Origin of the sequence: Candidatus Uabimicrobium helgolandensis, from assembly GCF_041508025.1 — a bacterium.
Classification (GTDB): domain Bacteria; phylum Planctomycetota; class Uabimicrobiia; order Uabimicrobiales; family Uabimicrobiaceae; genus Uabimicrobium; species Uabimicrobium helgolandensis.
Map to the genome: position 1 here is coordinate 6,396,363 of NZ_CP165719.1, position 230,686 is coordinate 6,627,048.

The following is a 230,686-nucleotide window of genomic DNA, read 5'->3' on the forward strand; positions in this document are numbered from 1 at the left end:
GGAGGTAAAAGAACTATGTCTTTAACTGCTAATTGGTGGTTCTCGTTTATAGCGCGGCGTATTTTCTTACTCACGTCGTCAATTGGATATTTGTCTTTGTTTTTCGATAAAATATTTTTAATTCTACCTGTATCAGCAAGCACATCTTTTACTTCAAGCACCACTACAAGTTTTTCTTCGTTATCAAATAAACATGAAAAAGCAGCAACACACCCTTTACGTACTGCAGGATGAGAATCTTCTATCGTTCGCTCTATATCTTGGGGATAATAATTACTTCCTGCAATGATTATCAAATCTTTTACACGACCAGTAATATATAAATCTCCATTATGAAGAAAACCTAAATCACCTGTGCGTAGAAATTTCTCCTCACCTTCACAATTTGCAGGGCGAGCACCAAATATTTCTTTACTAATTTCGGGCTTGTTCCAATATCCTTGAGAAACACTTGGTCCTCTAAGCCATACCTCACCTATTACTTTTTCCGAACAAAGTTCGAAAGTGTTGCGGTTAACGATAATAATTTGTTGTTCTTCTTGTGTTGTACCACAACTGACAAGCGCTGTACTTTCTTTATCTTCAGCATTACAAGATGTGACGGTGTTAGAAAGTAAATCGTTTTTATTAAAGTAGGATATTCGAGGATATTCCTTACATTTTATACCACTTGCAATCAAGCTTGCTTCTGCTAAACCATAACATGGCAAGTGTGATTTCTCTTGAAAACCACATTCTTTAAAGCATTCATAAAAATTATCTAAAGAATTTTTTTGAATCACTTCTGCACCATTACCTGCCACAATCCACGAACTAAGATCTAATTCTTTTTTTTGCTCAGGTCTTACTTTACGGACGCATAAATCATATGCAAAGTTTGGAGCACAACTTGTTGTTCCTTTGTATTTGGAAATAGCTTGCAACCAACGTATAGGTTTTTGTAAAAAATGTAGCGGCGACATAAAAACACAGTGTCCACCACAATATATTGGTTGCATTATTTTTCCTATAAGTCCCATGTCATGATATAAAGGAAGCCAACTAATCACAACAGAGCACTCATCAAAATATTCCGCAATAAATTTTTGGTTATGTAAAAGGTTACCGTGAGTAAGAATTACTCCTTTGGGGTCCCCTGTTGAACCAGAAGTATATTGCAAAAATGCTATCGTTTCAGAAGAAATATCAGGATATTGCCAGTCTCTATGCAGTTTTTGGTCTATGTTATCGGTAGGAAGCCATTCAATCGTTTTCATATCAATATTGGGAAAATCAAAACGCGAAGAAATCTTTTTTCCTAATTTTCCTAAAATAGGAATATTACCTATTGATTGTGCAAGAGCTATTTTTTTGAAAAAAGACAGTACTTGTGATGAAGTTAAAATCATCGAGCACTCTGCATCATCTAAAATTGTCTGTAAACGCGGTAATGTTTTGCTGAGGCGCATCGGGTCAGGAGGGTAAGCAGGAATTGCAATAGCGCCAGCATAAAGGCACCCAAAAAAAGCAGATATATATTCAATACATGATGGATAAAGAAGTAATACTCGTTTATTTGCCATTCCTGCTTTTTGTAAGAAAGCAGCTATTGCCTTCGCCTGCTGGTCTAATTCTCCGTATGTAATGTCAACAGTATCATTTTCACCATCACGTAGAAATTTAAATGCCAATTTTTCGGGATGTAATTCACCTCTCTTGCAAAGTAAATCTACTAAATTTGTTACTTGCAATGTACTATTTTCCATTGAGTCACGAACTCCTCAAAAAGGCTCTTGTTGTTGTTTTTTCTAGTCTGTAGAATAATTGTACAGTAAAAGCTAAGTACCTTCAATAAAATTCTTAATGAAAGAAACAAATACAATTTTTTTCCTGTTAATCAGAAAACTCTTATAAATTTACAAAATTATTGTTAAAATATTTTCGATATCAAGCAATTCTAAAGCATAATTTCTATTGCGCAACTTGGATCGATGGTATTGATTCATTTAGCTAACCTTATCACATATTGTAAAAACCAAATACATACAGAAAAACAAGGTTGTTATTATTTAGTTTGTGTGTAAAGTAAAAGCACTGCGAAATGGTCGTGGATTGCAGGAACACGCTTAATTTTAAGAGAGAAAATATTATGAATAAAATAGTTGTCTTATGCCTAGTTACCTCGTTGTCAGTATTGGCTTGCTCGACAAACGTTATGGGTCGCTCAAGTATGGCATTTATGCCTGAGAGTATGTTAAATAAAATGGGCGCAGAAAGCTATGCTGACCAGAAGAAACAATTGCCGATAAGTAAAGATCAGCGCTCTTCTGAAATAGTGCACCGTGTGGCACAACGTCTTATTGAAAAATGTAAAGAAATGTACCCAAGTGAAGTAGAAGGCTTTCAGTGGGAAGTCAGTTTATTTGACGATCCTAAAACACCTAATGCTTACGCTATGCCTGGTGGAAAAATAGGAATTTATACTGGGATTTTACCTATTTGCGAAACAGAGTCAGGATTAGCAGCAGTAATGGGGCACGAAATTGGCCACGCTATTTTACAACATGGTAACGAAAGAGTAACAACTCAATTAGTTACAACGGGTGCGATAACTGCAGTTGGTGCAGTGGCTAGTGTATCAGATATTTTTGGTGATGAAACTACAAAAGGTGCAGTAATGGGAGCCTTGGGAGCTGGAGCACAGTACGGCGTTGTTCTTCCTTTTTCGCGAGGAAACGAAAGTGAAGCGGATGATTTTGGCATAAAATTAATGGCTGCAGCAGGTTATGACCCAAGTGCGGCACCTCAAATATGGCAAAATATGAAAAAACTAGGTGAAAGTGGACCAGAATATATGTCAACTCATCCCTCTCATGACCGTCGTATACAAGATTTAGAAGCACAAATGCCTGCAGCAATGAAGTTTTATGAAAAAGCACCTCAAAAGTACGGTATGGGTGATCGGTTTTAAGGAATGTTCCAAAAATAATTCCTAAGTAATTAGGACGTGTCGACATTTATCCTCCTTATAATTTGCCCATTTTAGAGAGTAGTGAATCTCTAAAATAATTCACATTATAATATTAAACCTAAACGTCGATACATCCTAAAATTCTGATAAAAGGGTACTAAAAAAATATCAACATTGGAAATGCTTATTACATTTAAGATATTGTTAATTGGTCAAACACTACTCCAAATATCTAAAAGTGAGATTTATAAGTTTTGCAGTCATAATAGCTTCGAGTAAGGTAGATATTAACAAATAAAGATGTAGACACAGCAGAAATCTCAGCTATGGCTGAGATTTCGGTCACAGTTTTTTTAAGTAATATTTAAATTGATGACCCCTATACCTTAAAATCACTAAAAAAAATCGTATAGTTTCTAAAAAACTTAAAACATCACTTGATCTGGGTAACAATTTCCAGTAAATTTTTACCAATCAAATTTATTTACTTAACAAAACAGCTACTTAATTGTGTAACTCAAAACAACAAAACAAAAATCAGTAGTGTATTTTGTTAGACTATCTAAATTATTTTTCGAATTTTTATGCATTTTTTATGTCATATATTATTAATAGAGCGTACTCGGTATTTATTTAAATATGAAGCGATGATTTGTTTATGGAAAAGAAAATCAGTAGTTTAAAAAAGCTTATAGAAGCTTTAAACCCGGACTTTAAAGATGTTGAAGTATATACCCAGGCAATGAGATCATTAAAATTAAGTGTTGAAAGTATTCAGAATCACTGTAGTTGGCGAGAAGATTTTTATACACGCAACTTAGTAAAAAAAACAAAAGCATATGAGCTTATGGTTCTGTGTTGGCCTTCTCATCAAACAAGTCCTATTCATAATCACCAGGGGCAAGATTGCTGGATGCATGTTATTTCAGGTGAAATAACAGAAATTCAGTACCACTGTTTGAAAGACGAAGACTCAGGAGCTTGGCGTATAAAAGAAGGCGATCGTTTGACATGTCGGCCTAGCGAAACCGCGTACATAAATGATAAAATTTGTTTGCATCAAATTTGCAATAATAGTGACCAACCTGCTATAACATTGCATTTATACTCGTATCCAATAGAAACGTGCAATATATACTGTTGTAAAACAGGAAAGGTTACTTCGCGGAAATTGAGCTATAGTTCCGTTGATGAAAAAGCAGTAATACCCAACACCCAATAGGACATTTAGTTATGAAAAATAGCCTGTTTGAAATTCGACAAGTCATAATGAAAGCGCGTAAACAAGGATGGATTCCAGAGGAATCTATTGGCAAAATCAATCGAATGCTACGTACGATGGAAAACGCTGGCGTTCCAGAAATTCTTACGCGATTTCAAGAAGAAAAAATTCTGAGTGAAGGCGAAATACAGTTACTAGAAGCACAATTGCGTCAATACCGAGAAGGTGCACAAAAAAAAGGTGTTATTAAAAAGAAATTATTTTCCCTCAGAGATGTTTATAAGCATTACAAAACTCCAGAAGGAACTTTTTATGCATTAAAAGGAATTTCTCTTAACATATACCACGGAGAAATACTTGCTGTTTTAGGGTTTTCTGGTTCAGGAAAATCCACATTTCTAAATATACTAGGGCTATTAGTTACAGCAGATGAAGGCAGCTATATTGACTATAAAGGAACGCGCTACGAAGAACTCAGTAGCAAAGAGCGTGATGAACTTCGCAAAAAAGAATTTGGATTTATTTTTCAAGAGTCACATTTGTTTAACCACTTATCAGCATTAGAAAATGTTGCTCTTCCACTGCGTTTACAAAAAAAACCAAACAAAGAATGTACCGAAAAAGCCGCATCTATTCTTTCGCGCTTTATGACTAAAGATGAGCTGAAAAGTAAAAAAGTTTTTTTTAATAAAAAACCCAATCAATTTTCAGGAGGGCAAAAGCAACGTATAGCTGCAGCGCGTGCTATGGTACACAGTCCTAAAGTTATTTTTGCAGATGAACCAACAGGCAGTTTGGATTATGATACAGGACAAATGGTAATGGATGCTCTTTTTGAAGCAGCAGCAGAAGAAAAAGTAACTGTTATTTTTGTAACCCACAATCACAGCCAAGCTAGACAGTATTGTGAACGCTTTGTATGGATGGAAGGGGGAGAGTTCAAAAATCAAGTTGTTCATTCTCCAGAAAACACAATGGTTCTCGTAAAACAATTGACCGGAAAAGAACTCAGTAAGAAAAAGAGATCCCGTCCTAGCTAAGGAGTTAGAATATGTCTTTCATACATAAGTTGTCATGGTTCTTAATATTCGTATACATTAGTACAGTAGTAATCGCTGATGGCGGCGTCAAGAGAAAACGTACTCCTCGTTGGGGAAGTGAACCGATAATAAACGAATATGGTGATCCAATGGTCGCAACTATTATTCAAGGAAACGTAAAATCTGGTCGCGATCAACTGTTTATGTTTTCAGCATATTATGTTTATGGCGAAACAGCAACAGAATGTTATCTGGGAATTCCTCAGGAAGGTGATCTTCCTCTTGAAAAACGCATTGGTTGGGTAAAAAAAGAGTACTTACTTTTAAACCCTGAAGCGTTAAGAACGCACTTTAAAATCTTTCGTAAAGCAATAGTATTTGATAATAAACACGAAAATCGAATCCCTATTTTTGACTCTCCACATAACGATGCAGAGGAAATGGGGAAAACACCAATGTTTACTTTTTTTTACATTTACAAAGTTATTGGAGATTACTACTTAATTGGTTTATCTCCTAGTGTTGATCTTGAATACTGTAACGATGAAATTTTAGGATGGATTCACAAAAAGACTTGTCGTGAGTGGAACACACGTCAAGCCGTAGGACATGAAAGAACTAATCGTTGGCGACGGTTACAACAAGAAGAAAAAGACAAAAATGGTCTTGTCAAAGTTTTTGCAGATGAAATTGCTGCCAAAAATTATGAGCTTGATGCTGTTGTAAATGAAGAATTAGAAACAACAGTTTGGCGTTATAATATGCCGCGATACCCACTTCTTGAAAGTAAAAGCGTTAAGAGTAAGCGTTTATTTCAAGTAGCGTTTTTAGGTGGTGATAAAGGGTCCGCTCTCCAAGAAGTTATTTCGCGAATCAAAGAAAAAAGAGAACAACTCTCTAAAGTAGATATAGTGTTTCTTGTCGACGCAAGTAGCCGCCAAAATACCCGTAGACAAATTCAAAGAGCCATTAGCAAGGCAATCGCCAAGATGAAACAATTGGAAAATCCTCGCGATAAAGTCGTGGATTTACAAGTTGGCCTCATTTACTACAGTGATTTCAGCGAATTACAGACATACCGTTATAAACGTGGAAAAATTTTTCAGCCACAAGTTGTGCGTTTGCATTCGTTAACAGACAACATTAAGCGTTTTGAAAGACATTTTAAAAGACCGCATTTTTATGGCCAAAAGGAAAAAAGGAAGTCTTTATATTATGCTGTAGATGTTGCGATGAACAAGCGTGTAAGATGGAGAGATAATAGTAGTCGTTATATTATCGCTCTAGGATATTCAGGAAACCATGATCCTAAAGCAGCGGTCAAAAGCGACATATCAAAGTTAGAAGAAAAAGATATTGTCGATGCTTTAAAATTGAATAATGTTCAGCTCCACGGTATTCAACTACCACACAACATTGAAGCCAATCCAAATAGCAACTCTTTTGTTGAGCAAATAGCAGCTATTGGCGGTCAAGTAGGTAGCGGTGGTTCATTTCCTGCTTGGAATTATTCTGAAGGCGACGTACAAAACAACCTTGAAAATGTTCTTAATATCCTGTTTCGTGGTATAAAGGAACAAATTCGCGTACGTCAGCAAGTAATAGGCGATCTTGAGCATGGGCTTGATGCTCAGGAAATAAGTAAACGCCATCATCAGAAATGGGAAAAATTCAATGAGAGAAAACAAAAAGATTTTTTCCGTTTATACATAAAAGCAAAAGCTCCTGGTACACTCCTTAAAGTATCTCCTATCTTGCATCATGATACTGTTGATACGATGAATAAGTCTTTCATTGAAAAAGAACAAATTTCTATAGAAGACTTCAAAAAAGGTGGCGTTTTTTACGACAAAGGTTGGACTTGGGAATATAATCCAAAAACCAATATTAGGCAAATGCAAGTATATCTACTCATGAACAAAATGGAACTAAGTCGTTTGCTTGGTTTCTTATCAGCTTTATTACAAGAGTTAGAACAAGCATCTAAGCCAGAGCAATATCTAGAAATATGGAAAACACTACTAAAAACAACACTTGGTATTGACTCTGTTCCTGCTACAGAACCACTTGACAGTTTAATGAAACAACACACAGGTTTACCATTTATGAATGGTCTGTTGAGTTATACCCTAGATGACTTTGTTGAAAAAGCACGAGATCCTGGCTTTCGTAAGGATTTACTCACAAAACTTAGTGCAAATACCAACTATCTTTTTGATGTTCTTTCTGATAAAGAGAAAGAACGTATACAAGATAAAAATGGCAATGTCATGACTAAAGCAAGAAAAAGGTGGTGGAAAGAGCGCGAAAATGAGTTAGAGTATGCATGGATTGAAATCGAACTTTTTCCGTAAACCACAAAGTTATTTAATATTTATAAAGATGTAGGGACATTCGTAAAGAGTGTCCCTACATCTTTACAAAAGCGCATTTCTAAATTTTTACTGACTGTGAGAACTCATTTCGGACACCCACCCTAACTAAAGCGTGTTCCTATTCAAATTTTATTCACTTATAAACAACTTTGAATAGGAGCACGCTTTATTTATAAATGATTTTAGGGTAGGAAATATGCATTTAGTGTCCACATTCTAAAACAACAAATAGTTGTTGTGGATGGTCATCATTTTAAATAATCTAAGTTGCGATTTGTAAAGTAAAAAATATGAAAAACACCTATATTTTAAGATACACATGGGGAGATATCTGGCACGCAGCCAATCGTCCTTTTACCTTAATAAACATTGTTGCTATCGTTGTATCTGTTACTACACTTGTTTTGCTTTTAGGAGGGCTTCAAGCATTTCGCAATAGTAGTAATGAAAGAATTGGAGATACAGGGTTGCGGATTGAAGTAACTGCCCACGAAGAAAGCAAGATCAGTGATCAGCAAAAAAAGTCTCTCGCGAATTTAAAAAATGTAAAATATAGTTATTGGTGGAAGCCAACATTATTTTTATTTTATAATGCTCAAGGGCATTTATATGACGGAATTGGCGGGCGAACAATTGATTTACAAGATCCATTACTCAAAAACCTAAAAGATGTGCGAAACGAACAAAAAATAACATTTATGAGCAAGTCTCAAATTAAAAACAGTATGTTTGGTGAAATAGGAATTATTGTTCCGTTTGTCATGTTAAAACAACTCTCTTACTTACCGTCGTCGGCTAAAATCGACCAGGAAAAAACCTGGAAACATGTTCCATTTCCAACAACTCTAAGGGTAAGGATTAAGGAACAAGGAACCTCAGGCACAGCAATGGATATTGATTTGCCTATTGTAGGAGTAATTAGCGGCACTACATCAGGTCGCTACTTAGTGACCAAAGAGTCCTATGAAATTTTAGGGCTACAATGGAGTCGTTCTTTCATGCCTCATTTAAAAAAACGTGATGGCAGCCAATTATTTCCCGATGAGAAAAAATCGGAAGTAATCCCTACTCTTGCTCCTTCAAATGATACTCATGCTTCTGCATATGTTAGTGACCGCAAACATCTTCTCTCCGCTTTGCAAAAAATACGAACTCTTAATCTACGTGCCTCTTCAGCGCTTGAATTTCACTTACAAGATTATGAACAGCAAGAAACTTTCTTTATTGCTGCGGCTGGTGGAATTTGCTTTGCGTTATTTTTATTTACGGGAGTTATTTTATTTGCCACTTTTTATGCGCTTACTTTACGTAAAAGAAGAGAGATTGGTATTCTAAAATCTTGTGGAGCATCTTCATGGCTTGTTACTAAAATTTTTGTTTCTCAAGCGCTCAGTATTGGTTTTTTAGCTATTAGTGTAGGGCTCGCGACAGGTGTCACACTTGGAACACAACTGTCCAATTACGTTCAAGAGAAACTACAAATACCCACAGCTTTCTTTTCAATGCCTCAAGAGCACGTAGCTCTTATCTTTGTTTATGGTTTATTGTTTTGTTTAATGGTGACGTTTATACCTGTTCGTATGGCAGTAAAAGTCGATGCTGACACTGTTATTAGAGCAAATTAAAGGATATTAAAATGAAGTGGGGTTACATTGCTCGTTATTGCTGGAACTCGATACTAGGAAAAACCGATCGAATTTTTTCTTTTCTAAGTATTTTTTCTATCATTGTAACGATTACAATTTTTATATCACTCTCTGGTTTGCTGTATTCATTTAAAGAATACACAACCCAAGTGCTAGACAATCTTCCGTTAAACGTAGAAGTTTTTAAAACAAAAAACACATTGCAAAATGACATTTCTAGCCAAGAACAAAAAATTATCAGTATTACTGGTGTTGAAAAAATCTCAAAACGAGTTCCAACCTTTTTATCTTTTTACAATGCAAAAGGAAAAATTGTACTGGCAAAAAATTTACCAAAAGGAACAACTTTGCGTCCCAACATAGACGAAGTAAATCTAAAAGACATAAAAAATGAGTCTGTGTACCTACAAAGCAAAGAACAACTAGAATCTCGTTTCGATGAAGCAGGCATAATTGTCTCGTGGCGCTTTCTCAAAAAGCTTGGTTATATTACCCAAGAAACTACAGCGAAAGATTCGCAGCAAAAAATACCAGAACAAATATTTGTTCATGTTGTTGACAGTAATACCATTCCACCCATTGAAATAAAATTGCCTGTTCCTGTCCGGGGTGTCATCGAAAATTTACCTCGCTCTGCCTACATCATCACAGAAGATTTTTACAATTTATTGGGAAATTGGTATAATGATTTTCAATATCTCATTACTGATTTTACAGGGAAATCCCTAATAAAACCAAAAACACAAATTCGTCAGGCCTATTATGTTCTAAACGAAGACGAACTAATATGGACAGAAGACAATATTGAAGATATCGAAGATTTCGTAGACGAATATGAGATGGAAGTTTATGTTGAAAGTTGGCAAGTCGAAGATAGACTAGAAGAGCGCCTTGTCTTTGGTTCTTATAATGAAGATTTCCTGGACCAAAAAATAATAGCAGAAATAGATGAGAAAATACGCTCTTACCAGGAACTAAACAAAGTAACAAAATTTAAATTTGTCGAAGAAATGCCCGAAGTTAAAAGTTGGGAAGCTTTTGACGACTTAAAATTTACACGACAATATATGCAGGCAACAGTTTATCTAAAAAACAGAAAATACATTCGCGATGTCTTGGGAAGTTTACGCACCATGGGTTTATTTGCTTCTTCTCCTTTGGAATTGGCATTAAATACTTTTGAAAAACAAGAACAGTTTTACTTTGGAGCAACTATTGTTATTTTTTCCTTAATTGTTTTTCTTTCTGGAATTGTTTTGTTTAGTACATTTTATACTAGTGTTCAACGTAAACAAAAACAAATTGGTCTTCTAAAGGCAATAGGCGCTTCTAATATGCTGGTTACATTGTTATTTATAATAGAATCCGCTCTCATCACTATAGTGAGTGCTCCGTTTGGGGTAATTATTGGCAAGTATATTGGTGTATATGCTGGAGGATGGATCAATAGTATCGCGAAATTCGATGGCGGTGGAATTCAATTTGGTCTTCCACAAATATATACAACGATTATTGTTGGTGCCGTTTTTCTTTGTTCGTGGTTAGCTATTTTTGCTCCTATACGAATGGCAGCCAAAATAGAACCAGCACAAGCTGTTCGCTCTTAAGGAAGGATTGAAGCATGGTAATAGTTTGGCGTTTTATTATTCCTATTCTACTGATTCTTGCCGTTATTCGTTGGATCATTACCACAAAAACGCAAAGATCAAAACTCGGAAATTTTTCTTATCCAAAAAACCGCAACTCTCAAGGTTTTAAATGTGCTTATTGTTTGTATTGTAAGAGATTAGATGATGATGGTGTTTTATGTAGCGTAGGAAAAACAAATACTTTTAAAACACCAGTACACATTAATAATTGTATTGACTTTAGCCGAAATTCTTAGAACTTGTTATAACATAATTCTAAGGTGCAAAATTATTCCTTAACTAATTTTGTAACAGATTCTTAAACTTAATTTTTCAGGGAGGTTTCATGAGAATTATTACCATAGCTATTCTCATCATTACTTTAGTTGCTCCTATTTGGGCCCAAGAAGCACCAATTCTTAGCCGCATAGAAATAGAAGCACCATCAACAGAAAAAATGATGCAACTTGCCACTCTCTACGAAGTTCGTGGTGTAAAAGGACAAGTATTAGAGATTATTATTCCCAATGTTTTTATTAGCGAAGCAGAAGAAATCACTGGTACTACTGCAAAAATCATCGAAAAAGATATCCACAAGAAAATAGCCCAACAACGTTTAGACGAATACCCTTCTTATCAGCAAGTTCAACAGCAGATGAAATCTTGGGAAGAAAGCTATCCTCAATTTGTTAAACTTGAGCAGTATGGATCTTCAACTAGCGGTTTACCACTTCTAGCACTTAGAGTTTCTGATAATGTAAATAAAAAAGAAAATGAACCTTCTGTGCTGTTAACAGCTGCTACCCATGGTGACGAACTCATAACTGTAAGAGTAATGCTGGCTATCATGAAAAAAGTGATAGAAGGCAACGGTGCTACCGAAGAAATAACCCAGTTGGTAGCAAATCGCGAAATATGGTTCATTCCTGTGGTTAGTCCAGATGGTTATACAAAACGTCAAAGATACGTAGGCTGGACAGATCCAAATCGCGATTTCCCATGGCCACAAGATCCTCAACACAAATCGATACCGTGTATTCAAGGTTTGCGTAACCTTTTTACACAACATAACTTCTCAGCTAGTGTTGACTATCACGCATCGGGCCGTATGTACATGTATCCTTGGGCTTACACTAAACAAAGTCCATCAAAAGCACAAGACTTTGATGTAATTGCCAAGGGAATGGCAAAATACAATGACTATATATATGGGCAGATATCTAAAGTGATTTATGTCGCCCAAGGATCAAGCTGCGACTACTTTCACTGGAGACATAATACAACATCTCTTGCTGTAGAAGTTGGTACATCAAAAGTTCCGCATGGTGCAGAAATTGATCGCGTGGTTGCCGAAAATATTGATGCGGCAATATTTTTTATTAAAACTGCTCCCAAGTAACTACAAAGTAAAACTCAAAATAACAGTGATTCCTGTTTTGGCACATGGCTGTCAAGCTACGTGTTTTTGCAGGAATCACTTACAATGTAAGTGATCTCTCATCGTTTAAGGAACACGATATGAAAGCGCTTGTTTTTTTATTGCTTTGCATCTCTGTACTAAACAGCCAAGATTTATTTTCCTTCCAACCTATCGAAGAACACACTTTTCAGAAAATATCGACAAAACTCGTAGGACAAAATCTGGTATTAAATGGTAAAATCGAGAAAATAGGTAAACATAATTATTTTACAACCTATTCCTACAATAACAATTTGTTCTCACTACAAAAATACTATGTAACAAATGTTGTTTATAACAAACCACATCCCACATGGGTCAAAATTACAGGAAAATATTCGCAAATTTTGGGCCAACGCATTGAAATTGAAATTCAAGAGTATTCTAACTTGCAAGCAGAATGGCAGGAAGCGTCTAAGAACAGTCAATTATTTATAGAAAAAAATTTAAAAACGTACGACTTAAATGGTTTTAAAACAACCACTCGTTTCAAAGTAGCGATGAGCCATCTCCGTGAGAAAAATCTGAATCTCTCTCCTTATATAAAAATCAATTCTCCGTTGGTTTCTCATGTAGACCACGACAAAGGTATTATTGCAATTTATTGTGGTAAAAATATGTTGCACAAATCGTCCATTCGCGGAGATTTTTTGAGCTACTACGTTGTTTTTAACGTAAACAAAGAAAAAATTATTCGCGTTAGCGTGGTAAATACCGGTTATTTCTTAGAATAAATCAGTACCGTGGTAACTTATTCAGGATATTCTTATGAAGCAAAAATTAAAATACGTTTTGTTCTGCTTCCTATGGCCCTTTCTGTGTAGCTTAATCGTTTTTTCTGCTATATTTATAGACATGAACAATAATTTATTTAATTGGGAGCCTCAGTTTGCATTGCGTGACCTTGCTTGTTTAGTGGCTTGTATGTTTGTAATTGTTTGTATGTATTTTTTAACAAATAGATTGACAAAAACAATTGCTTTATATGCAGCACTTCTTGCCAATATTGCTCTCTTATTGCTTGCCATACACCTACTAGTAAATGAAAATGAAACTTCAAGAAGCACGTTTTTAAACCTTTTAAACAGGACAACACAAAGCCCTTGGTGGTATAAAACCATACGCTCATTTATACTCTCAGTGCCTCTTTTTTTGTGGTTTCGTGCCATTCATAATTATCAGTTAGTTTCTGAAAAAAAATAGACCACAATATTAATTTTATAATTACAAAATCCTATTAAAAATCGAGACCTAAATCATTTAGAAATTTTTGAGTGTTTTGCCTCTTGTATTTATAAGTTGCTCGGTCAGAATCGATAACAAAATTAGTTTGATAATTTTCGATCTTCTCAATATTATTTTCGCTTAGTTTTTGTAATATAAAGTTTATTTTATCGAAATGACATTTTGCACAAATAAAGTTAGCTCCAGCGTTTACTAGCTCTTCGTTACCTTTTTGATGAGATGAAGCAGCAATAATAAAAGAATCATCTTTTTTTTGTCGCACGTAACGAACAAATTCACTTCCTTTGCCATCGTCTAAATCGTAATCAACAATAAAAATAGTAAACTGCTGCTGTTGTGCTAATTTTTTCGCATTATTAATAGTAGGAACAACTGTTACATCATATTCCGATAGGAACGCTTTACATACTGTCTCAACAAAACGACAATTATTCTCCACATATAGAATTTTTATTTTCATCATTTTATTTCCGATTTTTTTGTAAAAAGTATATTAGTATAGTAAATCTTAACATAAATCAATATCAAATATTATCAAAAAATATCAAATTGTTCTTGTCGAAAAGAAAAACTAAAGTATAATAAAGTAATGAAACTATCAGAATATGCAAAAAAGAATTCAATAACTTATTTAACAGCTTATCGTCATTGGCAAAAAGGCTATATAAAAGGAAAACAACTCCCGTCAGGAACAATAGTTGTTTTCGACGAAAAGGAAAAAAAAGCTAAGGAAGAAAAGCCAAGCGTGATCATTTATGCACGAGTATCATCATCAGAAAATAAAAAAAATCTAGAGTCTCAGTGCAACCGCCTAAGAGATTATGCAAGTGCTAGAGGCTATCAAATAGCAAAAGAAGTCAAAGAAATAGGATCTGGATTAAATGATAAGAGAGCAAAATTAAAGAAAATTTTAGAATCAGATGATTGGGAAATTTTAATAGTAGAGCACAAAGATCGTTTGGCAAGATTTGGATTAAATTACATTGAAATATTATTAGCAAAAGAAAATAAAAAAATAGAAGTAATAAACAAAACAAGTGGTGATAAAGAGGACTTGATGCAAGATTTCGTAAGTATAATTACTTCTTTTTGTGCTAGATTATATGGGTTGAGAAGAAACAAGAGGCGAACAGAGAAAATTATAAAAGAGTTAGAAGAAGAAATGAGTAAAACTGAAAAATAAGTGAGTTTAAGCAAAATTATGAAGCTCGTAGAAAAACATCATATAACAAAAAATAATAAAAAATACTCTGAACTGGACGACTTAAGTTTCCGTTCAAAAAATCTATATAATGCTGGATTGTATGTAGTGCGTCAAAATTTTTTCGCAGGAAAAGGTTTTATAGGTTACGAAAATCTTCAAAAAGAGCTACAACAAAGTAAGCAGCCAGACTATTACGCACTACCAACAAAAGTAAGTCAGCAGATATTAAGAGTATTGTGCAAAAACTTCGAATCATTTTTTAGAGGGTTAGAAGGATACAAGATCAATCCAAATAAATTCAAGGCAAAACCAAAATTGCCAAAGTATAAACATAAGAGTAACGGACGGAATATAGTTTTATACCCAATAGATGCAATAAACAAAAAAGAATTAACAAAGAACAAAATCAAGCTATCAATGTGTAACATAACATTGTCATGTCAACAAAAACACATCAAACAGGTAAGAATAGTTCCTCGATATGGAATGTACAAAATAGAGATTGTTTACGAGAAATCAGTGTATTTACTCAAAGAAAAAGATATCACGTCGGAATTTCTCTTAGAACTACAAAAAGATACACCAATATCATTGTATTTGAGAAAAAAGTGTTCAAAAATATTGCAAGAAAAAATAGAAAACTACAAATGCGATAAACCAGCAAAGTTATTAAAAAAAGCAATAGCAGATAAATTGAATTCTTTGATCAAAACAAAAATTTATAACAAAGATATTTTTGATTCTGTAACACTATCAAAAGTAACAAAACAAATATTAAGTCAAAAGCCAAAAGAAGAAAAGTTACTTGAGTTCAATAGATTATTATTAGAAGATTGTTACAAACAATTAGGAAAACATAAAGTTCTTAATCCTAACCTTGATAAAAACAAAATCGCTGGAATAGACATTGGGTTAAACAACTTAGCGGCTATAACTTCAAATCAAAAAGACTTCACTCCTGTCTTGATTAACGGTAGACCTCTAAAATCGATTAACCAATTTTTTAACAAAAAGCGTTCTTGTTTAATGTCTTATATCGGTAACAAAGGAACTAGTAGAAGAATTGAAAAACTTACATACAAAAGAAATTGCGTTGTTAGCAACTACCTTCATCAATCTAGTCGCTATATCATTAAATTGCTAGTTGAGAAAAGTATTGGAACATTAGTTATTGGCAAAAACGATGATTGGAAGCAACAGATTAACATTGGCAAAAGGAATAATCAAAATTTTGTTTCTATTTCCCATTCTCAGTTTGTTAACCAACTTACCTACAAAGCCCAACTTGCTGGTATTGAAGTTCTTATTCAAGAAGAAAGTTACACTTCTAAATGTTCTTTCTTAGACAGTGAACCGATTAAGAAACATCAAAATTATTTGGGACGCCGTGTTAAACGAGGTCTATTTAGGTCTAAACAAAATATTTTGCTTAATGCTGATATCAACGGGGCAGCAAACATTATTCGAAAAGCAATCCCGAATGCTTTTGCTAACGGGATAGAGGGCATAGTAGTATTCCCCAAAAGGATCACTCCTTTTTAAATGAAAATTCATTAAATGTAATATTTGATAATGTTTTCGTGAACTATTTAGAGTAACGACCTGACGTTTATAAGGTGTATTTAGTTTACTAAATCAGTAAGCGTTATGCCATTTAACAAAAGAGTTGCTTTTTTATTTATATGCCGCAAAATAAATAGAAGAATAAGATCGTGTAACCTTAAATAAACGGCGTAATCCTAAATAAAAGTAACCAACCACCAATAAGGAAACTTTTCATGTCCATAAAAATACTACTTTTGGCTATTGTATTCTTACTTTCAGGTTGTCTATATCATAGACATCATAATCATTATAGGTATGATAACCATGATGGTTACAAACGTAAAAAACACTACAAACATAATCGTAATAATAACCGCAATAATGTTTATTATTACGATAACAATGGGCATAAACGTAGATACAAACGTAACCACAACAACCACTACAGAAATAATAATCACAATAACTACAAACGCAACCATTACAATAATCATAATCACAGCAATAACTACAAACGCAATAACTATAAAAATAATAACCGCAATAATTACAAACGCAACCACTATAGAAACCACAACCATAGCAATAACTACAAACGTAATAATTACAAACGCAACCACTACAGAAATAATAATTACAAACATAATAACTATAATCGCGGTTACAATCGACATTATCGAAGAAATAACTATTAAAACTCAATTGTTTTGTTGCAAAGAACTAAGAATAAACTTTATTCGATAATAAAGTTTATTTATACTATGTGTGGCCAGAGATTGCTTATGTATATGATTTCACAAATAGCAAAATTATTTTGAATATTTACCTTAATGTAACGACTGTGGCCTCGCTACTAAGTTATAAATATTTGATCTGCTAATCCGAGAAAAATATGAACCAAGTTTTTATACGTCGAAAAACAGATGGTACTATTAAAGGTCCACTAGAAGTAGACTTCGCTTTTCAGCAACTTAATAATAGCAATACATCATTTGATATGTATTCCATTTCTGTAGACCAAGAACACTGGCAAGAAGCGCAAATTTTTTTTCAGCCATATATGAATAGCGTACTTAAAAAAACTAAACGACTACATCAAAAAACACTAAACAATCAATTCGGAAAATACCAGATTTTATCCGAATTAGGTCGTGGTGGCATGGGAGTCGTTTATCTAGTGTACGATCCGGAGTTTGAACGTAAGTGCGCACTAAAAGTACTACTGTTTAATAAAGATAAGCGAGCTCATCAAAGATTTGCAATAGAAGCACGCGCAATGGCACGTTTTAAGAATAAAAATATAGTAAAAATTTATGATATAAAAGAACAGCCAAAACAATACTTTGTGATGGAGTATATTGAAGGGCGTCCCTTTAACAAAGTATTAGAAAAAAGTCGTTTAACCCTCAATGAGAAATTAAACATCTTTTGTCAGATATGCGATGGTGTTGCTTACGCACATCGCGAAAAAATTATACATCGCGACTTAAAACCTGCCAATATTATTCTTGATCAAGACAGCGTTCCTAAAATTTTGGATTTCGGTATTGCCAAACAAGTGGCAAAAGAAATTGAAATAACCAAAACAGGTGAACTTGTAGGAACTCCAAAATATTTAGCCCCTGAACTCATTCGTGGAGAACGAGCATCTTACAAAAGTGATTTATATGCACTGGCTGTGATTCTCTACGAGATACTCGCAGGTCAACCTCCATTTGAGGCAAGTAGTGTAGTGGAATTAATGTATTCCATTTCCCGCAAAAACCCTATAGTCCCAAGTGAAATAAACCCTAAAGTAAGTTTTGAACTCGATCTTTTATGTATGAAATGTTTAGATAAAGATCCTGTATATCGCCTCGAAAGCGTTGCATTTCTACGCAAAGAGGTACAGCGGTTTTTAAATAATAAACCCATTCTTACAAAAGAATTTTCTTATTTGTACAGAGCCAAAAAATGGTTACAGCGAAATCAATTATTGGCAGGCATTACTCTTTCTGTGATGTGCTTGCTGTTAACTGTTATTATTGTATTGCGGTTCGCCTTGACTACAGCAAATGAAAAGCACCAACAGGCAAAAGAAAAATTACAAAAAGCTTATCTTGAAACAACCCAAAATTTTATAGAGAAGGCTCTTTACCACAAAGCATTAGAAAAAATAAATGAGGTTTATAAAATACAGAAAGTACAACCGCAAAAAAAATATCTACAAAAAGCTAATTTTTTACTCCGCTATTCGATATTACCATCACTACCAAAAGTACAGACATATCAAAATGAATTGGCTTACAAAGCGATGTTTTCACCTAGTGGAACTTATATTTATATCCAAGATGAAAAAGATTTGTATTTTTGGGAGGAAAGAATTGCTTTACAGCAAGGTATAAAAAAAAGTAATCACTACATGAAAATTCCGTTCAAAGATTCTCAGATAACAATACAATTTGCACAAAGTACTGACTCTTTTATTTTATACAACAAAAGTTGTGTAGAATTTTATCATTTACCAACAAAGAAAAAAGATGTTTTGTTTGAATTCAGTGGAACGATTATCACGCAAATTTCAAACGATGCTAAATATCTCGCATTTATGAAATCTCACCAAAAAAAAGGTTCAGAACTTTTCCTACATGATATTCCTTCTAAAAAAACGAAAAAATTATCTAGTATTACAAGCGATTTTAGATCACTCCTTTTTTCGAAAGACAATAAATGGCTTGTGTATACTGGCAATAACAGAAACCAAACATTAAACTATATCAGTCATATATTTCATGTAAAAACAGGTCGAGAATTTAAAGATAGTGCAATTAAAAATCCTTTTATAAAATTCTCAGAGGATAGTAAATTAATTTATATGAATAACAGAGCTTGGCTATCTCTTGATGAAAATGCTTCGCTGAAATTTTCAAGAATAGAAGATGATGCTGCGACACACGAAGAAGCTGAAGGAAATTACATGATATTAGCCAAAAAAAGGATTTACCAAGCAAAAAATAGTGAAATTGTACAATACGATGAAATAAGTAAAACCAAAACAAAGTTTAATTTGAGCATACCACAAGCTTATTTTGATTCTACGCAAAATTTTTTAATTGCAAAAACCGCTTCTTCTTCTGTTTTATGGTCAATGAATAGCAATAAACTATGTTATGTTTATCACATTGAAAAAAACAAATCAAAATTGACTTCTCAAAATCTACATTTTATTTTTCAATCGAGTGTATTTTATACTAACACTTTAAATAATGAAGAGCTTATTGCATTTCATCCATTTCCAAATACAAAGACCATCGATTTTTTGTCAAAAAAAATGATGAAAAGTAACAAGATGTTAAAAATCGAGCGAAATACAGATGGCATTTCAAATGTCGTAATAGATTCTTCTAATAAAATATTAAACATATTGGTAAAACGTGTAAAAAACAAAGAAGGCCTTTTCTCTAACATTAGTATCTATAATGATCACCCAGTTGTATGTAAGAATAACTTTTTTGCCCTTTTAGCAAAAGGTTCTTTGATCATCTACGACCAAAAAACTCAAAAAAGATTCTTTATGTTATTGCCCGCATCTAAATTTATAGCTATCAATATTCAAGGGGATTACCTTTATTATCTTCAAAGTCAATACGCTCAACAAGGAGTTATTGGAAAAATAGCATTGTCAAAATTAAAAAATGTTGATTCAAAAAACGTAGTTGGATATGAAAAAAGATTGCAACACAATGTATCTCAAAAATCACAACTATGTTTTATTGAGGATAAAATTTTTATCAGCGATAAAAACTATATGGTTGTTTTAAATCAACAATTTGAAAATCAAAAAAAGACTGAAGTAGTTGGGCTTGCAATAACAGTTCATAATAAAAAACTTTATGCTGTGGGAAAAAACCATATGGAAGTATTTCAACTTAAAAATTCAGAGTTGCTTTCATTAAAAAAATCAATAGCCAATATAAATGATAAAGCAAATCGCATAGTGATTAGCAGTAGTGGTAAATATATTGCCATAGCCACAAAAAAGCATGTATTTTTAAGTGAGTTAGTTGACGATCAAATACTCAACACTCGTTCTATTCATGCTGGTAATGTCAGCCAATTGCTCTTTCATCCGCAAAAAGATATTCTTTCTTGCAATTTTCGATACTCAGAATATTATTATTCATGACTGTGTAACTACCAATAAAGCTATATACCAATCAGGATTATTTCAAGGACGTATTGCAACATTTGATCCACAGTGGCGTATTTTTATTACAGAAATATCAAATAGTCTCGGTCTTAGTATTTTTAATATGGCTCTCGAAAAAACTGACTATAATTATTTTTACAAAAACAACAGTGCTCTCCCTTCTGAAATTTTTGATCACTAAACAATCAGATTTAGCTCTAGGAAATACATGAAAAACATACGCAAAAAGCTAAAAGAGATACCTCAAACTCCTGGTGTCTATCAATTTGTCAATAAGGATAATAACACTATTTATATTGGAAAATCCGTTTGTCTGCGTTCGCGAGTCAACAGTTATTTACATAAATCAAAAACGATAGACACCGCTTACGAAAAACGCCGGCAATTACTACGTAGAGAAATGCGCGATGTACACATACACCCTACACCAACTGAACTGCTCGCTCTGTTACTTGAAGATAAAATGATCAAAGATTATCTTCCTCGTTACAATGTACGTCAAAAAAAGTTTACTTCTTATAGTTATTTAAAGTTCAGCGAAAATGCTTTTCCTAGGTTTGAAATTGTAGATGAGCCAGCAAAAGACACTATTGGCCCATTCAAAGATAAGTTTATCATCGAACACCTTGAACGTTTTGCATGCGAGTATTTTGCTTTTTGCCGCTGTACTCATACTAAACGTAAATGCTGTTATTACGATATGAAATACTGTCAGGCACCTCACAAAAGCAAAAAAGCAGCAAAGCTTTATCCCAATAGTATTGCAAAAACGCGCAAATTTCTCGCAGGTAAAGACCACGACATCGTTGTCTTTATAGAAAAAAAAATGCATTCATATGCAAGAAGCCTAAAATTTGAGCAAGCTGAAAAAGCAAAGCATGACTATTTATTGAGTAAATACATGATAGAAAGACACAAATTCTGTAGCGATTTTATGTTTCGCCACCTTATTATTTGGGAGGAAAATACATATACTTATGCTTTTTTTCAAGGTGATTTATTGTTTTTTGCCCCGAAATATGTTGCGATAAGAGATATTACACTTCCACCAAATAAAACCGTACAACAGCATAGTTTTCGTTTTGACCGCGCCGCAGTTATTTTTGAATGGATTAAAAGGCAGTCGGAGATAGAATATACTTTTTTTACAACAGGTGAGGTGTCACATGAGTCTTGATCATAGTAAGTCGTATATTTTTACTATACGCGATATCCTTTCATCGCAAGAATGTGTTGAGTTTATCGAAAAAATTGATCGTGAAAACCCTAAAATTGCGCCAATAAACACAGCGCAAGGCTCTCGTTTAAAGACTGATATTCGCAATAATGAACGTATTATCTTTGATGATAAGAGCACTGCACAAAAGTTGCTGCAACGTATACGGGGGAAAGTACCTAACGAAATTCACAATTCAAGGTTGAATGGTGTTAATGAAAGATTTCGAGGATATCGCTATAAACCAGGAATGCGCTTCGCTCCTCATGCCGATGGAGCCTTTATTCGCAATGAGAAAGAGCGAAGCTATTACACATTTCTTATCTATCTAAATGAAGGATTTGAAGGTGGAAATACTACTTTTATAGTTGAACCAGAGATATCGATAAAACCTGAAACAGGTTTAGCTTTATTTTTTCAACACCCTATTGTTCACGAAGGCGAAATTGTAACTCGTGATGTTAAATATGTCCTGCGCAGCGATGTTATGTATTCTTGCGATTAAAATTAATATGCTTTTTATTTCCTCTGTTGTAAACATTTCCAACAAGCACTATACTGATCTTCTACTTGTTCTTTACAATTGTCACAAGTCCACATAGTACTCTCATTGTTATCAAAACTGCTCTCTTTTTTTCTTCCGTTTTTGATGGCCTTTATCATCGCCATAAGTCCACCAATAGTCATCGCCAACATAAAAACAAGGTATGCACTCATGATTAAAAAATCGGCATTCATCGATAGTTTAATCTCTTCTATAATGTTATATGCACTATAAGCTCCAGAGATAAAAAACCCAAAACCACCGATTAAAAAAGTAATGCGAATAATAAATTTTGCGCGATATTTTCCGCTAATAGCGGCTCCATAAGCTTCTCCTTCTGCCTTTGCCGTTTCAAGAGGGTCGTAGAGATTGCGCTTTAAATTATCTGGAAGATGAGGAAACTCTTCTATTTCTTCACTTGGGTTATCAACATTGTCCATAATTAAATCTTCTCCAATAACTCTAAATTATAATAGTTTCAATACTTTTGCTCGTGAGAATTCACTACGTTTAGTTCACAGGTAATATATTTTCTATTGGATTAGCCTCTCGAGGCCGTTTTAGGAAATAAAACACTGCAGAAATAGACAAGAATACTCCTGCCAAAGCAAAACCAAAACCTGTCTTTCCGCCAAAAAATTCAGTAAATTTTGATAATGTCTCAATCGCCGCAGGTAATTTTTCATTGAAATCTACTTGAAAAACATCCAAAGATGTAGAAATAACAGGAGAAATAAGACTCAAATACAATGCAAATTTAGCGATGGTTTGTTTTTCGACATGGTATGTCATATTTTCTATAGTATCAATCAATTCTCCATTATAGTAAATCTCAACATAACCTTTTTGATTTTTACTTTCTGCTAGGGGAGTTGCAGTAAAATTTGCATGAGAAATCTCTGGTGTGACATCAACTTTTTTCTTTGGTGGCACGATCAAACATCCAGGAAAGTGTGGTACAACTTCAATAATAGGTTTATCTTTTGATACAACCACATCTTGCTTTCCTTCAACTTGCTCAATTTTTTTGTGAATAATTTTTTGTAATTTTTGTTGAGAGAAAATAACCTTTAGTGGAAAAATACAAAAAGGATACATTCTGCGATAAAAACGAATAGTAGACTTACGTTTCAATTCGGTGACTACAACTTTCTGCTCTTCGTTTTTCGGTGCAGGAGCTTGTTGTTGCACAGGAGATTCTTGTACTACGCTTTGATCTAGTGGTTTACGGCGCTTTTTCTTCGCTTTGCGCGATAGCTTTTTTGGAGACTCGGTAGCTGATTTTCTTGCCTTATCTGCTACTTGGTTCAATGTTTTGGATGTATCCTCATTTTCTAAAGAAGACTCCATCAACTCTCCAAGTTGTTTCTCACTTTCTGGAGAAGGCTTTATCAACTCGCCAGTGAATCCTCCAAGCTGCCCCTGATTTTGTTTCTCATTTTGTAAAGGCGAATCTACCAACTCTCGAGCAAATTCTTTAAGCTCTTCTTCACTTTGTAAGGTAGAAGACCCTGGTAGCTCTCTAGTTCGCTCTAAAACAGGTTCTACTACTTCTATAGTCAGTTCTTCGTGTTCTTTCTGTTTTTTTTGTTCTGGAGCCTTCTTTTGCAAAGGAGAATCATCCATCGCGATTGTGGCACCAAAAAGATCTTCTTGCTTCTGATTTTTGTTTTGTAAAGGAGAGCTCCCCATCTGAATTGTGGCTCCATAAGGATCTTCAGCACCATCTTGTTTCAGAGATCTGTTTTGCAAAGGAGAACCATTCATCTGAATTGTGGCTCCATAAGGATCTTCAGCTCCTCCTTGTTCCGGAACTTTATTTTGCAAAGGAGAGCTACCCATCTGGATTGTCGCTCCATAAACATTGTTTACCGGTCCCCCCAAAGGAGATTGATTTGCTTGCATTGTTGGTGAAAAAATATCCTCATTTCCCAACGTGTCTTTTCCATATGCCTTAAATTGTTGAACCGCTGTATTAAGGTCATTGCAAAAAACACTATCATCCGAAAACCCCGCGTAGCGAAAAATGCCTTGTAAAGAAGATTGAACATGTAAAAGCTTTAAATCTCCTCCGCGGCTGCGAACCAAGGAAATGTGTTCTAAGAATGTCTTTAGAACTGGTGCGCTAATATGATCAACTTTTTTCATATTACAAATAATCTTATATATACCAAGACTAAATATTCCTGCAAATGTGTCTTGCACCAGCACAATAGAATTTTCGTCTATATGGCCTTCAAAAACAATTAACTTAACATTACCTTCCAAATCTCTGGTATTTATCTTCATTTGTTTCTCCACAAAGTACATTACATAAAAACACATCTCTTACAATAAGACTTAGAATAAACTTATGAAACAATACGTTAACACATCAGTTTATGTTTGATTTTGATATAATCAGTAATAGGTAATATTTATAACTCAAGTTACGACCTAGAAATAACAGAAAAAAGTAAAAGCCAAAACAAAATGGACAACCTTTAACTTGAAATTTTTTTCGCTTCTTCATAGTTTTTTTGTAAGCAATTTATCATCGTTGTCAATACTTTTGAGATGAATTCGACGGTTTCCACAAGCAACTGTTCAGCACTGTTATAGTTTCCTTGAGATTGATAAAATGACGCCAAATCATGCTGTAAAGCTAGAACACTAGAGTGATATTTGATCATCCAACGACAAGGTGACCCGTCGAAAACTCGTGAAAAATGGTGGCGATCAAGTATTGATTAGTAAATTCCATTTGGAATCGTATACTCTCATACTTAGAGATATTTGAGAACCATTACCTTTTAGCTAATTAATCTAATTGATGATAGGTTCTAAGACAGGAGGAATGAGGTTAGAAAAGATATCTTTTGATAATTGATAATTTTTGTTAGTGAAAATTTAAGTGGCTAATTCTGAAAATAACAAAAGAGGGAGTATTTCCCTCTTTTGTTATTTTTCTATTTTACAATTGGTGCGCTAAAACAACTTTTGTCAAAATTCAGGCATTCCAATTTGTAGATATAATGCTTGTCATTAACAACACTTACATCATTATAACTATAACCTATTTCTTCATCTACACCTTGCGTGGATAAAATTTGCATAGGGGTAATTTTTGTAAATTTTTTCTCTCCGACGGCGCGTCTCCATATGTGGAAACCAGTAAAAAATTTACTTTTGCTATTTTCCCACTTGATCGTAGTATAGCCGTCTACCTTCATCGCTTTGAAATCAATCTTCGCATTCACAACCAAAGCTTCAACACCAGATTCAAAAGCACCACTATCATCATTGTTACCATCAGTACGACTTGCTCCGCGCTGGTCTTCTTCGGTGAATGTGTTTTCAGGAACAGCATCAATTGCAGGATTCTCACCTTTAGTAGTCAAGGCATGTGTTTTTGTTTCACCACCATTGTCTTTTAGAGAGCTAATCAAAATATTGCTCGCCTTAAAACCACCGAGAACATCTCCCTGTCCAGAATTAAAACCACCTGAACCAGAAATATCCTCAACAATATTGAAACCACCAGTTGTAATATTTCCCAAAACATTTTTTCCATTTACCTTGGCAATATTACCAACTAATACACTTGCTTCCATCGTGGTATTACCATTATCAACAAAAATAGCTCCTCCTTCTAAGGAAGTCGCTTTATTTTTAAAGAAAGTGCAATGAGTAAATTTCGCTGTTCCACCATTAAAAATCGCTCCACCATTGTTTTTAGCAATGTTGGCAGAAAAAGTACAATTAATAACGTCTGTAACTGTTCTGCCTGTACTATTAAAAATAGCCCCACCATTATTAGCAGAATTGTTCTTCTCGAAATTATTTCGTTGTAATAATGTTATAGTACCATTATTAAAAATGGCAGCTCCGTTGTTCGCCAAAGTTTTATTTATCGAAAAAGTTGTGTCGGAAATTTCATTGATAGTGCCTAGATTAAAAATCGCTCCACCACCGTTACCAATCTTAGGTGTAGAGTTTTTTGCTAAGTTGCTAGTAAGAACAGTAAGATTTCCTTCATTGTGAATTGCTCCACCGCTACCACTTGTTACAGTGTTGCCATCAAATTTACTAGCAAACACGTTGATAGTACCGCCATCAATAAACAACGCACCACCATCATCAAAAGATTTATTTCTCGAGAATGTGCAGTTTGATATATCATTTATTGTGCCGTTATTGTTAAAAATCGCTCCACCTTGGGATTCAGCAACATCTCCTTTAGTAAAATTACTTTTAAAAATACAAGTAGATATTGTATCGATAGTGCCTTCATTGTTGATGGCACCACCATCATCAGAAGCACTATTTTTATCAAAAGAATTTCCAACTAGAGTACCCACATTAGCTGTACTAACAAATATAGCACCGCCATCAGTACTAGCAGTATTTGTCTTGAAAATGCAGTTAGTCAAGTTTCCGATTGCTGAGGCATCAAAAAGATAAATCGCTCCTCCTTTATTGGCCTTACAATTGGTAAAACTACAGCCATCAACATCTAATATTCCTCCAGAGGCAACAAAAATAGCACCACCGTTATTGTTACCAGCATTTCCATCTTTGAATTTGATGTCGAGCAATTTTACTTCAGCATCGGCAGCGATATTAAAAATACGCGATAGTTTTTTACCACTTAAGGTAAGACCTTTGCCATTGATTACAACACTTTTATCAATGGCAATTTCACTGAGTAGCGTTATACTTCTCACTTTGTTGAAAACAATAATATCGCCATCCACAGCCAATTCTTCTATAGCTTCACGTAAACTTCCTTTACCACTGTCTCCCTTGTTATCAATAACAACCGTTTTACCTGTAGACTTTGGATCTGTGGTTGTCGAAGATTGATTAGAAAAGAAAGAATCGCCCCCTGCATTAAAAGCGCGAACACGATAATTAAATGTTGTCGAAGGTGGAAGATTTATATCGCTAAACACCGTTGTATTTGCATTAAGGTTAGCAACCACGGTAAATGCGCGGCTTTCTTGTTCCTCACGTTCAACAACATAGCCATTTTCACCATTAGAATTATCGTTCCATGACAAATCAATGCGATCATCGGAAAATGTTTCAGCACTAAGATTGTTAGGAGTTTGGGGGAGAGTTGTAGTATCCGCAACATTAGATGTTCCGGAATCACCCGTTGCATTGAGAGCTGTTACCCGATAGAACGCTACAGTAGATTCTCCCAATCCACTGTTATTGCTAAAATTAGTAGTATTTGCTCCTACTAAAGCAATTTGCTGGAAACCTCCACCAAGATCACGCTCTATACGATAATTACTTTCACCATTAGAATTATCTGACCATGACAAATCTATCTGTGTTGCGCTAGCAGGAGCAACAGCAAGATTGTTAGGATCAGCTGGTAATGTCAATACATTGTTATTATTTGATGAAACAGAATCACCAAATCTGTTGAACGCTATAATGCGATAAGTTAAGTTTGAACCTTCAGGCGCATTTTCATCACTAAATGATTCTTCATTAGGAGCAACACTTGCTATTGCTTCAAAATTTCCGCCACCAATACGACGCTCGACGCGAAAACCATCTTCAATATTGTCATTATCATTCCAATTTAAATCCACTTCAGTAGAAGAAAGTACCGTTGTATTTAAACTACTAGGGGCAATAGAAACACTAGAATAAAGAGTGCGGATACCCGCTATGTCATCAGGGTCTAGAGGTTGTTTGCCAGCATTATTTTGAATAACAGGAAACATAATAGCAGCATTTAGATCCGAGTGATCCATTCCAAGAGCATGACCTGATTCATGAAGAGTAACATTAAACAAAAAATTGGGGAAGTTGTTATTCCAATTTTCTGCATCATCAAAATGTATGTCGCCATCAATAAGAGCTCCGCCAATAGGAAAAAAAGCATGAGCAACTGTATTACCTTGGCCATCAAAAGGAGCATTGTCTCCGTGATTGCCAACGCCCCAGAAAATATCAAAAGAATTTTGCTGATTAGGAGTATTAATTCGATCGAATGAGATATTAACTACAGATCCCCATTCACGGATTCCTTCTTCCACAGGAGCTTCTTCACCATTACCTCCAATATCCCCAGTACCACCACCTGAAACGAAATGGTAAGTAAGACTTGCTTCTCCTAAACCATTTCCATCCCAACCATTACCTACGACAGCAAAGTTTGGTATTGGTCCGTAAAATGTTTGCCCGCCAGCACAATAATGAATACGTTCTTGATTAAGTACAAATTGAGGTGTAGGAAGTATCCATGCAATTTTTTCACTTTCACTTAATGAATGAACATTGCTCGCATTTCCCGATACTAAGCATGCATAAGAAGGAAAGTCAGGATGAGTACTATATTTAGCTCCTATTTTCTCAACAATGGTTTTCATTTCGGTTTGCGTTACATCTCTATGGCCTTCAACCATATAGGTTGTTGTTTGCCAAGGTTCTTTTTTCAATTTTTCTGCTACAATTTTGCTGATTTTATCGCTAGGTTTCAATTTTCCGACCCAACGCGTAGAAGAAATCGAACTCCAGTCAAATTGAGAAGGAACGGATAAGAGTAAAGTATTTCGAGCCACATAACCAAGTAATCGAATGTCTGTTAACCGAAATTGAAAAATAACATTTCGGTGCAACTTGTTAAATTGTACGAGCACCCAATGTCGCTCCTGCTCTCTATCTAGCGGCTTTATAGTTGAGCTAGTAGGAGTAAACGTTCGATTTTGAAGACGTATTTCATATTCTTGCGCTAAATTCTGATTTTGAGAATACAGGGGAAGGCTAACGAATATAATCGTTAGTATAAAAATAGCATAATTTTGTTTTATCATTTCTTCACCCATTAAAATAGTTTTATGTAAAATTCTAAATAATCGCCTATATCAACAATTTCCTTAAATTTTTGATACAAAAAAATGCGGAATTGTTATAAACTCTGTTTTAATTGTTCTACATATTATAACAAAAAAACTCAAACAACCCAACTACCAACGCATAAAAATTCGTGTTATAGTATAATTACAATCGAAAACAGGAAATAATGCTAATTATATCTGTAGGTCTTAATTTTTGGGTTTGCCAAGTGTATGTAAAAAGCACAAATATCTGTTTGTTTATGGTTTGTAAAAATTCACTGAGCTAATTTTTTTGCGTTCAAGGAACTCTCTATGGACAACGAAATAAAACCACATTTCAAAGCAAAAACCACTGTAACTAGAGGTAGAAAATATGGTCCTGACAAAGGCAAATTTACTTTTGGAGAAGATGGCTGGAGAGTCATTCCTACGCAAATTGATGGTATGCAAGAATTATACGGAGAAATGGCTAGAGGAAGTCTAGGAATATATGTAGGAAAAGAAAGCGTTTTTGAAAAAGGTGAATCGTTTGATGCGGAATGTAGATATGCTGTTTTAGAAGCTTATACAAGCTTAATCAAATTGGGAGCAGAATTTAAACTATGGGATGGTGGATTCTTTGCCGTAGGTGTAATTACAGAAGTATACAAAGAAAACTGGATTGAAATTTAAAGTATAAATACCCGCGAAGCCGTGAATTCAGCAGTAATCTTTATATACTCTTTTTGATAAAGAATAATAAAATTAAGCCACTGTCACCTAGTAAATTTTGTGACATTTTTATCCCTACGTTTTCGAACTACATAAAGAACAAAAGAATAAATACCTGAAAATTTATATTCACTATCTACATATTTTTCTATCACATAAAACATAAAGTAATAACTTCGCGCAGAACTCCAGATCAAACAACCTATAAGTAAAGCTCTTACTGAAATCGTATTCTCAAATAAAAGTAATAACGAGCAAGTCATTACGATCAGTAGAAATAGAAAACCTTTTACGTAAATCCAAAATAAATTGAGATCATCTTGTAATTTCATTAATATAACCTTTGCTATTATTTTTAATGTTGATTCGAACTTAGTGAAATATATTATCGATAAAGATATTTGTAAAGAGTTTTGTTGGTGACATGTTTTGTATCTTTGTAAACGAAAGTGTTAAAATGAAATATATTTTTGGTTTCGTAATTATTGCAATTTTGTGTTGTGGAGGAATATCGATAGAGAGTAAACCTGTAAAAGTATTAGCATTAGGACCTGAGTACGCAATTCATCAATTTCCTGGTTTTGTGGAACAAGGAATGGGTGAGTCTATTATTAATTTAGGAATAGCGGTGTCTCACACTAATCTTAAAACGGGAGAAATGAAATGGCTTGTAGCTACGGGAGTTATCGCTGCACATACCCGTAGAATTTCTTATTCAGTCAGTCGTCTTGTTGGTTTACAAACAGATAGAGAGCACTTAATAACTCTCATATATAGCATTGGTAGACTATTTACACCTCACGATGAACCGCCTTATACTCTTCCTCCAAAAAAAGGGCAATATACCCTTCAGATATTTACTAAAAAAGATGGTGTCAATATTTACACTAAATCTTTTACCGATTCACAGTTGTTTCCCGATATTGTACCTGTTGAAACTATAAAACCTGGTATTATTAGTCAAATTGAAAATGGATATGTTGTTTTTGATAGTCTATTTAAACAGGAAAAAGAAGGGGAGTGGCTTAGCGTAAAATACCAAAACAAAAAGTAATATAGAATTCAAGAGATTTAAAGCGTTTACAATGAACTAAATTGTAAAACAAAGTAGTGATAAGCGTATTATGTTCTAAAGATAGTGGAAAGATTAACTTGTAGTATACTCAAGGTTGAACACTTGACAAATATCATTGGTTTATGAAAATAAAGATAACTACCAACGTCCTCAATTTAGCTATAGTCATTTACAAATCGAGATCAATAATTTAAGCATATTTTACTAGGGCGTGTCATCATTCAAAATATTGTGTGTTTTTTCGAGCCCGAGCCTGTTTGCGAGCCCGTTTCCGAAACTTTCACTAACAATTTATCAAAGAAGCAAAGTTTCTTTTTCCATCGCAAAAAACTAGTATTGAACCAATAAATCACTTTCTGTCGCTCTCAAAAAATTTTCGGGCGCGGGTCGCAAACGGGCTCGGGCTCAATACTACTGGCGTATCATTAAATGAATCCGTTATATTTTTATCTGTATTGAATGATGACACGCCCTAATACTCTTTCAGACAACAACAAATGCTTATTTTTGTCTAAAAAATATGTAGGGCATAAATTGTACGCCTAATTTACAAATTTTTAATGAGAAAGACTTTAATGAAGTATGTTAAAAGTATAGCGCTTAAAACACGAATATTAAAAAAGCAAGGACAATCATGCTAGAAGAAACAGCCCAACCAACAAAAAGCCACGCAAAAACAAAAACACCAATAAAAAGAGAACTAGGTAAACCCAAAAGCAAACTACTTGTTTTTTTTACTCTTTTTACTCTTTTTGTTATAACGATTTTAATTTTTGTATTTCTCAATATTAGTAAGAAAAAAAATTATGTTCAAACAGCCCTAAGAGATGAATATCAAGGCAAATATGACTTGGCGTTAAAAAATTACAACAACGCTATTAAAGAAGATAAAGACAACATGTTTGCCTATTTTAGAAGAGCTATTCTGTACCATGAACAGAAAAAATACGATTTAGCATTGAAAGATTACAACAAGGTAATTGCGATAAACCCTCGTTATTTGTATGCTTATTTCAACAGAGCTATGATGTATTATAATCAAAAAAAATATAGCCTAGCAATAAAAGATTATACCAATGAAATTGCAGTTAACCCAAGACACCAAGACGCTTATTTCAATAGGGGGCTTGCTTATAGTAAGCTAGAAAAATACTACTTGGCAATAGAAGATTATAATCATGTTATAACAAATAATTCAAAGCATAAACGAGCGTATTTTAACAGAGGTTTTGCCTATCATATTTTGAAAAAATACAATTTGGCTATGCAAGATTACACAAAGCATGTTGCAATAAATCCTGAAAATAAATATGCGTATTTTAACATGGGTCTTATACATAACAAACTTAAGGAATTTGGTTTAGCTATATACAATTGGGAAAAATCTATTTCCTTAGGCTACAAAACGTTAGAAACTCAAAATCTTGTAAAAAAAGCAAAAGAGAGTTATAAAAAAAGCGATAACAATATTTATCGATTAAGAGCGAATATTTATCGCTTGCAAAAAGAAATTATCCTTGCAAGAAAAGAGTACGATAAAGCTATTCAATTTGACCCTCACGACAAGGAATCTTATTATTACAGAGGCATTATATTTGAAGATCAACAAAAATATAATCTTGCTATAAAGGATTATAGTAAAGTAATTGAAATCGATTTTAATTACAGAAATTCGTATTATCTAAGAGGGGTTTTGTATCACAAACAAAAAAAATATGACCTAGCTGTAAAAGATTATAATAAAGCGATTGAGCTTGACCCCAACAATACAAATCTTTATTACAAAAAAGGCTTTATATACCGTCTACAAAAAAAATATGACCTTGCTATAAAAAGCTACAGTAAAATAATCGAAATAAATCCCAACGATAAAAAGATCTACCCATTAGTTAGTCGCTTATATTGCAAGCAAAAAAAATATAATCTAGCTATAAAAAACTACGATGAGGCTATTGCAAATATTTCAATAAATAGTTCGTTTTATTACAAGAGAGGTATGCTTTACTATCAGCAAAAAAAATTCAACCTTGCCATAAAAGATCTAAAAAAAGCTTTGTCTCTAGGATATGGTGGTAAACATCTACAGTCATATATCGATAGAATTGAGCAAAAAATGTAAGACAGTAAATCATATATTTTTCAGACTATTTTATTTGTTTGTATATAAAATTTTGTGTACAGGAGAAGATTGTATGGCTGAAGAACCAGAACCAAAAAACAATCACCAGTCTATTCGCGAAAAAACAATTGAACTTTCATCACAACAGACAAGTGAACGAACGATGTTCATTCTTAAAACTAAACAGATTCCTACTGACGATAAAACAGTAATTACAGAACAAAGTAACCAAAAACGAATTTTAGACGAAGAGAGCAGTGCGCAAACTGTTGTTCATTATAATGAACACACAATTGCTAATAGTGTTGAAGAAGATTCTTGCCGTGATCATCAAAGAGAGCAACAAGCATGCCCTACAGAGATAATTCAAAATCAAATAAATTATGCGCAAGAAGCTTCTAATAAGCTAGACTGGAAAAGCATAAAGTCCGGAGATCGAATTGGACGTTATGAAATACAAAAAAAAATAGGTATTGGAGGAATGGGAGCTGTCTTTAAAGCTTTTGATAGTACTTTACAACGCGCTGTAGCGATAAAGTTAGTTCTTGGTATTAGCAATAACGAACGGTTTCTTATCGAAGCCCAAACTACAGCGAAGTTGAATCATGCAAATATTGTTAGCCTTTATGATATTGTAAAATTGGGTGAAGATAGCTTTGCTATGGTAATGGAATATATTGATGGTAAAACGCTTGCTGAAGTTTTGCGAGATGAAAATATTATCGAAGAAAAGCGCGCTTTGCACATTGTTCGCGATGTAGCACAAGCACTACAAAATGCACATAAAATGCACATTGTTCATCGTGATATCAAACCTGGCAATATAATGATTGATAGCCAAAATATAGTTAAGGTTACCGATTTTGGTTTGGCAAAAATGCTTTCCTCCGAACAAGATGTTCAAGTAACACAACCAAATATGATTCTCGGAACCCCCGTTTATATGCCCCCAGAGCAAATTCAAGGAGAGGTTGTTGATGGTAAGAGCGACGTTTATTCTTTAGGTGTTACTTTTTATCAGCTACTTAGTGGAAAATTGCCGATACTTAGTTCTGATTTAATGGAAATTTTAGCCACTCATATTAAAAATGACCTTATTCCACTAGAAGAAATTAAACCAGAAATCGCACATACCATTACTCATATTGTCAATGGTATGCTCATCGGTAATCGTGACAAAAGGTGGGATACTCAAAGTGTAATTTCTGCCATAAATACATACTTAGATAGTGCTTCCCATAGCGTCAATCGTTCAACACAGCGTGAAGTTGTTCTTGAGAACCATTTTTTTACACAACATATGAACAAGGGACAACAATACGAAGAAAAAAATTCATTTTGTGATGCAATATTTGAGTATCAGAAAGCATTTGAAAAGCGCCCTGCTATAAAAGCGCCAGCCGAAAAGATAGAGATACTACAAAGTAAAGTTATTAATGACATTAACCAAAAAATGAAATTGTATTCATGGCGAGAAGCGCTCGATTTGTGTAACAAAATGAAAGAACTTTTTCCTAACGAACGCGAAATTATGTATCTTCACAAAATTTGTGAAGAGAGTCTTAAAAATAAAGCGCTAAAAAAGAAACTTGTATACGCAAGTGTAGCAGTTGCAATTGTATTATTTTTAGTTTTACTAAAGCTCACAGTGGTTAGTGATCACAAAGATAATGATCTAACTGCCAAAGCTAACAAAAATGACAATCTTACTCGAAATAAAAATGCAAATTTGCAAAATTATAAAAAAGCCAATGACTCACAAAAGTTAATGTTAAGCAATTTATCTGCGGACAAAAAATGGAATATTGCCCTACAAAACAAGCAACAACAAAAATGGACGCAGGCTATTTATATTTTCGGCAATATGCTGAAAGAACCTAAATATGAACAAGTTAGGCTAAAAATAAAACAACAAATAGAAGAGTGTCTTGCGCAGCAATGTATTGGTGATGCACAGAAATGTATTGAGCGCAAACAATGGCAAAAAGCAGCCACTTTGTACGCAAATGCTTTTGAGCATTCTCCTTCGACAACAAAGTCATTTTCTCCATTGCAAAAATCAAAGATGTTCAAAGAATTTGCAGGAAAGGCTTCGCGGCTAGAAAATGAAATTGCACAAAAAAATTGGGCCAAACTACGCACCGTTTTTTGGAACATGAATAAAGAACAACAAAAATTATTTATAGTGCACTATCGTGCCCAGTTAAAAGATATACCTGCTCCGCAAATTGACTTTTCTATACCAACACAGATAAGCGTAGAAGAAAAAGTATCTTTTGTGGCGCGTGTCTCTCAGAAAAGTCACCCGAATATTCACTTAACATGGAATTTTGGCAATGGTGAAACAAAGTCTGGAGCAAATGTATACTACACTTATTACAAGCCCGGAAAGTTTATTGTTACATTAAGTATTGATGACGGAATAAACCATTACAAAAAAATTCTGGATCACTATAATATCAAGGCTGCGGTTACAAGTCGTATTGCATGGAAAATGCAAGAATTAGAAAATGGTTTTTACGAATTTAATGTTGAAGAAGATGTTGCAAATACTTTTTACACATGGAAATTTGCCGATGGAAATATTCGCTGTGGAAAGCGTGTGCGTTATAAATTTTCTTATTCTGGAAAGCAGCAAGTACAACTTGTTGTTGTCTCAGGTGAAAGTAGAAACACGACCAAACGAAAAGTAAATATATTATATGCAGATCCTGATTTAGAACATCGTAAAATTGTATATCATTATGTGCAGAAACTAAACAAATCTACAAAAAATAGTGTCGTTGATTTACCAGGAAAAGTTATGGATGCACGGCTTGCTCTTGGTGGAGCATACGTAATACTTCGTTTACAAGATTCGCGGCGTTTAAAATTGTATGATTTAGTTCAACGCAAGTTTTTGGAAAGTTTTGCCATGCCTGATGTTAATTCAATATTTTCTAGTGGAGGACGCTACCTAGTTTGTTATTCAAAAAATAATAATCTATTTACTACATATGATTACGTATCTCAAAAGACTCGTAAGTACAAAGATTTCAAACACAAAATTAGCGATTTGGTTATGGGGCTGGATAATGGTCGCTTCGCATTTGTAACTATTTTAGATAAAAATATAGGTAGAGAAAATCAAAATAAATATGCACTGATGGACCTAACGACATTCAATATTTCCAACTTCGACGTCAAAAATTTGCGTTATGCTGGTCGTAAATATATTCAGTGGCGTTCTGACGCCTATCTCTATAACTTAACATGTCACCAAAGTAATAGTTCTCCATGGGGAGTAAATTGGATCTATTTAAATGGTTCTGACCTCACTTCCAAGGATAAGCACACTACATTGGGTTATTTACCTTTGGGGCTAGAAGGAAACTATATTTTTACTTCACAAGGAACTATTCTTAAAGGTAACCCTGAATCACAATTTCATAGAGAACGTTCTCATATTTTTCCTATTTATGGATCGAGTTATTATATCAATTACAAAAAAGGAAAACATTATCGTGATCCAGGAGTTTTTCAAATTAAAGATGTCTATACCCTTGATGTGTTAAAAGAACTTCGAGAAGGACAAGCAATTACTGATCATCCTTATCATGTAAAAGATTTTCATTACATAGCTTCGGCAATTTCTGATACGATGATTCAGATAAAAAAGAACAAAATGTATGTTTTTTCATTGGGAATTAATCATAACTAAGTGTCAGATCACTTAGAAAACAACTTTGTTAGGAGTTCGCTATGACGCGTTTTTGTGTTGCACTTATTCTGTTTTTTGTGTGTCTTAATGCAGATGAATCCCAACCCCCTAAAGCAAAAAGAATAAAAAAGGAAATGACTATACACGATCATACCCGTACAGATTATTATTATTGGATGCGTGATCGTGAGAGTCAAGAAGTCAAAGATTATTTGCATGCTGAAAATGCCTATGTTGCTAATGTAATGTCCTATACAAAGGATTTTCAAGAACAACTTTTCCAAGAAATTACCGGGCGTATTCCACAAACAGATGAGTCTGTTCCATATTTCTTTAAAGGCTATTACTACTACTCTCGTTTCGCTGAGGGACAAGAATATCCTATTTTTTGTCGTAAAAAAGACTCTTTAGAAAATAAGGAACAAATACTCATTAACGCCAACGAATTAGCAAAAGGACATAGTTATTACCGCGCTGCTGGTTTGAAAATAAGTCCAGATAATAGTATTCTTGCTTTTGCCGAAGATACACTTGGTAGACGTAAATATACTATTCGTTTTAAGAATTTACAAACAGGCAAAATTCGTAAAGAAAGTATTGCTAATACTACCGGTTCTATCGTATGGGCAAATGATAATAAAACATTGTACTACACAGTAAAAGATGCAGCATTACGCGCACATAAGATCATGCAGTATCAATTGGGAAGCGAAGAGCATAAGGAAGTATTTCACGAAAAAGATACGACATTTTCAACGTGGGTATACAAAAGCAAATCACAGCGTTTTATTATTATTGGAAGTTATAGTACTCTTTCTCAAGAATATCGAGTCATGGATGCCGATAAACCAGGTAGCGAATTTCACATTATTCAACCACGAAAACGCAACTTAGAATACTCTATCGCACACTATGAAGACAAGTTTTACATACTTAGTAATGATAAAGCGCAAAATTTTCGTTTGATGTCTACCCCTCTCGATAAAACAACAATGGATAACTGGAGTGAAGTTATTCCTCATCGCCAAAATGTACTACTAGAAAACATAGAAATATTTGCAGATTATCTTGTTGTACAAGAACGAAAAGATGGATTAACACATTTACACATAGTGCCATGGAATGAAAAACAAAAAGACTATTACATTGATTTTGGAGAAGAGACATATAGTGTTGGATTAGATGTTAACTTGGAGTTTAATACTACGACTCTGCGTTACAATTATACTTCTCTTACCACTCCAAACTCCGTTGTTGATTTCGATATGAAAAGTAAAAGCAAAAATTTACTCAAGCAACGCGAAGTTGTTGGTGGCTATGATACTTCTCTTTATAAAGCAGAACGCATGTATGCTACCGCTCGCGATGGTGTAAAAGTACCTATTTCTCTTGTTTACAAAAAAAACTTGCGTAAAAAGCATAATCCATTGTTGCTTTATGCTTATGGATCATATGGTTACAGTATGGATGTTTATTTCAGTTCGACGAGGCTTTCTTTACTTGATCGAGGTGTTATTTTCGCGATAGCACATATTCGCGGTGGCCAAGAAATGGGACGCCACTGGTATGAAGATGGCAAACTTTTAAAGAAAAAGAACACTTTTACCGATTTCATTGACTGTGGGAAGTTTCTCATAAACAAGCAATATACAACAAAAGATTTGTTATTTGCTGAAGGAGGAAGCGCTGGAGGTCTTTTAATGGGCGCTGTAGCAAATATGAGTCCACAAACATTCAAAGGTATTCTTGCATCTGTTCCTTTTGTCGATGTTGTAACAACAATGCTTGATGACAGTATTCCACTAACTACAGGAGAATACGATGAATGGGGAAATCCAAATATAAAAAAATATTACGATTATATGCTATCTTATTCGCCGTATGATCAAGTCAAGGCACAGGACTACCCAGCAATGCTCATTACTACTGGTTTCCATGATTCGCAAGTGCAGTACTGGGAACCTGCCAAATGGGTAGCGAAATTACGTCACCTTAAGACTAATAATAATGTATTGTTATTTGACACAGACATGACATCAGGGCACAGCGGTGCCTCTGGGCGATTCCAGCGCTATCGCTCTGTTGCATTAGAATATGCATTTTTGTTTCATCTTTTAGGCCAAGTACCTCAAAAAAATTAGTACTCGGTTACTAATTTTATAGACGATACTGGATCTTAAAGGTCCAGTGTCGCATCCAATGCCAAAGAAAGGTTTGCCACTTGGATTCATTTTCTGAGAACCGTTTAGTTGTAATGATAGCAATCTCAATTGTTTGCGGACACTTCTGTCACTTTTTAAGCAAAGGTGATTAGCAATGGATTTATAATTTTATATTTGTTAATTTATAATATAAAAATCCGATTAAACAGTCGACCTAAAATTCGCTTGTGTCAGGAGGAATTAATGTTTCATACAGACAACCGCACAAAGAAAAAAATTCCAAAACAAGGTACTACATCAAGGAAAGAAAATATTACACCTTCTCGTACTCTAATTCAACATGCATATGATTCTACACCCTTGAGCGACATATAATGGACATACAAATACGCAAAGCCAAAGAATTAGATATTAATGCAATTGCTTTAGATATGATAGAAACACAAAATCTTCACATCGAAGCTTTTCCTAATATTTATGCACCCGTTGAATTTTCCGCGATATTGGAGCACCTAACTAAACAACTTTCTAAGAATAACATCCATGCCAAAGTTGCGATATCAGAAAATGAAATTTGTGGCCATATATTGTTTGAAATGCGTAAAGTTCCTAAATCCCTTTTTACTTACGAGAGAAAATATATATATTTGATGCAAATAGTCGTTAATAATGCGTATAGAAAAAAAGGAATTGGAACTTTACTTATGGAGAATATGCGCGCGTTTGCCCGTTCGCAAAATATCGCAAAAATTGAGTTGGATGTTTGGAATTTTAATGAGCGCGCGCGAAATTTTTTCACAGAGCAAGGATTTTCCGATTTTGGCTACAGGATGAATTATCAGATTTAATTGGTCTAACAAAAGCATCTATGCAATACCAAAATACCTCTTACCATCCATCAAAATTAGAAACAAAACTCCAACAAATTCAACGTAAGTACGTATTTAGTAGTATGTAGAAGGAATAATTTACGTATAGAAACAGTCATTCTTCTGCACTAAACTCATCTAAGTGGCCTGACAAAAGTAGTTACCCATTGAATGCAGGGATTTTATTTTTTAGCGCGGCGAGACGAAGGCGCGCAGCTATAGCTGCGTAACTAAGGAGCAACAAAGCTAGGAAATAAAAGAGCAAAATGCCAATGGGTAATTACTTTTGACGGGTCACTTATAACACTTTTCTAATAGGAGATCTCGATGTTTGAGGAAATCATTATCGAAATCATTTCAGGAATGTGCTTTGCTGTTTTTACCGCTTTTTTCGTACATTTAATCACAGCGTTTAAAAACAAGAAGAAGCAAGTATTGGTGTGGAGATCATTAGAACGGTCTTTTACTAACACAAGTTCTTTGCTACAAAATTTGTGTGCTCTAAAAGATTTAGCAGAGATGAGCAACAAACTTTGCCAATATGAGCATTTATTCTTTCAGGCAGTCAAGAAAGAACTTAACAAAGAAAAACTAAAAGAACAAGAAATGGAAGTAATTTATCGCAATAAGATATTATTGCCTTATCTGGAGCAAAATAATTTTCCTCTCTACAATACAATTCGTCACCAACTCACCTCAATTAGATTTCAACAAAAAAAGATTTCTGATCTTCTACTCTTAAGTAATTATATGCCAAAGGAACTTTCTATTCTTATCCAAGACTTGAATTATATTTTAAGGGATTTTCATGATGAGTTTAGTGAAGAACTAGAGAAACTTATTTTGTGTTTGGAAAATTCTAAACTACTAGCAGGAATGTTCGATAACGAGCGTAAGTTTTTGACAGAATTCGAACAAGTCGAGCTTCCTGTACAAGGGGCAAACATTTCTAAAAACACACTAGAAATCATAAAGAAAATCTCAAATTTGGTGCCTCAAGAATACCAAAATTCTTCAAACTTAAATTTTGAAGATATTCAACAGAAGAGTGATGAAGAATTGGAGTATCTTAAATTATGGCAAAGGACTCTAAGTAAAATCAACCCAGAGACACTTGCTCGCGCTCAAGTAAAAAGCTTTTCATAATATATTGCTACGCGGTACGACAAAACTGCTCAGAATTTTTTAGCGACTGTATACTTAGTTTCTTGCATTATTTGGCTTCATTAGCTTGAATGATGACAGGCCCTAGTACTACAGTTGTAACTAAGTACAGTTCCTTATTTTTCAGTGTTTCTAGCTGTTTACAAATAACAGTATTTTTTGCTATTTGAGAAGAGCTATCGATAGGATGGGGCCTACAGAGTGTCTAATTTTTGTAGCTACCTATTTGTTATTTTAATTACAACTGTAGTACTAGTTCTAAATGAAAAAACTTTCGAAACGAACATTGTTATGCACTAAATTTTATACTTATTGAGAGCATGAACCATGTTCGTTTATCTGAATATCTAATATAAATATAAACATTCTTTATATATTTATATAGGCTTTTTTTTATCTTTTATTGTAGTCATTACGCGTACTGAAATACAAAAACTACGATCAAACGCGACGTAAGCATTATTTCTTAGAAGCAACCCATTCATCAATATATTTTTCTAAAACAAATAGTGGAATTGCGCCGTTGGCAATCACTACTTCGTGAAATTCGCGAATATCAAATTTGTTTCCTAGAGTTTTCTTGGCTTTTTCGCGCAACTCAATAATTTTGATCATGCCAATTTTATAAGCTGTGGCTTGTCCTGCCATAACAATGTGCCTTTCGACCATTTTTACCGCATCCCCTTTGGGATTAGGAGTGTTCTCCATGTAGAACTTAATGCCTTGTTCCCTAGTCCATTTTTTATAATGAATACCAGTATCTACCACTAAACGACATGCACGCCAGATCTCCATTGCCAGACGCCCAAAATCAGAATATGGATCCTCATAAAACCCCATTTCTTTGGGAATGAACTCTGAATATAGCCCCCAACCTTCTATATAGGCCGTATAACCACCAAACTTACGAAATTTTGGTAGAGTATTCATTTCTTGAGCAATTGCTAACTGCATGTGGTGGCCAGGAACACCTTCGTGATAGGCCAGGGCTTCCATCTGATAAACGGGCATATCATCCATATTATACAAGTTTACATAATAAATTCCTGGACGAGAACCGTTAGCCGCTGGTCGATTATAAAATGCTTTTCCTGCGGATTTTTCCCGAAAACTCTCTACGCGTTTTACAATGAGGTCAGCCTTGGGTTTAGAGATAAAAAGCTCGTCAAGTTTACCTTTCATTGTGTTGATCATCTCTCGTGCTTCCTTCAAATATCTTTCGCGCCCTTCATCAGTATTGGCATAAAAAAACTGTTTATCACTACGCATAAATTCAAAGAACTCTTTCAAAGTACCTTTGAACTTCACTTTTTTCATGATTTGCTCCATCTCACCATGAATCCGTGCAACTTCATTTTTGCCTATTTCAAAAATTTGTTCGGCAGTTAAGTTCGTAGTGGTTGTTTTCTTTAGCGCATGATAGTAAAAATCACTGCCATTAGGAAATTTCCATACACCAGCGCGCGTATCCGCTTTTTTCTCAAGTTCGCGCATGTAATCTACTAACAATTGGTAACCAGGTTTAACTGATTCACTAATAGCTTTTTTAGCTTGAGCAATGAGAACTTCTTTATCTAGACCATCAATTACTTGAACTTTTGAGCTAAAGTCATCGAGAATGGTACTACTATTAATAATATTTTTCGAATCGTCAATTACATAAGCAAATACAAATTTAGGTGGAATTATTCCCATTTTCTCGCGCGTTTTTAAATTGGTAACAAGTTGAGCAAACAATGCTTTTACTTTACGCAAGCGACTGATATAAGCCTCTGCATCAATCTTGTTACCAATAGAATGAAAGTTAATCAGAAACGAAGGAAGCCGTGACTGCAGGCCAAACATTTGGTTTACTGGGTAATTGTGAAAACGATATTTAAAATCGGCGATTTCTTGTTCACAGCTTCCCACAAAAAGATCATAACTAACTTTTGTATCTGAGTTTAAAGCACTATAATTAATCGTTTCTTTTAATTCTTTTAGATTTTTTTTGGTGATTTCAAGCGTTTCTTTAGCAAATGCATCTGAGAGATCACCCCACTTATCTTGATCTTTTTTTATACCGAGATATCCCTGCATCATTGGACTACGATCTACTTGCTCGACAAACTTCTCTTCAAAAAACTGATTGATCTTCTCACTCTCTGACATTTCTTGCGCATAGACAACAGAAACGACAAATATTGTTAAAATAATTTTATTCCACATAATAGATTCCTAATAGAGTTAAATTTTCTACATCATAGATTTTCCACTAGAAATATGCAAAAAAAAACTAGGGCGTCGACGCTCAGGTTTTCATTTATATTTTTATTAAGTGTTTTTTGTTTTCTTGATTTTCCTTTTCAATAGTTCACAACTTTACAACTCCATGATATAATAAAGCCAAGCGTTTCATACAAAAGATTATTGTATTTTTATTGCGGTGCCCAATTAAAGTGGCCTAATGATGACACTCTGTTGTTAGACGTGTGTTATCATTCACAGGAATAACAGATGTCGTTGAAATATTATCTTATATTATGACACTGCGAGTAGTATCGAGCCCGTTTCTTAGCCCGAGCCCGCTTCCGAAACATTCTAAAGGCGGTAGAAAAATAGAGCTTTTTGTGAGTTGTAACAAATACTTTTTTATTTAATCAAAAGCCTTGAAATCGGGATCGGGCTCGAGCTCGGAAACGGACTTGGAAAAATATTTTGAATGATGACAAGCTCTAGTAATATTTACAAAATCAAAGTGCCACTTCAATTGAAGAGCGCAATAACTCCGTTGTTATAGGTAGTTTAGAGCATCCACATTCCCAATTGAGAGAGAAAATGACTACAATTGACCGCTTGCAAAACGAAATAACAATAACAATTACCTATTGTGGTCTTCAATTAGCAGGGAAAAAAACTAATTTACAGAACATTCATGGTCGCACACCTAAAACAGGAGCGTCTCTAAGTAAATTGATATCCACAAATGAAGGAGGCTGCGAAATAAGATATTTCGAACATACTCCGTTAGCGCCAAGAATAGATGGAATGAGAGTGAGACTCCGACTTCTTGCTATTTGTGGTAAAGTAAACAATGCTGCCAAAAATGTATTGCAAAAGACAGATGCAATTATTTTTGTTGCTGATAGCAGTAGAGAAAAACTCAATGAAAATCTTATAGCACTTCACAATTTAGAAAAGTATTTATATGAATGCAATATAGATATTCTTGATGTATTAACAATTCAGTGGAATAAACAAGACGCTACTAATATCTGCGAAAGTAATGTTTTAGATCAGCACATTAATTATCTAGGATTTCCAAGTTCAGAGGCAATAGCACTTAATGGTGAAGGAGTATTTGCTAGTTTAAAAATGTGTTGTGTTCATATTTTTCCACAGATAGAAGATAAAATTAAAAGCAGAAAAACTGACCTTTACAAAGAGTGTTATAAAAAATCTCTAACTACTATAAATTCGAACGTAAGTTACAATGGTTGCGTGTTTTATTTAGAGAAAAATACAACTCATTCTTTTGAACAATGTACTTTTCATAATTGCAGTTTTCGCAGTAATGGAGTTTATATAAATTTAGTTAACGCATGTAAGTTTTCTAACTGTGGGTTTTGGGGAGAGTTCACGATTGATTTATCGGATAAAAAGTTGCGCTCTATTCCTCATTGGGTTTATTCTGCGACTTTTATATCAAAGCTTTTTCTACAAAAGAATCAAATCTCTAGCGTTTTGTGTAGATTAGGTAAATTGAAAAGACTTCATCATTTGTGCTTGGATGATAATGAAATTACTTTTTTACCTGACTCTATCAAATTGTTACAAAATCTTGTTTTTTTGGGATTATCAAGACACAAACTTTGCAAAAACAAACAAGCATCTCTTAAATTATCGCTACCCAAATGCGAAATTAAATTTGAATAGAGCCGTTGCCAAAAATTATCTAATAATCAATAAAGTTTTTCATTTTTTAGAATGCTAGGAGACAATCGTTGAGATTTTATTTCTTAATAAGTGTTTGTATTTTTTTGAGTTGTTCGTCAAAAAAAACTTGCCAATTCCCACAACAAAATTGCGATTCTGTTGTAACAGATAGTCATGAAAATCGAACATTACTAGTAAAAAAAATGCAGTCTTATCTAGAAAACAACGATTATAATCGAGAAGATATTTGTAATATTATTTCTGAAATAGATAACATTGTTGAGGTTATAGATGTAAATGATAATATTAATTCGTGGTGGGTTAAAGACAAACTATCTTTTCTTCGCGATCAGTTTCCTGATAGAACCACGAAGAAAATTTTTAGTACTTATGTAAAAATTCCTTTTGATCGGTGCTTAATTGCCAGCAATTGCAAAATTCCAAGTGAAACACTCAATGCCTTTAAATGCTATTTATGTGCATTAAACCGAGTTTTATGTAAACAATGTAACTTAGAAGAAATACAATGTCTTTGCGATGAGACAATTGAAAAACAAAGCTAAGCAAGTCGAATTTGGCAATTAGGAATTAAATCGCGGCTTTTAAAAGAATTATCTACAAACTAGAATTTTAGGCTACTCGAAATATTACAGACACCAAAAGAAGAAACCTTATTTACTCCTGCGATTTTTTATACAGTAATTCTATACGTGATGTCCAGCATACCGCTTGTAGTACTTTGTCATCTTGTATATGATCCACTAAGTCTTTTTGAATAACGCACTTTTTTAATTGTTCGGGAGTTATTTTTGTTTGCATAATAAATTTTATTGCCGCTGGACGAATCTTAAAGTTATATATTAATTGTCGTGCTGCGAAAAATGAGATAAAAGCAACTGGCAACACAAAAGCAATAGTTTTTGGAAGTATGCTACCTGCTGTTGTTTTAATCACTAAAAATTCGCATATTATCCCAATCATGATAGCAATAGTGAATGCTGGTCGATTAAAATTTTGATGGGGAAAACGCTTTTCTGGCTTTTGTATTTTTTTAGTTAGATTTCTTAGATACATTTTATAGTGAGTATGCAACGAAACGTGTCGCTTGGCAATAACCGCCATTTCCCGCGTAAATCTTCTCGGAGATTTTTGTAATTCGTCATGCATAGACAATAAATTTTTCTTTTGCTCTTCCGTAATTTTTTTGTTTATTTTTAATTCATCTTCAAAAACTTTTTTTGTTTCCATTTGCGAAAAGATACCAAAAAAATACATTTTCAGACCTTTTGGGCGTGCGTTCTCATAAATAAGTGCATCAAATATGGTATTAATATCTAAATTCTTATTTAAAAAGCGAGAACCGAGTAAAGAAAGTTGTTGTAAAACAATTAACGAACTATCTTCTTTACTATCAAATTTAATGTTTATCTTTTCATTGTCATTGATAAACGAAAAATCATAAAAAGTACTTGTTACTAAATTAACGAGATTTGGGCGTAACCATTTTTGGTATCCATGCTTTTCTACTGCATCTATAATTCGAACAATTGCGAATATTGCCGCTGGCATTGCAAAAATCGAAAATAAGTAACTCCAATGAAATGGTTGAATGAAAAGAGTTATAGTGTAGAAAATTAAAGATACTCCTCCTGCAATTATGAAAAAGCCTAAAAACACAGTGAGAACTTCGCTTATTTTGTTATATATACTGTTTTTTGCAAATAAATATGCCACAGTTTTTTTTTCTATACTTTTAGGAACATTAGCTGTTACTTTTTGTTGAGAATGCTGTTCTATTTGACTTAGTATAAATTGTAGTAATAGAGGATTTTGCTGTTTCATGAACAATAAGAGTTGAAAGTACCCTTTTTTATTTTTTATAATCGAAATATATAGTTCCAAAATCACAAGATCGATGTTTTCAATTGATGAACTAGAGAGAGATAAGAATCGTTTTAAATAAACAATCAAACGTGGATTATATTGTTCTGTCTTAAGCCATGCAGGGTATAATGAATACATATCTCTTGCCGCTAATTCGATATTTTTTTCTAAAGGGCCAGAGTATTTTTGAAATATTGTTTTACCTGTTTTTGGAAGATACCACGCTAAAGCACAACTAATTTCTAAAGCAATCTCGACCAAATCTAACGAAGGAAGACTCCATGAATCTTCAAGAAAAGTATCATTTTCAATCAAGAGCGCAACCGTAGAGTATTTTTCGTAATAAAGAAGTAAATGAACATAACGTTGAAGGTCACTTCTTGCTTGCGATTTTGATTTTATCAAGCATAATTTTTCCCATGAAAAAAGCCCATCTACGATTTCGACAAATTCATATTCATAAAAAACCTCTTCTATCCAATAACTAATATTAATGCCTTTATTAATTGCCAATTTTAACCACTTACTACTATGTTCAAGTTTATCTCCGGCAATTTCTGAAATTAAAAACGCAAAAATGTACGTATTTTCATTATAAGGAAATAATTCAATTAGGCGCAGAATAGTAGAATCTTTTTCATCTAGCCATATATTATAAACATCTTGAAAAGTAGGAAAATTTGTGCCTAAAGAAAAAAAACCTGACTCTTTTTGACTATTTATATTTTTGGGATACTCTTGCCAAATTTTGGTACTTTGATTACGATCACTTTGTTTATCATAATTGAAGTATTCATTGTTTTGATCATTGTTATATTCTTCCCACTTAAAAACAATTTCTTCGTGTTCTTCTTCGCCATGAGATTCTTGGTCTTCATTGTTTTGATCATTGTTATATTCTTGCCAGTCAAAAACAATTTCTTCATGTTCTTCTTCGCTATGAGATTCTTGGTCTTCATTGTTTTGATCATTGTTATGTTCTTGCCAGTCAAAAACAATTTCTTCGTGTTCTTCTTCGCTATGAGATTCTTGGTCTTCATTGTTTTGATCATTGTTATATTCTTGCCAACCAAAAACAATTTCTTCGCGCTCCTTGTTATTATTTAGGTTTTCAGTATACTCTTTCCAATTAAAAACATATTCTTCATGCTCATCTTGGTTTGTTTTGTTTTTGACGTCTTGTTGATCTTCAACATCAGGCTCTTCGTTATTATTTATATTTTCGGCATACTCGTGCCAATTGAAAATATATTCTTCATGCTCATGTTCGGTATACGATTCTTCTTTTTTTTCGCTTTCAATTTCTTCTTGATCTTCAACATGAAACTCTTCATTATCATCGTATAGACAATTTTTGTATTCTGATATAATTTGTTCTTCGTTTTTTAGCTGTTCTTCTCCGAAGGGCTCCCAAGGGTTACTTAAAATCACGGCATTATACTTATTTGGATTTTCATCCGTTATGACTTCATCATTCTCTGTTGCTTTTGGATCTTCATTTGTTATAACTTCATTAACATTCCCTGTTGTTTTTGGATCTTCATTTATTTCTTTTTTGTCATTAGAAACAGGATTTTCTGGTTCAATTTTTTCTTCAACAGGCTCATCCTTATCAATATCACCAGAATAATATTTTCTATTCTTCAAAACCTGCTCGTACGCTGCTCTAATCTTTTTAAACTCTTCAGGATATTTTTCCGGTTTATATTGCTTTATAAGCTTAACATATGCGCGCTTGACTTTTTTCTTACTATCAGAATATTTTATATTTAAAATCATATATGGATCATTACTATTGGGAAGCTTATCCATCTTTTTCCTTCGCTAAAAAAAGCAATTTCTTTTGTAAAAAATCCTTACGCAACAGTTTTAAGCTTTTATAATCGTGAACTTTTAAATACTTATCAGCTAAACTCGCGTATTTATTTTTGATTTTTGCTTCATCATCCATAGCAAAAAAAGGCGATTTCTCTACCACTGTAATCTCCGTAAATTGAAGAAATCTACCAACGAAGCCCGCCATCTAATAAATCACATAAATCTTTTAAATCTTTATAAGCTTTTTTAATCTCAGCAGGCGTTCGCGATTTTAAGGCTGACTCGAAAGAATCTAACATATATTCAAGTTGTTTCTTTTGGTCTGAAATAAGTTCCTGGTAAAGAAGTTCCGCTCTCGCGAGTAAATCGCGATATATGGGCTTCTCTGAAGGATTTCTTTTGAGTTCTGCTAAACGTTTCTTCGCTTTTTTGATTTCTTCTTCAGAAATACTTTTGGCATTATGGGTAAAAATTTTGTTAAATTTCTTTTTTGTGGTTTCTATAAGAACTTCAACTTCAAGTAAACCATTTGTATCGTAAGTAAATGTCACCAAAATTGATTCTTGTCCTTCTGGACCTCTGGGAATACCTTCTATATCTAGAGAACCAATTAAACGATTATCTTTAGTGTAACGTGACTCTCCTTCGTATATATCAAATCCCATTCTCGTTTGGTTATTTGAAATTGTGCAGTAAGACTGCGTTCGCGAAGTAGGGATAGTAGTATTGCGATGGATAATTGGCGAAAAATAACCTGCAATGCGTTGCCCACCAATTTTTTTGGATACCTCAACCCCCATGCTATGCGAAGCCACGTCTGTTACGACCCAATCTTGTACTGCTTCATCGTCAGCTGATAAAGCTGCCTGGATTGCTGCTCCTTCTGCTACTGCTAAGTCAGGATCAATATTTGTTAACGGAGCTCTCGTAAATATTTTTTCAACAAATTCGCGTATCATTGGCATCCGAGTTGCTCCACCAACAAGTATAACTTCATCTAATTCTTGCGGTTCTATATCTGCACCGCGAATAGCTGTACGACAAGGACTATACAATCTATCGAGAAGTGGCTTAAATATCTCTTTACTATCCTCTTTAGTTACTTCTATCGTTTGTTCTTCTTTCATCTTTCCCATTTTGGGAATTGTAATTTTTACAACGTCTTTGTCACTTAGTTCGCGTTTAGCAATTTCGCAGCGTTTGCGCAATAGCATTACACTCTCAGGTGTTTTAATTTCAGCATATTCGAAATTAACACTTACTTTTTGTAAAGTAAACCCCATAAGGCGTTGAGTAAAATCTTCTCCTCCAAGCATGCTGATTCCGGCGGTACTCTTAACCTCTAACATTCCTTCGAATAGTTCCATTATACAAACATCAAATGTTCCGCCGCCAAGATCAAACACCAAAAACGTGCTTTCTGATTCACGTTTATTCAAACCATATGCAATTGCTGCTGCTGTTGGTTCGTTAATAATACGTTCCACTTTAAATCCTGCGATTTCTCCTGCTTTGATGGTCGCAAAACGTTGTGCTTCATCGAAATAGGCCGGCACTGTAATTACCGCACGATTTACATCACAACCCAAAGCGGTTTCTGCCTGCATTTTTAAAGATTTTAATATATATGCAGACAGCTCAACCGAACCGTATTTTTTATCACCAATGGTGTACATTTGGTCGTTTCCCATACTTCGCTTAAACGTTGCGGCACCATTATTAGGATTTAAAGCATAAATATCTTTCGCAATACGACCTGTAACTAAGGACTCTGTTTTTTTGTCGTGCACAACAACAGAAGGAGTTAAATATTCATCTAAATCATTTTTCAATACTTGCGCTTTGCCATCGCGAAATATCGCAACAACACTATTAGTAGTTCCCAAATCAATTCCGATGATAATATCTTCTTCAGACATGTCGATTCTCCTTACTTCGAGTTCAAATGTTCTTCTGCCATAAGTAGCAATTTTTTACGTAACACCATTATATCATATAAAGTTAGTACAAAAGAGATAAGTGCAATAAAAACCACCACTGAATAGTAATAAATAAAAAAAGATGGATTTATCGCGCGATGAGTGGTATATTGCCCCAGTCCGAGCATAATAAGCATTACCATAAATAACAGTACATTGATTTTACGAACTTTTTTTTGCCCTTTACTTATCATTTTAAGTCCCTCATGACAAAACCTAAAAAAAAATTATGGTTAAATTTTCTTAAAAGTAGAGACGAGAATCTAACCAGTATTTCCATTAGCAAAGCCTTGTGGTTACTTTGCATGCCTATTTCCCTCAAATTGCTAGGGCATTTCCTTTTTGAAATCATCGATGCGTTCTGGCTTGGTAAACTAGGAACAGAAGTTCTTGCTGCTGTGGGAGGTACTTCTCTTTATATTTGGCTCTATTACTCGCTAGTCATGACTACACAAGTAGGGACAAATACCCTGGTTTCCCAAAGAATAGGCGAAAATGATTCTGAAAAAGCGTGCATAACGGCTAATGTTGGGATTACTATTTCTATTGTGATGTCGATTCTTTTTGCCATTTGCTACTGGTTACTAAGCGAATATATGTTGAGCATTATTGGTCTCCAAGAAATCTCTCTGCACCACGCACTACAATATTTTTTACCATTTATTTTAGCATCCCCTATTTTTTATTTGTGGGTTGTATTCGAAGAGATTATTAATGCACGAGGCCAAACACATATAACACTGATCATAGTAATATTTGCAATATGCGTCAATACTATTTTAGATCCAATACTTATTCATGGTTGGGGATTTGATGGTTTTGGAGTTTTAGGCGCGCAACTAGCTTCTATCATTGCAGCGCTCGTGGGACTTTTCCTAACGGGATTTTATTGTTTTCGTCTGGAATACATTTCAAAACTCACTTATTGTCACAAGACAGCAAAGCGCATATTATCTATTGGTGTACCGCGTTCTATTAGTAGTTCTGTGTTTTGTCTCACATATGTTGGACTTGCAAATCTAATTCAACAGTTTGGCGAAGAGGCTCTTGCGGCATGGATGATTTCACATCGCCTTGAAGGATTTGCATATCACATCTCTGTTGCTTTTTCATTTGCACTTGCCATTATCGTTGGCCAATATTTTGGAGCTAAAAAATTCTTTTTAGCAGGGGAAAGCGTACGTATTAGCTTACGCTATTTAAATATCATCATTCTAATTAATTCTGCATGTTTGGTATTTTTTAGTGAATTTTTTCTGCGGATTTTTACCAACGATCCCCAGGTAATATCATTTGGTAGTTTGTACCTAAAAATCGTAGGCTTTGCGCATATTTTTATGGGGTGGGAATTAGCATGCGGAGGAGCATTAAGCGGTTGGGGAAAAACCTTACCTTTTTTATACATTGTAGCGCCTCTTACAATAATACGTTTACCTGTTTCGTATCTCAATATTTATTATTTTGAAACAGGCATCACTGGTATTTTTTGGGCGATATCAATATCCACTATTCTAAAAGGCAGTGCCATGCATTGGCTTTTCTTTCGCAATTCAAAAAAATATGTAGACTTATCTTCAGAAAAAACGGAGTAATTATGAACCCTAATCAGCGTTTAATCACAGGCCTTTCAGCTACAAAATTGACTAATGAAGAGAAAGCTGTCTTAAAGGATATCCAACCTGGAGGTGTCATTATATTCGGCCGCAATATTGAATCTCAACAACAACTAGCCGATCTTATATCAGAAATCTACGACATCCTTGAAAATCCTATTATTGCCATTGACCAAGAAGGAGGGCGTGTAGCTAGACTCAGACAAATAGGTGTAGAACCACCATCTGCATTGGAATTACGAACTCACGGTAATAGCAATCACATTACCCAACACGGTAGACTAACTGGACAATTACTACGCCAATGGAATATAAATTTAGATCTTTGCCCCGTTGTTGACCTTTCTTACGACGGAGACTTACACAATTCTTTAAAAAATCGTACTTGGGGAGAAGATTCGCAAATAGTCATTCAAAATGCACGAGCCTTTATAACAGGACTACAAGAAAGTCAAATTCTCTCTTGTGCCAAGCACTTTCCAAGCTATTCTCAAGCAAAAATTGACCCTCACCACCAATTACCCGAGTTAAAACTTACCCATAAAGAATTGTACGAAAATCATTGGCAACCATACATTCAACTCAAAGATCAGTACGATTCAATTATGGTTGGCCATGCTCTTTATCCCCATTTGGACAATTCTGGTGACCCAACGTCCTTATCAAAAAAAATTAACAACTATATTCGCGAAGACATTGGATTTTCGGGTTTAGTGATCAGCGATGACTTAGATATGGGGGCGATTATTGAAAACTACGATTACTCTAAAGCCATCGATATGGCTCTAAAAGCAGGAAATGATCTGTTACTACTCTGTCACCAGTTTGATAAACTAGAACTCGCCGCAAATATTGCTCACAAGCAACCAAAATCGGAAAACGAAGCTTCACTACAAAGAATACAAAAAGCTCTTAGCAACGTTCCCCTGTTTAAACCAACAAACTTTTCGACAGTCGACCAAATTAATCAACAAACTCTTGAGTTAAGAGCATCCCTAATTGGCATTGAACAAGCCAAAATGCACAGCCCTGAAAATGCAAATCGTTCACCGGTAGAAGACTTTTAGTTACCTCTAAAAGTTGTATTCCAGACGAGGTTTCAAATTAAAACCTCGTTTATAAGTTCTTACACTAATCATGGAAATATTTACACTATCACAAAAACAACGTTGTGTATCGCGACATAAAACCAAATAACACAAAAAATGTAATGATTCAATGCCTTAAATTGCAACCATTTCAAAACGAAATTCATTCATCCTTATAAGAAAAATATATACACGTATCTAATTCCGTTAGTTCCTATTTTTATACTATGGGATGGAGTTATCTCTGTATTTAGAACATACAAGCCACAAGAAATCGAAGAAATTATTCGACAAATTCCAAATTCTGAGTCATATACTTGGGATATTACATCTACCAAAAGCGGTCCAATAACCGTTGTTTACGCTACTGGAAAACCACAAACGTAGACATCTTGATCGTCCACTGTTGAAATTGATGAACTCTACAAAGAAAATCATAGTCTAAAGCTCTTCAACAATAGTAGAGAAAATACTCGCGATATCATCATTTATCTTCAGCGTTAAAAATTCGAATAGGTCGTGGTCGGTGTCTCCGCGATTTATAATTACGTATGGATTGCCTTTTCGTGCTGTTATTCTCGGAATTTCTGCGGCAGGATATACTGCCAAAGTTGAGCCAAGAGCAATAACTAAATCGGCTTCATTTGCTTTATCTATCGCCAACTGAAGATCTTTTTCACGTAAATTTTGTCCAAAGCTAACTGTTGCGTGTTTCAAATAGCCACCACAGTGACAACATGGTGGTTTATTTGTTTTGTGAAAAAAATCGAAATGTGCTTGAGGATCACTGGTTTCGTTACAAGTTTGGCACTCTACGAAACTATTAGTTCCATGAAGTTCGATAAGCTTTTCTTCTGATGTGCCAGCAAGCCGATGTAAACCATCAATATTTTGAGTGACAACACAACACACCTTCCCTAAAGTTTCTAGTTTGGCGATAGAATAATGAATTCTGTTAGGACGCGCATTTTGGAATTCTTGCCATCCTTCTAGTTTAAATTGCCAATAATCAATACGCGACTGTTCAAAACTCATAAATTCTTGGTAATATATAGGATCTCTATTTTTCCATATTCCTTGCGGACCGCGAAAATCAGGAATACCGCTTTGCGTTGAAATTCCTGCTCCGGTAAAAATAAGAATCTTCTTTGCATTATCAATAAGTTTAGTAAGTTGTTCCATACTATCTCCTAGATAGACGTTATTTTTGGATTAGACAGCGAATTGAGAACATGATCTTGCCATCCATCATTTATAAATAAATAATCGCGCGCATATCCTTCGACGACAAATCCTAGGCGTCTTAATAAATTACGGCTACGATAATTATGGGGAAGATGATTGGATTGAATGCGATGCAACTTCAAATTGTCAAAAACGTAAGTAATAGCAGCTGAAAGAGCTTCGTACATAAATCCCTGACCTTGAGCATTTTCAGCCAATGAAAACCCAAGATTACAACATTGAAAGCATCCGCGCACAAAGCATGAAAAATTACAATGTCCGATAATATTTTTGCGTTCTACATCAAAGATAAAAAATTTTGCGCTGTGACCATTCATAAAATCATTGTGGTTTTGCTGTAAAATTTCATACCAATATTCCTTTGTAAAATAATCGGCAGTGCGTGGCGGGTCCCACTCTTTATGGAACATACGATTATCATTAACATAATGTAAAATATCGCAAGCTTCTTCAGCTTTTGGAATAGTGATTAAAAGTCTTTCTGTTTTTATTTGTGGTATTTTCATCAACAATCCTTATAAAACATTTGCATATTTTATCTATCTGACTATACTATATTTTACCTTTTGGTTAAATATAGTAGCGGTACACACTGCAATAAGGAAATTAATCATGCAAAATAAAATAGTAACAAAAGAAGAGTGGGTAGAAGCAAGAAAACAATTTTTGATTAAAGAAAAAGAATTCAATAAGTTGCGCGACGAATTAACTAAAAAACGCCAACAACTTCCTTGGACAAAAGTTGACAAAGAATATATTTTTGAAACTGATAAAGGTCAACAAAATTTTGCTGATCTATTTGCGGGAAAAACGCAGTTGATTGTTTACCATTTTATGTTTGGTCCCTCGTGGAAACAAGGTTGTAAGAACTGCTCTTTTGTTGCAGACCACTATGAAAAATCTATTATACACTTGCAGCAACAAGACATCTCATTTGTCACTATTTCGCGAGCGCCGTTACAAATATTAGGTGACTTTAAAAAGCGAATGGGTTGGAGTTTTAAATGGGTATCTTCACTTGGCAATGATTTCAATTTTGATTATGATGTATCTTTCACCAAAGAAGATATGAAAAATCAGGTATATTATAACTATCAAAAAACAACTTTTCCAGCAGAAGAAGGACCAGGGGTTAGTGTCTTTTACAAAAACACAGATGGCAATATATATCACACCTACTCATCTTATTCGCGGGGTTTAGATCTTCTCATAGGCGCGTATAACTATTTAGACATAGTACCTAAAGGGCGTAATGAAGAAGGTCCTATGTCTTGGGTGCGTCATCACGATCGTTACAAAGAATAACAGTATCAGAAAGCATTTAGTTTATTTGATCAGCGTATGTCGGCAGACTCTAGATCTACCGGCATTCTACGAAGTTTGCCCTTTACGAGCAAAATAAATACCCAAAAGTACAATGCCACCTCCAAGTATTTGTATTGAACTTAGAGGCTCTGAGAGAAGCAACCATGCCCATATTGCAGCAAGAGTTGGTTGCAGTAGTAAACTTACCGAAGAAAAACTGGCTGCGAGTTTTGCAAGCGCGTAAGCAATTAAACCTTGGCCAATACAATGAGAAACGACTGCTAGCGCAAACAACACACTCCATTCTTGAATTGTATTGGGAATACTATTGTCTTGTAATAAGGTTGGTAGTAAGCATAAAGAGCACGCGCTACTGCTAAAAAACATAATTTGCAGTGCACCGTAATACTCACGAAGTTTCTTAATTGAAAGAATATATGACGCATAAAATAATGCGGTTAAAAGCCCGAGAATATCTCCTTGTAAATATTTAGCGTTGCCAATATTCACTCCCAGAAGAACAATAACACCTATAACAGCACAAACGGCCCCCAACACAAATCTCCAAGTAATGCGTTCGCCAAACCATTTCCAAGATACAATTGTTACAAATATACAAGCAAAATTAGCAAACAAGGTAGCGTTTGCAACACTTGTCATTTTGATAGATGAGTGCCACAGAGCAAGATCACCGGCGAAAAAAACACCAGGCAACAGTAAATAAATCCATGATATTTTTTTAGTAGCTAGTGTTTTTCTTTTGTAGCTAAAAAAAATAACTCCCAATATAATAGCTGAAATTGTTACGCGCCAAAAAGCTATTGCTGAGGGAGAAACTTGGCTATAACGCACAAATATAGGAGCAAATGATATTCCTGTAATACCTAGTAATAATATAGTAATGTGTCGTGCCGGATTTTGTATTTTTGTCATATTGTCGTTCTCTAAAACTGCTGGTTCTCTTTCAATATCTAATGTTTAAATGAAAATTTTCTGCGGTTGCTGTTATGATAATATCTCTATACTTTGCTGCTCTTTTTTGACGACGATTTGGAGATTGTTGTGAAAATATTGTAGGAAAAGTAATCGTGATACTTTGTTGTGAATATAAGTTATCAATTGTATTAGTTGTATAGCGCGGACTTGGCTTACCAAAGACTACCTCGTAGTGAGCAATAATACTAAGATCTTTTATGTCATTTTCAAAGGTATTCTTTAAAGTAACGGTTATTATATTGTCGCTTTTTTCGACCTGCAACCCTTTAAATTCTTCTACCTTACTATATTCGATATAAGAAAATCTTTTTAAACGTTTTTTCGTACTGCGCCCTACACTAAACCCTGTTTCTTCTGTTACCCAGTCACTGCGTATTTGCATCATGCTTTGTTCGCGACCATAATCTTCTGGAGCTTTTTCACCTTTGGTCAGAATTTTATTTAAATCTTTTACTAGTTTTCCGTAAACGATAACCGTTTTACCATATATACTAGAAAGATCTTGCGGATTAGAACTATGGATATTTTTTCCTGCAATGCGATATTTTGCACCTTTATAAATATGCCCATCTTCAAGACAATATTCACTTGGATTCTTTAAACCCAAAGGCTCATTTTTGACTAAGGTTCCAACAAATACTATTTGTTGTTGTTGTTGTTGTTGTTCGTCAGCATAAGTAATAGAAAGAAGTATTATTAATAAAGTTGTTAATTTTTTCATTGTGTTTTTCCAAAAAAAGTATAAATTTTTGACTTGTATGCAGAAGCTCTATATTATAACAGTCAAAAACTATTTTACCTAGTTTTGATATTAAAATCTTGACTGTCTTTTGCTATTTTTATAAAAATTAAGGAGTGCTTCTTATTTAAACTATGTCAACATTGAGAAAATAGCAACTTTTTAAGCGCGACCAAGTAAGTGTGTTACACATTAATATTGCAAAATCACGTTTGGTCAGAGAAAGGAGATGGGCAATTAGTCCACTTAATTATGAAAAAATGGAGAAAGATATTTGACCACATTGTACCACAGTGGATGAACTCTGATTGGGAAGTACGTGTAAAAACAGTAAACAATATTGAACAGCAAAAATTACTACAAAAAATTGCTATACGCGATAAAAATGTAAATGTTCGTTGCGCGGCGATTCAAAAATTGACAGACCAAAGCTTTTTAGTCAATGTTCTTTACGAAGACAAGGACGAGAATGCCAAGGAAGCGGCAATTAAACAAATTTCGGATATAGATATTTTGAAAAAAGAAGTGATAGATAATGAAAATATTGGTGTTCGTTATCTCGCAGTTCAAAAAATCGAAGATCAAAGTACACTAGAAATAGTTGTTCACCAAGACAAAGACGAGGATGTTCGCCGTGAAGCTATTTTACAAATAACCGACGAAGAAATTTTAAAAAATATAGTTATGTATAGTGAAGATACAACTCTACGCAGTGTTGCTTTTAATAAGATAAGTAGCCAAGAAATAATTAAATACCTACTTAAAAAAAGCCAAGATCCAGAAATACGCATGATGGCAATTGTTGCTTTAGGCCAAGAAGAAAATCCGGAATATATTGAGCTTATTGAAATGATGTGTGACCAACACGAAGAAGAAAAACAAAAGAAAAATGCACGGAAAGAAAAGCATGAATGGTTGGAAAATAAAAAGAAACAGTTGCAAGAAAAATGGCAAAAACGTGCAGGCAAGTGACCTATCAAAAGTAGTACTTTGTTTGGCCACTTGACTTTAGAGTTATGCGTTTTAAAAATCGCTAATACGATCGACTAGAGATGCATCATCAATAAAGGGATTGCGATTTTTTTGATAACGTGAAATATCATCGTTTCGCTGAATCTCTTTTTGATCCACTGGATCATTACGGTGCCATTGTTTAAGGATTTTTTCTTCAAAACTCGGTATATTTTTACGATAGCGAATAGCAAAATAAAAAAGAGCTCTTGCTACATCACCTTGATGATTACGCGGAGGTGTAAAAACGGTAAAACCTCCAGCGTCTCTTCCTAACAAACTTTCTCCATCTTGCCAAACAATATTAACTACTTGACCAAAATAATAGCTACTTCTGCGGCTATTTGATCGGGAATCAGTTGGAAATAAGTGATGAAGATCGCTTTTGGCTGGTTCGCTTTTTGCCCCGCGAGATTTGGGCCATGTGTGTTCAGTATTCATAATAGTATGATCAGGAATACTTTTTGTTTGTACGACGAGATCTGTATATACGCACTCTACATAACCATTGCGATTATCTATTTCTGAGAACAGATGTGTACGTGCAGTTCTGTATCCTAAAGATGTATGGTTTTGTACAAGTTCATGAAGTTCGTCTTTGAGCTCTTCATTAAGTAATCCATATACTCTAGCTAAATCTGTACGTGGAGATACATCGAAATAATCAATAGCACGTGTGTACACAAAATCTATATGATAACTAGATTTTGCTTTTGCACTAACACGGATATCTACAAAGTTTCCGAAAATAAAAACTTTTTGGTTTGCAGCATTTTTACCTTCAAAACGTATTATTTCTTCCGTTTTGTCTTTCACCACAATATAGCTATTTTCATTCACAAACGTATCTGCAGAAAATTGTAATTCAATTCCCTTGTTGCATCGCATTGTGAATGTTTGTTTTGAAATAGTTTCTTCTGCTACTAAAAAACTTAGAGCAATAACCAAAACAAACAATTTTCTTGTCAACATGACATTCTTCCTTATAGGGAAACAAAGTGACTCTAGAGGTCACTTATTACAATAATTCAATATTGTAATAGTTTACAAAAAAAGAATGAAATCTTCTAATGTTTTTTACGGCACATATAAAAATCCAAACATCAATATGCTCCAGAAAGTTAATTTTTACTGTACTTAATTTTACAGTAAGGCAAAAACTCTTGTATTTTGCGCATAGTTTCTAAAGTAACTTTTGTTCCTTGTAGTTCTAGCTCCTTAAGATTTGCTAATTTTTCAAGATGTTCAACCACATTATTATCAACATTAGTACTTTTTAAGCCGAGCTTTTCTAGATAACGCATCTTTTTAAGATACCGCAAACCCAGGCTTGTAATATTAGTACGGTTCAAATAAAGTCGTCGCAGTTTCGTTAAATTTTTTATATAACGTAAATCATCATCGTCAATATTTGTTTTTTCTAAAACCAAGCGCTCTAAAGAAGTCATATCTTTCACATATACTAAACTATCAATTTTAGATTCGCTAACATCAAGACTAACAAGTGTTTTTATTGATTTTAGACTTGCCAAGCCCATGTTGTTTAGATTTGTTTCCTCAAGATCAAGGCGATCTAATACGCGTAGTTTTTGTAAGTGTTTAATATAGCTATTTTTTACAGAGCAAGCTTTTAAATCTACGCGAGTTAGTGTGTTACTAAATCGTTCTAAATGAGCCAAACTAGAACCTGAAATTGTTTTAACCTTACTTAAATCTATTGTCGTTAACCGCGGTATACTTTGAAGTATGTAAGTCAAATCATCATCGGTAATTTTTTGTTTACCTAAATCGAGCTCTGAGCCATCATAACAATGTCTAATTAAAGATATCAGAGGTTTTTCGTTTTCGATTGTTATCAGCTTTGCAATTTTGTTTTTGGTAGAGGCCGTTTGTGGTGATGTTTGTTGTTGTTTCTCGCTAGATGTAGAACTTACGATTATGAAAAGAATTATTGTGAGGAGCAAGAAAATACAAACGATAGGTAAACCTGCACGAATTTGTTTTTTTCTTTTTTCATGAGACGCAAGAGTAGTTTTACCATCTAAATATTTTTGTAAATCTTCCGCAAAAAGAGTAGCAGAATGGTAACGCTGTTCTTTTTTTTTCGACAGAGCTTTCATGCAGATTGCGTCGAGTTCTTTTGGTATTCTTTTGTTTATTGTACTAGGACGCTGCGCAGTTTTTTCAATTATTTTTACAAATAGCTCGACTCTACCAACCCCATAAAAAGGTAATTTTCCAGTAATAGCTTCATATAGTATAACTCCTAAAGCATAGATATCTGTGCGATTATCTATACGGCGAAGATTTCCAGAAGCTTGCTCTGGAGCCATGTAATGAGGCGTTCCTAAAATAGTTCCACTTTCCGTTATTTGATTGTTTTGATCTACCATTTTTGCTAGACCAAAATCAACGATAAAAGGTTCCATATCATCATCAACCATAATATTGGAAGGTTTTAGGTCGCGATGAATAATTTTTTGGTTATGGGCATAATCAAGTGCTTGAACTATTTTGATCAGCATCTGTATAGCCTTGCGTTGGCTTATTTTACGATCGTGAATAACTTCCCGAAAAGTCATTCCACATAAGTAGTCCATCGTAAAAAAATGAATACCATTCTCTTCTCCTACATCATATATACGAATAATATTAGGATGATGAAGTTTAATTGTTGCGCGAATTTCTACCAAAAAGCGCTCCACATAGCTGTCATCTCCTTGGCGAATGAGAGTTTTTAAAGCCACTGTACGTTGGAGTTTAGAATCCCAACATTTGTAAACAGTCCCCATTCCCCCTTTGCCAAGCATTTGCAAAATTTGATAACGATCAATAGACTTTTGCTGTAAAACAACAGGTTTATTCCTACTATCAGTAATATTTGTTGAAGTTGAGTTTTGATGGTATTGTTGTAAAAATTGCTCTATTTCTAAAATCTGTTGTTGAGAAAGTAATTGGTTATCATGAAGTTGAGTGCGCAATGAAGCATGAACATCTTTACATTTAGATAAAACAAAAGATGCTTGTTCAGAATTCAAGTAACCTTTTTTTACAGCTGCTTTGAGGAATAAGAGATTTTGTTCGTTGGACATATACCACCATCTTTTATGAGCAGAAAATTGTAATCTAAGTAGGCCTTAAGATCTATGAAATTTATTTTCGCGGATCCTAATCAACCCAGAAATAACATTGTAATTAAGTTATTTTCAATTAGGCTTTGATTTACAACGTTAATGCCGTGATTTAATGAATGATTCTAGGTACTCTAACAATTATATCCTTTTGTTAGTAAAGTACGCAAACCAATATTTAGAGATTTTCTTTTACGAACTATAGTATCTCGGTATTTAGCTTCATGAGTGATGTTATCTGGAGTAAAGTATCCAAAACAAAATTGTTTTTCTATTTTATTGCGGTACCCAATTAAAGTGACCTAGTAATAACTAGGCGTGTTATCATTCAGAACAACAGATGTTAAAATATCATTGTTTTATATTATGATACTGCGAATAGTATCGGGCTTTATAGGTTCTAGTAATATCTATAAAATCAAAGTGTCACTTCAATTGAAGAACGCAATAAATGTCACTGGCCTTAATCAAAGTGCAATTGACATAGTTCGAGGAGAGAAAATAAAAGATGTGTTAAACAAAAGCCTTGGATATACCAAGGCTTTTGTCCTAGCGAAAAATATTCAAAGCTGCTAGCGCTTTATAGCGAAGATAGCGATCACGTGGATTATCGTAGTATGCTAATTGATGTAAATACTGACGTAGATTTACTGTTTTTCCCTTACGTGTTGCAATTGTATGTGTTTTTGACAGTTTTTCTAGTTGAATCCAGTTTAGGTTTCTCACATATTTTTTTCCTTCGCAATTCATATATATAATTGCAAATGGTATTTTTTCCTTCAACCAACTATTGTGACAAGTCAGGTAATCAACAATTGCTTGTTGGCTTTTTTGCGACACTCCTTCACAGTGATTCACCACTGTGTGATGGTAACTACTAATCACTATTTTCCCATTGATTTTCGTTATCCATTTGTGAAATGCCGGAAGATTTCTTTTGTTAGCTAGAACGTAGAATTTGCTATTAATCAAAGCAATACAACGTCCATCACCTAAAGTATCTAGCACCGCATTTTTAAGCCAGTAGTATGCTGTCGATTTTGCTACTTGGAAATATTCTTGTATAAGTTTTATGTCGATAGTTTTGTGTATGATGTCCATGATTATTCCCTTTATAACAATGATTTGTTATAAATAAATTTAAAAAATATAATTGTGTGTTTTTGTTGTTTTTATTATTATAACAATGGTTTGTTATAAAATCAATAACAAAAAAAAATTTTAATAGACTAGGGCGTGTCATCATTCAAAATATTGTGTGCTTTTTCGAGCCCGAGCCCGTTTCCGAAACTCACTAACAATTTATCAAAGAAGCAAAGTTTCTTTTTCCATCGCAAAAAACTAGTATTGAACCAATAAATCACTTTCTGTCGCTCTCAAAAAGTTTTCGGGTGCGGGCTCGGGCTCAATACTACTGGCGTATCATTAAATGAATCCGTTATATTTTTATCTGTATTGAATGATGACACGCCCTAAAAATATAGATTATTCCAAGGTTTTTGGTTATTTAAGGAGAATTAGTGAGAAGGAGAGGATATGAAGAGGATGTTTTTGGTGTTTAGTAGTTATTGCAGCTTATGCTGCAATAACTATTTTAGTCTGTATTACTCTACAACTTGAACTTGTTCAGCTTGAGGGCCTTTTGGACCACGAGATTCAATGAAATCTACTTTTTGACCTTCATGTAAAGTTCTGAATCCATCACCCATAATGCTTGAATAATGAACGAACAAGTCATCGCCTTGTTCTCTTTGAATGAATCCGTAACCTTTACTCTCGTTAAACCACTTTACTGTTCCTGTTTGCTTTTCTGACATAAGAATTGCCTTAAAAAAATTTTTTTTGGAGCTACTTACTAACATAGGTACTTTCAGTAAGTCAATGTAACTTTGGTGAGTATGGGATGAGCGTTTCGATCTTACAAAGGAAATTTCATAAATCTTTAGCAAAGTACAAGACAATTAACAAGAGATAGTTCGGATTTTTTGCGATTGTTGTTCAATAATGTATTATAAACACTATTATGAAACTATGTTTAGATTTTTTGTAACGCTTACTTCTTTGTTTTTAAAAAACAGATATATACTCAATTTTGAAAACTATTGACACTACAGAAAAACTTGTTACGTGTTTATAAATTACAACATGAGATAACAGAATTGCAAGTGCAAAAAAAAAAAAACTTTAGGTTTTTACAAAATTCCAACTATTTTAAGGACCAAGAAATTTTTTAGCGTGCATAGTTTTATTAGGTAGTAACGTTAGTATTTGGAAATATTGAGTTTTGGAGTGGATTGGGGATAGAAAATTAAATAGCTTTGAGGTGGTGTGAGAAATGTAGAGTGTTCTAAGCTATTGCAGTTTAACTGCAATAGCTTATTGCATAGAGAAATTACTCTGTAACTTGTACTTGTTCAGCTTGAGGGCCTTTTGGACCGCGAGATTCGGTAAAATCTACATTTTGGCCTTCATGTAAAGTTCTGAATCCATCACCCATAATGCTTGAATAATGAACAAACAAGTCATCGCCTTGTTCTCTTTGAATGAATCCGTAACCTTTACTCTCGTTAAACCACTTTACTGTTCCTTGTTGCTTTTCTGACATAAGAATTGCCTTAATTTAAAAAATGTTTGAATTTACTTACTAGTTACTTTCAGTAAGTCAATGTAACTTTGGTGAGTATGGAGCGTTTAGATCTTACAGAGGAAATTTCATAAATCTTAAGCAAAGGTTTGCTGTATCAGGCAATATAACAAGAGATAATTCGGATTTTTGCAATTGCTATTCAATAATGCATTGTAATACTATGTATGAAACTAGAACTTCAGATTTTTTGTAACGCTTGCTTCTTTGTTTTTTGACAAACAGATATATACTCAATTTTGAAAACTATTGACACTACGGAAAAATTTATTATATAAATACAACTCGCAATATGCAAATATATTTTTTTTTATTGTATGATTCGGAGAAAAAAATTGAAAAATCGAATACTTCTTAGCTTTTTTGTAATATGTTTAGGTGGTTGTTGTCACATACCAAATTTTGGTAATGCAACGACAAGAATAGATACACCGCAGTGGTTCGCCAACGATTCTTTACAATACACCGTAAAACATATCACTAATATCACTTTTGACAATAACGAGAACAATGAAATTGATCTTATCGGCTACCTGATGGTGAAGAAAAACGATTTTCGATTACTGGGAATGAGTGAAATAGGTATTACATTATTTGACTTATACGACGAGGCAAACAAGCCTCTTGTTACAGTTAAGTCATTTGCCGAATTAGAAAAATATGATGTTTTACAAAACATTGCAGCAGATATACGGCTATTGTTTCTTTCACAACAAATGATAAAAAACGATAGCCAAGTATTTATCGATAAAGATAATAACACCACTTATTTGAGAGCTAGTGATACTTGGATCGCGTGGAAAATTGATGCGCAAAACAAATCGCGAAATATTACAGTTGGAAAATGTTCTACTATTCTCAAAGAGATTAATTATGAGCTAAATGATAAACCTTTTTTCGAAAAAGCATTTATACACTATCCACGTATGGGAATTAAAATTGAAATTGAGGTTTTGGAAGTTGAACCGCGCACTATATCCAATAAAAAATTTATCCCAAGGGAGATATCTCCATGAATCGAGTTGTGATTACTGGTATAGGAACAATAAATGCTATTGCGAAAAATTTTGAGGAGCTATTACCTGCATTACAAACATGCAAACACAATATTACACCGGTTAAAACGTTTTCTACTTGCGCTCGTTACCCTGCAGCGCAAGTGAAAGAGCTAACAAAATCTTCTAACTATCGCACACTTGATTTGGCAGAAATTGCTTGTAACGAAGCACTAGCAGACAGTGGTTTAGAAAAAAAAGAGCGTTCCGGTTTTGTTTTTAGTACTTCTACTATTGGTATGCCTGAGTTAGAAGAGGATTTTGCTTTGCGTTCTCAACAAAAATCGCAAGGAAATTTCAACTATTATGAAGCTTTGTCAGTGGGAGAATTCGCAAACAAGTTAGCGCAAAAATATCAGTTAGAAACAGTAACATCTTTTTCAACAGCTTGTTCTTCTAGCGCAAATGCAATAGGCTATGGTTTTTTGCAAATACAGCTTGGAATCTGCGACTTTGTTCTTGCAGGGGGAGCAGATGCTCTGTGCCGTTTAACTTACTACGGATTTCAAAGTTTAAAAGTAATGTCACCACAACCATGTTCGCCTTTTGATAAAAATCGCCAAGGAATGAATTTGGGTGAAGGAGCAGCATTTCTCACTTTGGAAACACTAGAAAGCGCGCAAAAACGTGGGGCAAAAATTTATGCTGAAATCGTTAGTGTAGGTATGAGTGCTGATGGTCATCACATGAGTACTCCTGATCCAGAAGGAAACGGAGCTTGCTTAGCCATGAACCGCGCTTTGTCGGGAGGCAAAATAACTCCGCAAAAAATAAATTATATCAGCGCTCACGGAACAGGCACGATCATAAACGATCGTACGGAAAGTTTTGCAATCAATAAAGTTTTTCAAGAGCACACTAGGAATATTTACGTGAATAGTTTAAAATCGTATTTTGGACACACTTTAGGAGCTGCGGGAGCAATGGCAGTTGTATGTACACTTTCTAGCATCAAAAGTGGATATTTGCCTCCCACTCTTGGACTAAAACAGTTAGATGAAGAGTGCAGTTTGCGAATGATTTCTTCTGAAGGAGACAATACTACAATTAACTATGCAATGGTAAACTCCTTTGCTTTTGGTGGAAACAATACCTGCTTGATCTTAGGAAGAGTTTAATGGACAAGCCCAAAATATCAATTGTACACAACGAAATCATTGCACCAATGGGAGAAAATTTCGAGCAATTTTATAAACATTTTTTCTCTAATGAAAATCACTGCGAAACACAGCACCGAAATTTAGAATTTTTTCAACAAAAGTACCAACAAGTTGTACGCAGTATCGAAAAATTCGACAACAAAACAATCCCTTCACGACTGCGGCGGCGTATGAGTTTCCTTACACAAATGATTGTTTTGTGTGCCTCTCGATGCTTACAAAACGTTACTTACGATAGTAAAAATCTAGCCATTATTTTGGCCACAGGATGGGGAGAATTAGAAACAACAGAAAAGTTACTACTCTCAATTGTTGAGAACAATGAAGGTCCTGTTTTCTTGTCTCCTACTCAATTTCACAATAGCGTTCATAATACAGCAGCGGGGTATTTAGGGATTGCCCTAAAAGTTCAGGGACCTACTTTAACAATTAGCCAAGAAAATCAATCTTTAGAAACAGCTTTAGAAGCAGCAACTTTACTCATAAGTAGTGGACAAACTGCACTAGCTCTCGTCGGGGGCGGAGATACTTATTTTCGCTTTTCAGTTTTAGATACGCAAAACAATCGTTATCCAAAAATTTTTAGTTGTGGAGTTTCATGTTTTTTACTGAAAGAAAATCATGAGACAGGACCATACATTCAAACGCTAAAAACATGTGGATCTATACGCAGTGAACAGCAAGCAAGTTTATATTTTAAAGAAATCGCAACAGTAATGGGTGGAGATGTCGATATTTTATGGTTAAGTGCACTGCCTTCCTCCGACGCATCACTAGCAAAGTCAGAATTTAACTATGATATATCCATTACTGGTCACGAAGAAAATCCATCATATCCTACGAGTAGTGGTGAAGTATTTACCTCTATTTTAGCAATACTTCAACGAGGAGAATTACCTCGACATATCGATGATCATGTGGTAAAAGGACAAGTCAACAAAGAGATCCGCAAAGTATTATATGTAAAAGTAAGTAATGGTGTTTACAAATCGTTTATGATATGGACATAAAAATGGAAGATAAAAAAAATGCTCTGGTAACAGGGGGAAGTAAAGGAATTGGTCGCGCGATTAGTGTTGATCTTGCACAAGCGGGTTACCATGTAATGATTAATTACCACAGTGATGATAAAGCTGCAAATCTAACGAAAGAATTAATAGAAACTCAAGGTGGAAGTGCCTCTCTTTTAAAGTTTGATGTCGCAAATCCTACAGAAGTGGACAAAAACTTACTACCTCTTTTTGAAGAGAAAAAACAAAGCATTGAAGTACTCGTCAATAACGCTGGTATTATTCGCGACAACTCCATTGTATGGATGAGTAAAGAAAACTGGAGCGATGTGATTAGTACAAATTTAGACGCCTTTTTTTATGTCACAAAAATTATTAGCAAACGCATGGTGAAACAAAGGTATGGTCGTATTATTTCTATTGCTTCTACTTCTGGGCAAGCGGGAATGAGAGGACAAGTGAATTATAGTGCTTCTAAGGGTGGAATTATTGCTGCAACTAAATCTCTAGCAATAGAACTTGCTTCGCGAAAAATTACTGCAAATGTCGTGGCTCCAGGATTTATCGGTACCGAAATGGTCGCGCATGTTGATCAGGAAAAAGTTCTTCCGCATATTCCAATGAAAAGAATCGGATCACCAGAAGAAGTGGCAGCAGTTGTAGGCTTTTTAGCTTCATCGAAAAGCAGCTACATTACAGGGCAAGTGATCGCCGTTAACGGTGGAATGTATATGTAAGGAAGAGTAATGCGCTGGACGTTTTATCAACAACAAAAATTAAACTCCAACTTCGATGTTATTATTGTTGGTTCTGGGATTAGTAGCTTAGTTACAGCCGCAATTCTCGCTAAAGCAGGTCAAAAAGTACTTATGCTAGAAAAGCATTACGAGATAGGCGGATTCACTCATACATTTAAACGCCGAGGATATGAATGGAATACTGGCTTGCATTACATCGGGCAAGTACATAATCCAGAAGCGACATTGCGCCAAATTTTTGATTATGTTAGCGATTACAAACTCAATTGGTCTCATATGGGAGAAATATACGATCGTTTTTTTTTTCCCGATCGTTCGTACTGTTATTATTCTGATCCTCAAAAATTTCAAAGTAGTCTTTGCGTTGATTTCCCAGAAGAACAAGAAGCCATTGATCAGTATATCAAAGACATAACCACTGGGTCTTCTTGTCGTTCAACGTTTTTTTTACAGAAAATTATCCCAGGACCACTAGCTATTTTAACGCGACCCTTTCTAACCAGAAAATTTGGAAAACTATCAAAAAAAACAACCTATGAACATTTACGAAAATTGACAAACAATGAAAAGTTAATTTCAGTTCTCACAGGTCAATGGGGAAACTACGGTTTACCACCTAAGAAAAGTAGTTTTGGAATACATGCACTTGTAGCAAGTCACTACATAGGAGGAGGATCTTATCCTGTTGGTGGTTGTCGTAAAATAGCGGAAAGTATTGTTGCTACAATCGAAAAAAACCAAGGACAAGTTTTTGCAAAAGCTGGGGTCCAAAAAATTATTACAAAAGGCAACCAAGCAATCGGAGTTCGACTTGAAAACGGCGATGAAATTTTTGCTAAAAAGATTATCAGTGGTGCAGGAGCTCTCAATACTTTTCGTATGGTAGACCATTCTTTTGATATTGAGAAAAAATTGAAAGGAGTCACTCCTTCTAATTCCTACATGGACTTATTTATTGGCTTAAAAGGAGATCCACAAGCTCTTGGCTTACCTAAAAGTAACTATTGGATTTTTCCTAGCTATGATCATGCTAAAAACGTTGATAATTACCTGAACGATTACACTCAGGATTTTCCTGTTGTGTATATATCGTTTCCTTCTACAAAAGACCCACAATGGAATGAACGTTATCCAGGAAAATCAACTATTGAAATAATCACTCTAGCTCCTTACGATTGGTTTAAGAAATGGGAAGAAAAACCATGGCGTAAGCGTGGTAAAGAATACGATGATTTTAAGGAGCAATTTTGTGAGCGGTTGTTTACAAAGTTATTCGAACATTTCCCGCAGTTAAAAGATAAAGTAGATTATTACGAACTGTCGTCTCCGTTGTCGATTCGACACTTTACAAACTACCATCAAGGTGAAATGTACGGACTTGACCATACTCCAGAACGTTTTACGTTAAAATGGTTACGCCCGCAAACTCCTGTCAAAAACTTATTTATGACGGGCCAAGATATTGTTAGCGATGGTGTTGCTGGAGCAACATTTTCTGGAATACTAACAACTTGCACTGTGATGCGAAAAAATATGATAAAGCACATTGAACAAGATATTGCGAAAGAGAATAAACATGAGTAACTTAGCTTATATCGATTGGGCCATTCTTGCTGTATACGCGATTATTTTAGTAATAATCGGAGTTATGAGTGGACGCAAAGAAAAAAATACCGAGGATTATTTCCTTGGAGGTCGAAGTATGCCATGGTGGGCTGTCATGGTATCTATTTATGCAACTTCATTGTCAGCATTAACGTTTATTGGTGTACCAGGAGCTGCTTATGGTGGTGACTTTTACTATTTACAACTAGGTATTGGTGATCTGTGTGGAAAATTAGTGATCTGTTTTTTACTGCTTACCGCATATTATCGGTCACAAGTTACAACAGTGTATGAACTACTTGGAGAGCGCTTTGGTCCTAGAACAAGGGATGCTGGAACAGGCTTTTTCTTAGTTGGTCGTATTCTCGGTAGTGGAGTACGTTTGGCAGGATGTGCTATTGCTATCCACGTTGTATTTGACGTTTCTGTACATCAGGCAATATGGGCAATCGCAGCAGTCGCAGTTTTATATACCTTTACTGGTGGTATTAAGGCTGTCATTTGGACAGATATGCTACAATTCTTTTTGTTTATGGCTGCGGCAGCTATTGCTTTGGGAACTATTATTTATACATTGCCCGACGGATTTTCGCAATTTTGGGACATCGCCTCAGAAAATGGAAAGTTTACAGTATTTCACGATAGCTTTCAACAAAGCAGTGCTAATTATTGGTTAAACTTTAATAACCCAAAAGCATTCATGGCTGGCTTTTTATTTGGTTGCTTTACGGGAGTTGCCGCCTTAGGAACAGACCAAGATCTAGTACAGCGAATGTTAACTTGTAAAAATGTTAAAGAAAGTCAACGAGCGTTACTTCTTACTGGTATTCTAAACTTTCCTATCACGCTTTTATTTTTATGTGTAGGGGCTGCAGTGTTTGTTTATTACCAGGTAACACCTGATATGCAAGCACCTTTATATTCTTTACAAAAACGTAATGATTTAATTTTTCCATATTTTATTAAGAGTGTCTTAGCTCCTGGACTTCGTGGAATACTCGTTGCTGGACTTTTTGCTGCAGCAATGTCATCGCTAGACTCCGCTTTGAACGCTTTGGCATCTACAGCATACGTTGATATTTATAAGCGTTATTTCAATCGCAATGATAAAGACGATGAAAATTCGGTTGCTCTTTCTCGCATGTTTGTTGCCATTTTTGCCTTTGTTCTCGCAGGAGTAGCATCGTTATTCAGTGGAGTAGAGTCTATTCTGTGGTTTGGCTTCCGCATATTTGGTTATCTCTATGGAGCATTGTTGGGAATTTTTCTCCTTGCTGTACTGTCGAAAAGAAAATTTTCTGATATGGGTAACTTATGTGCGATGGTCTCTAGTGTTTTTGTTGTTATTTGGTTGACATCATCTGGAGCAGTGCCACAACCTTTTGGCCCGCCTCATTCTTTACAGTGGGCTCTTCCTATTCCGTTTAGTGACATTCAAGGAGCACTGTTGAACAAACCTCTTGCTTGGCAATGGGCTTTACCTATCGGGACTTTTTGGACAATAGGTGTCGCATTGTTATTTTCGAAAAAAGAAGGCGAAAAAGATGAGTAAAGCACCTATGTTGATTGGACTCCCTGGAGCAGTGCTGACAGCGGAAGACAAAGAGCGCTTAACGAGAATTAATCCGTGGGGAGTTATTCTTTTCGCACGTAATTATGAAAACACAGTCCAGATAAAAAAATTGATTCGCGAAATAAAAGAACTTATTGGGCAGGATACAGAAATTGCTCTTGACCATGAAGGTGGGAGAGTAGTGCGTTTTCCCGAAGCGTTGCCTGAATTACCTGCTCCACGACTTTTTGGAGAAGAGAATGACCCCAAAAAAATGTACGAGTATAGCAAACGCGCTGCAGAAGCTTTAAGTGATTGGGGAATCACTATTAATCTCGCACCTGTTGTTGACATTTTTATGGAAACATCGCACAAGCGTATGCTTGATCGTTGCTTTGGTGGAAACCCCGAACTTGTGGCAACAATGGCCAAAGCATTTATCAAAGGTATGCACGATGGTGGTGTGAAAGCAACGGCAAAACACTTTCCTGGAATTGGTCCAGCTGCTCACGATACTCACGAACGCGGTACTGTTATCAACATGACCAAAGAAGAAATGAGCAATCAACTATGGCATCCATTTCGCGAAACTATTGCTGCGGGTGTTGATGCAGTCATGATAACTCATGGAACTTACACGCATCTCGACCCTGATCTTCCAGCAACTCTTTCGCGCAAGATAATTACCGACATATTGCGCAATGAGTTCGGTTTTAAAGGATTAATTCTTTCCGACGACTTGGAAATGGGAGCAATAGAGAAGCATTATAACATCGAGCAAGCTGTTGAAATGTCGATGTCTGGAGGATGTGATATTGCTTGTATATGCTTAGATGTCAAAAGCCAAGATCGCGGTTTTGATACTTTATGTAATTTAAAATAATTACCATCTAAATAATGGTTGATCATCAAATCTATGAAACGCAGCATACAGTACTTTTATAACTAAGTGACCTGACAAAAAAAGTTACTCACTCAGCGCAGATCTTTTATTTTCTAGTGCACCAGGCGAAGTCGCGCAGTTATAACTGTGTAACTAAGGAACAACACACTAGAAATTAAAAGAACCAAATGCCAATGGGTAAATACTTTTGGCAGGTCACTTAATACACTGATTCAAAATTATTTACACATTCTGACTTGTACTTTTGAGCGTCAGCGTCGTTACTTTTCAGTTATAAAACTATGGTTTTGCGCCTTCAAAGTGCCTAGCTAAACACTCAAAATTAACTGCGTTATAGTGCGTAAAAACTTATGAATCAATGTACTTAATTTGACTTGCTCTAGTTAGCATCAAACAAAGGCGTGCCATCCGTTAGAAAAAAACGCGCTTTTTATTTGTTTTACGCTATATAATTCGTAATTGCTATCGTGATTGTACCACCGTTTATTCTCTGAAAAAGAAGCTATTTTTCTTTAAACACAGTAACAACTACAAACGGATAAAGTCACGCTCATGACCTAATTGATGGTACGCTCGCTAAGAGCTACAGTGTTTACAGGTATTTCAATGATGTTCTTTATAGACGCTAAATATCAGGAAGATAATGAAAATAGACAATGAACAATTAGATATATTACGCCGCGAGCGCGATCGTTATATTTTAAAACATAAATGGCGAAAAGCACTTAAGATCATAGAGCAAATGATTGCCATACAATCAAGTGCTTCTTGTTACACTAGGCACGCAATGATTTTAACTAAATTGCGTAAGTATGACGAAGCAAAGGATTCATTGCAAAAAGCATTGAAACTTAATCCTGATTATGAAAAAGCTCAACGCTTGTTAGATAAACTAAACGACAAATCCGTGCGCGTTGAAAAGGTGAAAACGAAACCTCATAGTTGGGATAAAGACGGAGTATACGAAAAATGGCAACAACTCCAAGAAATTTCTCACACAAAAGCAATTGATGTCGACAAATCCTTTACTCTAGGAATAGCTTTAAGTGCTAATCCTAAAATCAACGCAAATTTTGCTTCAGAAAAAACTATTCTCTATTCTGAAAATCAAGAACAGGAACCAAATGCAGAAGCTGAGTTTACAGTAAGTGGAAAAAGTTCTAGTTTAGAAAAGATAATGCGTGACTACCCTTCTATTGAACATTGTGCTATTGAAAAAAAAATAAACAGTGGTGGTATGGGCGTTATATATAAAGGAATACAAAAAAATTTACAACGCGAAATAGCCTTAAAAGCTATACAGCCGCGAATGGCAAAACATGACTATCAAAAAGAAAAATTTATTTCAGAAGCAATGGTAACAGCCTATCTTGACCACCCTAATATTATTCCAGTATACGATATGGGTGTTGGTGATAATGATGAATTATTGCTTACAATGAAGCTAATCAAGGGAGGTTCTTGGCACGAATTATTACATCCTTTTACACGAAGTCAACGCGAAAAAGCCGACGAATACGATCTAATTGCCCATCTTGAAATCTTGCAAAATGTGTGCAACGCTATTGCATTTGCTCATAATAAAGGTATTGTTCACAACGATCTAAAACCGGCAAATATCATGGTCGGAGAATTTGGAGAAGTTTTTGTCATGGATTGGGGAGTTGCTGTTGATATCACGACACCGCGCGCTTCTCAAGTACGAACTTTACACTTTGAAGATGTTGAATTTCCAATGGGAACCCCCAGTTACATGCCTCCTGAATTAGCAAAAGGTAAAGGTAAGAAAATAGGACCATGGACAGACGTTTATCTTCTCGGAGGAATATTGTATGAAATTCTCATGGGAAAGTCACCTCACAAAGCAAAAGATATCAAGGCATCAATATATCTTTCCTGTAATGAAATACCCGAATTTGATGACGATATTCCACAAGAAATTCGCGAAGTATGCGCCAAAGCTCTAGAAAAAAGTATTAAGCGTCGCTATCAAAATGTTAGTGATTTCAAAAAAGCTTTGCAAGATTTTCTACAACACCGCGAAAGTGTTATTATTTCGCAGCAGTCTCTTGAATTATTAGAACATTGCAATGAAAATATACGCGAATCACAGATTGTGAATAAAACAAATATTGAACGCAACCGCATTTACGACGATTTTGCAAAAGCATTAGCTGGTTTTCAACAAGCTATTAAGTTATGGAGCGAGAACAAGGATGCGGTATCTGGGCAATTCGCAGCGCGTTTTTCCTACGCAACAGCAGCTATACAAAATAGAGACTTAGGATTAGCAGAAGCACAAGCACTTGAAATAGAGGATTTTTTAAAAAGACAACAATTAATAAAACAAATCAAGATCGCCAAAGAAAAAACTATTCGTTCTTTGCGAATGGCTAAAGTATGGCGCCATGCTTTAGTAGCAGCAGTGCTTATTATTATTTCTACTTTGGCTTCGGGAATTTGGCTTATAAATAAAAGCCACAATAAAACTATCGATGCACGAGAACGCGCAGAACAATCGAGTAGTATGGCAATCGCACGAGCCAAAGAATTAGAAAAGCAAAAAGACCTTAATACAACTCAACGCGATAATGCTTTGGTCAACTTAGCTAATATTGCATTACGCAAAGCACAAGAAAATTATCATGAAGCGCAAGAAACGAAAGATTCTTCTCTATATGCTTACTGCGGTGTTTACGCAGGCTTAGCTTTTGAATATGTACGAGATGTTCCTCATCAGAAACACATCAAGCAAAAAAGCCAAGAACTTATTCGTTTAGCTTTACTTCATTCTCCGATTATTTGGCAAACACCTCACATCTACAAATGGACACTAAATACCCTTTCTTATAGTAAAAACGGAAAATATATCGCCTCAGGCGCAGAGGACAATACTGTGCGCTTGTGGGATACGCAAACAGGGAAACAAATACGGATTTTCGATGGACACTCTCAAGGTATAACTGCTACTGTTTTCGTTAATGACAACACTATTATTTCTGCGTCTAAAGATAAAAGCCTTCGAGTATGGAATTTAGAACAAAGCGATTCTGTAAGTGTTCTAAATGGACACAAAGAACAAATAACTTGTATCGCTCGTTCGAAGAAGCGACTTGTTTCTGCTTCAGAAAGCGGCGAATTATTTCTTTGGGATCTAGTTGACAATAGTTCTATTTTAAAGAATATTGACGGAAAAATCACCACTATCGCTTTTGTTACTCCTCATATTATTGCTGTTAACCAACAAAACAACATTTATCTCTGGAACTGGAAAGAGAATAATCATCGTCTTTTAAAGGGTCACAACAAACCAGTAACAAAAATAATAGCACTAAAAAACAGTTTACTTGCTTCTGCTTCCGAAGATGGCATTATTCGACTATGGAATTTGAAAAACAATAATATCGATATCCTAGGCAGTCATACCGATGCTATTTACGATTTAGATTACATCGCAAATAACAATCAACTTATATCTATAGCAAAAGATGAGACAATTGCCTTGTGGGATATCGAAGCTAAAAAACTTGTGGGACAATTTTCGATTTCAAGTTCTTCTTATGACAGAATAAAAACAAATCCTAATGGAAAAACATTCATACTCACAGGAAAGAATGCTAGTACAGAATTGTGGAGTATATCAGCGCAAAAGAAGATTACACCCAAGAATTATACGGTGGGAAGTCTTGAACAAGTAGCTTTTTCACCCACAACGGAGATTCTTGCTTCTTGTACAAGAAAAGTCATTTGTATCTGGAATAGTAAATCTGGAGAAAAAATCGTTGACTTACATCATAATGAGAAAATCATTCGTGCTATTGAATTTACAAACGATGGGCAGTATTTATTTTCCGCTATTGGCCAAAAAATTATTGTTTGGAACACTGCTACCTGGCAAAAACAAAATGAAATATTGCTCGATGAAATTGCTTTATCCATTTCTTGTTCTATCGATGGCAAAAATATAGCTGCTGCCCATGTAAGCGGTAAGCTAACAGTTTGGAATGTAAAAACGCTTTCGAAGATATTTACAACTCAGGCACACGATACTGGAATAACTTGCGTTAAGTTTTTCTCTGATAATCGATTGGCATCTGCCTCTTTAGACAAAACTGTAAAAATATGGAAATTAGGGCAAAGAAAACCAAGTAAAATATTACGCGGTCATACCAATATTATCTACAGCTTGGCTTTTAATCGGCAGCGAAATTTATTAGCCACTAGTTCTCTAGATCGCACCATAAGAATTTGGAACGTAAAAACTGGCAAACAAGTCAAAAGTTTATTAGTAAATAATGTCGCATCGAAATTAGATTTTGCTCCACACGGAAAAACTATCGCTTTTGGTTGCTATGATTACAACAATACAATTAAAATATATGATATAAATCTTGGAGAAAGAATTCGTACCCTAAAGGGACACAACAGTCAAGTACATTGTGTACGTTATAACAAAGATGGTAGTATATTGGCTTCATGTTCAAATGATAATAGTGTAAAAATGTGGCGTGTTAGCGATCATAAAAAATTTCGTGTACTCAAAGCACACAAAAATGGCATTGTACATCTTTCTAATTTTGGCAAGACACTCATTTCAACTTCTATAGATAAACAAATTATCAGTTGGGATATAGGTAAAGGTAAAACTTTACGTACTTTCCCTGGGCAGAAAGATTTGATTTTAAAAACAGCACAGAGCTCTAATGGTTCTACAATTGCGACAATTTCAACCTCTGGACGTGTAAACGTTTGGAGCGTACACTCAGGAAGTCTTTTGACATCTTTTGTAAATAAACAATGGAATTTTCGAACCATTACTTTTACTCCAGACAACAAATATATTGTTTTAAGTACTCATAAAAATATTTTACAAATAGTTAATATCAAAAATGGAAAAATAAAGAGATCTCTACGTAGACATAAAGACAAAATATCCACTGTTAGCTTTAATTCTGATGGTTCGATGTTAGCATCAGCAGGACATGATGGAATTATTTGCTTGTGGCGCTATAAAACAGGGGAGCATATAAAAACTTTTTCTGGCCACAGAGATGTTATTAATCAAATTGTTTTTAGTTCTGATAATCAGTCGATGATTTCGGTTTCTGATGACGAAACTATTCGTATTTGGAATTTGCAAAGCGGTCAACAACAATATAGTTTAACAGGTCATACAGAAGCAGTATCTTCTGTTACTTATCTTTCTAAAAATGTAATTGCTACGGCTTCTATAGATAAAACAATACGTTTATGGAATTTAAATACTCAAAAAACTTTGCGCATACTTCGGGGACACAAAAACGCAGTAACTTCCTTAGTTTATATCAAAGAGTTAGATGTTTTAGCCTCGGCTTCTTTTGATACAACCATACGTTTATGGGATATGAAAATTGAAAAACCTAACACCAAAAACTTGACGATACACAACAAGAACACCATTAAATTTTACGATACAGTCATTGGAGAAGAAATATATGTAACACGTGATATACGCATTTTTGAACACTTCTTAGACTGTAGCATACATTTTCGTCAAAAAATACCACAATGGTTATTTGAACTTTATTTAGAGAAAAAAACGCAAAAACTTACAGAGAGTATATTTGGGTATAAAGTAAACAACGAACTAGCCATTGAAAAACTAAAGCCAATACATTTATGGCAATATAAAATAGAGTAAAAGAGGATTTTATGCATCTTGTTGACAAAGTCATTGAATTTACCAAGGAACAAATACCTTTTGCTTGCATTCATGTTTATGAAAAAGGTTCGTTCGATATTCCTTTGGGAATGGTCACCGTTGTGACTCAGACCGAACATTTTTCTATAATTGAAAACGCTAATTTAGATCTGTTTTTTATTAATGCTGCTCGCGAAATTCTAGAAGACAATCATTCCTGTGAATTGCGTATTGCTAATAACAATACAAGAGAAACAAAAGCTTTTGTAGAAGTATTTCCCCAAGCACAAAAGCTAGTCATTCTCGGCGCAGGTCATATTGCATTGCCTCTGCACCAGTTAGCAAAATTAATGGGATTTGATGTTTGTGTCATTGACGATCGACCTGACTATGCAAATAGCGAACGTTTTCCTGAAGCAAACAATGTAATTGCAGAAGATTTTTGCGAAGCATTATCTACCTTACCGACAAATAAACACACGTATTACGTACTCATTACTCGTGGCCACACATTCGATAGCACATGTTTAAAAATACTGCTAAATAAAGCGCACGCTTACATTGGCATGGTAGGAAGCCTACGTCGCCTAGAAGGTGTTTTTAAACTTTTAGAACAACAAGGTTACACACGTGAACAATTAAGTTCTATTCATGCACCTATTGGTTTGCCTATAGGTGGAGATCGGCCACAAGATATTGCTCTTAGTATTATCGCCGAAATCACCAGCGTTCAAAATAGAGGTGGGCAGTGGTCACAATCTCTCAAAACACAATTTCGACATCTGAAAAAAAGTTTAGTGTCGAAGAAAATTTTGCAGTGGGATAGTTAAATGCATACAGAGTTATATAAAAATATTCAAAAATACCGAAATGCTCATCTAGATTGTGTTATAATCACTATAGTTTCCGCCAGAGGTTCTACTCCTAGAAAAACAGGAGCCAAGATGGCTATTTTCCCAAATGGAAAAACAGTGGGAACCATAGGTGGTGGTTGTGTCGAATCGCAAATACGTCAACAAGCTTTAGATGTTCTTCTTGAAACACACGAGAGCTGTGTTGCTACCTGTCATCTCAATGATAAAGTAGGCGTTGAAGATGGCGATATTTGCGGTGGAAGTCTTACAGTGTTTATTGAATATATTCCAGGTGAAAACCTGCACTAACTAATATGAATAAAACAAATAATAATCGTAGAGCTATTGCTCTAGAAGCAGCAAAGATGTTACACGCACAGCAAGAAATTGATTACTATATTGCCAAGAAAAGAGCGGCGCAAAGTTTAGGTATAAGCTTTTTCCACAAGGAAAACGTTCCTTCAAATAAAGAAGTGCGCCATGAATTACAACGCTTAATTTACTTTTACGAGAGTCCAAATTTACGAGAATCTGTAGATAAGTATAATGAATTTAAAATGTTGCTCCTTCCTCTTGAAGATATTAAACATAACTCTTCACATCCTGAAGGAGATATGTTGTACCATTCTTTACAAGTCTTTGAATTAGCGAAAGAATGGCATGGCTATGATGTTGAGTTTTTACAAGCGGCCTTACTTCACGACATTGGTAAAGCCTTTGACCCTCAACATCATGCCGCGGCAGGAGCTCACGCTATCGAAGGTTTAGTATCAAAGCGTGTTTTTTTTCTTATTCGTTATCATAGCGAGGCACAACTTCTCGCTAAAGGGAAACTAGGGCACAAAGCAAAAGTAATACTAAAACAAAGTGAATATTTTTCTGATCTAACAGAATTAGACGAATTAAATAAAGCGGGGCGCATACCTGGCGCTGAAGTATGTAGTTTAGATGAAGCATTGCTGTTTATAAAAAATACCGAACAAGAAATTGATGATTGGTAACAAAAAAATGGAAGAAAAAATAAATAAACTAACAGCGATCTACGAAAAAATAGAAAACCAAGTTGATAACCTCAAAAAGAAAACTTGCGTATCTTGTATTGTAAACTGTGGAGAATGTTGCAAACGTTTTGAGCCATATATTTCGGTTTTAGAGGCGGTACCACTAGCAAAATATCTACGTAATCACCCTGAAAAACACAAATTATACAAACGCAATGTAGAACAAAACAAAGTAAAGTGGAATGCTTGCCCATTTTATGACAATGAAACTCATTGTACTGTTTATGATATTCGTCCTTTAATCTGTAGATTATTCGGTTTTTCTGCTAATCGCAATCGACAACAAAAAATTATCTTTGCTACATGCACAAAAATAGAGCAAGAGATGCCAGAAAAAGTCAAAGTAGCGCGTATCTTAACGGCAAAAGGTTTGGATGTTCCTATATACCAAGATATTGCTCAGGAAATTCAAGATATTGACTTTGTCATGGCTACAGACTACCATCCTTTTTCTAAAAGTGTAAAAATCGCAATGGATAATTATGATAGTATTATGCAAGATAATTTTCAAAAGACAGAAAATTCAGCACACAGCTTTTCTGATCTATTGCGGCGTAAAATTCGCACAGGTGAGTTTTTGTAATGTATTTTGACTTAACGCAATTTTCCTACAGCGCGATTTCCATTCTTTTCAATGTGGCTATCGTTGTTAGTGGTGAACTTCTATATATAAAAGGTAATTGGCAACACGAAAACGCCAGAAAATTTATTCATATAGGCGTGTGTCATTGGTGGATTGTCGCTAGCTGGCTAGTCACAAATCAATTTTACGCATTATTACCAACAATTTTATTTATAATTCTCAACTATGCTTCTTATCGCTGGAAATTGGTAAAAAGCATTGAGCGTAGTAAAGGCAAAGAAGATTTAGGAACAGTATACTACGCTGCAACGTTGCTTGTTCTTGTTTGTTTCAGTTGGGGACAAGAACAACAACAAAACGCTGCTCTTATTGCAGTGCTAATTTTAGGTTATGGCGATGGCTTAGCAGCTGTTTTCGGAAAAAATTGGGGTAAAAAATCGTTTTCTGTGCTTGGCAGCAACAAAACAATTCTTGGTAGTAGCACAATGTTTGTTGTAAGTTTTATCATTGCTTATATCTGTCTACCAACAACAAATATCTCAATTATTCTTAGCCTCAAAATAGCAATAATCGCTACTTTACTTGAAATAAGCACTCCATATGGTTTCGATAATTTAAGTGTTCCTCTTGTGGTTTTTTTCTTCATTTTGTTTTCGCAGTTTTTTGCGATCATTCTCCTATTTTTATTAGCGTGGATAATTGTTATCGTTGCATACCAAAAAAAATCGCTAACAGGGGACGGAGCTATTGCCGCAATGATATTAGGAAGTGTTATTGTATTTTGCGCAGGCGAAATGGGTATTATTGCACTACTGTTATTCTTCATTTCATCGTCTTTACTAAGTCGCCTTTGTAAAAAAGACAAGTATGACGCTGAGGAAAAATTTGAGAAAACAAGTCATCGTGACGCTTTTCAAGTATTGGCAAATGGAGGGGTTGGTACTATTTGTGCATGCGTTTATTTCTTTACCGACAATAACGTTTTTCTATGGGCAACTATCACTAGTTTTGCAGCAGCTAACGCTGACACCTGGGCAACAGAATTAGGCATTCTCAACAAAAAAGATCCCATATCTCTACGTACTTTGTCCCGCGTTCCCAAGGGAACATCAGGTGCTGTCAGTAGTATGGGATTTGTTTACTCTTTATTAGGCTCTGCTTTTGTAGTGTTACCATCCGTCATGATTTACGACTATCGTAATTTTAAATTAATGGCAATCATAACTGTATCCGGTCTTCTCGGCAGTATTGTTGATTCAATACTCGGTGCTTTTTATCAAGTAGTCTATCGTGATGAAAATGGTAATGAAACGGAAAAAAAGCACCAAACGCGTATAAGAGGATTTGTCTGGATAAACAATGATCTCGTTAATATTTTAGGTATTTCATCAGCAGCAATCATTGTGATTATTTTTTTAAATTAGAGCCTAACGTACTATCATTTGGATTCAATTAAGTTTTCAATATCCGCAAGCCATTTCTCTTCGTGTTGTAGTGTATGCGAAGTTACTATCCTAGCTTTAGTTTTTTGCCAGTATATACGAGCCATATTTATATTGCCTGCAAGAGCATAACTTTGCGCTGTTAGAGCAACGGCATAATCACCATAGTTTGAATTTTCATCACTTATTTTTCCAAACATCATAGCACTTGTACTATAATTTTTATTTTGGAAGTGTATATTTGCCAATTGATAAACATTCCTAGTGCCAATTCCATTTGCAATCATATGGCCATACACACCATTTAAACTGCCACTGGTTCTCAAAAAAACGGAGAGTATTTGAGGTGTTACTAGTAACATTACCGCTAAAAAAATGACGAAAATCATTTTGTGGTTTTTAGGCGGAGGTGCTGGACGCGAGAAATCTGGTGTAACTCCAGAATCTAACATACGATCATATAAATGTGGATGAGTGAGGTTTTTTGTCACGACCGCAGGAATAAGATTAACTTCATGTACTTTTTCTAAAGCAGAAGCATACGCTTTGTTATCCATATTTTCGCTAACAAAAGCGTCTATTTCCTGTTCTTCACGAACAAAGATTTTTAGAGCAATATTTTTTATCACAATAATCAAAAGAAAAATCGGGATCATCCAGTAAAGAGACACTTCATAAACAGAGAGTATGTAATAACTACTCACCAAAAGAAAAGGTACTGCACAAAAAAAGCTACGCGCGGTGTTTTGCTTTTTCTCAAAGTGTTGGTATTCGTGTAACATAATACTTTCTAATTGAGCGCGATCTAATAAACGGTAAAGTTTCTCACTTACACAAATAGCTCCGCACATTGTCATTGCAAAAGCATTTGCAGATCTGTGATAGAAAAGATAAGTGGTGATGTTCTTATCACTCGGTAGCATCTCTTGCAATTGCGGTGCTGGAATTATGAGTTTCAACCACTTAGTTATCATCAAAGACCATTTAGTGATCATAAGCCAAGTACACATTGCAAATAGTACAATCCACAACCACAAATAACTCTGTGGTATCAAAAAACACATTGCCATGAAAATAAGTGCAACAAGTAAATGCGGATATAACAACAACCACGAAGAACCTAAAGATTTAATAGTGCTTACCTGAGAAGTAGCAACATATAAACGATATATTTTTGAAGATGTCGTAATACATGCAAACAAAGCAATCGCCGAAAACCACCACAATTTTAAAATTAAAGGTGTTATTTCATATATTTGATATCTGTAAGTAGAGAAAATAGTTATAATTGCAACAGGAAAAACAACGACAAGAGAACCTGCACCTACGCGAGCAGAAAATAGAATCCTTGCCTTCTCAGACCAGTGACTTTCATCAGAAAGTAACTTGCCAACACAGAATTTCCAAGACATTTTAGTTAGTAAAATAGCGCATAGTACATAAAATACCGACAGTATGATTATATGAAAAAATTCCAACCATAAAAAAACAGCCATAAATAATCCTTTTATTGGAAATATAATGAAATTTGTAAGAACTATTATAAAGAATAGACAAAGAATAACAATATACTTGCATTTGTTTTTTGCAGTAGAATTCGTTCTTTGGGTGCACTATGACATTTATAACCAGTACAAATGGTTGATATTGCCTATTTGGTTTTTAACTGTAGTTATTGGTGATTGGTTGCTAGTATTTTCATTTGTGATACTACCTCTCATTTCACTTTTATTCTGTAGTACGCAAAAAACGTTTGGTTATTCCTTTCTTGGACACTTAGTTCTGAGTTTTATTCAGTGCAAAGCGCTTGTAATATTACTTTCATGATTGTTCAATAAAATTGTTATATCAATTCATATTTACAAAGTTAGGTTGTCACTAATTACTGATTTATTTTAGTATACCTTCGCCACTCCAAATTTTAATATAGCCTTGTCTGTCTCCAGAAATAAGTTTTTTGCCATCCGAGCTAATTGCTAAAGTTGTTACAGCAGCGAAATGTTCTCTAAAAGTTAAAATAGAGGTGTTTACTATTTTCGTTTTGTCTCCTTTTTTCGGTATTTTCCACACTTTAATTGTATGATCATCACTGGCAGAAATGATTCTGTTTTTATTTGGAATAAAAATACAGCTGTTAACCTTTTTGGTATGTCCGTAAAAAGTAAAAAGTTTTTTTCTAGATACGAGATTCCACAAATCAATGCTATTTCCTTCACCCGCCACAATTTTTATATTGTTTGGGTCTTTGTTGAAACTAAAACACTGATAATTTCCTTGTAATAAACGTGGTTTTACAGTAACTTTACCTGCGTCATCTATACCCCAAAACCCTATTGGTCCTCTATTCTTTCCAACAACAGCAAAAAATTTATTATTTGGAGAGAAAGCACAAAATCGAAGAGAACGTTTTTCCCAATGGGTTTTGATAAAAGTTTTTCTGTTTAAGTTATATTCATTTTTGTTAAAAGCTGTTTTCCAAAGTGCTATTTCTCCTTCCCATCCTATAGCCATTGCAAGTTTTCCATCAGCGCTTAAATTGCCAGAAGTAGAATTAAAGTCAAGAGAGAGTCTTAGTAATTGTTTGCTACTTTTTAAACTATAAATTCCTGCCCGTTTAAGAGCTGTTGTAAGCAAAAATATTTTATCATCATCTGGGAGAATGCTGCCATGAGATAAACTAAACAAGCGGCTATCAAAACTAGCAAGAAACCTGTTACCATTATTACTATTCCAAAACATGGGTGTAGTTGCTAACTTAGTGACTGTAGATATTATTTTGTTACTAGGACTGAATTTACAGTGAATAATTTCATTAGATTGTCTAGGGAGGGTTATCGGATTTTTTTCGAGTTTTTTTAAATTCCAAATTTTAATAGGTTCTTTTGTATTATTGGTTGCAGAAATAAGATAATCATTGTCTGTAATAAAACAATTTAAAATTTCACCAATATGGCCAAAAAAGGTCTTTAATTTCTTGCCTGTAGCTACTTGCCAAACTTTTAGAGTGCCATCTCTTCCACCGGAGACCAAAAGTTTATCGTTTTTGGTAAACGCTACATTTAGGGCATCACCGAGATCATTAAATATCTTTAGTTTTTTTCCATCGGCAACTCTCCAAATAATAATGTTTTTATTACTAGATGTAGCTAATAATTTACCACTATGACTAAACTTACATTGATTTACTGATGTTGTGTGGCTAGATAATTTTCTTATCAGTTTACCAGTTCTCGTTTCCCATATTTTTACAAACGTATCTTCACCTACACTTGCGAAAATTTTACCTTTAGGAGAAAATTCTACATCTAAAACAGCAGCATTAAAATTTTCTACAGAAGTTATTATCTCTTTTATTTTTTTACCGCTATAAATATCCCAAAGAATTATGTTTCGTATGTCTTTGGTATTTTTTTTACTAGGTAAATATTCTTCTTTTCCTCGATAACTACAAAGAACAATTCTACCTGAAGGGTGAAATGCACAACTAATTCCATCACTATCAGAAGAAAGAACCTTGATTATTTTCCCTGTTTTAACTTCCAGCACTATTAATTTACTGAGGGGATTGTTCTTTGTTTTCTTTGTCAGAATAGCTACAAACTCATTTCTTGGACTAAAAGCAAAACTGCTGACATTATCATGTTTAAAATGTTTTGTCCATAATTTATTGCACTGAAAGCTTTTTGGATCTATTTTATATAAAATAACCTCTCCCCATCTAGCAACAGCCAATATTTTATTGTTATTGCTTAGCACAAACTCAGTTATAGATTGAATATCAATATTGTAAACCTCTTGGAAACATTTTTGAACAAGCCATTTCCACTCCCAACCATAATTTTTGTACCTCGGAACCTTCAATCTAAAGTTTTGTATTGTTCTTCGAGCTTGGTTGTAATAATTCTCTCTTTGAAATTCGTAAGCCAACTTTATATGAGTTTCATATAACGCTTTTGTCTTCTCTTTATTAGCTAATTTAACTTCCCTCAATATTTGCTGCTCTTTTACTTGAGCTAACTCTATTTGTTTTTGAGTTTTTCTTGCAAAATTTAGTGCTTCTTTTATTTCTCTCTCTTTTATTTGCGCAATTATTTTATCTTTCTCTGCTTTTTGCCAGCTAATAACTATCATCGTTATTCCAAAAACCACTGTAATAAAAAGAGAAAAAGCCATAGCACTAACAATTTGATTTCGCATAATCCATTTTTTTACAAGGCTTCTTTTCGTGGCAGCTTTAGCAATAATTGGGCGATTTTCGATAAAGTTTTTAAGATCTTTGCTTAAAGATTTTGCATCTTTGTAACGTTGAGAAATTAACTTTTCCAAGGATTTAAGGCATATAGATTCTAAATCAACAGGGATATTTGGGTTCAAAGAACGCGGTGCTACAGGATCATTTTCTATAATTTGGCAAGCAATATTAACAAAGCTAGAGCCTTGAAAAGGAGGGCGTTGGCACATTACTTGATAAAGAGTTGCTCCCAGTGCATATATATCAACGCTGTGATTTACCGGTTGTCCTAGTGCTTGCTCTGGTGGCATATAAGCCGGTGTTCCTAGAATACCATCACTCTGAGAAAAATCATTATCCATAATCTTCACTAGACCAAAATCCATGAGTACTGGTTTTTTTTCTCGAGTTAGCATAATGTTTGCCGGTTTTATATCTCGATGCACGATACCTGCTTTGTGAACTTGTTCTAGAGCTTGTGAACATTGTTGAAAAATTTCTGCTATTTGTTGATAACTAAACTTCCATATACTATTTTTAAGCACAGAACTTAAAGAATAACCATCGATATACTCCATGGTAAAGTAATTCTGCGGTACAGATCCTACCTCGTAAACCTCAATAATATTTGGATGGCGCAATTTCGCCATAGAACGCGCTTCTAACATAAACCTTTGGATTTGTTTTTCAGAAATATTGTTCTCTCTTAAAATGACTTTAAGTGCAACTGAACGCTGTAATTTATGATCGTAGACTTTGTAAACAGCACCCATTCCACCGCGCCCCAATTCTTCTTGTATTTGGTAGCAACCAAATTTGCTTCCTGGTTTGAAACCCTTTGTATTTACTGAAGCGTCAGTAGATATTTGATTAAACTGTACCCACATACCATTAAGTTCCTCAAAAGAAATCAATCTTTGGGAAATTAAAATGGAAGCAAAAGAAATATTTTTCTCGTTGACTCCAGTTTTTTGAAGGATATTAAAACAGTGCTGCAATTGCTGTTGACTAATTTTTTTATTTTGTAGTAAAAAATTGGCAAAATTTGCATCTTGATAAAATTTCATTTTATAGCCTTTAGGTTAATTTTTTCATTTTCTGTAACAGAAATTACAAAACAAAGAATAGTACAAATATAGTTGCTTAGGTATCAGATAATCTCACTATTGCTTGAGTCTTTAAAGGAATGAGAGAAGGCTAGTACGGATATAGAAAATAACCTCGTACTATTATTTGAGTTTTTAAGTAAAGGAATGAAGTAAGAAACCGCTGCTCTTTCACCCACTTTTCCTAGCGTAGATATAGCAGATAGTTTCACATTATCGTTTCAAATAAATTTAAGATTTTTAAATTTATTCTCACTCTATTGGCATCTAATCAAAAGATACAATTGCCTCTTGCCTTATAGAGATAGAGTTTAGTTTACTTTTACTAAGACAAGGAAGCTTCTTATATATATTCTAAATTAATTGATTTACCAGAGATATTATGAGTCAAAATACACAATTTTAATAGGATTAGTCCAGCTGAAATGTCAAACTTCATGTATCATTTTCTACAATAAGTGAGTTTATTTATGTAAAATAATTTTTGAAGAAGTTTTTATTGGTTATTATACATTATTTTAGCTAAAAGATTACCATCAATATATGTAATACCTTTATTCTACCGTTCTTTCTTGCGTCATTATTTAATAATAAATTATAAATTCAAACAGTTATTTTGTTAAAAAAATTTTCCAAATAGTCAATCTCTATCATCAATAATTACAATATCTTTATCAAGAAAATAAAGGTTGCATTAGCTGGAAGTAGTGGAGAAAACTACATATGAAATTAGAATTTGAATCGACAGTCAACAGCGATTCGGCAACATTGTGGAATTGGATTATTTCAAAGCGTGGAATTAATAGCGAGTTATTTCCACTTGTTTACATGACAAAACTCGACATTTTTTCTACAATAACCGCTGAAAATTTTGAGCCTGGTAAAGTTATTGTTAGTAGTTGGATTTTACTTTTTGGCTTTATTCCCGTTGATCGTTTGCGAATTACACCTGTGGAAATTGTCGAAGGACAGCATTTCATTGAAGAGTCACCTATGTTTACCATGAAAAAGTGGCGTCATGAACGTTATGTTATTCCTACTCAAAATGCTTGCCAAGTAAAAGATATTATTGTGTTTGAGCCATTAGCTTTTAAAACAATAGTTAGTATTTTTGTGAAATTACTATTTCGCAACCGTCATAAAAACTTGCGTAAGAAATTTTCTATTGTCAAATAGATCACAAAACGCAATTTGCTGAATTTATAAAAAGATATTAGGAGAAAACATGGGACGACTACATTTATTTGAATTTAACGACCAGAGCTGGTTTCCAAAATCTATGCGGGTTACGATGATGGAGTTACTTGTTGGTACTTACTCTTTTCTGAAAATATTTCAGCCTGTTTTTCCTAAGGTACACAATTTCATTGAAGACACTAATGAGCGAAATTTACAATTATTATGTGCTGGTGGTGGAGGGCCAGTAACAGAATTAGCAAGTTATCTAGAGAAACAAACTTCTTCTGATATTCAAATCACTCTTTCGGATAAATTTCCAAATACAGAGCGCTATGAACAACTAAAGCGTGAAGGAAAAGTAAATATTGACTTCGATGAAAAAAGCGTTGATATATTTGATTTACCTCCTAAAATTGAAGGAACGCGCGTTGTAATCAACGCAGTACACCATTTTCGAGAACATCAGGTCAAATCTATTCTACAAGACGCTTTTAATGATAAAGCTAACATTGTATTCTTGGAGCCGGTGCAAAGATCACCGCGCTGCTTTCTCAATATAGTGCTCGCTTTTCCTATTTTTATTTATTTGGGAATATTTGGTATACGTCCACTTAATTTTCGGAGGTTTTTGTGGACAGTGTTATTTCCTATTGTAAGCTTAGTTACCGTTTTCGATGGATTGATTTCGACGTTAAGAGCTTATAAACCCAAGGATTGGCAAAAAATGGTGGATGAGATTGATCCACAAAAAGATTATCATTGGCAAATAGGAGAAGCTAGTACTGCTTTTACAAAAGTCACCTATTTGATGGGGCGTTCTATTCTCGATCAAACATAGGTAACTTATAATGAATTATAAAAATTATTCTGCATCTTTAGAGGAAAAACAATGAGAAGTGCTTTAGAAGGTATAGTTGTTTTAGATCATACTTCTGCTCTTGCTGGGCCATATTGCGCACAATTACTTGGCGATTTTGGAGCGAATGTCATTAAAATAGAACAGCCAGGAAAAGGAGATCAATCTCGCGGCTGGGGACCTCCATTTGTTGGTGATGTCAGCGCTTACTACTTGGGAACAAACCGCAACAAACGCGGCTTAACTTTAAATTTAGGTAGCCAAGATGGACGAGACATCATGGCAAAGTTACTTAAAAAAGCTGATGTTCTTATCCACAACGTACCACGCAAATCTTCACGTCAAAAGTTGGGGCTAGATGAAAAATACTGTCACGGCTTAAATGAGAAACTTATTTGGGCAAGTATTTCAGGTTTTGGAAATACCGGACCATATGCTGAAAAACCAGGTTACGATGTTATTGCTCAGGGAATGGGAGGAGCAATGTCATTAACAGGCGAAAAAGATAGCGATCCAATGCGTTTTCCTACCCCAATTGCTGATATTACAACGGGTATTTATACAGCTCTCTCGATTGTTACCGCATTGTACGCCCGAACTCATACTGGTAAAGGACAAAGTATTGATAATGCTCTTTTCGATTGTCAGGTAACATGGCTCGCGAATGTCGCAAGTAGTTATCTCGCGACAAATAATCCACCGCAGAAAATAGGAAATACGCATCCTTCTATTGTACCTTATCAACCATTGCCGACAGCTGATGGATGGGTTATTGTTGGAGTGGGAAGTGAAAAACTGTGGCAGTCTTTTTTGCAAGTGATTAATTTCTCCGAAATCGCTGAAGACAAACGTTTCGAGAACAATACATTGCGTTTACAACATCGCCAAGAATTAACAGAACTGCTAGCAAAATGTTTGCGACAACAAAACAGCGCATATTGGTTAGAGAAACTTCAACAAGCCCGTATTCCAAGTGGGCCAATATACACTCCACAAGAAACTCTAAGTGACGAGCATTTGTTATCAAGAGGAATGGTTGTTGAGTTAGAACATCCGATGATTGGTTTAGTGAAATCATTGGGAAACCCGATGAACTTAACAGATACGCCTGTTAGTTATCGTTTACCACCACCGCTTTTAGGCGAACACTCTACTGATATATTGCGCGAATTAGAATATAATGAACAACAGATCAACGAATTACGCGATCAAAAAGTTATTTGAGTGTAGATTTAATAGAAACTTGAATTATCGATTTCCCAAGGGAAACACAATAGTAGTGGAGGACAGCGCCCTAAAAGTGCCAGATAGATTATCTCTCTGCATCTTTGTCTAGGGCGCTGTTCGATTACTCTAGTGTTTTCAGCTCGCTAAACTACGATAATTATCATTGTAGGCAATGTAAGCTAGTCCCATTGCAACACTCTCAAATAAAAATTTCGTTTCTATAATTTCTGCGCATGTGAAGTAGTTTTTTAGTAGCTCTTGAAAATAGAGCATCTTTGTAGACCCTCCAACCAAGACAATCTTATTCACTTCACTACGCTTGATATTAGATGTTTCTATTAAAATCGAAAAAGCATCAACAACATCGTTTTTATAACAAGTTAAGATTTCGTTAAATTCAACTTGAGTTAATTTTTCCTTTATCTCTAAATCGCCAATATTAAGATTAATATCCACTTCTAATTGATCAGATATTTCTATTTTAGCCAATTCTACCGCGGCAAAAATATAATGATACAATCTCTTATTTATACACTCTTTTAAAATATGTAATTGTGGAATGTCTGTTTCAGATTCCCATAAAATTTTGTCAATTTCAGCAATAATGCCTTTATCTTTTGAACGATTTAAATCATCATCTAACAAAACAAATGGAAGCGAGTTAGGAATCAATAATTTATTATTTTTATTATGCTTTCGGTCCAAGGTTTTACTTTTATATTCAACGCCTAGACCAAAATATTTTAAGATTTTATTCTCTATAATTTTTTTGGTGATATCATGACCACCTAGTTTAATTCCATGTGTTGATAAGGACTTGATATCAAAACGAGAGTTAAATTTAATAAGGTGAAAATCAAGAGTACTTCCTCCAAAATCGAAAACAAGAGCAGTATCTCCCTCTTTAAGCTGCTCCATATTGTTAATCATTGCGGCAACAGGCTCATAAACAAAAGAGACTTTCTTAAATCCAGATCGCCATGCTGCTTTTCTTAAGAAAGTCTTTGCCTGCTCATTTAAGTCATCAACAGAGCAAAAGTTCACAGGTATCCCAATTACAACTTCACTACATTCTTGTCCTGTATGTTTGTCACCTATATTTTTCACAGAAGAAATGTAATCGCAGACTATGTCAACATATGATTTTTTTCTATCGACAACAAAGGTGCTATCACTTCCTTCAATAGCTAGAGCAGATTTTATATTGCGAATAAAACGTCCCTTGTCAGTTGCGGAGTTCAGCATCATGTGTTGAGCATCGTTTCCGATATAACTCTCATATTTTGTATAATACAGTAATGTTGGCAAGCTTAAAGACAGTTCGGAAAGCTTTATAATATCTAACTTGTCATTCCAAAAAACCGATAACACTGTATTAGAAGCTCCAAAGTCTAATCCATACACTACATTTTGTTTGTTTGGCATAATAGCTCCGCTGTTACAAAAAATTTAAACCACAGTAAACAATAAAAAAGTTCTTTAGTTCAAAACCTGAACTAAAGAACTTTTTGAGATATATCCAATTTAATAATAACTATAGGCTAGAGCTTGTCATCAATTATATTAATAACTATCGTAATCGTAACCATAGTCGTGCCTCACTGTGATGACAGTCCTCAGCTAAGAGAAACTAAGAAGTATAACTATCAAAGTTACTCTATGAAAAGCACACTTTTTATTTCAATGACTTGCAAACGCGAAAACCGACATTGAATTTAAAGTGTCGTGCTGGTTTATGCATACGATAGGCTGAGCGACATTCTTTTACATCACTGTACCAACTTCCGCCGCGCATGATACGATCAAAACCTTTTTCTGCTCCTTTAGGATTTACAACATCAGCACTCGTATACTCTTCATAGATATCAGAGCACCATTCCATCACATTTCCACTCATATCGAATAGACCAAAGGCATTAGGTTTTTTTAAACCAACACGATGAGTTGTTCGACTACTGTTGTCCCAAAACCAAGCATATTCATTGGCATCTTGTGTACCCCAGTAGTACGATGAAGTTGTTCCTGCTCGATAAGCATATTCCCACTCAGCCTCTGTAGGCAAACGTAAATTGTTTTTTTCGCAAAATTTTTGAGCATCGCTCCATGAAATTCTCTCTATTGGCTTGTGCTTATCTTTAAAATAAGAAGGATTTCCTTGCATTATTTTTTGCCAAATAAGTTGAGTGATTTCATATTTTGAGATTAAAAAGCTGTCAATGGTCACTTTGTGTATTGGCTTTTCACTTTCTTGACCATAGCTACTTCCCATTTTAAAAGTACCTCCAGGAACAAGAACAAACTCAATTCCGGTATCTTCATGAACGTACTCTTTTACAGTGTTAGTTTTTTCTTCACAGCTATATGTTTTTTTACCTATAAAATTAAATCCTATAATATCTGATTTTCCAGTTTTATTAGGTAATTTAATACTCGGTTGCTCATCCGTTTCATCTTTATTTGCTAAACGGTCTTTTATTTTTTGTATTTCACGTTCAACATCGGATGAAATGCTATTTTCTTTTTTCGGACGTTCTATTTTATCTATTTTTTTTTCAAGCTCGGTGATTTTATTTTCCAAACGCTTTACCGTTTTTTCAAGTATAATGATCTTTTCTAAAGCTGCGTAAATCAATTCTTTATCATCAGCGTGAACGGCTGTTGTCATAAAAGTATAACAGCATATAAAAAAAAGGACCATTGTATATCTCATCATTGTAAATTCCTTACTCTAGTGTTCGGTAAAATTAAGTGTAGATGGGTATATTGAACCCTATTTTTGAATTTTGTATTCCATAAATTTTTTGGCCCAATTTTTTGCTTTGTAATACTCTAAACGCAATCCGTCACTTGAATGAGCAAATAAAAATGCATTGCGATATTGGGTTAAGAGATTTCTCAGAGGATTGATTTCTGTCCTACTTTGAACTAATTTCTGGGCGTATTTTTGTGCTTCATCTGCTAAGAACACTCCTCGTGGAGCATCACGCATTTTTGTAAGAAGCTCTAGTACTTCACCATTGTAAGCAAATAAAAATGCTTCTTGGTATTTTTCTAAAAGGCTTTGTTGTTTAGAAAACTCTGCATGAACTGCAATAAAGTTGCGCGCCCAGTTAACAGATTCTTCATCACTTAGTCTAAGGCCACCACTACTACGAGCAAATAAAAATGCTTCGCGATATTGTTCACCTAGCCCTAAATCAGAATCAACAACTCCGCGAGTTGCAATATAACTTTGTGCCCATTTGATTGCATCTTCAAAATTAAAATGAAGTCCTTCAGAATCGAAAGCAAACTCGAAAGCTACCACGTATTGCTCGATAAGACTCTTAGAACTGTAAAAACGAAAACGGTTTTGAATGAATTTATTTGCAATAACTACTGCACCGCTATGATCAGCTGCGATGAACGAATTACGACGGCAAAAAAAATATATTTCGCGATATAAGTCAATCATATCGAGATTTGTAAATAAAGGCTCAGAAGAAGAAAAAAAACTTTCAAGCCAGTTTTTCCCCTGCTCTTCGTTAAATACTACGCGATCTAAAAACGCATTGACTTGATTGCTAATATTTGCACGCAGAGGTATACTTCCGTACTCTAGAACACGAGTTTTTGCCCAAAGGTCTGCTTCATTTGTTGGCATTTCTAAAAATCTAATCGCAAACTCAAAAGCTTCTTGGTACTGTGTAACTAACGATCTTGAGCGAAAAACACCTTTTGTTTCAACGAAATTTTTTGCCCACAAGAAAGCTTGTCCATGTGTATAATGAAGCCCATTAGGGTTGCGCGCAAAATCATATGCTTCTAGATATTGTCTATCCAAAGAAGCTGACAACGAACATATAATTCCTATAAGGACCACTAACATTTTGTTTTTCATTTGGTACTCCACGCTTTTTCGTAAGCCATATAAGTAACTCTATCAAAAAGACACCATCCTACTCTTTTCAAAAACTTAGAGTTTTCTAGAGCACTGCTCACTGCTATTTTGCTAACTTCAGCAGCTTTTTCTACCGGGTAACCAAATATTCCTGTAGAAATAGATGGAAATATCAAGCCACTTATTTTGTTTTTTTCAGCAACAATAATACTATTTTTGTAACAATTTCCTAGTACAATATCTTCATTACGTACACCATTATGCCATACAGGTCCAACTGTATGAATTACATATTGAGCAGGTAAATTTCCGCCACTTGTTATTTTTGCATGCCCTGGCTTGCAACCTTTTTCTTTTTTAAAAATCTCCCAACATTCTTGCTTAAGTTGTTTTCCAGCTCGGTAATGAATAGCGCCATCGACTCCACCACCACCAAGTAAAGATGAATTTGCGGCATTGGCAATAGCTATTTCTTCTACAAACGTAATATCCCCCTTATACAAAACAATATCAATATTGTTTATCTGAGAAACAATTGTTGCAGAGGAAAGACTATTTCTTTGCATTGAGCTTTTCCAGTTTTTTCACCAGTTTTTCAAATCGCGGATGTTTACGTACATTACGCAAGTCTCCATCTTTGAGCATCCAGTCTAAATCTCGGTAGTTAAAATCTACTGATTTTTCTAAAGCAGCCATAGCCTCATCTATTTTTCCAGCCACAGAATATGCGCACGACAGGTTGTAATATGTAATTCCATTGTATGGACGAACAGCCACAGCTTTGTTTAAATAGATAATCCCATTCTTGGTATCGCCAATTTGTAAATACTTCATTCCTATTTCAAACAAAACATCATAGTCTTGCGGATTGAGAAATAGCTTTCGTTTCAATTGATTTAACTCAGCATCAAAACTCGTAGTATAACCTATATTGTACAGTATCTTATTAACAAGCCCTTTGATATAATTATCTAATTCGCGGTTTTGGCTTAGCGCTCTTCTCCTCATTAAGTCCATGGACCTTTTTACATGTAATCTTAATGTAGGTGTATAAACTTTTTTCAAATCAGCAAGACCTTCTCCGGCAAGAAATCTTAGTTGCAGAGCAACATCGCGATCACTATTTACATAATTATTTACATACTCATATTTATCATTGCTAAACATTTCAAGAAGTGGCAAAATCGCTTTTTCTTTCCATTTTTGTTGTAGCTTCGCAAATTGTCCGGTGAAATAACCAGCACTTCCATCGGGAGAAACATAATAAATCAACTCTTTTTCTACTTCCTTGTATACAATGCTTTTGGTTAAGTCTTTGATACTTTCGCGCACCTGCGGAAATGTCGTTTTAATTTTTTGTAATCGTTCTAATATCGAAAATTTATCAGAAAGATTCAACAACATGTAGGCCGCTTCATTGCGCACTCCTTTATCTTTATCTTGAAGCACATTAAGTAAGTGTTCTAAAGAAGTTTTAGTTCCTATTTGTCCTAAAACATAAGCTTTAACACGCCGCACTAGATAGTTATCTTTCGCAAAATTCTTCATCAATTCTGGAAGAATTTTATCACCTTGTAGTACTAGTTTTTCTGCAGTATGATTTCTTTCTATCGGATTTTCATTGTGCAAATTTTTTATTAAAGATTTTGTATATTCACTATTTGGTTTTTCACCTACAAGTATTGTTGTGGTAAAAAGTATCAAAGTGTATAGCATTATTGTTTTATTCATGAATGCGTACTCCTTACTACAGAAAATTTAAGTTAGTGGTTTTGCGACATATAATATCGACTAACTCAAGCTGCAATCTACAAAGTTGTTGTATTATTACTCCAACTCGATGTCCATAGTCTGAATCTTATCAGACGTAAACGCGACATCTAAAGCTAATGTATATTGAATACCGTGAGTTATCTAGTATTAGTATGTTCTATATTAAGAACTAAGGTAAACGTTTTTCTATTTCTTGCTTTAATTTTTTTGGTATATGGTTGCAATTTAGAACTTCTTGCAATATGTGTTTAACACGAAAAACTCGCTCGCGAAGCCCTTCGAACAGCGAAAAGACAAGACGCTCGCGCAATTGTTCTGATTTTTTTTCGTCTAGATCTAATTTTTTTGCTGTTGCCATTTTGCCAATGCACCGCATAACTACGGCTTTGTCTTCTGGATTTTGAAAATCCTTATTTTTGTTAAATTCTAGTAATTTATCTATAGTAATACGTGCTGAATTTACGACTTTTTCATCGAGAAAATCTTGGGTGAAAATGTCAACGAGTAGCTCAGTAATTGAGAACACTTCTATCTTTTTAAATAAGGCTTCTATAATTTCATTTTTAGTATTTTCATCGGTAGCAAGTGCAATTTGCTGCAAAGCATGGGCTAAATCTAATGTATTCTTTGGTCCCCAAATCATTTTATATGCTAAAACATCTTCCCACTTGCTCAGCAAACGTTGGGTAATTTTTTGTTTTAATGATAACGGAGTATTTTCTGAAACAGCCATACGCTCTAATCCCTTTATTAAAAAAGGAATAAGACCAGTGAATGCTTCAACTTTTGAATCAATCTCGTATAAGGTTTCTTTTTCTGGTAATTCTTTACTTTGAGTAAAATTCCCACTAAGATCTCTGTCGAGAAGACTCATAAATAAATAACCAACATCAAATTTTAATTCGTGTTCTATTTGTTGACTCAAACCAACCCAAGATAAAGCTTCTATTACAGCATACGGACGATATGATTTACAAATATTATCTATTAAATACTCTCCTAGTTTTTTAGCTTGTTCTTCTTTAGCAACAGTTGTAAGTCGTCCAAGAACTTTGTACATTTCCTCTACGTAAGGTGGTTTTTCTTCTATTTGCGCGAAACAAAATTCTTCCACTCTCTGTACTTCGTAATCTACATTCTCAGTTAAATTTAGAACGATATCACCCAAAGCAGAACCCGCAAAAATGGCTTGGGGTGTTGAAATAGGGTTTTCTAGTATCTCTAAAATAGCTGTTATTGCTACACTATTCATGCGAGTTAGACACGAACGAACAGTTTCATGATATTGATCGACGGTGTCTGTATCTAAATTTACCAGCATTTCTTTCGCCATTTGCAAACGCAAATCAATAGAAACATCTTTATCATCAAGTAAACGCATTTCCATTATAGCAATACATAGCGCTTTGTGCGCAGTGGCAAATTGTCTTATAAAAAGTTTTACAATTTCATTTTTACTTTGCGATGGAATATCTTTTGAAAGAATCTCTTGCATAATTTGCAACAATTGAATTTTTTCAGTAACGCGTTGAGAAAATTGAAAACGCTGAATGAGTGCATCAAGTATGTTTTTCCCAAAAGATTTTATAGCATTATTGAGGCGAATGTAAATAGGATCTATTTCATCACCAAATCCAACTTCCAAAACCATCATCTCTTTTGATTCATCGCAATCGCGAACATTAACAATCAATGTAAGAAGAAAAGCACGTAACCGCCGTTCGCTAGACTTTTTAATTTCTTGCCATAGAAAATCACCTACATATTTTCCATCCAACTCTTTTAAAGCATTAAAGATCTGGTACATCTTTTCGTATAAACGGTCAAAGTCGCTAATTAAGTTTTCTAGAGCGTTCAGCATAATACGCTCGATCATTGCTTGGTTTGCCGGTAAATTAGGAATTATATTTGAAAGTATTTCCAAGATATTGAGTACAAGAGAATGATAATCTTTATCTTTAATCGTCGTAAGAAAGATTTGCAGAATAGCTCCTTTTTCAAATTCTGAAGCTTCTACAAACAAATTTCCTAAACTGCTAATGGCATGTATCTTTTGTTTACTGTCTCCCGTACAAAGTGCAATGATCGCATTCCCCATTTGTTCATTAAAACCAGTTTTTTCTAAAGCACTAGCAGCTTCGCTACGTACAGTTACATCGGAGTCTCCTAAAGTATGAAGAAAAAGTAGTGATTTATCTTTTTCATCTACTTGAGAAAGAGAGATTTTACGAATCGCTTCAATTTTTTCAGAAGAAGACACTGTTGTGGCGATAACCATTTTTAAACGTGCAATTTCTTCGTCGCCAAATAAATGCTCTACTCCTTGAATATTCATTTTTGGAGTAAGAGGTGATTTTGTAACAAGAGCTGTTTCTGGTGCGCTTTGATTCCACCCTTGCTCTGCAAGGACTTCATCTTCTAAAGCAATTACTTTTTCATTACCATTATCAAGTAAAATTAATTGAAATAATTCTTGGGTATTATGTTGTTGTTGTAGTGCGTTAAATTGCGATTGATTCTCTAAAGATGCAATAAAAGTACGATCTTTAAACATTTGTTCAAAAAGCCCTTCAGGACGACAAAGTTCGAGTACTGGCTCCGTACAAAAAACATTTCTACTGCGTAGAATACCCATCCATGTCACAATAAGCGGATTAAGTTCGTATTTTCTTTTTAAATCGTCTTGGCTGCCTCTAAAAATTTGCATGCGATAGCTTTCTAGATAATGAAATATAAAACCTAAATGTCAACACGCTCAATCTATATATAACTACTTTTACCTTTTTCCTTTAGGAGAGAAACCAATTCCTTTATTTTAGCTGTTTGATTTTTAGGTACAACAAGAACTGCATCTTCTGTAGTAACAACAACTAAATCTTGTACACCAATAGTCGCCACTAATTGTTTTTCACTATAAACAACACAATCCTTTGTGTCGATAGAAACATGTTCGCCTAAAACAGCATTCTCACCTTCGTAAAGATGCTCTAGTGCCTCCCAAGAACCTACATCATTCCACGAAAAAGAAGTTTTTAACATTACTACGTTTGTTTCTTTTTCCATTATACCATAATCTATTGATATAGATGGTAAACTACTAAATACTTTTTCCACATTTTGTGACCAGTCGTTTTTATTCCAGCTTCTAGATAAAATTTCAATTCCACTATTATGATCAGGCAGATACAAGGCGAATTTTTCAATAATAGTGTTTACCTTCCATGCGAAAATACCACTATTCCAAAAATAGCCTCCCTCTTTTAAATATCCTTCAGCTACTTGAACTGTCGGCTTTTCCACGAATTTTTCGACCCCAGAAATTTTATCATCATTTGGATTAGTTTTTATGTAACCAAATTGTGGAGATGGATGTGTCGGCTCAATCCCTAAAGTGAATAGGCAGTCGTTATTTTCTATATATTCACTTGCGATTAAGATATCATCATAAAATTTTTCCTGGGGTGTTATAATATGATCAGCAGGCATAACAAACATACTTGCGTCCGAAGATTCTGCTTTTATAATACTTGCAGCAAGCATTACCGCCGCAGCAGTATCACGACGTACCGGTTCAACTATTACATTTTGTGCCGGAATATCGTGGGCTTCTTTGGTCACAATGTCTTTATACAAATGATTCGTCAAAATCCATATATTACTTGACGGAACAACAGACAAAACACGTTCAATAGTGTTACGTAACATTGTTTTATTTTCAACGAATTTTAAGAATTGCTTAGGAAAAATATTACGACTTACTGGCCAAAAACGCGTTCCACCACCACCAGCCATAATAACAACGTGAGTATTATTGAATTTATTCACTACGAATACTCCTCTGTTAGAAAAATATTAAACGAATCGAAAAAACAATGCCTAACAAAAATATGAATAATTTTATCCATACTTCATTCACCTTTACGCTAATATAACTCCCCATCCATCCACCAATAATTGCCCCACTTGATAAAAAAAATGCTGGTTGCCACTGAATCTTTTGATTTACAGCAAAAACAACAACAGCAAGTATAGTATAAGAGAACACAATCGTCGCTTTGATTGCATTGATACGAATTAAATCAAAATTAGTAAATGAAGTCAATGTTAGTATAATAATAAACCCAACGCCTACCTGAACAAAACCACCATAAACCCCTACGCAAAAAAAGACAAACAAAAGAAGTGGTTTATTCATGATAACAGTAGTACTTTTTTTTCTTTGGAAAAACATTATTCCCAAAGAAACAGGTATTACAATCGCAAATATCTTTTTAAAAAGTTCATCAGAAACAAACACACCAAGATTTGCTCCCAAAAAAGCTCCCACAAGGCTAGGAACCAAGAACAAACTACTCTCACGTAAAACAACAATTCCTTGCTTTGCAAAAGAAACTATGGCACTTGCATTTTGAAATAGTATTGCAACGCGATTCGTTGCATTTGCTTCTGTAGGAGAAATACCAGCAAAAATAAGAAGTGGTATACTTATTATCGACCCTCCACCTGCCAGGATATTGATTATTGCCATTACAATTCCAGCCACAAACATAGCTAAAGATGAAAAATCAATGTTCATATAATTTTCATTTCTGTTTTTTCTTGGAAGTTATTTTGGTTTTTGCGATAATAACAAAAGTACGTCTTAAGACATGCTTTTACACGCTTTTATGAAAAATAACTAAGCAATATGAATAGGGATATGCCCTAAGTTTTCAAGGACTGCGCACATGACACATAACTTTGACGAACAACCTAACAAAAAGTATGAGAACAGTCAAAAAAATCCTCAGGAATTCCGCGAAAAGAAACCAAAAGATTTTCATCAAGATTTACTAGGTCTAAAACAGTTTACGGCATCTACACCTATAGTAATACCCAGTTATAAAATTATAGACATTTGTGGACGCGGAGGTATGGGAACAGTATATAAAGCGTGGGATGAAAAACTCAAGCGTGAAGTCGCCGTAAAACTTATTTCCAAGACTGCGATTTCCAATCAAAACGCGCAGCGATTTATACGAGAAGTGCAGGTAACATCACAACTTGTCCATCCGAATATTGTGCGTCTCTACCAAACAGGACAAACCGCAGACTATGTTTTTTTTGCCATGCAGTATGTTGATGGCACTGATCTTTCTACTTACGTAAAAAAAAATAATCTTTCTTCGCGACGCATAGCACAACTATTTATACAGATGTTAGACGCTTTGGTCTACGCGCACCAAAACAAGGTAGTGCATCGCGACTTAAAACCTGGTAATATACTTGTCGATAAATCGGGAACCGTTTTTATCATGGATTTTGGTTTGGCAAAAGTAATGGGAGAAGATCACTCATTAACGACTACAGGACAAATTTTGGGAACTCCTCACTATATGTCCCCAGAACAGATTGATCGCCCAAAAGAAATTAATCTTTCTAGTGATATTTTTAGCCTTGGGGTGATTCTTTATCAACTTCTTACCAAAGAGCTTCCCTTTACTGGAAACCGAGAAATACAAGTTTTCCACAACATTATGAATGAGACACCTATACCTCCACGAAAACTCAATTCTAAAATACCGGTAAAACTAGAATTAATATGCTTACAAGCAATGCAAAAAAAACCTGAGAGCCGCTATAATGCTTCGCAAATGCGTAGCGATTTACAATTTTTTTTCACAGGGAAAAACATATCAGTTTCTCGTACAAAACTTATATTAAGCAACAAAAAAGCACAGTCTATTTTTAAAGCTTTTTTGTGTCTTATTATAGTACTTAGTAGTGTTTCTTATTTTTTTTTTCCAAAAACAACAAAATCCCATTTAGACATTTTTGAAGAAAAATCTTACAACAAATTAACTTTGCCTCAAAAAATCAATTATATTGACAATCTTATTTCTTACGGCGCTTATGAAGATGCCTGGCAATATATCAATCAAATATTACTAGTGAAAATTCCTGCGAGCACAAGACAAGAAGTCCTGCAAAAAGCGATTGTTATTTTAGTAAAAATTAAGAAATTTGATTTGGCAATTAATATTTTTTCCAGTATAAAAAACCAAAATAATCCTCAAGTATTACTAGCCATTTCTCAAGCATACTTAGCACAACAAGATCTTCAACAAGCCCAACATTTCATACATAGAACTACAAAAATAACTCCTGAATACTTATCTATAAATGGACATATTGCTTTTCATCAAAAAAAATACCTTAAATCCAAAGAGCATTTCAGGGCTTTACTTGATAAATTTCCGCAATCTCCTTTGGTAAAAGACACACAATTTTTTTACGCGCAAAGTTTATTTTTTTCTGACAGCCAAAAGCACTTCTCACAAATCATCACTTTACTAAAAAAACTTGAAAAAGATTTTTCGCAAAAAATCTTGATTTATGAATTCCTGGGAAGAACATATTTAAAAAATGCTACCCCTAAAAATTTAGTGTATGCTGAGGATTACTTTAAACGTAGTTTAGAATTATCTCCTCACAATAGTCATTACTTTGTCTACTTAGCACAAACACAAATACAATTAAAAAAGTTAGGAAAAGCCTTTGAAAATATCAGAGTGGCCCTAGAAAAAAAAGCAGACAATAAAGATGCTCTCAAGGCAATGTTACAACTAACTTTGCAAGATGCAACACTCATTTCCGATTGTTTTAATTTTTTGAAATTTTACGCAGACAAAGGCTTTGCTTTACAAATAACTACTCCTAATCTATTTACCAAAGAACTCACAAGCATACGTGATAGTTACGCTACTGCTTATAGCGAATGGAAGTTCTATACTACACGTAATAACAATACTAATTTTAATGTTTATTTTTCTGTGTTGAACAATCCAGACTCTCACAAGCGTGTATATAAAGATAGTTTATTGGGATTGCGCAATGCTCGCTACTCTAATAATTGGAAGCAAGCTTTTTCTTCTTTTTTAAAAACAAAACTATCTTCAAAAGTTCGATCTCGCCTACTACAAATAAAACGTTCAATTGAACAACAGAAAAAACGCGAACACTCCCAAGCTCTCTACTATTTAATGGCAAGTCTATCCTTAGAAACAAAATCAGAAGTTTTGCAAGAATTAGAAATCTATAGTCCTCAGATACAAAGCATTCTAAGTAGCAAAGAGCAAAATATTTTTATACGTTATCTCGCAGCGCATACATTGGGAAAATTGCGTGCATTTGAAACACTCGAAGCGATGAAGAACAATAAAATTAGCGTAGTTCGCGATTTAGCTTATATCGTGCTAAGTACAAACAAGTTCTCTTTGAATGAAGATACTATTTTAGAAATCATCACTAGAACAAAAATTCCCATTATCAAGTGTATGGCAATCCATTCTCTTTTCTATCAATCACAAATAAGCAACCAAGTAAAACAACGTTTAAGAAGTTTACTTACCTCTTCTAATCTGCAAATTAGGTTATATGCTGCCGCTGCATTATCAAATGAAGACAAGGCAATTGTTCTTTTAAAAGCAGCAACTTCTTCATCAGAGGACTATAAACGCTATTTTGCTCATTATTATTTATGGAAAAATATATCCAATAGTTTCATGAGTGAAAATACCCAACTATTTGAAAAAATTATTCGCGATAGCAACACACAAATAAGAGCAATAATTCTTCACTATTTGCAAAATTATCAGCCAAAAAAGAATTCTTGGGTTTGGAAATGCTTTAATGAATTTCCAGAAACAATTCTTGTTTGTAAGGCTTTTTCTATTGCAATAGCAAAAAATCCATCATCGGGGATGGTTGTTGGTTTTTTTGCAAAAGGAAAGGGCCAAAAGCAAGTACGAAATTCTATTGTAAAAGCATACACCTATATGGAACTTTTACAGAGTTTGACAAAACAGTATGTAACAAAATCTTCTCAAGAAGGTCTAAAAACAATGTCGGCAACAAGGCGCTTACTAAAAGCAGTTGTCATTGCAGTCCCCTTAATACCAAATCAAAAAGATGTTTATTTTAAAACAATGGCTTACTACTTGTCTGCTATTTTTGATTGCCGTGCTTTACGTAATTTGCCACAAGAAAAAGATAATGATATCAAGGCGCATATTCTTTATGGACTTTGTATGGAAACAATTGGGCAAAAAATGCCTGATAGTGTACCTAAAGAAATGGAAAAAATTTTAAAAGCGGCTTGGGATAATTTGTTGCGTAGAAATGGTTACTATAACCGAGAAGAAGTAGAAGAGATTATTAATTCTTATATCAATAATCCGCATCAGAATTTACGCCAAAGCGCTTATATCTCGAAGATTGTTTTTTGTCACGATAAGAGAGAATCTTTATACAATGAAGGAATAAATTCTAAAGATAATTTTATCAAAAAAATAATTGCCAAAGGCTTTCATTCACTTATCCAAATCAAGGTTCGCAATCACATTCCTCTTCTAGAAAGAGGATCGCGCAAAAGTTTAGAACAGCATTATTGGTACTACCTAGACATACTTAAAGAATTGGCCAGCACAGATTCGATAAAGCTAGAATACATTGATCATTTAAATAAAGCGATCAGTTTGGATAAATCACGCGCTGAATATTATTTTGAACGTGGATACTTGTACAGATTACTAAAAAAATATAAAAAAGCGAGAGAAGACTGGACAAAAGCAATAAAAATATCTCCTAAAAACGTTATATATCGCTATTTTTTAGCGAAGAACTTATACCACCAAAAAAATGATGCGAAAAATAAGAACCTTCAAGCTAGTGATTTATTAAAAGATGTTAGCCCTGAAAGTGACAAAACTATCTTAAATATCGCCTCGCTCAACTTTAAATTAAAACGCTACAAAGCTACTCAAGATATGTTAAAAAAGATAATCCGCAATAGCAATTTACACATGAAATATCATATACTTTTTATATTGACATACTTACGACAAAACAACAAAAGTTACGCACAAATTTATCTACAATATATACGCAAAAAATATCCAAACCACAAACAACTTACGGATAAGAATCTCAGTAAATATAGTGCTTTAAAATCAATTTTGCAGCAACAATAGGTTGTTCCTAATATTAAAGGATAATCATGTCTAAAAACTTCATAGATTCCACAGCTAGTTTTGACCTATTTGAAAGCCCTTTTTTAGAGGGGTCTGTAGTTGGGTCGTTTAGAATTGATCGCAAAATAGGCGAAGGTGGTATGGGAATTGTGTATTTGGCCACTGATATTAAAATTGAACGCCAAGTTGCCATAAAAGCAATTCTAGATCACAGTAACAAAGCAAATATTAAGCGATTTGCGCGCGAAGCAAAAATGATCGCGTCTCTAGATCACCCCAACATCGTTAAGGCATATTCCTTTTTTTCTTTGCAAGATATACCATGTATGATAATGGAATTTATTGAAGGGACAACTTTGGATGAATGCTATAAAGAATTATCTCTTGAAGATAAGGTGCGCATGGTTATAAAAATACTTTACGCTTTGGACTATGCCCACAGCAAAGGAGTTATTCACCGCGATCTTAAACCATCCAATATTTTGGTAAACAAGGATGGTGAACCACTAATAATGGATTTTGGTTTAGCGAAAACAACACAGATCAAAGATAAATCACTTACCAAAAGTGGTATGGTTATGGGAAGCTGCGGCTATATGTCTCCTGAACAAGTAAGAGGTTTAATCCGCGAAGTGGATCATACCAGCGATATTTACTCAATGGGAGCTGTTTTATATCAACTAATTACAGGCTGTCAACACATAGAAGCAGATCATATCATTGGATATATGTATAAAATAAGCCATGAACAAATTACCCCTCCTTCAAAGCATAACAAAGAAATCCATCAAAAGTTAGAAACAATTACCTTAAAAGCTCTTCTCTCGAAAAAACAGTATCGTTATCAAAGAGCTGCAAACTTTGCTAAAGATCTAGAGCAGTTTCTTTTAGGAAAACCAATTAGTGCACAACGTTGGAAGGTATTTCTTCATAAGAATTATACTCTTGTTATGTCATCTATTTTATGTGTGATAGTAGCGATTATTCTCGTTGGAGGAATATTATTCAAATACAATGCAAAAATAGAAGAAGATTTAAAGACTGTACAACACTGGATTGAGCGTGGTTTCTTTGAAAATGCGGACAAAAAACTAAATACACTATATAAAGAACAAAAGATTTCTAACAAAACCTATTTAAAGAACTTGCTTATAGCATATAGTAAACTAAAAAACGACTCGGAATTTTTTAAAACAAAAGACTTACTAAATCCTTCTGATTTGTCAGAACTAGAAGAAATCGAAATTGCCGTTGCTGAAGGTGAACTTTATTTTCGTCAAGAACAATGGAGTAAAGCAAGAGGAAAACTTTTTCCTTTTTCTGCAGAAAAAAAATATCCGCAAATTTATGCTTGTTATTTTGTAGGGGTTATTTGTTTTCAAGATGAAGACTATGGGAATGGCATTAAAAATTTCAAGAAGGTTTTGGAGCTAAAAGATCAGTTTTTTTCGAAAAAAAAGACATCTTTTCTCTATTTACCAGATACTCATTATCACTTAGCTAATCATTTTTTCTCAAAACTGAAAAAAAAACGACAAAAACAAGGTAGTCAGTTTTTTACTTTACAAGAAAAAGGACTCTTACAAAAAATTCTTGCGCATCTCAAAGCAGCACAACTCAGCAAAAGACCTGAATGGAATAAGTTGATAGGTGAATATCATATGAACCTAAAACAATATGATAAAGCTTTAGAATATCTTAATAAATGTATATCCCTAAGAAATGATAATTCGAGCTACTATGTATTACGTGGAACGATATATTTAGAGCAAAAAAAAGTTGCGTTAGCAAATAGTGATTTTGAAAAAGCTTTAGAACTAGATCCTGAAAATATAAATGCAGCACGGTGGTTTGCAAGAATAGCACTTAACGATATAGATTTGATGGAATATCGCTATTCTAAGTTTATTTATCGTAAGAAATTATATTACCCTAAAAATATAACATCGAATTGGTGTCAAAAAATCGCCGATGAAAACGAAGATGGCTACTGGGCATACAAATATTTTTATAAGAAAAGACATTTTTCATCAGAAATTTCTGCAAAAAACTTTGTAAAAAAATTTGTAGAAAAATTAGATGATGAAAAGCCCAAAGTTTCAGATCTCGCTTTGAAAGCTTTAAAAATAAAGCGCTACAATGAAAATATATCTAGTTTATTGAAAGAAAAACCGCAAATAAAAGATTATTTACAAAAAATGTGCGATAAAGAGAAAAGGCAAACTAATCGTTATATAATGGCGATGGCCTGCATGAATACTAACTCTTCCATTCTTGATGAAATTTCTGTTTCAACACTGGTAAAAATATTAAAAGAAGAAACCAATACTTTTTTGCGTTATTTAGCGGCAACATGTTTAATTTTTAAACATGAATTCTTTAAAGTAGAAGAGCTTCGTGTTAACGGAAATCCTAATCTCCAAGTTATTTGTGCACATGTATTATCTAAATTTGGATTAATTACTGAGAATTTTTATAAAACAATACCAAAACTACAAAGAGATAAATACATGGACTACATTGTTACAAGCCTACACCCTTTTTATGATAACAAAGAAGTTTGTTTTGAACTAATGAACAAATCTAGTATTTCTGATGTTGTAAAATTATCTGCTGTGCAAAATTATGCGATACAAAATCCTTTAAATCCGCAAAAATACAAAATATGGGGACCTATTTATAAAAAACTTCTCAATAACAATTCAGATTTAATAGCTAGTAATGCTCATCACGATTATTGGAGCATACGAGGTATAACAGGACCCAGTGATTGGTTACAAAAAAGAGAAAATATTGACAACTTAAAAAGAGATACACTCATTGTAATACTGCAAAAAGCTCGTATTAATAAAGAGGTTCTTAGTTTTAATCTCCAAGAAAAATTACTATCACACCATCTGGTACCTATACAAAGATTGACACTTCAACTAATTCCTAGATATAAAACCGCTAGAATACAACAGTATTTTTTGAATGACAATTTAAACGAATTCGTTCGAATGTCAAGTTTGTATCTTTTATCTATGCATCGAGCCAGAAATTTAACTAGAGGTAAACCAAATCTCGGACCTTTTTTCAGAAGCTCTAAAGCTTTTCTTCGTAGTTACGCTTATGCTACTTGCGCCGCATACGGAGATGAAGTACTCAATTATTTAAAAAGAGAGCGAAAACGAAAAGACCGCTATTTAGTACAAGCTGCTATTCTACGCAGTTCTACGCTTGTTCCTATTCCTATTGTTTCTAAAGACAATAGAAAATCGCCACAAGAGCGCCAAGAAATAGTAAGGAAATATTGGAAAAGCAAAGACAAGAATTTACGTCAGGAAAGTTATCGCGCTTATACATACTATAGCGAAAATGTCGATGAAGTTTTAAAACAATATAGCGAAAAAAAAGATGCCAAAAAAGGCATCGCCTCTGCAATTCGCCACAAGATACGCGATGTTACTGAAACAGGAAATCTCGCGAGAAATATGTTTTATTACCTACAGCACAATAACCAAACAAATAGATTAAGTGTAATTAATGATTTTAAAATTAGCCTAGGAATCAAAGATAAAATTGAAAAGTACAAAAAAATGCTCTCTCAAATAGAGGAACTGGATGATTTAATTGCAGAAGATTATTTTCGTTGGGGTCTTATTTGTAAACATGAAAAAAAGTGGGGTACGGCTATTGAAAAGCTACAATCGGCACTTGATAAAGGAAAATTCAAAGACGAATTAGAAAAATTAATGTGTTTAGTAGAGTTAGCAGAGGCTGAATGGAAAAAAAATAAGTCAATTAATAAAAATATTCTCCAACAAATACTACCGTTGTTACCATTATTAGATACTAAAAAATCTTCGTCTGCTATATTCAAAAATCTCTTAGAAGTAAATTCCAAAGTGATGGAAAAAATTTTACTGGAATGCTATCTCAGTGGATCTAAAGGTTTGTATGGCATCATTGCTCCTTTAAAATGTATTGATTCTTGTACAGCGCTTATAAAATACTACGAATTTAATCAACAATCATCTAAAGCTAAAATGTTCAAAACAATACGCAAAAATATACGAAAATTTTATAGAGAGAGATAATAAATGCCAGAGTTACCAGAAGTAGAGACTGTAGCAAGAAGTTTAGAACAAATGTTTGCAGAAAGAACAATTAAAAAAGTGACATGCAAAAGAAAAAACTTACGCTACAACCTCGAACCTAGAAAATTGACTAATATATGTAGGGGTAGCAGCCTCAATGGAATCACTCGCCGCGGAAAATATATGATTTGGCATATAAACGAGCAAGCTATTTTAGTGCATTTAGGTATGTCAGGTCGATTTTGTATGTTAGATAAAAGTACCCCTCTAGATAAACACGACCACGTTATTTTTGAGCTAGACAACAAACAACAAATACGTTACCGTGACCCACGTCGTTTTGGTTTAATTCTAGCAATACCAGATGGTAACTGGCAACAACATTCACTAATTGTAAACTTAGGTGTAGAACCATTATTAAAACACAAACCACAAATGTTCGTAGAAAAAGCCGCTAAACGCAGTTTACCTATAAAACAGTTTATTATGGACCAAAAAGTAATTGTAGGTGTAGGTAACATATACGCAAATGAAGCTCTTTTCTCCAGTAGTATTCATCCCTATGCCCCCGCGCAAACCCTAAATACCCAAGAATGGAAAACGCTTCTAAAAGAAATACGGCGCATACTAAAAAACGCCATAGCCAGCGGCGGAACTACGCTACAAGACAAAGGTTTTTCTGACGTAGAAGGAAACCACGGTGAATTTGCCATAGACCTAAATGTCTATGGTCGAAAAAATGAACCATGCCACAAATGCGATGAGCAAATCAAAAGCGATGCGTTAAGCGGACGCTCCACATTTTTTTGTCCAAAATGTCAAATACTCTAAAACAACGTATTTTCAAACCATACAGCGCAAACAATAAGTTGAAATTTTAATTTTCTTTTCATTAAAATTTCAACAAACGTAATAATAAAAACCCCAAAAAACAAAGCCTTCACAGCACTGTCTATCATAAATACCTACCTTGAAATAACTTATGTTATTACATGCAAAAGCCAACCACACACTGTATTATTCACTCGTAAGACAAACGAAGCACAAAACAAAGGGGTGTAGCTCAATCTGGTAGAGCGGCGGATTCCAAATCCGTAGGTTGCGGGTTCAATTCCTGCCGCCCCTGTAACAAGGAGAGGTGGCCGAGTGGTTGAAGGCGGTAGATTGCTAATCTACTATAGTTGGCAACAATTATCACGGGTTCGAATCCCGTCCTCTCCTCCAAAAAAGGGAGTAGCTCATCTGGATAGAGCGACGGTCTTCGAAACCGTTGGTAGCAGGTTCAAATCCTGTCTCCCTTATAAAACAATGGAAAGGTGGCCGAGTGGCTTAAGGCAATGGTCTTGAAAACCATAGTTCTGTAAAAGGAACCGCGGGTTCGAATCCCGCCCTTTCCTCCATACAAGCAGGCGTGCCCGAGTGGCTTAAGGGCGGTGACTCCGAAATCACCTGAATCGCAGGTTCGAATCCTGCCGCCTGCTCTATAAATAAAAGGGAGTAGCTCATCTGGATAGAGCGGCGGTCTACGAAACCGCAGGTAGCAGGTTCAAATCCTGTCTCCCTTATAAAACAAGGAGAGGTGGCCGAGTGGTTTAAGGCGGTAGATTGCTAATCTACTATAGTTGGCAACAATTATCACGGGTTCGAATCCCGTCCTCTCCTCTAAAAGGGGAGTAGCTCAACCGGATAGAGCAGCGGTTTTCTAAACCGCAGACTGCAGGTTCAAATCCTGTCTCTCCTATGTAACAAGGAGAGGTGGCTGAGTGGTCGAAAGCGGTACGCCTTTAAGGTCTACTGGTTCTAATACCTACGCGGGTTCGAATCCCGTTCTCTCCTTTAAAAGCAGGTCTACCCAAATGGCTAAGCACTTCCTTAGTCCTAATTTTTCTGATCTACAATTCGGACACGATTTTATTTTCAGGATAATCCCACATCCACTACAAGCAACTTGTATTGCCATGAAATTTCCTAAGTTAAATACCATTTGTTCTGTGAATTTTATTTGTTGTGAGTTCCTGAAAATAATTATTTAGCTAAAATTACAACAATACAGATCTACTTTTCTACTGTATTTTTGTAGACTGTTCCTCCCTTCATCACAAAAACAGCATTTTCCATAAACTCGATATTTTTTAGCGGATTACCTTTCACTGCAATCATATCAGCTAGTAAACCAGGTTTTATTTTTCCCCTATCTTCTACGCCTAGTAATTCAGCAGCATAAATTGTTGCGGCGCGGATAACTTCGACCTCTTCCATCCCTAAATTTACAAGAGCAGAAAATTCTTTAACAGCATCTTCATATGGAAATACTCCAGTATCTGTTCCAAAGGCTATCTTGACTTTATGAGCTATCGCTAACTTATGACTTTTTTTAGCTAACTGGTATATCATTTCTAATTTTTTGCGATAAACCGGTGGCATTTTATCTTTTCTTTGATAAATTACATCAAGAGCATAAGTTGTAGGAACCAAAAAAGTTCCTTTTTCTTTCATCAGAGTAATAAGCTCTTCGTCTAATGTAGAACCATGTTCGATGGAAGCAACACCTGCTAAAATAGCATTTTCAATACCTTGTCGAGTATGTGCATGTGAAGCTGTTTTTATTCCATATTTTTTGGCTTCATCCACAATAATTTTTATCTCTCTTAAGGAAAAATGTGCTCCGAGACTAGTACCTCTTGATAAAATTCCACCTGTGACTGCTATTTTAATAAACCGTGCTCCTCTAGCGTATTGTTCACGAACAGCAGTTGTGAGATCTAAATCATTGCGGATTACTCCTTCTTTAGCACCATTCTTAAGACGCTGTATAAATCTGCTACTAAAATCTAAGTGCCCTCCCCTTACACTAAGTGCGTAACCTGAAGGAATTATTCGAGGAATAGGATAATATTTGGGATTTAGAGCTTCTATTTTTTGAAGATTAATATCAGCTTGGTGTATAGAGGCTAGTTCTCTTATAGTTGTAAAACCTTTCATTAACATTTTTTGTCCATTTTGATTTGCTATCAAAGCGATCATACCAGCATCGTTTTTTACATACGACAAATCCCATTTCCAAGTATTTGCCAAATCTAATCCCAAACTTAGATGTGTGTGACAATCTATCAAACCTGGTAACAAAGTAACATCACCTAAATCAATAATTTTTGGTGATTGCGGTAACTTTTTGGGATTAATTGCTTGAATGTAACCTTTTTCTATTACTAACACTGATGATTCAACTATCTTGCCATTTTCTACATCAAGCATACGGTCAGCTTTTATAATAATCGAATCATTAAATGCAAATATAGGTATGACTAGAATGAAAAATAACGTAATAAAACGAAACATAAAGTACCTTCCTCAAATGTTTTTATTGCAGGGCGCGGTCACGAAATTTTCATAGGCGGCCTTAAAAAACTAAATATAATCGCAGATAGTCTTCCACACCGTCCGCAAACACCTTGGTTCGATAGGTCGCCAGGCTCAACCTTGTCCTATCTTGGCGCACCATTTTCTTCCCTTTTTATTTCTTTTATTAAAAGCGATTTACCAAATCTCGGTTAAAATGCCGAGACCTGGTAAATCAAACTGAAGTTGTGTATTTCCAGTTCTTTCTGATATACATAAACTTCTCTGTCAAGGGGCAATGACGTGACCCATGTATACGTGGGTCACAATTAAATAACAAATGTAAAAAGTTTTTCTCGCGTTTATTATTTATTCTGCTCTGGCTTCATTTCTGCTAATCCTGTATTTGGATTTAAATATAATTTTCCTGATTCTGACTTCAGATTGTTTTGTGGAAATATAACGCGAAATCCTGGTTCTAAAATCGTTCCTAACGGATTCTTTGAAGTCTGTGCATTTTGAATTTCGACACGTCTTTGAGAAGCCAAACGTAACCAACTATTCACTAAAAAAATTGGCGCTGCATTTCGACAAATTTCCAAAAGATTAATTGCTTTTTGACGATGAAAAGCTATATTTCTACTAGAATTTGTTATGTTTTTTAACAGCTCTTGTGCTGTAGAGTCTTGTTGAGCTGCCTGCAAGTTTTTCACCAATTGATTTTTAAATTGCTGCACGCTGTTTGCTTGACCTGGAAAATATTTCAAAAGAGAAAGTCTCTTCTCTGAATACATAGGATTTGTAAAATCAATTGCTAATATATCTATAATTGTTTCTTCGTCTAATATATTTTTTTCCAATAGCTTATCGATAATCTTATTATCAATATAAGATCTTGCCGGTACCAAAAACGGTTGATAAGAATCTATCAAACCAGGCGTTTCATTCTGGGCAAAAGCCGATCTAATTTTTTCTAATCCATTAACATAAAAACGTCTACTGATGTCTATGGTATCTTTTTTTCCTAGTAATCGACTATCGACAATGAATTCACTAGGAACTCCAATATCAGAACCTAGTGATGTTCTACCAGACACAAGATTCATCTCCATAGGCGTTACTAAAGAACGTAATTGGTGCTTAAGTGTGTTAAACTCTGTACTTTTTCTATTATCCAAAAGCTGATCAATACCTTTTTTAACTTGAACACTAAAATTTTTTGCATCAGTAGCTTCGCTGAACATTTTCGCCGCAAAGTGTTCTGGATTTTTTGGATCTGATCCAGAAATCAAACGCAAATCTCTTAGCGATAATTTATCTTTTTTTGTCCACCAATCATTATAGGGAAATTTAATTTCCTTCATAATTGGACCACCTTGAGTGTGACAACCTGAACAACGAAGTTTTTTCCCAAAAGATGGTTTTTTTGCGCCGTTGAGATAAATGGATTTTACATCTTCAAGTATGTCGTTTGAATCTCCTCGGTAGTGCCATTCTGATGAAAAACCATTCCCTACTAGTTCCCAAAAATTATAAACTTTTTTTGTGTAGTCCCACGCAATAATCTCTATCATGAGTCCTGGCCGAAAACTTTGTAAAGTTTTAATAATCCCATTTTTTTGCGTAGTAAAGAAGCCTATAAATAATTCGTGTTCTTGGCATGTTCCATTTTTTATTGGACCACTATAAGTGTGAAATACACTAAAGCTACCAAATGTCGGATTTAAATGACCTCTATTTGCAACTATATGTGGCTTCAATTTTCCACCAAGTTGCTCTAACTTTGTTTGAACTTCAAATATTGTTTTAGGAATTTGATTATTATCGAATATTCCTCTCGTTACAGCGTCGTCTAAATTCTTTGCCGTAAGAGGATGAACAGTTGCTTGTGCATTTATTACAATACAAAATACAACTAAGCAAATGAAACGTTTCATGTTTTCTCCTAAATATTTAGGTAGTGTATTCACTACATTATCCTTTCCAGTTTTTGCTAATTACAGCATTTCAGATAAATGCTTTTCACAAATTTAGTATATAGAGAAAAAGAGATATATACAAGAAAAGGATGACATAACGCATTGTTATTAAATAACATATAAATATTACTATGCTGGAGATCAATGCTTATGTTTCGACACATAAACAAAAAATAACATATATTCATTCTTTATAAAAAAAATTGCTTTATAAAATACTTTTGAAAGAAATTTCCCAATAATTTTATTATTTTTCTATCTCTTGATTTTCTTAGGTTCTTGACTAATAACGGTGATCGTAATGAAAAATAAGTAGCATATAATGTATAATAATTACGACTTGTTCTAGTTGAAATAATAATCTTGCGATGGGTATAAAATCTTGATTTAGAAAATGTTAAAAGTGACCTATGACAAAAGTTGTCGAACTTCAGTGGTAAAATGCTTACAAGATTTTGTATAGTGGAATTGGAAGAAACCATACTCGAAAGTTACACAGTCAAAGATAACCTCGGCGAAGGTAGTATGAGAATCATTTATTTACTAAAACATAAGATAGATAAACAACAATACGCCGTGAAGCGCGCACTGTTCGCCAGTGACAAACATCGTCGCAATTTTATACGTGAATTAAACTGCTGGATTGACTTGCGTCGATATATCGCCTAGTTTACTTTGATAGAGAGGACACCTGTAGTGATTACATATCTTTTGCGAATTCTCTTCCTCTTCTAGATAACTGTCAATCTCAATGGTTTCCTTGCAGTGGCTACAATACACCGTCATACTCTTTCCCCTTTATCCATTTCAGTGTATTTGTTCTTTTATCCGTTTTACCTGCCTTTCGAGAGGCGCACCACCATATCCCGAAGACAATACTTTATCTAAATCTTTTATAGCAAGATCTATTTTTTTTTGTCGGTAATAAAGCATGCCTCTTCTATAGTAAAATAGATTATTCTTTGAAATAGTGTCAATAGCTACACTATAGTTCTTTATTGCAAGCTCATACTTTTCTTGCTTGCAATATAAGGAACTAACTAAAAAATAAATTTTTTTATCGTAGGGATTAATTTCAATTATCTTATTGTAATCCTTGATAGTAAGATCGTATTCTTCTTGCAGGTGGTACATGGATGCTCTTTTGTAATAGAGTTCTGCATTGTTAGGATGAAGTTCAATTGCTTTACTGTAGTCTTTTATAGCAAGATAATGCTCTCCTTGTTTTTGGTGTAAAATTCCTCTTAAATAGCGCAAATCTTTGTAGCTAGAGTCGATATCAATTGCTTTATTATAATTCTGTATTGCCAGACCATATTCTTTTTTCTCTTGATGCACGTATCCCCTGTAATAATATGCCTCTATATCTCTAGGGTCGAATTCAATCGCTTTATCATATTCTTGTTTCGCTAAAGACATTTTTTTGTGTAATCGGTAGATATTAGCTCTTAATCGATACAGGTTATTATGCTTCTTCTGATAACTCTCTTTTGCTTTCTTTATAAGACCTTGGGTCGCTAATTTTCGATAATCGAGTGCAATAGATTTTTCCCAATTGTATATAGCCAAATCAAATTTCTTTAACTTATTATATATAAGTCCTATGTTAAAATACCCGTATTTGTCTTTGGGATTCATTGCGATAGATTTTTTGTAGTCCTCTACAGCTAAATGGTCTTTCTTTAAAATTTGGTACGCAAAACCTCTACAAAAATATACACGTTTATGCTTTGGATTATTCGCGACAACATTTTCATAATCTTGTATTGCTAAATGGTATTTCTCTAATTTAACATAAGCAAGCCCTCTATGAAAATAGGAGTTTTGATATCTAAAGTTAATGGCAATTTCATTGGTGAAATATTGTATCGCCAAACTATATTTTTTTTGGTGGTAGTATATCAAACCTATGCTAAAGTGAGCGTAGAAGTAATTAGGATTTATTGCAAGTGCTTTTTTATAATCTGCCACTGCTAGATCAAGTTTTACTTGCTTTTCGTATATAAAACCTCTCTTAAAGTAAGCAACAGCATTATTGTTATTTTTTTTTATAGCGCGACTATAATGTTTTAATGCGAGTTCATCTTTTCCCTGGCGCTCATATTTAATACCTATTTGTACATCATCTTTGTAAATTCCAAAAGACACAGACAGCATTACTGAAACCACAATAAAAAAGTAGAATAGCGCTGTTTTTTGTTTGCTTGATTTTTTTCCTACCTCTTGATTTTTTACTAACAATGCTTGTTTTTCTAACAAAGTAACTATTTCTTGCTCAGATGATATTTCTTCTTCTGGTTTTTCCATCGTTTCTCACCCCAATCATATAAATAGCAACAGTGTCTTTATCAACGTAAAACAATGATATTTGTCAATTTGTTATTTTGCGACTAATTTAAAAGTAGCATAAAATATCTATTTTCTTTAGAATAATAATTATATTATTTAGTTTTTTAGTGAGGCTATAACTGCAAAAATTGCTTTTATTATTGAGTGTTTTTTTTGCGCATGTTATCGCATGAAGTATATATATAACGAAGACTTGACGCGATGCAGGTTCTGTAAGTCTTGCCTCAAAAAAAGGATAAGGCTTTTTGATTTTGGAGTGTCAGATATAGAATTATGTACAACATAAAACTGGTGGAGTTTGCGTTTTATTTGTTCTCTAGAGTGCAACTCTCTAGCGGTAATCAATCGCAGCACTGTTTGGTGATTGTCTTAGATCTTTTTAGATTTTTGTGTTTTAATAGGAACGGTAAGTAAAGAACTTACACAATTGCATTTTAACTCTAATTGAGTCTAGCGTTGGATAACCAAGGTGCTAATTTCGATTACAAAATACAACAGATAAAAAAATTTAAGTGTCTTTACTGGTGAAAGAAATATAGTTATGTTGCAAAAAAAAGTAAAAAGTAAAATTATTAAGGAACTTACACCATATACAAAATACATGGGATGTACCTTTTTCTTAGAATCTGCTATAACAGAAAAAGCAGAACTTGAGAAAGTTACATTTGATAATTGTTCTTTTCGCGGAAATGGTACGGTTGTTGATTTAGGAAATGCAGAACTTGAAAGAATACCTTCATGCATTTTTGCTATTAGTAATCTGCGGAATTTAGTTCTTAATAACAACGCAATATGCGAAATTCCAGAAGAAATAGGAAAGTTTATGGCTCTTGAAAATCTTGATCTAAGCAATAATCAGATTAAGGAAATTCCGCAAAAAATAGGAAAACTCTCTTTTCTTGACACTCTCAACCTTCGCAAAAATCAGATTGAAGAAATTCCAAAAGAAATAGGCCAACTATCTTCTATTGAAAATCTTGATTTGAGTGATAACAAAATAAAAAAAATCCCAAAAGAGATAGGGCAACTATCCTCTCTTGTATGCTTAGAATTAACTGCTAATAAAATTACAAAGATCCCAAAAGAAATAGGAAATCTTTCTTCCATTGAGTATCTTTATCTTACTAGCAACAAAATAAAAAAAATCCCAAAAGAAATAGGCCAACTATCTTCTCTTCAATATCTATATCTAAATTGTAATAAGATATCAGAGGTTCCACAAGAAATAGGAGAACTTGTTTCTCTTAAATTGCTTAATTTATCTGCAAATAATATAAAATCAATGCCATCTAAATTAAACAAAATAGTCAAGAATGCTATTTCCTTGGGTTATAAAGATCCTACCTATTTTTTAGACATAATTTAAAAAGACACAAAATACAGCTTTTTGGATGTTGAAAGTATCTCTTCTGCTGCTGTCATACTATATGACAAACAATTGGATGAGATCCAAACTTAAGAAATGCACCTTGTCCAAAAGAATAGTTAGAAAATTGACAATCTCAAATATCAATGCAACTATACTCTTCGAGATTTCCCAATAATTTATTACTTAAAAATGAAAGCCTATCTAGAGTCGTTTCCTTGTTTTTGCCCTTGTAATATATCTATAAAAATTTTTATCGCTTGTGAACAATACTCTTTATATTCACACAAACGTAATACTACACATGTTCTTTTTCTAAATTTATATTTGAAAAAACATAAATTGCAAAAAGAATCAATTTTATCTGTTGCAAACTCAATTTAAAAAACTTTCCGCGATACTCTTTCCCTTGAAAAACCACTACAGGGTAGAAACTACTTCAGATCAAATAACTTAGCAAGAGAGCTGCTAACAATAGTAAAACCATTTTGAATATCTAAATCAATAGAAAGTATAAAAATCATGATAAATAACGCGAAAAATATTTTTGTTTTTTTAGGATGTTTGCTAGGAACGATTCTTTGTATCTTTGGCATATACTTCATTAATGATTTTGAACATATTATAAAAATAAAGATAGGAGAAACATATTCGTTTTCATCTTGGAAAAAAATAAAAACTATCAATGAAATGTACCGCGTTCGCGAAGCAACAGCAACGCTATCTATAGCTGAATTGAATTTAACAAAAAATCTCAATATTGAAGGAATTTCGAAACTAAAAGAATGGAATCTCAATGAAGTCAAAGTTGTGGTTGTAAAAGTTAAAGGTATTCCTATTATTAGTGGACGCACAAAAGTGGATATTAAAGTGAATATTGTGGTTCCTAAAAATCACGATTTAGTAGGCAAAAAAGGGACACTCAAAGTAGAAGGAAAGGTTGAATACCCTTATTATAGTATAATAGAAGGCGCTGTTGGGTCTGCAATAAATAATGTCAAATATCGTATAAAGACAACTCAATTTTCGAGAGAACAAGATGTCATATTCATTGACCAAGGGAAGTCTGGAAGAAAAGCAGGAATACTAGAAAAAATATTAGCTGGAATAATGATTGTTTTCGCAGTACTTACAATTAGTGCATTTGGCAATTTAGTTGGGTCCAAAAAATGACTTTCATAAAAATTCACATTCTCAAACCACACTGATTTGCGTTCATCAAGATCAAATATACATTTGTGATAGGTCGTTTCATTTTCTATGAGCTGTAATTTTTTAGTTGTAATTTTTTTCATTTTATTCTTTCGTAAATTTTTATTTCAATGTGTACTTTAAATAAAGTACCAAACCTACTGCGATTTAAAACGAAACGATATTCTAATTGTATAATTACGGTAAATAATTTGCACAAGATATTGATTATAAAATATCTTACACTCAAGTCTTAGGTTAACATGACTTAAAAAGATTCAAAATATAGTTTTTTGGATGTTGAGAGTATCTCTTCTCCTGCTGCGATACCATACGACAAACAATTGGATGAGATCCAAACTTAAGAAGTGCACTTTGTGCAGAAGAATAAGCTAGAAGATTGACAATCTCAAATATCAATTCAACTATATGCTCTTCGAGATTTTCCAATGCTTTATTGCTAAAAAATAAAAGTCTCTCTAGAGCTGTTTCCTTGTTTTCGCCTATATGGCCTTGTAGTATATCTATGAAAACTTTTATCGCTTGTGAGCAGTGCTCTTTATATTCGCATAAACGCAATGCTGCGCGCATTCTAACTATCGCGTTGGGATGTGAAATTAACTTTACAAGATATGTAACACACCTTGGAGAATTTATCTTATATAAAGCATACGTGGCTGCTTGTGCTCTTTCTATTTTCTGGTTTTTAGTTTGTTGGTATAAAGCATCGACAGCTACATCTCCTAATGGTTCTAACAATAAAATCGCTGCATCTATTTCTTCATCAAGTAACAGTAAAAATTTATCTAGTCCATATTCATTGTCACCATTTATTTTTAATAAAATTTTTCGATATACATAGTTGATAAATAAAGATGGTTCATCTGTCATAGCATCTACCAAGAATCTAATAATATCTATTTGACATAGGCCAACTTTTGTCATTGTCTCTGATGTTAAACACTGACTAACTGTTCCTATTGCTTTTGCTGCCTCCATCATTGTAGCATCATCTCTTAAAGCAACAAATAAATGGTATAAAAACACAGTAGCGTTTTTTTCAGTGATAAACCAACAAATGCAAGAAATCGTGGCCAAACGTAAATCATCATCGTGACTTTTTATATGTTGTTGCCAGTTAGATAAAAGAATTTCGTACACACCTAGTTCAGCTTTGTACGGATAACTTGATTCTCGTCCTAAAATTTTTATAAGTTGAACTTGCTGTTTTTGATCGCAAGTTTGCCAAAATTTACTAAGTTGCTGTTTATTTAAAATCCTAAACAACGTGCTAACAACATCTCTAGAAATTTCGGCTTTTGCAATAATACCTTTGAGTAAAGTAGGGACTATTCGATCATCCTTTATTAAACTTAAAAGATAAATGTACTTTGAATTTTTATAATTTATCTTTTCAAGGTATTCGAGCAACATGGGTACGCTTTGTGAGCTTCCGATTGAAAACAATGCATCAATAATCAGTTCTTCGTCTTGTAGCATCAAATGAGAAACGGCATCTTCTGCTCCTATTCCAATATTCTCAAGAGTTCTTATCGTTGTTTTTTGAATATCTTTATCTTCTGAATCAATAAATTCAATAAGTGTACCGACCGCCTGACTGTGTTTTAACTTTCCCAGATTTTCTATTACTTGTAAACGTATATCGCGGTTGTCGTGGTTTATGTTTTGCATACAAACACCAGCTATTTGTTCTTTCTTTATGCTGCTATCTCCAAGAACCTCTATGATATTTACCCAAGTATTTTTGCTTTTCCGCTCCCAAGGCAACAAGCCTACTTCTTCTAATTTAGGAACCGTAAATGGATGTTCTACAAATTTGAGCAGTTGTTTAATAAAGCGTTCGCTTGATCTAATTTCTATTGATTTAAATGACAAATCTTTTATAAGTCGCGATACAAAATTTTCGACATATTTATTTTTATTTTCTAGCAAAATTTGCGGCAGGTATTCATAAAGGTATTTTAGTGGCTCCTTTCCTAAGCGGTAAATTATAATAGAAAGAGGGCAGATCTGTTTTAAGGTGTTTACTGATACTGAGTGATTGAATCGCAAACAAGATACTGCAAAATAAAACAACAAATCTTCTTCATCTTCAAAACGACTAATCTTTAGTAGTTGACTAAGTTTTTCTTCTTCGCCCTTTTCCTCTCTTATAAGCTGCTCAAATTCATCCTTTGCACGAATGGCTATCAGGCGTTTTTCTTCAATCGATGCCTCAAGTATATTCCAATGATACGGTTGTAAGTATGAAATAAATTGTGGTGACTTTTTTACAATTCTTAAAACAGCAAGAATAGTTTTTTGCGAATAGTTACCAAAAAAGTTGAAGAGCTGCGGAACTTCTTTTCCTATTCTTCCAAGACTATCTATCACATTTTCGATATCCTCATTATTTTCTAGTTTTTCTTGTAATTGTAGTACAATATCACCTAGGTCTTGCTGTTGTAAATCACAGAAAATAGGCCTTACCAAGAAATCCATATCTTCTAAAGTACTTTTGGCCTCTATTTGAATATATCTATTTGGATGAATAAGTAGCTCAGCTATATTTTCTGCTAATTCGCGAATAGAAAGCTTCTTAATTGTTTTGAGTGTCTCTTGAAGTAAATCTTCATTATCGTGACGCAGTAACTTTTTTAAGTGCGGCGCTACCAATCTTTTAGTATGAGCTGACGACATCCCTTGCAATAAACTCAGCGCGTAGTGTACAATCATGAGGTCTTCGCATTGTAAAGATTTACATAAATGTTCGGTAACTTTTTGAGATTTTTCTCCCAAAAGAAGAATATTAGTAATTTCATTTGGATCAAGCCGATAATAAACATCTTTGCCTTGGAAAAAAAAATGCTCTTCAATAAGATGTGAATGTAAAGTATTGATCAGGATGCTTTCATTATTTTTTTTACAATAAATCACACCATGATCATTACCTTTTGCAAAACTACAACCCCAAGGACAAGATTGCCAACCACTTGTCATGTACTCGACATGTTGATATTCATAATCAGGATGTAATTGGCCATTGCCATCCATCAAATTGCGTAAAGCTTGAGCAATTTCTTGATGAGAAGTGCCAGAGTCCAAAACAACTTGCCAATCCTGAGCAACAAGAGGTAATAATTTTTCATCTTTTCCAAGAAAACCATGCTGTGAGTGGTCTCTAAAGATATCATCATCTTCTACTTTAAAAGGATACAAACGGTTTTGTAGTCGTTGTAGACCAATCTCTCTAACAACTAACTTATACAATTCTTCGTATTTAGGTACCATAGCGTTACTTTCTATTAACAGACTTAAATGTTGTTTAGTGATTACAAGAAATAGGTACACACCTATAGTAAATTTAGTTGTAATTTTTTTTGAGATTTTTTGTCCACTCTGGGCTGCCCTACCAAATTTAAATAACTCTGAAAATATACTACAATCATTCCTTTGTAATTATCGATATATATATGATATATTAGAGCCTAATAGTATATGTAGCTACATTCGCAATCAAATTGGAGAACAAGAATGACTACATCTGTTTTAGTTGTGGAAGACGATGAAAAAAGCCTACATTATCTTACAAATATCTTGCGGGAAGATCAATATCGAGTTCGCCCAGTAACAAGTGGAAATCAGGCATTAAAATCTATAAAAGCGAAATTGCCAGATATTATTTTATTGGATATTAATATACCTGATATCAGTGGTTACGATGTGTGTCAAAAATTGAAAATTGAGGAAAGTACCAAAGATATACCTGTTATTTTCATCAGTGGTTTGACTGCTATAGAAGAAAAAAACAAAGGCTTTTCATATGGATGTGTTGACTACATTACCAAGCCATTTTTTAAAGAAGAAATACTGGGGAGAGTAAAGGTACACGTACAAAATGGACAGTTAATCAAAGATTTACAGAATACGGTTATTCGTTTAGAGCAAGAAAAAGAAGAGAAAAAACAAGCGCAGATAGCTTTGCAAAAAGTAGATGATAAACTTACTGTTATGTCCTCTCAAAATCATAAAATGTGGGGATTGGATCAATTTATTGGTGAAAGTGCCGCGATCAAACAAGTTATCGAAAAAGTAAAAAAACTACAAGGCAAAAAAACGAATGTTTTACTTCTTGGAGAAAGCGGTACAGGTAAAGAACTACTTGCACGTGCAATCCATTATGGAGAAGATAGCCATGAACCGTTTATTCCTGTAAATTGTTCGCTTTTTACGAAAGATATTGCCCAGGTTCAATTATTTGGACATACTCGCGGAGCATTTACCAGCGCTGTCAAGTCACACAAGGGACTGTTTGAGTGTGCTGAAGGTGGAACACTATTTTTAGATGAGATTGGTGACTTATCGTTAGATGTGCAAACTATGTTGTTACGTACTCTCGAAGATGGAATTATACGACCTGTTGGTAGTGAAATAAGTCGTGAAATCAATGTACGTATTATTGCAGCAACGAATAGTGATTTACAAGAAAAAATAGAGCAAAAACTTTTTCGCCGCGATTTATATTTTCGCTTAGCGCGATTTATTATCGATGTACCGTCTTTGCAAAAAAGGTGTGAAGATATACCGCTGCTGGTCTCCCATTTTCTCAAACTATTTGGCGAAGATATGAGAAAGAATGTATTACTCGTTGATGACAATGTTATATCTTGTTTAAAAAAACACGATTATCGTGGAAATATTCGCGAATTAAAAAACATCATTGAGCATGCTGTAATTATGTGTGATGGTAAAAAAATACAAGCTAGTGATTTACCTTCTCATGCATTTTCTGATGATCTGCTTCAAGAGTTATCAGAAAATACTAGCGAAGAAGAAATGATTATTGCGTATGTTAAAAAAAATTCACAAATCAACAATCGTCAATGTCGCGATATCTTAGATGTAGATATACACCATGCTTCTTATGTTTTGCGTAAATTGCAAAAGGCAGGAGTTATTGTTAAAAAAGGAACGCGACGGTGGAGCTACTACTGCTTATCTTGACAGTTATTCCTATTTAATTACTTTTTCTTTTCGTTTGATTCATTAATAATGTTCACGATTTTTTCATAATTAAGTAGGGCGTGTCATCATTCAAAATATTGTGTGTTTTTTCGAGCCCGAGCCCGTTTCCGAAACTTTCACTAACAATTTATCAAAGAAGCAAAGTTTCTTTTTCCATCGCAAAAAACTAGTATTGAACCAATAAATTACTTTCTGTCGCTCTCAAAAAGTTTTCGGGCGCGGGCTCGCAAACGGGCTCGGGCTCAATACTACTGGCGTATCATTAAATGAATCCGTTATATTTTTATCTGTATTGAATGATGACACGCCCTGACAAAAAAAACTTTTTTGACATAATATTATACCAGTTGTTGAATTGTAATTTGCACTAAAGAATAGTTTGATTATAATTTATGGTCTCAATACTATCCACATTGCCAGTTGAATTAATGATATTTTATTGCACATCTACACTTTACTTAATAGTCGTGACATCTCGCTGTTATTGAAACGCCAGAGTAAATAGCAGTGGGATTTATTCATATCTCCATTTAAACACAAATGAATATCGAAAATCGTCTATAAAATCTATAAATTTCGCCTTTGCCCATGAACTATTCTTTTCTAGAATACCACGTTTTCCATTCTTAATAATCAAGCATTTGCGAATGCCGTTTTTGTTTAAAAATTTATAAATAAATTTATGTTCTTCTATATTGCGGTTGTTAAAATGTATTAAGCCGCCATTGTATTGAGTTAAACGATTCTTAAGATGTTTGTAAAAGACTGGCTCACCTAAAAGATAGAACGCTTTATCGCTTTTTACAATATCTTTAATTTTAATTCTCCAACTACGAAATTTTTCTACTTTGGTTTTTAAACTATCAAAATGTTCATCATTTTTGAAACGATTTAGTACGGCGTTTATTTTTTGTTCTGTATCTTGAATAACAGCTGTTTTCTCCTTATTTTCAGCTATTTTTGTCATATTATTGCGCTTGGTCTTTTTGCTTTTATTTTTTGGTAAGAGTGCTGAAATCATAGCAATAGCTATTACTATATATACTACCCCTAATAATATCTGCGAAGACTTTAAACCCAAGCGCCGTTGCAGCGAATAATTGCGTCGCGCATGAATTGTTTTTCCACGCACAAATCTCTTTAGATCTTCTGCTAAGTCATGTGCGCTCAGGTAGCGATCGCAAGGTTTTTTCTCTAGACATTTAAGGCATATTATTTCTAGCTCTTGTGGAATTTTTTTGTTAAATTTTGTTGGAAGAGGCACAACTTTATCGAGTATTTGCTTCATCATTCTATTTTGGTCACCGCGAAAGGGTAAACGTCTTGTTAGAAGCTGATAGAGGATAATTCCTAAAGCGTATACATCACTTGTCGCCTTTACTTTTTGTCCTTTGACTTGTTCTGGAGACATGTAGGCTATTGTACCTATTGCTGTGCCACTTCTTGAGAGTCTTTGCGAGGCATTATTTACCTTTGCTAGTCCAAAATCCATGACTTTTGGTTCGTGTTCTGCCATCATTATATTTTCGGGTTTTAAATCGCGGTGAATTATTCCTTGCTGATGAGCATAGTGTATTGCGTTGGCAATTTTAATCAGTACACAGGCAATATTTTCCACGGACGCATTATTTTTGCGAACATAATCTTCTAAGTGAGGACCTTTTATGAGCTCCATTGTCAAAAAGGGAGAATCGCCATCATAGCCAAAATTATATAGTTTAACAATATTGAGATGTTTTAACTTTGCCATAGTGTATGCTTCGCGGCGAAAACGATCTACATCACTTTTTTTAAACTGTTCGATCGCAATAATCTTAAGAGCAACATCTCGTCGTAATTGCTTGTCAAAAGCTTTATATACTTTCCCCATCCCGCCTTCGCCAATCATCTCATCTATGCGAAACTGCTCGAAATTTTTATTTTCATCCATTTTTTTTCCCTTGTGAAATTGTGTAAATCATTAACTCTCGTAGAAAATATACTGTACGGCTGCTAGGGTCAAAACGTATATCAATAATGTTCTCTCCCACCTTCAAATAATCAGTGATATTAAAGTAGTCTTGAATTTCTAAATCAACTTCGAATTTTTCGCGAAATTTTTTGTTATTTATTGTTATATCAATGAATGATTCCCTTATTTTTTGCCCATTGGGTTTTATTATTTTTCCAGAATAGTGTTTGACTAAAAGAATATGTGATAGATCTTTTTTAGATATAGAAAAGCCAAAAGATATCGTTAAATTCTGGTGATTCAAAATAAAACGAGTAATGGTACGACCTTTTTTATCTTTGGGCAATTGTTTAGATACAAACATATGTTTTTTTACAAGTTTTGCGTTTTCCACATAGAAACGCGATATCATACTGCGCCTATTAACGCGACCGGCTGTACGATTCTTTCCCCACTCACAGATGATGAGAGGGAATTTTTTTAGCTTGTTTCCCCATGCAGGATGTTCGTCTGATTCCATATTTATAAAAGCTGTATTTTTTATGTACGATCTTGCTTTTTTATGCTTCGCTTTTTTTCCTTTAACATCTCGCCGGTGATGAGGGGCACGTTTAAGAATAGACCAGTTATTATAAGTCGTGGGCTCTCCTGTGATCCACTGAAATGGTTGATCAATAGATTTTCTCTGCATTCCCAACCAATATTTTTTTCCAGGAGTGAATATTTTTTTTATAAAGTTTTCCTCTTGAATATCTGTAATAGTGACTAGATATCCATCTAGTGATTCGCAAATTTCTTGTGCAGTACTCCACGAGCTAGCTTTATTAATAACAATGTAGTGATGACCGGCATAAGAATATATTTGACTATGTTCTAAGTTTTGATTTTTTAGTTTTTGTAAAACTCGCTGTTGCCATTCATCCAAATTTGGTTGTGTTGTCACTTTTGGTTGTGTTATCACTTTTGGTTGTGTTGTTTTTGACTGTTGCGTCACTTGTGTAACTTGCTCTTCTGAGTTGCGATAAATTACAAATAATAGTAGCAAAGCTACCAGTATTATAAAAAAATGTTTATAGCGATTTATTTGTCTTTTTGTACGTATCCATTTGGGAGAGTAGTGAATGCTCGACTTAGGCGTTTTTCCTTTGGTAAATTTGTATAAATCATCGCCAAATGCACTGGCTGTTTGATAACGATCTTCTGGTTTTTTTTCTAGTGCTTTTAAACATATATTTTCTAATACCTTGGGAATTTTTTTCTTAATTTGTGAAGGAGGCACAACTTCTTTCTTTACTAATTGAAAAAAGAGATTCATAGCATTGGAGGATTCGAAAGGTAAACGCCCTGTTAGCATCTCATAAAGAATAACTCCCAAAGCATATACATCCGCTCGATGATCTACTTTTTCCCCGTTTGCTTGTTCTGGAGGCATGTACTGTAAAGTTCCAATGACTTGTCCACTGCGTGACATTTTTGTAGAAACATTATTCGTTTTAGCCAACCCAAAATCCGTTATTTTAGGAGTGTCACCATCCATCAATATATTCCCTGGTTTTAAATCGCGATGAATTACTTTAGCACGATGTGCACAGTGGGTTCCTTCAGCAACTTGCCTCATGATCTGCGCAATTTGAGTCAGAGAAAGTTTATTGTTCTTCATATAGTTTTGTAAATCACCATCTTCTACTATTTCCATAGTTAAAAAAGACATGTTTTGAAATATTCCCCAGTTATATATTTCTGCTATATTCTTATGCTGAATCTTTGCCATTGAGATCGACTCTTGCTGAAAACGTTTTAGGCGCTTTTTTTTTGATTTTTCGCTGTCTCCTGTACTATCAAGTAAAACCTTCAATGCTACTGGACGATTTAATTCAGTATCTATTGTCTTGTATACTTTCCCCATACCACCTTTACCAAGCATTTTAATAATCTTGTACTTATTGGCAAATAGTGAATTAATATCAATGTTATTAGGTTTGTTAGTATTCTTATCCATATTGTATAAACCCTAAATGGTAGACCATTATTTTTATTTATATTCCTTATAACCGCGAAAATAGAGATAAACTTCACTAACAATTTCTATGCCAAATCATATAACTTAGTTAATTTACGAGCGCTCATTTTGATTTAAGTTCTTGATTAAGAAGGTTTTTATACGTTTACAACTAAATAAGTTGATTTGAGAAAGTTAATAAACAATATTTTTTCGTTTTTATAGTAGATGTAACTGCTGTACTAAGAATTTTTACTAAGTGGCAAATAGTCCTTAAAAATACAGGCCTTAGAAGAATAAAAGGTGGGCACGCTTTTGTAAATGTTTATTTTGAATAAACGGTGCGTATTTTGAATAAACGGTGCATATTTTGAATAGACTGTTTTTCCAATTTTCTCTAGTCGCGTCGCGGGTAATGACATTCACGTCAGTGATGAATGGGCTGACATCCGTGCCAGACTCGACGAATTACATTCGTGCCAGTGAATAGAAGATATATATTTTGAATAGAAGGTGTGTATTTTGAATAGACTGTTTTTCTAATTTTCTCTAGTCGGAAAGATAATATAACATGTTGTTAGTCAATGACATATAAATGTTGACATATAAGAGGTCAATGCTTATGTTTCAACACATAAACAAAAAATAACATATATTCATTCTTTATAAAAAAATGGCTTTATAAAATACTTTTGAAAGAAATCTCCCTAGTACGTATTTAGATTTTGCTAGTGACATTGTAAAGTCTGCGGCCGAGCATCTTACACCACATCTGTTTGGATACTAAAGAATTTGTGCACTTTTGCCATTCACAACTATATTCGTCTCTCCCCCAATCGCTAAATGAGCAGTTGTCAAACTCTGTTCTTGCAAAATCTTCGCTGTCAACATAATCTAAATAAAATGTACATCCCATAGATTTAATGTTTACCTCGACTTTTTTAATAACTTACCTTTTACTATTCTTTTACTCATTAAAGGCTCCAAGATTCATTTATAACATCGTACTTTTGTATCAATATTGCTTTCTTTAGTTCTACGCTTTCATTAAACGTCTTCCCAGCGACTCTGCCATCTCCTATGCATTTCTTCTCACAAGCTCCGTTCCTTTATTTCTGTGACTTTAGGCAAAAACGAAAACCAACAACGTGGTCGCGGAAGTTGGGCATAAGCGTGTCACGGTACGCAGAGCGCACGAGCCTGAACGAGTCGAACCAGCAACCACCGCGTATGACTCGATCAGAACCACTAATAGCTCCAACAGGATCTGTCAGAGCAAGGACAGCCTGAGAGGCACATAACTGTAGCTATGTAACCGAAGGCTCAACGCCGCTATGACACTCAAAGGCAAACTGCGTGTTCTTAAAAACTTTTTGCGACTTGCTTAACACACGTAATAATAAAAACCCCAAAAAACAAAGATCTGACAGCATTCCGTATTATAAACATCTATCCCAAAACAACTTATGTTATTACATGTAAAATCATAGCGCGCACTGTATTATTCACTCGTAAGACAAACGAAGTACAAAACAAAGGGGTGTAGCTCAATCTGGTAGAGCGGCGGATTCCAAATCCGTAGGTTGCGGGTTCAATTCCTGCCGCCCCTGTAATAAGGCGAGGTGGCCGAGTGGTTTAAGGCGGTAGATTGCTAATCTACTATAGTTGGCAACAATTATCACGGGTTCGAATCCCGTCCTCTCCTCTAAAACAAGTTGCTTGATAGTTTTATCAGGCCACTTACAAGGGAGTAGCTCATCTGGATAGAACGGCGGTCTACGAAACCGCAGGTAGCAGGTTCAAATCCTGTCTTCCTTATAAAACAAGGAGAGGTGGCCGAGTGGCTTAAGGCGGTAGATTGCTAATCTACTATAGTTGGTAACAATTATCATGGGTTCGAATCCCGTCCTCTCCTCTAAAAGGGAGTAGCTCAACTGGATAGAGCAGCGGTTTTCTAAATCGCAGACTGCAGGTTCAAGTCCTGTCTCCCTTATAAAGTTAAGGAGAGATGGCTGAGTGGCCGAAGGCAGCTTTGTATAATACAGTTACGACCCAACAGGTTGTCACGGGTTCGAATCCCGTTCTTTCCTCTAAACAGGAATAACTCAAACGACAGAGCGACTCCAAACCATAGAATTTCAAGTTCTGTCTCCCTTATTAAATCACGGAAGAGGTGGCTGAGTGGCCGAAGGCTATATGCCTATAGCTAGACTATAGGTCTATTGGGCCGGTAACGGAACCGCGGGTTCGAATCCCGTCCTCTTCCACAAGCAGGCGTACCCAAGTGGCTGAAGGAGTGTGATTGCAAATCACATATTCGCAGGTTCGAATCCTGCCGCTTGCTCTTAAAAGGATGTTCAATCTGGTAATAACTTCAACTTTCATTCAGAATTTTTTTTTAAACGCGAACTACAAAATAACAAAAACAATAAATCTCAACATTTTTTGAAATCCTTAGCATACATTTCTGAGCGGTTGAATTTCAAAAGTAAATTCGACATCTAGGCAACCAAACTCTAATTTACTTACGATTAGATACACGTAACAATCTCTTTTTTAGCAGCCCACATACTAACATCTTTTTTATTAATAGCTGTGGCCATTAAATCTGGAAATAACTCTGGCGTACAACTGAAAGTAGGTATTTGCATATTAGCCAATTTTTTAGCATTGCTACTGTCATAAAAAGGAACTCCTTCATTACTTAATGCTAATAGAGATATTACTTGTACTCCACTGTTTACAATTTCTTGCATTTTTGATAGCCACCCAGCGTCTTCTAAATCGGAAATTAAAACTAAAATCGTTTTGGAGGGTTGTTGTACTAAATTTTGGCAATAACTCAATGCCTTATTAATGTCTGTGCCTCCTCCCAACATTGCTTTAAATAATATATCAACAGGATCATCTAATTCCGATGTGACATCTACAACACTATCGTCAAATAAAACTAAATGCGTTTGAACAGATTTAATAGATCCTAAAACGCAAGCAAATATAGAGGAGTAAATCATCGAGTGAGTCATCGAACAACTTTGATCAACACACAGAATAATATTATGCAAAGAAGATGATGTCCCTCTTGTGTAACCTACAAATTTGTCTGCGATGATTGTTTTTGTTTCTGGCATAAAATTTTTCAAATTACATTCTATTGTTTTTTTCCAGTCGATATCTTTTAATTTAGGTCGGTATGTGCGATTACTACGATTAATAGCTCCTTTGATAGATTGTATCATTTTGGCTTTTAATTTCTTTTGTAGTTCGCCTGTTAACCTTTTGATAATTTCTCTAACACCTTCTTTGGTTTCCTCGGTTATTGCACTATTTAAAGAAATTAAATCTGCCACTAAATTTACATCAACCTCTACGTATTCTAAATTTTCAGGATCTAATAAGAGTAACTCTTTTAGATCAAAACGTTCTAAAACATCTTTTTGAATAACTCTAACGGTCTCCGCCGGAAAAAATTTTCGTATATTTTTTAACCAATTCTTTAAATGTCCTGAGTTTGTAAGAGAAGTATATTTTTTGTTGTAAACATCTTCCAACAATCTATCAATCGTAATTTCATCAGATGTCAATGAATTACATTCAACATTGGATTTACTTCCAAGAATTAGGCGCCATCTTATAAGGCGATCTTGTTTATTACTCACTTTTTAAATCCACTCCTAGTATTGTTGACAAAATAGGTAAAACGAGTTCTCCTCTTTTGTTATGAGATATTACATTTTGTTTTTTCCGATGATATAAGTATGTTATTTTTTGACCTAATTTTGCTTTATTTCTTAGATCAAAATAGGAAAACGCTCTTCTTAGCGCAGGTAAAATGACTAAAAATTCTTCTTTTGCTAAATCAGAAACCCACATATCTAAAGCTTTTAATATAAAATTATGTTTTTCCGAAAATAAAAGATCACCAAACAATAACCCTTCCACCCAAAAGCTAATATTTAATAGGTCTTCCGCAACTATTAATTTAAAAATATCGTCAAATATTTTCTGATCAATAAAATCTAATTTTGTAAGAACAGAACAACTCCAACCTTGAATCAAAAAATGTATATTTTCATTACTTTGTAAAACATTCAAACTAGTCATCCATAAATCTAGCTTAGGTTTATCATCCATAATGACCATCGCTTGATGAAAATTAGCAAGCGATTTAAACATACATCGTGCAAAATTTTCCTCTAGCGATGTACAAGCAGGTGACACGCCAATAAAAATTCTTTCTACCAATGTATTTATAATTCCTTCAATTTGTGCTGTATCTATTTCTCGAACATCACCGTATCGCAAGATAAATACAAGAGAAGGAACAGAATCAATTAAATCTTTAATATCACTGGCGACAGCGCTAATTTTTTGTATCTGCTCAATCAATTTTGCTAACGCTTGTGGTAAGTCTGATAAAATGACTAACTGTAAGGTTTTTATTAACGCTTGAAGATTATTCTGTTCTTTTACTGAATGCGATATAAAAGATTCAGTGGCTTTTTCTACAGTGTTTCCCCAAACACTCATTTCTATAATTTTTAAATGAAAAGAAGGCAACCAAATCAGATTCCAACGCTCTTTAAAAGTACCTTTCTGGTTTTCAATTTCAGTTTTTGTTCCCCATTGGATTCCTAGCAATTGTAAACGATGTAAAAACAAGCTGCATTTTCTATCTTCATTTTTTCGTAAATCTAAATCTAGAGTAATTTCTTCTGTAGATTGTACAAGTTTAAATTTTTGTTGAAAATTTTCAATATTTTGTCGCAAAGGAACTTTGGGAACTTCATTAGGTACATTTCCCATTACTTCATTAATTTCTAGTTTGTCCTGAATTATTTTGAGAGTATTTTCTTCGCCTTCACATAATGTTGTTTGAATTGCTTGTGAAAGTTCCTTAAGACCTGGAGAAACCAGATTTCTTATAGCTGCTAGAGTAGTCGCTAACCTCACCGTTTCAATCACGCAAGCAGAAGAAGCAGATATTCCTTTTTGTCTAAAAAGCTGTGCTGCTTTTATTATCCAATGTATAGAAGCCTCTTTACCATAATTCCAAAGATGTTGATACCATCCAGGAGAATAAATCCCCGCTCCGTAACCACTACGATATGATAACCTAGAGTTTGTCCATGGTATCCAAGTCGCGCAAACATCAATATTTGTTAGTCCTTGTAAAATTTCATCGTCTAACTTAGTATCTAATTTTTTAACAGCCGGTATATGCCAAGCTCCACATATAATTGCTATTTTCTTAGATTTATCAGTGACTTGAACGTTTCTTATCATTTGACGCATATATGCTTCACGGCATTTTTCTTGATGACTAGTCTCTATATCTTTGCGTACTATATGCATTAATTTGTCGATAGCAGGAAACAAATCTTGGCTATCGTAACGACTTTCAATTTCATAGTCCCACCATAATTCATAATCCTCATATCCAGCAGCTTGTGCAAGTAAAATAAAAGGATTTGTGACATACAAATCATCGTCATTCTTCTCAAAATTCTTGCTTAACATAATAGATTGTGGAAGATCTATAAAATGAAAAGGTATTTGATTTCTATTGGCATATAACAAAACTTGCCACTCTGGAGAAAAATTAGTAAAAGGATAGTAATTGGCATTTTTCAAGCTTTCCTTTTCATAAATCATCAGTGCCACAGGAGGAGCCATATGATCAGATACAACATGATGAATTATATCGTTAGCTTCTGGGGGACCTTCCACAAGCACAACATCAGGCTTTAGCTTTTCTAAATTTCGCATAAGTTGCCTTGCACAACCAGGGCCATGATGACGAATACCAAAAAAGTGTAAACTCATTACAATACCTCGCAACACTCTTTATATAAATCTGACCATCCCGCGCGATTTTTTGCTACAGATTTTAAATATTCTTTCCATGCAATTTTATCATGAATAGGATCTTTCACTATTGCACCTGTAATAGCAGAAGCTAAATCTCTTGCTTGTAAAACACCATTGCCAAAATAAGCTGCCATTGCCATACCACTGTTGATTACAGAAATAGCTTCCGCTGTTGATAATGTTCCAGATGTTTTTTTAATTTTATTTTTATTTTTTGTTAAACCAGATCGAAGCTCTTGAAATATTGTAACCACTCTTCTTATTTCTTCTAAAGCTGGTTTTTCTGCGGGCAAATCCAAAACTTTTCCCATATCTGCAACTCTCTTACTTACAATCTTCACTTCTTCTTCTAAAGTATTTGGTAATGGTAAAATAACCGTATTAAAGCGTCGAGATAATGCACTTGATATTTCATTTACACCTTTATCTTTATTATTAGCAGTCGCTATCAAATTAAAACCTTTTTGAGCCTGCACTTCTGTATTTAATTCTGGAATTGGCAAAATTTTCTCAGAAAGAATCGTAATCAATGTATCCTGAACATCACTTCCCACGCGTGTCAGTTCTTCCACACGAGCAACCTGACCTACTTGCATAGCCTTCATTATAGGACTTGCAATCATCGCATCTTCAGAAGGTCCTTCTGCTAATAGTCTTGCATAATTCCAATTGTATCTAAGAGTCGCTTCGTCTATACCTGCCGTTCCCTGAATTAATAATGTCGAATCACCTGAGATAGCTGCTGCTAGGTGTTCACTTAACCATGATTTAGCTGTTCCAGGCAATCCATAGAGCAACAATGCGCGATCCGTTGCCAAAGTCGCGACAGCAATCTCAACTAAATGCTCATTACCAAAATACTTAGTTGAGACTTGAAAACCATTTGTTAATTTACAACCTAGAATATATTGTTTGACAGCCCAAGGGGAAAGTTTCCAATTAGTTGGACACGGCTTCTTATCTTGCTTTTTTATTTCTGCAATTTCTTCTTTAAAAAGCTCTTCGGCATGCCTTCTTAGAACATTTTTTTTAGATCTTTTTCTTTTCGCCATTTTTTGATTCCTCTAGAATAACTTTTCTTAAAGTTAAAATTTCTAAATATTTTTGCCAATCCGTATCCAAAGTATCAATAATAGAATATAATTCATCAACATACTTCGTGGGTAAGTAGTGAATTATTTTATCGCAAATATTTTCAGGCATTGCACTTAGTTTGTTCTCAGACACCAACTCTTTAAAAGAAAATACAAACATTTTTGTAATATTCTCTGCCCATGGCAATTTAGCTTGTACAAAAACATTTTCTAGATCAAATTCTTTTTTGCTCTCTTTAGAAAAAGCCCAACATTCTTTCATGTTTTCGAAAGACAATTTACAAAATATATTTTTCAAATATTTCATTTGGTCATTCTTCTCTAAAAGCTCAGAAACCAATTCATCTGGTAAAGTCAACCAATGCTTCCATAAAATTTTGCCTTCCTCTTCGTTATAAAATATATGTACAGAACCCGATAGACCTTTTAATACAGCTAAATGATGTTTCAAAGTAAATAACAATTCACAAAATTGTGAAAAAGAAATATTCTTCTGTTTTAACCAATGTAATATAGGTGCTATTGAAAATAACTCTACAACCTTTTCATCTTTACTTCCTTTAGGTTTTACAAAACTATCAAATAAGGAATCAACGGGCCAAGAAACTAAATTTCTTATCGATAATCTTTTATTTTCTAAATGAATATAATCTGATAATAGTTCTAAAGATTGCTTAAAAATTTCAGTACTTGGGATATAAGCCAAGACTTGACTAGCAGGTAATAAAAAGTCTGCTTCAGGATCAGAAAAATTCATATTTCGTAATAAAAATCGTGCATCCCATTGATTTGGATTATCTTTCATCAGTTCTAAAATTTTAATTTTAATACGATTGTTAGCTTGTTCCCATAGAACATTCAACATTATTTGAATGCCTTCAGGCTTTAACATTCTCTGTTTTTTTATTTCCTCAATTTTATCTTTAGCGTTCATTATAAAAAAATTGCTACTTCGATCCGATTGATGTTTCCGAAGTAACCAATTCCATTCATTTCTTAAATTTCCAATCTCTATTTTATTTTCTAATATAGGAAGAAGATCATTTTGAACATCAAAATCTCGACTATCTAAAGCTAAAGAAATTAAATACGGAGGTAAAACAGTATTTTTGTCGGCCAAACGTAAAAGATTTTTTTTAAGTGAAATATCATTTTGCTTAAAGATCATATAAAAGTATTTACAGAAAGATTCAGAACAGTATTTTTTAGAATTGTTGTCTAGAGGCGGGAGTTCTTTTAGTTTAGGAAGTTCTTTATTCGCTCTTTTATAAATATTCCAAACACCTGCTTGTAGTAAAATTTTAAATTCTGGAGATGGATGTTTGACATTATTTAGAAATTGATAAGGTGTTGTAATTTCCTCTTCGGAAAAACTAATCGCTTGATCTATTAGAGGATGATTTGACATAAAAAATCTTTCTAAAACATGACATGCTTTAAAATTACTAGAATCCATTTAAAATATAATATATTCTTGGTCTGAAAAAATTCCCATCGGCAGTAAAAACTGTCCATTCCATTCACCAACAACGTTTACTAATTTACCAATTGAAGATGCAAATACTCTATCGGAATTACAACCATAAAGAGGAATATACTGTCGATTTTCATCGCAAATAAAAACTTTCCCATCCTGTCGAAATGCTCGTGTATTTTTTAGAGGACAAAAAAATCTTTTCACCCAAGGATTTTTTCCTAATATTGACGCAGTTGAATATAAAAAGTCTTCTAGAGTAGAAAAAAAAGATAAGTTTTCGATGGAAAATTTATGTTGTGTTTTTTCGGATTTAAACTTACCTAAAATAGGAGAGTTACTAGGATAATATAGAAGTTCCCCTTCAATAATATCACCAACAGAATAATTTTTATTGCTGGACGCCCATTTAATAATATTTGCAAATCGATTTGTCTCTTGTCCCCAAACCCAAAAAAATTCTACCTTGGAGCGATCTACAGTGTTATAGTTCCGTCCCACTACTAACCAAATATCTTTTATAGATTCTCCTTGTTCCCATTTGGCATAACTGTGATCCCACTTGATTGTTTGTTTTACATCCTCTTGTACTAACACTGGTAATTGTTTTAAATTTTGATAAGAATGAATAAGTAGCGCCATTTTCCCTAACTCATCCAGTACTATTTCTGGCCAAGTTTTATATCTTCCTGGCAATGTTCCTAAATAGCGTATGTTTGCTGAAAGGTTAATTGCACCACAATCTACTAAGCGATCAGCTTGTTGCTCCCAAAACTCAATATGTTGTACCTGTTGGCTCATTAAACCTCCACGGATAAGATCTTGTAACCATAATAAGAATTGCTTCATTCCTTCTACCAACCTAACATCTTTTTCATTTTTAATATTTTGATTAGATACTACTGTTATTATTTTAGATTGTAGAGAAGATTCTTCTTTGTCTACCCACGAAGGTTCCACTTTGCGACTAAAACAATTGGCATTACCAATTGCTAGTAATAGCAAGCCAAGTACATGTTTGCATGGTTGTTTATAACTAGGACAACTACATGAATAGTTATTTAAATCATAACTCGACTCTACAAGGTATTTTTTACTACCTTGGCAAACTCCCCATAGTTTTGATTCATTCGTTCCTAAATTTGACCACGATCTCATATGAGATAATGAATATGCTAAACTAAGAGATTTTGTATCGTATGCAATATTTTCAATTTGTTGTTTTGTAAATTTCATAATAATTAAATAAAGTATATAAAGACTGAAATAAGACTGAAATAAAACCGTAACTAATTTACGTAAGTATAACAAAAAAATTTCTGAGCAATAAAGAAAGTCCATCCAAAAAATTACAATATTTTACTTATCTCTTTATTCCTAGCGTTATCAGATATTTTGGTAACTAAATTCTTAACCACTTCAACAGTACAATAGCCGTATGTTTTTTTCAAGTATAAATTAATTTTCTTAAGAACAAATACATGAGGGAACAACACATCGAATCGATGTATTTAGAACATATGAAAACTCTTTTTTTATTGAAAATATTTGCGAACAGTCTATTCCTATACGTTTTATATTACCAGAAAACTTAGGTACTTGTATATCACAAACAGAGGCTAGATCGCTAAGAGAATAAAGTTAATCAATTTCTCTTAGTAACTCTCTTCTTTTTGCGGCGGTTTCATGCCAGTAAGAATTAGGACGATTTTGTCATGCGGTGGTAATGTCTATTCCTAACCAGTCTGTTACATTCTTATTCCAGATTTCTTTTCCTTCTTGCTCTGTAAGAATACCTGTCTCTACAGCGTAGTCAACAACACGTCCAGGATAAGAGGTTCCGACACCTTCCATTTCTCCTAATGGATACGGATCATCTAACCCCATGATAATTTGACTAGTTCCTACTCGTTTCTTGACCAATTCTAAAGTATATGCATCGTGAACTAAAGTGTCGAAGTACAGGTTTTTATGTCCAAGTGTTTTTCTTGGGTCTTCCAGACCTTCAAAGATATCTTGCCTACCGTCAAATCCTTGAATTCTTCGTCCATAATTAGCAATACCCAACATTCCCCCATGTGCAAAACTAGTTCGTAAATATGGATACTTGTTTGGCAAATCGCGTAAAGTAAATAGATGAAGTGTATCCGCACATTGAGCCATCATCCAGATCAAATGGAATCGCCAATATTGATTTTTCAAAGCGATCATCTTTTCTCCATCGTATGGATGAATTTGAATAGCTAATTTGTACTCATTTGCTAATTCGTATATTGGGTCAACTTCAGCTTCTGCAACAGAAAGCCATTCTTTATTTGCATTTAAGAAATGGGTGGGTAAACAAAGCATTTTTAACTTGAGTTCATTCACACATCTATCTATCTCTTTTAGAGCTTGATCCAGATATAATGGCTGAACAACAAAACCGCAAGTAAATTTTTCAGGGTAATCTGCTTGAACGGAAGCATTGTAATCGTTCTGGAAGCGAATTCCATCATAACAATCTTGTTGTTCCCAACCGTTACAATATAATTGAGATAGACAAAGCATTACTCCATGATCGATATCGTAACGCTGCATCCACTCTAGCTTTTCTTTAATAAAAAAACTAGGGTCAGTAATTGGTCTGGACCAATTGCCTTGTCTCATAAATTTCTTGTCGTCATCAATCCAAAAAAGCTTTTTATCTTTCATAAATTGAGGAATCTGAGTAGGCTCTGGTAGTATATGCCCATGTCCGTTTATTCGCATAATCTTTGTTACCTCAAATTTGTTGTAAAATTTTGTAATTTCATACTCATGAGACAAAATAAGGTTCTATTGCAAATTTTATCTAAGAATAAAAATGTGGTATCATTTTAAATTTTCAGGAACCAAAGATGCAAGAATGGAAAAATATATTAGAGTATCTTTAGTCATTTTTTAAACTTAAAAAATTTTCAATAATTTTTTGTTTGCAGTGATAAAATGTTATATTTTCGGTAGTGTCGCAAACAGAAGACCCGTTGTCTTTATAGTATAAATCCAAATAACTCTGAATGCTTGCTAGCTCCTGCTTTAAATCTTCTGTTTTACCACTTCTAAACAGTCGTTCAACATTTTTTTGATATTCATCAACGTAGCGATCAAAATTTTGTGCCATTTCTGACATTGCATCCCGTACGTGTTTTGGTCCAACCATAAAAAGTCCTCTTAAATATTAGGGCCTGCCGTCAAAGAGAAATCTGTAGGGTTCCCTAACGCATCACATATAGCATGTATTTTTGTGCTAAATCCTCCGCTACTTTTTCCTATTGCTTGGCTTTGATCTTTTTTTTTATTTCACCTGCACTATGTTGATTTGCCCTGATTACCCGTTGAATGCAGGGCTTTATTTTTATAGCGCGGCGCGACGAAGGCGCGCAGCCGTAGCTGCGTAACAGAGGAGCAACAAAGCTAGAAAATTAAAGAACAAAATGCCAATGGGTAAATACTTTTGGCAGGTCACTTAGTAAAACAAAATCTTCTGGCCAACGGACGAGAACTTCTTTTACGAGTTGTAGCAATGCTTACTCGTTTGGTCAAAGTTCAAGTAAAAACGTAAGACTTAAATTGCTAGACGAGATCGGGCTCGCAAGCGGGCTCGGGCTCGAAAAAATAGACAATACTTTGAATGATGACAGGCCCTAGTACTACAGTTGTAACTAAGTACAGTTCCTTATTTTTCGGTGTTTCTAGCTGTTTACAAATAACAGTATTTTTTGCTATTTGAGAAGAGCTATCGATAAAATAAGACCTACAGAGTGTCTAATTTTTATAGCTACCTATTTGTTATTTTAATTACAACTGTAGTACTAGATATCAAAAATTATTTTATTATACAAGTCCTCTGCTTCCAAAAATAGTTTTCCATCGCTACGATTCAATTCATCAGCAGTGAGTTGTCTAATTTGTGCAATAGAATGGATAATATCATCTGAGCCAATTCTACGTAGTAAAAAATAAAGAAAAACTCCTGTACGATGCATACCTGCTGAGCAGTGAATAACAATATGTCTCGTTTTGAAATCCTTTAATAAACAGACTATTTCATTAATCCTTTTAAGCTGAATTATGTCATTTTTATCGCAAAGATTTCTACCTGATAATGGAAAATGATGCCAAGTTAATCCGTTACTATTGCAAATACCTGGTAACCATGAATTCATTTCATCTTCTCTTTGTAAAGTAATCACATCGGTAACGCCCTTATTTGACCACTCACGTACAGCATTTTTTCCCGGTGCACCACAAGCACTAATACTACCTTCTAACAAAGGTAGCCAATGACTTTGTGATTTGACATTTTTCTTTTCTATAAAAATTTCTAATTTATTATTCATGTTATTCTGCTATCTATATATTCGTGCCATAGTTTACTTTTCCAGTCCTGTAAGTTACTCAAAACTAGTTGACAGAGTCTGTAAATCAGCATATGTTATATGTTAGTTTACAATACCAAATATTAATTTGCAATGTTAAGAAAGAAGGTAATTATATGTATATTAGACTAATATTTGTAATATTTATTTTTGGATTTTTTCCCACATTTAACTTTGGGCAAAATGAAAATATTTCTTCAAAAGAGAAATTAATTCTGCAAAAATTGAATGAAGCACATCAGTTGATGCTTGGCAAAAAAACAGATGAAGCGATAACAATTTTAAAGAAACTTGCTGATACAGAACAAGAGGCAAAACTTCTTTATGCAATCCACGGTATGCTCGGAGATGCATACAGTTCAAAATTCGATGTAGATCAGGCAAATAAACACTATGATAGGCTTCTTGATATAAAACCAAATGATGGGTATATTTATTTTAAGAAAGGTCAAATATTAAAGTTTTTTCCTAAAAAGATAAAAGAGGCTATCGAATGTTTTGAGGCTAGTAAGAAGTACGGTTTTGAAAACGCTGGGATCCACACTGCCTTAGGATTTTGTTACAAAATGGCTGCCGAACGATCATCCTCAAAAGCAGACGTTGAAAAATTTTATTTTATGGCAATTGAAAGTTATAAAAAGTTATTAGGACTTGAACCAGGTAATCGTATCGCTCTTGGAAATTTAGGGGATATCTGTTTCAATATCGGGAGTTATGATGTGGCCGAAAAAATATACAGCGAACTACATCAAAGATTTCCTAATGATATTGAAACGAACGTGCGTCTTGGTCATACTTTTCTTGTAAAAAAACAATACCAAAAAGCAGAAAAAATACTGAAAAAAACAAATGCGTTATTTGAAGGTTTAGATGTAAAATCGAATCAACAACTATTTAACAAAAAGTTAGAAGCAGATTTATACTATGCCGAAGTACTAATCGCTGTAAAAAAAGCTAGCCAAGCAAAGCAAATATTGAGTAACGTCATTGTGCTAGGGGATTCGATTGAATCTTTAAGTTCGACAACTAAATATCGTTTACAACAAGCTAAAAAATTACTCCAAAATATAAAGTAATCAAAAATTAGGGACAGTAGAAATCAAACCACAACGAGCATATTCATCCTTGACCAGATTGAACTACGTCCCTTTAAGAACAGGCGAATATTTGATGTAAACCACATCTCTTTAATCAAACTTTCGTACGCCTATTTGTAGCAGAGAATATGTTTTGAATAGTGATACTCTCTCAAAAAATTACTTGATAGATTTATCATTTTGTGGCATCGATTTAGGTAATATCTAACAATAAAGTTCTTACTCATAAGATAAAAGAGAACGAAGATATAATAAAGAAAAAAAGATATTCATACTTTCAGAAAAGTGATGGAAAATAAATTGCTAATTGTTAAACAAAAAATTTTGCATAAACTAGATAACAACACTCACTACATGGGATGTACATTTTACATTGAAGAAAATATACAGCTGTTATCAGATAGTTCTTTTGAGCATTGTAGTTTCAGAGGGCAAAAACTATTTATTTATCACCTTTATAGATGCACATTTACTAACTGTAATTTTTCAAATGTAAAGCTTGCCGATTATGAAAATATTCTTTTTGAAGGTGGCTATATACAACGACTTGTTCTTATCAAATATTATGAAGAAACAGGACAATTGAATTTTTTGCAAAATACTATTATTGAACAACTTGATTGTTCTTCTTCATCGACAGAAAATCTAAAAATCCAAGAACTTTCAAGTCATATATGCACTTTCCAAAACTTAAATCAATTAGTAATTCCAAGACATTCACTGTCAAAATTACCTTTAGAAATTGCTGAACTAAATAAGCTAACGTATCTCGATTTGTTTGGAAACTGTTTTTCTGAATTTCCACAACAAATATGTGAACTTACTTCACTTGAATACTTAGATTTATCTGAAAATAAATTATCTTATGTTCCTTCAGAAATAAAAAAACTACAATCACTTGCACGCCTTTTTCTGGCTTATAACAGGCTCTCAAATGTGCCACTAGAAATAGCAGAGCTTATATCACTAACAACTCTATCTTTAGAGGGAAATATGTTATCTTGTTTACCTGATAATATGGCAAACATTAGCTCATTGAAAGGACTTGATTTATCATTTAACCGCTTTTCTTTATTTCCTATCGTTTTTCCTTACTTGCAGTGGCTAAACTTATCGAATAATAAACTGTCTAATGTTTCGCAAGCAATCGTGGAATTTACCTCTCTTTATAGTCTATCCTTAAACAATAATGAGTTCATCAATTTTCCAAATGAAGTAACAAATATAACCTCGCTTACTCAGTTAGCGATCGGAAATAATCCGTTTCAAACGCTGCCCAGCGAAATAGGTAAACTAACCTCACTTACTGTTTTACATCTATATAGGAATGGATTATCAAACTTACCAGCGCAAATCGTAAATTTAACATCTCTTGAACAATTAGAAATATCCTTTAATGACTTTTCTGTTTTACCACTAGAAATTACACAACTTGTTTCTCTTCGCCATTTATACTTAAATGAGTGTGGTTTGGTACAATTAACAGAAGAATTAGAGAACCTTACTTTGCTTACCGATTTATCACTATATCAAAACCGGTTAACTCACATACCAAAAACAATTGGAAAATTAATAAATTTGCGTCAATTAGATTTAGCAAATAACGCTATATCAGAAATTCCACAAGAAATTAGTAATCTGCATTCTCTTGAAATGCTAAATTTATCAAATAATAACGTCAGTAATGAACAACAACAAACAATCCGGGAATATTTACCAAACTGTGAACTTCGCTTTTAAACTATCTTCTAAAAGTAAATGATTGTATCGCTTATACTACCGTTGTTCCTTCTGTCTTATCTTTAATATCCTCACGATCCATGTATATATTTTTTTCAGGATAATCCCCTAGAATAGCTACATGACCGCGATAGTTAAGAACATCTAGAACTGAAAGTGTTTGTACTGTTCGAATAGCTAAGAGCTCTTCTGTCCATGGTGTTGGATTACGAATAATATCTTGGATAATGTCTTCCGCTATCGATACATCGCCACTTTCTGTGAGAAAATAAAGAGCGTCTTTTAAATCAACGCGTCTTGCGAGATACGTTTTCCAGCACCATTTTTTATGTTTAGCGGGAGAATCAGCAAAACGACTTTGTGACCAAAAAATATTGAAATCTTTGTAGTCGCGATCTTTGATGGTGTTTCCGCAAGTTTTAATAGTGCGGTATAGTAAACGAAAACCTTTTTTTACAACGCGGTCGTTTTGAACATAACCAAGATGTTCAATAGCATTGTCAAAAGCCGTTTCCAAAACTTCTCTTGCATTTAACAAAGATGGTAGTTTTTTGTAGTTTATTGAATACGCTGTGGCAAGAGCACGTAAGATTTCATTACTGCGCGATGCCCAGTGTGGATCTATAGACTCTATATATTTACTAAATCGTCCTTCGTCCCATTCGCGTTGTTTCAAAAATTTATTAAATGACTGTAATCGCTCTTTACGCCTAGTATATAGATCGTAAAAATAATCGTATTCACTATCGAGTGCGCTAATGAACTCTAAGTCTTTTTCAAAGAGACCTAGCCAATTTGGATTTTCATCTTTTTGTAAAAAGTCATCGCGAAAATTTTCTTCGTGTGTTGATAAGCCAGGAAAACCTTCAAATTCAAGTCCAAGATACTCAAAGTCAAAACGAGCGCGTAATTTCATACATTCAATATAAACTGGTTTACGCATACGGTTTATTTTGCGTATAGCAACATTAAAATCAGCAATAATTTTTGGTGGTTCTGTTTGCATATCGGGATAAACGATTTCCCGTACTTTTTGATATGACCATTTTATTAAAGTACCAACTAAACCAAAAAGAGAAAATAATAAAAGAAATGGTAAAGCAAATACTTTTCCTCCAGCAAGATAATTTTGGTATAAATTATATGGGTTTACCTTGCGCTGCGTTGCTGGTAGTAGATATAGAGGGTAAGTACCAAATATGTAGCGAATATTTTCTTTGCGATCTTTTGTAAAGGACTTGTACAGATCTTCTCCAAAAGTAAGTCTTATACTTTGGTCTTGCTCGCGAGAAAGAGTTAAAAAATGTAAGGCATTAAATCTTGTCGTTGCATATACTGGATTTTGCTCTATTTTTTTGCGTTTCTTTTTTTTATCGAGTTCAATGCGTTCCGTTTCTTTTTTAGCAACATCTTTTTGAATGGCATGTATATCGCTTTTGCTACCATCCCATTCCTCTTGTAACCGCCACTTTAACCATTTACTATAGTAATCTAGCTTTTTAGATGTTTGCATTGCTAAAAGTGATTCGGGTATAGCATTCTTGTTATATTCAACTAATAAACTTGCGACATTATGTGATACACTGTGAGTGATAAAAGAAAACCATAGATATGGCCCGAGAATCGACTTTGAACTTTCCAAATCTAATTTATCCAGCGCTTTTGATTCCTTGCGCTTGTATTCTAAGCGATGCTTACGAATATTTTCGATGGCAATATTGCCAAGGAGTTGTTCCGTAGTTTTTACATCACTGCGGTGGAGCGGAGCACCATCTAGATAATCGCGATATAACAGGAACACAGGACGTTGCCTGTTCCATAATCGCGCTTGCTTTACAGTGGTGACATTACAATTATCATTTTCAACACAAGCTCCTACCTCCAAACTGCTATTCCACTGATCAAGTAGCCATTTTTCGCCATACGGTCCTGCTTCTGAATTACTTGTGAGTATTTGCAATTCTGGCTTCATTACTCTTTCGTATAGAATACGCATATCTCGTTCAGAGTTTTTTAGTTTGATATCCTCTAAGAGATTGATAAACTGTGCTTCAGCAGTTCGCATAAAAAACTCTGTTGCTTCTCCTGCAATATTACGCAACCAGATTCCAACTATAAGAGGTAGACAACAAAGTCCCCCGATAATGAGAAGTGGTGTACCTAATACAGTGTTGAGAAAATTCACTAAGCCACCTAAAGGCATCCATGGCCATGCAATAAACATCAATTTTAAGATGAGAATAACCCCACCAGCAACGACAAGGCGAATCGCTGGTCTTTTAAATGTCTCAACCATGGCATTTCCCAAGCGATCGAGAACGCGCGGCGGAGAGAGTACACCGTATAAATCGACAAACCAGTATATCGCAGCTAACATAGCTTGTACGAGCCGCCCAATACATCTTCCTAACCATGCAGTGAATTCCATCGCATCACTTTCGCGATTTTTTTGGACAATGCTACGCACAATAGGCATTGAACGAAACAAAGGTATATTAAAAAAGCGAAAGTACATATGCACTTTTAGAGGAAACTCGTAGCCCATAGACTCTTCGACTTGCTCACCGGTAATGTACAGCATATTTTGAATAACTTTTTCAACTAAAATATCAGAAGACGCACCGATTTGTTCTTTTTCTAAAGTACCTGAAATATTTTCTTCCATTTGAATTTCAAGCGTTTTAATGTAAGCAATCATAAATGGTATGCGTTTATTAACTTCATGAACTTTATTAAAAATAGAACGCGAACGATTTAAACATATATTACGTAGAGTATGTAATCGTTCAGGAACAGTAGGCTTTGCTTTTTGTTTTACTTTATTATGACTCTTACCAAAAAATACTATATTGCGATTTAACCAGCGGCCGTAGGCTCTAACAAAACGATCTGTGCCGCGAATTAAGAACGTTACCACTCGAAAAATACGCACCATACGAAGTATACGTACTAAACGAACACCACGCAAGAATTGTACTTTGTTTAGTTGTGGCAGTTGCGAGAGTAATCCAAAGGGAATAGAAGGAAGGAGTTCAGTAAACCAGCGACGACGGAAGTATAGCCATTTTCCCTCTGCCAAAAATAATTTTGTAAAGAATTCAAATAAAAATATAACGCAAATTCCAGTATCGATATACATAAAAGTATTGTGTGCTTGTGGTGAAAAATTACCAAATTCTTCGACAACTAGTAAAACGATTACACCAATAATGAGTAAGATAATAAATCGATCGAAAAAACGTACAAATTTACGACCAAAAATCCGTTCCATACGATATTGAATTTTTTTGTCCTGAATTTCGCTATGGAAAAATTTATTTCGCGAGTGATATTTTTTGCACTGTTTTTTTAAAGACTCCGGCATTTCTTTTGTGAGATATGGTTCTACTGTTTCCGATAACCACTCAATATCTTCTCTGACAATCTCTAAACTTTTCGTGGCAATATGTAGAGATTTTTCTTCAACACTTACCAATATATCATCGATCATATCTTGCGCATCAATGAGAATTTGCTCAATGAAAGCCCAACGCTCTTTTTCTTCTAATTTAGTTATTTCATCTTGAAGCTGTTTTTTTATAAGATCGCGTTGTCCTCTACATTTTTCAAGAATAGTTTCATGACCTGAATAAGTTCGACTGATCTGCGGTTGGATTTCTCCTCCCCAACGCAAACTACCCCACAGAATATTTAGTGTCGATTGTTGCTCTTGGTACGACTTTAAGTTATCGCAAACTTTTTCTGCAAATTTATCAACTTCGACACTAAGTGCTTGTGTGCATAGTTTTAGTAGTTCCTCTTTGACTATTTCGTCTTGAAAGAGAGGATTACCATCATCCGATTGCATAACAAGGTGGTGTACTTCATTTAAAATATCAGGAAGAACATTTTCACCGCCTTCGTATATTCGTCTTCCCAATCTTTTTAGAAAAAAAAGTTCATGGGCAACAGATTGCAATTCTGCGGCTACAGTAATACGACTGTGTACGATATCTCCCATGACATGCCGCGAACGACCTTCTAGTTCACTAACGCGTTTGACCAGCCATTCTCGAACAGTCTTTTTGTTTTCAGAAGTACTTGCGTATTGCAACAAATAATTTTGAAGATGGTGTTGTCCCTTTACTAAGGGATCAACGATGACAGCTATTTTTTCACGATCACTATTTGGCAAAAGTTCATCGAGAGACTGTTGCAAGAACAGTCCTTCCTCGTACATATCCCAAAACTCATCTATGGTAAATGGTTGCTGAGATCGTTTAAAAAAACGTTGAATATCTTGTTCTAGAGTGTTCCAACTGTCCATGGTTTATTGTAGTAAGTCATAAGACTTACTTCCTTTCGTATCATCAGTCACTTAGTAAGTGACCTGACAAAAATAGTTACTCATTGAATGCAGGGCTTTTATTTTCTAGCGCGGCGCGACGAGAGCGCGCAGCTGTAGCTGCGTAAACGAGGAGCAACAAAACTAGTAAATAAAAGAACAAAATGCCAATGGGTAAATACTTTTGGCGGGTCACTTAGATTACTGATTGTCTTCGCCGTCGAGATTTTCAAAAATGTAGCTAGGGATAGAATTGATAAATATATGAGCTACAACCATTCCGCCAAAAATAGAACCTGGTATAACCAAAAATAGAAACGATAAAATATCAAAATATCTTTGACCATAATAAATCAAATAGCCACTTACAACAAAGAGTGCAACAAAACCAATTAGAGTACTTGTCCACACGATTATGTAAAGAAAACCGCTTACCAGCCATCTCATTAGATTTCCTTTAAAAAAACTCAAGTTGCGACTGTTCTTTTACGCCGCAACTCAAGATTAAAATAGATGGTTTCTGTATCTATTTTAGATTTTTATTATTTGGCTAATGCACGTAATGCGTCAGAAGCTTCTGGAATATTTTGAATCTCTGCAAAAATTTCACTGCGCTCCTCTGCGGTTATTTCGGTCTTTTCTTCCACAGACTGCAATAAACTGCAAAGTTTCGCATTGTTTTGTTGCAGTTGCAGCATTTCGACATTTACCATTTCGTGAGAATCATCTCTGGTCTCCCAGCCAAATAACAACGAGAGGTAAGGCATCGAAACCTTGTCTTTTGCGATTTTTTGTGTATCAATTTTTGGTTGTACATCAAGTGCTTTTGATGCTTGTAGTACACCGTTGCCATAATATTTCTTCGAATCTTTTAAGTCTTTTCTTGCGGAACTAAATAGTGCGTGCCTTACTGCATTTACTTTTTGCCACGGCTCATCAAAAGAAAAAGAATTATACTTTTGTAACCATAGAGCTGCTGTAGCGGCTACTTGTGGTGTTGCAGAAGACGTTCCACCACCATTGCCTATTTGATCAGGCTTACCAAGTCTTGCCCAAGGCATATTTGGTGTGTAAGCAGCGATTGCAGAATCCATAAGTTTTTCTGGACCCCAGTTCCCTTGCATACCAAAAAAGAATGGATCTGTTTTAAAGTATGGTTTGTTGTCATAACAAACACCACCAACCGCGATGACTCTTTTGAATTTTGCAGGAAATACAACAAAATGAGTAGGAACTCCACCTGCGACATTATTACCAGCAGCAGTAACGATTACTAAACCACGTTCGTAAGCATTATTAATGGCTTCAGCCCATAATTTTGAAGCTACTCCGCCCATTGACATACTGACCACATCGCAATTAATTGACACGGCATAATCGATTGCTTTTGCAAAAGCATCTAGTTGAAATAGTAAAACAGAATTTGATAAACGTACAGGAACAACTTCAACTTCCGGCGCACCACCAAGATAATCAGAGAATTTTTTCCCCGAAGGCTGTACGAGATTACCAGCTAAAATTCCCAAAGTTCCGGTTCCGTGTCCTGGTTGTTCCATTATTCCTTTTTTACCTGGATCAATAGCCGAAGATTCATTTTCGCCTTTAACATAATTGCGCTCTAAATCTTTGCAGATATTTTTAGGTGTGGTGATATGTTTAGCGTCATAACCGGTGTCAAAATGAGCAACACGTATACGTCTGCCGCTTTTGTAATTACCTTTTTTACGCGCTTCTTTTAGTTGTGAATGAGTTTTTTCTAAATGCCAAGCAAAAACTTCTGGATCATCTGGGTGACCCCACTCATCATCATAAGCTCTTTTTTCTGAAAACTCTTTTTGTAAAGCTTCTGCAAGTTTTCTTTGGTTTTTATTTATAGTAGGGCGATTAGGTTCTCCGTAGACAACCTCTTCGTTTTGTTCGACTAATTTATGAGCTAAATCCCAAGGCGACTCTTCAATGCGCTCATCTGTTGTCGCCATATACCAACTCCCTAACATGGTACCACGTAACTTGGTTAGGGGTTTTACAGTAAATGTAATATTTCCAGCACGTAATGTTTTTTGCGAAAAACTACGGCTGTTTTGTACTTTAATTAATATTTCTTCTGCTGTAGTACTAATGATAATAGCAGTAAGAAAAAACATGAAGAATAGTTTCTTCATCATAAAATAACCTCCGACTAAAATGTTACTAGTGTCAACAGCTCTTTATAAAAACATCAAAAGAGCCGTGTGTCTTTGTTTAGACTTTATTATTAAACATATTTTTTACACAATAATCAATATGTTTTGTGTAAACTATAGATAGAGCTCACCTATATTTAAATTTAAGACTACGAGTTAAGCTATTTTGAATTCGCACCTAGATATTTGAAAAAAAATATTGCATAATATTGATCAAAATCATTAGCTCGTGTATCGATTAATGCAGAGTGTTTAGAAATTTTTTTATTTGGGAGAATTATTTTGTTGAAGCGCATTGGCAAGCTGTTTGTATTTATTATCAACAAACTAGCTCATTTTTCCGACAAATCTTTTGGAGCTGTCGGGCTACAAATCCCCAGTGCTACCGTACGTCATATAACAATGTATTCTTTTTATATATTGTTTTTTCTTGGAATACTACCGTATGCAGGAAAATTGTGGCCATATTTACCGTTGGTGCTGTTATGGTTTTTATTTATTTGGAATTTAGGCATTATTATCTACTTTTTTCGTTTGCGTAGTGAACGTAATGAAACGTATGAAGGGATTGTAACTTTAGGTACTAGAGAAGAAAATAATTTAAAGTTTTATTCAAAAGAACGCGAACAAGTCTACCAACCACTAATAATATTCGTAATCAACCTTGTACAAATATTAGTAATGGCTGGTATATTACGCGAAATTTCTTTGTTATATCCTAAAAGTTTTGAAGTAGAAAAGCTATCACAAGGTATGCCTCAATTGGTATATTGGGGAATATATACCATAGAACAAATTGTACGCACAGTTGATGTCGTTGATTTATTTGATAGCGTTGTTCCCGTACAAAGTTATATTGCAAGTTACACATATGGTGTCAATGTTATTTTAATCTTGTTTCGCTTGGTAGTTTTTTTCATTTTGTGGAAGACTTGTCATTTGTACATACAAACACGTCAGTTAATTCGCAAAACAATATTAACATTTGGAAAAGTAATTGATGGCGTAGAACAAGCGGTATTTATGAATGGTATGGTAATTTCTGAACTTATTGACGCAACACAACACAAATTACCGCGTATTCGCCACGGCGCTGTTTGTGCTTTGGGAAAACTGCAAGAAAAAAGTGCAATACCTGCGATTATAAAATCACTGCATGATGTTCGTAAAGAAGTTCGCTTAGCGGCTCTTCTTGCTATAGAAGATTTGCAAGAGAATTCTGCCGTGCCAAATGTTATTCGCAGTTTAAAAGACGAGGACAAAAGTATACGTCGTACAGCTGCAAGGGTACTTTCCAAATTAGATGACCCCAACTCTTTACCTTTCTTTACTTCGGCATTAAAAGACACTGACAAAGAGGTTCGTTATGCTGTTGCCGAGGCGCTAGAAATTATTGGTCACAAGGAAGCTGTTCCAGCCTTTGTAAACATATTGCAAGATACATCCGCAGATGTTCGCCGTGTTGCAGCGCGTGCATTGGCTGAAATAGGTGATATTTCAACAGTTTCAGCGCTGATTGATGCCATGAATGACGAAGATGAAGAAGTGCGAAAAGTTATCACCAAAACACTTGGCAAATTGGGTGACAAAAAAGCATCTGCTGCTCTTGTTGGAGCTTTACAAGACGATCGTAAGGATGTGCGTGCAGCTGCCGCCGAAGCTTTAAGCTTTGCAGGAGATAGTGACGCAGTTTCGGAACTAATCAAAAAATTAAAAGACCCTTACGTCGATGTACGTGGTTATTCTGCTCGTGCTTTAGGAAAAATAGGGGACTCTTCTGCTATTCAGCCTCTTATTGAAACTCTAAAAGACGATAGTAATTTTGTTTCATCCCAAGGATCAGATGCGATTAGCAAACTCATCAATGAAGATGCGATTCCAGCGATTATAAAAACGCTCAAAGATAAAAATAAAAATGTACGTCGTTGGGCAGCGCGAACTTTAGGTAATCTAAAAGATCGCCGTGCTGTCGAACCATTAGTAGACGCGCTTAGTGACCAAAATGAAGGTGTGCGTCGCCAACTTGTTATTGCACTAGGAAAATTGGAAGACAAAAAAGCCGTTCCAGCCTTACTCGATGCATTAGATGATAAAAAATATAATGTACGTAAGGAAGCTGCTATCGCTCTTGGTGAACTCGGCGACACTGGAGCAGTCAAAAAGCTAATAGAAAGTTTAAAAGACGAAGACGAATATGTTCGTGGGCATGCAGCACATTCCTTGGGTAAACTAGGAGATAGTAGTGCCGTTCCAGGACTCATGAATACGATCAAAGACGAAGATGAATATGTTCGTACATATAGTGCTGGAGCTCTCGGTCGTTTAGGAGATACTAGTGCTGTTCCAGAATTAATCAATGCTCTTCGCGATGAATGTGATGATGTACGAATTATTGCTGCTTGGTCATTGGGAAAACTTCGCGATACTTCCGCGGTAAATTCACTACTTGACTCTCTTGAGGATGCCAATGATAAAGTACGTTTAAATTGCGCTGAAGCGATAGGAAAACTTGGAGATACAAGTGCGCTACCAAAAGTGAAAGATCGCATGACTAAAGAAGAAACAAAAGAAGTACAAAGAATGCTTTTTGTTGTTTACGAAATACTCTGTGAGTTGGAAGAAGCTTAGATTACAATCGAACAAAAAGAGAACTACATGGTTATATATAAGTGGCCAAGAACTTATGTCACTTATATATCCATTTACCATAAACCTTGATAGGTAGAAATTATAAAAAATGAAAGTTTACAACAGTTATTCAAAAAAACTGGAAGAATTCACTGTCGAAAATAATACGGTACGTATGTATAACTGCGGCCCCACAGTTTATGATTATGCGCATTTGGGAAATTTCCGTTCGTTTTTGTTTGCTGATTTGATACGTCGTTATCTTGAATTTAAAGGATACGAAGTAAAACAGGTTATGAACTTTACAGATGTTGGTCACATGAGCCAAGACGACTTAGAACCTTCTCGTGAAGGTGAAAATCTCGATAAAATGGCTTTGGCAGCCAAACGTACTGGAATTACAGATCCACAAGCGCTTGCAGATAAATACATTGATTGTTTCATGGAAGACTCGAAAATACTCAACGCATTAGAGCCTTGGAAAAGACCGCGTGCAAGTGAACATGTAGCCGAAATGGTTGAAATTATCAAAACATTAGTTGCAAATGGCAATGCTTACGAAGTTGATGGTTTTGTTTATTTTGATCAAAGCTCCTTCGAAAGCTATGGAAAGCTTTCGGGGAACTCCGTGGAAGATCTTGTCGAAGGCCAACGTGTTGAAATTGATAAGCGTAAGAAAAGTGCTGCCGATTTTGCACTTTGGAAATGTGACGACAAGCACATTATGAAGTGGCCATCCCCATGGAGCACAGGATTTCCAGGATGGCACATTGAGTGTTCAGCAATGGCAATGAAGTACTTAGGCGAAACTCTTGATATTCACACTGGTGGTGAAGACAATATTTTTCCTCACCACGAAGCTGAAATCGCCCAATCGGAATGTGCGACACACAAAACATTTGCACGTTATTGGCTCCACGCAAGACATTTACTTGTCGATGGCGGAAAAATGTCGAAATCAAAAGGTAACTTTTTTACAGTACGCGAATTAATTGCAAAAGGTTATAGTGGGAGTGAGATACGTTATGCACTTATCTCTACTCATTATCGACAAAATATGAACTTTACTACTGGTGTCAAAGATGGTAATTATCAAAATATCGAAAAAATAGAGGCATTAGAAGAAGCAAAAACAAACATCAGGCGTATGAAAGACTTTATTGCAGCGATGGAACAAATAGAAAGCACGTGCAAACAAGGAATCAATTCACTAATAGAAAAAACGCTTGCTGATTTTTCTGCTGCTATGGATGATGACCTTAATATTTCAGGCGGACTTTCAGCAATGTATCAATTTATTCGCGAAGTAAATAAATTACGCGATAAAGAACAACTTGGACGCGAAGACGCACAACAAGCGATAGACACTATAAAAAAAATAGATTCAGTTTTAGGTGTGTTGTGTGATGAGGAACAACAAGTATCAGAGGACATTTTACAACTTGTAAAAGAACGCGATGAAGCAAGATTAAATAAAAATTTTCCCCGAGCAGACGAAATTCGCGACACCTTAATAGAAATGGGTTATGTTCTTGAGGATTCTTCCAAAGGCACTATTTGTAAAAAAATATAATAAGGAGTTTGGCATGAGAAAATTAATTTGCATAGTATTTATCACCTCATTGATATTTGCTCAAGAAGCGAATTTAGAAATGCAATTACGAGATATATACGTACAACTATTTGATTTAAAAAAACAAGCAGATGAAAACGGTTTCACCCCACAATTGCGCAAGCGCATAATTGCATTAACAGAACAAGCAGAAGAATTAGAGATAGCAATGAGTATCGATGATGACTCTTCTATGGAAGAGCCACAAATGGACGAAGAGCCACAAATGGACGAAGAACCACAAATGAATGAAGAGCCACAAATGGATGAAGATTCGTCTATGGAAAATGAAAAACCTCTACGCGAAGTGAATAATGATAGCCCAGACAATTTAAAACAAAAATTACAAGAAACTAAACAAGAACTAAACGAAGCAAAACGCGATCTCAAAAATAGCACAGGTGAAGAACGAGAGTACATGCAACTTTACGTAAATTCACTAGCCCAAGAAGTAAAAGAACTACAAAAGAAAATGAAAAAAAACAAAGGCAAGAAAAATAAAAACAAAAAAAATAACAAAAACAAAAAGAAACGCAATTTTGATCGCGAAAATGAAAACGATGAAGATGATTTTTTGAGAAAGCCTCGTCGCGGTAAAAACCAAAACGCAAGACAACGCGACTTTGGGGAACGTCGTGACTTTGGAGAACGTGATAATTTTGGAGAACGTCGTCGCAATTTCAGAGAACGTGGTAATTTTGGAGATCGCGGTAATAGACACCGTCGTTTTCAAGATTCAAATAGAGAAAATTTTAGAGAACAAGCAGACGAATTTCGCAATCGCAGACGCGGTGATTTTCAACGTTCACCACAAAACTTTCGCAACAGAAACAACCGCAATGAATTTCAAAACCGCGGTTTCTCACAACATCGAAATGCAAGTAAACGCGAAGAAGTGTTAGAAAGAGAAGCAAAAGAACTGGCGCGTGAAATACGTCATCTTCGCGGAGAAGATAGAGAACAAGCGGTTGACTCCCTTCGTCGTGTACTCAGTGAAACTTTTCAACTACGCGAAGAAAGACGTGAACGCGAATTCTCTGAAATGGAACGTAATATAGAACGCATGCGTAATTTGTTGCGTAAGAGAAATCAAAATCGCGACCGCATTATCGAAATGCGCCTTAAGATGTTAACTGGAGAAGATGAAGAGTGGAAGTGGTAAGTTTTACTTTGATATAAAATGTAAAAATCTATTCTAAGCCAAGAGAAGTTTTACTTTCTCTTGGCTTTTTTTGTTATGAAAGAAAAAAATCCATGAGTTTTGGACGTGTTGGCTTTGTGAAACGTACGTGTGCATTTATTTTAGATGTTATTTTTATTATCACACTTACAACTCTGATATCTGCTCTGATAAATATCCCAAAAGAAACAATCGCAAATACTTATGCGTTTGTGATTTTAGTCTTAGTTTGGGGATTTATTGAAGCGATAACAGGCTGTACACCAGGTAAGAAAATTTTCAGTATTAAAGTGAAAATGTCCAGTGGGTTACAAGCAAATTTTACAACGTTATTACTGCGCTCTTTACTAAAATACAACTTGCCAATAATTATTTTTTTCATTACTCTAGCATTCCCCACAAGAACTTTATTAAAAGAATATTTATTGTTTTACTCTATCGTGTCTATTTTCTTAATTAATCTTATATTTTTGGCAGCGTATATATTAATTTTAACCAAGAATAAGCAAGGATTACACGACAAAATTTGTAATACTGCAGTGTATGCGATAAATGACTACAGTTTTTGTTTTACAAAAGACAATCCAACCGAAAATACTCATTAGCTTTTTCATTAACCATTCATAACTAAATCATTCTTTCGCAAACCTCTTTTTTACTTGCGATATAGCATATCCTTCAAAATAAAATCACTTGAAAACTTGACAAAACAAACTCCGAATGATACACTTTTGTATCAAAAAGTACACAAGAGTTTATTTTGGAGTTATTATGAAAAAAGAATCGAAAAAAAAAGAACTGTTAGATACAGCAGCATCAATATTGGCAAAAGATCCAGCAGTATCAATGGAGCAAATAGCTAACCACATAGGAGTAGGACGTATTACACTCTATCGTTATTTTCCAAAAAGAAACGACCTAATTTATGAACTTGCATTAGAATCGATTGCCCAAACAGATGAAGCAATTCAACCTCTTTATGAAAAAGAAATTTCAAATAGAGAAATACTAGAAAAAGTATTCAATAACCTAATTCCTCTAGGCGCGCGTTTTCATTTTTTAATTTACGAAGTTTCTCTCCATAAAAATTCTGAAATTGAAAAAGCTTATGAGCGTCAAATAACAGAACTTTATAAATTTATGGAAATTCTCAGATCAGAAAATTTAATTTCAATGTCCTCGACATGGGCTCTTTATGTTCTCGATGGACTAATTTGGGCTGCGTGGTTAGCCATTGAAGAAGGAGATCTCGCACGCAATCAAGCGAAAGATATAGTAGTTAACACGTTTTTGACCGGGCTTTCTTCCAAATAAATAAGGAGAAACAATATGTTAAAATTCACTACTTATATTATTGTTATAATGTGTATTTTAGTTCATTTGCAGACAGAAGAGACATTACAAGCTAATATAATAGGAACACGTGCTATTGATCTTAATGGTAAAGTTATCAAATTGGGTATCAGTGAAAATATTTCGCCCATAGCTGTTGTCTTTTTAGACACAAGTTGCCCCATTTCTAATCGCTATGCCCCAAAGTTGAATAAAATTTATCAACAAAGTAACAAACAAAACGTTCCTTTTTATGGAATTATTTCCGATCCAGAAATATCACGATCACAAGCAGTAGAATTCCAAGCGCAATATAAATTACAATTTCCTATTTTATTTGACTCTGCAGGAGATTTAGCTAGTCGCTTACAACCAACAACAGTACCTGAAGCTTTCGTCGTTAATAAAGAAGACGAAGTTGCGTATCGCGGGCGTATTGACAATCGTTTTTCTTCTGTGGGAAAACGCAGAACAGTATCAACAACCAATGATTTACAAGATGCAATTTTGTCTGTCGCTAAAACAGGCAAAAGTGTTATAAAAAATACCAAAGCTATTGGTTGTATTTTTGAAGCATGGGAAGGCAAAATAGAGGAAGTAAACTACAACAGGCATATTGAGCCTATTTTACGTGCTAACTGCACGAGTTGCCACCAACCACAAGGAATAGGACCTTTTTCTCTCACTACATATAAAGATGCAAAACGCCGCGGTGGAATGATTTCATATGTAGCGCATGAAAAAATTATGCCTCCATGGTATGCGAAAAAAGGTTTTGGTAGCTTTCGCGACGAACATAGATTAAGTGACCGTCAAATTTCTCTATTAAAAAAATGGGCAAAAAATGGACGAAAAAAAGGCTTAGAAGAAGACAAAATGCCAGCAGTAAAAATTCGTACTTCGAAATGGGCTTTAGGAAAACCAGATGCTATAGTTACAATGCCTGAACCTTTTGATATTCCAGCAGAAGGTGAAGATATCTACCGTTATTTTGTTGTCCCTTCCGCTTTTTTAGAAGACAAAGTCATTGTTGCCCTTGATTTTCTCCCTGGTAACACTCAAGTCGTTCACCATTCCATTTATTATGCAGATTATTCAGGGAAAGCTCTACAAATGGATAAAAACGATCCTCAACCTGGTTTCTCGGTATTTGGCAAAGGCGGTTTTATGGAGGCAAATAACCAAGCTTTCTCTATCGGCGGTTGGGCACCAGGAGCTGCTCCGTACACACTTCCTTCTGGTTATGGAATTGACCTTCCAAAAGGTCACGATATTGTTATCGAAATTCACTATCATTTAAATGGTAAAAAAGGAACAGACCAAAGCTCCATTGGATTTTATTTTGCTAAAAAACCAGTAACAAAATTCATTGATGGTTTTATCATGGGAACCCAACAAGTCAATATTCCGGCAAATGAAGAAAATTATCAACGCCGAATAGTTATGGATGTCCCTGCTGACATGAAAGTAATAGATATTTCACCACACATGCATTATATTGGCAAAGATATCAAAGCAAATATCATTCTTCCAACAGGAGAAAAACAACCACTGCTTCATATCGAAAAATGGGACTTTCGTTGGCAAAGTAACTATGTATACCGTCAACCTGTTTTTGTTCCAAAAGGAAGTCAAATAGAAGCATTTTTTAGCTTTGATAACTCTGCTAATAATGCAGCTAATCCTAACTCTCCTCCGAAGAATATTAAGTGGGGATGGGACTCTACACAAGAAATGTGTGAGTTATATTTTACAATTATTGCCAAAGATCGGGATAAACAAGCAATTCGCACCGCTTCTTATTCCTCTTGGATTCGCTCGGCAAATCCCAAAGTGAAGACAAAAAACTAGAGACATCGTCAACTAGACACTTATCTGGCTCGACGTTATTATTCTCTTAATCTAAGATATCAGCAAGAACTCGTTCTGTTGCTATTAAGTGAAAAATGTAATGTCTGCGGATTTTTGTTAGGCTCTTAAAGTTTCCTTAATTCCAATAAAAAAGGTATGCATAAAATATGCATACCTTTTTTTGTTAACTATATAAAACTTCACTGTATTAAAGTTTTTTTATGCTGCTTTTTCTTCTGAAAAGCCTGTTTTAAATTGCAAGTAGTAAATACTCGCGATTAAGGCAAATTCGATGGCTACTGCTATACCACTTAGGTCAAGTCTTCCAGAGAAATGTTCATGGTGAGAGTCGAATATTGGGACACCACCAATGATATATACTTTTTCTAGAATAGATCCAGTGACAATTAATAATCCAAGAAATACCATTGTTTTTGGGTTTCCTTTTACGCGTTTGAACATCAAGGACACGAAAGGAATCAAAAATAATAGTATCGCCGCTGAAAAACCAATATATAAGAATTTGCTAAAATATATTGGTGTATTAACACCACCTTCGAATGTTCTTGTACTGAAAAACAGTACTTCTTCAGGGATGTTTCCATACCAAATCGCAATGAATTGCGAAAAGAACATGTATGTCCACAGAATACTAAAACCGTGCATTAGTAGCGAAACATCGTATTGCGACTTTTCGACGTCTGCAGGTACTTTATCATTATGTTGCTTAAACATACCGTAGCATAAACATGCTGAGATAACTAAGCCTAGGTACAAACCTTCAACAAAGAAAGACGCACCAAAAAGTGTACTAAACCATGGGTATTCCAAAGGCATTACTACATCTAATGCGTAGAAAGTTTGGCAAATTACGTAGGAGAAAAGATACAGTACTGCAAATCTTCTACTGACTAGACTGTTACCTGCTAAGGTGTATTTTGAGTAAAGGGCTGCAAAAACAAACGATATCATCATAATCGCGAAATTGCGTCCTACGCAAAATGCTAAGCCTGTAAACCATTTGGATTTTCCATTTGTCACGGCTTCAGGGTATAGAGTGCTCCACTGTGGAATAATAAGTAAATACAGTATTGCACACATCGCTATTAACGGTACAGCTTTTAACAAGTGCTTCTTTAGCGGTACGGCCCATTTGCCTTCGCATAATTCTGCTGCTGCAACAAGTGCAACACAACCTTGAGCAGCTCCTAAGAATATAGCAAGGTTAAAGATAAGCGATGATTGATGAAAATTACCGATACCTTGTTCTACGCCCCATACAACAAGTACAGCAAGTCCAATAAATACTGCTAGCTTTTGGGGTTTCATTCTTGCTTCTCCTTCATGATGATAGCAAAGTCATTTCCATAATCTTTCTCTGGTACGATTTGCGTCGGATTAGGCAACCTACTGAGAAACAAAAAACCAAGTAACGAAAAGATACCCCCAAACAGGATTGTCAATTCAAAGGCAACTACAAAAAATGGTGGTAATGAATGTATTGGCTTACCACTGGTGATTATTGGCCAGTGCCATACCGTATAATTTGTAAGTGCTAAACCTGTTGTTACACCGCTTAAAGCTCCTACAAGTGTAAAAAACTTCAGTTTAGAAGGCTTACCAAGCATCGCATCTAGGCCGTGAACTGGATAAGGAGCAAATACTTCTACGTCATCTTCTGTCGCCCCGCCTTTAACCAATTCCCCCAATTTCTTTATGAAATCAGTTTCATTATCGAATATATACTCTTTGCTCACAATGTGTCTCCTTAAAGACAGCGGGAATTTTTGCTTTCCCGCTATCAAATTTAGTGATGGTCTGGCGCAGAAATGATTTCTTTTACCTCTGTAATTGCAACAATAGGGAGTGTCTTGGCAAATATTAGGAACAATAAAAAGAACCAACCAAAACTTCCAATCGTAATACCTATTTCAATTAAGGAAGGATAATACATCCCCCAAGAGTAAGGCGAAAAATCATGAGATAGAGAGATTACAAAGATATTAAAGCGCTCAAACCACATTCCGATATTTGCAAAGATAGAAATAATAAACAACGCTGTTAGATTGCGACGTATTTTTTTGAAGAACACTAAAAATGGAATCATAGAGTTACAGGTCAACATAATCCAATATGGAATCCAATAATCACCGACTAAACGATATTTAAAGGCATATGCTTCGAATACGTTTCCACTGTAAAATGCAATACAAAATTCGACAATATAAGCGTATGTTACAATAATGGAAGTAACAAGCATCAGCTTTGCAAGACTCTCAAAGTGATCAATAGTAATCACTCTTTCGAGGCGAAAAATTTTGCGCATAGGAACAACTAGGGTAATTACCATCGCACAACCTGAGAAAATCGCTCCTGCAACAAAATATGGAGGAAAAATAGTGGTGTGCCAACCAGGAACAATCCCCATGGCGAAGTCCCAAGATACAACAGAGTGTACGGAAATTACAAGAGGTGTTGCGAAAGCCGCTAAGAACATATACAACTGATTATAGTGCTTCCACTGCTTTTGTGTTCCCTTCCAACCGATAGAAAGAGCTCCATAAATCAACTTGCGTATACCTGTTGCTTTTCTTCTTACAATTGCTAAGTCTGGTAACATACCAACATAGAAGAATATAGCACTAATCGTGAAATAAGTACTTACAGCAAATACGTCCCACACAAGAGGCGAACGGAAATTCACCCATAGTTGTCTTTGGTTAGGATAAGGCATTAACCAATAGAATAACCATACGCGACCTAAGTGGATTAAAGGGAATAATCCGGCCGTCATTACTGCAAAAACTGTCATTGCTTCTGCAGAACGGTTGAAGCTACAACGCCATTTTGCTCTAAAGAGAAAAAGTACCGCTGAAATTAGTGTACCAGAGTGCGCAATACCAACCCAGAATACAAAGTCAGTAATGTAAACTCCCCAACCAACTGGGTTGTTTAGACCTGAAACACCAAGGCCTGTTACCATTTGGTATCCCCAGCAACATACTATACCAAAGAAAAAGCAAGCTGCGGACACGGCAAGTGCAACCCAGTACCAGATTGTAGGCTTTTCCATGGCTCCTAGGATGGCGTCATCGAGTTCATCCTTTGTAAGTTTAGCCGTGTTTTCCTGCGTCATCTTCGCTTCCCTTCTTTCCAAGATAGTATACACTAGGCTCGATACCTGTTATATCAAAGATGCGGTGCGCACTTTGTTTAGTTGCCATTTTGTATACTTTTGATTCTTTGTCGTATATATTACCAAAAGAAATAGCACCGGTGGCGCAAGTTTGTGCGCAAGCTGGAACCACTTCTCCATCGCGAACATTTCTGTTCTCGTCTTTCGCCGCGTCTTTCGCTGTACGAATACGTTGTACACAGAATGTACATTTTTCCATGATACCTTTAGTTCGTACGTATACGTCCGGATTGTGCACAGTATGAAGAGGTAAATGTCTTCCCTTGTAGCCATTATCAAACCAGTTGAAACGACGTACTTTGTAAGGACAGTTATTCGCGCAATATCTCGTACCTACACAACGGTTGTATATTTGTGCATTTAATCCATCAGGATTGTGATAAGCGGCATAAACAGGACATACAGATTCGCAAGGTGCATTTTCACATTGTTGGCATAACATTGGTACTATTTCAATGTTTTCTTCTTTGGTTTTCTGATCTGTATAGACATATGGTTCAAAACGCAACCAAGACATCTCGCGACCTTTTAAATGCTCTTCTACTCCGGTAACAGCAACGTTATTTTCGATATAACAAGCTGCAACACAAGCAGTACAACCAGTACAAGAATCTAAATCAATAGACATCGCCCAACGATATGGAGAGCGTACACCTGTTGTGATTTCGTATTCATCGTGGTTGTCTCTGTATAAAGACTTACGTGCTTCATGCTCGAAATCATCTTTGCTGTGATCGTGCTCGTAACCTTCTTTATGATCATCTTTGTGATCATCTTTGTGATCATCTTTGTGATCGTCTTTATGATCACCATGATCTTCGCCATGACCGTGAGGATCGTAAGCGTAAGGAACTACACCACGGCGGTTAGTACCTTTTTCTCTGCTGTAGATTGAACCATCGTCACGCGATTCCATCGACCCACTGAGTATAGGTGTTGGTATTTGCTTTCCGGTTTTACTGACAAGAACTTCATGAACACAAGACTGTACTTCACCGCTGCGTTTATCAATAGCAAGTTGACCTAACAGATGTGGTTCTTGGATAGTCAAAATACCCTTTGCCATGACCGGCTGAATTTTTGCTGCGCGCTTGACAGAAAAATCTCCAGATTTTATTTCAATTTCGTCGCAGTCTCTAATTTTTAGAGCTTTTGCTGTTTCTGCATCGATAGACACCCAATCACCATAAGTAATGGTAGATAGTGGATCTGGAATTTCTTGTAGAAGTGAAATATCTTTACTACGTCCATCAAAGTTACGTATAGAAGGGATAACTAGTAAAGTACTTCCATCTTTAATTACCGGTGCAAGAGTAGCGTTTTTTACAAAGTTAGCGCTTGCTGCTGCGTCCAAAGAAGGTTTAACATCTTCTAGTTTCACTTCGTAAAAACCTTTTTCGAGAAATTTTTCTTGTACAAAAACTTTCTCTGGTTCTAATTGAGACCAGCGATCATACAAATAATCTTCATAACTAGCAGGCATAGTAGTTGCACTATCAACAACATTTACTAATTCAAGAAGAACATCTCCCTCTTGTTTGGTGTTGTTTGCTTTTGCTACTGGCTGAACTAAGTTAATTAGTCCTTTGTGTGGAGCAGTATCATCTAACGACTCTGTATAGTGTGACATTGGTAAAACAAGGTCGCAATCGTTTAGAGTTTCATCTAATTTTAGCCCCATACCCACTTTAAATTTTGCGTTTTTAAATTGCTCTGCAAACGCTGTACTGTGAAGACTAGGATTACAACGGCTGACAAAAATGGCATCAACTTTTTTATCTTTTAATAGCGTTGTTGTATTTGCTAAATCAAGACGTGTTCCTACACTTGAGTAATCTTGTGCGTGAGTAAAGTCAACTGTTTCTGCACCCATTCCCCACTGAAGTAAAGCTGTTAGTACTGCTACTTCAAGACCTGCTTCGTGAGTAATCGCTGTTCCACCACTTACGATAAGTGGTTTTTTCGCTGATTTTAGAGATTCTAAAATTGGATTCAATTGTTCTATTTTTAAACCTGATTTTAGAACTTCTTCATCGCTAGCAGTAATTTTTGTCACAACATCTTCAGCAAGTTGGTTTTTAAAAGTTTTTGCCAATTTGCCAATCAACCATCTAAGAAGATATACTTCTCCTTCAGGCTTGATATTATAGCGCTTTGTCGCTTTAATACCAGATGCACTGATGTGCGATTCAACGTGTATCCAACTCCAATCGCCGCGAGCTTTTGCTTTACCAAACTGTACAGAATGAGATATTGGACTTACAAATGTATCCAACATATCTGCACCTATAGTGAGCATAACATCACTACCTTCAAGGTCATAAGCTGGTATTTCATCGCGTCCGAAAACAGTTTTGTTCGCCATACGCAAGTTTGCGTAAGCATATGGTTCGAACTCTGGTAATTTTTCAAACTTCATGGTTTTACAAAAAGAATCGATAAGAGTACTTAACGAACCTGTTGTTTGACCAGATAAATAATAATTTTGTTTTGATGTCTTTAACGCTTCTTGTATTGCAGTGTACGCTTTTCCCCAAGATACGTCTTCAAGCTTACCTTCTGCATTTTTCATTTTTGGGGCAACAAGGCGTTGTGGATCATACAAACGTGCAAGAGATGCTTGACCTCTTACACAAAGTGCTCCCTCATTCACTGGATGTTGAGGATTTCCCTCTAGTTTTACGGCGACGTTCTTGTGAACGCGTACTTCAACACCGCAACTTCCAGAGCATTCCATACAAGTACTTGCGTAGTAAGCTTCACCGTTTGCTGCTTGTTCTTCTTTGGCTGTCAAATAGGAGTATCTTCTGCGAGACTTGGTACCCATCCAGTGATATGTCTCAATACAAGAAGTGCTCATTGTCGCCGCACCAGCAACACCTAGAAGCTTTAAAAAATCCCTACGTTTCATAACACTCCTCCGTGTGTACGTTTAAATCTGTGTTATCTATTGATATATCTTTACTTATGACAAGTAACACAGTCTAAAGACGCTCCTTTTTTCGTATGACATTGAACACACCAGCCCATGCGCAACGAAGGTAGTTTACGTGGAATATCCATGTACTCAACCTTACCATGACATTCTGTGCAGTCTAAGCCTACTTTGGAGACCTTAATATGTTTACCTTCTTTAGTGATAGAATATGGTTGATCTTTTGCAGGATCAATAATCCACCACTCATCTTTATCTTGAGCTTCCACTCGTGCATCTTCAGAGATCTGCATTTTGTTTTCTTGGAATGCTGTTTTAAGATCTTCTGAAATAGCTAAGCTTTCTAAGTATTTGGTTTGTTCTACTCCAGAACTATCTGTAGCAGAAGTATTAAATAGAAAGTAACGCGATATCTTGTTGGTGATATGTCTTTTATGTGAAAAATATACATGGTCAGGAAGCCAATAAACGCGTTTCCACGGAATAGCTTTCTTAACACCGCGTATTTCTAACATACCTTCACTTTCGGTTACTTCGTATTCTTTGCCTTCTTGACCAGTGTCCGTAATTTTCCACTTGCTGTCTTTTGTTTGTGTTTGCAGCATAGCATTTACCGGTAATATATGTTTATTTTCAGCAAAAACTTTTTCAAGTTTACTTAGCTTGCCTTCTTTCAACTCTTCGCTGTGATTTTTCGCATCGACTTCAAAAAGTTGTTTACCGTAGTATGCGTGTAGTTTTTGGATTTCTGGACTATCGGTTTTTATTGTAGCATGGCATTCCATACACTTTTCCATTGGCGGAATACCAGCGCGCGTTGTTGTTGCCGCTTTTGTGTGACAGTCTGTACATTGTAAGCCCGCTTTTTTTACGTGCTTGTGGTGACTGAAAGCGATTGGTTGTTCCAGAGACTCAACGTGCTTGTTTACTCCGTAGCCGTAAGCAATACCGAGTATTATGAAAAAGCCGTGGAATCCGACAACAACAGAAGTTAGTATCAATTTTGGCACTTTTCGTCTCCTATTCCTTCAACGTTTTCATAAAAGCAATTACCGATTCCATTTCTTCTTGGCTTAGGTTTGGTGGCGGCATCACTGCTTGAAATCCTTTGACAACATCATCGTTTGGATTCATCATCGAATTGATAATGTATTCATCGTCTGCGGTGATCTCTCGCTCTTCGCCATTTGTCACGACAATTTGCTTGCGTCCGTAGATTCCCAAGAAACTTGGCGCTGCACCTGGAGTACCATCGAGAGTGTGGCAAATATTACACTTTTCTTGGTAGATTTTTTTACCGGCATCTGCTGGATTACCAACATGCACAACCTTTGGAGCTATTTCTGTCAAATATTGAATATGTTCTTTCATCGAGTTGTTGCGCGTATGAAAGTCACTACCAAGTGTAAGCGCTAAACTACCAAATACTAGAGCAACTATCCACTTTTCAGTAATGTGCCCTGGTGTTTGCTTGACAAGGTAGGCAACAATATTACCAATAGAAATTAGTACAACTACCATTACTGTCAATTGATTTGCAACCATAAATGCGCACAACACTGTAATGCAAAAAATCATTAGTGTAGAAACACCTTTTTCTGGTTGTCCACAATAACGAAGAGCAGCAAGTACCGATAAACAGATCACCATGCCCCACACTACGTTTGCAATATACAGGTTGCTTGTTACTGTAGATACAGCTGCTTCTGGTAAGAAGTATAGGTCAACTATACCTACTACTGGTTGCAAAAGTGTACCAACAAGAACACAGTACAAACCTACTTTAGTAGCAAAATTGTAGTAATCCTTATTTTCTTCTTGTTCTTCTTTATTTGCCCACAGGCGAAAATGAAAGATCATTGACGCGCCAGCAAATGCTATACACAACAACATAAAATGCATAAATTGTGTTAAGTTTACTGAAGAAAAAGATTGGAAAATAGGGTATTCAACTATTGCCCAGTTGTGTGGATAGAGGATAAATGTTTTGTTACTCAAAAACACAAAATATGTGAGTGCGAGTATGCCAAAAGCGGTTTTTCCTATACCAAAGTGTACCAAGAAATTTTCGTCTCTTTTGGAGAAAGAATTTTTGTATGCGTATACAAATACAATTCCAACCATGGATAGCCCTAGTACTGCTAACCACTGAAGAGACATCATCGTTCGTGCACCATACATTAGTTGTAGGTACATTACAATAAGTGTAAATAGGGGTAGAACTCCTAGAAGAATTCCCACACCGAGGTTGACACTTGTTTTATCTACTAAATCTTTGGAAAGGCGTAAGTATGTATCATTTTTTTGATCTTTACCAAAGGCACCAAAGCCTAAAGAAAGAAGTACGCTTCCCATCAATGAACAGATAAAAGGCAAATGAATGACAAAAGTAAATATAATCAAATATTTAAATAATGTTAGGCCACCAAGTGAAGGAGGCACAATAATTTCACCCATTATCTTCCCTTTCATGCAATCTATGTACTATTTTTGGATAATGAGTACTTTGTTTTTTCTAGTAATCATTTTTTTACCATTTATTTTTTTTTGAGTGCACAGAAAATTGTAGCGAGAGAAGTGTTTTCTCCCGCACAACTTACGATCTCAACTATTTGAGAGTTTTTAGATATTCGATAATTTTTTGAATGTCTTCATCACTCAGAACTGTTTCATCAAAAGCAGTCATGACAACACCATCGTAACCCTTAGCATAATCTTGTTGTGGGTTGCGAATGGAGTTTAAGATGTACTCTTCATCGGCGACAATTGAGCGTTCTTTCCCGTCAGTAATAACTTTACTCTTGCGTCCCCAGATACCTTTTAAACTCGGACCAATCAATTTTGTTCCGTCAATAGAGTGGCAAGTGGTACAAGCGGCAATTTCGTGGAACAATTGTTTTCCTAATTCTTTCGCCGGTGGTTCTTTACGCACCCAAGTTTCAAAAGCTTCTGCCGAAACTACTTCGACATATGATCTCATATAAGCATGCGAATCTCCGCAGTATTCTGCGCAAAACACATCGTATTTTTGATCAACATCTATAGCTCGAAACCACATATAATAAGGGGTTCCAGGAACGGCATCCTGTTTCATACGGAAAGCAGGTATGTAAAAACTGTGTAGTACATCAAGGGATTCAAGGCGCAATTTTACATTGCGATCGACTGGTACGACAAGCGTAGCACTTCTTTTTACTTTTTCGACGCCTTCGTCTTTGAATTTATATTCATAAGACCAAGACCATTTTTTCCCAATAACTCTAACTTCCATAGCATCGTCAGGTATTGTTTTCATATCAATCCAACCCTGATAGCCATAGTAAAACATCATCATCACAATGATTGTTGGGCCAATTGTCCAAGCGGTTTCTAAGCCAACATGTCCTTCGATTTGGCTAGGATTTGGATTGTTTTTCTTGCTGTATTTTACAACGCAAAATAACATAAACCCAACTATGATGCCTATTAGAATAACAGATGTGTAGACTATAAAATAAAAAGCAAAATCTACCTTGTCTGCATAACTAGAAGCTGCTAGAAACATAGTATTTCCTCATCTAAAAAAAAGCTGAACTTAATGATGGACTTCAGCTTGCACTTCGTGGCTTAAATAGCTAAATCGATTGCCATCAATAAATGTAAATATGACAATCACCACCATAATCATAAATGTAACAAGTATCATATAGTGGAATACTTTGGGTTCGTAACGAAGATGCATAAAATACAAGCCAACTAACGTTGTTTTTACTGTGGCAACTACCATAGCAACTAAAGTGGTGTATTTACCTAGGTCGAATCCAGCGATCGCCACGGTCAATGCCGTGAGTATTAAAAGAGCTAACCAAATACTAATGTATGTCCCATAACCAATCATTGGGTGCTCTTCATGGTGTTCAGCATGATCCATGTATTTCTCCTTGATTTAGCCGATTAAGTACATTAATGGGAACAAGAAAATCCAAATAACATCTACAATGTGCCAGTAAAGGCCACTATTTTCTAAACTTACGTAATCTTCATGCTTGATACGTTTTGGCATAGAGTAGTATTTCATTTTTAGATGTACTTGTTTTACTGATTCGTCAATCTCGCTGCCCCATTTTTCATTACCATCCTTATCGAGGATAGCAACGCGGCAACCATTGAGTTCGTCCTTGCCAAACACATCCCAACGATGTTTTTCGTTTGGTCGTTGATAAGTGACGTAAAACATAACTATCAATACAGTAGCACCTATTATTACGTGCGCTGCGTGTAATCCAGTCATGCAGTAGTAGAGACCGAAGAACATCCGCTGACCTTTGCTATAATGTAGCATTAGGTATTCGGAGCCGGGATATAACCCGTGCGAAATCTTACTTTCCCATTCTATGTATTTTATAACCATAAATGCAAAAGCGCATAGTATAGTTATCCCAAGAAAGGTAAGAGAAAGCGATTTTTTTCCTCTATGTATACAAGCAATGGCAAGCGCCATTGTTAAACTACTAGTAAGTAGAACAGCGGTGTTTAATGCACCCAAAACAACATTTAATTCTTTTGCTGCTTCTGCGAAATCATGAGGATGAGCTGTGCGATAAACGGCATAGATTAGAAAAAGTCCACCAAAGAGAAGAACTTCGGTAAACAAAAACAACCACATGCCAGTCTTTGCACCATTGTAATCCTTATGAATATGAGCAGGAGCTGCAATATTAGCGGTATGACTCATTATTTTTTACCTTTTTTCTTCTTTTTACTATCTTTTTTACTATCCTTTTTACCTTTGTTCATTTCTTCAAAATCATAAGCACCATGTGTAACATGCGGTGGCTCAATGAAGTTTAGAAGTGGCGGCGGAGATGGAGTTGTCCATTCAAGAGTAGAAGCTCCCCATGGGTTGTTTCCTGCTTTTTCACCGTTTATGATTCCGCGAATTAAGTTAATGAACATTGTAAAAATACCAAAAGCTAAAATCCAAGAACCTACAGTAGAAACTACATGCCAGTACTGAAACTCTGGAAGGTAGTCATAATAGCGGCGAGGCATTCCATTCCAACCTAAAATAAACATTGGAAAATAAAGAACATTGAAGCCAACAAAAATAAAAGCCCAAGCGACTATCGCAACAGCTTCATTGTACATTTTACCGAACATTTTTGGAAACCAGTAGTGCAGAGCTCCAAAAAGTGCTATTCCTAATCCACCAAACATTACATAGTGAAAGTGTCCAACCACAAAGTAAGTATCGTGAACGTGCATGTCTACAGCCAAACTACCTAGTACAAGACCGGTAACTCCACCAATAGAAAAAAGGAATATGAACGATAACGTGTAAAGCATTGGTGCACGTAATTCGATAGAACCTTTATACAGTGAGGCAATCCAGTTAAATACTTTAATTCCTGTCGGAATTGCCACTAAAAACGTAAGAAAGGAGAATATTACTTGTGCTGTTCCTGAAATACCACTTGTAAACATGTGGTGTCCCCATACCATATAACCCACTACGGCAATAGAGATTGTTGAAAATGCGATTGCTTTATAACCGAAGATAGTTCTTTTGGTAAAAGCAGGCAATAGGTCAGAAATCACACCCATTCCAGGCAGAATCATAATGTATACTGCTGGGTGCGAGTAAATCCAGAACAAGTGTTGATATAAAACAGGGTCTCCACCAATGGCTGGATCAAAAACTCCTACTCCAAATCCTCTTTCCAATATCACAAGAAGTAGTGTAATTCCAACAACAGGTGTTGCAAGTACTTGAATCCATGCTGTTGCATAAAGTCCCCAAGTGAAGAGTGGCATTCTAAACCATGTCATCCCTGGAGCACGCATACGATGGATTGTTGTGATAAAGTTTAAACCTGTAAGGATAGAAGAGAATCCCAAGACAAATGCGGCAAAAACGGCAAGGGATATATTTCCTTCTGTGGCAGTGCTATAAGGTGCGTAGAACGTCCAACCAGTATCTGGCAGTTTGTCACCTGTAAAAAGTGCCAACATAAGAAGTGCTGCACCAGAGATATATAACCACCAAGAAAGTAAATTCAAACGTGGAAATGCCACGTCTTCAGCACCTATTTGCAGTGGAAGTATAAAGTTTCCAAATATAGCAGGTATACCTGGAATAATGAATAGGAAGATCATGATAACGCCGTGAAGTGTAAAAACAGCGTTGTAAGTAGGAGCTGACATAATAGTAGCCCCTGGAGCAATCAACTCCAAACGAATAAGTAGACCTAAACAGAGCCCGCCGATAAACATAGTCAAGACTGAGATCATGTAGAGAATACCTATACGCTTATGATCTGTAGAGAATATCCAACTAAAAATTCCGGTGAAGGCGCTTTTTTCTCTGTGATATGGTGTGTAAGAGAGTTCTGCTGCTGTTTGCGCCATAAGAAAGACCTTTCTAAGTAAAAGAAAAAAGTCACTGTATGATAATCTTTAACTTGGGAGGGTTAACATTGATTTTCTTTATAAGAAAAGTATTTTAGAATAGTTTCACTACTTCCTAAAATACCTTGTACTAGGAAAAACCTAAATGTCGACACCCCTTGAGAGAAAAACTCTCAATGAATTGTATTATTTTTTGAGAGTACAAATTTTAACCATGTTTGTAAGTATTGTCAATAAACAAACACGTTTTAAGCTTCCTGATTTATTGGTTCAGGAACAATCTTTTTTCTACTTAACAAAATAAAACCTGCGATGATCGAAACGAAAAATATGCTAACGACACCTGATATACGAACAATGTTAAGTACATATTTTTTATTTTTAGGGTCGTAACTAAAGCAAAGTTTCAGTACTTTTGCTATTGTTGGACCAACACGACCTTCTGATGCTTCAACAACTGCCATTTTCAGGTCAAAAGGTAGGTAGCGTAGACCAAACAAATAACGTACAATTTTGCCTTCTGGAGAAAGAATAGTAAGTGCTCCAGCATGACGAAACTCATTACCTTCAGGAACATAACGAAATCCTACAGCGTTGGCCAACTTATTGATATTCTCTTGGTTGCCAACGAGAAAACGCCATGAATCTTTAGGAAAATTTTCTTTGCGTTTCATCAGGTTAATATAATTTGTTCTTTTTTCGTTTGCTGTTTGAGAAGTTTCTTTTGGATCAATACTCACTGTAATGACGCGGAAATCTTTTAACGGGTCTAAATCCACTTTGTCAATAACGGTTTGTAATTCATTGAGTAGAGGAGTACAAATTCCAGGGCAGCGAAAATAAACCAAAGCTAGTACCACTGGTTTATCACAAAGTTCTTTCAATGTGATTTTTTTGCCATTTTCATCTGTAAATTCTAGGTCAAGAGGAACGTTTTTTCCGAGTTGTTCTTCTATACCGATTGTTGTTTCTTTGGCGAAAGTTTGGCAGCAAAAAATAATAAAGATGCCAAAGAAAGATAAAAACAAACTTTTAGTTTTCATGTTTTTTTCCTTGGTAGATGGAATGAAGCAGTTTACTTTGGGGAGATTTAGAGGAGTACTTTGTCAATACAAATTGTATTGTTTGTGAGATATTTGGCATAATATATTTTCGGAAGTATGTTAGACTTAATATGTAATACAATAATAAATTTCATCATGATACTAAAACCAAAAAGTGGTTAGTATTTTTTGAAATTATTATTTGTAGATTGGGTTTTTGTAAAAGATCTAAAGCATTTCTTAAGCTTGTTTGTGCTTTGGTATAACAAATTTGATTATTTTTGTCTAACAAATTTTTTTTTTGCTCAAAAGAACCCAAGAAAAGCTGATGATAATATGTATCATACAGCAAGACACTGTAGCTATTCCGAACAACAAAAGAATGATACTTGCGCTAGTATAGCATAGAAAAATATTTATTGCAAACACTCAACAAAAAACATTAATGTGTAGTAACGTAAGTTACTATTTTGTATTTGCTTAACGTCTCTCTGTTTTTTATAACTAATGCTGTATTAACGATCAAAATAACAAGTTTTATTGTAATAGGGCACGTCATTAATTAGAAATTCGCGAGCGTAATCTTAATTGTATCCGTAACCGTAACCAAAATAATTATAGAATTTTACAAAACATAGAACCATTCATTTGGCTACTTCTATTATTTTGCTTTATTGATCCAGCCAACAACAGCCCCTAGTTGTAAGGTGCCGAATAATTAAGTATGAACGAGTTTAACTTTACAGTTGCTTGCAAGGAACTACGACAGTTTATAGCTTACTCAATATGGATAACTAAAATAGTCAAATCATCGTAAATATGACCATTTTGAGCAAAATTACGTACATCTTGTAGTATTGATAACTCTATTTCTTTAGCGCATGCCCATTTTTTACTGCTAAGAAGTGCGTGTAGTCTGTCTAGCCCGTAGTGTTCTTTTTTCGCATTAGACGCCTCGAGAATACCGTCAGAGTACAGAACTAAAAAATCCTTTGGGTGTAATTGCACTTCGTGACTTGAATATTCATAGTCACCATAGATTCCTAAAGGAAATTCTCCATCTGTTATGAAAGCCCACTCATCGCATTCAGCTTCGTAATGACACGGATAGGGGTGTCCAGCATTGGCAAATGCCATCATGTGGTTCTTGGTATTATAAATTGCAAATAGAAATGTCATCATTAAATTTTTATCTACACTGCCGCAAACCATACGATTCATTGCGCGCATAACATCAGTAATTGAGCTAGAAAAATTAACTTGAGTGTATAAACAACTACGTGCCATAGAAACCATCATTCCTGCTTCTAGGCCATGACCACTAACATCACCAACAGCAAAAGCATGTTTATAGTCATTTATACGAATAAAATCGTAGTAATCTCCTCCTACTTCTGTAGCTGGTTGACAGATAGCACTTATATCTAGATTTTCAATTGGAGGAATGGATTGTGGAAGTGTTGCTTGGTGCATAAGTCGCGCTGATTCAATTTCTTTTTTTATTCTGTGAGTTTCAGATAAACGTGGTATAGCTTTTTGCAATCTTTCGTGAGCATATGCGTTGTCTATAGATAATGCAACAGTACTTGCTATTGCTTTTGCTGACTCGACATCCTGCGTTGAAAAATCTCCATCCATTTTGTTTTTTACACCTAAAAGTCCAATAACTCGTTTTTGAACTTTTAGCGGCGCGTACAAGAGCGAGGACGTTTTTGCCCCTGTATCTTCATCTATTTGATTGTAATGATGAGGATTTCTCTCGACGTCGCGTACAAGTAGAGGTTCCCCAGAAGCAAAAGCTTTACCAGCAATGCCTTTATCACGAGCAAAACGCAAACCACGTAACTTGTCAGCAACATCTTTGTTTTCGTCAAGAACAGTATGAAAAAAAAGTTCTTGGGTGTTACGATCTTCAAGAAGTACACTCACAGACTCGCACTGGATAAGATTTTTTACTTCTGTTACAATAACATTAAGTAAGGTATCAAGATCAAGTATTTGGTGAACGTAGCGTCCTATGTCTAATAGTGTTTGTAAAAGTTGGTGACTGGAGGCAGTCAAACGATTTGTATGTGATTTTTCTTGGAGATGCTTCGTCATAACAAGAGCATTGCGTTCATCTATAGTCGTATATTCGACATAATCCATAATTGTGTATAAAAAATGTACTCCTAAACCTCCTGGTTTAATTTCACTTAAACACCGAGACTTGATACAATTTTTATCAATAATAGCGGCATCATCCTGCAAAATAATTTTAAAGTATCTTCCTTCGTGGATTTTTAGATAAATATCAATTTTTTGAGCAAAATCCATCTTATAACCATGGCGAATGATATTAGTAAATGCTTCGTCTACAGCAAGCACAATCATGTCGATTTGCTCTTCTGCAAATCCTATCATCGCACAACTTTTTTGAACATTATTTCGCAGAAAAGTTGCCATCTTAGGATTACTTGATAACTGAATATAAACACTTTCGTTAAGCGTTTTTGGCATCTTTAATACTCTCGTAAACCTTAAAAACCATATTTAAATTAGCGATTTTAAACACGTTTAATATTTTTTTAGTGCTGATCACAAGACGTAATTGACCTTTGTATTTTTCCATTTTCTTGAGTGTCTCTATGAGTGTTGCGATACCTGAACTATCAATGTGGCCAGCATCTTGGAGAGATACAATTATGACTTCTATCCTGTTTTTGGTAGCAAGTTGTAAAACGTCACGTAACTCTCCAGAACTCCCCATATCAATTTCTCCTTGGGGAATAATCACCGACATTTGTGGAGATACTTCTTCTACTTTGATTTCCATAGGCGTTGTGGCTGTTTTTTGTAGATACTTTTTATGCCACTTCTCCTTTCTTTTAAAATAAGGTTTCATTCGTCTTGCGCTTCTTTATCTCTTTCATAATACCCATGAACTCTATAATGTTCGTAATCTTCATCTTCATCTTCGTCTTCGTCATCTCCATAATCTTCATTGTCTTCGTAACATTTTCCGCATTTTTCGCATATTTCAAAGTTTTTTTCTTGGACAAAACGACAATGTTTGCATATCGAAAAATTTGAGAACGCTCCTAAAAACTCTACGGTGTATGGCTTTTGAGAATTACGCAAATCATCTGGAGTTCCTTGTTCATAAACAACCGTTCCGTCCCAATTGTCATTGTGCTCCGGTACAGCTCTTTTTAGAATAATCATCCGATCTGCAATCGAAAAAGCACTATCTAGTTCATGAGTAATAACTACCGACGCAATTCCAAGCATTTTTACTAGATTCTTGATAAGTTTATCAATCGTTCTGCTCACAATTGGATCTAATCCAGCAGAAGGCTCGTCGTAAAATATAAGTTGCGGATCTAGGGCTAAAGCTCTGGCAAGTCCTACTCTTTTTTTTTCTCCTCCAGATAAAGTAGAAGGCATTTTGTGCTTATACTTCTCAGGATCTAAAGAAACTTGGAGTAGTTTTGTATCTACCATAATCTTTATGATATCTCGATGTAACTGTGGTTGGTGTTCTAGTATAGGAAAAGCAATATTATCTCCTACCGTCATCGAGTTAAAGAGTGCCCCTGACTGAAATAAAATACCGAATTTCTTTTTTACCTCTTGGAGATTTTTTTTATTTTGTGGAAAAACTTCTTTATTTAGTATTTCAACATAGCCTTCGTTAGCTATTTCATCACCAATTAAAATGCGAAATAAGGTACTTTTTCCGCAGCCTGATTGTCCCATTAACACAGTTACTTCACCATCGTGTGCTGTCAGTGATATATCATTAAGTACCAATTCCATTTTTTTTAACTTAGAATTTAAAAAGCTTTTACTGATATTTTTGAGGACTATTGCAGCCATATTTAAGAAACTTTAAGAAAGTTTTTGAGGTCTTTTATTAAAACACGGTATAATTTTACTAAATTTTTCTCCATAGACTTTGCAGCATCGTTCATATTTGTAAGCGACGAAGTTTTGCTTTCAATGATCCCCGATCTCCAAAGAATTTGCAAAGTATTAGCATCTACTAAATAAATCTGTACAGCAATAACAGCTTGCCACTCTTCAGCAGACTGTTCTATTTCAAAACGATGTACTTTTCCTTGGATTAAGTATTTTATCTTTTGCAAAGCAGGATAATGAAGCACGTAGCGAAATATATTTTGAGTTTCTAAATAGTTTTGAAAAGTTTCATCTACCATATTTTTTGGTAAGGCCCACCAAAAATTATCACTAGAGAATGATATTTGATTTGTTTGTTTTGATCGCAATACTACTTCATTGCGTTCTAGTGCTTTTACACTCGAGAACCCTTCAATCCCTATACTATCATCTGTTGACGATTTTACAGATGAAGAAGGCTCTAAAAACTCCAAACTATAGTGCTCTAAAGTAACAGGAGACGAACAACTACCCAAAAGAATAACGATTGTACATGTAAAAAGTATCGTTTTTTTCATGTTAAAAACTTTGCCACGTTTCTAGTGAACATGGCATTCCTTTCTTTATTTTCTGCGAACTTCTGATCCCCACAGTAATGCATTTGGTTTTGCTTTTAAAATTTGCACTAGACTCGCTAATTCACTTAGTAATACGCTCATTCTTGAACTAGCTTGATACAGTTCTTTCTGTAGAAAATGATTGAAAGTTATTACTGTTTTGTTTGCGTTATTTGAAATTTGCAGTAGTTTTTTGTCTGCTGTTGATGACAAACGATTTAAGTTTCCCATGATTTGACTAACATTACGACGATTTTCTCGTAATAATAAATTTACCTCTTTAAGGGTCTGAGTCGCATCCTCTTTCTTTCCTTTTGAATCCACTAAACCATTGAGATTATTAATTAGCTTATCCATAGACCGCGATACTCTTGTGAGCTCTTTTCTCATATCGTGAATAAGTCGGGTGATGCCATTTTTTTTAGGGTCGGTCAATACAGCAACGTTTTTTAGTATTTTATCTACTTCTGAGTCTTCAGAAACAAGTCGGTTAGCGTTTTCTAAAATAGCATTTAAACGATAAGGAATCCCATCTGGTTTTTCTGCAGAGGTAACAGTAGCTATGTTAGCTGAAATGGCATCGGCATTTGCGATGACACCGCTTAAGTGTTCAATGTTTTGTTCTGACAACACATCGTTTAAGCGCATTGTAAATTTTTCAGTTTGTTTCGATATGGCATTGAATTTCCCCTCCAAACGGTCAACAAGATTATCTTTCGTTGTTGGAATGGTTTGCCCTTCGTTTAACTCTTGATCCCCAAAACCTTGTAAATCAATATACTGTAAACCTGTCATTAAGTAAGTGATTAGTTTGGCTTTAGTTCCCTGTTCTTTCTTATCTTTTTTATTCTTATTGACCGCAAAGACGCGAATTTGTGGGTCTGTAATCATTATTTTTATTTTAACGCGATTTTTGTTGAGGTCATTAGTAAGTTTTACTACTTTCCCAACGGGAATACCATTATAACAAACTAAAGAACTCGGAGCCAAACCACGAACAGATTCTTCAAAAAAAACTACATAACTCTTTCCCGTTTCCTTGCTCGACAGTGTAACTTTGAAAAATGCCCAGCAAATAATAGTCAGTATTATAAAGATACCCGCCCCTACTTTTTGCCATAACGTTACAGGACTCATATTAGACTCCCCTTACTTTGCATAGAAGAAAACAATTGTGAATAACGAATTTACTGCAATAATAGACACAATCGCGTGAACTACTGAGTTCGTTGTTTCTCTACCTACACCTTCTGATCCACCCGAAATGCAAAAACCTCTGTAGCAACCGATCATTGTAATAATTATTGCAAAAGCAAAGCACTTGCGTATGCCTACCCATAAATGAGTCAAGGACATAACCTTGATTGTTTGCGCATAATAATCACCAAATGCAATATCTAAAAGACCACAACCAACAAAAAAACCGGCGGCTATGCCGACAAGGTCTCCAATCAAAACAAGAGCTGGAAGACCGATAATCATTGCCACCATTTTTGGCATCACCAGAATTTGTACGGGATCTATTCCCATAGCTTTGAGAGCTGTAAGTTCTTCTGTTACTACCATTGTACCTATTTCAGAAGTAATAGCTGATCCTGTACGTCCAGCAATGATAATAGAGATTAAAATAGGTCCGATTTCTCGCGAAAGTGAAATAGCAACCAGGTTGGCAATATACAAGTTTGCCCCAAATCGTTCGAGTTGTTTTGCAGCTTGCAAAGCAAGTATAGTACCTAGTAAAAAAGCCATTAAAATAACAATGGGAAGTGCGTCAAAAGCTATTTTTTTTAATTGCGCGACAATATATTTAAATTTTGATTTTTTGGTGAAAGGTAGAGCTGAAGGTAAAAATAAACAAGTTTGCCAAAATAATATTCCAAGCCCGCCAACATAATCTAAAAACTGAGTTAGCGGAAAGAAAATAGCTTTTATTACTCCTCGAATGTAGAGTAGTACACTGTGCATTATGTTTGTTCCTTCAAATACAAAGTATTCAACATTTTAAGTACTGCCCTCGGAATAAGTACAGATTTGTAATAATAAATACTTTCGTGCATGTGTAAAGCTGCTTTCTCACTCACGTTCAATTTTTCTGAAACAGCGAGTATAATATTTTTGCCATGCATATTAGTTTGTAATCGTTTTTCCAAAGCTGATTTTCGCCAAAAGCCAAATATCTCAAGGTAAACGCTTATATCTTTTTGTTTATGAGTAAAAACATAGTCAGGAATACAAATTTGTTGCGAATCCATTTCTAAGAAATCAGGGTGCGATGAAATATTCCAATCGCTAGCAAGCGCTGAAAATCGTTTGACAAAAACCTTCATCTCTTCTGGAAAATACATCCCTGTATCAGGGTAATGGGAATGTAGATTTTGTTTGTGGTCTACACGAAAGATCTTTGTTTGCTTTTTCCATTCTACTTCCGCGCGAAGTTGCCAACGATCGCAAAGTAACAAAGCAGGAAAAAACAAGGCCATTTGCAGCCCATATTTTTGCGAAGAACGAAATATGTTTATCGGTCCATCTAAAACTATTTTGAAGCCATTTTTTGCACTACCACTTATTGCGTAAAGTAGTTGCCTAAATTTGATTGCGCGAAATAACTGTCTATATCTAAGACGCTCTTTGTCTTTAATTGTTATTTCTAACTTGCTTGCTTTGAGCAAAATCGCTTGTGCAAGAGCAGTATTATATCTTTTTAATAAATTATGAGATGAAATATCAGAAAAGTCGACCATTACATGATTATCTTTTAAATCAGAAAACAACAACTGTCGGATATTTTCATTAGGTAAATTTGTTGAAGTGACAACTTCGTCGATTACTTCGCTGCGAACAAAGCAGCCTTCTTGATGTTTTTGAGAAGCTAATACAAAAAGTTTTTGGCGCAATTCTACAGGGTTTTCTTTACCATAAAACTCGAATTGGCAACGATCTTCTAATAATTTAAATAATCCTTTAGTGATTAAATTGTTCGAAGACTGACCAAAACTATCATCAAAACAGTTTTGTAGTTCCCCTTTTGTTTTATTTTGATGATAGTTATATATGTTAATAAGAGTTGAAGCCACTCCTAATAAAGATGAGTCAGTCTCTTTTATATAACTAAGTTTCATATATTGTCCGCGTACTTTAGCACGAACTAAATGAGAAGTTAACATAGGATCTCTTATTTTTTTTATAATTTGCTTGAATTTGTTTTATAGTAACAATAAGATTTAACTTTCGCAACGAAGAATTGTTATTATTCATGCGTTTATACAAGTCAATTAGATTTTGCAAAATTCCACTTAGAGGTTTTGAAAAAAACAAGATACCAAGTTTTGTCTAGAAATTTTATTTGTCGATTAAGTATTTTAAATACGCATAGTATTACTCTATAAGTATAAAAAATAGCGATGTTGATGGATAAAGGAACAAGCAAAACGGTAGACAACTTTTTTCAAAGTCCCTTATTCAAAAAAACTACGGGCGTGCCATCAATTAAATAACATCTTGTTATTTATTAATAGGACATGTCAACATTTATCTTCCTTATAGTTTGACTTTTTTAGAGATTTTCGCTATAGAGCATACACTTTGAAATGCTCGCTTCCCTCTAAAATATCTCAATATTATATTAAGTGAAAATTTTTACAATTCACTTAAAGGCTAAATGTCGATATGTTCTAGATAGCACGCCCTAATATAATTAGAGTGATAAAATCTAGTTTTGGAACAAAAAATTATGAATTATCAAAATATTCAATTAACAGAACAAAACTCTGTTGCATATTTAAGATTAAACAGAAGTGATGTATGCAATGCTTTTAATGCCGCCTTAATTTCGGAAGTACGCGAGGCAATTAAAACACTCAAGAACTCTAATCTACGGGCACTAGTCGTATGTGCAGCAGGTAAACACTTTTGCGCAGGAGGAGATATTCAGTGGATGAAGAATGCACAATCTGCTAATTATCAAGAAAACTACAAGGATATGTATGAAATTTCTTGTATGTTTGATGATATCTATAGTTTAGAAATCCCTACTATTGCGAAAGTTCAGGGAGCTGCTATTGGAGGAGGTGTGGGTTTTGTCGCTGCATGTGATATTGCCATTTGTTCTACAAATGCTTTTTTTTCTCTCTCAGAGGCAAAAGCAGGACTTGTTCCAGCATGTATAACTGCATATTTATTACATAAAATACCACCTACTTACTTAAGGCGATATTTTATTACCGGTGAAAAAATAAGTGCTCCTATAGCGGAGAAAATAGGGCTTATAACACAAGTATGTGACCCACAAGACTTAGATAAGCAGGTTACTTTGTTTTGCGAAAACATATTACAGTGCGGCCCAAATGCAACAAAAATGGCTAAAAAATTGTTGCGCGATGTACCCAATATGGAATACGAGAATTTTTTAGCTCATGGAGCTGAAATGGTTGCGAAAATGAGAATGAGTGAAGAAGCACGAGAAGGTTTTCTTGCTTTTCTCGAAAAGAGAAACCCCAATTGGAGAACAGAACAGTAGGTTGTGTCCTAATTGATCTGGTAAAAACTTATGTTTAGAAAAATATTGATCGCAAATCGCGGAGAAGTTGCTTGTCGCATTATACGTTCCTGTCGTGAACTCGGAATAAAATCTGTTGCTGTATACTCTTCAGCAGATAAAGATTCTCCCCATGTACTAGAAGCAGACGAGTCTGTATGTATCGGTCGCGCACAGAGTAACCAGAGTTATCTTCAAATGGAAACTATTTTACAAGCAGCAATTCAAATGGAATGCCAAGCAATACATCCAGGATATGGATTTCTGTCTGAAAATAGTATATTTGCAGAGCTTTGTCGTCAGTATAATATCAACTTTATTGGACCGCTTGCTGGCACTATCAATAAGATGGGTGACAAAAACGCCGCACGTACAACAATGAGTTCAATGAAGATCGATGTTATTCCTGGTTCGCAAAGTGTCGTCAGATTTCCAGAGAAAGAAGCGCAGAAAATAGGTTTTCCCTTATTACTAAAAGCTGTTGCTGGAGGAGGGGGAAAAGGAATGCGTATTTGCCGAACTCCAGAAGATTTATTAGTGCAATATAAAGAAGCGTCTCTTGAGGCAGAAAAAGCTTTTGCTAACCCTAACATTTACTTTGAAAAGTACATAAAAGGTGGCAAGCACATTGAATTTCAAGTATTAGCCGATCATTACGGCAATGTTGTTCACCTGGGTGAACGTGAGTGTTCTGTACAACGTAACCATCAAAAACTTATAGAAGAATCGCCCTCGCCAGTTATCTCTGAACAACAACGAAAAGAACTAGGTAACAAACTCACCTCTGCACTTCAAAAGATTGGTTACCGCAATGCTGGTACTATTGAACTTTTGATGGACGGTGAAAATTTGTATTTTATGGAAATGAATACTCGTTTGCAAGTAGAGCACCCTGTTACTGAAATGGTAACGGGAATTGACATAGTAAAACAGCAACTCAAAATAGCCGCCAATCACGAATTGCAACTAGAACAATCAGATATTAAGCTGACTGGTCACGCAATCGAATGCCGTATTAATGCAGAAAATCCCGACGAAAACTTTAAACCTTGCCCGGGAAAAATAACTAAATTTATACCGCCAAAGCTTTCGGAGAAAGTACGCTTAGATACTCATGTAAAAGAAGGGTACGAAGTACCTGTTTTTTACGATTCAATGATTGCAAAATTGATTGTTCACGGCAAAGATCGCGAAGATGCTATTGCTACAATGAAACAAGCGTTGCAGTCTTTTGTAATTGAAGGCGTAAAAACCACAATACCTCTACTTTTGACAGTAATAGAAAATGAAGAATTTATTTCCGGGAATTATACTACGCAATTTTTAGAAAATTTATTAGGTTAAGGAAAATTAGAAATGAATCCAGAAGATTTGAAATACAGCAAAACCCATGAGTGGGTTCAAGTGAAAGGAAAACAAGCTAGAATTGGCATTACCGCTCATGCAATTGGCGCGTTGGGAGATTTGACATACTTGGAGCTAAGTGCAGAAGAGGGAGAGGTTATCAACCAAGGTGAATCTTTCGGAGAAGTAGAATCAGTAAAAACAACAAGTGAACTCTACTCTCCTATTTCAGGGAAAATTGTCGCTGTCAACGAAAACATAGGCGATATGTTGGATGAACTAACAGATGATCCTTACGAAACAGGTTGGATGATTGAAGTAGAAATCGCTACTCCTGACGAATTAAAAGAGCTTATGCCTGTAGAAGACTACGAAAAAAACTGCGAAGCATAATACCTCTAAATTAAAGATAGAGTTACATCTAGTAGCTCTATTTTCAATTCTCACCTCAGTAATCTTTCCTATTTTTAATAAAAAAGCGTATAATTAAAGCTAGGACGTGTCACCAATCAGACCACAAGTGACGCGCGACCTTGATGACAGCCGTAATGTCATTTTCTAACCAACGACAGGCGCTAACCAGAGTATGTTCCATTATTTTTAAAAAATATATGGTATTCAGTTCTCCTTCTGGCCCCAAATACAAACAAATTATCATTTCACTTCACAGTAGATTTTTTTAAAGGCTAAAAATGAAAAATATAATAATAACATGTTTATTAATGTGCATTGCTATTCCCGCGATACACTGCCAATTAGATAATACACCTCCTGGTGATGGTTACTTTGGTGAATTTGTTCCACGTGGAATGTCGTTATCAACGATTTTTGGAGAATACCGCTATTTTCGAGACGATAGTGTAATGATGTATATTCCTGGTGGAACATTTACAATGGGAGATCGTTTATTTCCTAACTCTCAATCAATACAGAAAATACATATTTCACATTTTTATATTGATAGATATGAAGTTTCTGTAAGCCAATACCGTCAATTTTGCTATGCTTCTGAGAGAGAAATGCCCAAGCAACTTCCTGGGTCAGAAGATAATCACCCTGTCGTCAATGTTTCTTGGGAAGAGGCTAATCTTTACGCGCAGTGGATAGGTAAAAGTTTACCAACAGAAGCCCAGTGGGAAAAAGCAGCGCGCGGAGGCCACCAGATTCCACAATGGGGTGTCGAAGAAAAACCTTTGCCACTGTACAAAAACCCTTTACCTATACGTATATACACTTGGGGAAATACTTTGCCAGACGTGACAGGACGCTATCGTTGTAACTATCGCGCAGGAGACAAATTTTCTTCTAAAGGCAAAGATGGCTATGAATTTACAGCTCCTGGAGGAAAATTTGTCTTGTATGAAGGTTCTCCTTATAGATGTAGTGATTTGTCTGGTAACGTTCAAGAATGGTGCGCTGATTTTTACCAAGGAAAATACCAAAGAAGTGATAAAGATCCCCAAGGTCCCAAGACCGGAAAAAGTCATGTTATTCGTGGTGGAGGATGGAATAGTGATTCAAAAAGAATTCGTGTTGGTTACCGCGCATTTGGATCTTCTGATTATCGAAGCACTTCTCTGGGATTTCGCCTCGTAAAAAATATTGAGTAGTGTTCCTCTCTAGGTTTTACAAAATTCAAGTTATTTGAAGCAGTAACAAGATACTTTGAAAGTGGATAGCATTGCCACGCGTTCGAAAAGTAAAAAAGTCAGTGTTATGAAAAAGAGGACGCACTCTAAATGGTACACTTAGATTTGGTATAATAGGAGACTAGTCATGAGTAAGTATACAGTGTCAGGTAAAAAAGTAGTATGGGCTTTAGTTGTCGGTTTTTTGATTATGGTCCCAATTATCTTTATTAGTATTACTGACAAAGACGAACAACAACAAGCAAATGGTAAAATTCAAAAGTTAATAAGCGAGCAGTATGCACTAGTAAAAGAACAGACAAATGAGTATGTTAAAAATAAAGAGTACAAGTTGGCAATATCCACCTGGAAGAAATTCTTGAAAAAATTCTCTTATCGCAATGACTACAAAGAAAGTATTCAATTAGAAATTATCGAGCTCCGCAAAAAAGTGCAGCCAGAATAATAAGAATTTCTAAATTCGCGACTTGTATTAGACGTAAAATTCATAATTCTTGCTCTCATTTTAGGCATATGCTATAATTTTATTTTTCGATCCGAACATTCCTTGCAAGAAAGGTTTAAGAAATATGCGTTTTCTTTCTATTCTTTTAATTTTACTCGCAACATTATCATTTTCATTTGCTGACGACAATGAAAGTATACACGTACCACTTATGGACCTAGACGAAGACTATTTTTCTAATGAATATGGTTTTCGCGGTGCTAACTGGCGCGGAAAAGATGCTTCAGATTTAGATGCTGATATGTACCCTGGAGCTGGCGAACAAGAGCGCGATGGTTCGGTGGATTATAACTGTAATGGTATCTCGGGATGGTCAAAAACTAAAGGTAAGAGTAATGAAAACTGGCTTTGCGAAAGAGCACAATCGCGCGGCGTCGTTATTTTTGGCGACAGCGCGGCGGCAGCTTTTCACATACCAGAGTCGTTTATACCTAAAAGTCGCAATATCGAAGATTTTGCGAAACTTTTAAACTATGATCACCTGCGTAAAATTGCACAACAACGTCGTTCACAACGTCATGATCGCGATGACGATTTTGATGTACTTGTCCATGAGTTTGATTGGCCACATAAATCGTGGGCAACAGGTTTCTCAGAAGACATAAACGGCGAATCCATCTATATGAAAATGCGTGATCGTAATCGTTGTAACCACCGAGATTTCCAAAACTTAGCGGTAAATGGTGCTAAAGCAAAAAGTTTAATTGAACAAGTGGGAAATTTTTCTCGTGATAAAAGCGATAAACCTAGTTTAGCTTTCGTTGCTTATATTGGTAATGATATTTGCAAAAAGAAATTAGAAGATATGACTACTGTTGACCAGTATCGTAAACAAATCATTGATGGTTTAACAAAACTAGATGCTAAGATAGCTCCTGGAAGCAAAGTTGTTATTACAGGACTTGTCGATGGTCGTATTCTATGGGACACAATGCATGATCGTATGCACCCACTAGGAATGACTTATGCTGAAGTATATGATTTGCTTTGGGATATCAAAGGAAATCCATGTCGCACATGGTTGACTTCTGATGCGTCAATGAGAGACAAAGCAAGTGCTAGAGCTGCTGAACTTTCTGAAGTAGCATTGGACATTGCTAAAACAGCAAAATTCAATAACTTTGAAGTAGCCTACATCGATTTGCCAATGAAAGATGCTATCGAAGATTGGAAAAATCAAGGCAAAGATGTTGCTGAACTTATTGAAGTTGTCGATGGTTTTCACCCAAGCCACACAGCCCACCGCTTATTATCTAAACTTATCTGGGAAAAACTTTCTACAGAGTATCCTGGATTTTTAGGCCCTTTGAATCCAAATAATCAAATGATTAAGAAAAATTTTGGCGAACAAGGCGGTCACTAGTTCTTCATAAAAAGAGTTGCAATCGTTAAGATTGCATCTCTTTACTAGCTCAAACCATAACAACACTCGTAAATTTATCCCTGCAATTTAGCCATGAGCTTATCCATTTTTTCATCTTGGGGTAAACTATCGTTTATATTGTACCATTCTGCTTTAGACCCTACCCAAATATGCATTTCAGGTTGAATTTTTTCTTCAAGATAATTTACTGCGACGCTGTAGAACATTCTATTACGAGGATAATTGACAACATGTGAACCGCAAGATTTACAAAAAACGCGGAAAAAATCAGTAGAGGACTCATATTCAGTGATTTTATCTTCACCTTCTTTTACAGAAAAAGATTCTGCCGGAAAGATTCCCTGGGTTGCAAAGGTAGCTCCGTGAGAATCGCGACAAATAGAGCAATGACAATTAACTACTGCAGCAGGAGCTTTGCTCATTTCGAACTTAATTCCTCCGCAGAGACAACTTCCATGATGTGACATATTTTTCTCCTTTTACAATATTTACTTGTTTCTTTTGATTAGTGGAATAACAACGGAATAACGAGGGAGTGTCATCAATTAGACTCTAACTGTAACCGAATGTTTTAAGTATTTCTTGGAAAAGAAATCGCAGCTATTCAGTTATCATTACGGCTACGATTGCGGTTATTGTTAGGGGTCAGTCACGACTTTTTAGTATAATGTTTTAATTGATGACAGGTCCTACTTAACAATACTTTTACCTTCTTTCAGCAATTTTTCTTTATCTTCAAATTCAATTTTAATAGGTACCTCAATACCTTTCTTGCAGGCAGGTCGTTCAGCAATCGCATTTAGCCATCTTTGTAAATGTGGTAAACCATCAACTGTAATCCCAGCCCACTTATAAACATTTACCCACGGCCATGTCGCAATATCAGCAATAGAATACTCTTCTGCTAGATATTCATAGTTAGCAAGATGCCCATCGAGAACTTCGTATAAACGACGTGTTTCTTTTTGATACCGCTCTATGGCAAATGGGATATTCTGCGATGCATAACGCAAAAATACATTCGCCTGTCCCTGCATTGGTCCAACGCCTCCCATTTGAAACATTAACCACTGAATCGCAAGAGAACGCTTCTTTGCATCCTGAGAAAGCAATTTCCCGGTTTTTTCCGCTAAATAGATTAAGATCGCCCCAGATTCAAAAACAGCAAAATCATTATTATCGCGATCAACAATTGCAGGAATTCGACCATTGGGATTGATTTTCAAAAATTCAGGAGATTTTTGCTCTTTTTCAGAAAAACTAAGATGGTGAACAACATAAGGCAATTGCAATTCTTCTAACACTATGGAAATTTTTTGTCCGTTAGGAGTTGCTGCCGTATAAAAATCAATCATAAAATCCAATCTCTATAAATTGTTAAATTATTTTTAATATAGGTGCATATACACCTATATTAAAGTTTTGTTGTTTTTTGTCAAATATTTTTTACAAAATTTTTGACACATACTAAGATATGTCAACATTTAAAGAGACTAAAATAATAGAACTTAGCGAGTAAAAATATAGTATACGATCCCAATACTGTTACAATCCTAATCCTGAAAATCGACATAATTTTAAATCCCATATTCTCGAAAGAAAAACTTGAAAGTTAAACTATATCATGCTAAAAAACTATAAAAGAAAATGAAATCCAAAATAAATTAAAAATCTAGAGAATCAATACAATTTAATCTGAATAATCGATTGAAAGAGACCGAAAAATTGAAAAATGAAAGATAATTGCGGTGGAACAAAAAATAATTCGCGGAAAATCATTAACGAAGATTGATGCACATACAACATACAGAGGTTGTACTTTTTACCTAAAGAAAATCAACCCTAATGATTTTGTTGAAGTTAAATTTGACAATTGTTCTTTTCGCGGTGAGACAGAACTCTGTCTTGAAGGAGAACATGAAATTTCACAGTGGATTTTTCTTGTATTAAGCCTAGTAACTTTTAAATTTATAGAAAGTGATTTACGAGCAATTCCTATAAATATAGTTCGCTTAACCAATCTAACCGAGTTAGTTTTGTGTAGCAACAGCATAGAATATATTCCTGCTGAAATTGGACAGCTCAAAAATCTGACCCAACTTTATCTTTCGAAAAATAATTTACAAGAAATTCCATACGAAATAGTAGATCTTCCAAACCTGACCCATCTTTATCTCGATGGAAACAAATTGCGAGAAATTCCAATGGGAATGGGTAACCTCAAAAATCTTAAAAAGTTATATCTAAATGAAAACCGCTTGCAGCAACTTCCAAAACAAATTGGTGAACTAACCAAACTCGTAGAACTAGATCTCTATAACAATCAGCTGGAAACTATACCGCCGCAGTTAGCAAAACTTAAAAATTTGCAAAGACTAGATCTTCGAGGAAACTCACTCAAAGAAATACCTGAAGAAGTTGTTGTAAATTTGTGGAATGTTATCTTAGTAGACGATAATGTGACATTCACGATTCCGCTGTTAAGAGAATTGACTGAGTATTGGGGACTAGAAGCGGAAGGTATTTATGGTGCGACAGTAGAAGAATTAATAGAATTTGAAGACAAGCACGAGTTACTGATTCCTCCACAACTCAAACTATATTTGCGCTATGTAGAAGGTCCCAATGAATACACAAATTACTATGAAGATGATAAAGAATTTAGATTTTGGGACTTAAAACGAATCCGACTTTTTCTCGAAGGACAACTTGAACAAATCAGCATTTACGTTCCCGATGAAATGCTATGCTTTGCTGATTATTTAAATTGGGATTGGGGATACGCGATAAGTATTGATCCAGAAAATTATGGAGAGATATTTCTCGTAACTTGTGGCGACCAAATTAAAATAGCAGATTCACTTTTCGAGTTTATAGAATTTTATCTAGAAGATACAGATGAAATCTATGGAGAATAACCGCTGAAAACTATTTTATTCAAACAATCCTATTTTAAACGTTCAAAAAATGTAGTAACAATCATTGTTAACATTGATTTGTCTTGTGAATTTCCTAAGTCTATATTGATTTGTCTATGCGATTTATTTACCAAGTAAACTTTTGCAGAAGAAAGTGCCTTTGCCAACTTATTATTCTGATCAACGCGTCTAGTTTTATTTTTTTGTGTTACCAGCAACATTGGAGCATCGTTGTAACTCGCATGAAAGAATGGCGAAGCTAGTTTCCAATGATTATTCTTCTTATTCTCTTCTTCTGTCCCAAATGCATTAAAATGCATTTCTTTTCCTGAAATTGCTAAATATTCAGGAATATCATATACTGCACCATCTAATGCGCACGTCCCGCGAATAATAGAAAACGGTGCATCGAAATTTGCCAAATACTGAGGGTCTGTCGCTACAAGCGTAACTAAATGTGCACCAGCGGAATGACCTAACAGAAATACGCGGTTCCTGTCACCACCATAACGATTAATATTTTTATATATCCAAGCTACAGCTTCGCCGACATCATACGGATGATCGGGAAATTGAATACGTTTTTTATTTGTTAGTTCAAGGGGATAAGGCGACAAACGATAGTTAATAGACACAAATATATACTGTTCCTTAGTAAAAAGTTTAGCTTTGTGATGAACTCTTGCTTTGTCACCAACACACCATCCCCCTCCATGTACATATACCATAATAGGTAAATCTTTTACTTTTTTCGTTTTTGGTATATAGATATCTAGCGTGTTCAATGGTTCTTTTTGAGGATCTAGATTATAATCAATGTTACTATGCTTTACAAAATCAGCATTCAAAAAAACTGATAGCATAAGAAATATAGTAAGTGTTTTCATATTTTTATCTCGATAAAAAAGACGAATTTTAGAATCTGTTACCGTGTCTCTTGACCTAATCATTTAAAATCAATCAAGGTTAGGGATCAGAGTCACGACCGAGGAATAATTTTAGAAAAGAATTTTCCTTCCTCAAATCCAGCAAGAACAGTTTTTCCTCGAATATATTTAATTGTCTTTTCCGTTATATTCAAATCAAGACGCGCTACAATTTTAGATAAAATACTGCGCATCATGGTATCTGCCATTGCATTTCCTAAACAATTACGTCTATGTTTGGCTTTATCTGCTGCATACGCAAGTGGTACATTTCGATAGGAAGGATTATTCCCAAAATTTTCTCTAAAAGGATTGAATTTCTCAATGCTTTCTCCCCATTTTTCCTTATCTTTGTTATGAGCTGCATGTATGTCAAAATTAATCAGTTGTCCAGGAGTATAATCTTTATCATTAAACACAAATGGACGTACCACAATATTTACACTGCGGTCAATAGGAGTGTATTTTCGCAGCGATTCAGAAATTGCACCGGCAATACTGTTTAGCTTTCGCGCAAATTGATCGTAAAGCTTTGCACCACTTTGAGTGCTACATTTACTCTTTAGTGAATACATTTCTCCATCTATTTCAACTTTTTCATCTCTAACACATTCCAGCATTGATGCATTTTCTAAACCATAAAGATGTGATAAAGCACCAACAACTCCTATACTAGGAGAAGCATGAGCAGCATTAGTTAATCCTACCATGTAGTCAATAATCTCTTGTCTATTTATATCAGAAGCTCTATTTGGCTGGTTGACGTGACTATTCTCTATAACAGCTTGCAACACATCAGTATATTTTTCACTAACCTTTATTGCCAATCTTTCATCTACCATTTTAGCAACAATGTCTTTGTTTTTTTGAGCAAAATCATGGACTTCTTTGGGAATGTATTCTTCAATCTTGCTTAGGTCTCTTGGATTTACATTACCACTGAAGATAGCGGCTTGATATTCTTTAAACGCAGCCAAAGCAATTTTTTGCGATTTATTCAAGTTATAATCATAAGAAGTAATATCTTCATTTGAAAAACTTTTACCAAACATGATCTCAGACGATACAGCAATTGTAATTCTATTTATAGTCTCAGGTATATCAACAGGATCACCTTTTCCCTTTTCGAAATCATTAATCCAGCCATCAATTATCTTATCAGTATGCCGTTCAGAAACAGAAGCAGTTTTTCCAATAATAACAGTTGGCGATAAGCTACGCTTTATGCCTGCATTTTTCGCTAGTGCATTGTCTTCACCGTGACGAACAAGCGGATTTTTTTCGCCTGCAATAATTTGTAAAACTCTCTCAAAGAAGAGAGGACGAACAAGTTTGTCGCTATGTTGCTCTCTGAAAATTGCGATCTCGTCGTGCTTGCCAATAGTGTGCATATCCATATTTAATCCTTCGAAATTTTTTATTCATAGCGATAGAGGCGCTAAACAAAAGTTGATTACTGAGTACAAAAGATAGCTTCTTTGCTTATTGATGTTTTTGTAGTTTTTATGAGGACCTGTCAATATTCGAATCTTGGTATAAAGGCAATCTATCCATAAGTGAAACAATATTAATACGATCATCTAACAAACGTTGGTCGTGCTGGTATTCATCATTTGGTTCTACTTGCCAATTAGTCGCGTGCATTTTTCGAAGTTTACAAACAATGTCAAAAAAGTTTAGTCGACAGTTTTTGTTACTGTCAATATGATAAACGCCAGGCTTATTTTCTATCATTAAGTGAAGTAGAACTCCACAGGTATCTTCCATAAAAGACGTTGCCGGAAACCACTTTCTGCTCGCACGAATTACTCCGTCTTTTTCTACCGTATTGTACAGGAACTCAAGCATGTTATTTCCACCGCGTTTCTTGCCAATTTGCCAGCCAATCCGCGCAATAATTGTTTTGTCGTTCGCGCCTAAAATCGCATCTTCGCAGCGAATTTTATATTTGCCATAGTCATCTTCAGCGGTTCTTTTCGTCGTTGGTTGATATGGTCCATTCTCTTTACTATCAAAAACCATTGCTGTGCTTGTAAACAAGAAGCCAATATCGTTATTTTTGCTATATTTAGCTAGTAATCGTGCCCAATTTTCGCTTCCCATTGCTAGGTGGCAAATCTGCTGCGGTTGCACGCTTTGTAGAAAAGATAGCGAATCTTCTTCATTGTTAGGGCATACTTGTGAACGATCCCAGGAAATTACTTCCATTCCCTGACTCAGTAGCACTGTTTTTAAAATAGGAGCTAATGTTCCATTTAAACCGGTAATTAATATCTTCATAAGAGAGTCTTTATTTTTTGATTTCCATTATTGATAGCAAGTTCTTTTTTTCATTAAACACTTCGATACGCGAAATAGTAAACTCGATAGAGTTCTTTTTAGAATTGTATTTTATGAGTTTGGCATAAATATCTAGTTGGACATTTCTATTCATTGGCTGTTCGAATTTACGGCTGTCATAAAGTTGTTTTGCAGTGTTTAGTGGCACAAAAAAATAGCGAAATTTTTTAGTGTTCAAAAACCGAATACTTGGAAATTCTATACTGGTACTCCTGTATAGTAATATCGGCTTGTATAGTTTCTGTTCCCCTTCGCTTATAATACCTCGCAACTTAAAACGTTGTTTCTTGAAGTTATAATCGCCAAAAATGCCAGTGAGCGTTATTTTGTAATCTGTTTGTGGTATTTTCCATGTAGCGACAGTCTTTTTTAATTTGGTGGTGAACTGTTTTTGTATTTTGTTATATTTTGATGTATGCAGGTAATGATAATGCTTTTGGGGAGACAATAATTGAAAAAGCTCGCTTTTTATGTTGTTGATTTTTATTTTTTTGAGAGATAAAAATGCTATAGTAAACTCTTTTTGAGTAAGACTTTCTTGACTGTGTAACAATAAAAATTGAAACAAAAAAGTGATGCATACTACTTTACTAAAATTAATTGCCATTTACTGTTCCCCAAAAAATACCTTTAGACACGAGCAAAAAACTCAATAAAATCTTTAGAATTCTTAAGCTTTTCTTCTAGCTCAATCACTTGTTGTTCTTGATTCTCTTCTTCTTGATTCAGTAATTCTTCTATACGCTCTAATTCTTTTTCGTAATATTTTAATTCTTGGTGTACCGTTTGTTGTATAGAGTTAACTACTGCATCAAAAAAGACCGCCGTTTCATTTAGCATATCTTCTTTTACGCTATTCTTACTGTCGTTAATCGCTTTACGTAGACCACGTAGTATTCTTTTGCGCGCTGTTGCGCCTGAAATCCAACGAACAATTCCTCCTGCGAGTAACGATCCACCAAGTATTGACCAACCAGCGGGACCAGTGAGTATAAGTGGTGCTACTCCTCCACTTAAAGCAATACTCCAGCCAGAAGCAGAATTAGGATCTTTTTTGTCTTTTTTATCTGAGTAAAGTTCGTCACCAAGAAGAGAGTCTAATGAGGCCATGTTCTGTAAAGTTGTGCTTAAATTATCGACATAATCGCTTGCACATTTTGATAATTGTTCTCGTAAGTCTTTGTAAGTGACTTGAAAAACATTCGCGAATTCTTCGCGCACCATTTGTCTAAAGTCTTCTTCTTTAAAATTTTCGATAGTTGTATCTTCTATTCTGCTAATAACTTTCTTGACACTTTCGTTGAGTTCGTCAGGCAGCCAATTGATTTTTATATCATTGATGCGATCGCGAAACTCTTGGCAGTGCGAGATCACTTTGTTTTCTAGTTCGCTTTTGTGTTCGTTATAACGATATTTTTCTTCATTAAATTTTTCTAATATTTGCTCGTGATCGCTCTGTAAAACTTGTAATCTTTCTTTAATACGTCTGCGTGCTCGCACAATTTGATTAGAAAAAAACGATGCGGTGTTCTGGTGAAGTCGATTGACAAAGTCTCCGCGAATTTGTTGACGTATACTTTTTCGCAGTTGTTTTCCTCCGGCATCTCCCCAAGCATCATCATCATCATCCATAGCCGCACGTAAAGCCATGTTTACATTTACAGGTAGTATGTTTTGTGGCATTTGTGCACCACGATCTTGCGCGATTTCAGCGAGAACACTTTCATTGTGTTTCATTCCTGACTTAATTTCGTCGTCGCTCTCTTCTTTCCACAAATTTTGAACAAATAAACTATCTTGAATCATAGGCCAAGCAATACGAATAAATCCTGCTTCAGATTGAGTAATTGGCGGGACAGTTCTCAATAAGAAAATTCCGACGTTTGTCTCTTTTAAAAACTTCATGGTCGTATCTTCATTTTGTTGAGTTAGACTGCCGACTCCAGGAAGATCGACAAAAACAAAACCTTCTTTTAAAAGAGAACTTTCTACTTTGCACAAAACATAGGAAGCTCCCATAATATTACTAGGGTTGTACTTATTATCCACTATTTTTGCTAAGAACTCTCTCTTAAGTGGTACTTCTTCAACTTTACCATCTAGATAATGTACTTCAGCTCCCGCTTCTTCTCCATCGTATGGACGACGTATCATCGTTGGAATGCATGTTGTTTCTTCAACAGCAACGGGTAAAATTTCGTCTTGAAATAACAAGGCATTGAGTAAAGAAGATTTTCCAGACCCCTGAATACCCAAAATTGCCATACGACATTCTGGAGATCTTACTTTTTGTAAATAATTTTGGCGAATATCCCCTGAAGCCTTTTCTTCTTCACCATCTAAGGACGGTGCTATAAATTCACTATAAAACTCATAAAACTCTTGAGACTCTAAAATCATTTCCAGTATTTTGCCTGAATCCTGCATTATGAACCTCTCTTATCAAAACCCGGTAGGAATATCTATAAAATGATATGGTATTGAAAACTTTTCTTCAATATGCTTTGCTACAGCTTTTACCCCTAAAGTCTCTGTAGCATAATGTCCTGCATACAGAACATTTAGTTTTTCTTCTTTAGCAATATGATACGAAACATGATTGCCTTCGCCTGTTATGAGCATATCTACTTTTTTGGCTATGGCTTCGTAAAGAAAAGAAGAACCAACACCTGAAACGATAGCCACTTTACGAATTTTTTTAGGCCCAAAATCGAGTAACCGATGGTTGGTCGCTCCTACTACACCTAGTATTTTTTTTGTAAGAATTTCGCGATCTACTGCTTTTTTAAACTTGGCCTCACAACCAATGCCTTTCCCAAATGGACCGATAACTTCCATATCTAAAAGCTTTGCAAGCTGTGCATTGTTACCTAACTCAGCGTGAGCATCAAGTGGTAAATGCACAGCGTAAAGAGCGATATTATTTTTTAGTAAAAAAGCAATTTTGTCGCGATGAGTTCCTTTTATGAGAAGACTTTTGTTCCAAAACAACCCATGATGCACGATAAGAATCTGCGCTTGCTTTATTTTTTTAAAAGTTTCCATACAAGCATCAACTGCAATGGCAACTTTTTTGACTTCTGTGTTACCACTATCTACTTGTAAGCCGTTTTGAGATATATCTTCGAATTCTCTGATATTTAGGTACTCATTTAGATGTTTCACCAGTTTGTATAACTTCATATACTCTTTCCCTTACACAAATTGAAATAAAGTAATCGTCCACGATGCATTAATAAGCGGCAGCAAGTAACTGAGTGCTATCAAAGTAAGAGCAGAATAAACTCCTGCAAGCAAATCATCCGCTAAAACTCCAAATCCATGCGGAAAAACCTCTACTTTACGAATAGGATAAGGTTTTCCACCATCGAATATACGAAAAGCAATAAAACCTACTATGGCAACAATAACAGAAGGCTGAAACCACATTACTGTTAAGAAATAACCTGCCACTTCATCAATCACTACTTTTTGCGGGTCTTTGGTTTTATAATAATTTTCGGCCCACTTGCCAATAAGAATATTTAAAATAGATGCGCCAAGCATACATGCAAGGAGTACATAAAAGTTGATAACATTAGTAAAGAGAAGAATAAAGTATAGAACCATCGCTCCTACAGTGCCAGCAGTACCGGGCATTTTAGGGCTGTTACCCAAAAAGAAAAACGTGGCAATTATCTTACAAAGAAAATCCATTTTACTTCCTTTTTTGTATGGATTAGGGCATAAATGCCCTATTCAAAAATAATAACTTCTTTTGTCCAAATTTCCATAAATTTGTGCTTAGACATATATATCTTGCCTTGTAAAGGATCTCCAATTATTACTTGTTCATTCTTTGTCATACCAAAGAGAACCATCACATGATTTACGTAACTACTATACTTTGTGTCGACAATACATGGCTTTTTTATCGTTGCTAGCTCAGACCATGTTGTATAACGAACGCTTGCCGAACATTTTATTTTTTGCATACTGGCAAAGTCAGAGATTCCCTTTAATATCCGTAGTGAAGTTGTTCCCCACAATGTTGTAGTATGTGACAAATCAGTCATTTGTTGTTCGTCTGTATCAAGTCCATTAGAACGTAAAACAGTGACTAAGCAAGCAGGACCACATGTAGAAGGTGTAGATTGCATGCAAACACCATCTACCATCTTAAAAGTACCACATTTAATAACTGGCATAACCATCCAACTTGAATAAATCACTTGATATCCTATTAATAAAAAACACATCGCATGCAAAGCTTTTACCGTAAATTTACTATCAATACTTCGAGTGCAAATGGCAAAAAAGAATACTGCGAATGGCACAAAGGCCCCTTTTTCAAGATATATTGCAATGTCTAGCGGTAAAAGTAGTGGTAACCATACTCTATAAATACGCAATCCTTCGAAAAGAAAACATAGACATAGCGAAATAATAGCTAAAAATAGTACTAATTTCTTATCTTTTTTAGCAAGAAAAACCCCTATAAAATAAAACGCAAAACTGACAACAATAAGCATAAAAAAAACAACTATTTTCATTCGTACTTCCCTTTGTTTATTTCCAAAAAGAAATACACTCCTTGTACTTTTTCAACAAGTAAATTTATTTGCAGTGGGTTTTTGCATTTTTGTTGGTGTACTATCTTTTTGTTTAATACAAACGTCAGTGAGTTATTTTGATAGGTAATTTCATATGAAAAAACTTTAGGACCGTTGTGGGTTTTTGAAGATAAAATTTTTCGCTTTTTTCCTTCTTCATTTATATTCACAACAGAGAGATTTGAGCTTATATTTTGTATGGTAATACCGTATGAAAGTTCAGGACAGTCAATAACTACACCATACTTGCGATCTTTCGGAGAAAGTGATTTTATAGTACCTATAACCATCCATGGCGCTTGCGGAAGAGCACGAAAAATTGATCCACTACCAACACCTATGACTCCTTTATCTTCTTCAGATGGAGCCCATGATGACGCACCATTTCTTTCCCAACCTTGTAGTCGATTTAGGTAGTCTTCCTCAAACAAAACAGTATTAGAACTATCCCACTTTACTTTTTTTATAACAAACTGTTTTGGTGTTATATTTTTGCTGGTGTTTTTATCGGTAGCATTAGAGGTATTTTGCTGCGCGTTATTCTCAACATTTGTTTGAGAAGTATTTTTCAAATTTTCGTTTTTTGTAGAATTAACGTTATTATTTCCTGACTTTAAAAAAAACACAGTGACAATTGCCAAGAAAATAATTCCTGCAACAATAGCAATGTTATTATTTTTTTTATCCGATTTACTTGTATTTACGAGTGCTTTTCCATCGCAAAAATCAATAATCTCAATATATGATTGAGGGCGATTTTCAGCTTTAGAATTTAGTAAATATTCAATAAATTGCGATGTTCTCTCTGAAATATTTTCATTTCTATTCTTAATCGAAGGAAATGGGCCTTGCGTTTTTTCATGAATCAAAGCTAAAAAATTGCGAGTGCTAAACGCACGGCTCGCACTCAACATAAAAAATAGCACACACCCCAAGGCATAAATATCAGCGCGATAATCAACTTCTTCTTCAGCATTAAATTGCTCTGGAGCCATATTCGATGGAGTTCCGATAATACTTCCTTCTTGGGTAATATTTCTATCGTTATTATTTGTTTCGCTGTAACCTTTTGCCAATCCCAAATCAACTAGCTTTACACGATAAGGGAAATTAGCATCAAATGCTGTGCTGGTACTGCTGTCAACATTAATTTTTTCTAATAGAACATTTTCGCATTTAATATCGCGATGCATAATCCCTTTTTCTTGTGCATATTCAAGAGCACCAGCTAATGATTTAACCACATACAATGCTTGTTTTTCACTAAGAAGGCCATTCTTTTTAATGTACTGATGTAAATCCATTCCCTCAATAAATTCCATTACAATATAGCAATATCCATTAGTTACACCTGCATGATAACAGGAAACTATATTAGGATGAGCCAAGTTAGCAAGGATTTGTGCTTCTCTTTTAAAACGCTCTTCAAAAGTGCTATCTTCTACAGGTTTCATTACCTTTACGGCAACGTCGCGCTCAATATATGTTTGTCTACCTTTGTAGACAACTCCCATTCCCCCTTCTCCTAACACATCGATAATATCGACATCGGGAATTACGAAGTTACTGCGATTGAGTTTAGCTGTATCCTTAGATGATCCTCCGTTTACGGGAGTTTGTACCGTTTTTTGTTTTACAAAGGATGCCGTTTTCATTTCTTCATTGCCAGGTTTATCCATTCGAAAGCCTCATTTTTGAGATAAAGTGTCTATTTCTGCGAGTAAAGTAGATACTGTTGGGCGATCAACGATCCCTTTTCCTACATAAGCATACTCTATTTTTCCATCTGTTGTAACAATCATAGAAGTTGGTTTTGCTAAACTACCTTCTATAGTAAGTTTCTTAATAAGTTCAAGTTCTACATCTAGAACAATTGGAAAAGGTGCTTCGTAATCTTCTTCTAACGTTTCTAAAACAGAAGTAAAAACGGGTATAGATTCTGCTCTACCAGGATACACTAATATAATCTGAGCATTTTTTTCATCAAATTTATTCACTGATTTTGATAAAGCTAGAGTTTGAGCTGAACATGCTAAACATATTCCTCCTGCAAACCCTCGTAAAATAACTAAAATAATTTTTTTCCCTTGGTAATCTGCAAGGTCTAGAACATCACCACCACTGCCCAAAAAACGAGTTACAGGCAAATAATTTCCAACAAGAGCATTTGGCGTAGCTATCTGTTTTTTTGATGACGAGAAACGCTTTTGTAAATTCAAAGTAGCGCTTTTTTTCTTGCCTTTTATATCGCCAAGAGAAAGAAAAACATTACGAAGATTAAATTTTTGCTGCGTTATGGGAGCAATATTAAATTTGGGGCCTATAGCGATTGCACTATCGTCCGACATTCCAAGGTCTTTTTTCTCCATAGGAGTTGAGGTTTCAAGGTCTTTTTTCTCCATAGGAATCGACGTTTCAAGGCCTTTTTTCTCCATAGAAGTTTCGTGGATTTCTTTGTCTATGACAGTCTGATTATCCCCGTTTTTATTAGCAGTTTCAGTTATTTTTATTTCTTGTTGTACATTTTCTTTCCATACAGTTTCTTCTGAAGTATTATCCTCACTATTTTCATTGGACGGTTGCGAGTTTTTCTTTTGTAAATTAGTTTCTGTTACCTGTTTATTTTTTTCATTTTTTATTTCACCTTGATCTATATTTGAATTATTTGGTGACACGGACTGGTTTACACTAGGTGTAGAACAAGCTGCGAAAAAAATACAAATAACAATATAATATGTTTTATTGTGCAACATTTGCTTCCCCTTAATGATGCTCGTAAATTTTAAATTCAGCACAGTTAAATAACCAAGCTTAAACATGTTCGAAACAACTCAGTTAGAATAAAACATTGTGTGAATTTTACAAAATCTTAAGCACGTCATCAATTACATTTAAAATGTGGACTTATTTTAGAATACGTTTATAAACTATTTTCTCACTTCAAATTAAGAGACTAAGTGACCCGCCAAAAATATTTATCCATTGGCATTTTGTTCTTTTAACCCCTAGCTTTGTTGCCCCTTAGTTACGCAGCTGTAACTGCGCGTCCTCGCGCCGCACTAGAGAATAAAAGCCCTGCACTAAACGGGCAACTACTTTTGTCAGATTACTTAAGTCTCTTGAGTATTAAGGCACGCCTATATTTATCAAGCTCTCTTTACTCTTAATATTCAAATTTTGTACTAACTTATAGTGTTCATAAAAAACTTTATCATTTACCTAAAAAAAATATTATTTTTTATTATTTTTTCAAACATTTCTTTTTGATCATTTGTTAATAACAGGTCAATTTGTTCTATTAAATTTAGCCATCGCCACTCTTTGCCACTAACGCTACAATGTAAATCGTTTGTGTAGTTTGAGTACAATAATTGTAATTCTTTCTTCTGTTGGTCGGATAAATCCAAATGAACTTGCAAAAAATAAGAATCTAAATGACAAAGTTGTTTAAATTCTGTTGAAAGCTTCACGGTTTTTCGGTTATCAAGTTCTCTTTTGTTTCCTTGAAAATCTAGGGACATTAAAAAAGAACTTACAAAAGTGATACAAAATGCAAAAGTTAATATATTTAAAATAGAATGTTTAAGTCGATACTGTAAAACACAAAATCCCATAATTCTAATCCTAACAATTAAATTACAAATATATGCTTCAATATTTTTATATGAAAACATTGGAGTAACAATCGCAAACGCGAACCAATATAAATTAGCACACACATCGTCAGTAATCATCAGCTTGAGAGAATCAATACTTTTAACTAGCCATTTAGATAATGTTTGCAAAAGAATTATTCTTTGTTAAGATGAGGAATCTCAATGAGATTATTAAAGATTTTGATATCTATCGGAAAGGATTTGTTGTGACTACACGTAGAGATTTTTTAATAAAAAGTGGGCAAGTGGTTGCTCTTGGAGCGGCAGGAGTATTTACCAGTTGCAATGCTGAAAGCACTTCTGGCGTTACTGTAGAACACAAACTACCAAAGCTTACATACAACTATAAAGATTTAGAGCCACATATCGATGCACAAACAATGGAAATACACCACAGTAAACATCACCAAGGCTATGTAAATAAACTAAACAAAGCTTTAAAAGGCCAAAATAATCTTCTGAATAAAAGTGTGGAAGAATTATTGAAAGATTTATCCTCTATTCCAGACAACATTAGAGACGGTATACGCAATAATGGAGGTGGGCACTACAACCATTCATTATTTTGGGAATCTATGCATCCTCAAGCTAAAAACCTAACCGATGGTAAACTTAAAAGCGCTTTACAAAAAGAGTTTTCCTCTATTGACAAATTTAAAGAAACTTTTTTTAAGCAAACAAAAAGCGTTTTTGGAAGTGGTTGGGGGTGGTTAGTTGTCAAAGACGGTAAATTACAAATTATCACAACTCCAAACCAAGATAATCCAATAAGTGAAGGTGCAACACCTATTTTGGGTCTTGATGTTTGGGAACACGCTTACTATTTGAAATATCAAAATTTACGTGGTGATTATATTAAGGCTTGGTGGAATATCGTTAATTGGGAAGTCATAGAAACAAGGTATGCCAAAGCTACCATGTAATACGCTTTTATAAACCTGTCCTAACAAATTTATAATCGGTAAAGCACAGAGGTCTGTTATAAAAAGGGTAGTGTTACACAAGTAAGATTACTAGAAATCCGAACAACGTTCACGCGCGTCGTTTTACGAATATCGTATATCCGATGTCCGTAAACGTTGGCCGCGAGCGTGAATATTAACAATTTCACATAGTAAAAAAACACTATTTTTATACATTTAGTATAGCCGTTACTTGTAGGAAAATACCATAAAAGCAATTATCACAGTTGGCAAAGATGTAGCAATGTGCTTTTGTAAAAAGTAGGAATCTCCATATGAGTACTTACTGCGATATAACGGTCCAAAATGAATGTTTTGATTCTTTTTTCTGGAGATTCATAAAGGGTTGTCCCTACATCCTTTATGGACATTGAATGGTTTTAATACTTAAATTATGGACTTTACATGCTTAGTAATGAATTTTCATATCCTTTGTGGTTTTTTATACGCTTTTTGTTAATTCTATTTATCGATAAAAAACTTTTTAATAGGTGTGAAAAATTATTAATTGCCTTTTTTTTTTCAACCGTTCCTATTAGTTACGCGCTAAGTTTTATTCATAGCCAACAACATTTTTTTCTATATGAAGTAATTATTATTATAACTTTTATACAAAAAAAATACTTTGGCACAAACACCTCTATATTTTTCACCGGTATTTTTGCCATGCATTGTATAGGACCGTTTTGCAAATTTATTTTTTTTACCCTTTACAATATAAAATTTCCAATTATGTACTTCCCTTCTGTATTGAATGTAGTGATAGATCCACAAAATATTTACTACAGCAACTTTTTGTTTTTGTTATATCCAATGCCTTTTATTGGTCAAAGTGATGAAAAATACCAAAATAATAGCTAATCGCTTTTCTCCTGCAAATACCAATCCTGTTTTTTTTTGTGGGCGACACAGAATTACCACAGAAATGTTTTTAGCGCTAAATAATTTCGAGCAAAGCACTTCTCATTTTCAAAAACATTTACACCTTTTAGTTGGCGCAAAAGGTACTGGTAAAACTGCTTTACTTAAACACCTACATAAGCAAATCATTAATTCAAAAGAAATGGTCAAATTTTTACCTATCTACGTTTGTATGAAAATGTGTGAAACAGAGAAGTCGATTTATTTAAGTATAGTGGCAGGTTTAGAACAATCGTGTAGGCAAAATCCATATCGACATCAACAACTAGAACGTGTTCTAAAAAAAAAGCTGTGGTTGAATGAAGCGAGCTTCATTGCACCTCACTTGACCCGTTATTTGCGTAAAGACATGACAGAATTCACTATCTTCGAATTCTTACGTTCCCTAGAGAAAAATCCTTGCTCTTATCCAATGACAGTAGATTTAGTTAAACTACTTCACTTGCTTGTCAACAAATGTTCCTTAAACATATTTATTACTTTTGACCACATGTTCAAAGCACTACAACAAGAAAAATTCCAAGAGCTTTTGACTGATTGTTTTAATGAAATAGAAAAATTCAACAGTCGTATTTTTTCGATAATTGCTATAGAAGAAGAAAATTTTCGCACTGTAAAAAATACTGCACTAGAACAAGAGCAAAGTGGTACTTCGCGATTACTACAACATAGCAATTTATCGCTTTTAAAAAGTGATATACATTTAACGAATAGCATTGATGGCATCATTAATTCTACAAAAGGAGGAGAACGATTTTCTGTTTTTGCAATTGCACCTAATTGCGGCTGGGAAAAAGTTACTTCTGCTTTTAAATCCAGACTTGTTGCTGAATTTGAAACTGTAACTCTCGAATGTAATACAGATAATTTCGAAACATTTCTACGAGAAGCATGCGATGTAATTACTGAAAAATGTGATAGCATAAACAAAGCCTCCTTCACTAGTACAAGTACTGCAAAAATGCTCAAGATAGAGATCCACCGAAAAACAGATCTCGATGAAGTAATAGCTTATTTTGGAAAGCTATTGACCCGTCTTGACAGCATTATTGGAGAGAAATTAGTTATTGTATTAGAGAATTATCAACAGTTTATCCAACAGCAAAGAACTTTTTCTACTATTAAGAAAAATAGTATAAAAGAGCAATTTTTGCTTCCATCACCGACTTTTATCAAATTTTTTAATGCGTTGTTTAACTATGTTTCTAATTGTAAAAATATCCATATCATTCCTGTTATGCAAATGCCCCTCCGTGAATATTCCTTTTATGAAAAGCATCTGGTTTCCAATATGTTATCTAATGCTAACATGTGGCAATTAGGTCCATTTTCTGATGAAAATACATCAATATTTTTAAGTGAGATTTTTTCGCGCTGTGGCCTTGTCTTACAAAACAAAACAATCACTAACATTTACCAAAAAACTAAAGGAAACCCTCTCTTACTTAATCTAGTTGGGTACTATGTTATTTCTTTAATAGAAAAACATTTAGTAAAAAATGATGTGTCTTTATTACACACCAATCTTATGACTAAAAACAAAATTAAAGATGGCCTACTTACTGTTGGTCAGTTAAAACAATACACTGACGAAAGAGTTCGTATCGAAGTCAACCAAATTTTTTGTCACAAAATTCAAGAAAAAACATTACACAGCATATACAGAGAGCTCTGGAATGATTTAACCGAAAAGACAAGTGCAGAAGTTATAAAATATTTATTAGAAGAAGATTTACTAAGCAGAGAAACAAAGAAAAAATACCTTAATGCCGAAAAAATATCTGAAACAACTAAATATCTGAAAAATGAAGGCCTCATCGAAGAAAAAGATAATATCATATTTATTCACGATGTGATTAGAGATACTTTTAAAGTCTACCAAAACAAATTTTCTAGTACTGAAAATGTAATAGCATCTCAACCTCAAAAGAAAATTTCATTTGACGCTTCTCAACAAATCATTCGTTTAAAAAACAAACATAAAATTAGCCCAACGGAAAAAAAACACCGCAGAGATATTGATCCGAGCACAAACAATGACACCAAAATTTTACATCTAGACTCTATGTCAGCAACAAATCACAACGAATTACTTGAGTACGTAACGATCCTAACTAAGGAAGGGCAAATTCCAACGCGCAGTGTCTTGGAAAAAATTTCAGAAAAAATCAACTTAGATGATGAAATAAGTTTGGGTTACTTAGGTATCTTATGTCAAAAAATATGCGAAAACACAGGTATTATAAACAACAACGCTACAATTGCAGTGATCAACAACTTCAAGCAACACAACAACCTCTATATTGCGATCAATAGTGCTTTTTGCAGTGAAAATATACTCAATGCTTGTATTATGGGGAAAAAATATGAACAACTGCATAAATTATACAAATTGAAGTATACTTTAGAACAATCACAAACCTATTTACAAAAAACTATAGAATTCTCTTTTCAGTACATTCAAACCTCTATTGTTCTTCAAGAAACACCAAAACTTATTTGCGAAACCATGTTCCTAGTATCACAAATCAACAATGAAGAATTGCAAAAAAACCTGTACAGTGTTGGAGAATACTATCATCGCTTTATTAATATTATTCACAATAAAAGTGATCACTGTACTGACTTGTTATTGGCAGAACAAATGCCAATACTTTTTCTACCTTATTTGATGAACTGTTGTGTAAATACTATTGAGCAGAACATTGGTGAAGCAACAAACATTGCTTGTTTACAACTATTACTACAATTTCCCCAATGCATAAAAAAACACCCTGCGCTTTTTCACAAAATATTGCCGATATTATCTACTCACACTAATACGAATGTTCGTTACTCTTTCTATGACTTCTTAATATATGCCATTCCAATGTTGGAAGTAGAACTGCGCAAAGAGGTGTTTATATTACTTTTAGATGCTTCGCAACAAGAACAACACAAAGTGCAAAGTAAAGTCATAGAGGTAATTAATAGTTATATTCTTCTAATGCCTGAGGAAGAGACATTTTTTTTACTTCAAAGTATGATAGAAAATGACAATTGCGATTTTGATGTTTGGGTTACCTTAATGCGTTTGTGGAACATTTTACCAGAAAACGCGCAAACAAGCCTTAAAGAATCGTGCGTGATTTTCTATGCACAAAATACAGAAAAATTTCAGCGACAACCATTAAAAGCTGTTCCATTTTTGCATCTAATTCAATCGGAACAAGAGCTATTATATAACTACATTCTAAAACAATTGTGTAGCAACGATAGTTCGATATTACCTCATATAAACAATATACTAATGGATATTGAACTTCAAAAGAATCAACAGCAAGATATTCGTAATTTACTAATCGATATTATAAAGTTGATACCAAAAAAAGAACAACGAGCTTATTTACTGTGTAATAAGTATTTCACTCCACAAGATTTAGATATTTTTGATCACAGCCTGGAACAAGTAGAGTATTTGAACTGCCAAATGCATTTTTTCGGTCAATATTCTTCAGAAGAACAGCAAGAAATAATCAACCAACTAAAACATCATTTAACAAGTAGTGTTCTACTTATACATAACTTGCACAAAATAACAATGTATTGTTCTGTGAATGATTTAGAAGAATTCATGCAAATATGTACTAATTTTATTAAAGAGAATGGCCCAGAAGACAAAATATCCCAAGAAATAATGCGTAATGCCAAATATTTATTCGTAAGGCTACCTCAAGAAACAAATGAGCTATTCAATGTCATCTTTTCTTATTTGCTAGATAGTAAATACTACATAAGCTACCCTGCGATATTAGAAGGTTTAAATTATTTTCCTAGTGATATTTCTTTGCGAGATATTCAACAAGCAATTAGTAATATTTTTAATATTCAACCTGTTTTTTCAGATAAAACAATACGTTATTTTTATGAATTTTTAGATTTAGCTCTTGGTTTTGGTTTGCGTTACAGTTTAGTCGAAAAAATACAGAAAGTTCTTGGTACTGGCATAAGAGATTATAAATACGCAGAAATCGCTATGCCAATTTATCTTAAGCATTTTCACAAATATGAAGAAGTATTCAGCCTCTTAGATATCTACCAGCTCAATGTACAAACGTGGCATATTGCATTTGCCTTTTTTAACATTTTTCCAGAGAAACTGGACAATGTTGCAAAATTAAAATCAAATTATGAACAAGTAAAAAATTTAGAAAACGTTTATCTAGAATACAAAATTATTGATATTTGTTATCGTTTAGGTGAGCAAACTCTTGCAGAAGAAAAGTTGAATTCTTTACTGAAAAATGCCATAATACCGTCTTACAAAAGACATGCACTACAAATACAACAAAAGTGGTCTATAAAACTACACTTAGACAACAATTATGTTACAAGTAGTCTTTCATTAAAAGAATTGATTTAAGGGATGTAGCTAAAGAAAGCGTCTCAACAAAAAAGCAAAGGGTAATTTTTTTGGTCCTTAGCTGTTAGTAAATTAAACGAAAAATACTTTTAGCCATTAAGGCTACTAGGTTTTACAAATTTGTACTATTAGGATTATATAATGTCTACCACTCCTTCGAAAAATATAGAAGTTTTTGAAAACCCACATCCACAAAGAGATTATTGGATTCATATTGACTCTCCAGAATTTACATGTCTGTGCCCAAAAACAGGCCAACCGGACTTTGCAACAATTCATATTAGTTACATACCAGATAAAAATTGCGTTGAATTAAAGTCTTTGAAGCTTTACTTGTGGTCTTTCCGAGAAGAAGGTGCTTTTCACGAAGCAGTAACAAACAAAATATTAGATGACATTGTTGCTGTTTGTAATCCAAGAGAAATCAAAGTTACAGGTTCTTTTTTAGCTCGCGGAGGAATTACAACATCTATTGTTGTAACATGGAAACAAGGTAGCAACTAAAAATTTTTAGGGCTTGAAAAAATAATATAACAAATTGTGCGCAGAAATTTTTCATTAGGCCGTGTTGACATTTTAAATGCACATAGTATTCTGTAAGTAGAAAATAACAGCGTCGGTAAATGAAAGAGTATTATTTTTTCCAAATCCTTAGAGTACGCTGAATATAAATTATTAGAGAGAAACATGAGAAAACGTACAAAAGCAAGGCAAATAGCTTTACAATTTTTATACCAAATAGACTTGAGAAGCGACGAAGTTTTGGATCAGCAAAGTGATTTTATCACAAGTACAGAGTCTTGTACGGAAGTAAAAAAATACGCGCTAGAATTGATAAACGGTTGTCGAAATTATTGGTCAAGTATCAATGATGCTATTACAAAAGTCGCTAAAAATTGGGATTTGTCAAGAATGGCAGTTGTTGATCGCACGATACTGCGTATAGCTGTCTACGAACTGCTTTACCGCAAAGATGTTCCGCAAAAAGTAGTGATTAATGAAGCGATTAATTTGGGAAAGAGATTCTCGACTGAGCACTCCGGAGCATTTATTAACGGTATTTTAGATAATTTAAAGAAAATGTAAATGTGTTTTATAAGGTTAGATTTATCTTCCTTATAACTTGACTATTTTAGAGATTAGCTTCGTTACTTTTTAGTTGCAGAACATGTGCTTTTAAGTGCCTTGCTACTCCCTAAAATAACTTCTCAATTCTAAAAAGCAACGCACTTTAATAAAAAAATGTATTGTTCAAAACTTGAATTAAAGAAGAGATGTTAAGAATTATTCATATCATCTAGCCAAAGCCTATCAAAGCAAGAAATGCACACCTAGAAAAACACGCGCATTACCAGAAAAACAGCTAATATAATTATTAGAAAAATAACTAATGATATGAGAGAGATTAATCCAACTAATTTCCACTTTGCATTTGATAAGACACGTTGTTCTGCGGAAGTAAAAAAATTATCAAACAGTTTGGGTGTTTTGTTTGCATTCTTTATTTTTTTTGATGGACGTATTGAATATTCTTGGACACTTGATTGGCGATATTGATCGTCTTTTTTAATGTGTATTCCTGTGTCAGTTTTTTGAACATTTAATTGTTGTGGAATTTTATCTTGTTGCTTTTTCTCTTGAATAGCGAAAGGCTCTTCTCCCTTTTTTAACAACTCAATATCAATAAGTAGTTCAGAGGGATTTTGATAGCGATCACCTACTGTTTTTGCCATCATTTTTTCAATGATTGCCGACAATCCATGCGACAGATCTCCTCGCTGTTGTTTTGGAGATGTAATCTTGGTACTTGACTTATGCAAATCAAGTACTTCCATGCTATTTTTACCTTTAAACGGTACCTCACCAATAACAAGATGATACAAAGTTGCTCCGAGTGAATAGATATCACTACGACTGTCTAGTTCTTCCACTCCTCTTGCAGCTTCAGGGGAAATATAAAAAGGTGTGCCCATTACAGCCCCTGTTAAAGTCAGGGATAAATCTTGGGCCCAGTTTCGCGCAAGCCCTAAATCACACAATTTTGCATTCTTGTTTTTTGTTAAAATAATGTTATCAGGTTTTATATCGCGGTGAACTAAGTTTAATCGTGTTGCCTGCTCTAATGCTGAAGCCATTTGTTCTATAATTTTAATCGCTAAATCTTCTTGTAAGATACCATTTTTCTTTACGTAACCACTAAGCGTGACTCCATCGACATACTCCATTATATAAAAGTAAAAGTCTTGGTCCGCTTCATAGCCAACATCAAAGCCTTTGACGATGTTAGGATGATTGAGCTTCTTACAAATCTCAGCTTCTTGAAGAAAGCGTTTAGCTGTAGATTTTCTTTTACCCAAGTGAGGAAAGAGCACTTTTATTGCAATTTCTTTGTTTTCCTCTATATCAACGGCCTTATAGACCTCTCCCATTGCACCTTCACCAAGCTTTGAAATAATCCTATACCCAGGAACAAAATCTTCATCTCCTCCTTTAAACTCTTTTATTAAGTCAGAAACAACAGTGCCATCGAGATAACCTTTTTCAGTAATTACTTTATCAATAGGAGACAGTATTCCTAAGTCATTCATGGCTTTTTGAACTTTAAAACATGTTTTTATATCATCTGAAGTTATGACTTTTTTATCAAAAACTAGAAATTTGGCGAAAGCTTCTTGATCTTTCTTATCAATACCCTTCATTCTAAATTCTTTCATAGAGTTGTTTTTGGGGAGGAGAAAAGCGTGTTCAAAAACTGAAATTTATGATTGCGCTAAATGTTTTTGTTAGCTATACAAAATATTGAATATTAACCTTCAGTTTCAAAGGTTATAAACTTTAGAAGTTTAGCAATTTACCTTAAAATACTCAAGGGAAAAATAACGAGGAAATAATCTAGCCTCACTTAACACCAATTTTTACTTGACATTTAACGTTAGTAGAGAATATAATTCAAAAAAATACCAAGGGGCGTACCATTGTATTAAAATAGTACTAAATAAAAAAAACAATGGCACGCCCTAAATACTTGGATGCAAGAAGCACAATTTTTAAAGCTCGAGGATTGTATGATTCTCGAGCTTTCTATTTGATTCTTTAATTTATCTGTGCTGTAAACAATTAGGACTCTAGATTAGAGGCAAAAGGTTATATTACCCACTAAACCGCGATGATTTAAATTCGATTGGGGGGCATAAATATGCAAGGGGACGTACTTAGATTAGTAGAAACAATCCACAAGAATAAAGCCATTGATAAAGAAATTATATTTCAAGGAATAGAATCAGCTCTTCAATCGGCAGCTCGAAAAAAATATCGTTCAGGCTCTGATGTGATTATTCATATTGATAGGCAAAATGGAGATATTATAGCATCTTCCAAAGATGGAGATAAAATAGAGCCACCTGAATTTGGAAGAATTGCAGCGCAAACAGCTAAGCAACTTATTATACAGAAAATTCGCGAAGCAGAAAGAGATGTAATCCATACAGAATTTATTCATAAAAAACGAAGCATTGTTACCGGTTCTGTTCAGCGTTATGAGCATAAAAACCTAATTGTAAATTTAGGGAAAACAGAGGGAGTTCTGCCCCCTAGAGAACAAATACTTGGTGAATATTATCGACCAGGAGATCGTATTCGTGCTTATCTACTTGATGTAAAAAAAATCTCTCATCGTGTAAAATTGATTTTATCGCGTACCCATCCTAATTTTATCAGGAAATTATTTGAACTTGAAGTTCCAGAGATTACTCAAGGGATTATTGAAGTAATCAATGTTGTTCGCGAAGCTGGGTATCGAACAAAAATATCTGTTGTAAGTAAAGATGATAAAGTCGATTGTGTTGGAGCTTGCGTTGGTGTAAGAGGATCACGCATAAAAAACATAATCGATGAACTTGGCGGGGAAAAAATTGATATTATACCTTGGAATAGTAATCCTGAAATGTTCATCGCCAATGCACTAAAACCAGCAGAGATTGAAAATATTTTTCTCGAACCTGAAAAGAAAAAAGCTCGCGTTGTTGTCGAAGATAGTCAACAACCACTTGCTATAGGTAAAGAAGGACAAAATGTTCGTCTTGCTGCTAAACTCTGCAAGTGGGATATTGATATTGTACCTCAAACAGAAGAAAAACAATTTTCAAAGCGAGCAACAAAAGAAAACGAAAGAAACGAAAGAAGCGAAGAAGAATAATATAAGCCAAAGCTATTTAGTTGTATTGTTGCCTTGCTAAAGTTATACTTAATCACTAAAAATATCCCTGTTCTAAAAGGGTTATTCAATATAAACATAGACAACATCCAAATATGCTTAATTGAATTACTTTAACACCAAAATCGTATATTGTAAGCAATTGAAAAATTGTTTACAAATTCCAGTTCAAACAGACCAAAAATAAATTAATATTTAATTTATTTAGGGGACCATATTATGAATGTTTAAACTCAGGAGGTAGAATGAAAACTCGAGTGTGGGAACTCGCTAAAGACTTAAATCTTACAAGTAAAGATTTGATGGCACTAGCGCAAACAAAAAAAATCGTATTAAAAAATCATTTGGCAAGCATTAGTAAAGATGAAGAAAAAATTTTACGTGGACTTGCACAAGCTCCCAAAAAAGAAAAAGATAAACAAGATTCTAAAAAAAGAAATATTCCAAAAAACAATATAAAAAAGAATGAGAATTTTGAGAAAGCAAAACAAAAGCAAGATTCATCGTCAAACAGAAAACAATCCAGACCTAGTGGAAATAGACAAGAAAATACATCTACAAGAACAAATGAGAACAAACACAAAAATCGCCATACAAAACCGGATACAAAAGAATCCAGAACGTTTTCTCAAAATAAAAGTGAAGAGCAAAATAAATCTAATGCAAAACCAACGCACTCAAAGCCTATGAACAATTCAAAATCAGGCGCAAACAACTCTAGATCTAGTGTGAGTAATAGTTCTAAAACACACACAGCCTATAATAATTCAAAAACAGGTAACAATTATAGAACAAACACAAGTAACAATAATTCTAAAACAGGCAATAATAGCTCTAGAACAAACACAAGTAACAATAGCTCTAAAACAGGTAATAATAGTCCTAGAACAAATAACACTAGAACAAACACAAGTAGTAACTCTAGAACAAATACCAGTAACAGCTCTAGAACAGGTAACAATAATTCTAGATCAAATACAGGTAACAACAATTCTAGAACAAATACAAATAACAGAAACCACAGAAACAAGTATGGTAATCAATATTCTTATAGACAAAGAAATCATAGAAAAAAGAGATATAAGGATAAAAACAGAGAACATCCAACAGCTGTTATTGATAAAAACAAAGAACATGAAGTCATTGCACCTATAACAATAAAAGATCTATCGCAAACTTTGGGAATAAGAAGTAATGATATTATAAAAACTCTTTTTACCAACTATGAACTGGCTGCGACTATTAACCAGTCTCTTGATGCTGATGTTATTGAGGCAATTGCTTTAGAGTTTGATAAAAAAATTAAAATTAAACACAGTAAGAATTTAGAGCAGACTGTGATCGAAGAATTGGAAGAAATAGAAGATAGTGAAAGTGATTTAGAAGTTAGAGGTCCAGTGGTCACTTTTCTTGGTCATGTTGACCACGGTAAAACATCTCTTCTAGATAAAATTCGCGATGCAAAAGTTACAGAAGGTGAAGCAGGCGGTATTACTCAGCACATTGGAGCATACAAGATAGCTTACAAAGGAAATCCAATTGTATTTCTTGATACTCCAGGGCACGAAGCTTTTACTTCTATGCGAGCTCGTGGAGCTAATCTGACAGATATCGTAGTACTTGTTGTTGCTGCCGACGATGGAGTTATGCCACAAACAGTAGAAGCGATTAACCACGCGAAAGCTGCTAAAGTTCCTATTATAGTAGCAATGAACAAGATAGATAAAGAAGGTGCAAAACCTGAAGCAACTATGCAGCAACTCACTAAGTACAACCTAATCCCAGATGAATGGGGTGGAGACACTGTTTTTGTAAAAGTTTCTGCCATTTCAGGTGAAGGTATAGATGAACTTCTTGAGTATTTGGTTCTTGTTGCAGAAATGCAAATTTTACAAGCAAATCCGCAACGTAAAGCAAGTGGAGCTGTACTTGAAGGCAAAGTAAAAGATGGAAAAGGTTCTGTGGCAACTTTACTTGTTCAAAATGGAACTTTAAAACGCGGAGATTTTGTACTATGTGGTGGGGCTTATGGTCGCGTACGTGATATTATCGACCACAAAGGGCAAATTATCAAAGAAGCTGGACCTTCTACACCAATAGAAATATCTGGTTTATCAGACTTACCTGAAGCAGGTGATAAGTTCTATGTAGTAAAGAATCTTTCGCAAGCAAAAAGCATTGCTGAAGATCGCAAAAAAGATACTCACGATAAACATCTAGAACAAGGTTCTAAAAAACTGAGTATTCACGAACTTATGAAGCAAATTCAGGAAGGCGAAGCTAAAGAATTAAATATTATTCTCAAAGCAGATGTTCAAGGTTCACTAGAAGCTCTTACCCATAAGTTAGCAGAAATTTCTCACGAAGAAGTAAAAGTTAGGATTCTTCATGCTGCTGCTGGTGGAATCAATGAAACAGACATACAACTAGCAGAAGTGAGTCAGGCTCTAGTAATAGGATTTAACGTAATACCTTCAAAAGCAGCAAGAGATTTAGCTGACGAAAAAGGTGTTGATGTCCATCGCTATAGTATTATATATCACTTGCTTGACAGCATTAAAGATATCATGACCGGTATGTTAGACCCTGAAATCCAAGAAAAAATCACTGGACACATTACTGTGCGCAAAGTAATTCGTATTTCTAGGTTAGGTAACATTGCTGGGTGCTATGTCACCGATGGTACAGTAGGCCGTCATGCAAAAATTCGCGTTAGTCGCAATGGAATTGTTCTTAATAAAGAAAAAGCACTTGATTTATTATCTTTAAAACATCACAAAGAAGACGTTGCAAAAGTCAAACAAGGATTTGAATGCGGAATTCGACTCCATGGTTTTGATGATTTTAAAGAAGGTGATGAGTTAGAAGCTTTTGAAATGATTGAAATTAAGAGAAAGCTAGATTAAGATGACTTTTGATCGCATATTTTTGATTATTTTAGACGGTGTTGGTGCTGGAGCATCTCCAGATGCTGATCAGTACGGAGATGAAAATAGCAATACTCTACTGCACGTTCATCAACATGTAGGATTAAAAGTACCAAACATGAGTCGTTTAGGTATGAGTAATATTATTCCTACAGAGAATAAAGCTGAAATAGGCGCTTGGGGAACTATGCAGGAACGCTCTCAAGGAAAAGATACAACGACAGGGCACTGGGAAATAAGTGGTGTAGTTTTGGATCAAGCATTTCCTACTTATCCCCAGGGTTTCCCGCAAAGTATTGTTGAGTTATTTTGTAAAAAAATAGCAAGAGGTGTACTTGGTAATTACCCAGCATCAGGAACTGCGATTATTGAAGAACTAGGCGATGAGCATGTTCACACTGGAAAACCGATTATCTACACATCCGCAGATTCGGTTTTTCAGATAGCAGCGCACGAAGATGTTATTCCACCTACAGAACTCTATGAAATGTGTAAAATTGCGCGCGAAATTCTTGTTGATGAACATTGTGTTGGCCGTGTTATAGCAAGACCATTCACAGGAAAAAGTGGTAACTATACAAGAACTTCTCGTCGCAAAGATTTCTCCGTAGAACCTCTAGGGATTACAATTCTTGATGCTCTGAAAGATAATAATCTTTCCGCTATAGGCATAGGAAAAATATCTGATATCTTTGCTGCAAGAGGCGTAACAAACAGTTTCCCTGAAAAGGGAAATGCTGCTTGTATGGAAAGCTTGTTTAAGTGTATGCAAGATAAGTTTCGCGGTTTAGTGTTTGTCAATTTAATTGATTTTGACATGTTATATGGACATCGCAATAATCCACAAGGTTTTGCTGAAGCATTAGAAACATTTGATAATCAAGTACCAGAGCTTATTTCAGCAATGACAGATAAAGATCTACTCATCATAACTGCAGATCATGGTAATGACCCGACAACTGCTACTACTGATCATTCTAGAGAGTATGTTCCATTGTTGGTGTTTCAAAAACAAATGTCTCAATCAATTTCTTTAGGTGTTAGAAGTACATTTGCTGATATAGCTAAAACTATAGATGAAAATTTTTCTTTAAATAAAATCAAACACGGCACTAGTTTTTTATCTTCAATCCAATAACTCTTCGATATTATCTAAACGTTATTTGACCACTGTTTTAATAGGTGGTCAAATAATGATCCAGTAAATTAGGCGTCGGGTCGAAAACAGGCGCGTTGGTTTTAGGTAGAGGGTTTCCTTTACCACTCTTTCGATTATAGGAACGGTTCTCATTTCCATCATGAATATGTTTCCAGTAACCGCCTCGTCAAACGCAGCATGCGTAGGGTAGACCGCCAACGAGTTACTCAAAAGAGTACTTTTCCAACGACCCCCTCCGAATATCGCCTGAGAGTTTCCTTCTCACGATACTCTCCAGTAACCTTATTATTTCTTAATCTTATTGCCATCGTATCCTCCATAGTGAATGTCATTGTGGCATTTTTGGCAAACTATAAGGGTTTTGCGTCTACGCTTTGCCATTATTTGAGCCGCTTTTGATTTTCGCATTTGATCATTCTTATCTTTTAAATCTGCAAGTTTGCGAATATGATGTACTTCAACGTTTTGGGTCGAAGCGCATATTGCTGAGTAAAAAATCTTTCAATATTTTGACTGTCATTCCATAAGAGATAAGCGATGCTCACTTACTTTCCATGAACTGTAATTCTGGTGAAACTCGCTCATTGATGAGATTCGGTAATGAACTAAAAGAAACTGTTCTTTGTTCTATGCATTTGCAATTCCTAAAACGTGGGCTTTCTATTGATAATTTACCAAACAATGTTCTAAACTTTATTTCGTTATGTCCTTTTTTCTTCAAAGAAATATTACAAATTTGGCAGCAATTATTATCTTCTACATATGCATTCACTTGGTTTTGAACAATATTTTCTCGCAGGCTTTTAAGGATCTCTTTGGACTCTTTCATACATAGCCCTAGTTGTTCTATATTTTTGTAACCTTTTTTTAGAGTGCTATTTCTTTTGCCGAAATCTTTTCTCCGTTTTCTGCAAAAGCTATTAACTGTATTTTAAATTGCATTTTGAATATCTTCCTTGCTTGCAATGAAAACTTGTTGCCATATCTTTCATTATAGCTCGGATCATGCGCCGTACTATTCAGAATAAAATTTATGCTATGATAATTACTTTTATAGGTCTGTCCTTAGTTTTTTATGTTCCCGGTTTTTTCGGTTTCAATAAGTCTCATTTTGCCAGTTTCTATATTGATAGCGACTTTTGCGAGTAGAGTAAAAACAAAAAGTCCCAAGGCTAAGATGCCCAAAGTGACGAATATTTCTATTTTTGAGGGAAAGTACTCTACCATTTCTCCTAATGGAGAAGGGATAAAGCCCGGTACGACAAGTCCCATGCCTTTTTCTGTCCAAATAGCTAAAAACAAAACCAGGCAAGACATTCGACGTATTAGTTTATTCTTTCTTAGCTTATGAATAGTTAAACTTGTGGTTGCAATAACATTCAAAGAAATACTTGTCCACACCAACAAACATAATGCGTTATATCCTTTATAGCCAAAAAACAAATATTTAGCGCTATGGCTGTGCTCTGTAGGCCAGTAGAATTCTTTGAATAACTCCGAAACAAGCATGACTAAATTTGCTTGGGCAGCTACTGTCGCAATCATCGCTAGCTTATCTAATGAGCTACTTTTAATTTCATACTGTGTGGCTCGCTGTATTGCATCTAAAGCCAAAATAATCAAAGCAGGACCAGCAGCAAATGCTGAGGCTAGAAAACGAGGGCCTAAAAGGGAAGAATTCCAGTACGGACGAGCAGGTATCCCTGCATATAGAAAAGCGGTTACCATGTGTATTCCAACAGCCCAAAATACCGATAAGTAAACAAAAGGCAGGTACAGTTTTGTTATAGGCTTTTTATTTTGGTAATGGCAAAATAGTATGTAGAAAGGTATACATATGTTGAGCATCAAATACCCATTCAAAACAACAACATCCCAGGCTAGCATTGATTCGGGAAAGTTGAAATACCCAATAAACGGAATCATATGCCAAATGTTTTGTGGACTTCCTAAATCTACGGTAACAAATGCAAGACACATCAAAAGAGAAGCCACGGCAATCCCCTCTCCCATCAGTACTGTTTTTTCAAAACTAACATCGTGGAGTACATATGCAGGAATTACGAGCATTACAGCTGCGGCAGCTGTACCTACGAAAAAAGTAAAGTTACTTATGTACAGTCCCCAGCTGACATGATCACTCATACCAGTTACTTGAAGACCTTCACGTAATTGTATTGTCCAACAATAAAAACCAATAAACATAAAAAAAAATAGGGTGCTCATCCAAAAAATGTATTTTTTATCACCGCGAAAAGATGTTTTTATTGCTGCTTTTATAAAAGAAAGTAGTGTCATTTTTTAATCCATAAAATACCAAAATTTAGGTTCTGTTCCTAGTTCTTCCTTTAGACGAAAAACTTGTTTATTTTCTAACACGTAGCGAATTTCACTATTGGGATCTAAGAGATTACCAAAAATTCTTGCACCTGTAGGACAAGCTTCTGCACATGCAGGTAGTAGACCTTTACGCGTTCTTTGTAAACAGTACGTACATTTCTCCATCACACCTTTTGGACGCGGACGATTACTTAAATAGTGTTGATCTGTATTGAACTGCTCGGATGGAATTTCTGGTTCTTGCCAGTTAAAACGTCTTGCCCAATATGGACAAGCTGCTTGGCAATAACGACAACCGATACACCAATCATAATCAATTACAACAATACCATCTTCTTCTTTCCAGGTAGCACCTACGGGGCACACCGCTACGCACGGAGGGTTATCACATTGAAAACATTGCGTTCCTAAATAGAAATGCCCGTCTTTTGGAACCTCATGAAAGTAATCAGCCTTGCCATCTTCAAGGTTTAAATTACCATTTTCCATTTCAAAAATACGTATGTATTGCATATTTTCTTTACGATCTAAGTTATTTTCTTTTACACATGCGCGAATACAATCTTGGTATCCACGGCATTTGGAAATGTTAAATGCATAACCGTATAAAACATTTTTTTGCGGTAATTGTCCGCTAATTGTAGCGTTGTGTTTTTTTAATTCAGAAATGCGTTCTAGACGTTCAATAGTTTTCTTGCGTTCTGAGCCATTCATCAAGCGATAATTACCTTTGAAATACTCTTCCCACTCAAGTTTTTTGTGCTCTTTCTTATCTTTTTCTTGAGAGATACTTGTTGAGCTAGCGGCGGTAGAACAACTGACAGCTACAGCTCCTAACAGCGCACTTAACGCTTGACGACGGTTTACTTTTTTGGACATTAAACTATTTGTTGAGGAACATCCACACTGTTTACTTGAACACGCTTGGTTACTTTCAGATGCAAAACTATTTACTTTGGCAAATTTATCATTAGTTTCGCATCCACATTGGCTTTGTTGTTTCTCTAGAGGTTCACTTGTTTTGAAACACATATCCATAAATTTTTTGAAACTAATTTTTGAGTTAGTCATTTTTGGCTTCCTAATCGATGAGGAATAATATCAGGACGCATTAGAGGGTAGCGTTTATCCCATTTTGGTTTGTGGGGATTATGGCATCCAATACAGCTTTCAATAACGCGGACTTTTTGCCATCCTGTCAGCCTTTTACCGTGTGCTCCTCCACGCCAATCTTTTAGCTCCTTGAAGTGGCATTTTCCACAAAGTTGATATGAATGCGTTATCTCTGTTTTTTCAAAGGAGTATAGAGTTTGAGGAGCATGTTTTATATGGCAGTTGTCACAGGTCATTTTTTCAGCGTGGTTTAGCTCGATATCAAAATGCGCCTGTTGTATGTTATCTTGTAAAATATTTTCTGCTTCTGATAGATTATTTCGATGGCAAACTTCACAGGATTTTTTACTATGTTTTTTTAGCGATATATAGATCTTATCACTATCTTTGATCAATATAGCATCGTGCTTTTGTAACAAAAGATCATTATGTTGTTGCGAAATAGAGTATTTTGTTACTGATTTATTTGTCTTATCTTCGCAGGCACAGAGTAGTAAAATGCTAATAACAATAAATAGTTTATTCATTTTTTCCCTCGTAGTTTTTTCGTCGAAAACGATCATCTTTTTTTTGTGTTACGTGGCATTGCAAACAATGAACTCTTTCGGGATGACTTGTGCGTATTTCTTTGATTGCTGCTGGTCCAGCGTGGCACACAATACATTTTGTACGCATGTGTAAACTGTGAGGAATAACGAGCGGACCTGTCAGTTGTGCTTTTTGCTGTAGTTTTGGAAGATATAGTTGTTGCCATAAATTATTTGTGTGCATTTCTTGTTGTGGTACATGGCATTGCCAACAGGAAATAAAATCACTATGTGGTGTAGGTGGAGCATAGGCGTTATATTGAGGAGTATATCCTCCTTTCTCATGACATGTTAGGCACATTTCTGTTGAATTTTTTTCTATTTTATGTGGAATAACAGGCGGTGCACCAGGGTATGCTCTTCGCGCATAAAATTCTTTTAGAGTTCTTTCTTTTGCCTTAGCATATTTTCTTGCCTGCCAATATTTAGATGGCATAGAGTAATTATCTTTTGTATGAGAAGGAGTTACTAGTACAGGAACGCTCATGTTTCTATTTGCAATCTTTGGTTTTCTTTGCGGGCTAACATCTATAGCAGTTATAAAAAAGAACGCCGTTGCAATTAAAAAAGAGAAGTATAATATTATACGCATATCTAGACTCGTTCTACTTGCACAGCGCACTTTTTATAGTCTGGCTGTTTTGATATAGGGCAAAAAGCATCAATGGTTAACTCATTTATCAATAAATTTTCATCGAAAAACGGTACAAAAACTTGGCCTTCTACTGGCGCACCGCGACCATTAAGTACTACTTTTATTTTTATAGAACCGCGGCGAGATTTTACTTGCACAGTTTCGCCATTACGTATTCCACGAGATTTTGCATCCTGTGGATGCATTTCCATATATGCTTCGGGAACAGCTCTGTGTAAAACAGGAATTCGTCTTGTCATAGAACCGGAATGCCAGTGTTCAATAACTCTTCCGGTACACAGCCACAATGGGTATTCGTTATTAGGGCTTTCTGGGGGTGACTCGTATGGTCGCAACCATATCCAGGCACGATGATCTGGTTTGCCATAGAAATCAAACTTTTTTTGTGGAGAAGCGGCAGGGTCGTACTTGCTATTGTAGCGCCAAGTCGTTTCTTTTCCTTCGACATATGGCCACATAACACCAGGAAATTTTTTCAGTTGTTCATACGAGGCCATTCTATGTTTTGGATCATCGTGAAACTGTGTATATTCTTTCCAAATTTGTTCTATGTATTTTTCTTTTTTGTAGTAGAACTGTTGTTTGTAACCTAATCTTTGGGCAACTTCAATGATTTGCCAACCATCGCTTATTGCTTCTCCTGGAGGAGATAATAATTGGTCCCAGTGTTGAGTTCTTCTTTCGGAGTTACCAAACATTCCCTCTCTTTCAATCCACATTGCTGAAGGAAGAATAACATCGGCAATATCTGTTGTTGGAGTAGGGTAAACATCGGAAACAACAATAAAACGATCTTCTTTTTTGGCTGCATCGCGATAACGTTTGAGATTTGGCATTGTCACCATAGGATTTGTTACTTGGATCCACATAAATTTAATATCTCCGCGATCTAAAGCGCGGAACATCTCTACAGTATGGTAGGTTGGTTTGTCAGGTATGTTTTCAACAGGAACTTGCCAAATTTTTGCTGCTAGCTTACGATCTTTCTTATTGGTTACGACTCCATGTGGTAATTTGTGAGTAAGAGTTCCTACTTCGCGAACTGTTCCGCAAGCACTTGGTTGACCTGTCAACGAAAAAGGCCCATTACCTGGTTGAGAAATTTTCCCCACAAGTAAGTGAATATTATAGATCACGTTATTCATCCATGTGCCTCTAGTATGCTGATTTACTCCCATACACCAAAAAGAAACAACATTTCTTTTTTTACCACTATACAAGGATGCAAGGTAACGAATATCAGCAGCTTTAACACCTGTGATTTTCTCTACTTTTTCTGGTGTATAATCTTCTAAGAACTTTTTATAGTCGTTAAAATTTACCGCTTTCGCTTCATCAGAAAATGAAAAATGATCTTCGAGTCCATAACCAATATTTACTTTACCTTTTTTAAAAGCGATATGATCTTCAATAAAATTTTTATCAAAACTATTGGTGCGAATAATTTCGTAGCAAATGGCGTTTGCTATTGCAATATCGGTATTTGGATAAAACAAGAACGTATGATTTGCCATACTACTTGTTCTTGTCATTCTTGTGGCTAAGTCTATAATCTTTACGTCAGGGTTTTTTTGACGCCTATCTAAAATACGAGAAAATAAAACAGGGTGCATCTCTGCCATATTATTTCCCCACAAAACGAATGTATCTGCATGATCAATATCTTCATAGCACCCCATCGGTTCATCTAAACCAAATGTAGATATAAAACCAGTTACAGCACTTGACATACATAAACGCGCGTTAGCCTCTACGTTGTTTGTACCGATACAGCCCTTGAAAAGTTTACTAGCAACATATCCATCGGGAATCGCCCACTGCCCTGAGCCATAAATGGAAACGGAATTTTTGCCACTCTTTGCAATTGTTTCCCCTAGTTTTGTAGCAACCAGATCCAAAGCCTCATCTATTGGTACCTCCACAAGCGTACCATTTTTACGAACCATAGCTTTTTGTAATCGATCTTCACCGTACAAAGCTTGCACAGAATGATAACCTTTTACGCAACACAATCCTTTATTTACAGGAGATTCAGGATCCCCCTTAACAGCTACTGCTTTTCCCTGTAATGTGCCAATAAGCAAGCCACATCCCACACCGCAAAATCGACAAGGAGATTTTTTCCAAGTAAGTTCATTATCTTGATCATGTTGTTCATCGGCAAATAAAACTCCTGGAAATAGCGAAACTGCCGCTACAGCCGCAGATGTAAACGCCATTTTTTTTAAAAAATCACGACGGTTCATATTCATTCTCCCCAATGCGCAAAACTAAGAGCAAAATTTTCTACACATTCTAAGTTGCACAACTTTTCCTGCAACTCTTTCTCTTGCTTCTTATTGAATGTTTCGGTAGTTAAAATAAGTAACTCTCTATTTTGCGCGGCAACTACCTCACAATGTTGCAATTTTGATAATTGATTTTCAGCAATGTTTTTTTTCCCTGACCGTGGATAGACTATATAACTACAAATAGGCATGTTTTCCCCTCTCTAACATAAATTCCTAAAGTATTTTATTCACGAAAAACCTTTTGCCAAAACAAAACATGTATTTGAAATGCATGTTTTATGAAGGAATACATGTATATAGACCTAGTGCAATAGGAATGTTAAATGCAAGATGACAGCTCTATATCACTTACTTTTAGAAATTCTTTTTTGCTATTTTTATTACGCAAAAGATATCAGCTTTACATTTTCTAAAAACTTAAAAAAAACTGATCGTTTTCCTTTGTAAAATTTAGGTAAGAATCCAAAATAATTATTTCCTGAATATGATATATGCTCATCACATTGTGACATGACAACATCTATATTTTCATAAATAATTTTATCAACATCAACGTAGGGTCTTTCTTTTAATTTTTCCGATTTATATGCAGACAATACATCCCGAAACATAGAGATTAATTTATCTGTGCGTTCTCTATGTTGAAAATGATAATCATCAAGTGCTTTTTTAGCGGAGATATGTACTTTTTTTACTAACTTGATAAACATCAATGTTAAGTCGTCAAGTACTTTAGCCATTTGTTTATCAACTAATACAATAGCCAGTGTATATCTCTTAGAAGGCTCAATATCCTTCATCATAGAAGCGTCATATGCTTTAGCTTCCGTCGCAAACTTTTTTATTTTTGTAGCAGGTAATTCTTTTACAACTTGGCTGAATATACTTTGTTTTTTGAACCATCTTAGCCGAACAAGCCAATCTTTCATGTGGTTTACATTCGGTTTCTCAGCTCCTTTCCTGATCATGTTCCACAAAGTTTTCGTTGACTCTTTCGGCACTTTTAATATTTGATTTATTTTTCTTTGTCTTCCGAGCCTATGGATGAAGATATTACTGTGTAATATTCTTTGTTTACAATCGAACGAGTACTATTAGTTGTTCGTAGTAACGTGCTGAAAGCAGGTAATTCATGCTTTTGTTTTACTAGTTCCTCTACAGCTACATTGATTATGTCAGATATTTCATCCTTTGTTTTTGCAGCGTTTTTCATCGTTAAGAATATTATATTCTTGGTTTCTTCGTTATACGCATGAATGTTCAAAAAATTACGAATCAATGACATATAGCGAGGCCTAGAACCAGTGTTATCGTAGCAGGTTAAGTTTTTAGGTATTTCCAATTCAAAGTGATCAGATATATGTAGAATTATTGATTCAGGGACATCTTTGATGAAGATAAAATAGCCATATTTTTCCGTAATTTGGTATCTTGGAGCTCTTGGAGCTGTTATGGAACTTAAAAAGGCTCTCTTCGCGCCTTTTTTAACTTAGAATAATCCATTATTCTGAGTGGCAACAACTGCCAAGCGCTTCTAAATTAGGACTTATATACGGAATTCCTAAACCACTTCCACGCATAATAAGAATAATTGCTAGAAATAAAGTAACAACAGGAATCAATATATTTATCTTAGACGAAAAACATTTTTTGCCGTGTATAAGACTTGCTAAAAGAGGTACTGTTCCTAATCCAAAAAATATCATAAAGACTACAGCGTCAAAAATAGATGAAGTATTTAAAGCTGCTGCAAGAGCAATATATACAAAACCACAGGGTAGTAGGCCATTTAATAAACCAAACACATACAATAACACCGAGTTCTCTCGACTTTTTTCTATGAGCTTTTTCATTGGAAAATATTTAGTCAGCCACAAAAATGGTTTTGCAAGAGCTAGGGTTAATTTATTTTTTACACTCGAAAAACAAAATATTACAATTAACAAAACACCAGTTGCTATCGATAGCCATTCCTGAAAACCAGATCCGCGTACTGATATTCCAAGGCATCCAATTACAACACCTAAAACAGCGTATGAAGAAATTCGTCCTAAATGATAAAAACTTTGTGCAAAAATACGTGATTTTTGAGATGTTGGTATTGGCAAAGCAAGCGCTAAAGGACCACACATTCCAATGCAATGTAAACTACCAAACAATCCAACAATGAAGCCCGATAGTATTTCCATTTTTACTACTCCTAGGGTCCTTTAAACCCGATTTCTATTTTCTGAATGAGTTTATCCTTTTCAAAAATACCAATATCGAAATAGGTCTGTTCGCTATCAATACTTTCTTTTGGTAATACAATTATCATGGTGAACTTCTCTAGGCTTTCGCCTACTACGTTTATATTTTCATCTCCTAAACGAACTTCACCTTTTATATCTAAAAGTTTAAAATTGTAAGTGTGTGGATCAAGAGTTTTGTTGAATAAAGTACTACGATAGACATTCATGTAAGAGTTCTCGCCTATTTTTGTGCACAGTGATCCAGGCATACGGTTTATAATTGCGTTCACTTGAGGTCTGTTGTAAATAAGAAAAGCATCAACACTAAAAAGAGCAAGAAATATAAATCCATAAAAGATTGTGCGCATTGATATTTTAAATGGATGTTGTTTTTCTATCATATTGTGTGAAGCGTAACGAATAAGTCCCTTTGGCTTATTTATTTTTTCCATTACATCGTCGCACGCATCAATACAAAAAGTACAATTAACACATTCCATTTGTAATCCATTGCGAATATCTATCCCTGTTGGACATACCGCTACACATTTTTTGCAATCTATGCAATCACCTTGATTGCTAATATTTTTTTTAAGCTTGTGACCACGTGGTTCTCCTCGTTTAAAATCGTAGGAAATAGTCACAGTATTTGCATCTTGCATCACTGACTGTAAACGTCCATATGGACAAACCATAATACATGCTTGCTCGCGAAACCAACTAAAAACACCATAAAAGATAAACGAAAAAGCACAAATAGTAAAAAATCCAACTAGATGCTCACTAGGAGGAGCCGTAATAATTTTCCATAACTCATCAATACCAATAATGTAAGATAAAAAGATATTAGCGATGAAAAAAGATATTGCGTAGAATAATATATGCTTAAAAATTTTTCGTAACGTTTTTTGCATAGATGCTTTCTGTTTATTGAACTTTTTTTGCTTAGAAGCATCTCCTTCTAAAAAACGTTCTATTCGTCTAAAAACCATCTCTAGAAATACTGTTTGAGGACATAACCATCCACAAAAAATTCGGCCAAATGTTGCAGTGAACCATGTAATAAAAATCACAGTGGTAATAAAAAGTAAACCAAATAAATATAAATCTTCTGACCAAAATACATTGCCAAAAAAGATAAATTTACGCTCTATAATATTAAGCATTACAACTGGTCTACCATTGTATTTTACAAAAGGTAGACCAATGAGCACTATTAATTGTATATAACTAATTATTTTACGCCATTTGTAATACGGCCCGTTTACCCGTTTAGGGTAAATCCATATTCTCTCACCATCTTGATTTACTGTTGCAATTCGATCTTTGAAATTATCAGCAGCATTCATCTAAATTTCCTTACAATTTTGAGAAATCAACAATCTCTTTGGTAGGTGATTTTTTCACTATAGTGTTTTCCTAAAAGAATAAAAATACTATAGTTTTACTCAGTAGCTTGATGATTATCTCTAGTGATTGCTTAATGTGCACTGTGCATTCAAGGTACTCCGATTTTAAACGAATTGTAAGATGAACAGCACACATTATTGTTTGACATTTCATTCTATCTGTAGAAATTTCTACCAAATAGTGTTTGGCAGAAATTTCTACTAAGTGCGATTTTAATATTCTTTTCCTTCTGGCGCTTTTGCATTTGGAGGATTTGAGCCATTAAGAGACATTATGTAACTCACAACTTGTAAGATCTTTGTATTTCCTAAAGCGGCTGCCCAAGGCTGCATACCTTTTTCAATAACTCCGATCTTAACAGTGTTAATAATATCTTCTATTTTTCCTTCGCCATGAACCCAAAAATTGTCTGTTAAATTAGGCCCTTGCCCAAGCATGCCTTCGGCATTTTTACCATGGCAAATGACACAGTTGTTGCGAAATATTCTTTTACCTTTTGCTAAATTTTTTACATCTGTAAAAGCAACAATTACTTCTTTTTTATCACTCTTTTTGTTTTGCTTTGCAGCTAAAAATTTTGCAATATCATTTTCATCTATTTCGCTTTCTTCTTCCTCATCGTAGTCATCAGGGTAGAGTGCTAGTTCTTTTTCATATTCCTGTTGCGGTTGGTCGAATATCCCAAGAACTTCATAGCCAACGAAATACACAACAGAAAAAACAATAGTGATAAAAAATAACATTTTCCACCATGAAGGAAGATAGTTATCTAATTCATGGATACCATCATATTCGTGATCTAAAAGGATATCTTTTTCATCATTAAGAATATTTACCATTACAATCTACCCTCCGTTGACAAGTCTAAAGGCATTTGTTCCAGCTCTTCCACTTTGGCTTTATCCATTCTCAATGCTTGCCAAGTAATAATGACAAACAATACTAAGAAAGCAACTAATACGCTGTATGAAAGAAGTACAGCAATATCTATTTGCGACATGTATTCTCTTATCATTTTTTAATCCTTACTCTTTTTCCTAATTTCTTCAAATATGCAATTAGCGCTATCATTTCGCGGTCAGGAGCACAATTAATATTTCCTTGTTTTAAGATATTTGAAATCTTTTGTGCTTGTCTTAGTAAATTTTGTTCTGCATTTCTTACATCGTCGTAAGTATACGGAACTCCTAGACTACGCATCACTTCTATTTTTTTGGATATCATCGACAAATCTATTTTTTTTGTTGCTAGCCAAGTATATTTTGGCATGATAGAACCCGGAGACCATTTTTGTGGATTAATCATATGTCCATAGTGCCAAACTTCATTGCGAGGTCTCAATCCAATACGATGCAAATCAGGACCAGTTCTTTTTGATCCCCATAAAAATGGTCGATCATAGACATAGTCTCCTGCTTCAGAATGAGCTCCAAAACGCAAAGTTTCATCGCGAAAAGGTCTGACCATTTGAGAATGACAATTATTACAACCTTCGCGGATATATATATCGCGTCCTTCTAGTTCTAACGGTGTGTATTTCTCCACGAGAGGTGTTGTCGGTTTGACGAATTCGTTGATTGCTCCAGGAACAAGTTCTATGAGGCCACCTGCAATAATAGCTAATGTTGTAAGTATAAAGAAAAAACCTAAATGACCTTCTAGAAAACGATGCTTAGATTCAACTTTAGCTTTCGGTTTTTCGAGAGCTGGTGCTTTTGCCTCTTCATCTGCTATGAGCGTACCTTGTTTTACAGTTTTAAACAAATTATAGACCATTAAAAACACACCAAAAATATATAGTAGGCCACCTATTCCTCGAAGGTAGTACATTGGAATAATAGCCTTTACAGTGCTCACAAAATTGGTGTGCATAAGCCCACCATCAACATCAAGTTCTTTCCACATAAGTCCTTGAGTAATACCTGCAAAGTACATAGAAATAAGATAAAAAATAATCCCTAAGCTTCCTATCCAAAAATGCGCGTTCGCTAACTTTGGCGAGTATAACTTGGTATTATAAATTCGTGGTATGAGCCAGTAAACAATTCCAAAAGTTAAAAAACCATTCCAGCCAAGAGTTCCATTGTGAACATGCCCAATAATCCAGTCGGTAAAATGCGCTAAACTATTTACACTTTTAAAAGACATTAATGGGCCTTCAAGTGTAACCATTCCATAACAAGTAACAGCTACAACCATAAACTTAAGTTCAACATTTTTAGCTACAGTATCCCAAGCCCCACGTAAAGTAAGTAAACCATTTAACATGCCACCCCAAGATGGGGCAATGAGCATAATAGAAAACACAATCCCTAATGTTTGTGCCCAAGGATCAACAGCAGAATATAATAAGTGGTGTGGTCCGGCCCAAATATAAATAAAAACTAAAGACCAAAAGTGGATAATGGATAATCTGTATGAATAGACAGGACGATTAGCTATTTTGGGTAAGTAGTAATACATTAAACCCAGATAAGGTGTTGTTAGAAAAAACGCAACAGCGTTATGTCCATACCACCACTGTACAAGAGCATCTTGTACGCCCGCGTAGATAGGGTAGCTTTTCAAAAAAGAAACGGGGAGAGCTAAAGAATTAAAAATATGTAGTACAGCCACCGCTATAAACGTAGCAATATAAAACCAGATAGCCACATACATATGTCGTTGGCGTCGAACACTAATCGTTCCAAACATATTAATTCCAAAAACAACCCAAATCACGGTAATTGCGATATCTAAAGGCCACTCTAGTTCTGCATATTCTTTACTTGTAGTATAACCAAATAGTAAAGTAATTGCTGCGGCAACGATAATAAGTTGCCATCCCCAAAAATGTACTTTACTCAGGGTATCACTAAACATACGCGTCTTACACAAGCGTTGTAGTGAGTAATACACACCCATGAAAATTGCATTACCAACGAACGCAAATATTACAGCGTTTGTGTGGATAGGGCGTAATCTCCCAAAAGAAAAATACTCACCGAAATTCAGTCCTGGAATAGGAAGTTGGAATGCAATAATAACACCAAAAAGCATACCAATAACACCCCAAAACACAGTTGCAAATGCAAAATTACGCACTATTTTATTATCATAGTGAAATGTCTCTACGTTCATAAAAAGCCTTTCTCAATCAATTAGCACTTTTATTGCTGGAGTTTCACAGTCGTCGAACTGTCCACTCTTTGTTGCCCAGATAAAAGCGAGTAAAAAACAAGTTGCTAATAAGATGCTCACACTAATCAGAATAAACATTACTCCCACTTATCACCCCCTAGTATATTTTTGCAAAAATAGCGAGCACTCAATGTTGTAAACAGCATCACTGTAATAGAGCTAACCGGCATGAGAATAGCTACAAAAACAGGTGTTAGTTTTCCTGATACAGCAAGCGCAATGCCTAATGAATTATAAATACAAGAAATGACAAAACTCGTATATGTAATGTATAGGGTTGCACGCGATACATAGAATAACTTTGGCAACAAGCTTATTTTCTCAGCCGCAAGGATAATATCGCTTGCAGGTGAGAAATGGCTATTTTTTTCTATTATAGCTATACCTACATCGCTTTTTATCAAAGCACCTGAGTCATTCAAACCATCACCAACCATCATTACTCCGCGCTCTGCATTTGTTTGTAGACGTTCAATGCACGTAACTTTATCAAAAGGATTAAGGTTAAAACGTATGTTCTTTTCAGGAAAAACTCGCTTTACAGTGTTAAAATCGCGATTACTATCACCAGAGATTAGATGAACCGAGTGTTTATGTGCCACAGAGCTTACTATATTTTCCCAGCCACAACGAAAACTACTGTTGATAGAAAATATAGAGCAAAGCTTGTTCCCAATAGTAAAACCCACTGCATTTTGTAAGTGTAAATTTAAAAGTATGTCATCTGAAACCTTTGTAAAACTTGATATCCACTTGATACTACCAACATAAAAATCTTGTTTGTTATATGTTGCGTGAATTCCTTTTCCACTAATTTCCCTAAATTGTGTTAAGTTTATAGGTGTTAATACTGGAAATTTTTTAGAAAGAGCTCGGCTAACAGGATGAATAGATTGACTAACAATACTGGCCAATATTTGTTGTTGCTTGTCATTTATTGTTCCAAATAGCAATTGAATATTGGGCTTTAGGCTAGTCAAAGTTCCTGTTTTATCGAAAACAACATGTTTTATTCTTGCAAGTTTTTCGAGTACTTCTCCATTTTTGCAAAAAATACGGTGGCTTTCTAATAAGCGAAGCATTGCTCCATGAGTAAAAGCAGAAGTAAGAGCGAGGGCACAAGGACAGG

General features: G+C 34.8%; 172 protein-coding genes, 16 tRNA genes and 1 pseudogene (2 of these 189 only partly in view). 91 read left to right on the plus strand and 98 right to left on the minus strand.

Features of this window, described 5'->3' with window-relative positions; genetic code table 11:
• A protein-coding gene (locus UABHE_RS23715; RefSeq protein ID WP_372365777.1) for a fatty acyl-AMP ligase crosses the window boundary here: on the minus strand, nt 1-1,745 show its 5' portion. The gene continues 88 nt to the left of window position 1, outside the view; only the first 1,745 of its 1,833 coding nucleotides appear in the window; it begins with the start codon at nt 1,743-1,745; the stop codon falls past the left edge of the window.
• Nucleotides 1,746-2,128: 383 nt separating this feature from the next.
• On the opposite strand from UABHE_RS23715, the gene UABHE_RS23720 reads away from it, so the two are divergent.
• The 10 genes from UABHE_RS23720 to UABHE_RS23765 all read left to right on the plus strand — a co-directional run bounded on the left by UABHE_RS23720 (nt 2,129) and on the right by UABHE_RS23765 (nt 13,523).
• Entirely contained in the window at nt 2,129-2,950 is an 822-nt protein-coding gene (locus UABHE_RS23720) for a M48 family metallopeptidase (protein ID WP_372365778.1), read from the plus strand.
• A gap of 658 nt (nt 2,951-3,608) precedes the next feature.
• Nucleotides 3,609-4,172 carry a cysteine dioxygenase family protein gene (locus UABHE_RS23725; protein WP_372365779.1) on the plus strand — a complete coding sequence of 188 codons (564 nt, stop codon included), beginning with the start codon at nt 3,609-3,611 and terminating at the stop codon, nt 4,170-4,172.
• 11 nt (nt 4,173-4,183) lie between these two features.
• The gene (locus UABHE_RS23730) at nt 4,184-5,212 is read left to right on the plus strand and encodes an ABC transporter ATP-binding protein (protein ID WP_372365780.1); all 1,029 of its coding nucleotides are present in this window, start codon (nt 4,184-4,186) and stop codon (nt 5,210-5,212) included.
• 11 nt (nt 5,213-5,223) lie between these two features.
• Entirely contained in the window at nt 5,224-7,566 is a 2,343-nt protein-coding gene (locus tag UABHE_RS23735; RefSeq protein WP_372365781.1) for a hypothetical protein, read from the plus strand.
• A 311-nt stretch (nt 7,567-7,877) separates the two neighbouring features.
• The gene (locus tag UABHE_RS23740) at nt 7,878-9,212 is read left to right on the plus strand and encodes an ABC transporter permease (protein ID WP_372365782.1); all 1,335 of its coding nucleotides are present in this window, start codon (nt 7,878-7,880) and stop codon (nt 9,210-9,212) included.
• 11 nt (nt 9,213-9,223) lie between these two features.
• The gene (locus UABHE_RS23745; RefSeq protein ID WP_372365783.1) at nt 9,224-10,840 is read left to right on the plus strand and encodes an ABC transporter permease; all 1,617 of its coding nucleotides are present in this window, start codon (nt 9,224-9,226) and stop codon (nt 10,838-10,840) included.
• Nucleotides 10,841-10,854: 14 nt separating this feature from the next.
• Nucleotides 10,855-11,118, plus strand: coding sequence for a hypothetical protein (locus tag UABHE_RS23750; RefSeq protein WP_372365784.1), 264 nt, complete (start codon nt 10,855-10,857; stop codon nt 11,116-11,118).
• Between the two features lie 89 nt (nt 11,119-11,207).
• Nucleotides 11,208-12,260 carry a M14 family zinc carboxypeptidase gene (locus UABHE_RS23755; protein ID WP_372365785.1) on the plus strand — a complete coding sequence of 351 codons (1,053 nt, stop codon included), beginning with the start codon at nt 11,208-11,210 and terminating at the stop codon, nt 12,258-12,260.
• 119 nt (nt 12,261-12,379) lie between these two features.
• On the plus strand, nt 12,380-13,054 hold the full coding sequence (locus UABHE_RS23760) for a hypothetical protein (RefSeq protein WP_372365786.1): 675 nt from the start codon (nt 12,380-12,382) through the stop codon (nt 13,052-13,054).
• A 34-nt stretch (nt 13,055-13,088) separates the two neighbouring features.
• On the plus strand, nt 13,089-13,523 hold the full coding sequence (locus UABHE_RS23765; RefSeq protein WP_372365787.1) for a hypothetical protein: 435 nt from the start codon (nt 13,089-13,091) through the stop codon (nt 13,521-13,523).
• 34 nt (nt 13,524-13,557) lie between these two features.
• Here UABHE_RS23765 and UABHE_RS23770 read toward each other — a convergent pair whose 3' ends face one another.
• The gene (locus UABHE_RS23770) at nt 13,558-14,028 is read right to left on the minus strand and encodes a response regulator (protein ID WP_372365788.1); all 471 of its coding nucleotides are present in this window, start codon (nt 14,026-14,028) and stop codon (nt 13,558-13,560) included.
• A 126-nt stretch (nt 14,029-14,154) separates the two neighbouring features.
• Here UABHE_RS23770 and UABHE_RS23775 point away from each other — a divergent pair, with 126 nt between their 5' ends.
• From UABHE_RS23775 to UABHE_RS23800, 6 genes are all read left to right on the plus strand, one after another.
• The gene (locus UABHE_RS23775) at nt 14,155-14,748 is read left to right on the plus strand and encodes an IS607 family transposase (protein WP_372365789.1); all 594 of its coding nucleotides are present in this window, start codon (nt 14,155-14,157) and stop codon (nt 14,746-14,748) included.
• An 18-nt stretch (nt 14,749-14,766) separates the two neighbouring features.
• Nucleotides 14,767-16,311 (plus strand): RNA-guided endonuclease InsQ/TnpB family protein, encoded by a 1,545-nt coding sequence (locus UABHE_RS23780; RefSeq protein ID WP_372365790.1) that lies wholly within the window; start codon nt 14,767-14,769, stop codon nt 16,309-16,311.
• 236 nt (nt 16,312-16,547) lie between these two features.
• The gene (locus UABHE_RS23785; RefSeq protein WP_372365791.1) at nt 16,548-17,009 is read left to right on the plus strand and encodes a hypothetical protein; all 462 of its coding nucleotides are present in this window, start codon (nt 16,548-16,550) and stop codon (nt 17,007-17,009) included.
• A 197-nt stretch (nt 17,010-17,206) separates the two neighbouring features.
• The gene (locus UABHE_RS23790; protein ID WP_372365792.1) at nt 17,207-20,479 is read left to right on the plus strand and encodes a protein kinase; all 3,273 of its coding nucleotides are present in this window, start codon (nt 17,207-17,209) and stop codon (nt 20,477-20,479) included.
• A gap of 232 nt (nt 20,480-20,711) precedes the next feature.
• Entirely contained in the window at nt 20,712-21,680 is a 969-nt protein-coding gene (locus UABHE_RS23795) for a GIY-YIG nuclease family protein (protein WP_372365793.1), read from the plus strand.
• On the plus strand, nt 21,670-22,224 hold the full coding sequence (locus UABHE_RS23800; RefSeq protein WP_372365795.1) for a 2OG-Fe(II) oxygenase: 555 nt from the start codon (nt 21,670-21,672) through the stop codon (nt 22,222-22,224). Before UABHE_RS23795 ends, UABHE_RS23800 begins: the two co-directional genes overlap by 11 nt.
• Nucleotides 22,225-22,238: 14 nt before the next feature.
• On the opposite strand, the gene UABHE_RS23805 is transcribed toward UABHE_RS23800, so the two are convergent.
• The 4 genes from UABHE_RS23805 to UABHE_RS23820 all read right to left on the minus strand — a co-directional run bounded on the left by UABHE_RS23805 (nt 22,239) and on the right by UABHE_RS23820 (nt 29,078).
• Nucleotides 22,239-22,703, minus strand: a complete 465-nt coding sequence (locus tag UABHE_RS23805) for a hypothetical protein (protein WP_372365796.1) — start codon at nt 22,701-22,703, stop codon at nt 22,239-22,241.
• A gap of 70 nt (nt 22,704-22,773) precedes the next feature.
• On the minus strand, nt 22,774-24,552 hold the full coding sequence (locus tag UABHE_RS23810) for an STAS domain-containing protein (protein ID WP_372365797.1): 1,779 nt from the start codon (nt 24,550-24,552) through the stop codon (nt 22,774-22,776).
• A gap of 194 nt (nt 24,553-24,746) precedes the next feature.
• The gene (locus UABHE_RS23815; protein ID WP_372365798.1) at nt 24,747-24,935 is read right to left on the minus strand and encodes a tetratricopeptide repeat protein; all 189 of its coding nucleotides are present in this window, start codon (nt 24,933-24,935) and stop codon (nt 24,747-24,749) included.
• A 276-nt stretch (nt 24,936-25,211) separates the two neighbouring features.
• Entirely contained in the window at nt 25,212-29,078 is a 3,867-nt protein-coding gene (locus UABHE_RS23820; protein WP_372365800.1) for a matrixin family metalloprotease, read from the minus strand.
• A 336-nt stretch (nt 29,079-29,414) separates the two neighbouring features.
• On the opposite strand from UABHE_RS23820, the gene UABHE_RS23825 reads away from it, so the two are divergent.
• The 8 genes from UABHE_RS23825 (at nt 29,415) to UABHE_RS23860 (ending at nt 40,884) form a co-directional block, all read left to right on the plus strand.
• Nucleotides 29,415-29,774 carry a hypothetical protein gene (locus UABHE_RS23825; protein WP_372365801.1) on the plus strand — a complete coding sequence of 120 codons (360 nt, stop codon included), beginning with the start codon at nt 29,415-29,417 and terminating at the stop codon, nt 29,772-29,774.
• Nucleotides 29,775-30,270: 496 nt separating this feature from the next.
• Complete coding sequence (locus UABHE_RS23830; RefSeq protein ID WP_372365803.1) at nt 30,271-30,867, plus strand: hypothetical protein; 597 nt, start codon at nt 30,271-30,273, stop codon at nt 30,865-30,867.
• 655 nt (nt 30,868-31,522) lie between these two features.
• The gene (locus UABHE_RS23835) at nt 31,523-33,007 is read left to right on the plus strand and encodes a tetratricopeptide repeat protein (RefSeq protein ID WP_372365804.1); all 1,485 of its coding nucleotides are present in this window, start codon (nt 31,523-31,525) and stop codon (nt 33,005-33,007) included.
• A gap of 73 nt (nt 33,008-33,080) precedes the next feature.
• On the plus strand, nt 33,081-36,707 hold the full coding sequence (locus tag UABHE_RS23840; protein WP_372365805.1) for a protein kinase: 3,627 nt from the start codon (nt 33,081-33,083) through the stop codon (nt 36,705-36,707).
• 41 nt (nt 36,708-36,748) lie between these two features.
• Nucleotides 36,749-38,848: a S9 family peptidase gene (locus UABHE_RS23845; RefSeq protein ID WP_372365806.1), complete on the plus strand. Its 2,100-nt coding sequence runs from the start codon at nt 36,749-36,751 to the stop codon at nt 38,846-38,848.
• 264 nt (nt 38,849-39,112) lie between these two features.
• Complete coding sequence (locus UABHE_RS23850) at nt 39,113-39,244, plus strand: hypothetical protein (RefSeq protein ID WP_372365807.1); 132 nt, start codon at nt 39,113-39,115, stop codon at nt 39,242-39,244.
• Nucleotides 39,244-39,717: a GNAT family N-acetyltransferase gene (locus UABHE_RS23855; protein WP_372365809.1), complete on the plus strand. Its 474-nt coding sequence runs from the start codon at nt 39,244-39,246 to the stop codon at nt 39,715-39,717. The genes UABHE_RS23850 and UABHE_RS23855 overlap by 1 nt, the downstream gene beginning before the upstream one ends.
• Nucleotides 39,718-40,065: 348 nt before the next feature.
• The gene (locus UABHE_RS23860; RefSeq protein WP_372365810.1) at nt 40,066-40,884 is read left to right on the plus strand and encodes a hypothetical protein; all 819 of its coding nucleotides are present in this window, start codon (nt 40,066-40,068) and stop codon (nt 40,882-40,884) included.
• Between the two features lie 477 nt (nt 40,885-41,361).
• Here the strand turns inward: UABHE_RS23860 and UABHE_RS23865 are convergent, their stop codons facing one another.
• Nucleotides 41,362-43,110, minus strand: a complete 1,749-nt coding sequence (locus UABHE_RS23865; RefSeq protein WP_372365811.1) for a DUF885 family protein — start codon at nt 43,108-43,110, stop codon at nt 41,362-41,364.
• Between the two features lie 609 nt (nt 43,111-43,719).
• Between UABHE_RS23865 and UABHE_RS23870 the strand changes: the two genes are divergently transcribed.
• Both UABHE_RS23870 and UABHE_RS23875 read left to right on the plus strand, forming a co-directional pair.
• Complete coding sequence (locus UABHE_RS23870) at nt 43,720-44,817, plus strand: hypothetical protein (protein WP_372365812.1); 1,098 nt, start codon at nt 43,720-43,722, stop codon at nt 44,815-44,817.
• Between the two features lie 68 nt (nt 44,818-44,885).
• On the plus strand, nt 44,886-45,380 hold the full coding sequence (locus UABHE_RS23875) for a hypothetical protein (protein ID WP_372365813.1): 495 nt from the start codon (nt 44,886-44,888) through the stop codon (nt 45,378-45,380).
• Between the two features lie 112 nt (nt 45,381-45,492).
• On the opposite strand, the gene UABHE_RS23880 is transcribed toward UABHE_RS23875, so the two are convergent.
• The 4 genes from UABHE_RS23880 to UABHE_RS23895 are packed head-to-tail and all read right to left on the minus strand — an operon-like array spanning nt 45,493 to nt 50,692.
• Entirely contained in the window at nt 45,493-48,513 is a 3,021-nt protein-coding gene (locus tag UABHE_RS23880; protein ID WP_372365814.1) for a hypothetical protein, read from the minus strand.
• Complete coding sequence (locus UABHE_RS23885) at nt 48,506-48,679, minus strand: hypothetical protein (protein ID WP_372365816.1); 174 nt, start codon at nt 48,677-48,679, stop codon at nt 48,506-48,508. The genes UABHE_RS23880 and UABHE_RS23885 overlap by 8 nt, the downstream gene beginning before the upstream one ends.
• Nucleotides 48,680-48,704: 25 nt before the next feature.
• Nucleotides 48,705-50,438: an Hsp70 family protein gene (locus UABHE_RS23890; protein WP_372365817.1), complete on the minus strand. Its 1,734-nt coding sequence runs from the start codon at nt 50,436-50,438 to the stop codon at nt 48,705-48,707.
• 11 nt (nt 50,439-50,449) lie between these two features.
• Nucleotides 50,450-50,692 (minus strand): hypothetical protein, encoded by a 243-nt coding sequence (locus tag UABHE_RS23895; protein ID WP_372365819.1) that lies wholly within the window; start codon nt 50,690-50,692, stop codon nt 50,450-50,452.
• 12 nt (nt 50,693-50,704) lie between these two features.
• Between UABHE_RS23895 and UABHE_RS23900 the strand changes: the two genes are divergently transcribed.
• Both UABHE_RS23900 and UABHE_RS23905 read left to right on the plus strand, forming a co-directional pair.
• Nucleotides 50,705-52,090, plus strand: coding sequence for an MATE family efflux transporter (locus tag UABHE_RS23900; protein WP_372365820.1), 1,386 nt, complete (start codon nt 50,705-50,707; stop codon nt 52,088-52,090).
• Nucleotides 52,091-52,092: 2 nt separating this feature from the next.
• Nucleotides 52,093-53,178: a glycoside hydrolase family 3 N-terminal domain-containing protein gene (locus tag UABHE_RS23905; protein ID WP_372365821.1), complete on the plus strand. Its 1,086-nt coding sequence runs from the start codon at nt 52,093-52,095 to the stop codon at nt 53,176-53,178.
• A gap of 462 nt (nt 53,179-53,640) precedes the next feature.
• Here UABHE_RS23905 and UABHE_RS23910 read toward each other — a convergent pair whose 3' ends face one another.
• Entirely contained in the window at nt 53,641-54,381 is a 741-nt protein-coding gene (locus tag UABHE_RS23910; RefSeq protein ID WP_372365823.1) for an NAD-dependent deacetylase, read from the minus strand.
• 8 nt (nt 54,382-54,389) lie between these two features.
• Nucleotides 54,390-54,950 carry a GNAT family N-acetyltransferase gene (locus tag UABHE_RS23915; RefSeq protein WP_372365824.1) on the minus strand — a complete coding sequence of 187 codons (561 nt, stop codon included), beginning with the start codon at nt 54,948-54,950 and terminating at the stop codon, nt 54,390-54,392.
• 106 nt (nt 54,951-55,056) lie between these two features.
• Here UABHE_RS23915 and UABHE_RS23920 point away from each other — a divergent pair, with 106 nt between their 5' ends.
• A complete protein-coding gene (locus UABHE_RS23920; protein ID WP_372365826.1) occupies nt 55,057-55,749 on the plus strand; it encodes a DUF899 domain-containing protein in 693 nt (230 codons plus the stop codon).
• Nucleotides 55,750-55,815: 66 nt separating this feature from the next.
• Here the strand turns inward: UABHE_RS23920 and UABHE_RS23925 are convergent, their stop codons facing one another.
• Complete coding sequence (locus UABHE_RS23925; RefSeq protein WP_372365827.1) at nt 55,816-56,682, minus strand: DMT family transporter; 867 nt, start codon at nt 56,680-56,682, stop codon at nt 55,816-55,818.
• Nucleotides 56,683-56,713: 31 nt separating this feature from the next.
• Nucleotides 56,714-57,466, minus strand: a complete 753-nt coding sequence (locus UABHE_RS23930) for a hypothetical protein (protein ID WP_372365828.1) — start codon at nt 57,464-57,466, stop codon at nt 56,714-56,716.
• Between the two features lie 270 nt (nt 57,467-57,736).
• On the opposite strand from UABHE_RS23930, the gene UABHE_RS23935 reads away from it, so the two are divergent.
• Nucleotides 57,737-58,456 carry a HEAT repeat domain-containing protein gene (locus UABHE_RS23935; RefSeq protein WP_372365829.1) on the plus strand — a complete coding sequence of 240 codons (720 nt, stop codon included), beginning with the start codon at nt 57,737-57,739 and terminating at the stop codon, nt 58,454-58,456.
• 51 nt (nt 58,457-58,507) lie between these two features.
• Here UABHE_RS23935 and UABHE_RS23940 read toward each other — a convergent pair whose 3' ends face one another.
• From UABHE_RS23940 to UABHE_RS23960, 5 genes are all read right to left on the minus strand, one after another.
• The gene (locus UABHE_RS23940; RefSeq protein ID WP_372365830.1) at nt 58,508-59,467 is read right to left on the minus strand and encodes an endonuclease I family protein; all 960 of its coding nucleotides are present in this window, start codon (nt 59,465-59,467) and stop codon (nt 58,508-58,510) included.
• A 149-nt stretch (nt 59,468-59,616) separates the two neighbouring features.
• A complete protein-coding gene (locus UABHE_RS23945) occupies nt 59,617-61,587 on the minus strand; it encodes a protein kinase (RefSeq protein ID WP_372365831.1) in 1,971 nt (656 codons plus the stop codon).
• 588 nt (nt 61,588-62,175) lie between these two features.
• Nucleotides 62,176-62,727: a hypothetical protein gene (locus UABHE_RS23950; RefSeq protein WP_372365832.1), complete on the minus strand. Its 552-nt coding sequence runs from the start codon at nt 62,725-62,727 to the stop codon at nt 62,176-62,178.
• A gap of 503 nt (nt 62,728-63,230) precedes the next feature.
• Nucleotides 63,231-63,443 (minus strand): cold-shock protein, encoded by a 213-nt coding sequence (locus UABHE_RS23955; protein WP_372365833.1) that lies wholly within the window; start codon nt 63,441-63,443, stop codon nt 63,231-63,233.
• A gap of 575 nt (nt 63,444-64,018) precedes the next feature.
• Nucleotides 64,019-64,231 (minus strand): cold-shock protein, encoded by a 213-nt coding sequence (locus tag UABHE_RS23960; RefSeq protein ID WP_372365834.1) that lies wholly within the window; start codon nt 64,229-64,231, stop codon nt 64,019-64,021.
• A gap of 374 nt (nt 64,232-64,605) precedes the next feature.
• Between UABHE_RS23960 and UABHE_RS23965 the strand changes: the two genes are divergently transcribed.
• The 13 genes from UABHE_RS23965 to UABHE_RS24025 all read left to right on the plus strand — a co-directional run bounded on the left by UABHE_RS23965 (nt 64,606) and on the right by UABHE_RS24025 (nt 81,916).
• Complete coding sequence (locus UABHE_RS23965) at nt 64,606-65,286, plus strand: hypothetical protein (RefSeq protein ID WP_372365835.1); 681 nt, start codon at nt 64,606-64,608, stop codon at nt 65,284-65,286.
• Nucleotides 65,283-66,443, plus strand: a complete 1,161-nt coding sequence (locus UABHE_RS23970; RefSeq protein WP_372365836.1) for a beta-ketoacyl synthase — start codon at nt 65,283-65,285, stop codon at nt 66,441-66,443. The genes UABHE_RS23965 and UABHE_RS23970 overlap by 4 nt, the downstream gene beginning before the upstream one ends.
• Nucleotides 66,443-67,495, plus strand: coding sequence for a beta-ketoacyl synthase chain length factor (locus UABHE_RS23975; protein ID WP_372365837.1), 1,053 nt, complete (start codon nt 66,443-66,445; stop codon nt 67,493-67,495). Before UABHE_RS23970 ends, UABHE_RS23975 begins: the two co-directional genes overlap by 1 nt.
• Nucleotides 67,496-67,497: 2 nt before the next feature.
• Nucleotides 67,498-68,232, plus strand: a complete 735-nt coding sequence (gene fabG / locus UABHE_RS23980; RefSeq protein WP_372365838.1) for a 3-oxoacyl-ACP reductase FabG — start codon at nt 67,498-67,500, stop codon at nt 68,230-68,232.
• A 9-nt stretch (nt 68,233-68,241) separates the two neighbouring features.
• Nucleotides 68,242-69,837, plus strand: coding sequence for a phytoene desaturase family protein (locus UABHE_RS23985; protein ID WP_372365840.1), 1,596 nt, complete (start codon nt 68,242-68,244; stop codon nt 69,835-69,837).
• A complete protein-coding gene (locus UABHE_RS23990) occupies nt 69,830-71,410 on the plus strand; it encodes a sodium:solute symporter (protein ID WP_372365841.1) in 1,581 nt (526 codons plus the stop codon). The genes UABHE_RS23985 and UABHE_RS23990 overlap by 8 nt, the downstream gene beginning before the upstream one ends.
• Nucleotides 71,403-72,293, plus strand: a complete 891-nt coding sequence (gene nagZ / locus UABHE_RS23995) for a beta-N-acetylhexosaminidase (RefSeq protein ID WP_372365842.1) — start codon at nt 71,403-71,405, stop codon at nt 72,291-72,293. The genes UABHE_RS23990 and nagZ overlap by 8 nt, the downstream gene beginning before the upstream one ends.
• Nucleotides 72,294-72,957: 664 nt before the next feature.
• Nucleotides 72,958-77,994: a protein kinase gene (locus UABHE_RS24000; RefSeq protein ID WP_372365843.1), complete on the plus strand. Its 5,037-nt coding sequence runs from the start codon at nt 72,958-72,960 to the stop codon at nt 77,992-77,994.
• A gap of 11 nt (nt 77,995-78,005) precedes the next feature.
• Nucleotides 78,006-78,824, plus strand: a complete 819-nt coding sequence (locus UABHE_RS24005) for an XdhC family protein (protein ID WP_372365845.1) — start codon at nt 78,006-78,008, stop codon at nt 78,822-78,824.
• A complete protein-coding gene (locus UABHE_RS24010; RefSeq protein WP_372365846.1) occupies nt 78,825-79,157 on the plus strand; it encodes an XdhC family protein in 333 nt (110 codons plus the stop codon). It begins immediately after the preceding gene.
• Nucleotides 79,158-79,162: 5 nt separating this feature from the next.
• Nucleotides 79,163-79,849, plus strand: a complete 687-nt coding sequence (locus UABHE_RS24015; RefSeq protein ID WP_372365847.1) for an HD domain-containing protein — start codon at nt 79,163-79,165, stop codon at nt 79,847-79,849.
• Between the two features lie 7 nt (nt 79,850-79,856).
• Complete coding sequence (locus tag UABHE_RS24020; protein ID WP_372365849.1) at nt 79,857-80,492, plus strand: YkgJ family cysteine cluster protein; 636 nt, start codon at nt 79,857-79,859, stop codon at nt 80,490-80,492.
• The gene (locus UABHE_RS24025) at nt 80,492-81,916 is read left to right on the plus strand and encodes a DUF92 domain-containing protein (protein ID WP_372365850.1); all 1,425 of its coding nucleotides are present in this window, start codon (nt 80,492-80,494) and stop codon (nt 81,914-81,916) included. The genes UABHE_RS24020 and UABHE_RS24025 overlap by 1 nt, the downstream gene beginning before the upstream one ends.
• A 14-nt stretch (nt 81,917-81,930) precedes the next feature.
• Here UABHE_RS24025 and UABHE_RS24030 read toward each other — a convergent pair whose 3' ends face one another.
• On the minus strand, nt 81,931-83,430 hold the full coding sequence (locus UABHE_RS24030; RefSeq protein WP_372365851.1) for a M48 family metalloprotease: 1,500 nt from the start codon (nt 83,428-83,430) through the stop codon (nt 81,931-81,933).
• Between the two features lie 25 nt (nt 83,431-83,455).
• On the opposite strand from UABHE_RS24030, the gene UABHE_RS24035 reads away from it, so the two are divergent.
• Nucleotides 83,456-83,761 (plus strand): hypothetical protein, encoded by a 306-nt coding sequence (locus UABHE_RS24035; protein WP_372365852.1) that lies wholly within the window; start codon nt 83,456-83,458, stop codon nt 83,759-83,761.
• Between the two features lie 63 nt (nt 83,762-83,824).
• Here UABHE_RS24035 and UABHE_RS24040 read toward each other — a convergent pair whose 3' ends face one another.
• Entirely contained in the window at nt 83,825-87,232 is a 3,408-nt protein-coding gene (locus UABHE_RS24040) for a WD40 repeat domain-containing serine/threonine protein kinase (protein WP_372365854.1), read from the minus strand.
• A gap of 762 nt (nt 87,233-87,994) precedes the next feature.
• On the opposite strand from UABHE_RS24040, the gene UABHE_RS24045 reads away from it, so the two are divergent.
• From UABHE_RS24045 to UABHE_RS24055, 3 genes are read left to right on the plus strand one after another with little or no spacing between them, the layout of a single operon-like run.
• A complete protein-coding gene (locus UABHE_RS24045; RefSeq protein WP_372365855.1) occupies nt 87,995-88,447 on the plus strand; it encodes a hypothetical protein in 453 nt (150 codons plus the stop codon).
• 49 nt (nt 88,448-88,496) lie between these two features.
• Entirely contained in the window at nt 88,497-89,288 is a 792-nt protein-coding gene (locus UABHE_RS24050) for a hypothetical protein (protein WP_372365857.1), read from the plus strand.
• Nucleotides 89,289-89,339: 51 nt separating this feature from the next.
• Nucleotides 89,340-90,530, plus strand: a complete 1,191-nt coding sequence (locus tag UABHE_RS24055) for a CaiB/BaiF CoA transferase family protein (RefSeq protein WP_372365858.1) — start codon at nt 89,340-89,342, stop codon at nt 90,528-90,530.
• Nucleotides 90,531-90,668: 138 nt separating this feature from the next.
• Here UABHE_RS24055 and UABHE_RS24060 read toward each other — a convergent pair whose 3' ends face one another.
• The 8 genes from UABHE_RS24060 to UABHE_RS24095 form a co-directional block, all read right to left on the minus strand.
• The gene (locus UABHE_RS24060) at nt 90,669-91,958 is read right to left on the minus strand and encodes an Hsp70 family protein (RefSeq protein ID WP_372365859.1); all 1,290 of its coding nucleotides are present in this window, start codon (nt 91,956-91,958) and stop codon (nt 90,669-90,671) included.
• Between the two features lie 250 nt (nt 91,959-92,208).
• Nucleotides 92,209-93,246 carry an SUMF1/EgtB/PvdO family nonheme iron enzyme gene (locus UABHE_RS24065; RefSeq protein WP_372365860.1) on the minus strand — a complete coding sequence of 346 codons (1,038 nt, stop codon included), beginning with the start codon at nt 93,244-93,246 and terminating at the stop codon, nt 92,209-92,211.
• Nucleotides 93,247-93,303: 57 nt separating this feature from the next.
• Entirely contained in the window at nt 93,304-94,413 is a 1,110-nt protein-coding gene (locus tag UABHE_RS24070) for a hypothetical protein (protein ID WP_372365862.1), read from the minus strand.
• Nucleotides 94,410-94,979, minus strand: coding sequence for a macro domain-containing protein (locus tag UABHE_RS24075; protein WP_372365863.1), 570 nt, complete (start codon nt 94,977-94,979; stop codon nt 94,410-94,412). Before UABHE_RS24075 ends, UABHE_RS24070 begins: the two co-directional genes overlap by 4 nt.
• Nucleotides 94,966-96,144, minus strand: a complete 1,179-nt coding sequence (locus tag UABHE_RS24080) for a HEAT repeat domain-containing protein (protein ID WP_372365864.1) — start codon at nt 96,142-96,144, stop codon at nt 94,966-94,968. The genes UABHE_RS24075 and UABHE_RS24080 overlap by 14 nt, the downstream gene beginning before the upstream one ends.
• A 211-nt stretch (nt 96,145-96,355) precedes the next feature.
• Entirely contained in the window at nt 96,356-98,893 is a 2,538-nt protein-coding gene (locus UABHE_RS24085) for a hypothetical protein (protein WP_372365865.1), read from the minus strand.
• Between the two features lie 53 nt (nt 98,894-98,946).
• Nucleotides 98,947-100,011, minus strand: coding sequence for a mannose-1-phosphate guanylyltransferase (locus tag UABHE_RS24090; RefSeq protein ID WP_372365866.1), 1,065 nt, complete (start codon nt 100,009-100,011; stop codon nt 98,947-98,949).
• A 16-nt stretch (nt 100,012-100,027) separates the two neighbouring features.
• On the minus strand, nt 100,028-100,762 hold the full coding sequence (locus UABHE_RS24095) for a sulfite exporter TauE/SafE family protein (protein ID WP_372365867.1): 735 nt from the start codon (nt 100,760-100,762) through the stop codon (nt 100,028-100,030).
• Nucleotides 100,763-100,913: 151 nt separating this feature from the next.
• On the opposite strand from UABHE_RS24095, the gene UABHE_RS24100 reads away from it, so the two are divergent.
• From UABHE_RS24100 to UABHE_RS24150, 11 genes are all read left to right on the plus strand, one after another.
• Nucleotides 100,914-105,197 (plus strand): protein kinase, encoded by a 4,284-nt coding sequence (locus UABHE_RS24100; protein WP_372365868.1) that lies wholly within the window; start codon nt 100,914-100,916, stop codon nt 105,195-105,197.
• Between the two features lie 26 nt (nt 105,198-105,223).
• On the plus strand, nt 105,224-109,276 hold the full coding sequence (locus UABHE_RS24105) for a protein kinase (RefSeq protein WP_372365869.1): 4,053 nt from the start codon (nt 105,224-105,226) through the stop codon (nt 109,274-109,276).
• Between the two features lie 3 nt (nt 109,277-109,279).
• A complete protein-coding gene (mutM, locus tag UABHE_RS24110; protein ID WP_372365870.1) occupies nt 109,280-110,107 on the plus strand; it encodes a bifunctional DNA-formamidopyrimidine glycosylase/DNA-(apurinic or apyrimidinic site) lyase in 828 nt (275 codons plus the stop codon).
• 221 nt (nt 110,108-110,328) lie between these two features.
• Nucleotides 110,329-110,402 (plus strand) — tRNA-Trp (locus UABHE_RS24115).
• A 6-nt stretch (nt 110,403-110,408) separates the two neighbouring features.
• Nucleotides 110,409-110,500 (plus strand) — tRNA-Ser (locus UABHE_RS24120).
• Between the two features lie 3 nt (nt 110,501-110,503).
• Nucleotides 110,504-110,577: transfer RNA gene (locus tag UABHE_RS24125), tRNA-Arg, on the plus strand.
• A gap of 9 nt (nt 110,578-110,586) precedes the next feature.
• A tRNA-Ser gene (locus UABHE_RS24130) sits at nt 110,587-110,676 on the plus strand.
• A gap of 5 nt (nt 110,677-110,681) precedes the next feature.
• A tRNA-Arg gene (locus tag UABHE_RS24135) sits at nt 110,682-110,757 on the plus strand.
• Between the two features lie 10 nt (nt 110,758-110,767).
• Nucleotides 110,768-110,841: transfer RNA gene (locus tag UABHE_RS24140), tRNA-Arg, on the plus strand.
• An 8-nt stretch (nt 110,842-110,849) separates the two neighbouring features.
• A tRNA-Ser gene (locus UABHE_RS24145) sits at nt 110,850-110,938 on the plus strand.
• Between the two features lie 5 nt (nt 110,939-110,943).
• Nucleotides 110,944-111,017, plus strand: a tRNA-Arg gene (locus tag UABHE_RS24150).
• Between the two features lie 314 nt (nt 111,018-111,331).
• Here UABHE_RS24150 and UABHE_RS24155 read toward each other — a convergent pair.
• The 4 genes from UABHE_RS24155 to UABHE_RS24170 all read right to left on the minus strand — a co-directional run bounded on the left by UABHE_RS24155 (nt 111,332) and on the right by UABHE_RS24170 (nt 116,901).
• Nucleotides 111,332-112,615 (minus strand): amidohydrolase family protein, encoded by a 1,284-nt coding sequence (locus UABHE_RS24155; RefSeq protein WP_372365871.1) that lies wholly within the window; start codon nt 112,613-112,615, stop codon nt 111,332-111,334.
• A 365-nt stretch (nt 112,616-112,980) separates the two neighbouring features.
• Nucleotides 112,981-114,552 carry a hypothetical protein gene (locus tag UABHE_RS24160; RefSeq protein WP_372365872.1) on the minus strand — a complete coding sequence of 524 codons (1,572 nt, stop codon included), beginning with the start codon at nt 114,550-114,552 and terminating at the stop codon, nt 112,981-112,983.
• A gap of 672 nt (nt 114,553-115,224) precedes the next feature.
• Complete coding sequence (locus UABHE_RS24165) at nt 115,225-115,380, minus strand: hypothetical protein (RefSeq protein WP_372365873.1); 156 nt, start codon at nt 115,378-115,380, stop codon at nt 115,225-115,227.
• A gap of 21 nt (nt 115,381-115,401) precedes the next feature.
• Entirely contained in the window at nt 115,402-116,901 is a 1,500-nt protein-coding gene (locus UABHE_RS24170) for a tetratricopeptide repeat protein (protein WP_372365874.1), read from the minus strand.
• 583 nt (nt 116,902-117,484) lie between these two features.
• Here UABHE_RS24170 and UABHE_RS24175 point away from each other — a divergent pair.
• Nucleotides 117,485-118,309 (plus strand): leucine-rich repeat domain-containing protein, encoded by an 825-nt coding sequence (locus UABHE_RS24175; protein ID WP_372365875.1) that lies wholly within the window; start codon nt 117,485-117,487, stop codon nt 118,307-118,309.
• Nucleotides 118,310-118,831: 522 nt separating this feature from the next.
• Nucleotides 118,832-119,482, plus strand: coding sequence for a hypothetical protein (locus UABHE_RS24180; RefSeq protein WP_372365876.1), 651 nt, complete (start codon nt 118,832-118,834; stop codon nt 119,480-119,482).
• A 276-nt stretch (nt 119,483-119,758) separates the two neighbouring features.
• Here the strand turns inward: UABHE_RS24180 and UABHE_RS24185 are convergent, their stop codons facing one another.
• A complete protein-coding gene (locus tag UABHE_RS24185) occupies nt 119,759-122,791 on the minus strand; it encodes a HEAT repeat domain-containing protein (protein ID WP_372365878.1) in 3,033 nt (1,010 codons plus the stop codon).
• Between the two features lie 243 nt (nt 122,792-123,034).
• Between UABHE_RS24185 and UABHE_RS24190 the strand changes: the two genes are divergently transcribed.
• A complete protein-coding gene (locus UABHE_RS24190; RefSeq protein ID WP_372365879.1) occupies nt 123,035-124,504 on the plus strand; it encodes a sigma-54-dependent transcriptional regulator in 1,470 nt (489 codons plus the stop codon).
• Nucleotides 124,505-125,039: 535 nt separating this feature from the next.
• Here UABHE_RS24190 and UABHE_RS24195 read toward each other — a convergent pair.
• Nucleotides 125,040-126,455 (minus strand): serine/threonine-protein kinase, encoded by a 1,416-nt coding sequence (locus UABHE_RS24195; RefSeq protein ID WP_372365880.1) that lies wholly within the window; start codon nt 126,453-126,455, stop codon nt 125,040-125,042.
• Nucleotides 126,448-128,475 (minus strand): protein kinase, encoded by a 2,028-nt coding sequence (locus UABHE_RS24200; RefSeq protein ID WP_372365881.1) that lies wholly within the window; start codon nt 128,473-128,475, stop codon nt 126,448-126,450. The genes UABHE_RS24195 and UABHE_RS24200 overlap by 8 nt, the downstream gene beginning before the upstream one ends.
• A gap of 1,536 nt (nt 128,476-130,011) precedes the next feature.
• Here UABHE_RS24200 and UABHE_RS24205 point away from each other — a divergent pair.
• From UABHE_RS24205 to UABHE_RS24240, 8 genes are all read left to right on the plus strand, one after another.
• A tRNA-Trp gene (locus tag UABHE_RS24205) sits at nt 130,012-130,085 on the plus strand.
• 6 nt (nt 130,086-130,091) lie between these two features.
• Nucleotides 130,092-130,180, plus strand: a tRNA-Ser gene (locus UABHE_RS24210).
• 39 nt (nt 130,181-130,219) lie between these two features.
• Nucleotides 130,220-130,293: transfer RNA gene (locus tag UABHE_RS24215), tRNA-Arg, on the plus strand.
• Between the two features lie 8 nt (nt 130,294-130,301).
• Nucleotides 130,302-130,390, plus strand: a tRNA-Ser gene (locus UABHE_RS24220).
• 4 nt (nt 130,391-130,394) lie between these two features.
• A tRNA-Arg gene (locus UABHE_RS24225) sits at nt 130,395-130,468 on the plus strand.
• Between the two features lie 9 nt (nt 130,469-130,477).
• Nucleotides 130,478-130,565 (plus strand) — tRNA-Tyr (locus tag UABHE_RS24230).
• A 77-nt stretch (nt 130,566-130,642) separates the two neighbouring features.
• A tRNA-Tyr gene (locus UABHE_RS24235) sits at nt 130,643-130,741 on the plus strand.
• A 4-nt stretch (nt 130,742-130,745) separates the two neighbouring features.
• Nucleotides 130,746-130,819: transfer RNA gene (locus tag UABHE_RS24240), tRNA-Cys, on the plus strand.
• Nucleotides 130,820-131,006: 187 nt separating this feature from the next.
• On the opposite strand, the gene UABHE_RS24245 is transcribed toward UABHE_RS24240, so the two are convergent.
• The 9 genes and pseudogenes from UABHE_RS24245 to UABHE_RS24285 all read right to left on the minus strand — a co-directional run bounded on the left by UABHE_RS24245 (nt 131,007) and on the right by UABHE_RS24285 (nt 141,275).
• Nucleotides 131,007-132,134 carry a VWA domain-containing protein gene (locus tag UABHE_RS24245; RefSeq protein ID WP_372365882.1) on the minus strand — a complete coding sequence of 376 codons (1,128 nt, stop codon included), beginning with the start codon at nt 132,132-132,134 and terminating at the stop codon, nt 131,007-131,009.
• On the minus strand, nt 132,127-134,301 hold the full coding sequence (locus UABHE_RS24250) for a DUF5682 family protein (protein ID WP_372365883.1): 2,175 nt from the start codon (nt 134,299-134,301) through the stop codon (nt 132,127-132,129). Before UABHE_RS24250 ends, UABHE_RS24245 begins: the two co-directional genes overlap by 8 nt.
• The gene (locus tag UABHE_RS24255) at nt 134,301-135,398 is read right to left on the minus strand and encodes an AAA family ATPase (RefSeq protein ID WP_372365885.1); all 1,098 of its coding nucleotides are present in this window, start codon (nt 135,396-135,398) and stop codon (nt 134,301-134,303) included. The genes UABHE_RS24250 and UABHE_RS24255 overlap by 1 nt, the downstream gene beginning before the upstream one ends.
• A complete protein-coding gene (locus UABHE_RS24260) occupies nt 135,376-136,848 on the minus strand; it encodes a DUF5691 domain-containing protein (RefSeq protein ID WP_372365887.1) in 1,473 nt (490 codons plus the stop codon). Before UABHE_RS24260 ends, UABHE_RS24255 begins: the two co-directional genes overlap by 23 nt.
• 48 nt (nt 136,849-136,896) lie before the next feature.
• Nucleotides 136,897-138,150, minus strand: a complete 1,254-nt coding sequence (locus UABHE_RS24265) for an SWIM zinc finger domain-containing protein (RefSeq protein WP_372365888.1) — start codon at nt 138,148-138,150, stop codon at nt 136,897-136,899.
• 477 nt (nt 138,151-138,627) lie between these two features.
• The gene (locus UABHE_RS24270; protein WP_372365889.1) at nt 138,628-139,665 is read right to left on the minus strand and encodes an amidohydrolase family protein; all 1,038 of its coding nucleotides are present in this window, start codon (nt 139,663-139,665) and stop codon (nt 138,628-138,630) included.
• Between the two features lie 160 nt (nt 139,666-139,825).
• Nucleotides 139,826-140,095, minus strand: a complete 270-nt coding sequence (locus UABHE_RS24275) for a hypothetical protein (protein ID WP_372365890.1) — start codon at nt 140,093-140,095, stop codon at nt 139,826-139,828.
• 23 nt (nt 140,096-140,118) lie between these two features.
• Nucleotides 140,119-140,232 (minus strand): annotated as a pseudogene (locus UABHE_RS24280) (IS5/IS1182 family transposase); the annotation flags it as partial.
• 515 nt (nt 140,233-140,747) lie between these two features.
• Nucleotides 140,748-141,275: a tyrosine-protein phosphatase gene (locus UABHE_RS24285; RefSeq protein WP_372365891.1), complete on the minus strand. Its 528-nt coding sequence runs from the start codon at nt 141,273-141,275 to the stop codon at nt 140,748-140,750.
• 155 nt (nt 141,276-141,430) lie between these two features.
• Here UABHE_RS24285 and UABHE_RS24290 point away from each other — a divergent pair, with 155 nt between their 5' ends.
• Together UABHE_RS24290 and UABHE_RS24295 are read left to right on the plus strand one after the other, a co-directional pair.
• Nucleotides 141,431-142,390 carry a tetratricopeptide repeat protein gene (locus UABHE_RS24290; RefSeq protein WP_372365892.1) on the plus strand — a complete coding sequence of 320 codons (960 nt, stop codon included), beginning with the start codon at nt 141,431-141,433 and terminating at the stop codon, nt 142,388-142,390.
• A 321-nt stretch (nt 142,391-142,711) separates the two neighbouring features.
• Nucleotides 142,712-144,151, plus strand: coding sequence for a leucine-rich repeat domain-containing protein (locus tag UABHE_RS24295; RefSeq protein ID WP_372365893.1), 1,440 nt, complete (start codon nt 142,712-142,714; stop codon nt 144,149-144,151).
• Nucleotides 144,152-144,182: 31 nt separating this feature from the next.
• Here the strand turns inward: UABHE_RS24295 and UABHE_RS24300 are convergent, their stop codons facing one another.
• From UABHE_RS24300 to UABHE_RS24310, 3 genes are all read right to left on the minus strand, one after another.
• On the minus strand, nt 144,183-148,457 hold the full coding sequence (locus UABHE_RS24300; protein ID WP_372365894.1) for an ion transporter: 4,275 nt from the start codon (nt 148,455-148,457) through the stop codon (nt 144,183-144,185).
• A 219-nt stretch (nt 148,458-148,676) separates the two neighbouring features.
• Complete coding sequence (locus tag UABHE_RS24305; RefSeq protein ID WP_372365895.1) at nt 148,677-148,922, minus strand: hypothetical protein; 246 nt, start codon at nt 148,920-148,922, stop codon at nt 148,677-148,679.
• Between the two features lie 95 nt (nt 148,923-149,017).
• The gene (locus UABHE_RS24310) at nt 149,018-150,640 is read right to left on the minus strand and encodes a S8 family serine peptidase (RefSeq protein WP_372365897.1); all 1,623 of its coding nucleotides are present in this window, start codon (nt 150,638-150,640) and stop codon (nt 149,018-149,020) included.
• A 300-nt stretch (nt 150,641-150,940) separates the two neighbouring features.
• Between UABHE_RS24310 and UABHE_RS24315 the strand changes: the two genes are divergently transcribed.
• From UABHE_RS24315 to UABHE_RS24340, 6 genes are all read left to right on the plus strand, one after another.
• Nucleotides 150,941-153,286, plus strand: a complete 2,346-nt coding sequence (locus tag UABHE_RS24315; protein WP_372365898.1) for a HEAT repeat domain-containing protein — start codon at nt 150,941-150,943, stop codon at nt 153,284-153,286.
• Nucleotides 153,287-153,395: 109 nt separating this feature from the next.
• The gene (gene cysS / locus UABHE_RS24320) at nt 153,396-154,859 is read left to right on the plus strand and encodes a cysteine--tRNA ligase (RefSeq protein ID WP_372365899.1); all 1,464 of its coding nucleotides are present in this window, start codon (nt 153,396-153,398) and stop codon (nt 154,857-154,859) included.
• Nucleotides 154,860-154,872: 13 nt separating this feature from the next.
• Entirely contained in the window at nt 154,873-156,060 is a 1,188-nt protein-coding gene (locus UABHE_RS24325) for a hypothetical protein (RefSeq protein WP_372365900.1), read from the plus strand.
• A gap of 92 nt (nt 156,061-156,152) precedes the next feature.
• Complete coding sequence (locus UABHE_RS24330; RefSeq protein ID WP_372365902.1) at nt 156,153-156,683, plus strand: RDD family protein; 531 nt, start codon at nt 156,153-156,155, stop codon at nt 156,681-156,683.
• 166 nt (nt 156,684-156,849) lie between these two features.
• A complete protein-coding gene (locus UABHE_RS24335) occupies nt 156,850-157,392 on the plus strand; it encodes a TetR/AcrR family transcriptional regulator (protein WP_372365903.1) in 543 nt (180 codons plus the stop codon).
• A gap of 15 nt (nt 157,393-157,407) precedes the next feature.
• Complete coding sequence (locus UABHE_RS24340; RefSeq protein WP_372365904.1) at nt 157,408-159,261, plus strand: redoxin domain-containing protein; 1,854 nt, start codon at nt 157,408-157,410, stop codon at nt 159,259-159,261.
• A gap of 219 nt (nt 159,262-159,480) precedes the next feature.
• On the opposite strand, the gene UABHE_RS24345 is transcribed toward UABHE_RS24340, so the two are convergent.
• The 18 genes from UABHE_RS24345 to UABHE_RS24430 all read right to left on the minus strand — a co-directional run bounded on the left by UABHE_RS24345 (nt 159,481) and on the right by UABHE_RS24430 (nt 180,482).
• On the minus strand, nt 159,481-160,590 hold the full coding sequence (locus UABHE_RS24345) for a hypothetical protein (RefSeq protein ID WP_372365906.1): 1,110 nt from the start codon (nt 160,588-160,590) through the stop codon (nt 159,481-159,483).
• Nucleotides 160,587-161,018, minus strand: a complete 432-nt coding sequence (locus tag UABHE_RS24350) for a DUF3341 domain-containing protein (RefSeq protein ID WP_372365907.1) — start codon at nt 161,016-161,018, stop codon at nt 160,587-160,589. The genes UABHE_RS24345 and UABHE_RS24350 overlap by 4 nt, the downstream gene beginning before the upstream one ends.
• A 50-nt stretch (nt 161,019-161,068) precedes the next feature.
• Nucleotides 161,069-162,397 carry an NrfD/PsrC family molybdoenzyme membrane anchor subunit gene (gene nrfD, locus UABHE_RS24355; protein ID WP_372365908.1) on the minus strand — a complete coding sequence of 443 codons (1,329 nt, stop codon included), beginning with the start codon at nt 162,395-162,397 and terminating at the stop codon, nt 161,069-161,071.
• On the minus strand, nt 162,375-165,368 hold the full coding sequence (locus UABHE_RS24360; protein WP_372365910.1) for a molybdopterin-dependent oxidoreductase: 2,994 nt from the start codon (nt 165,366-165,368) through the stop codon (nt 162,375-162,377). Before UABHE_RS24360 ends, nrfD begins: the two co-directional genes overlap by 23 nt.
• A 50-nt stretch (nt 165,369-165,418) precedes the next feature.
• A complete protein-coding gene (locus tag UABHE_RS24365) occupies nt 165,419-166,402 on the minus strand; it encodes a cytochrome c3 family protein (protein ID WP_372365912.1) in 984 nt (327 codons plus the stop codon).
• Between the two features lie 10 nt (nt 166,403-166,412).
• Nucleotides 166,413-167,849 (minus strand): cytochrome c family protein, encoded by a 1,437-nt coding sequence (locus UABHE_RS24370; protein ID WP_372365913.1) that lies wholly within the window; start codon nt 167,847-167,849, stop codon nt 166,413-166,415.
• A gap of 151 nt (nt 167,850-168,000) precedes the next feature.
• Nucleotides 168,001-168,936 (minus strand): cytochrome c oxidase subunit II, encoded by a 936-nt coding sequence (gene coxB / locus UABHE_RS24375; protein WP_372365915.1) that lies wholly within the window; start codon nt 168,934-168,936, stop codon nt 168,001-168,003.
• Between the two features lie 30 nt (nt 168,937-168,966).
• Nucleotides 168,967-169,302 carry a cytochrome C oxidase subunit IV family protein gene (locus UABHE_RS24380; protein WP_372365916.1) on the minus strand — a complete coding sequence of 112 codons (336 nt, stop codon included), beginning with the start codon at nt 169,300-169,302 and terminating at the stop codon, nt 168,967-168,969.
• 15 nt (nt 169,303-169,317) lie between these two features.
• Entirely contained in the window at nt 169,318-170,106 is a 789-nt protein-coding gene (locus UABHE_RS24385; RefSeq protein WP_372365917.1) for a cytochrome c oxidase subunit 3 family protein, read from the minus strand.
• Nucleotides 170,106-171,779, minus strand: coding sequence for a cytochrome c oxidase subunit I (gene ctaD, locus UABHE_RS24390; RefSeq protein ID WP_372365918.1), 1,674 nt, complete (start codon nt 171,777-171,779; stop codon nt 170,106-170,108). Before ctaD ends, UABHE_RS24385 begins: the two co-directional genes overlap by 1 nt.
• 248 nt (nt 171,780-172,027) lie before the next feature.
• Nucleotides 172,028-172,822 (minus strand): SCO family protein, encoded by a 795-nt coding sequence (locus UABHE_RS24395; protein WP_372365919.1) that lies wholly within the window; start codon nt 172,820-172,822, stop codon nt 172,028-172,030.
• 777 nt (nt 172,823-173,599) lie between these two features.
• Nucleotides 173,600-175,321 carry a SpoIIE family protein phosphatase gene (locus UABHE_RS24400; protein ID WP_372365920.1) on the minus strand — a complete coding sequence of 574 codons (1,722 nt, stop codon included), beginning with the start codon at nt 175,319-175,321 and terminating at the stop codon, nt 173,600-173,602.
• Nucleotides 175,305-175,706, minus strand: coding sequence for an STAS domain-containing protein (locus UABHE_RS24405; RefSeq protein ID WP_372365921.1), 402 nt, complete (start codon nt 175,704-175,706; stop codon nt 175,305-175,307). The genes UABHE_RS24400 and UABHE_RS24405 overlap by 17 nt, the downstream gene beginning before the upstream one ends.
• Nucleotides 175,703-176,620 (minus strand): ABC transporter ATP-binding protein, encoded by a 918-nt coding sequence (locus UABHE_RS24410; protein WP_372365922.1) that lies wholly within the window; start codon nt 176,618-176,620, stop codon nt 175,703-175,705. Before UABHE_RS24410 ends, UABHE_RS24405 begins: the two co-directional genes overlap by 4 nt.
• A 62-nt stretch (nt 176,621-176,682) precedes the next feature.
• Nucleotides 176,683-177,279, minus strand: coding sequence for an ABC-type transport auxiliary lipoprotein family protein (locus tag UABHE_RS24415; RefSeq protein ID WP_372365923.1), 597 nt, complete (start codon nt 177,277-177,279; stop codon nt 176,683-176,685).
• Nucleotides 177,280-177,324: 45 nt separating this feature from the next.
• Nucleotides 177,325-178,455, minus strand: coding sequence for an MlaD family protein (locus tag UABHE_RS24420; RefSeq protein WP_372365924.1), 1,131 nt, complete (start codon nt 178,453-178,455; stop codon nt 177,325-177,327).
• 12 nt (nt 178,456-178,467) lie between these two features.
• Complete coding sequence (locus UABHE_RS24425; protein ID WP_372365925.1) at nt 178,468-179,283, minus strand: MlaE family ABC transporter permease; 816 nt, start codon at nt 179,281-179,283, stop codon at nt 178,468-178,470.
• Entirely contained in the window at nt 179,283-180,482 is a 1,200-nt protein-coding gene (locus tag UABHE_RS24430; RefSeq protein ID WP_372365926.1) for a DUF790 family protein, read from the minus strand. Before UABHE_RS24430 ends, UABHE_RS24425 begins: the two co-directional genes overlap by 1 nt.
• A gap of 566 nt (nt 180,483-181,048) precedes the next feature.
• Between UABHE_RS24430 and UABHE_RS24435 the strand changes: the two genes are divergently transcribed.
• The 6 genes from UABHE_RS24435 (at nt 181,049) to UABHE_RS24460 (ending at nt 186,713) form a co-directional block, all read left to right on the plus strand.
• Nucleotides 181,049-181,834, plus strand: a complete 786-nt coding sequence (locus UABHE_RS24435) for an enoyl-CoA hydratase-related protein (RefSeq protein WP_372365927.1) — start codon at nt 181,049-181,051, stop codon at nt 181,832-181,834.
• Between the two features lie 30 nt (nt 181,835-181,864).
• The gene (gene accC / locus UABHE_RS24440; protein ID WP_372365928.1) at nt 181,865-183,196 is read left to right on the plus strand and encodes an acetyl-CoA carboxylase biotin carboxylase subunit; all 1,332 of its coding nucleotides are present in this window, start codon (nt 181,865-181,867) and stop codon (nt 183,194-183,196) included.
• Nucleotides 183,197-183,208: 12 nt separating this feature from the next.
• Nucleotides 183,209-183,589: a glycine cleavage system protein GcvH gene (gene gcvH, locus UABHE_RS24445; RefSeq protein ID WP_372365929.1), complete on the plus strand. Its 381-nt coding sequence runs from the start codon at nt 183,209-183,211 to the stop codon at nt 183,587-183,589.
• Between the two features lie 299 nt (nt 183,590-183,888).
• Nucleotides 183,889-184,806 (plus strand): formylglycine-generating enzyme family protein, encoded by a 918-nt coding sequence (locus UABHE_RS24450; protein WP_372365930.1) that lies wholly within the window; start codon nt 183,889-183,891, stop codon nt 184,804-184,806.
• Between the two features lie 166 nt (nt 184,807-184,972).
• The gene (locus UABHE_RS24455) at nt 184,973-185,290 is read left to right on the plus strand and encodes a hypothetical protein (RefSeq protein ID WP_372365931.1); all 318 of its coding nucleotides are present in this window, start codon (nt 184,973-184,975) and stop codon (nt 185,288-185,290) included.
• A gap of 124 nt (nt 185,291-185,414) precedes the next feature.
• Nucleotides 185,415-186,713, plus strand: coding sequence for an SGNH/GDSL hydrolase family protein (locus UABHE_RS24460; protein WP_372365932.1), 1,299 nt, complete (start codon nt 185,415-185,417; stop codon nt 186,711-186,713).
• Between the two features lie 74 nt (nt 186,714-186,787).
• Here UABHE_RS24460 and UABHE_RS24465 read toward each other — a convergent pair whose 3' ends face one another.
• On the minus strand, nt 186,788-187,201 hold the full coding sequence (locus tag UABHE_RS24465) for a GFA family protein (RefSeq protein WP_372365933.1): 414 nt from the start codon (nt 187,199-187,201) through the stop codon (nt 186,788-186,790).
• Between the two features lie 222 nt (nt 187,202-187,423).
• The gene (locus tag UABHE_RS24470; RefSeq protein WP_372365934.1) at nt 187,424-188,089 is read right to left on the minus strand and encodes a glutathione S-transferase family protein; all 666 of its coding nucleotides are present in this window, start codon (nt 188,087-188,089) and stop codon (nt 187,424-187,426) included.
• Between the two features lie 393 nt (nt 188,090-188,482).
• Between UABHE_RS24470 and UABHE_RS24475 the strand changes: the two genes are divergently transcribed.
• Nucleotides 188,483-189,652 (plus strand): leucine-rich repeat domain-containing protein, encoded by a 1,170-nt coding sequence (locus tag UABHE_RS24475; RefSeq protein ID WP_372365935.1) that lies wholly within the window; start codon nt 188,483-188,485, stop codon nt 189,650-189,652.
• A gap of 29 nt (nt 189,653-189,681) precedes the next feature.
• Here the strand turns inward: UABHE_RS24475 and UABHE_RS24480 are convergent, their stop codons facing one another.
• The 11 genes from UABHE_RS24480 to UABHE_RS24530 form a co-directional block, all read right to left on the minus strand.
• Entirely contained in the window at nt 189,682-190,539 is an 858-nt protein-coding gene (locus tag UABHE_RS24480; RefSeq protein WP_372365936.1) for an alpha/beta hydrolase, read from the minus strand.
• Between the two features lie 92 nt (nt 190,540-190,631).
• The gene (locus tag UABHE_RS24485) at nt 190,632-191,975 is read right to left on the minus strand and encodes a cytochrome P450 (protein WP_372365937.1); all 1,344 of its coding nucleotides are present in this window, start codon (nt 191,973-191,975) and stop codon (nt 190,632-190,634) included.
• Nucleotides 191,976-192,081: 106 nt separating this feature from the next.
• Complete coding sequence (locus tag UABHE_RS24490) at nt 192,082-192,858, minus strand: sugar nucleotide-binding protein (protein WP_372365938.1); 777 nt, start codon at nt 192,856-192,858, stop codon at nt 192,082-192,084.
• A gap of 10 nt (nt 192,859-192,868) precedes the next feature.
• Entirely contained in the window at nt 192,869-193,525 is a 657-nt protein-coding gene (locus tag UABHE_RS24495; protein ID WP_372365939.1) for a hypothetical protein, read from the minus strand.
• A 23-nt stretch (nt 193,526-193,548) separates the two neighbouring features.
• Entirely contained in the window at nt 193,549-195,345 is a 1,797-nt protein-coding gene (locus tag UABHE_RS24500; RefSeq protein ID WP_372365940.1) for a dynamin family protein, read from the minus strand.
• A gap of 15 nt (nt 195,346-195,360) precedes the next feature.
• A complete protein-coding gene (locus UABHE_RS24505; protein ID WP_372365941.1) occupies nt 195,361-196,101 on the minus strand; it encodes a Nif3-like dinuclear metal center hexameric protein in 741 nt (246 codons plus the stop codon).
• A 12-nt stretch (nt 196,102-196,113) separates the two neighbouring features.
• Nucleotides 196,114-196,614, minus strand: a complete 501-nt coding sequence (locus UABHE_RS24510; RefSeq protein ID WP_372365942.1) for a phosphatidylglycerophosphatase A — start codon at nt 196,612-196,614, stop codon at nt 196,114-196,116.
• A gap of 38 nt (nt 196,615-196,652) precedes the next feature.
• Nucleotides 196,653-197,450, minus strand: a complete 798-nt coding sequence (locus UABHE_RS24515) for a cysteine peptidase family C39 domain-containing protein (RefSeq protein WP_372365943.1) — start codon at nt 197,448-197,450, stop codon at nt 196,653-196,655.
• Nucleotides 197,447-199,189: a serine/threonine-protein kinase gene (locus tag UABHE_RS24520; protein ID WP_372365944.1), complete on the minus strand. Its 1,743-nt coding sequence runs from the start codon at nt 199,187-199,189 to the stop codon at nt 197,447-197,449. Before UABHE_RS24520 ends, UABHE_RS24515 begins: the two co-directional genes overlap by 4 nt.
• Before the next feature lie 9 nt (nt 199,190-199,198).
• The gene (locus UABHE_RS24525) at nt 199,199-200,263 is read right to left on the minus strand and encodes a peroxiredoxin family protein (protein WP_372365945.1); all 1,065 of its coding nucleotides are present in this window, start codon (nt 200,261-200,263) and stop codon (nt 199,199-199,201) included.
• A gap of 462 nt (nt 200,264-200,725) precedes the next feature.
• Nucleotides 200,726-201,295 carry a hypothetical protein gene (locus UABHE_RS24530; protein WP_372365946.1) on the minus strand — a complete coding sequence of 190 codons (570 nt, stop codon included), beginning with the start codon at nt 201,293-201,295 and terminating at the stop codon, nt 200,726-200,728.
• 77 nt (nt 201,296-201,372) lie between these two features.
• Here UABHE_RS24530 and UABHE_RS24535 point away from each other — a divergent pair, with 77 nt between their 5' ends.
• From UABHE_RS24535 to nusB, 4 genes are all read left to right on the plus strand, one after another.
• Nucleotides 201,373-202,089, plus strand: coding sequence for a superoxide dismutase (locus UABHE_RS24535; protein ID WP_372365947.1), 717 nt, complete (start codon nt 201,373-201,375; stop codon nt 202,087-202,089).
• 874 nt (nt 202,090-202,963) lie between these two features.
• Nucleotides 202,964-207,451 carry a hypothetical protein gene (locus UABHE_RS24540; RefSeq protein WP_372365948.1) on the plus strand — a complete coding sequence of 1,496 codons (4,488 nt, stop codon included), beginning with the start codon at nt 202,964-202,966 and terminating at the stop codon, nt 207,449-207,451.
• Nucleotides 207,452-207,592: 141 nt separating this feature from the next.
• Nucleotides 207,593-207,955, plus strand: a complete 363-nt coding sequence (queF, locus tag UABHE_RS24545; protein WP_372365949.1) for a preQ(1) synthase — start codon at nt 207,593-207,595, stop codon at nt 207,953-207,955.
• Nucleotides 207,956-208,138: 183 nt separating this feature from the next.
• Nucleotides 208,139-208,537 carry a transcription antitermination factor NusB gene (nusB, locus tag UABHE_RS24550; protein WP_372365950.1) on the plus strand — a complete coding sequence of 133 codons (399 nt, stop codon included), beginning with the start codon at nt 208,139-208,141 and terminating at the stop codon, nt 208,535-208,537.
• Between the two features lie 245 nt (nt 208,538-208,782).
• On the opposite strand, the gene UABHE_RS24555 is transcribed toward nusB, so the two are convergent.
• Nucleotides 208,783-210,150, minus strand: a complete 1,368-nt coding sequence (locus UABHE_RS24555) for a serine/threonine-protein kinase (RefSeq protein ID WP_372365951.1) — start codon at nt 210,148-210,150, stop codon at nt 208,783-208,785.
• Between the two features lie 497 nt (nt 210,151-210,647).
• Here UABHE_RS24555 and nusA point away from each other — a divergent pair, with 497 nt between their 5' ends.
• The 3 genes from nusA (at nt 210,648) to UABHE_RS24570 (ending at nt 215,729) form a co-directional block, all read left to right on the plus strand.
• Entirely contained in the window at nt 210,648-211,646 is a 999-nt protein-coding gene (gene nusA, locus UABHE_RS24560) for a transcription termination factor NusA (RefSeq protein WP_372365952.1), read from the plus strand.
• 263 nt (nt 211,647-211,909) lie between these two features.
• Nucleotides 211,910-214,570 (plus strand): translation initiation factor IF-2, encoded by a 2,661-nt coding sequence (gene infB / locus UABHE_RS24565; protein ID WP_372365953.1) that lies wholly within the window; start codon nt 211,910-211,912, stop codon nt 214,568-214,570.
• Between the two features lies 1 nt (nt 214,571).
• Nucleotides 214,572-215,729 (plus strand): phosphopentomutase, encoded by a 1,158-nt coding sequence (locus UABHE_RS24570; protein ID WP_372365954.1) that lies wholly within the window; start codon nt 214,572-214,574, stop codon nt 215,727-215,729.
• 306 nt (nt 215,730-216,035) lie between these two features.
• On the opposite strand, the gene UABHE_RS24575 is transcribed toward UABHE_RS24570, so the two are convergent.
• From UABHE_RS24575 to UABHE_RS24655, 17 genes are all read right to left on the minus strand, one after another.
• The gene (locus tag UABHE_RS24575; protein WP_372371673.1) at nt 216,036-216,248 is read right to left on the minus strand and encodes a hypothetical protein; all 213 of its coding nucleotides are present in this window, start codon (nt 216,246-216,248) and stop codon (nt 216,036-216,038) included.
• 43 nt (nt 216,249-216,291) lie between these two features.
• On the minus strand, nt 216,292-216,579 hold the full coding sequence (locus UABHE_RS24580) for a hypothetical protein (protein WP_372365955.1): 288 nt from the start codon (nt 216,577-216,579) through the stop codon (nt 216,292-216,294).
• A gap of 236 nt (nt 216,580-216,815) precedes the next feature.
• Complete coding sequence (gene dsrP / locus UABHE_RS24585) at nt 216,816-218,048, minus strand: sulfate reduction electron transfer complex DsrMKJOP subunit DsrP (protein ID WP_372365956.1); 1,233 nt, start codon at nt 218,046-218,048, stop codon at nt 216,816-216,818.
• Nucleotides 218,049-218,051: 3 nt separating this feature from the next.
• Entirely contained in the window at nt 218,052-219,161 is a 1,110-nt protein-coding gene (locus UABHE_RS24590; RefSeq protein ID WP_372365957.1) for a 4Fe-4S dicluster domain-containing protein, read from the minus strand.
• Entirely contained in the window at nt 219,158-219,730 is a 573-nt protein-coding gene (locus UABHE_RS24595; protein ID WP_372365958.1) for a hypothetical protein, read from the minus strand. Before UABHE_RS24595 ends, UABHE_RS24590 begins: the two co-directional genes overlap by 4 nt.
• Complete coding sequence (locus tag UABHE_RS24600; protein ID WP_372365959.1) at nt 219,723-220,382, minus strand: nitrate reductase cytochrome c-type subunit; 660 nt, start codon at nt 220,380-220,382, stop codon at nt 219,723-219,725. Before UABHE_RS24600 ends, UABHE_RS24595 begins: the two co-directional genes overlap by 8 nt.
• Nucleotides 220,383-220,384: 2 nt before the next feature.
• Nucleotides 220,385-222,691: a molybdopterin-dependent oxidoreductase gene (locus tag UABHE_RS24605; protein ID WP_372365960.1), complete on the minus strand. Its 2,307-nt coding sequence runs from the start codon at nt 222,689-222,691 to the stop codon at nt 220,385-220,387.
• A gap of 2 nt (nt 222,692-222,693) precedes the next feature.
• Entirely contained in the window at nt 222,694-222,924 is a 231-nt protein-coding gene (locus tag UABHE_RS24610; protein ID WP_372365961.1) for a chaperone NapD, read from the minus strand.
• A gap of 192 nt (nt 222,925-223,116) precedes the next feature.
• The gene (locus tag UABHE_RS24615; RefSeq protein ID WP_372365962.1) at nt 223,117-223,665 is read right to left on the minus strand and encodes a hypothetical protein; all 549 of its coding nucleotides are present in this window, start codon (nt 223,663-223,665) and stop codon (nt 223,117-223,119) included.
• A gap of 86 nt (nt 223,666-223,751) precedes the next feature.
• Nucleotides 223,752-224,189 (minus strand): DUF4158 domain-containing protein, encoded by a 438-nt coding sequence (locus UABHE_RS24620; protein ID WP_372371675.1) that lies wholly within the window; start codon nt 224,187-224,189, stop codon nt 223,752-223,754.
• 49 nt (nt 224,190-224,238) lie between these two features.
• The gene (locus tag UABHE_RS24625) at nt 224,239-224,925 is read right to left on the minus strand and encodes a sulfite exporter TauE/SafE family protein (RefSeq protein WP_372365963.1); all 687 of its coding nucleotides are present in this window, start codon (nt 224,923-224,925) and stop codon (nt 224,239-224,241) included.
• Nucleotides 224,926-224,936: 11 nt separating this feature from the next.
• Nucleotides 224,937-226,316: a cytochrome c oxidase accessory protein CcoG gene (gene ccoG, locus UABHE_RS24630; protein WP_372365964.1), complete on the minus strand. Its 1,380-nt coding sequence runs from the start codon at nt 226,314-226,316 to the stop codon at nt 224,937-224,939.
• Between the two features lie 273 nt (nt 226,317-226,589).
• A complete protein-coding gene (locus UABHE_RS24635; RefSeq protein ID WP_372365965.1) occupies nt 226,590-227,216 on the minus strand; it encodes a cbb3-type cytochrome c oxidase N-terminal domain-containing protein in 627 nt (208 codons plus the stop codon).
• Nucleotides 227,216-227,392: a hypothetical protein gene (locus UABHE_RS24640; RefSeq protein ID WP_372365966.1), complete on the minus strand. Its 177-nt coding sequence runs from the start codon at nt 227,390-227,392 to the stop codon at nt 227,216-227,218. Before UABHE_RS24640 ends, UABHE_RS24635 begins: the two co-directional genes overlap by 1 nt.
• On the minus strand, nt 227,389-229,497 hold the full coding sequence (gene ccoN, locus UABHE_RS24645) for a cytochrome-c oxidase, cbb3-type subunit I (protein ID WP_372365967.1): 2,109 nt from the start codon (nt 229,495-229,497) through the stop codon (nt 227,389-227,391). The genes UABHE_RS24640 and ccoN overlap by 4 nt, the downstream gene beginning before the upstream one ends.
• Before the next feature lie 12 nt (nt 229,498-229,509).
• The gene (gene ccoS / locus UABHE_RS24650; RefSeq protein ID WP_372365968.1) at nt 229,510-229,635 is read right to left on the minus strand and encodes a cbb3-type cytochrome oxidase assembly protein CcoS; all 126 of its coding nucleotides are present in this window, start codon (nt 229,633-229,635) and stop codon (nt 229,510-229,512) included.
• A protein-coding gene (locus UABHE_RS24655) for a heavy metal translocating P-type ATPase (RefSeq protein WP_372365969.1) crosses the window boundary here: on the minus strand, nt 229,635-230,686 show its end. Its footprint extends 1,399 nt past the window's final position; only the last 1,052 of its 2,451 coding nucleotides appear in the window; the start codon falls outside the window, past its right edge; the stop codon is at nt 229,635-229,637. The genes ccoS and UABHE_RS24655 overlap by 1 nt, the downstream gene beginning before the upstream one ends.

What these genes read in the sequence shown, in the direction of transcription:
- UABHE_RS24425 (WP_372365925.1), bottom strand. Translation starts at nt 179,283, where the DNA reads ATGCACAGTGTACTACTCTACATTCGAGGAGTAATAAAAGCTATTTTC.
- ccoN (WP_372365967.1), bottom strand. Translation starts at nt 229,497, where the DNA reads ATGAACGTAGAGACATTTCACTATGATAATAAAATAGTGCGTAATTTT.
- UABHE_RS23960 (WP_372365834.1), bottom strand. Translation starts at nt 64,231, where the DNA reads ATGTCAGAAAAGCAACAAGGAACAGTAAAGTGGTTTAACGAGAGTAAA.
- UABHE_RS24590 (WP_372365957.1), bottom strand. Translation starts at nt 219,161, where the DNA reads ATGACTAACTCAAAAATTAGTTTCAAAAAATTTATGGATATGTGTTTC.
- ccoS (WP_372365968.1), bottom strand. Translation starts at nt 229,635, where the DNA reads ATGTTTATTCTGATTAGTGTGAGCATCTTATTAGCAACTTGTTTTTTA.
- UABHE_RS24500 (WP_372365940.1), bottom strand. Translation starts at nt 195,345, where the DNA reads ATGCAGGATTCAGGCAAAATACTGGAAATGATTTTAGAGTCTCAAGAG.
- UABHE_RS23850 (WP_372365807.1), top strand. Translation starts at nt 39,113, where the DNA reads ATGTTTCATACAGACAACCGCACAAAGAAAAAAATTCCAAAACAAGGT.
- UABHE_RS24200 (WP_372365881.1), bottom strand. Translation starts at nt 128,475, where the DNA reads ATGGATAAGAATACTAACAAACCTAATAACATTGATATTAATTCACTA.
- UABHE_RS24175 (WP_372365875.1), top strand. Translation starts at nt 117,485, where the DNA reads ATGTTGCAAAAAAAAGTAAAAAGTAAAATTATTAAGGAACTTACACCA.
- UABHE_RS24435 (WP_372365927.1), top strand. Translation starts at nt 181,049, where the DNA reads ATGAATTATCAAAATATTCAATTAACAGAACAAAACTCTGTTGCATAT.
- UABHE_RS23860 (WP_372365810.1), top strand. Translation starts at nt 40,066, where the DNA reads ATGTTTGAGGAAATCATTATCGAAATCATTTCAGGAATGTGCTTTGCT.
- UABHE_RS24505 (WP_372365941.1), bottom strand. Translation starts at nt 196,101, where the DNA reads ATGAAGTTATACAAACTGGTGAAACATCTAAATGAGTACCTAAATATC.
- ccoG (WP_372365964.1), bottom strand. Translation starts at nt 226,316, where the DNA reads ATGAATGCTGCTGATAATTTCAAAGATCGAATTGCAACAGTAAATCAA.
- fabG (WP_372365838.1), top strand. Translation starts at nt 67,498, where the DNA reads ATGGAAGATAAAAAAAATGCTCTGGTAACAGGGGGAAGTAAAGGAATT.
- UABHE_RS23870 (WP_372365812.1), top strand. Translation starts at nt 43,720, where the DNA reads ATGACTACAATTGACCGCTTGCAAAACGAAATAACAATAACAATTACC.
- UABHE_RS23830 (WP_372365803.1), top strand. Translation starts at nt 30,271, where the DNA reads ATGAAATATATTTTTGGTTTCGTAATTATTGCAATTTTGTGTTGTGGA.
- UABHE_RS23985 (WP_372365840.1), top strand. Translation starts at nt 68,242, where the DNA reads ATGCGCTGGACGTTTTATCAACAACAAAAATTAAACTCCAACTTCGAT.
- UABHE_RS24460 (WP_372365932.1), top strand. Translation starts at nt 185,415, where the DNA reads ATGCGTTTTCTTTCTATTCTTTTAATTTTACTCGCAACATTATCATTT.
- UABHE_RS24060 (WP_372365859.1), bottom strand. Translation starts at nt 91,958, where the DNA reads ATGCCAAACAAACAAAATGTAGTGTATGGATTAGACTTTGGAGCTTCT.
- UABHE_RS23740 (WP_372365782.1), top strand. Translation starts at nt 7,878, where the DNA reads ATGAAAAACACCTATATTTTAAGATACACATGGGGAGATATCTGGCAC.
- UABHE_RS24480 (WP_372365936.1), bottom strand. Translation starts at nt 190,539, where the DNA reads ATGAAAACACTTACTATATTTCTTATGCTATCAGTTTTTTTGAATGCT.
- UABHE_RS24370 (WP_372365913.1), bottom strand. Translation starts at nt 167,849, where the DNA reads ATGGGTGAAATTATTGTGCCTCCTTCACTTGGTGGCCTAACATTATTT.
- UABHE_RS24640 (WP_372365966.1), bottom strand. Translation starts at nt 227,392, where the DNA reads ATGATAAGAGAATACATGTCGCAAATAGATATTGCTGTACTTCTTTCA.
- UABHE_RS24380 (WP_372365916.1), bottom strand. Translation starts at nt 169,302, where the DNA reads ATGGATCATGCTGAACACCATGAAGAGCACCCAATGATTGGTTATGGG.
- UABHE_RS24020 (WP_372365849.1), top strand. Translation starts at nt 79,857, where the DNA reads ATGGAAGAAAAAATAAATAAACTAACAGCGATCTACGAAAAAATAGAA.
- UABHE_RS23925 (WP_372365827.1), bottom strand. Translation starts at nt 56,682, where the DNA reads ATGACAAAAATACAAAATCCGGCACGACACATTACTATATTATTACTA.
- UABHE_RS24455 (WP_372365931.1), top strand. Translation starts at nt 184,973, where the DNA reads ATGAGTAAGTATACAGTGTCAGGTAAAAAAGTAGTATGGGCTTTAGTT.
- UABHE_RS24250 (WP_372365883.1), bottom strand. Translation starts at nt 134,301, where the DNA reads ATGAGTTTACACTTTTTTGGTATTCGTCATCATGGCCCTGGTTGTGCA.
- UABHE_RS23975 (WP_372365837.1), top strand. Translation starts at nt 66,443, where the DNA reads ATGGACAAGCCCAAAATATCAATTGTACACAACGAAATCATTGCACCA.
- UABHE_RS24195 (WP_372365880.1), bottom strand. Translation starts at nt 126,455, where the DNA reads ATGGATGAAAATAAAAATTTCGAGCAGTTTCGCATAGATGAGATGATT.
- UABHE_RS24105 (WP_372365869.1), top strand. Translation starts at nt 105,224, where the DNA reads ATGTCTAAAAACTTCATAGATTCCACAGCTAGTTTTGACCTATTTGAA.
- UABHE_RS23890 (WP_372365817.1), bottom strand. Translation starts at nt 50,438, where the DNA reads ATGTCTGAAGAAGATATTATCATCGGAATTGATTTGGGAACTACTAAT.
- UABHE_RS24170 (WP_372365874.1), bottom strand. Translation starts at nt 116,901, where the DNA reads ATGGAAAAACCAGAAGAAGAAATATCATCTGAGCAAGAAATAGTTACT.
- UABHE_RS24525 (WP_372365945.1), bottom strand. Translation starts at nt 200,263, where the DNA reads ATGTTGCACAATAAAACATATTATATTGTTATTTGTATTTTTTTCGCA.
- UABHE_RS24155 (WP_372365871.1), bottom strand. Translation starts at nt 112,615, where the DNA reads ATGTTTCGTTTTATTACGTTATTTTTCATTCTAGTCATACCTATATTT.
- UABHE_RS24260 (WP_372365887.1), bottom strand. Translation starts at nt 136,848, where the DNA reads ATGTCAAATCATCCTCTAATAGATCAAGCGATTAGTTTTTCCGAAGAG.
- UABHE_RS23730 (WP_372365780.1), top strand. Translation starts at nt 4,184, where the DNA reads ATGAAAAATAGCCTGTTTGAAATTCGACAAGTCATAATGAAAGCGCGT.
- UABHE_RS24030 (WP_372365851.1), bottom strand. Translation starts at nt 83,430, where the DNA reads ATGGCTGTTTTTTTATGGTTGGAATTTTTTCATATAATCATACTGTCG.
- UABHE_RS23990 (WP_372365841.1), top strand. Translation starts at nt 69,830, where the DNA reads ATGAGTAACTTAGCTTATATCGATTGGGCCATTCTTGCTGTATACGCG.
- infB (WP_372365953.1), top strand. Translation starts at nt 211,910, where the DNA reads ATGAAAACTCGAGTGTGGGAACTCGCTAAAGACTTAAATCTTACAAGT.
- UABHE_RS24410 (WP_372365922.1), bottom strand. Translation starts at nt 176,620, where the DNA reads ATGGAATTGGTACTTAATGATATATCACTGACAGCACACGATGGTGAA.
- UABHE_RS23795 (WP_372365793.1), top strand. Translation starts at nt 20,712, where the DNA reads ATGAAAAACATACGCAAAAAGCTAAAAGAGATACCTCAAACTCCTGGT.
- UABHE_RS24000 (WP_372365843.1), top strand. Translation starts at nt 72,958, where the DNA reads ATGAAAATAGACAATGAACAATTAGATATATTACGCCGCGAGCGCGAT.
- UABHE_RS24100 (WP_372365868.1), top strand. Translation starts at nt 100,914, where the DNA reads ATGACACATAACTTTGACGAACAACCTAACAAAAAGTATGAGAACAGT.
- UABHE_RS24420 (WP_372365924.1), bottom strand. Translation starts at nt 178,455, where the DNA reads ATGAGTCCTGTAACGTTATGGCAAAAAGTAGGGGCGGGTATCTTTATA.
- UABHE_RS23810 (WP_372365797.1), bottom strand. Translation starts at nt 24,552, where the DNA reads ATGAAGATAAATACCAGAGATTTGGAAGGTAATGTTAAGTTAATTGTT.
- UABHE_RS23930 (WP_372365828.1), bottom strand. Translation starts at nt 57,466, where the DNA reads ATGAAAAAATTAACAACTTTATTAATAATACTTCTTTCTATTACTTAT.
- UABHE_RS24610 (WP_372365961.1), bottom strand. Translation starts at nt 222,924, where the DNA reads ATGCCTATTTGTAGTTATATAGTCTATCCACGGTCAGGGAAAAAAAAC.
- UABHE_RS24025 (WP_372365850.1), top strand. Translation starts at nt 80,492, where the DNA reads ATGTATTTTGACTTAACGCAATTTTCCTACAGCGCGATTTCCATTCTT.
- UABHE_RS24010 (WP_372365846.1), top strand. Translation starts at nt 78,825, where the DNA reads ATGCATACAGAGTTATATAAAAATATTCAAAAATACCGAAATGCTCAT.
- UABHE_RS24450 (WP_372365930.1), top strand. Translation starts at nt 183,889, where the DNA reads ATGAAAAATATAATAATAACATGTTTATTAATGTGCATTGCTATTCCC.
- UABHE_RS24595 (WP_372365958.1), bottom strand. Translation starts at nt 219,730, where the DNA reads ATGAATAAACTATTTATTGTTATTAGCATTTTACTACTCTGTGCCTGC.
- UABHE_RS23735 (WP_372365781.1), top strand. Translation starts at nt 5,224, where the DNA reads ATGTCTTTCATACATAAGTTGTCATGGTTCTTAATATTCGTATACATT.
- UABHE_RS24080 (WP_372365864.1), bottom strand. Translation starts at nt 96,144, where the DNA reads ATGAATAAAACAATAATGCTATACACTTTGATACTTTTTACCACAACA.
- UABHE_RS23805 (WP_372365796.1), bottom strand. Translation starts at nt 22,703, where the DNA reads ATGGACAATGTTGATAACCCAAGTGAAGAAATAGAAGAGTTTCCTCAT.
- UABHE_RS24165 (WP_372365873.1), bottom strand. Translation starts at nt 115,380, where the DNA reads ATGACGGTGTATTGTAGCCACTGCAAGGAAACCATTGAGATTGACAGT.
- UABHE_RS24065 (WP_372365860.1), bottom strand. Translation starts at nt 93,246, where the DNA reads ATGATGAGATATACAATGGTCCTTTTTTTTATATGCTGTTATACTTTT.
- UABHE_RS24070 (WP_372365862.1), bottom strand. Translation starts at nt 94,413, where the DNA reads ATGAAAAACAAAATGTTAGTGGTCCTTATAGGAATTATATGTTCGTTG.
- UABHE_RS24605 (WP_372365960.1), bottom strand. Translation starts at nt 222,691, where the DNA reads ATGAACCGTCGTGATTTTTTAAAAAAAATGGCGTTTACATCTGCGGCT.
- UABHE_RS24615 (WP_372365962.1), bottom strand. Translation starts at nt 223,665, where the DNA reads ATGAAAGATTGGCTTGTTCGGCTAAGATGGTTCAAAAAACAAAGTATA.
- UABHE_RS24335 (WP_372365903.1), top strand. Translation starts at nt 156,850, where the DNA reads ATGAAAAAAGAATCGAAAAAAAAAGAACTGTTAGATACAGCAGCATCA.
- UABHE_RS24325 (WP_372365900.1), top strand. Translation starts at nt 154,873, where the DNA reads ATGAGAAAATTAATTTGCATAGTATTTATCACCTCATTGATATTTGCT.
- UABHE_RS24510 (WP_372365942.1), bottom strand. Translation starts at nt 196,614, where the DNA reads ATGGATTTTCTTTGTAAGATAATTGCCACGTTTTTCTTTTTGGGTAAC.
- UABHE_RS24580 (WP_372365955.1), bottom strand. Translation starts at nt 216,579, where the DNA reads ATGAAAGAGTCCAAAGAGATCCTTAAAAGCCTGCGAGAAAATATTGTT.
- UABHE_RS23750 (WP_372365784.1), top strand. Translation starts at nt 10,855, where the DNA reads ATGGTAATAGTTTGGCGTTTTATTATTCCTATTCTACTGATTCTTGCC.
- UABHE_RS23880 (WP_372365814.1), bottom strand. Translation starts at nt 48,513, where the DNA reads ATGGATAAGCTTCCCAATAGTAATGATCCATATATGATTTTAAATATA.
- UABHE_RS24285 (WP_372365891.1), bottom strand. Translation starts at nt 141,275, where the DNA reads ATGAATAATAAATTAGAAATTTTTATAGAAAAGAAAAATGTCAAATCA.
- UABHE_RS24625 (WP_372365963.1), bottom strand. Translation starts at nt 224,925, where the DNA reads ATGGAAATACTATCGGGCTTCATTGTTGGATTGTTTGGTAGTTTACAT.
- UABHE_RS24075 (WP_372365863.1), bottom strand. Translation starts at nt 94,979, where the DNA reads ATGCAAAGAAATAGTCTTTCCTCTGCAACAATTGTTTCTCAGATAAAC.
- UABHE_RS24015 (WP_372365847.1), top strand. Translation starts at nt 79,163, where the DNA reads ATGAATAAAACAAATAATAATCGTAGAGCTATTGCTCTAGAAGCAGCA.
- UABHE_RS24340 (WP_372365904.1), top strand. Translation starts at nt 157,408, where the DNA reads ATGTTAAAATTCACTACTTATATTATTGTTATAATGTGTATTTTAGTT.
- nusA (WP_372365952.1), top strand. Translation starts at nt 210,648, where the DNA reads ATGCAAGGGGACGTACTTAGATTAGTAGAAACAATCCACAAGAATAAA.
- UABHE_RS23780 (WP_372365790.1), top strand. Translation starts at nt 14,767, where the DNA reads ATGAAGCTCGTAGAAAAACATCATATAACAAAAAATAATAAAAAATAC.
- UABHE_RS24495 (WP_372365939.1), bottom strand. Translation starts at nt 193,525, where the DNA reads ATGGCAATTAATTTTAGTAAAGTAGTATGCATCACTTTTTTGTTTCAA.
- UABHE_RS24045 (WP_372365855.1), top strand. Translation starts at nt 87,995, where the DNA reads ATGAAATTAGAATTTGAATCGACAGTCAACAGCGATTCGGCAACATTG.
- UABHE_RS24095 (WP_372365867.1), bottom strand. Translation starts at nt 100,762, where the DNA reads ATGAACATTGATTTTTCATCTTTAGCTATGTTTGTGGCTGGAATTGTA.
- UABHE_RS24415 (WP_372365923.1), bottom strand. Translation starts at nt 177,279, where the DNA reads ATGAAAAAAACGATACTTTTTACATGTACAATCGTTATTCTTTTGGGT.
- UABHE_RS24385 (WP_372365917.1), bottom strand. Translation starts at nt 170,106, where the DNA reads ATGAGTCATACCGCTAATATTGCAGCTCCTGCTCATATTCATAAGGAT.
- UABHE_RS24520 (WP_372365944.1), bottom strand. Translation starts at nt 199,189, where the DNA reads ATGGATAAACCTGGCAATGAAGAAATGAAAACGGCATCCTTTGTAAAA.
- UABHE_RS24400 (WP_372365920.1), bottom strand. Translation starts at nt 175,321, where the DNA reads ATGCCAAAAACGCTTAACGAAAGTGTTTATATTCAGTTATCAAGTAAT.
- UABHE_RS23835 (WP_372365804.1), top strand. Translation starts at nt 31,523, where the DNA reads ATGCTAGAAGAAACAGCCCAACCAACAAAAAGCCACGCAAAAACAAAA.
- UABHE_RS23815 (WP_372365798.1), bottom strand. Translation starts at nt 24,935, where the DNA reads ATGATCAAATATCACTCTAGTGTTCTAGCTTTACAGCATGATTTGGCG.
- UABHE_RS24265 (WP_372365888.1), bottom strand. Translation starts at nt 138,150, where the DNA reads ATGAAATTTACAAAACAACAAATTGAAAATATTGCATACGATACAAAA.
- UABHE_RS23865 (WP_372365811.1), bottom strand. Translation starts at nt 43,110, where the DNA reads ATGTGGAATAAAATTATTTTAACAATATTTGTCGTTTCTGTTGTCTAT.
- UABHE_RS24270 (WP_372365889.1), bottom strand. Translation starts at nt 139,665, where the DNA reads ATGCGAATAAACGGACATGGGCATATACTACCAGAGCCTACTCAGATT.
- UABHE_RS24465 (WP_372365933.1), bottom strand. Translation starts at nt 187,201, where the DNA reads ATGTCACATCATGGAAGTTGTCTCTGCGGAGGAATTAAGTTCGAAATG.
- UABHE_RS23935 (WP_372365829.1), top strand. Translation starts at nt 57,737, where the DNA reads ATGAAAAAATGGAGAAAGATATTTGACCACATTGTACCACAGTGGATG.
- UABHE_RS23790 (WP_372365792.1), top strand. Translation starts at nt 17,207, where the DNA reads ATGAACCAAGTTTTTATACGTCGAAAAACAGATGGTACTATTAAAGGT.
- nagZ (WP_372365842.1), top strand. Translation starts at nt 71,403, where the DNA reads ATGAGTAAAGCACCTATGTTGATTGGACTCCCTGGAGCAGTGCTGACA.
- UABHE_RS23770 (WP_372365788.1), bottom strand. Translation starts at nt 14,028, where the DNA reads ATGATGAAAATAAAAATTCTATATGTGGAGAATAATTGTCGTTTTGTT.
- UABHE_RS24055 (WP_372365858.1), top strand. Translation starts at nt 89,340, where the DNA reads ATGAGAAGTGCTTTAGAAGGTATAGTTGTTTTAGATCATACTTCTGCT.
- UABHE_RS24635 (WP_372365965.1), bottom strand. Translation starts at nt 227,216, where the DNA reads ATGGTAAATATTCTTAATGATGAAAAAGATATCCTTTTAGATCACGAA.
- UABHE_RS23845 (WP_372365806.1), top strand. Translation starts at nt 36,749, where the DNA reads ATGACGCGTTTTTGTGTTGCACTTATTCTGTTTTTTGTGTGTCTTAAT.
- UABHE_RS23785 (WP_372365791.1), top strand. Translation starts at nt 16,548, where the DNA reads ATGTCCATAAAAATACTACTTTTGGCTATTGTATTCTTACTTTCAGGT.
- UABHE_RS23955 (WP_372365833.1), bottom strand. Translation starts at nt 63,443, where the DNA reads ATGTCAGAAAAGCAAACAGGAACAGTAAAGTGGTTTAACGAGAGTAAA.
- UABHE_RS23720 (WP_372365778.1), top strand. Translation starts at nt 2,129, where the DNA reads ATGAATAAAATAGTTGTCTTATGCCTAGTTACCTCGTTGTCAGTATTG.
- UABHE_RS23760 (WP_372365786.1), top strand. Translation starts at nt 12,380, where the DNA reads ATGAAAGCGCTTGTTTTTTTATTGCTTTGCATCTCTGTACTAAACAGC.
- UABHE_RS24540 (WP_372365948.1), top strand. Translation starts at nt 202,964, where the DNA reads ATGAAAAATACCAAAATAATAGCTAATCGCTTTTCTCCTGCAAATACC.
- nrfD (WP_372365908.1), bottom strand. Translation starts at nt 162,397, where the DNA reads ATGACGCAGGAAAACACGGCTAAACTTACAAAGGATGAACTCGATGAC.
- UABHE_RS24275 (WP_372365890.1), bottom strand. Translation starts at nt 140,095, where the DNA reads ATGGTTGGACCAAAACACGTACGGGATGCAATGTCAGAAATGGCACAA.
- UABHE_RS24040 (WP_372365854.1), bottom strand. Translation starts at nt 87,232, where the DNA reads ATGAAATTTTATCAAGATGCAAATTTTGCCAATTTTTTACTACAAAAT.
- cysS (WP_372365899.1), top strand. Translation starts at nt 153,396, where the DNA reads ATGAAAGTTTACAACAGTTATTCAAAAAAACTGGAAGAATTCACTGTC.
- UABHE_RS23825 (WP_372365801.1), top strand. Translation starts at nt 29,415, where the DNA reads ATGGACAACGAAATAAAACCACATTTCAAAGCAAAAACCACTGTAACT.
- UABHE_RS23855 (WP_372365809.1), top strand. Translation starts at nt 39,244, where the DNA reads ATGGACATACAAATACGCAAAGCCAAAGAATTAGATATTAATGCAATT.
- UABHE_RS23920 (WP_372365826.1), top strand. Translation starts at nt 55,057, where the DNA reads ATGCAAAATAAAATAGTAACAAAAGAAGAGTGGGTAGAAGCAAGAAAA.
- UABHE_RS24470 (WP_372365934.1), bottom strand. Translation starts at nt 188,089, where the DNA reads ATGATTGATTTTTATACGGCAGCAACTCCTAACGGACAAAAAATTTCC.
- UABHE_RS24515 (WP_372365943.1), bottom strand. Translation starts at nt 197,450, where the DNA reads ATGAAAATAGTTGTTTTTTTTATGCTTATTGTTGTCAGTTTTGCGTTT.
- queF (WP_372365949.1), top strand. Translation starts at nt 207,593, where the DNA reads ATGTCTACCACTCCTTCGAAAAATATAGAAGTTTTTGAAAACCCACAT.
- UABHE_RS23755 (WP_372365785.1), top strand. Translation starts at nt 11,208, where the DNA reads ATGAGAATTATTACCATAGCTATTCTCATCATTACTTTAGTTGCTCCT.
- UABHE_RS23950 (WP_372365832.1), bottom strand. Translation starts at nt 62,727, where the DNA reads ATGGACATCATACACAAAACTATCGACATAAAACTTATACAAGAATAT.
- UABHE_RS24600 (WP_372365959.1), bottom strand. Translation starts at nt 220,382, where the DNA reads ATGCGTATAATATTATACTTCTCTTTTTTAATTGCAACGGCGTTCTTT.
- UABHE_RS24300 (WP_372365894.1), bottom strand. Translation starts at nt 148,457, where the DNA reads ATGGACAGTTGGAACACTCTAGAACAAGATATTCAACGTTTTTTTAAA.
- accC (WP_372365928.1), top strand. Translation starts at nt 181,865, where the DNA reads ATGTTTAGAAAAATATTGATCGCAAATCGCGGAGAAGTTGCTTGTCGC.
- UABHE_RS23775 (WP_372365789.1), top strand. Translation starts at nt 14,155, where the DNA reads ATGAAACTATCAGAATATGCAAAAAAGAATTCAATAACTTATTTAACA.
- UABHE_RS24330 (WP_372365902.1), top strand. Translation starts at nt 156,153, where the DNA reads ATGAGTTTTGGACGTGTTGGCTTTGTGAAACGTACGTGTGCATTTATT.
- UABHE_RS24570 (WP_372365954.1), top strand. Translation starts at nt 214,572, where the DNA reads ATGACTTTTGATCGCATATTTTTGATTATTTTAGACGGTGTTGGTGCT.
- UABHE_RS24490 (WP_372365938.1), bottom strand. Translation starts at nt 192,858, where the DNA reads ATGAAGATATTAATTACCGGTTTAAATGGAACATTAGCTCCTATTTTA.
- UABHE_RS23940 (WP_372365830.1), bottom strand. Translation starts at nt 59,467, where the DNA reads ATGTTGACAAGAAAATTGTTTGTTTTGGTTATTGCTCTAAGTTTTTTA.
- gcvH (WP_372365929.1), top strand. Translation starts at nt 183,209, where the DNA reads ATGAATCCAGAAGATTTGAAATACAGCAAAACCCATGAGTGGGTTCAA.
- nusB (WP_372365950.1), top strand. Translation starts at nt 208,139, where the DNA reads ATGAGAAAACGTACAAAAGCAAGGCAAATAGCTTTACAATTTTTATAC.
- ctaD (WP_372365918.1), bottom strand. Translation starts at nt 171,779, where the DNA reads ATGGCGCAAACAGCAGCAGAACTCTCTTACACACCATATCACAGAGAA.
- UABHE_RS23765 (WP_372365787.1), top strand. Translation starts at nt 13,089, where the DNA reads ATGAAGCAAAAATTAAAATACGTTTTGTTCTGCTTCCTATGGCCCTTT.
- UABHE_RS24485 (WP_372365937.1), bottom strand. Translation starts at nt 191,975, where the DNA reads ATGGATATGCACACTATTGGCAAGCACGACGAGATCGCAATTTTCAGA.
- UABHE_RS24395 (WP_372365919.1), bottom strand. Translation starts at nt 172,822, where the DNA reads ATGAAAACTAAAAGTTTGTTTTTATCTTTCTTTGGCATCTTTATTATT.
- coxB (WP_372365915.1), bottom strand. Translation starts at nt 168,936, where the DNA reads ATGTTTCTAGCAGCTTCTAGTTATGCAGACAAGGTAGATTTTGCTTTT.
- UABHE_RS24035 (WP_372365852.1), top strand. Translation starts at nt 83,456, where the DNA reads ATGAAATTTGTAAGAACTATTATAAAGAATAGACAAAGAATAACAATA.
- UABHE_RS23820 (WP_372365800.1), bottom strand. Translation starts at nt 29,078, where the DNA reads ATGATAAAACAAAATTATGCTATTTTTATACTAACGATTATATTCGTT.
- UABHE_RS23910 (WP_372365823.1), bottom strand. Translation starts at nt 54,381, where the DNA reads ATGGAACAACTTACTAAACTTATTGATAATGCAAAGAAGATTCTTATT.
- UABHE_RS24345 (WP_372365906.1), bottom strand. Translation starts at nt 160,590, where the DNA reads ATGAAACCCCAAAAGCTAGCAGTATTTATTGGACTTGCTGTACTTGTT.
- UABHE_RS23915 (WP_372365824.1), bottom strand. Translation starts at nt 54,950, where the DNA reads ATGAAAATACCACAAATAAAAACAGAAAGACTTTTAATCACTATTCCA.
- UABHE_RS24005 (WP_372365845.1), top strand. Translation starts at nt 78,006, where the DNA reads ATGCATCTTGTTGACAAAGTCATTGAATTTACCAAGGAACAAATACCT.
- UABHE_RS23945 (WP_372365831.1), bottom strand. Translation starts at nt 61,587, where the DNA reads ATGTCCAACGAACAAAATCTCTTATTCCTCAAAGCAGCTGTAAAAAAA.
- UABHE_RS23905 (WP_372365821.1), top strand. Translation starts at nt 52,093, where the DNA reads ATGAACCCTAATCAGCGTTTAATCACAGGCCTTTCAGCTACAAAATTG.
- UABHE_RS24360 (WP_372365910.1), bottom strand. Translation starts at nt 165,368, where the DNA reads ATGAAACGTAGGGATTTTTTAAAGCTTCTAGGTGTTGCTGGTGCGGCG.
- UABHE_RS23800 (WP_372365795.1), top strand. Translation starts at nt 21,670, where the DNA reads ATGAGTCTTGATCATAGTAAGTCGTATATTTTTACTATACGCGATATC.
- UABHE_RS23970 (WP_372365836.1), top strand. Translation starts at nt 65,283, where the DNA reads ATGAATCGAGTTGTGATTACTGGTATAGGAACAATAAATGCTATTGCG.
- UABHE_RS24305 (WP_372365895.1), bottom strand. Translation starts at nt 148,922, where the DNA reads ATGAGATGGCTGGTAAGCGGTTTTCTTTACATAATCGTGTGGACAAGT.
- UABHE_RS23900 (WP_372365820.1), top strand. Translation starts at nt 50,705, where the DNA reads ATGACAAAACCTAAAAAAAAATTATGGTTAAATTTTCTTAAAAGTAGA.
- UABHE_RS23745 (WP_372365783.1), top strand. Translation starts at nt 9,224, where the DNA reads ATGAAGTGGGGTTACATTGCTCGTTATTGCTGGAACTCGATACTAGGA.
- mutM (WP_372365870.1), top strand. Translation starts at nt 109,280, where the DNA reads ATGCCAGAGTTACCAGAAGTAGAGACTGTAGCAAGAAGTTTAGAACAA.
- UABHE_RS24160 (WP_372365872.1), bottom strand. Translation starts at nt 114,552, where the DNA reads ATGAAACGTTTCATTTGCTTAGTTGTATTTTGTATTGTAATAAATGCA.
- UABHE_RS23895 (WP_372365819.1), bottom strand. Translation starts at nt 50,692, where the DNA reads ATGATAAGTAAAGGGCAAAAAAAAGTTCGTAAAATCAATGTACTGTTA.
- UABHE_RS24190 (WP_372365879.1), top strand. Translation starts at nt 123,035, where the DNA reads ATGACTACATCTGTTTTAGTTGTGGAAGACGATGAAAAAAGCCTACAT.
- UABHE_RS24430 (WP_372365926.1), bottom strand. Translation starts at nt 180,482, where the DNA reads ATGTTAACTTCTCATTTAGTTCGTGCTAAAGTACGCGGACAATATATG.
- UABHE_RS24255 (WP_372365885.1), bottom strand. Translation starts at nt 135,398, where the DNA reads ATGGCGAAAAGAAAAAGATCTAAAAAAAATGTTCTAAGAAGGCATGCC.
- UABHE_RS24405 (WP_372365921.1), bottom strand. Translation starts at nt 175,706, where the DNA reads ATGAAACCTTATTTTAAAAGAAAGGAGAAGTGGCATAAAAAGTATCTA.
- UABHE_RS23840 (WP_372365805.1), top strand. Translation starts at nt 33,081, where the DNA reads ATGGCTGAAGAACCAGAACCAAAAAACAATCACCAGTCTATTCGCGAA.
- UABHE_RS24290 (WP_372365892.1), top strand. Translation starts at nt 141,431, where the DNA reads ATGTATATTAGACTAATATTTGTAATATTTATTTTTGGATTTTTTCCC.
- UABHE_RS24555 (WP_372365951.1), bottom strand. Translation starts at nt 210,150, where the DNA reads ATGAAGGGTATTGATAAGAAAGATCAAGAAGCTTTCGCCAAATTTCTA.
- UABHE_RS24180 (WP_372365876.1), top strand. Translation starts at nt 118,832, where the DNA reads ATGATAAATAACGCGAAAAATATTTTTGTTTTTTTAGGATGTTTGCTA.
- UABHE_RS24310 (WP_372365897.1), bottom strand. Translation starts at nt 150,640, where the DNA reads ATGATGAAGAAACTATTCTTCATGTTTTTTCTTACTGCTATTATCATT.
- UABHE_RS24085 (WP_372365865.1), bottom strand. Translation starts at nt 98,893, where the DNA reads ATGCAAATTTTTAGAGGCAGCCAAGACGATTTAAAAAGAAAATACGAA.
- dsrP (WP_372365956.1), bottom strand. Translation starts at nt 218,048, where the DNA reads ATGACACTACTTTCTTTTATAAAAGCAGCAATAAAAACATCTTTTCGC.
- UABHE_RS24050 (WP_372365857.1), top strand. Translation starts at nt 88,497, where the DNA reads ATGGGACGACTACATTTATTTGAATTTAACGACCAGAGCTGGTTTCCA.
- UABHE_RS24185 (WP_372365878.1), bottom strand. Translation starts at nt 122,791, where the DNA reads ATGGTACCTAAATACGAAGAATTGTATAAGTTAGTTGTTAGAGAGATT.
- UABHE_RS23725 (WP_372365779.1), top strand. Translation starts at nt 3,609, where the DNA reads ATGGAAAAGAAAATCAGTAGTTTAAAAAAGCTTATAGAAGCTTTAAAC.